The 187,374-nt window shown below is 71.0% G+C and carries 155 protein-coding genes and 2 pseudogenes (1 of these 157 cut by a window edge); 90 read left to right on the top strand and 67 right to left on the bottom strand.

Annotation, left to right across the window (positions count from 1 at the left end; all coding sequences use genetic code 11):
- Window positions 1-90: 90 nt before the first annotated feature.
- The gene (locus ABZT06_RS06085; protein ID WP_355735487.1) at window positions 91-441 is read right to left on the bottom strand and encodes a DUF1801 domain-containing protein; all 351 of its coding nucleotides are present in this window, start codon (window positions 439-441) and stop codon (window positions 91-93) included.
- A gap of 104 nt (window positions 442-545) precedes the next feature.
- On the opposite strand from ABZT06_RS06085, the gene ABZT06_RS06080 reads away from it, so the two are divergent.
- From ABZT06_RS06080 to meaB, 3 genes are read left to right on the top strand one after another with little or no spacing between them, the layout of a single operon-like run.
- Window positions 546-2,354 carry a methylmalonyl-CoA mutase subunit beta gene (locus tag ABZT06_RS06080; protein WP_355735484.1) on the top strand — a complete coding sequence of 603 codons (1,809 nt, stop codon included), beginning with the start codon at window positions 546-548 and terminating at the stop codon, window positions 2,352-2,354.
- The gene (gene scpA, locus ABZT06_RS06075; RefSeq protein ID WP_355735482.1) at window positions 2,354-4,546 is read left to right on the top strand and encodes a methylmalonyl-CoA mutase; all 2,193 of its coding nucleotides are present in this window, start codon (window positions 2,354-2,356) and stop codon (window positions 4,544-4,546) included. Before ABZT06_RS06080 ends, scpA begins: the two co-directional genes overlap by 1 nt.
- The gene (gene meaB, locus ABZT06_RS06070) at window positions 4,543-5,529 is read left to right on the top strand and encodes a methylmalonyl Co-A mutase-associated GTPase MeaB (RefSeq protein WP_355735480.1); all 987 of its coding nucleotides are present in this window, start codon (window positions 4,543-4,545) and stop codon (window positions 5,527-5,529) included. Before scpA ends, meaB begins: the two co-directional genes overlap by 4 nt.
- Window positions 5,530-5,794: 265 nt before the next feature.
- Here the strand turns inward: meaB and ABZT06_RS06065 are convergent, their stop codons facing one another.
- Window positions 5,795-6,514 carry an ANTAR domain-containing protein gene (locus ABZT06_RS06065; RefSeq protein ID WP_355735478.1) on the bottom strand — a complete coding sequence of 240 codons (720 nt, stop codon included), beginning with the start codon at window positions 6,512-6,514 and terminating at the stop codon, window positions 5,795-5,797.
- A gap of 130 nt (window positions 6,515-6,644) precedes the next feature.
- Between ABZT06_RS06065 and ABZT06_RS06060 the strand changes: the two genes are divergently transcribed.
- Window positions 6,645-6,995, top strand: a complete 351-nt coding sequence (locus ABZT06_RS06060) for a helix-turn-helix domain-containing protein (protein ID WP_355735475.1) — start codon at window positions 6,645-6,647, stop codon at window positions 6,993-6,995.
- A 322-nt stretch (window positions 6,996-7,317) separates the two neighbouring features.
- Here the strand turns inward: ABZT06_RS06060 and ABZT06_RS06055 are convergent, their stop codons facing one another.
- From ABZT06_RS06055 to ABZT06_RS06035, 5 genes and pseudogenes are all read right to left on the bottom strand, one after another.
- Window positions 7,318-7,509 carry a hypothetical protein gene (locus ABZT06_RS06055; RefSeq protein ID WP_355735472.1) on the bottom strand — a complete coding sequence of 64 codons (192 nt, stop codon included), beginning with the start codon at window positions 7,507-7,509 and terminating at the stop codon, window positions 7,318-7,320.
- Window positions 7,510-7,526: 17 nt separating this feature from the next.
- Complete coding sequence (gene rox / locus ABZT06_RS06050; protein WP_355735469.1) at window positions 7,527-8,978, bottom strand: rifampin monooxygenase; 1,452 nt, start codon at window positions 8,976-8,978, stop codon at window positions 7,527-7,529.
- A gap of 161 nt (window positions 8,979-9,139) precedes the next feature.
- Window positions 9,140-9,626 (bottom strand): annotated as a pseudogene (locus ABZT06_RS06045) (CBS domain-containing protein); the annotation flags it as partial.
- A 222-nt stretch (window positions 9,627-9,848) separates the two neighbouring features.
- A complete protein-coding gene (locus tag ABZT06_RS06040) occupies window positions 9,849-10,871 on the bottom strand; it encodes a hemolysin family protein (protein ID WP_355735466.1) in 1,023 nt (340 codons plus the stop codon).
- On the bottom strand, window positions 10,868-12,184 hold the full coding sequence (locus tag ABZT06_RS06035; protein WP_355735464.1) for a hemolysin family protein: 1,317 nt from the start codon (window positions 12,182-12,184) through the stop codon (window positions 10,868-10,870). The genes ABZT06_RS06040 and ABZT06_RS06035 overlap by 4 nt, the downstream gene beginning before the upstream one ends.
- Before the next feature lie 226 nt (window positions 12,185-12,410).
- Here ABZT06_RS06035 and ABZT06_RS06030 point away from each other — a divergent pair, with 226 nt between their 5' ends.
- From ABZT06_RS06030 to ABZT06_RS06015, 4 genes are all read left to right on the top strand, one after another.
- Window positions 12,411-12,635: a twin-arginine translocase TatA/TatE family subunit gene (locus tag ABZT06_RS06030; RefSeq protein WP_355735461.1), complete on the top strand. Its 225-nt coding sequence runs from the start codon at window positions 12,411-12,413 to the stop codon at window positions 12,633-12,635.
- 73 nt (window positions 12,636-12,708) lie between these two features.
- The gene (locus ABZT06_RS06025) at window positions 12,709-13,335 is read left to right on the top strand and encodes a hypothetical protein (protein WP_355735458.1); all 627 of its coding nucleotides are present in this window, start codon (window positions 12,709-12,711) and stop codon (window positions 13,333-13,335) included.
- Between the two features lie 177 nt (window positions 13,336-13,512).
- Window positions 13,513-14,208 carry a DUF1775 domain-containing protein gene (locus tag ABZT06_RS06020; RefSeq protein WP_355735561.1) on the top strand — a complete coding sequence of 232 codons (696 nt, stop codon included), beginning with the start codon at window positions 13,513-13,515 and terminating at the stop codon, window positions 14,206-14,208.
- 93 nt (window positions 14,209-14,301) lie between these two features.
- Window positions 14,302-14,940, top strand: a complete 639-nt coding sequence (locus ABZT06_RS06015) for a hypothetical protein (RefSeq protein ID WP_355735455.1) — start codon at window positions 14,302-14,304, stop codon at window positions 14,938-14,940.
- Here ABZT06_RS06015 and ABZT06_RS06010 read toward each other — a convergent pair.
- Complete coding sequence (locus tag ABZT06_RS06010; protein ID WP_355735452.1) at window positions 14,903-15,766, bottom strand: isocitrate lyase/phosphoenolpyruvate mutase family protein; 864 nt, start codon at window positions 15,764-15,766, stop codon at window positions 14,903-14,905. The two genes, ABZT06_RS06015 and ABZT06_RS06010, sit on opposite strands and share 38 nt — an antisense overlap.
- 186 nt (window positions 15,767-15,952) lie before the next feature.
- Here ABZT06_RS06010 and ABZT06_RS06005 point away from each other — a divergent pair, with 186 nt between their 5' ends.
- From ABZT06_RS06005 to ABZT06_RS05995, 3 genes are all read left to right on the top strand, one after another.
- Window positions 15,953-16,342, top strand: a complete 390-nt coding sequence (locus tag ABZT06_RS06005; RefSeq protein WP_355735449.1) for a DUF6153 family protein — start codon at window positions 15,953-15,955, stop codon at window positions 16,340-16,342.
- 54 nt (window positions 16,343-16,396) lie between these two features.
- Complete coding sequence (locus tag ABZT06_RS06000; protein WP_355735446.1) at window positions 16,397-17,017, top strand: DUF305 domain-containing protein; 621 nt, start codon at window positions 16,397-16,399, stop codon at window positions 17,015-17,017.
- A 155-nt stretch (window positions 17,018-17,172) separates the two neighbouring features.
- The gene (locus ABZT06_RS05995; protein WP_355735444.1) at window positions 17,173-17,481 is read left to right on the top strand and encodes a DUF3040 domain-containing protein; all 309 of its coding nucleotides are present in this window, start codon (window positions 17,173-17,175) and stop codon (window positions 17,479-17,481) included.
- A 3-nt stretch (window positions 17,482-17,484) separates the two neighbouring features.
- Here the strand turns inward: ABZT06_RS05995 and ABZT06_RS05990 are convergent, their stop codons facing one another.
- Window positions 17,485-18,057, bottom strand: a complete 573-nt coding sequence (locus ABZT06_RS05990; protein WP_355735441.1) for an HAD-IIIA family hydrolase — start codon at window positions 18,055-18,057, stop codon at window positions 17,485-17,487.
- Window positions 18,058-18,213: 156 nt separating this feature from the next.
- Between ABZT06_RS05990 and ABZT06_RS05985 the strand changes: the two genes are divergently transcribed.
- Together ABZT06_RS05985 and ABZT06_RS05980 are read left to right on the top strand one after the other, a co-directional pair.
- On the top strand, window positions 18,214-18,645 hold the full coding sequence (locus ABZT06_RS05985) for an SRPBCC family protein (protein WP_355735438.1): 432 nt from the start codon (window positions 18,214-18,216) through the stop codon (window positions 18,643-18,645).
- A 22-nt stretch (window positions 18,646-18,667) separates the two neighbouring features.
- The gene (locus ABZT06_RS05980; RefSeq protein WP_355735435.1) at window positions 18,668-19,981 is read left to right on the top strand and encodes a lanthionine synthetase LanC family protein; all 1,314 of its coding nucleotides are present in this window, start codon (window positions 18,668-18,670) and stop codon (window positions 19,979-19,981) included.
- Here ABZT06_RS05980 and ABZT06_RS05975 read toward each other — a convergent pair.
- From ABZT06_RS05975 to ABZT06_RS05955, 5 genes are all read right to left on the bottom strand, one after another.
- Window positions 19,933-21,087 carry an XdhC/CoxI family protein gene (locus ABZT06_RS05975; protein WP_355735432.1) on the bottom strand — a complete coding sequence of 385 codons (1,155 nt, stop codon included), beginning with the start codon at window positions 21,085-21,087 and terminating at the stop codon, window positions 19,933-19,935. The genes ABZT06_RS05980 and ABZT06_RS05975 overlap by 49 nt on opposite strands.
- A gap of 46 nt (window positions 21,088-21,133) precedes the next feature.
- Entirely contained in the window at window positions 21,134-22,591 is a 1,458-nt protein-coding gene (locus tag ABZT06_RS05970; RefSeq protein ID WP_355735429.1) for an NCS2 family permease, read from the bottom strand.
- A gap of 158 nt (window positions 22,592-22,749) precedes the next feature.
- Window positions 22,750-25,137 carry a molybdopterin cofactor-binding domain-containing protein gene (locus tag ABZT06_RS05965; RefSeq protein WP_355735426.1) on the bottom strand — a complete coding sequence of 796 codons (2,388 nt, stop codon included), beginning with the start codon at window positions 25,135-25,137 and terminating at the stop codon, window positions 22,750-22,752.
- A 1-nt stretch (window position 25,138) separates the two neighbouring features.
- Window positions 25,139-25,675 (bottom strand): (2Fe-2S)-binding protein, encoded by a 537-nt coding sequence (locus tag ABZT06_RS05960; RefSeq protein WP_355735423.1) that lies wholly within the window; start codon window positions 25,673-25,675, stop codon window positions 25,139-25,141.
- Window positions 25,675-26,565 carry an FAD binding domain-containing protein gene (locus tag ABZT06_RS05955; RefSeq protein WP_355735420.1) on the bottom strand — a complete coding sequence of 297 codons (891 nt, stop codon included), beginning with the start codon at window positions 26,563-26,565 and terminating at the stop codon, window positions 25,675-25,677. The genes ABZT06_RS05960 and ABZT06_RS05955 overlap by 1 nt, the downstream gene beginning before the upstream one ends.
- 344 nt (window positions 26,566-26,909) lie before the next feature.
- Between ABZT06_RS05955 and ABZT06_RS05950 the strand changes: the two genes are divergently transcribed.
- Complete coding sequence (locus ABZT06_RS05950) at window positions 26,910-28,583, top strand: PucR family transcriptional regulator ligand-binding domain-containing protein (RefSeq protein ID WP_355735417.1); 1,674 nt, start codon at window positions 26,910-26,912, stop codon at window positions 28,581-28,583.
- A gap of 127 nt (window positions 28,584-28,710) precedes the next feature.
- Window positions 28,711-29,484, top strand: coding sequence for a hypothetical protein (locus tag ABZT06_RS05945; RefSeq protein WP_355735415.1), 774 nt, complete (start codon window positions 28,711-28,713; stop codon window positions 29,482-29,484).
- Window positions 29,485-29,703: 219 nt separating this feature from the next.
- On the opposite strand, the gene ABZT06_RS05940 is transcribed toward ABZT06_RS05945, so the two are convergent.
- On the bottom strand, window positions 29,704-30,510 hold the full coding sequence (locus ABZT06_RS05940; RefSeq protein WP_355735412.1) for a GntR family transcriptional regulator: 807 nt from the start codon (window positions 30,508-30,510) through the stop codon (window positions 29,704-29,706).
- A 155-nt stretch (window positions 30,511-30,665) separates the two neighbouring features.
- On the opposite strand from ABZT06_RS05940, the gene ABZT06_RS05935 reads away from it, so the two are divergent.
- Together ABZT06_RS05935 and ABZT06_RS05930 are read left to right on the top strand one after the other, a co-directional pair.
- The gene (locus ABZT06_RS05935; protein ID WP_355735409.1) at window positions 30,666-31,523 is read left to right on the top strand and encodes a (2Fe-2S)-binding protein; all 858 of its coding nucleotides are present in this window, start codon (window positions 30,666-30,668) and stop codon (window positions 31,521-31,523) included.
- Window positions 31,524-31,837: 314 nt separating this feature from the next.
- The gene (locus ABZT06_RS05930) at window positions 31,838-32,878 is read left to right on the top strand and encodes a DUF2637 domain-containing protein (RefSeq protein WP_355735407.1); all 1,041 of its coding nucleotides are present in this window, start codon (window positions 31,838-31,840) and stop codon (window positions 32,876-32,878) included.
- 86 nt (window positions 32,879-32,964) lie between these two features.
- On the opposite strand, the gene ABZT06_RS05925 is transcribed toward ABZT06_RS05930, so the two are convergent.
- The 3 genes from ABZT06_RS05925 to ABZT06_RS05915 form a co-directional block, all read right to left on the bottom strand.
- The gene (locus ABZT06_RS05925; protein ID WP_355735404.1) at window positions 32,965-33,387 is read right to left on the bottom strand and encodes an ATP-binding protein; all 423 of its coding nucleotides are present in this window, start codon (window positions 33,385-33,387) and stop codon (window positions 32,965-32,967) included.
- Between the two features lie 807 nt (window positions 33,388-34,194).
- On the bottom strand, window positions 34,195-34,674 hold the full coding sequence (locus ABZT06_RS05920) for a hypothetical protein (RefSeq protein ID WP_355735402.1): 480 nt from the start codon (window positions 34,672-34,674) through the stop codon (window positions 34,195-34,197).
- A gap of 101 nt (window positions 34,675-34,775) precedes the next feature.
- A complete protein-coding gene (locus ABZT06_RS05915) occupies window positions 34,776-35,387 on the bottom strand; it encodes a hypothetical protein (RefSeq protein ID WP_355735399.1) in 612 nt (203 codons plus the stop codon).
- Between the two features lie 211 nt (window positions 35,388-35,598).
- Here ABZT06_RS05915 and ABZT06_RS05910 point away from each other — a divergent pair, with 211 nt between their 5' ends.
- The gene (locus ABZT06_RS05910) at window positions 35,599-36,960 is read left to right on the top strand and encodes a helix-turn-helix transcriptional regulator (protein ID WP_355735396.1); all 1,362 of its coding nucleotides are present in this window, start codon (window positions 35,599-35,601) and stop codon (window positions 36,958-36,960) included.
- Here the strand turns inward: ABZT06_RS05910 and ABZT06_RS05905 are convergent.
- Genes ABZT06_RS05905 through ABZT06_RS05895 form a run of 3 tightly spaced genes read right to left on the bottom strand, consistent with a single transcriptional unit; the run spans window position 36,957 to window position 41,127 of the window.
- Entirely contained in the window at window positions 36,957-37,325 is a 369-nt protein-coding gene (locus tag ABZT06_RS05905; protein WP_355735393.1) for a VOC family protein, read from the bottom strand. The two genes, ABZT06_RS05910 and ABZT06_RS05905, sit on opposite strands and share 4 nt — an antisense overlap.
- 28 nt (window positions 37,326-37,353) lie before the next feature.
- On the bottom strand, window positions 37,354-39,096 hold the full coding sequence (locus ABZT06_RS05900; RefSeq protein ID WP_355735390.1) for a pyruvate dehydrogenase: 1,743 nt from the start codon (window positions 39,094-39,096) through the stop codon (window positions 37,354-37,356).
- A 54-nt stretch (window positions 39,097-39,150) separates the two neighbouring features.
- The gene (locus ABZT06_RS05895) at window positions 39,151-41,127 is read right to left on the bottom strand and encodes a protein phosphatase 2C domain-containing protein (protein WP_355735387.1); all 1,977 of its coding nucleotides are present in this window, start codon (window positions 41,125-41,127) and stop codon (window positions 39,151-39,153) included.
- Window positions 41,128-41,317: 190 nt separating this feature from the next.
- On the opposite strand from ABZT06_RS05895, the gene ABZT06_RS05890 reads away from it, so the two are divergent.
- Window positions 41,318-41,800, top strand: a complete 483-nt coding sequence (locus ABZT06_RS05890) for a DUF456 domain-containing protein (protein ID WP_355735385.1) — start codon at window positions 41,318-41,320, stop codon at window positions 41,798-41,800.
- A 77-nt stretch (window positions 41,801-41,877) separates the two neighbouring features.
- On the top strand, window positions 41,878-42,249 hold the full coding sequence (locus ABZT06_RS05885; protein WP_355735382.1) for a PPOX class F420-dependent oxidoreductase: 372 nt from the start codon (window positions 41,878-41,880) through the stop codon (window positions 42,247-42,249).
- Here the strand turns inward: ABZT06_RS05885 and ABZT06_RS05880 are convergent.
- The 3 genes from ABZT06_RS05880 to rsgA form a co-directional block, all read right to left on the bottom strand.
- Window positions 42,246-42,728, bottom strand: a complete 483-nt coding sequence (locus tag ABZT06_RS05880; protein ID WP_355735380.1) for a methylated-DNA--[protein]-cysteine S-methyltransferase — start codon at window positions 42,726-42,728, stop codon at window positions 42,246-42,248. The two genes, ABZT06_RS05885 and ABZT06_RS05880, sit on opposite strands and share 4 nt — an antisense overlap.
- Window positions 42,729-42,730: 2 nt before the next feature.
- On the bottom strand, window positions 42,731-44,110 hold the full coding sequence (locus ABZT06_RS05875) for an AlkA N-terminal domain-containing protein (RefSeq protein ID WP_355735558.1): 1,380 nt from the start codon (window positions 44,108-44,110) through the stop codon (window positions 42,731-42,733).
- 256 nt (window positions 44,111-44,366) lie between these two features.
- The gene (rsgA, locus tag ABZT06_RS05870) at window positions 44,367-45,458 is read right to left on the bottom strand and encodes a ribosome small subunit-dependent GTPase A (RefSeq protein ID WP_355735378.1); all 1,092 of its coding nucleotides are present in this window, start codon (window positions 45,456-45,458) and stop codon (window positions 44,367-44,369) included.
- A 325-nt stretch (window positions 45,459-45,783) separates the two neighbouring features.
- Between rsgA and ABZT06_RS05865 the strand changes: the two genes are divergently transcribed.
- The 7 genes from ABZT06_RS05865 to ABZT06_RS05835 all read left to right on the top strand — a co-directional run bounded on the left by ABZT06_RS05865 (window position 45,784) and on the right by ABZT06_RS05835 (window position 52,236).
- Window positions 45,784-46,596 carry a hypothetical protein gene (locus ABZT06_RS05865; protein WP_355735376.1) on the top strand — a complete coding sequence of 271 codons (813 nt, stop codon included), beginning with the start codon at window positions 45,784-45,786 and terminating at the stop codon, window positions 46,594-46,596.
- A gap of 72 nt (window positions 46,597-46,668) precedes the next feature.
- On the top strand, window positions 46,669-47,838 hold the full coding sequence (locus ABZT06_RS05860; protein WP_355735374.1) for an FAD-binding oxidoreductase: 1,170 nt from the start codon (window positions 46,669-46,671) through the stop codon (window positions 47,836-47,838).
- Window positions 47,835-48,134, top strand: a complete 300-nt coding sequence (locus ABZT06_RS05855; RefSeq protein WP_355735372.1) for a (2Fe-2S)-binding protein — start codon at window positions 47,835-47,837, stop codon at window positions 48,132-48,134. The genes ABZT06_RS05860 and ABZT06_RS05855 overlap by 4 nt, the downstream gene beginning before the upstream one ends.
- Complete coding sequence (locus ABZT06_RS05850; RefSeq protein ID WP_355735369.1) at window positions 48,127-49,530, top strand: FAD-dependent oxidoreductase; 1,404 nt, start codon at window positions 48,127-48,129, stop codon at window positions 49,528-49,530. Before ABZT06_RS05855 ends, ABZT06_RS05850 begins: the two co-directional genes overlap by 8 nt.
- A gap of 31 nt (window positions 49,531-49,561) precedes the next feature.
- Window positions 49,562-50,458, top strand: a complete 897-nt coding sequence (locus ABZT06_RS05845; protein ID WP_355735366.1) for a dihydrodipicolinate synthase family protein — start codon at window positions 49,562-49,564, stop codon at window positions 50,456-50,458.
- 33 nt (window positions 50,459-50,491) lie between these two features.
- Window positions 50,492-51,493, top strand: coding sequence for a proline racemase family protein (locus ABZT06_RS05840; RefSeq protein WP_355735363.1), 1,002 nt, complete (start codon window positions 50,492-50,494; stop codon window positions 51,491-51,493).
- A gap of 65 nt (window positions 51,494-51,558) precedes the next feature.
- Window positions 51,559-52,236: a GntR family transcriptional regulator gene (locus ABZT06_RS05835; protein WP_355735360.1), complete on the top strand. Its 678-nt coding sequence runs from the start codon at window positions 51,559-51,561 to the stop codon at window positions 52,234-52,236.
- Between the two features lie 112 nt (window positions 52,237-52,348).
- Here ABZT06_RS05835 and ABZT06_RS05830 read toward each other — a convergent pair whose 3' ends face one another.
- The 4 genes from ABZT06_RS05830 to ABZT06_RS05815 form a co-directional block, all read right to left on the bottom strand.
- Window positions 52,349-53,821: a cellulose binding domain-containing protein gene (locus ABZT06_RS05830; RefSeq protein ID WP_355735357.1), complete on the bottom strand. Its 1,473-nt coding sequence runs from the start codon at window positions 53,819-53,821 to the stop codon at window positions 52,349-52,351.
- 328 nt (window positions 53,822-54,149) lie between these two features.
- Window positions 54,150-55,472, bottom strand: coding sequence for a radical SAM protein (locus tag ABZT06_RS05825; protein WP_355735355.1), 1,323 nt, complete (start codon window positions 55,470-55,472; stop codon window positions 54,150-54,152).
- Window positions 55,473-55,534: 62 nt separating this feature from the next.
- Window positions 55,535-56,197, bottom strand: coding sequence for a pyridoxamine 5'-phosphate oxidase family protein (locus ABZT06_RS05820; protein WP_355735352.1), 663 nt, complete (start codon window positions 56,195-56,197; stop codon window positions 55,535-55,537).
- Window positions 56,198-56,286: 89 nt separating this feature from the next.
- Window positions 56,287-57,294, bottom strand: a complete 1,008-nt coding sequence (locus ABZT06_RS05815; RefSeq protein WP_355735351.1) for a hydroxyacid dehydrogenase — start codon at window positions 57,292-57,294, stop codon at window positions 56,287-56,289.
- 108 nt (window positions 57,295-57,402) lie between these two features.
- Here ABZT06_RS05815 and ABZT06_RS05810 point away from each other — a divergent pair, with 108 nt between their 5' ends.
- The 10 genes from ABZT06_RS05810 (at window position 57,403) to ABZT06_RS05765 (ending at window position 71,337) form a co-directional block, all read left to right on the top strand.
- Window positions 57,403-58,656: an FAD-binding protein gene (locus tag ABZT06_RS05810; protein WP_355735350.1), complete on the top strand. Its 1,254-nt coding sequence runs from the start codon at window positions 57,403-57,405 to the stop codon at window positions 58,654-58,656.
- A gap of 115 nt (window positions 58,657-58,771) precedes the next feature.
- Entirely contained in the window at window positions 58,772-60,019 is a 1,248-nt protein-coding gene (locus ABZT06_RS05805) for an ROK family transcriptional regulator (RefSeq protein ID WP_355735347.1), read from the top strand.
- Window positions 60,020-60,429: 410 nt separating this feature from the next.
- Complete coding sequence (locus ABZT06_RS05800) at window positions 60,430-62,289, top strand: glycoside hydrolase (RefSeq protein WP_355735344.1); 1,860 nt, start codon at window positions 60,430-60,432, stop codon at window positions 62,287-62,289.
- Between the two features lie 230 nt (window positions 62,290-62,519).
- Window positions 62,520-63,785 (top strand): sugar ABC transporter substrate-binding protein, encoded by a 1,266-nt coding sequence (locus ABZT06_RS05795; RefSeq protein WP_355735341.1) that lies wholly within the window; start codon window positions 62,520-62,522, stop codon window positions 63,783-63,785.
- A gap of 20 nt (window positions 63,786-63,805) precedes the next feature.
- Window positions 63,806-64,771, top strand: a complete 966-nt coding sequence (locus ABZT06_RS05790) for a sugar ABC transporter permease (protein WP_355735339.1) — start codon at window positions 63,806-63,808, stop codon at window positions 64,769-64,771.
- On the top strand, window positions 64,768-65,634 hold the full coding sequence (locus ABZT06_RS05785; RefSeq protein ID WP_355735336.1) for a carbohydrate ABC transporter permease: 867 nt from the start codon (window positions 64,768-64,770) through the stop codon (window positions 65,632-65,634). Before ABZT06_RS05790 ends, ABZT06_RS05785 begins: the two co-directional genes overlap by 4 nt.
- Window positions 65,635-65,661: 27 nt before the next feature.
- Window positions 65,662-68,562, top strand: a complete 2,901-nt coding sequence (locus ABZT06_RS05780; protein WP_355735333.1) for a glycoside hydrolase family 2 TIM barrel-domain containing protein — start codon at window positions 65,662-65,664, stop codon at window positions 68,560-68,562.
- A gap of 147 nt (window positions 68,563-68,709) precedes the next feature.
- The gene (locus tag ABZT06_RS05775; protein WP_355735330.1) at window positions 68,710-69,726 is read left to right on the top strand and encodes an ATP-binding cassette domain-containing protein; all 1,017 of its coding nucleotides are present in this window, start codon (window positions 68,710-68,712) and stop codon (window positions 69,724-69,726) included.
- Between the two features lies 1 nt (window position 69,727).
- Window positions 69,728-70,531, top strand: a complete 804-nt coding sequence (locus ABZT06_RS05770) for an ABC-2 family transporter protein (protein ID WP_355735328.1) — start codon at window positions 69,728-69,730, stop codon at window positions 70,529-70,531.
- A gap of 5 nt (window positions 70,532-70,536) precedes the next feature.
- Window positions 70,537-71,337: an ABC-2 family transporter protein gene (locus tag ABZT06_RS05765; RefSeq protein ID WP_355735325.1), complete on the top strand. Its 801-nt coding sequence runs from the start codon at window positions 70,537-70,539 to the stop codon at window positions 71,335-71,337.
- 44 nt (window positions 71,338-71,381) lie between these two features.
- On the opposite strand, the gene ABZT06_RS05760 is transcribed toward ABZT06_RS05765, so the two are convergent.
- A complete protein-coding gene (locus ABZT06_RS05760; protein ID WP_355735322.1) occupies window positions 71,382-72,632 on the bottom strand; it encodes an MFS transporter in 1,251 nt (416 codons plus the stop codon).
- A gap of 254 nt (window positions 72,633-72,886) precedes the next feature.
- On the opposite strand from ABZT06_RS05760, the gene ABZT06_RS05755 reads away from it, so the two are divergent.
- Window positions 72,887-77,050 (top strand): caspase family protein, encoded by a 4,164-nt coding sequence (locus tag ABZT06_RS05755; RefSeq protein WP_355735319.1) that lies wholly within the window; start codon window positions 72,887-72,889, stop codon window positions 77,048-77,050.
- On the opposite strand, the gene ABZT06_RS05750 is transcribed toward ABZT06_RS05755, so the two are convergent.
- The gene (locus ABZT06_RS05750) at window positions 77,025-77,480 is read right to left on the bottom strand and encodes a MarR family transcriptional regulator (RefSeq protein WP_355735316.1); all 456 of its coding nucleotides are present in this window, start codon (window positions 77,478-77,480) and stop codon (window positions 77,025-77,027) included. The two genes, ABZT06_RS05755 and ABZT06_RS05750, sit on opposite strands and share 26 nt — an antisense overlap.
- Before the next feature lie 132 nt (window positions 77,481-77,612).
- Between ABZT06_RS05750 and ABZT06_RS05745 the strand changes: the two genes are divergently transcribed.
- Window positions 77,613-78,578 carry an alpha/beta hydrolase gene (locus ABZT06_RS05745; RefSeq protein WP_355735313.1) on the top strand — a complete coding sequence of 322 codons (966 nt, stop codon included), beginning with the start codon at window positions 77,613-77,615 and terminating at the stop codon, window positions 78,576-78,578.
- Between the two features lie 46 nt (window positions 78,579-78,624).
- On the opposite strand, the gene ABZT06_RS05740 is transcribed toward ABZT06_RS05745, so the two are convergent.
- Complete coding sequence (locus ABZT06_RS05740; RefSeq protein ID WP_355735311.1) at window positions 78,625-79,062, bottom strand: ATP-binding protein; 438 nt, start codon at window positions 79,060-79,062, stop codon at window positions 78,625-78,627.
- A gap of 113 nt (window positions 79,063-79,175) precedes the next feature.
- On the opposite strand from ABZT06_RS05740, the gene ABZT06_RS05735 reads away from it, so the two are divergent.
- The 6 genes from ABZT06_RS05735 to ABZT06_RS05710 are packed head-to-tail and all read left to right on the top strand — an operon-like array spanning window position 79,176 to window position 86,560.
- On the top strand, window positions 79,176-80,015 hold the full coding sequence (locus ABZT06_RS05735; protein WP_355735308.1) for a helix-turn-helix transcriptional regulator: 840 nt from the start codon (window positions 79,176-79,178) through the stop codon (window positions 80,013-80,015).
- Window positions 80,015-80,200, top strand: coding sequence for a DUF397 domain-containing protein (locus ABZT06_RS05730; RefSeq protein WP_355735305.1), 186 nt, complete (start codon window positions 80,015-80,017; stop codon window positions 80,198-80,200). The genes ABZT06_RS05735 and ABZT06_RS05730 overlap by 1 nt, the downstream gene beginning before the upstream one ends.
- Window positions 80,201-80,208: 8 nt before the next feature.
- The gene (locus tag ABZT06_RS05725; RefSeq protein WP_355735302.1) at window positions 80,209-81,060 is read left to right on the top strand and encodes an alpha/beta hydrolase; all 852 of its coding nucleotides are present in this window, start codon (window positions 80,209-80,211) and stop codon (window positions 81,058-81,060) included.
- A 5-nt stretch (window positions 81,061-81,065) separates the two neighbouring features.
- Entirely contained in the window at window positions 81,066-85,154 is a 4,089-nt protein-coding gene (locus ABZT06_RS05720) for a caspase family protein (RefSeq protein ID WP_355735299.1), read from the top strand.
- A gap of 34 nt (window positions 85,155-85,188) precedes the next feature.
- Window positions 85,189-85,776, top strand: a complete 588-nt coding sequence (locus ABZT06_RS05715; protein ID WP_355735296.1) for a TetR-like C-terminal domain-containing protein — start codon at window positions 85,189-85,191, stop codon at window positions 85,774-85,776.
- A complete protein-coding gene (locus tag ABZT06_RS05710) occupies window positions 85,769-86,560 on the top strand; it encodes an alpha/beta hydrolase (protein WP_355735294.1) in 792 nt (263 codons plus the stop codon). Before ABZT06_RS05715 ends, ABZT06_RS05710 begins: the two co-directional genes overlap by 8 nt.
- Here ABZT06_RS05710 and ABZT06_RS05705 read toward each other — a convergent pair.
- On the bottom strand, window positions 86,555-87,013 hold the full coding sequence (locus ABZT06_RS05705) for a hypothetical protein (protein WP_355735291.1): 459 nt from the start codon (window positions 87,011-87,013) through the stop codon (window positions 86,555-86,557). The genes ABZT06_RS05710 and ABZT06_RS05705 overlap by 6 nt on opposite strands.
- A gap of 90 nt (window positions 87,014-87,103) precedes the next feature.
- On the opposite strand from ABZT06_RS05705, the gene ABZT06_RS05700 reads away from it, so the two are divergent.
- On the top strand, window positions 87,104-88,546 hold the full coding sequence (locus ABZT06_RS05700; protein WP_355735289.1) for a hypothetical protein: 1,443 nt from the start codon (window positions 87,104-87,106) through the stop codon (window positions 88,544-88,546).
- A gap of 108 nt (window positions 88,547-88,654) precedes the next feature.
- On the opposite strand, the gene ABZT06_RS05695 is transcribed toward ABZT06_RS05700, so the two are convergent.
- From ABZT06_RS05695 to ABZT06_RS05685, 3 genes are all read right to left on the bottom strand, one after another.
- Window positions 88,655-91,681: a S53 family peptidase gene (locus ABZT06_RS05695; RefSeq protein WP_355735286.1), complete on the bottom strand. Its 3,027-nt coding sequence runs from the start codon at window positions 91,679-91,681 to the stop codon at window positions 88,655-88,657.
- A gap of 553 nt (window positions 91,682-92,234) precedes the next feature.
- On the bottom strand, window positions 92,235-93,929 hold the full coding sequence (locus tag ABZT06_RS05690; protein WP_355735283.1) for a DUF2264 domain-containing protein: 1,695 nt from the start codon (window positions 93,927-93,929) through the stop codon (window positions 92,235-92,237).
- 132 nt (window positions 93,930-94,061) lie between these two features.
- Window positions 94,062-95,102 (bottom strand): rhamnogalacturonan acetylesterase, encoded by a 1,041-nt coding sequence (locus ABZT06_RS05685; RefSeq protein ID WP_355735280.1) that lies wholly within the window; start codon window positions 95,100-95,102, stop codon window positions 94,062-94,064.
- A 193-nt stretch (window positions 95,103-95,295) separates the two neighbouring features.
- Here ABZT06_RS05685 and ABZT06_RS05680 point away from each other — a divergent pair, with 193 nt between their 5' ends.
- Window positions 95,296-96,978, top strand: coding sequence for a rhamnogalacturonan lyase B N-terminal domain-containing protein (locus tag ABZT06_RS05680; RefSeq protein WP_355735277.1), 1,683 nt, complete (start codon window positions 95,296-95,298; stop codon window positions 96,976-96,978).
- A gap of 7 nt (window positions 96,979-96,985) precedes the next feature.
- On the opposite strand, the gene ABZT06_RS05675 is transcribed toward ABZT06_RS05680, so the two are convergent.
- Complete coding sequence (locus ABZT06_RS05675; RefSeq protein WP_355735275.1) at window positions 96,986-98,395, bottom strand: RICIN domain-containing protein; 1,410 nt, start codon at window positions 98,393-98,395, stop codon at window positions 96,986-96,988.
- The gene (locus tag ABZT06_RS05670) at window positions 98,392-99,468 is read right to left on the bottom strand and encodes a glycoside hydrolase family 43 protein (RefSeq protein WP_355735272.1); all 1,077 of its coding nucleotides are present in this window, start codon (window positions 99,466-99,468) and stop codon (window positions 98,392-98,394) included. The genes ABZT06_RS05675 and ABZT06_RS05670 overlap by 4 nt, the downstream gene beginning before the upstream one ends.
- Window positions 99,469-99,657: 189 nt before the next feature.
- Between ABZT06_RS05670 and ABZT06_RS05665 the strand changes: the two genes are divergently transcribed.
- From ABZT06_RS05665 to ABZT06_RS05655, 3 genes are all read left to right on the top strand, one after another.
- Window positions 99,658-101,748: an autotransporter gene (locus ABZT06_RS05665; RefSeq protein ID WP_355735270.1), complete on the top strand. Its 2,091-nt coding sequence runs from the start codon at window positions 99,658-99,660 to the stop codon at window positions 101,746-101,748.
- Window positions 101,749-101,831: 83 nt separating this feature from the next.
- On the top strand, window positions 101,832-102,773 hold the full coding sequence (gene mmuM, locus ABZT06_RS05660) for a homocysteine S-methyltransferase (RefSeq protein WP_355735267.1): 942 nt from the start codon (window positions 101,832-101,834) through the stop codon (window positions 102,771-102,773).
- 221 nt (window positions 102,774-102,994) lie between these two features.
- A complete protein-coding gene (locus tag ABZT06_RS05655; protein WP_355735264.1) occupies window positions 102,995-104,050 on the top strand; it encodes a LacI family DNA-binding transcriptional regulator in 1,056 nt (351 codons plus the stop codon).
- Between the two features lie 18 nt (window positions 104,051-104,068).
- Here the strand turns inward: ABZT06_RS05655 and ABZT06_RS05650 are convergent, their stop codons facing one another.
- The 7 genes from ABZT06_RS05650 to ABZT06_RS05620 form a co-directional block, all read right to left on the bottom strand.
- Complete coding sequence (locus ABZT06_RS05650) at window positions 104,069-105,655, bottom strand: carboxylesterase family protein (protein ID WP_355735261.1); 1,587 nt, start codon at window positions 105,653-105,655, stop codon at window positions 104,069-104,071.
- Between the two features lie 112 nt (window positions 105,656-105,767).
- The gene (locus ABZT06_RS05645; RefSeq protein WP_355735258.1) at window positions 105,768-107,021 is read right to left on the bottom strand and encodes an alginate lyase family protein; all 1,254 of its coding nucleotides are present in this window, start codon (window positions 107,019-107,021) and stop codon (window positions 105,768-105,770) included.
- Window positions 107,022-107,060: 39 nt separating this feature from the next.
- Window positions 107,061-110,414, bottom strand: a complete 3,354-nt coding sequence (locus tag ABZT06_RS05640) for an alginate lyase family protein (protein WP_355735255.1) — start codon at window positions 110,412-110,414, stop codon at window positions 107,061-107,063.
- Window positions 110,411-111,940 (bottom strand): glycosyl hydrolase family 28 protein, encoded by a 1,530-nt coding sequence (locus ABZT06_RS05635; protein ID WP_355735252.1) that lies wholly within the window; start codon window positions 111,938-111,940, stop codon window positions 110,411-110,413. The genes ABZT06_RS05640 and ABZT06_RS05635 overlap by 4 nt, the downstream gene beginning before the upstream one ends.
- A gap of 34 nt (window positions 111,941-111,974) precedes the next feature.
- Window positions 111,975-112,832 carry a carbohydrate ABC transporter permease gene (locus tag ABZT06_RS05630; RefSeq protein WP_355735249.1) on the bottom strand — a complete coding sequence of 286 codons (858 nt, stop codon included), beginning with the start codon at window positions 112,830-112,832 and terminating at the stop codon, window positions 111,975-111,977.
- The gene (locus ABZT06_RS05625) at window positions 112,829-113,827 is read right to left on the bottom strand and encodes a sugar ABC transporter permease (protein WP_355735247.1); all 999 of its coding nucleotides are present in this window, start codon (window positions 113,825-113,827) and stop codon (window positions 112,829-112,831) included. The genes ABZT06_RS05630 and ABZT06_RS05625 overlap by 4 nt, the downstream gene beginning before the upstream one ends.
- On the bottom strand, window positions 113,824-115,173 hold the full coding sequence (locus ABZT06_RS05620; RefSeq protein WP_355735244.1) for an extracellular solute-binding protein: 1,350 nt from the start codon (window positions 115,171-115,173) through the stop codon (window positions 113,824-113,826). Before ABZT06_RS05620 ends, ABZT06_RS05625 begins: the two co-directional genes overlap by 4 nt.
- Before the next feature lie 283 nt (window positions 115,174-115,456).
- Here ABZT06_RS05620 and ABZT06_RS05615 point away from each other — a divergent pair, with 283 nt between their 5' ends.
- The 8 genes from ABZT06_RS05615 to ABZT06_RS05580 all read left to right on the top strand — a co-directional run bounded on the left by ABZT06_RS05615 (window position 115,457) and on the right by ABZT06_RS05580 (window position 124,846).
- Window positions 115,457-116,470 (top strand): hydroxyacid dehydrogenase, encoded by a 1,014-nt coding sequence (locus ABZT06_RS05615; RefSeq protein WP_355735241.1) that lies wholly within the window; start codon window positions 115,457-115,459, stop codon window positions 116,468-116,470.
- A gap of 388 nt (window positions 116,471-116,858) precedes the next feature.
- Complete coding sequence (locus ABZT06_RS05610; RefSeq protein WP_355735238.1) at window positions 116,859-117,947, top strand: LacI family DNA-binding transcriptional regulator; 1,089 nt, start codon at window positions 116,859-116,861, stop codon at window positions 117,945-117,947.
- 371 nt (window positions 117,948-118,318) lie between these two features.
- The gene (locus ABZT06_RS05605; protein WP_355735235.1) at window positions 118,319-119,653 is read left to right on the top strand and encodes an extracellular solute-binding protein; all 1,335 of its coding nucleotides are present in this window, start codon (window positions 118,319-118,321) and stop codon (window positions 119,651-119,653) included.
- A gap of 19 nt (window positions 119,654-119,672) precedes the next feature.
- The gene (locus tag ABZT06_RS05600) at window positions 119,673-120,557 is read left to right on the top strand and encodes a sugar ABC transporter permease (protein ID WP_355735232.1); all 885 of its coding nucleotides are present in this window, start codon (window positions 119,673-119,675) and stop codon (window positions 120,555-120,557) included.
- On the top strand, window positions 120,557-121,462 hold the full coding sequence (locus ABZT06_RS05595) for a carbohydrate ABC transporter permease (protein ID WP_355735230.1): 906 nt from the start codon (window positions 120,557-120,559) through the stop codon (window positions 121,460-121,462). Before ABZT06_RS05600 ends, ABZT06_RS05595 begins: the two co-directional genes overlap by 1 nt.
- Window positions 121,459-123,051 (top strand): glycoside hydrolase family 43 protein, encoded by a 1,593-nt coding sequence (locus ABZT06_RS05590; protein ID WP_355735227.1) that lies wholly within the window; start codon window positions 121,459-121,461, stop codon window positions 123,049-123,051. Before ABZT06_RS05595 ends, ABZT06_RS05590 begins: the two co-directional genes overlap by 4 nt.
- A gap of 168 nt (window positions 123,052-123,219) precedes the next feature.
- Complete coding sequence (locus ABZT06_RS05585; protein ID WP_355735225.1) at window positions 123,220-124,263, top strand: LacI family DNA-binding transcriptional regulator; 1,044 nt, start codon at window positions 123,220-123,222, stop codon at window positions 124,261-124,263.
- Window positions 124,264-124,423: 160 nt separating this feature from the next.
- Window positions 124,424-124,846, top strand: a complete 423-nt coding sequence (locus ABZT06_RS05580) for a helix-turn-helix transcriptional regulator (protein WP_355735223.1) — start codon at window positions 124,424-124,426, stop codon at window positions 124,844-124,846.
- Between the two features lie 33 nt (window positions 124,847-124,879).
- Here the strand turns inward: ABZT06_RS05580 and ABZT06_RS05575 are convergent, their stop codons facing one another.
- Together ABZT06_RS05575 and ABZT06_RS05570 are read right to left on the bottom strand one after the other, a co-directional pair.
- Window positions 124,880-125,419, bottom strand: a complete 540-nt coding sequence (locus ABZT06_RS05575; protein ID WP_355735220.1) for a peptidoglycan-binding protein — start codon at window positions 125,417-125,419, stop codon at window positions 124,880-124,882.
- 213 nt (window positions 125,420-125,632) lie between these two features.
- Window positions 125,633-126,292: a ThuA domain-containing protein gene (locus tag ABZT06_RS05570; RefSeq protein ID WP_355735217.1), complete on the bottom strand. Its 660-nt coding sequence runs from the start codon at window positions 126,290-126,292 to the stop codon at window positions 125,633-125,635.
- A 72-nt stretch (window positions 126,293-126,364) separates the two neighbouring features.
- On the opposite strand from ABZT06_RS05570, the gene ABZT06_RS05565 reads away from it, so the two are divergent.
- Entirely contained in the window at window positions 126,365-126,997 is a 633-nt protein-coding gene (locus ABZT06_RS05565; protein WP_355735215.1) for a VOC family protein, read from the top strand.
- 52 nt (window positions 126,998-127,049) lie between these two features.
- The gene (locus ABZT06_RS05560; protein ID WP_355735212.1) at window positions 127,050-127,475 is read left to right on the top strand and encodes a VOC family protein; all 426 of its coding nucleotides are present in this window, start codon (window positions 127,050-127,052) and stop codon (window positions 127,473-127,475) included.
- Here the strand turns inward: ABZT06_RS05560 and ABZT06_RS05555 are convergent.
- A complete protein-coding gene (locus ABZT06_RS05555; RefSeq protein WP_355735210.1) occupies window positions 127,455-128,123 on the bottom strand; it encodes a helix-turn-helix domain-containing protein in 669 nt (222 codons plus the stop codon). The two genes, ABZT06_RS05560 and ABZT06_RS05555, sit on opposite strands and share 21 nt — an antisense overlap.
- Before the next feature lie 9 nt (window positions 128,124-128,132).
- Entirely contained in the window at window positions 128,133-129,074 is a 942-nt protein-coding gene (locus tag ABZT06_RS05550) for an AraC family transcriptional regulator (protein WP_355735207.1), read from the bottom strand.
- 81 nt (window positions 129,075-129,155) lie between these two features.
- Here ABZT06_RS05550 and ABZT06_RS05545 point away from each other — a divergent pair, with 81 nt between their 5' ends.
- Window positions 129,156-129,992, top strand: a complete 837-nt coding sequence (locus tag ABZT06_RS05545) for an NmrA family NAD(P)-binding protein (protein WP_355735204.1) — start codon at window positions 129,156-129,158, stop codon at window positions 129,990-129,992.
- 292 nt (window positions 129,993-130,284) lie between these two features.
- On the opposite strand, the gene ABZT06_RS05540 is transcribed toward ABZT06_RS05545, so the two are convergent.
- A complete protein-coding gene (locus tag ABZT06_RS05540; protein ID WP_355735201.1) occupies window positions 130,285-131,430 on the bottom strand; it encodes a YihY/virulence factor BrkB family protein in 1,146 nt (381 codons plus the stop codon).
- Between the two features lie 585 nt (window positions 131,431-132,015).
- On the opposite strand from ABZT06_RS05540, the gene ABZT06_RS05535 reads away from it, so the two are divergent.
- The 21 genes from ABZT06_RS05535 (at window position 132,016) to ABZT06_RS05435 (ending at window position 156,772) form a co-directional block, all read left to right on the top strand.
- Window positions 132,016-133,224, top strand: coding sequence for a heparan-alpha-glucosaminide N-acetyltransferase domain-containing protein (locus ABZT06_RS05535; protein ID WP_355735198.1), 1,209 nt, complete (start codon window positions 132,016-132,018; stop codon window positions 133,222-133,224).
- Window positions 133,225-133,259: 35 nt separating this feature from the next.
- Complete coding sequence (locus ABZT06_RS05530) at window positions 133,260-135,728, top strand: Pls/PosA family non-ribosomal peptide synthetase (RefSeq protein WP_355735195.1); 2,469 nt, start codon at window positions 133,260-133,262, stop codon at window positions 135,726-135,728.
- A 35-nt stretch (window positions 135,729-135,763) separates the two neighbouring features.
- Window positions 135,764-137,863 (top strand): non-ribosomal peptide synthetase, encoded by a 2,100-nt coding sequence (locus tag ABZT06_RS05525; RefSeq protein ID WP_355735192.1) that lies wholly within the window; start codon window positions 135,764-135,766, stop codon window positions 137,861-137,863.
- A 13-nt stretch (window positions 137,864-137,876) separates the two neighbouring features.
- Window positions 137,877-138,863 carry a TauD/TfdA family dioxygenase gene (locus ABZT06_RS05520; protein ID WP_355735189.1) on the top strand — a complete coding sequence of 329 codons (987 nt, stop codon included), beginning with the start codon at window positions 137,877-137,879 and terminating at the stop codon, window positions 138,861-138,863.
- Window positions 138,860-139,891, top strand: a complete 1,032-nt coding sequence (gene sbnB, locus ABZT06_RS05515; protein ID WP_355735186.1) for a 2,3-diaminopropionate biosynthesis protein SbnB — start codon at window positions 138,860-138,862, stop codon at window positions 139,889-139,891. Before ABZT06_RS05520 ends, sbnB begins: the two co-directional genes overlap by 4 nt.
- 31 nt (window positions 139,892-139,922) lie before the next feature.
- Window positions 139,923-140,909, top strand: a complete 987-nt coding sequence (gene sbnA, locus ABZT06_RS05510) for a 2,3-diaminopropionate biosynthesis protein SbnA (protein WP_355735183.1) — start codon at window positions 139,923-139,925, stop codon at window positions 140,907-140,909.
- Between the two features lie 1,088 nt (window positions 140,910-141,997).
- Window positions 141,998-143,632 (top strand): acyl-CoA dehydrogenase family protein, encoded by a 1,635-nt coding sequence (locus tag ABZT06_RS05505; RefSeq protein WP_355735181.1) that lies wholly within the window; start codon window positions 141,998-142,000, stop codon window positions 143,630-143,632.
- A 244-nt stretch (window positions 143,633-143,876) separates the two neighbouring features.
- Complete coding sequence (locus ABZT06_RS05500; RefSeq protein WP_355735178.1) at window positions 143,877-145,166, top strand: GAF domain-containing protein; 1,290 nt, start codon at window positions 143,877-143,879, stop codon at window positions 145,164-145,166.
- Window positions 145,167-145,320: 154 nt separating this feature from the next.
- Window positions 145,321-146,616 (top strand): hypothetical protein, encoded by a 1,296-nt coding sequence (locus ABZT06_RS05495; RefSeq protein ID WP_355735175.1) that lies wholly within the window; start codon window positions 145,321-145,323, stop codon window positions 146,614-146,616.
- Window positions 146,617-146,633: 17 nt separating this feature from the next.
- Window positions 146,634-147,206 carry a GNAT family N-acetyltransferase gene (locus tag ABZT06_RS05490; protein ID WP_355735172.1) on the top strand — a complete coding sequence of 191 codons (573 nt, stop codon included), beginning with the start codon at window positions 146,634-146,636 and terminating at the stop codon, window positions 147,204-147,206.
- Between the two features lie 127 nt (window positions 147,207-147,333).
- On the top strand, window positions 147,334-147,417 hold the full coding sequence (locus ABZT06_RS05485; RefSeq protein ID WP_349817346.1) for a putative leader peptide: 84 nt from the start codon (window positions 147,334-147,336) through the stop codon (window positions 147,415-147,417).
- A gap of 180 nt (window positions 147,418-147,597) precedes the next feature.
- A complete protein-coding gene (locus ABZT06_RS05480) occupies window positions 147,598-149,295 on the top strand; it encodes a nitrite/sulfite reductase (protein WP_355735169.1) in 1,698 nt (565 codons plus the stop codon).
- Complete coding sequence (locus ABZT06_RS05475) at window positions 149,292-149,471, top strand: hypothetical protein (protein WP_355735166.1); 180 nt, start codon at window positions 149,292-149,294, stop codon at window positions 149,469-149,471. The genes ABZT06_RS05480 and ABZT06_RS05475 overlap by 4 nt, the downstream gene beginning before the upstream one ends.
- A complete protein-coding gene (locus ABZT06_RS05470) occupies window positions 149,468-150,178 on the top strand; it encodes a phosphoadenylyl-sulfate reductase (RefSeq protein WP_355735163.1) in 711 nt (236 codons plus the stop codon). Before ABZT06_RS05475 ends, ABZT06_RS05470 begins: the two co-directional genes overlap by 4 nt.
- Window positions 150,175-150,738 (top strand): adenylyl-sulfate kinase, encoded by a 564-nt coding sequence (gene cysC, locus ABZT06_RS05465; protein ID WP_355735160.1) that lies wholly within the window; start codon window positions 150,175-150,177, stop codon window positions 150,736-150,738. The genes ABZT06_RS05470 and cysC overlap by 4 nt, the downstream gene beginning before the upstream one ends.
- Window positions 150,735-151,673 carry a sulfate adenylyltransferase subunit CysD gene (gene cysD, locus ABZT06_RS05460; RefSeq protein ID WP_355735157.1) on the top strand — a complete coding sequence of 313 codons (939 nt, stop codon included), beginning with the start codon at window positions 150,735-150,737 and terminating at the stop codon, window positions 151,671-151,673. Before cysC ends, cysD begins: the two co-directional genes overlap by 4 nt.
- Before the next feature lie 2 nt (window positions 151,674-151,675).
- Window positions 151,676-153,004: a GTP-binding protein gene (locus ABZT06_RS05455; protein WP_355735153.1), complete on the top strand. Its 1,329-nt coding sequence runs from the start codon at window positions 151,676-151,678 to the stop codon at window positions 153,002-153,004.
- A 231-nt stretch (window positions 153,005-153,235) separates the two neighbouring features.
- Window positions 153,236-154,345, top strand: a complete 1,110-nt coding sequence (locus ABZT06_RS05450; RefSeq protein WP_355735151.1) for an ABC transporter substrate-binding protein — start codon at window positions 153,236-153,238, stop codon at window positions 154,343-154,345.
- Window positions 154,346-154,381: 36 nt separating this feature from the next.
- The gene (locus tag ABZT06_RS05445; protein WP_355735148.1) at window positions 154,382-155,167 is read left to right on the top strand and encodes an ABC transporter ATP-binding protein; all 786 of its coding nucleotides are present in this window, start codon (window positions 154,382-154,384) and stop codon (window positions 155,165-155,167) included.
- On the top strand, window positions 155,154-156,032 hold the full coding sequence (locus tag ABZT06_RS05440) for an ABC transporter permease (protein ID WP_355735145.1): 879 nt from the start codon (window positions 155,154-155,156) through the stop codon (window positions 156,030-156,032). Before ABZT06_RS05445 ends, ABZT06_RS05440 begins: the two co-directional genes overlap by 14 nt.
- Before the next feature lie 5 nt (window positions 156,033-156,037).
- Window positions 156,038-156,772, top strand: a complete 735-nt coding sequence (locus tag ABZT06_RS05435) for a sirohydrochlorin chelatase (protein WP_355735142.1) — start codon at window positions 156,038-156,040, stop codon at window positions 156,770-156,772.
- 7 nt (window positions 156,773-156,779) lie between these two features.
- Here ABZT06_RS05435 and ABZT06_RS05430 read toward each other — a convergent pair whose 3' ends face one another.
- The 3 genes from ABZT06_RS05430 to ABZT06_RS05420 all read right to left on the bottom strand — a co-directional run bounded on the left by ABZT06_RS05430 (window position 156,780) and on the right by ABZT06_RS05420 (window position 158,893).
- Window positions 156,780-157,799, bottom strand: coding sequence for a 2-dehydropantoate 2-reductase N-terminal domain-containing protein (locus tag ABZT06_RS05430; RefSeq protein WP_355735139.1), 1,020 nt, complete (start codon window positions 157,797-157,799; stop codon window positions 156,780-156,782).
- A gap of 187 nt (window positions 157,800-157,986) precedes the next feature.
- Window positions 157,987-158,352 carry a nuclear transport factor 2 family protein gene (locus ABZT06_RS05425; protein WP_355735136.1) on the bottom strand — a complete coding sequence of 122 codons (366 nt, stop codon included), beginning with the start codon at window positions 158,350-158,352 and terminating at the stop codon, window positions 157,987-157,989.
- On the bottom strand, window positions 158,345-158,893 hold the full coding sequence (locus ABZT06_RS05420) for a DUF1697 domain-containing protein (protein ID WP_355735133.1): 549 nt from the start codon (window positions 158,891-158,893) through the stop codon (window positions 158,345-158,347). Before ABZT06_RS05420 ends, ABZT06_RS05425 begins: the two co-directional genes overlap by 8 nt.
- Window positions 158,894-159,119: 226 nt before the next feature.
- Between ABZT06_RS05420 and ABZT06_RS05415 the strand changes: the two genes are divergently transcribed.
- Entirely contained in the window at window positions 159,120-161,396 is a 2,277-nt protein-coding gene (locus ABZT06_RS05415) for an MMPL family transporter (RefSeq protein ID WP_355735130.1), read from the top strand.
- Between the two features lie 71 nt (window positions 161,397-161,467).
- On the opposite strand, the pseudogene mgt reads toward ABZT06_RS05415, so the two are convergent.
- From mgt to ABZT06_RS05390, 5 genes and pseudogenes are all read right to left on the bottom strand, one after another.
- Window positions 161,468-162,698 (bottom strand): annotated as a pseudogene (gene mgt, locus ABZT06_RS05410) (macrolide-inactivating glycosyltransferase).
- A 95-nt stretch (window positions 162,699-162,793) separates the two neighbouring features.
- The gene (erm, locus tag ABZT06_RS05405; RefSeq protein ID WP_355735127.1) at window positions 162,794-163,570 is read right to left on the bottom strand and encodes an ErmE/ErmH/ErmO/ErmR family 23S rRNA (adenine(2058)-N(6))-methyltransferase; all 777 of its coding nucleotides are present in this window, start codon (window positions 163,568-163,570) and stop codon (window positions 162,794-162,796) included.
- Between the two features lie 260 nt (window positions 163,571-163,830).
- A complete protein-coding gene (locus ABZT06_RS05400) occupies window positions 163,831-165,105 on the bottom strand; it encodes a sugar ABC transporter substrate-binding protein (RefSeq protein WP_355735124.1) in 1,275 nt (424 codons plus the stop codon).
- Window positions 165,105-165,938 carry a carbohydrate ABC transporter permease gene (locus ABZT06_RS05395; RefSeq protein WP_355735121.1) on the bottom strand — a complete coding sequence of 278 codons (834 nt, stop codon included), beginning with the start codon at window positions 165,936-165,938 and terminating at the stop codon, window positions 165,105-165,107. The genes ABZT06_RS05400 and ABZT06_RS05395 overlap by 1 nt, the downstream gene beginning before the upstream one ends.
- Entirely contained in the window at window positions 165,935-166,870 is a 936-nt protein-coding gene (locus ABZT06_RS05390; RefSeq protein ID WP_355735118.1) for a sugar ABC transporter permease, read from the bottom strand. The genes ABZT06_RS05395 and ABZT06_RS05390 overlap by 4 nt, the downstream gene beginning before the upstream one ends.
- Before the next feature lie 212 nt (window positions 166,871-167,082).
- Between ABZT06_RS05390 and ABZT06_RS05385 the strand changes: the two genes are divergently transcribed.
- A complete protein-coding gene (locus tag ABZT06_RS05385; protein WP_355735115.1) occupies window positions 167,083-167,937 on the top strand; it encodes an aminoglycoside phosphotransferase family protein in 855 nt (284 codons plus the stop codon).
- 57 nt (window positions 167,938-167,994) lie between these two features.
- Here the strand turns inward: ABZT06_RS05385 and ABZT06_RS05380 are convergent, their stop codons facing one another.
- A complete protein-coding gene (locus ABZT06_RS05380) occupies window positions 167,995-168,900 on the bottom strand; it encodes a LysR family transcriptional regulator (RefSeq protein WP_355735555.1) in 906 nt (301 codons plus the stop codon).
- Between the two features lie 80 nt (window positions 168,901-168,980).
- On the opposite strand from ABZT06_RS05380, the gene ABZT06_RS05375 reads away from it, so the two are divergent.
- Together ABZT06_RS05375 and ABZT06_RS05370 are read left to right on the top strand one after the other, a co-directional pair.
- Window positions 168,981-169,946: a DMT family transporter gene (locus ABZT06_RS05375; protein WP_355735112.1), complete on the top strand. Its 966-nt coding sequence runs from the start codon at window positions 168,981-168,983 to the stop codon at window positions 169,944-169,946.
- Window positions 169,907-170,428: a YbaK/EbsC family protein gene (locus tag ABZT06_RS05370; RefSeq protein ID WP_355735109.1), complete on the top strand. Its 522-nt coding sequence runs from the start codon at window positions 169,907-169,909 to the stop codon at window positions 170,426-170,428. Before ABZT06_RS05375 ends, ABZT06_RS05370 begins: the two co-directional genes overlap by 40 nt.
- Window positions 170,429-170,441: 13 nt before the next feature.
- Here the strand turns inward: ABZT06_RS05370 and ABZT06_RS05365 are convergent, their stop codons facing one another.
- The 4 genes from ABZT06_RS05365 to ABZT06_RS05350 form a co-directional block, all read right to left on the bottom strand.
- Window positions 170,442-171,164, bottom strand: coding sequence for a 3'-5' exonuclease (locus ABZT06_RS05365; protein WP_355735106.1), 723 nt, complete (start codon window positions 171,162-171,164; stop codon window positions 170,442-170,444).
- A gap of 109 nt (window positions 171,165-171,273) precedes the next feature.
- The gene (locus tag ABZT06_RS05360; RefSeq protein WP_355735552.1) at window positions 171,274-172,548 is read right to left on the bottom strand and encodes an SAV2148 family HEPN domain-containing protein; all 1,275 of its coding nucleotides are present in this window, start codon (window positions 172,546-172,548) and stop codon (window positions 171,274-171,276) included.
- Between the two features lie 72 nt (window positions 172,549-172,620).
- Window positions 172,621-173,940 carry a copper amine oxidase gene (locus ABZT06_RS05355; protein WP_355735103.1) on the bottom strand — a complete coding sequence of 440 codons (1,320 nt, stop codon included), beginning with the start codon at window positions 173,938-173,940 and terminating at the stop codon, window positions 172,621-172,623.
- A 57-nt stretch (window positions 173,941-173,997) separates the two neighbouring features.
- Window positions 173,998-174,816, bottom strand: coding sequence for a Tat pathway signal sequence domain protein (locus ABZT06_RS05350; RefSeq protein ID WP_355735100.1), 819 nt, complete (start codon window positions 174,814-174,816; stop codon window positions 173,998-174,000).
- 195 nt (window positions 174,817-175,011) lie between these two features.
- On the opposite strand from ABZT06_RS05350, the gene glgX reads away from it, so the two are divergent.
- From glgX to ABZT06_RS05335, 3 genes are all read left to right on the top strand, one after another.
- Window positions 175,012-177,144 carry a glycogen debranching protein GlgX gene (gene glgX, locus ABZT06_RS05345; protein WP_355735097.1) on the top strand — a complete coding sequence of 711 codons (2,133 nt, stop codon included), beginning with the start codon at window positions 175,012-175,014 and terminating at the stop codon, window positions 177,142-177,144.
- A 189-nt stretch (window positions 177,145-177,333) separates the two neighbouring features.
- A complete protein-coding gene (gene treY, locus ABZT06_RS05340; protein ID WP_355735095.1) occupies window positions 177,334-179,694 on the top strand; it encodes a malto-oligosyltrehalose synthase in 2,361 nt (786 codons plus the stop codon).
- Between the two features lie 241 nt (window positions 179,695-179,935).
- Window positions 179,936-181,186, top strand: coding sequence for a M14 family zinc carboxypeptidase (locus ABZT06_RS05335; protein ID WP_355735093.1), 1,251 nt, complete (start codon window positions 179,936-179,938; stop codon window positions 181,184-181,186).
- Between the two features lie 49 nt (window positions 181,187-181,235).
- On the opposite strand, the gene ABZT06_RS05330 is transcribed toward ABZT06_RS05335, so the two are convergent.
- The 3 genes from ABZT06_RS05330 to ABZT06_RS05320 form a co-directional block, all read right to left on the bottom strand.
- Complete coding sequence (locus ABZT06_RS05330; protein WP_355735090.1) at window positions 181,236-181,667, bottom strand: SSI family serine proteinase inhibitor; 432 nt, start codon at window positions 181,665-181,667, stop codon at window positions 181,236-181,238.
- Window positions 181,664-183,028: a M14 family zinc carboxypeptidase gene (locus ABZT06_RS05325; RefSeq protein WP_355735087.1), complete on the bottom strand. Its 1,365-nt coding sequence runs from the start codon at window positions 183,026-183,028 to the stop codon at window positions 181,664-181,666. The genes ABZT06_RS05330 and ABZT06_RS05325 overlap by 4 nt, the downstream gene beginning before the upstream one ends.
- Window positions 183,029-183,166: 138 nt before the next feature.
- Window positions 183,167-183,718, bottom strand: coding sequence for a DUF1707 and FHA domain-containing protein (locus ABZT06_RS05320; RefSeq protein ID WP_355735084.1), 552 nt, complete (start codon window positions 183,716-183,718; stop codon window positions 183,167-183,169).
- A 173-nt stretch (window positions 183,719-183,891) separates the two neighbouring features.
- Between ABZT06_RS05320 and treZ the strand changes: the two genes are divergently transcribed.
- Window positions 183,892-185,637 (top strand): malto-oligosyltrehalose trehalohydrolase, encoded by a 1,746-nt coding sequence (gene treZ, locus ABZT06_RS05315; protein WP_355735082.1) that lies wholly within the window; start codon window positions 183,892-183,894, stop codon window positions 185,635-185,637.
- A 70-nt stretch (window positions 185,638-185,707) separates the two neighbouring features.
- On the opposite strand, the gene ABZT06_RS05310 is transcribed toward treZ, so the two are convergent.
- Window positions 185,708-186,655: an aminoglycoside phosphotransferase family protein gene (locus ABZT06_RS05310; protein WP_355735079.1), complete on the bottom strand. Its 948-nt coding sequence runs from the start codon at window positions 186,653-186,655 to the stop codon at window positions 185,708-185,710.
- A 49-nt stretch (window positions 186,656-186,704) separates the two neighbouring features.
- A protein-coding gene (locus ABZT06_RS05305; protein WP_355735076.1) for an aminopeptidase P family protein crosses the window boundary here: on the bottom strand, window positions 186,705-187,374 show its 3' portion. 455 nt of this gene lie beyond the right edge of the window; only the last 670 of its 1,125 coding nucleotides appear in the window; the start codon falls outside the window, past its right edge; it ends in the stop codon at window positions 186,705-186,707.

The raw sequence follows: 187,374 nt of genomic DNA, 5'->3' as shown, positions 1-187,374 counted from the left end.
GCCGCACGAACTCCCACTCAGCGTCCGACAGTTCATGGCGACGTATCACCCGCCCATGATCCACCACGCAAGATCTTTTGAAGACACTGCCTAGGGCGCGTCCGGTCCCAGCGAGGCACGGACGAGAGCGCCCAGCTCCTCGTCGGTGACGTCCGCCGCCTCCTGGGACCGCAGCCGGATGGTGCCCTTGCCGCTGAGGAGCTCCGGGTGCCGGGAGAGGAGGTCCGCGCCGGCGTCCTGGTCCCAGCCGTAGAGCGAGACGCCGTGTCGCCACACGCCCACGTGCAGCCTGCGGTCGCCGACCCGGTACGTCGGCATCCCGTAGGCCAGCACGACGTCCGCCTCGGGGTACGCCCCCAGGATCAGCCGGTGCACCCGGTCGAACAGCGGGCGGTGCTCGGGGGCGATCGCGTCGATGTAGGTCTGCGCTTCGGCGTTCATACGCCCTATTTGTACAGGGGAGACGGGCGTCACAGTGTCGTTGCGGGCAAGGTCACAGCCGTGCCCTCTGCTGCTCCTTTGGTCATCTGGCCTAGCATCCGAGCATGACGGTCCTGCCTGACGACGGGCTCTCGCTGGCCGCCGAGTTCCCTGACGCGAACCTTGATCAGTGGCACAGCCTGGTGGCGGGTGTCCTGCGCAAGTCGGGCAAGGAAGTCTCCGGCGCGGCAGCGGAGGACGCCCTGTCCACCGCGCTCGAGGACGGGCTGCGCACCCGCCCCCTGTACACAGCGCACGATGCCGCACCCGATCCCGGATTCCCCGGCTTCGCTCCGTTCGTGCGTGGCGCCCGCGCCGAGGGGAACACCACCGGCGGCTGGGACGTACGGCAGCGGCACGCGGTCGCCGACAACACCGCGGTGCTCACGGACCTGGAGAACGGCGTCACCTCGCTGTGGCTCGTCGCGGGCGAGGGCGGCATCCCGGTCGCCTCGCTCGCCGGGGTCCTCGACGGCGTCTACCTCGACCTCGCACCGGTCGTCCTCGACGCGGGCAGCCAAGTCGTCCCGGCCGCACAGGAGTTGCTGCGTCTCTACGACGAACGCGGCATCGCCCGCGAGGCCGCGCGCGGCAACCTCGGCGCCGACCCCCTGGGCCACGAGGCCCGTACGGGTGAGGAGTTGGACTTCGCGCCGTTCGTCCCGCTCGCGCTGCGGTGCGCCCAGGAGTACCCGGGGCTGCGCGCGCTGACCGTGGACGCGCTGCCGTACCACGAGGCCGGCGGTTCGGCCGCGCAGGAGCTGGGCGCCTCGATCGCCACCGGTGTCGCCTATCTTCGGGAGCTGACCGAGGCCGGGCTGGGCGTCGAACAGGCCTGCGCGCAGCTGGAGTTCCGGTACGCGGCGACCGCCGACCAGTTCCTGACGATCGCCAAGCTGCGGGCCGCGCGCCGGCTGTGGGCGCGGGTCGCCGAGGTGTGCGGGGCGCCCGGTGCCGGTGCGCAGGTGCAACACGCCGTGGTGTCGCCGGTGATGATGAGCCGCCGCGACCCCTGGGTGAACATGCTGCGCGCGACGATCGCCACCCTGGCCGCCGGGGTGGGCGGCGCGGAGGCCGTCACCGTGCTGCCGTTCGACCACGCTCTCGGGCTGCCCGACGCGTTCGCGCGCCGCGTCGCGCGCAACACCTCCACGATCCTGGTCGAGGAGTCGCACCTGTCCCGGGTGATCGACCCGGCGGGCGGCTCCTGGTACGTGGAGCGGCTGACCGACGAACTCGCCGAGGCCGCCTGGCGGTTCTTCCGGACGATCGAACGCGACGGCGGCCAGGCGGCCGTCCTGCGCTCCGGCCGGCTCCGCACCGACCTGGCGACGACATGGGCGCAGCGCTCCAAGAAGCTCGCCACCCGGCGCGAACCCATCACCGGCGTCAGCGAGTTCCCGCACCTCGGCGAGAAGCCAGTGCAGCGCGCACCCGCCCCCGAGCCCCGGACGGGCGGTCTGCCGCGTGTGCGACGCGACGAGGCGTACGAGGAGCTGCGCGCCCGCTCCGACGCCCACCTCGCGGCGACCGGGGCCCGGCCCCGGGTCTTCCTGGCCGCGCTCGGCCCCGCCGCCGCCCACACCGCGCGCCTGACGTTCGCCGCCAACCTCTTCCAGGCCGGCGGGATCGAGCCGGTCACCGAGGGCACCTTCGAGGAGAGCGGCGCCACCGAGGTCTGCCTGTGCTCCAGCGACGCCCTGTACGAGGAGCGGGCCAACGACGTCGTACAGGCCCTCAAGTCGGCAGGCGCACGGCACGTGTTCCTCGCCGGACGGCCCGGCGAGTACGCCGGCGTGGACTCCTACGTCTTCGCCGGCTGCGACGCCGTCGCCGTGCTCACCGCCACCCTCGACCGCATGGGAGTGTCCTGATGACCGCCCCCGCCGGCCCTTCCGTCCCCGACTTCACCGGCATCGAGCTGGGGACCCCGGCCTCCGCAGGCGGCGCCGACGAGTGGCGTACGGCGGTGAAGAACGCCACCCAGGGGGCCGACCCGGTGTGGGAGACACCGGAGGGCATCGAGGTCAAGCCGCTCTACACCGGCGCCGACCTGGAGGGCCTGGACTTCCTGGAGACGTACCCGGGGGTGGCCCCGTATCTGCGCGGGCCGTACCCGACGATGTACGTCAACCAGCCCTGGACGATCCGCCAGTACGCGGGTTTCTCCACCGCCGAGGAGTCCAACGCCTTCTACCGGCGCAACCTCGCGGCCGGCCAGAAGGGCCTGTCGGTCGCCTTCGACCTGCCCACGCACCGCGGCTACGACAGCGACCACCCCCGGGTGACCGGTGACGTCGGCATGGCGGGCGTGGCGATCGACTCGATCTACGACATGCGGCAGCTGTTCGACGGCATCCCGCTGGACAAGATGTCCGTGTCGATGACGATGAACGGCGCCGTGCTGCCGGTGCTGGCGCTGTACATCGTGGCGGCGGAGGAACAGGGTGTGCCGCCCGAGAAGCTGGCCGGGACCATCCAGAACGACATCCTCAAGGAGTTCATGGTCCGCAACACCTACATCTATCCGCCGAAGCCGTCGATGCGGATCATCTCCGACATCTTCGCCTTCACCTCGCAGCGGATGCCCCGCTACAACTCGATCTCCATCTCCGGATACCACATCCAGGAGGCGGGTGCGACGGCCGACCTGGAGCTGGCGTACACGCTCGCGGACGGCGTCGAGTACATCCGGGCGGGCCGTGAAGTGGGCCTGGACGTGGACGCGTTCGCGCCCCGGCTGTCCTTCTTCTGGGCGATCGGCATGAACTTCTTCATGGAGATCGCCAAGCTGCGGGCGGCGCGGCTGCTGTGGGCGAAGCTCGTGAGGCAGTTCGACCCGCAGAACGCCAAGTCCCTTTCCCTGCGCACCCATTCACAGACCTCGGGCTGGTCGCTGACCGCGCAGGACGTGTTCAACAACGTCACGCGCACGTGTGTCGAGGCGATGGCGGCGACCCAGGGCCACACCCAGTCGCTGCACACCAACGCCCTCGACGAGGCACTGGCGTTGCCCACCGACTTCTCCGCGCGCATCGCCCGCAACACCCAGCTGCTGATCCAGCAGGAGTCGGGCACGACCCGGGTCATCGACCCGTGGGGCGGCAGCGCGTACGTGGAGAAGCTGACGTACGACCTCGCCCGCAGGGCCTGGCAGCACATCCAGGAGGTGGAGGCGGCGGGCGGCATGGCCAAGGCGATCGACGCCGGCATCCCCAAGCTGCGCATCGAGGAGGCCGCGGCCCGCACCCAGGCCCGTATCGACTCCGGCCGCCAGCCGGTCATCGGCGTCAACAAGTACCGGGTCGAGACGGACGAGGCGATCGAGGTCCTCAAGGTCGACAACTCCTCCGTGCGGACCCAGCAGATCGAGAAGCTGCGGCGGCTGCGGGCGGAGCGGGACGAGACCGCGTGCCGGGACGCCCTCGACGCGCTGACCCGGGCCGCCGACGGCGAGGGCAACCTGCTGGAGCTGGCCGTGCACGCGGCCCGCGCGAAGGCCACCGTCGGTGAGATCTCCGACGCCCTGGAGAAGGTCTACGGCCGGCACGCGAGCCAGATCCGTACGATCTCCGGCGTGTACCGCAACGAGGCAGGGGAGTCGGAGAACGTGGACCGCACCCGCGCGCTGGTGGACGCCTTCGAGGAGGCCGAGGGCCGCCGGCCGCGCATCCTGGTCGCCAAGATGGGCCAGGACGGCCACGACCGCGGCCAGAAGGTGATCGCCACCGCCTTCGCCGACCTCGGCTTCGACGTCGACGTCGGTCCGCTGTTCCAGACCCCGGGTGAGGTGGCCCGCCAGGCCGTCGAGGCGGACGTGCACATCGTCGGCGTCTCGTCCCTGGCGGCCGGTCACCTCACCCTCGTACCGGCGCTGAAGGAGGCGCTGGCCGAGGAGGGCCGGGAGGACATCATGATCGTGGTGGGCGGGGTGATCCCTCCGCAGGACGTGCCGACGCTCCTGGAGATGGGCGCCGCGGCCGTGTTCCCGCCGGGGACGGTGATCCCGGACGCGGCCTTCGACCTGGTGGAGCGTCTGTCGGCCGACCTCGGGCACGGGCAGTGATCGATCTCGACGCGTATGTGAAGGGTGTCCTCGACGGCAAGCGGGCGATCGTGGCCCGCGCCATCACCCTCGTCGAGTCCACCCATCCCCGACACCGGTCGCTGGCCCAGGAGTTGCTCACCGAGCTGCTCCCGCACAGCGGCCGGGCGCGGCGGATCGGGGTCAGCGGGGTGCCGGGCGTGGGCAAGTCGACGTTCATCGACGCGTTCGGCACGATGCTGACCTCGCTGGGGCACCGGGTGGCGGTACTCGCGGTGGACCCGTCCTCCACCCGTACCGGGGGTTCGATCCTCGGCGACAAGACCCGCATGGAGCGCCTGGCCGTCGACCCGGCCGCCTTCGTACGGCCCTCCCCCAGTGCGGGCACCCTGGGCGGGGTGGCCAAGGCGACCCGGGAGTCGATGGTCGTGATGGAGGCCGCCGGCTACGACGTGATCCTGGTCGAGACGGTGGGCGTCGGGCAGTCGGAGACCGCGGTCGCGGACATGGTCGACTCCTTCCTGCTGCTGAGCCTGGCCCGCGCGGGTGACCAACTGCAGGGCATCAAGAAGGGTGTCCTGGAACTGGCCGACGTGATCGCGGTCAACAAGGCGGACGGCCCGCACGAGCGCGATGCCCGCGCGGCCGCGCGTGAACTGGCGGGTGCCCTGCGGCTCATGCACGGCAAGGATGCCTTCTGGACTCCACCGGTGCTCAGTTGCAGCGCCCGCGAGGCGACCGGGCTCGACGTGGTCTGGGAGCGCCTGGAACAACACCGGACGCTTCTCGACTCCACGGGACGGCTCACCGCCAAGCGGCGGGACCAGCAGGTCGGTTGGGCGTGGGCGATGGTCCGGGACGAGCTCCTCGGCCGGCTGCACGCCAGCCCGGCCGTCCAGTCCCTCGCCCCGGAGCTCGAACAGCAGGTCAGGGACGGCCGGTTGACGGCCACGCTGGCCGCCGAGCGGATCCTCGAGGCGTTCGGCGGCACGGCGGGCGACTGACCGCGCAGGTGCGCGTCGAGACGGGGGATGGCCGAAGATTCCCGGGCCCGTCACCGGTACGTGGACTTCGTAGCCCGCCTTGGCCGTGGTCTCGTCGAGGTCCGGCAAGGCAGCTGAGTTCACCTTGCCGGTGAAAATCGAGGCCGCCGGAGCCCGGGCCGCGTAGACCCCGGCCGCCGGCGTCCACACAACCCGCCAAGACCACGACCACCGCGGCCCACCCAGCCCGTGACGGAGTTCGCGCACCCGGTGAAGACCGGCCCTGCTAGTCCGGCCCCGCCTCCCGCACCTTGGCGACCGCCGACGCCATCTGCTGTTGCACCTGCTCCGGCACCGGAGTTCCGTGGATGGCGCCCATCAGGTCCTGTGCGAGGTGGTGCAGTTTGGTGTTGGTGTTCTGGGAGGCGGTGACGAGCACCGTCCAGGCGTCCTCCGCGCTCAGCCCGAAGGAGGCCATGACGATCCCGCGGGCCACGTCGATGGCCGGCCGGGTCCGCATCGCCCGGCGCAGCTGGTCGACCTCCAGGCGCAGTTCCTGGTCGACGTCCACGGCCTGGAGCGGCTCCTCCTCGACGGGGACGGGTTCGGCGGCCGGGGTGTCCGAACCGGCGGGGTTTCCAGAACTCTCGGTCACGAACAGCTCCCGGCCCCCGGTCAGGTCGAGCAGGCGTGCGACGGTCGGACTGGAGGCCCTGACGGTGACCGTCTTGCCCTGGTCGAGGGCCACCCGGCGCAGGCCGAGCAGGACGTTGAGGCCGGCGCAGTCGCAGAACGTGACCTCGCCGAGATCCAGGTCCACCCCGGTGGCCGAGCGGTCGAGAGCGGCGTAGAGCTCGGCCTGGAGCCGCTGAGCTCCGATGTCGAACTCCCCGCGACAGGTGACGACCGCCCTTTCCCCGGCCACCACAGCCTTGATCGTGGCCAGACAGGGCGGGCGCGCGTCCAGTGTGGTGAGGGGCTGCGCCGAGTGCGCAGGTTTCGGCATGGCCCTCTCCCTCATGTGCTCGGCTGCCTCTTCCCTCAGATTCCCCTTCACCGCCAACATACGTCAATCAATACATGAAATGAAGTTCAGGTTTTTGGATGCGTGAATGATAGGTCGGTAGACTGCTGCCATGGATGGAGTGCCCGAGTCTCACACCGGATGGACGTTCGTCACCAACCATGCGCGGGTGCTGGCCGCCATCGCCGACAACCCCAGCACCCGGATCCGCGACATCGCCGCGCACTGCCGGCTCACCGAGCGCGCCGTGCAGAAGATCATTTCCGACCTGGAGCAGGACGGCTACCTCTCGCACGTGCGGGAGGGGCGCACCAACACCTACCGCATCGACCCGGGCAAGGTCCTGCGCCACCCCGCCGAGGCCGGCCTGACGGTGGCGTCACTGCTCTCCCTGCTGGTCCAGGATGAGGCCGACCGCAGCCCGCTCTCGCTCCCCGACAGCCGGCGGCACACCCCCGCCTGACCCGCACGGCGTACGGAACCAGGCCCGCGTCGCACCAGGTCGCACTCCTGCTCCTGTTCCACCACCCCGTGGCGTCGATCAGCAGCGGTGAGGTCAGAAACGTCGCGGCCATGACACCCAGCCGCCTCGGTGCGCCCCGACCTGGCCGCCTGCGCCACGCACGACGCGGTGGTCTGCTCGCTGTGCCTGAGCACGGACAAGACGGCGACCACATCCTGCCCGCGACCGTCTGAGGTCGCCCTCGGACGAAGTCCAGCAGGACGAGGCCGGCGACGAGAGCCGGCACCCACCGCGGGCGCCCGCCCTCGTGCGGACAGCTAGCTCAGGCGGTCGCCCCGAACCACCTGGGCAGCCGGTCCAGCAGGTCGCCCTGGTCCTCGCCCACCCACGCCACGTGGCCGTCCGGCCGCAGAAGTACGGCGGGGGTGGCCAGTTCCTCGCCGGTGTCCACGACATGGTCGACCCGGTCCGCCCAGCCCCCGACCGACAGCCGCCCCGGCCGGCCGACCAGCACTCCGCGGCCGACTCATGTCAGCCCGCAGAGACGGCCGAACCGAACCACCTGGGCAGCCGGTCCAGCAGGTCGCCCTGGTCCTCGCCCACCCACGCCACGTGGCCGTCCGGCCGCAGAAGTACGGCGGGGGTGGCCAGTTCCTCGCCGGTGTCCACGACATGGTCGACCCGGTCCGCCCAGCCCCCGACCGAGAGGCGCCCGGTCCGGTCGAGGAGCAGTCCTCGGCCGGCGCGCGTCAGCTCGTAGAGGCGGCCGTGCCGCAGCTTCAGGTCCCGCAGGCGTCGGCCGAGCAGCTCGTGGCCCTCGCCGAAGTCGTAGCGGACGCCGATCGCGGTGATCTTCTCGATCAGGTACCGGTTCACCTCGTCGAAGTCCATCAGCTGGGACAGCAGCCGACGCACCGCCTGCGGTCCGGGCTCGGTGGACAGCAGCTCCATCTGCGCGCGGGTGTTGTTCAGGACGTCGGCGGCGACCGGATGCCGTTCGGCGTGGTAGCTGTCCAGCAGGTCTTCGGGCGCCCACCCGGCGACCTCCGCGGCCAGTTTCCAGCCCAGGTTGAACGCGTCCTGGAGACCGAGGTTGAGGCCCTGTCCGCCCACCGGCGGGTGGACGTGGGCCGCGTCCCCGGCGAGCAGCACCCGGCCGACCCGGTAGCGCTCGGCCTGCCGGGTGGCGTCGCCGAAGCGGGAGAGCCACCGCGGCGAGTGCACGCCGAAGTCGGTGCCGGCGACCGCCCGGAGCTGTCGCTTGAACTCGTCGAGGGTCGGCGCGACCGAGCGGTCCCCGCTCACCCCCTCGGCGGGCACCACGACCCGGTACAGCCCGTCCCCGACGGGCCCGAGACCGAACAGCCTCTGGGTCCGGCGGACCTCGGTCACCACGGCGGTGACCGTCTCCGCAGCCACGCCCACCTCCATCGCGCCGAGCAGCGTCTCGGTCTTGGCGGGTGCGCCGGGAAAGCCGATCCCGAGCAGCTTGCGCACGGTGCTGCGGCCGCCGTCGCAGCCGACGAGATAACGCGCGCGCAGCCGTGTGCCGTCGGCGAGTTCTACGCTCACCCCGGCCCCGGCCCCATCGACGTCGACGTACTGGCTCAGCCCGACCAGCTCACATCCGCGCCGGACCTCGGCGCCGAGCTCGACGGCACGCTCGGCCAGCAGACGGTCGGTGACGGTCTGCGGGATGGCGAGGACGTAGGCGTGCGCGCTGTCCAGCCCGTCCGGCCAGGGCTTGTCGATGCCGACGAAGTACCCACCTGCCGTGAACTGCCGTCCGTGCGCGAGGAACCGCTCCAGCATTCCGCGCTGGTCCAGCACCTCGATGCTGCGTGCGTGCAGGCCGAGCGAGCGGACGACCTCGGTCGGCTCGGCATCCTTCTCCAGTACGACCACCCGCACACCGTGCAGCCGCAACTCGGCGGCCAGCATCAGACCGGTCGGCCCGCCACCCGCGATGATCACGTCGTACACCGGATCCCCCTTCAAGAGCGAGCGCCGCGCACTCCGCGAATCACCTGTTTCCGCAGGTTCCGGCCTCGGACGGAGATTGTGCGGCACCACCGGGGCCTTGTCGCAAGGCCCCCCGTGAGCTATACGTTGAAGAGGGCAGGGAGGCGATGACCTCCTTGTCCTTACTCATGTGCCCGTTGCAGGTACCGCGCCAGCAGGTCGTCGAGCGTCACCAGGCCCGTGAGGGTGCCGGCCCCGTCGCGTACGACCGCCAGGGAGGCCCGGTTGCGGCGCAGGAGGTCGATCGCGTCGGCGACCTTGGTATGTCCTCCGTCAGCTCCGGGACGGGGCGGGCGAGGGTACGGGCGGTGACCGTACGGCCCCGCGCACGGGCGACCAGGGCGTCGCGGGCATGGAGCGAGCCGAGCACGAGGTCGCCCTCGCGGACCAGCATGCGGGTGCGGTCGTGGTCGGCGGCCGTGCGCAGGACGACGTCGAGTCCGGCGGTGCCGGGCACCGAGTGATCTTCGCGGCCGGGACGCGGAGCTCGCCGACCGGGGTCTCGGGCTCGGTGAGCGACCGGGTGAGCAGTTCCGAGTCGGCTCCGCTGATCAGTCCGAGACGCTCCGACTCCTCGACGAGATGGGTGAGTTGCTCCCGGTTGTGCAATAGCCGGTGCCGGCGGTCAGCAGGAACACGGCCAGCAGGCCCAGCAGGGCACTCGTGGTACTCAACGGCGGGCCGATCGCGTCGGGCGGGAGTCCGTCGGGGTGGCGGACACGGGCTTGCTCCTTCAGTAGCGGTGCGGTGTGCGATGCGCGGTGTGTGAACGGCCGGGTCGCATGCGGCGTTCCCCGGATCCGCCGGCCGGGCGGCGTGGCCGCCCGGCGGTCACGCGGCGGCCGGTGTCGGCCCGACCAGCTCGGTGAGGACGTCCTCCATGGTCACGAAGCCGAGGACGGCCCCCGCCTCCCCCGTCACCGCCGCCAGATGACTCCCGTCGGCGCGCAGCGCGGTGAGGGTGTCGTCCAGCGGGGTGTCGATGCGGACCCGGGTGACCGGGTGCAGGGTGGTGCGCGGGAAGGGGCGGTCGCGGTCGGTGACACCGAGGGTGTCCTTGATGTGCAGATAGCCCAGCAGGGTGCCGTCCGGGCCGGTGACCGGGAAGCGGGAGTAGCCCGCCTCGGCGGCGACCCGCTCCAGGCGGGCCGGGGTGACCGAGGCGTCGACGGTCCGCATCTTCGGCACCGGGACCAGGATCTCGCCGACCGGCCGGGTGCCGAGCTCCAGCGCGTCCCGCAGCCGTTCGCCGTCGGCGGGCGAGAGCAGCCCGGCCTCACTCGCGTCGACGACCATGCGGGCGAGCTGGTCATCGGTGAACACCGACTCGACCTCGTCCCTGGGTTCGACGCGCAGCAGCTTCAGCAGGGCGTTGGCGAAGGCGTTGACGCCGAACACGAAGGGCTTCAACGCCCGTGTGAGGGCGCCCAGTGGGGGTCCGAGCAGCAGCGCGGTCGGCACGGGGGCCGCGAGCGCGATGTTCTTCGGCACCATCTCGCCGATCAGCATGTGCAGATAGGTGGCCAGCGACAGGGCGATCACGAACGCGATCGGGTGGACCAGGCCGTCCGGGACGCGGGCCGCCTCGAAGCCGGGCTCCAGCAGGTGCGCGACGGCCGGTTCGGCGACCGCGCCGAGCACCAGCGAGGAGACGGTGATGCCGAGCTGGGCGGTGGCCATCATCGCGGAGAGGTGTTCGAGACCCCACAGGGTCATCCGGGCCCGCTTGTGGCCCGCACGCGCACGTGGCTCGATCTGACTGCGGCGCACGGAGATCAGGGCGAACTCGCCGCCCACGAAGAAGGCGTTGGTCAGCAGGGTCAGCGCTCCGACGAGCAGCTGGACGGTGGTCATCGGGCCTCCTCCCCCGTCCGGACCAGGGCCGGGGCGGTGATCCGGACGCGGTCGGCCCGGTGATGGCCGACCTCCAGTACCTCGATGCGCCAGCCGCCCTCCACCTCGACGCCGTCGCCCTTGGCGGGGATGCGCGCGAGGAGCGTGGCGACCAGTCCTGCCAGGGTCTCGTACGGCCCCTCGGGCGCCGTGAGCCCCATCTCGCCGAGCCGGTCGACGCGAACGGACCCCTCGGCCTCCCACGCCCCGTCACCGGCGGACCGCAGATCAGGTGTCTCTACGGGGTCGTGCTCGTCGCGGACCTCGCCGACGACCTCCTCGACGATGTCCTCGACGGTCGCCACCCCCGCCGTGCCGCCGTACTCGTCGATGACGACGGCCATGGTGCGGGTGGCCCGCAGCCGCTGCAGGAGCCGGTCGGCGGTGAGGCTGTCCGGGACCAGCAGGGGCGCGGTGGCCAGGTCGGTGACGGGGGTGGCGGCCCGCTTCGCCGGTTCCAGGGCGAGCACGTCGCGGATGTGCACGGTGCCGATGACCTCGTCCAGGCTGTCGCGGTAGACCGGGAAGCGGGACAGGCCGGTGGCGTGGGTGAGGTTCGCGGCGTCCGCGGCCGTGGCGTGGGCTTCGAGGGCCTTGACGTCGACGCGCGGTGTCATGACGTTCTCGGCGGTCAGCTCGCCGAGGTGCAGGGTGCGGACGAACAGTTCGGCGGAGTCGGCCTCCAGGGCGCCCTCGGCGGCGGAGTGCTCGGCGAGCGCGACGAGCTCCTCGGGGCTGCGGGCAAAGGCCAGCTCCTCGGCGGGCTCCAGGCCGAAGCGGCGTACGAAACGGTTCGCGGTGTCGTTGAGATGGCGGATGAACGGGCCGCAGACGGCGGTGAAGGCGCTCTGGGGCCCGGCGACGACCTTGGCGACGGCCAGCGGGCGGGAGATCGCCCAGTTCTTCGGCACCAGCTCACCGACCACCATCAGCACCACGGTGGACAGGGCCACACCCAGCGCGGTCGCCACCGGAGCGGCGGCCCCACCCAGGCCGGCGGCCTCGAGCGGGCCCTTGAGGAGCGCCGCGAGGGAGGGCTCGGCGAGCATGCCGATCACCAGCGAGGTGACCGTGATGCCGAGCTGGGCGCCGGAGAGCTGGAAGGTCAGCCGGCGTACGGCCTTCAGCGCGCCGTCGGCACCCCGCTCACCGGCCTCGGCGGCGCGCTCCAGGTCTCCGCGCTCGACGGTGGTCAAGGAGAACTCGGCCGCGACGAAGACGGCACAGGCCAGCGTGAGAAGCAGGGCCAGCACGAGCAGCAGGATCTCGGTCACCGGGTCACCCCCGCTCCCCTGCTCGGGCGGCGGACGGCGCGGCTGGTACTGGGAGGCTCACCCATCGCGGGACTGTGGCTCCTTCTCGTCGGTCGGGGACGTGCCACTCAAGAGTAAAGGATGAGCAAAGGAGAAGGAGAGCCCGGGCCGTCGGGGTGCGGGGTACGCTGCCGGTCCGGCGGGCACAGCGTCCGACTTCGGTGTCACCCTGACGGAGGCCTTCTCCATGTTCGGACTGAGCGAACTCGCGATCATCCTGCTCGTCGTCATCGCGGTCATCGCCGTCAAGAAGGGCCCGGAGCTGACCCGCACGGCGGGCAGGTCGGCACGCATCCTCAAGGCGGAGGCCCGCGCGGCGAAGGAGGGCCGCCCGGAACCCCAGGTCATCCAGGGAGAGGTCCTGCGGCCCGGGACCGCCGGGGAGACCGAGCCGGGGCCCGGCACCCACTGAGGCACCCGGCGTCCGTACGCCGTCCACGGTTTCCCTGCCGACCGGCCCCGCGATGATCCATGATGAGCGGATCATGCACCCGCCGGCCACGACGACCCGCGCGCCGCTGCCCGTACTACGGGCAGCGGTGTTCGCCGTCGTCGGCACGGTCCTCGGGGTCAGCGCGCACCATCTGCTCGCCGAGGGCCCGGTGCCCTGGAGACACGGTGCCGCCGCGGCGGCAGTGCTCTTCGCGGTGGGTCTCATCGGTGTGCAGCGGCCCAGAAGCCTGGCGACGGTCGTCGCGTGCAGTGTCGCGGGACAGTCCGGGCTGCATCTGTGGCTGACGCTCACCGCGGCCCCGCATCACCCCGGCGGACACCTGCCCGACACCCACGCGGCGTGGCACCAGCGGCTCCATGGCTCCCTCGCCATGACGGCGGCCCACTCGCTGGTCGCCGCGCTCGTCGCCGTACTGCTGCACCGCGCGGACGCGGCCTGCTGGACGGTGGCCCGCGGGGTGACGGCAGCACTCGACGCGGTACGGGACCGACTGGCCGCCGCGCGGCTGCTGTTCACCCGGCCCATGTCACCCGCACCGACGGCCGCGGCGGTCGTCGTGCCGGCGTACGACGACCGGCCGCTCACCGCACAGCCGTTGCTGGCGCACGCGGTGGTACGGCGGGGTCCTCCGGCGGCGAGCGCAGTTCTCGCCCACTGACGACCCCCCGGGACGCCGGTCCGGCCCACGCCGGACGGCCGCCCCGCCGTGCCACCCTGCCTGGAGAGCTCCATGTCCCGTATCCCCATGACCCGCACCCCTCTGTCCCGTATCGTCCCGACCCGTATCGCCTCGTCCCGTATCGCCCTGTCTCGTATCGCCCTGTCTCGTATCGCCCTGTCTCGTATCGCCCTGTCCCGGCTGTCCGTCGCGGCCGCCGGAGCCGCGACCGCCGTACTCCTCACCGCCGTTCCGGCCGCCGCCCACACCGAGGTCGAGGCCGACAAGGCGCAGGCCCTCGCCGAGCACGTCACCGTCTCCTTCCACGCCGAGGCCGAGTCCGACAGCTCCGGGATCAAGGAGGTCCGAGTGGTCCTGCCCGAGGGCATCGCCCCGGCCGACGTGACGTACGGCAAGGGCCCCGAGGGCTGGAGGTTCAGCGCGACCGACGACGGCTACACCGTCAAGGGCACGGAACTGAAGACCGGCGAGAGCGCCGAGTACTCCGTCGTCGTACGGCAGTTGCCCGACGCGGAGGAGGTGCCCTTCAAGACCCTCCAGACCTACGGCGACGGGCACGTCGACCGCTGGATCGAGCTGGACGAGAACGGGGAGAACCCGGCGCCGACACTGAAGCTGAAGGCGGCGGCACCGGGCGCGAAGCCGCTCAGCCCCTCCCCGAGCGTCTCCGAGAGCCCGGCCCCGACAGCCGTGGAAACGACGCCCGCGGCCTCCCCGCGGGCCGCCGACACCGAGAAGGACGACGAGGGCGGGCTGTCCGCGGGTGCCTGGACCGGCATCGGCGTGGGCATCCTCGTGGCGGTGGCCGCGGTGGTCCTCGCGGTACGGCGGCGGGGCGGCGCCGAGGAGTAGGCGCACCCGGTCCGGGGGTTTTCCCGCGGGCCCCGGATGAATCCCCTGCCTCCGGGTAGGCCAGCCACACGGCGTACCCGGAGATGGAGTGCCATGACCTGCGCGAACTCCCCTGCACGGCACGGGACCTGGGCGGTGGCCCTGGCCGTCACCGCCCTCGTCCTCACCGGAGCCTGCGACGACCACGACGGCGGCGGTGACGCCGGGGCGTCCCGGACGGCCCGGTCCTCCGCCGCCGGATCGCCGGGCGCGACCACGGCCGGGGGCTCCCCCTCGCCGACCGTCTCCCCCTCACCGACTGCGACCGCGCCCTCGGATCCTGAGCAGGCGGAGCAGGACATCCGGGAGGCGTGGACGGTGCTCTTCGACCCGAAGTCCTCCCTGGACCAGCGCAGTGATGTCGTCGAGGACGGCGACGAGAACGCCCTGATGATCGACAACCTCTTCCGCGACCCGAGCGGCAGCAAGCTGCGTGCCGAGGTGACCTCCGTGTCGTACACCTCGGACGTGCACGCCGAGGTGGCCTACGACCTCACCCGCGAGGGGCGTCGGCTGGACACCGGCGGTCCGGGGACGGCCGTACTCCAGGACGGCGGTTGGAAGGTCGGCCTGCGGACGGTCTGCGCGCTGACCCGGCACGCGGAGGACGCCCCCGAGGCGCCGAGCTGTGTGGTGCCGCCCTCCAGCCCTGCCGCTAGCCCTGCTTCCCGTTCTGCCGGAACAGGTCGTTGAGCTCCGTCTGGGAGAGCTGGTCGGCGGCGTAGGAGAAGGTGCCCAGGTCGGCCAACTCCCGTGCTGCGTCGAGCAGACGGCGGTACATCGCACGGGCGATGCTGCCGCCGACCGTCACCCGCCGGACGCCGAGTGCGCGAAGGTCGTCGAGGGAGAGCGCGGTGCCGGTCAGGCCCATGACCACGTTGAGCGGGCCGTCGATCTCGCGGACCAGCGTGCCGATGGTCCCGGCGTCGGCGGCGCCGGGGACGAACGCGCAGTCGGCGCCGGCCTCCAGGTAGGCGTTGGCCCTCCGTACGGCCTCGTCGAGCGTGCCGCCGACCAGGAGCGCGTCCGTGCGGCCCACCAGGACGAAGGGCTCGCCGTCGGCCGTCAACGTCTCGCGGGCGGCGCGGACACGGTCGGCGGAGAGCTTCTCGTCGTGGAGGGGACGGGTGCGGTCGCCGGTGAAGTCCTCGATGTTGCCGCCCGCCGCTCCGACGGCGAGAGCCTTCGCGACGGTGCCGGCGACGGTCTCGGGCGACTCGCCGTACCCGTCCTCCAGGTCCGCGCTCAGCGGCACGGCGATCCCGCCCGCGATCTCACCGACCCGGCGCAGCATGGTCGCGCGGTCGACGCGGTCCTCGGGCGGCTGTTCGGCGAAGAAGTCGTGGTCGGGCCGTCCGAGGGAGAACGCGACGCCCGCGCTCGTGGTCGCTACGGCGGGGAACCCGGCCGCCTCCAGGATCCGGGCGCTGCCCACGTCCCACGCGTTGGGGAGCAGGAAGCAGCCCTCCCGGTGCAGATCGGCGAAGCGCTGTGCCTTGGCTCGGCTGTCGGTGTCCACTCGGTCCTTCCCGGCCCGCCGCCCCTCGACGGGCTCCCCGAGAACGTACGCCGCAGGACGCGCGGGGCCGACTCCTTTTACGGCCTGGTCCCGATGCCCCTCTGAACGGCGGGCGGTGCTCGCCCGTACGTAGGGCGGACGGCGTGGATGCACAGCCGTGGCACAGCCCCCTCTAGGATGAGCCCGATGACCAGCTCCGAGCAGCCCACCGCGCGTCCGCCCCTGTGGCGGGCGCTGCTCGTGCTCGGGCTGCTCGTCGGGGTGCTGGGCATGCACGCCCTGGCGCCCGGTGGCGGCATCGGCGGGCACGAGGGCAGGTCCGCGCACATGGCGACGGCTGCCGCCACCGCCGTCGACACGGTCTGTCACGACGGCTGTGGCTCGGGCCATCTCCACCACGCCGACGCGACCTGTGCGTCGGGGGCGGTGAGCGGCGGGCCCGCGTTGCCCGCGCTCGTTCCCGACCCGTCGGGAGGCGCCCTGGGCACAACTCCCCTGTGCGCTCAGACGACCGCGGCCCAGGAAGGCGCCCGCGCACCGCCCTCCCTCGCGGAACTCCAGCTCCTGCGGATCTAGACACGGCGTGCTCCGCCACGTCCAGATCACCTTTCACAGCACTGGAGTTCCAGCATGCGCACCACCCGTACCCTGATCCGCCGTGCCTGTCTCGCGGCGGTCGCCGTGAGCGCCGCCCTCACCCTCACCGCCTGTGGCGGCGACAGCGACGACAGCGGATCGGCAGCCTCGTCACCCTCGGTGTCCGCCGAGACCTCGGCCGGCGCCCACAACACCCAGGACGTCTCCTTCGCGCAGGGCATGATCCCGCATCACCAGCAGGCCGTGGAGATGGCGCGACTGGCCGACGGCCGGGCCTCCTCCACCGAGGTCAAGGACCTCGCCGCCCGGATCGAGAAGGCACAGGGCCCGGAGATCGAGACCATGACCGGCTGGCTGAAGACCTGGGACGAGAAGGTCCCCGAGGCGATGCCCGGCATGGACCACTCGGCACACTCCGGCATGGCCGGGATGATGGACGGCGCCGACATGGAGAAGCTGAAGAAGATGTCCGGCAAGGACTTCGACTCCATGTTCCTGACCATGATGGTCGAGCACCACGAGGGCGCCGTCGAGATGGCCACCACCGAGAAGGCCAAGGGCGCAGACCCGGCGGCGACGGCCATGGCCGGTGACATCATCACCGCGCAGAACGCCGAGATCGGCGAGATGAAGAAGCTCCTCGGCGAGAACTGACATACCCGCGTGTCGCCGCGGTGCCCGTGCCGGCCGGCGCGGGCACCGCGGCCGTTTCCCATGGGGACGCCACCTTGCACGCCGAACGGCGGACGATTCGCGGGTCCTTCTCCGGGCACCTGTAGAAGAACTCTGCGGATCCACGAGGAGCGACAGTGACGACAGGGCGACTCCCCGATCACGAACAGCGCGTTCTCGACGAGATGGAACGCGCCCTGCGCCGCGACCGCCGGCTGGACCGCCGGATGCGCACAGGACGGCTGCGCCGGCGGCCGGACCTGTCCCGGGTAACGCACTACCGGCCACGCGTCCTGACGGTGGGTCTGCTGCTGACCGTCGCGATCGCGCTCATGGTGACGGGCATCGTCACCTCGCGGCCCGGGGTGATCTGGGCCTTCGCGGCCGTCTGGCCACCGGCCCTGTTCGCCGTGTTCCGGCTGCTGTGCCGTTGGACCGAACCCTGAGCCTCACGCCTCGCCGTTCTCGAAGGCCGCCTCGATCGGCCGCTCGTCGACCAGGACCCGCCCCTGCGGTGGCCCGGTGAGCAGCGCGCGTACGGCGGTCAGGACGTCCGGCGCCACATGATCGGCCCGTGCCGTCTCCTCAGGCCCGGTCCGTTCGTCCGGTACGAGGATCCCGTGGGCGCCCACCCGGGCCGCGGCCTCGGCGTCCGCGGCGGTGCCGACGACCGCGCAGTCGGCCGGCGCGGTGCACACCCGGCCCGCGGCCCAGAGGATCAGGCCCGGTTCGGGTGGACGGCAGTGGCAGCCGTCGTCGGGCCCATGGGGGCACACTCCCCAGATGTCGAAAGGGCCGAGGAGTTCGTCGACGCGCTGGTTGACGGCCCGTACGTCGGCGTCGCTGACCTGCCCGTGCCCGATGCCCGGTCGCAGGGCGACGAACCCGGTGCGGACGCCGCGCCGGCGCAGCAGGCCGAGCGCCTCACGGGCCCCGGGCGCCGGGCGCACCCGGTCGGGGTCCGGGGTGTCTTCGGCGAGGATGCCGGCACGGTCGAACAGCACCGTACGCACGTGCGTCATGAGCCACCTCCCGGCTCTCGCGTGCACTTCTTCCCCTCCGCGAGTAACCGCGTGCGGTCGGTCCATGCGGCTTTCCCACCCATACGCTGCTGCGCCAAGTATGTGAGACCCCCAGGGAATCCCCGCTGAGCAGGACGGATTCCCTAAGATCAGCTCGTGGTCACCTTCCTCCTCGAACGTACGGCCCCGCTCTCCCAGGACGAGGCCTGGCGCCGCCTCACGGAGTGGCCTCGCCACGGCGAGGTCGTCCCCCTGACGCGCGTCACCGTCGTGCCGCCGGGGCCGACGGCCGAGGGCACGCTGGTCGTCGCCCGTTCGGGGATCGGCCCGCTCGGCTTCGACGACACCATGGAGGTCACGGTCTGGCGCCCGCCGGCGGAGGGTGTGTCCGGCCTGTGCCGGCTGGAGAAGCGCGGGCGAATCGTGCGGGGCTGGGCCGAACTTGAGGTGCATCCGGGCCCGGGAGGCCGGGCGCGCGTGGTCTGGCGGGAGCAACTGCGGGTTCCCCTGCTGCCCGAACCCTTGCTGGGCATGGCGGCCCGGTCGGTGTTCGGGCGGGCGCTGAACCGGCTGCTGCGGTGGGCCTGAGCGGCATGCAACAGTGGGCGCCATGAAGGCAGTTGACGGTACGACAGTACAGGTGGACGAGGTCGAGGAGCTCGCGGTGGACGGGCTGCGCCGGCTGGTGTCCGACGCGCGGGAGACCGCGGACGGCGGTCTCGCCTGGCCGAGCGCGCCCTCTCAGGAGAAGACCGACCCGACCCTCTACAGCGGCACGGCAGGGATCGTCTCCGCGCTTCTGGAGGCGTGGCGGCATCTGGGCGACGACTCCTACGCCGATCTGGCACTCCGCGCGGGCCGCGGTCTGGCCGCCGCCGTCGACGGGTACGAGGACGACTCTCTGTACTTCGGCCGGTCGGGCATCGCCCTGGTCCTGCACACCCTGTGCGACGAACTCGGCGACACCGCCTGCGGTACGGCGGCCGACCGCGCGATGGCTCTCGTGCGCTCGCGCTTCGACGGGGAGCGCTGGGGCGAGCTGTTCGAGCTGATGGGCGGCAACGGCGGGATCGGCCTGGCCGCCCTGGCGGTCGGCGACCCGGAGTTCGCCGTCCTCGCGGTGGAGCCCTATCTGCGGGCCGCGGAGAGGACCCCGTGGGGTGTCACCTGGCCGCACCGCCCGGGCACGGACTCCCGCCTGCACCACATGTCCCACGGCGCGCTGGGCATCGCCTACGCGCTGGCCCGGATCGGCCACGCGACCGGCCGCGCCGACCTGGCCGACCTGGCGCTGGCGGGGGTCGCGGACGTCGTGGCCCGCGACGAGGGCGGCCCGGACGGCTTCCTGGTCCCGCACTCCACCCCGCAGTACCTGCCGGACCTGATCGAGCCGTTCAGCTACGGCTGGTGCCACGGCCCCGCCGGTGACGCCCAGATCTTCCGGCTGCTGCGCGACACCCAGGGCGACCCGGCGTGGGCCGCGCTCGCCGACCGCTGCTGGCACACCGTCACCCGCTCCGGGCTCCCGCAGCGTCTGCGGCCCGGGTTCTGGGACAACCACGGCCGTTGCTGCGGCACAGCGGGCGTCCTCGCCCTGGCCTGCGACCGGATCGCCGAAGGAGCCGCAGAGCAGGAGGCGTACGGCTTCGCGCGGGTCCTCGTCGCGGACCTCGCCGCCCGCGCGGTCCGGGACACCGACGGTGCCCGCTGGTCCAACGTCGAGCACCGGGCCACCCCGAGCGACCTCGAACCCCGCACCGGCTGGGCCCACGGTGGCGCGGGCATCGTGCGTGAACTGCTCCGCTTCGTCCGGCTGAGCCGGGGCGGCGACGCGCGGTACGCCTTCGCGTGGCCGGACCAGCCCCAGGTGTCCGCTCAGGCCACCGAACCGATCCGGCGGACCGGTTCCGATGTCACGTCGTGATGGATCGGCGTGTGCGCGCCGGTGAGGGAGACCCCACTGCCGCCGCGCCGGGCCGCCACGATCTCCGCGGCGATGGACAGGGCCGTCTCCTCGGGCGTACGGGCGCCGAGGTCCAGGCCGATGGGTGACCGCAGCCGTGCCAACTCCAGCTCGGTCACGCCGACTTCACGCAGACGCTCGTTGCGGTCGAGGTGGGTGCGGCGGGAGCCCATGGCGCCCACGTAGGCGACCGGGAGCCTGAGGGCCAGGCGCAGCAGGGGAATGTCGAACTTGGCGTCGTGGGTGAGGACGCACAGGACGGTCCGGGCGTCGACCTCCGTGCGTTCCAGGTACCGGTGCGGCCACTCGACGACCACATCGTCGGCCTCCGGGAAGCGCGCCTCGGTCGCGAAGACGGGGCGCGCGTCGCACACGGTGACCCGGTAGCCGAGGAACTTCCCGACCCGCACCAGCGCCGACGCGAAGTCGATCGCGCCGAAGACGATCATCCGGGGCGGTGGCACCGAGGACTCGACGAGCACGGTGAGCGGGGCGCCGCAGCGCGAGCCCTGTTCACCGATCTCCAGGGTGCCGGTGCGCCCCGCGTCCAGGAAGGCGCCGGCCTCGGCGGCGATCGTGCGGTCCAGCTCGGGATGGGCGCCGAAACCGCCGTACCCGGCGAGGTCCTCGGGGCGTACGACGAGCGCGCGGCCGACGAGTTCCCGCGGCCCGGAGACGATTCGCGCCAGCGCCGCCGGCTGTCCCTTCGCGGCGGCTTCGAGCGCGGCCGTGATCACCGTGCGGACGGCGTCGGCCGCCCGGACCGGGGTGACGAGGATGTCGATGACGCCGCCACAGGTCAGGCCGACGGCGAAGGCGTCCTCGTCGCTGTAGCCGAAACGCTCGAGGACCGACTCCCCGTCCTCCAGGGCCTGTTGGCACAGCTCATAGACCGCGCCCTCCACACAGCCGCCGGAGACCGAGCCGATCGCCGTGCCGTCGGCGTCCACCGCGAGGGCGGCGCCGGGCAGGCGGGGCGCGCTGCCGCCGACGGCCACCACGGTGGCCACGGCGAAGTCGCGTCCCTGCTCGACCCACCGGTGCAGCTCGTCGGCGATGTCCAGCATGTCTCGGTCTCCTTGTCAGCGGTTGCGTACGGGTGTGTTCGGGCGGCTAGTGCACGCCCATCCAGCTCTCGATCGGGTTGAGGGCGTAGTACACCAGGAAGATCGCCGTCAGTCCCCACATGAAGGCGCCGATCTCCCGCGCCCTGCCCTGGGCGACCTTGATCGCCACGTACGAGATGACGCCCGCGGCGACGCCCGCGGTGATCGAGTAGGTGAACGGCATGATCACGACGGTCAGGAAGACCGGGATCGCGGTGGCGCGGTCGGCCCAGTCGACGTGGCGGGCGTTCATCATCATCATGGCGCCGATCACCACGAGGGCGGCGGCCGCGACCTCGCCCGGCACGATCGCCGTGAGCGGGGTGAAGAACAGACAGGCGGCGAAGAACAGGCCGGTGACGACGGAGGACAGGCCGGTACGGGCGCCTTCGCCGACCCCCGTGGCCGACTCGACGAAGACGGTCTGCCCGGAGGCACCCGCCACCCCGCCGATCGCACCGCCCGCGCCGTCGATGAACAGGGCCTTGGACAGGCCCGGCATCCGGCCCTGCGCGTCGGCGAGCTTCGCCTCGGTGCCGACGCCGATGATGGTGGCCATCGCGTCGAAGAACCCGGCGAGCACCAGCGTGAACACGATCATGCCGACCGTCATCGCGCCGACCTCGCCCCAGCCACCGAACTCGACCTTCCCGAAGATGGAGAAGTCCGGCATGGAGACCGCGCTGCCGTGCAGTTCGGGGGCGCCGCTCGCCCACTGCTTCGGCGCGACGGCACCGGCCGCGTTGAGGACGACGGCGAGTACGGTCCCGCCGAGGATGCCGATGAGGATCGCGCCGGGCACTCCCCGCGCCTGGAGCATGAAGATCGCGAGGAGGGTGACGGCGAACAACAGCACGGGCCAGCCCGCGAGTTCACCCGTCGGGCCGAGCGTGACCGGGGTCGACCTGCCCTGGTGGACGAAGCCGGCCTTGTAGAAGCCGATCAGGGCGACGAACAGGCCGATCCCCATGGTGATCGCGTGCTTGAGGGCCAGCGGGATCGCGTTCATGATCATCTCGCGCAGGCCGGTGACGACCAGCAGCATGATGACCACGCCGTACATCACGCACATGCCCATGGCCTGCGGCCAGGTCATCACGGGGACGACCTGCGAGGACAGGACGCCGGAGACCGAGAGGCCGGCGGCGAGCGCGAGGGGCACCTTGCCGAAGAAGCCCATCAGCAGCGTGGTGAGGGCGGCCGCGAACGCGGTCGCGGTGATGAGGGCCTTCTGTCCGAGCGTGTCCCCCGCCGCGTCCTTGCCGGACAGGATCAGGGGGTTGAGCAGAAGGATGTACGCCATCGCCATGAAGGTGGTGACGCCGCCGCGCAGTTCACGCGCGACCGTGGATCCTCGCAGGGATATGTGGAAGTACCGGTCGAGCCAGGACCTGCCGGCCGGGACGCGGGTGCCTTCTCCCGCGTCGTCGGCGGTGGTCTTGGGTTGCAGGGACTGCTGGGTCATGGTGCCGTCTCCCAAGGTTCACAGGGACACCCGTGCAACCGCCTTTACGGACACGGGATTTGGGATGTGCACGACCCGGGGGACGGCCCAGGGCGGACATGGGGGGCCTGGGGGACGAAGTCCCCCAGGAAAAACTCACCGGTTCAACCCCCGGAGGGTTACGTACCCGTGAGGTGTTCCGGGCGTACCGGCGTCCTGTTGAGCTCCAGCCCCGTCGCGTTGCGGATCGCCGCGAGGACGGCCGGGGTCGAGGACAGGGTGGGTGCCTCCCCGATGCCACGCAGCCCGTACGGCGCGTGGTCGTCGGCGAGTTCGAGCACGTCGACGGGGATGGTCGGCGTGTCGAGGATCGTGGGGATCAGGTAGTCCGTGAAGGAGGGGTTCCTGACCTTCGCCGTCTTCGGGTCGACGATGATCTCCTCCATCACCGCGATGCCCAGGCCCTGGGTCGTACCGCCCTGGATCTGGCCGACGACGGACAGGGGGTTCAGCGCCTTGCCGACGTCCTGCGCGCAGGCCAGCTCGATCACCTTGACCAGACCGAGCTCGGTGTCGACCTCGACGACCGCGCGGTGGGCGGCGAACGAGTACTGGACGTGTCCGAAGCCCTGTCCGGTGCGCAGGTCGAAGGCCTCGGTCGGCCGGTGCCGCCACTCCGCCTCGACCTCCACGGACTCGTCCTCCAGCACGTCGGCCAGGTCCGCGAGGACCTCGCCGGCGTCGGTGACGACCTTGCCGCCCTCCAGGAGCAGCTCGGCGGTGGCCCAGGCGGGGTGGTACGAACCGAACTTGCGGCGCCCGAGCTCCAGGACCTTCTCCCGGACGAGCTCGCAGGAGTTCTTGACGGCGCCGCCGGTGACGTACGTCTGGCGGGAGGCCGAGGTCGAACCCGCCGAACCCACCTGGGTGTCCGCGGGGTGGATGGTGACCTGCGTGACGCCGAGCTCGGTGCGGGCGATCTGCGCGTGGACGGTGACCCCGCCCTGGCCGACCTCCGCCATGGCCGTGTGCACGGTGGCGACGGGCTCCCCGCCGACGACCTCCATGCGAACGCGGGCGGTCGAGTAGTCGTCGAAGCCCTCGGAGAACCCGACGTTCTTGATGCCGACCGCGTAGCCGACACCGCGGACGACGCCTTCGCCGTGGGTGGTGTTGGACAGACCGCCCGGCAGCTGCCGTACGTCGGCCGCCTCGCCGGCCGAGAGCCACTGCTGCTCCGGAGGGAGCGGCATCGCCTTGACGCGGCGCAGCAGTTCGGCGACGGGGGCAGGGGAGTCGACGGGCTGGCCCGTCGGCATGATCGTGCCCTGCTCCATGGCGTTCAGCTGCCGGAACTCGACCCGGTCCATGCCCACCGCGTCGGCGAGCTTGTCCATCTGGGCCTCGTAGGCGAAGCACGCCTGGACCGCGCCGAAGCCGCGCATCGCGCCGCAGGGCGGGTTGTTGGTGTAGAGGGCGATGGCCTCGATCTCGACGTCGTCGACGACGTACGGCCCGATGCCGAGCGAGGCGGCGTTGCCGACGACCGCCGGGGAGGCGGAGGCGTAGGCGCCGCCGTCGAGGACGATCCGGCACCTGACGTGGGTCAACTTGCCTTCCCGCGTGGCCCCGTGCTCGTAGGAGAGCTTGGCCGGGTGGCGGTGGACGTGCCCGAAGAAGGACTCGAAACGGTTGTAGACGATCTTGACGGGCTTGCCGGTGCGCAGCGCCAGCAGACAGGCGTGGATCTGCATCGACAGGTCCTCGCGACCGCCGAAGGCACCGCCGACGCCGGAGAGCGTCATGCGCACCTTGCGCTCGGGCAGGCCGAGGACCGGAGCGATCTGCCGAAGGTCGGAGTGGAGCCACTGGGTGGCGACGTAGAGGTGGACGCCACCGTCCTCGTCCGGCACGGCGAGACCCGACTCGGGGCCGAGGAAGGCCTGGTCCTGCATGCCGAAGGTGTACTCGCCCCTGACGACGAAGTCGGCCTGCCGCGCGGCCTCTTCGAAGTCACCGCGGACGATCGGCTGACGGTGGACGATGTTCGGGTGCGGGACGTGCCCGACGTGGTGGTCGTCGCGGCCCTCGTGGACGAGGATCGCGTCGGGGGCGGTGGCGGAGGCCTCGTCGGTGATGACGGGCAGCTCGCGGTACTCGACCTTGATCTTGGCGGCGGCGCGACGGGCCGTCTCCGGGTGGTCGGCGGCGACGATGGCGACCGGCTCGCCGTGGTGACGGACCTTGCCGTGGGCGAGGACGGGGGTGTCCTGGATCTCCAGACCGTAGTTCTTCACCTCGGTCGGCAGGTCGTCGTACGTCATCACGGCGTACACGCCCGGCAGGGCGAGGGCCTCGCTGGTGTCGATGGACACGATCTCGGCGTGCGCGACGGTCGAGCGCAGGATCTGCCCCCAGAGCATGTCCTCGTGCCACATGTCGGACGAGTACGCGAACTCGCCGGTGACCTTGAGGGTGCCGTCCGGGCGGAGCGTGGACTCGCCGATGCCGCCCTTGGTCTGCGAACCCTGGGTGATCTTGGTGGGAGTGCCGTTGGGAGTGGACATCTCAGACCGCCTCTCCCTGCCGGGCGGCCGCGAGGCGGACCGCGTCCATGATCTTCTCGTAGCCGGTGCAGCGGCACAGGTTGCCCGACAGCGCCTCACGGATGTCCGCGTCGCTGGGGTTGGGGTTGTGCTCCAGCATCTCGTCGGCGGCGACCAGCAGCCCCGGCGTGCAGAAGCCGCACTGGACGGCACCGGCGTCGATGAACGCCTGCTGGATCGGGGAGAGTTCGGTGCCCTCGCCGGTCTGGGAGTCCTGCCCCTCGGGGGCGTGCTGCCCGCAGGAGCGCTGCTTGGCGTAGTCCGCGAGCCCCTCGACGGTGACGACCTCGCGCCCCTCGACCTGCCCGGCGGCGACCAGACACGAACACACCGGGACGCCGTCGAGGCGGACCGTGCAGGAACCGCACTCACCCTGCTCGCAGGCGTTCTTGGAACCGGGCAGTCCGAGCCGCTCCCGCAGCACGTACAGCAGGGACTCGCCCTCCCACACGTCGTCGGCTTCCTGCGGACGGCCGTTGACAGTGAAGTTGACGCGCATTACGCAGCTCCCTCCGTGGTGGCGGCGGTGCCGCGGTACGACTCCCAGGTCCAGGTCAGCGTGCGGCGGGCCATGATGCCGACCGCGTGGCGGCGATAGCTCGCGGTGCCCCGGACGTCGTCGATCGGGTTGCAGGAGGCGGCGCACAGGTCCGCGAACTGCTTGGCGACCGACGGGGTGATGATCCTGCCGTTGTCCCAGAAGCCGCCTTCTTCCAGCGCGGCGTTCAGGAACTCCTCGGCGGCCTTGGCCCGGACGGGGGTGGGAGCGGCGGACCCGATCCCGGTCCGCACGGTCCGCGTCGCGGGGTGCAGCGCGAGTCCGAAGGCGCACACGGCGATGACCATGGCGTTGCGGGTGCCGACCTTGGAGTACTGCTGGGGCCCGTCGGCCTTCTTGATGTGCACGGCGCGGATGAGCTCGTCGGGAGCCAGCGCGTTGCGCTTCACGCCGGTGTAGAACGCGTCGATCGGGATGAGACGCGATCCGCGCACCGACTCGACCTCGACCTCGGCGCCGGCCGCGAGGAGTGCGGGGTGGGCGTCACCGGCCGGGGAGGCGGTGCCGAGGTTGCCGCCGACGCCGCCGCGGTTGCGGATCTGCGGGGAGGCCACGGTGTGCGAGGCGAGGGCCAGGCCCGGGAGCTCGCCGCGCAGGTTCTCCATGATCTGCGTGTACGGCACGGAGGCGCCGAGCCGCACGGTGTCCTCGCCGACCTCCCACTCGGTGAGGTCGGTGACGCGGTTCAGGTCGAGCAGGTACTCGGGCCGCCGATGGTCGAAGTTGATCTCGACCATCACGTCGGTGCCGCCCGCGATGGGCACAGCGGTGGGGTGCTCGGCCTTGGCGGCGAGCGCCTCCTCCCAGCTGGCGGGGCGAAGGAAGTCCATGACCGGCTCTCTTCTTCGTCTTGGGGGTCGTACGGATCGAGCCAGATCGTGTGCGGCGGGCCCGGCTCATTCATGTGCTGTTCACGCGGAGTGGAGTCAGTACACAGCGGCGTACTCCAACGGGGTCAGTCACGGAAACCATGAAGGAGTTGGCTGGTCGGGGCCCTCATCTTGTAGATTCGTATGAACGGAGGTGCTCAGTAACCTCTCTGTTTTCCCGAGGAAACGTTCGACACAGCCCACGTGACCTGGGACACAGCCCCGGAGGCGGCAGCGGCCGCTCCCCACTCCACCGGACCCCTTCCCCATCGTAGATTTCGAGACAAAGAACGGCGGCGACGAGAATGCGGCTGCGCGCACTGCTGGACACCGACGCGCTGGGCCTGCGGTTGCTCGGCGGCGAGGACGAACTGGACCGCACCGTACGCGGTGTGATGACCACGGACCTGCGCGACCCCAGCCGCTACCTCTCGGGCGGGGAACTGGTCCTGACGGGCCTCGCCTGGCGCCGGGACGCCGCCGACTCGGAGCCTTTCGTACGACTCCTGGTGCAGGCCCAGGTGGCGGCGCTGGCGGCGGGTGAGGCGGAGCTGGGCGATGTCCCGGAGGACCTGGTCGTCGCCTGCGCCCGGCACCGCCTCCCGCTGTTCGCGGTACACGAGTCGGTGGCCTTCGCGACGATCACCGAACATGTCGTACGGCAGGTCTCGGGCGAGCGCGCGGGCGACCTGGCGGCCGTGGTGGACCGGCACCGCCGCATGATGACCTCGGGCCCGGCGGGCGGCGGCCCGGACGTGGTCCTGGACCTCCTGGGCTCCGACCTGGACCTGCGCGCCTGGGTCCTGTCCCCCACCGGCCGCCTGATCGCGGGCCCGAAGGTGGCGGGCCCCGGCCTGCCCGCGGACACCTGCGCGAAGCTCGCGGCGCACCACCTGGCAGCGGCCCGCACGGGCCGCCGAGGCCCGCACCGGGTCACGCTCGGCTCGGCGTCGTACTCCCTCTTCCCGGTCCGCGGCTCAGGCCGCTCCGCGCAAGCATCGAGGGACGTACGCGAGACGGTCCTGTCCGACTGGCTGCTGGCGGTGGAGGCGGACGCCGGCGACTGGCCGGAGGAGCGCCTGGACCTCCTCCAGGGCGTCACCCAGCTGATCGCGGTCGAGCGGGATCGCAGGGACGCGGCCCGCACGGTCCGCCGCCGCCTGGCCCAGGAGGTCCTGGAGCTGGTCCAGACCGGAGCGGCACCGGCCGAGATCGCCGCCCGTCTGCGGGTCGCCGCCCCGGTCCTCCTCCCCGGACTGGGAGCGGCCCCGCACTGGCAGGTCGTGGTGGCGAGGGTCGAATGGCAGGACGGGGAACTGGAGGGCGGCCCGATGGCGCAGTCCCTGCTGGAGGAGATCCTGGTGGACCCGTCGGCCACGGGCCCCGAACCCTCCGACCGCATAGCGGTGGCCCACACCGGCGACGAGGCGATCGCGCTGGTCCCCCTGCCCGCGGTCTCGACCGAACACGACGGCTCGGAGTCGGGCATCCTGGCGGACGCGCTGCTCGAATCCGTCCGGGACCCGCTGTCGGCAGGGCTGGACGACGACGGCAGGGTCACCCTGGGTGTCAGCGCGTCGGTCCACTCCGCGGAGGGCCTGCGAGGCGCCCTGGAGGAGGCCCGGCACGCCCGCAGGGTGGCGGCGGCCCGCGCCGGCAGAGTCTGCGCGGCAGGTCACCAGGAGCTGGCCTCGCACGTCCTGCTGCTGCCCTTCGTCCCGGACGACGTCCGCCGGGCCTTCACGGCCCGCCTCCTCGACCCGCTCCGGGACTACGACCGCCGTCACCGGGCCGAGTTGATCCCGACCCTGGAGGCGTTCCTCGACTGCGACGGCTCCTGGACCCGCTGCGCGGCCCGCCTCCACCTGCACGTCAACACGCTGCGCTACCGCGTCGGGCGGATCGAGCAGTTGACGAGCCGTGACCTCTCGCGCCTCGAGGACAAGCTGGATTTCTTCCTGGCACTGCGGATGAGCTGAAACCTCGGAGCCTCCGGACTCCCACGACTTTGTGAATTCCTTCACCCACCCCCTTGGCCGGGCCCGTCGTTTCGTGTTGAGATGCCGCCACCACTCAAAGCTCGACGGCGCGCTCGGGGAGGGCAACGTGGCGTATACCGCCATGTCTGGTAACGGAACGACCGCCGGTGACGATCCACTCCAGACCGCGGTATGGCGGCTGCGCTCACGGGCCTGCTGGGCCGACGCGGCCGCCCTGCTCCAGCCGGTCACCGCAGAGGCGGCCCTGCAGAGAGCGGCACTGCTGGTGGAACGCTGCCTGTACACGGAGCAGGGCTGGCCGGAGGCGGAGGACGCGCTGCGCACCGCCGAGGCGCTGGCCCACAGCGACGACGAACGGGGGGCGGCCGCTTGTGAACGAGGGCAACTTGCGTACGCCTCGACGCTCCACGGGGTCCGGGACCGTGCGGACGAGGCGCGGGCGGCGCTGGGCCGTGCGGCGGCGCTGATCCCTCCGGGGGCGGAGGGCAGGGCCCTGCTGGACTTCCGCCGGGGTCTGCTCGCGGAGAACCTGGCCCACTCACCCCAGTCGGCCCGAGCGGCCTACCGCCGCGCCCACGCGGGTGCCACGGCCCAGTCCGACCCCCTGCTCCTGTCCTTCACCTGGCGCCACCTCGCCGGACTTGCCCTGCGGGAGGGGGAGTTGGCCGAGGCGCGGCACGGCTTCGCCGAATCACTGCGGATCCGGGAGGAGTTGGGGTACCTGGTCGGCACGGCACCGGCGCTCGCCTCACTGGCGGACGCGGAGGTGGAGCCGGAGGCATCCCGACTGCGCGAGGAGGCGCGGCGGTTGTACCGGTTGCTGGGCGGCGTACCCACCTGGCTGGCCCGGCAGTTGACTCCGCCAGCGGCTACGGCGTGAGGCTGCGCCGGGCTTGAGCGGGGCGCCCAGGGGAGTGCCGGGTGGGGTTGTCGGGCGACTGCGGGCCGGTTGGGGCTGGTCGCGCAGTTCCCCGCGCCCCAAGGGGGTTGCGGTCGCCCTGCGCCGCGATGCCCCGAACCGCAACAGGCCGCCGCAGGCATTCAGGGGCGCGGGGAACTGCGCGAGAGCCACCACCAAGCCCCAGCCTGATGCACCCCCTCAGGCCCCACCGGCGAAATGCCCGCCCACCAACCGCCGCACCCCATCCAGATCCCGCGCGATCAACGCGTCCAGCAGCGCCGTGTGCTCCGCCGCGTCCGCGATCAGGTCCGCCCGCCCCCGCGAAGCCGACGCGCCCACCAGCGGCCACTGCGAACGCCGGTGCAGGTCCTCCGAGATCTGCACCAGTTGCTCGTTCCCCGACAGCAGCAGCACCGCGCGGTGAAACGTCCGATCGGCCTCCGCATACGTCGCCGGGCACCCCGACGACGCGGCCCGCACCGTCGCCTCCGCCACCGGCCGCAACTCCGCCCAGCGCTCCACCGGCACACTCCGCGCCAGCCGCAACACCACCGGCACCTCGATCAGCGCCCGCACCTCGGCCAGCTCCGCCAGCTCACGAGCCCCCCGTTCGACCACCCGGAACCCCCGGTTGGGAACGACCTCGACGGCCCCCTCGAGCGCGAGCTGCTGCATGGCCTCCCGCACGGGCGTCGCCGACACCCCGAACCGTTCCCCCAGCGCCGGCGCCGAGTACACCTCACCGGGCCGCAACTCCCCCGCGACCAGCGCCGTACGCAGAGCGTCGAGGATCTGCCCCCGCACCGAGGACCGCTGCACGACAGGCCGGGGAATCGGCACCTCACTGTGCGTGTGCTCACCCCGGACCCCGGAACCCGTCTCGACCGGGGAACGGGCCACACCGGACGCCCGTGTCTGCGGCGGCACCCGGGCCTCCGCCACGGCCCGGTCCCCGTCCCGCGCCGCGCTCCCCGTCCCGGCGGAGCCCTGCGCACCCTGCTTCACGGGCCCCTCCTCCGGACGTGTCAGTACTTGGGGTCATTAACGGCAGGTTGTTACTCACCCGTCAAGCACCTTAGGCGCAGAACGCTCCAGTTCAAATCCCGAAGCATTGGTAAGGTAAGGCTTACCTCCAGACGTCTGCGATTCGGTGGTCCCGCATGCCCACACCGCTGCCCGCCCCTCGCTCGGCCGTCACAGCCGCCTACGCGCGCATGACCGAGGTTCTCCCCGTCCTGACGGTCACGGAACTGCCCGAGGGCACCCCGCTCCCGGCCACCGACGGCTGGGTCACCGCCGCGGCCCTCGCCGAGAACGCGGCCGCCCTGGACGCCTTCCTCGCCTGGGACGACGAGCAGGTCCTCAGGGACAACGCCAAGAACGGCCGCCCGGACGTGATCGCCGGCTTCGGCCTGCACCGCTACGCCTGGCCCGCCTGCCTCCTCTTCACGGCACCGTGGTTCCTGCACCGCAGGGTCCCCCGCTACCCGGTGACACACGTCTCCTACGACCGCACCCGGGGCCCGATGGCCCTCGCGGTCCACCCGGGCGCCTTCGCCTGCCTCCCGGACGACCCGGCGGCAGCGCTCCCCGGCGCGTACACGGTCCCCGACGAGGAGTCCCTGCGCGCCGAGTTGAGGGACGCGATCGCCGAGCACATGGAGCCGCTCCTCGCCGCCTTCGGCCCGCGCATGCGCCGCCGCGGCAGGGCCCTGTGGGGCATGGTGACCGACGAGATCGTGGAGGGGATCTGGTACGTCGCCGAGCTCTTCGGCGAGCACGAGAAGCGCCGGGCGGAGCACGCCCTGGACCTCCTGCTGCCCGGGACGACGAAGCCGTACGCCGGCTCCGCGGCCTTCCGGGTGCTCGCCGGCCCGGACGGCGGACCCCTGTCCACCCGGGACCGGGTGAGCTGCTGCATGTACTACACACTGGATCCGGACGACACCTGCGTGACCTGTCCGCGCACCTGTGACACGGACCGGATCGCCAAGCTCACGGCGGCCGCGGCGAGTTGAGGCCCCTTCAGGGGACCCCCACCGCAGAGCCCGCTCCCGCGTCCCGTAAGATCAACGCCGACTGGGACGCCCGTTCGGTTACAGGTAATTCACATCTTCCTCACTCGGCGCAGGAACTTTCCGTGGAACCACCCGTACGGGTAGTCTTATTCGAACTCAACTCCCGCCCCTCACGCGGCAGTTCGAGCAGAACGCCGCCCTGGGCAACCCCTTGCACTTCCTTGGCGGCCTCTTGCCCCGAAAACGCCTGAGGGTCGTTGGGATTGGGCCACTATGGCGGGCGTTACGCCCTATCCCAATGCAAGGGACCCCAGATGAGACTGACCGACATATCGCTTAACTGGTTGCTTCCGGGCGCCGTACTGCTCCTGGGCCTGCTGGCGGCGGTGGCGGTGCTCGCGCGGAGCAAGCGGTCCGGCGGGGAGCACGCGAAAGACGACTCGTGGGAGCGCAGCGAGGAGCGCCGCAGGCGCAAGGAAGCCATATACGGCACCGCCTCCTATGTCCTTCTGTTCTGCTGTGCGGCGGTCGCCGCGGCTCTCTCCTTCCACGGTCTGGTGGGCTTCGGCCAGGAGAACCTCGGCCTCTCCAACGGCTGGGAGTACCTGGTTCCGTTCGGCCTGGACGGTGCGGCCATGTTCTGCTCCGTCCTCGCGGTGCGCGAGGCCAGCCACGGTGACGCGGCGCTCGGCTCCCGGATACTGGTGTGGACGTTCGCGGGCGCAGCGGCCTGGTTCAACTGGGTGCACGCGCCCAGGGGTTTCGGCCACGACGGCGCGCCCCAGTTCTTCTCCGGCATGTCCCTCTCGGCGGCCGTACTGTTCGACCGCGCGCTGAAGCAGACCCGCCGGGCCGCGCTGCGCGAGCAGGGTCTGGTGCCGCGTCCGCTGCCCCAGATCCGTATCGTCCGCTGGCTGAGGGCGCCGCGTGAGACGTACAAGGCCTGGTCGCTGATGCTGCTGGAGAACGTGCGCAGCCTCGACGAGGCGGTCGACGAGGTCCGCGAGGACCAACGCCAGAAGGAGGCGGCCCGTCTCCGCCGCCGCGACAAGGAGCGCGTGGAGCGGGCACAGCTCAAGGCGATCAGCCGCGGTCACCGCGGTTTCGTCGGCCGGGGCGGCGGGCGCCAGTTGGAGCAGCCGCAGGCCGCCGCCGCCCTGGAGCGAGCTTCCGCGGAGCCTGCGATATCCAGCCCGGATCCGCTGCCCGTACGCCAGCGTCCCTCTCTCCAGCCGGTTCGCGGCGGCTCCGAGTCGCACTCCGTCGATCTCACCGCGGAGGACGACACAATGGCCCTGCCGCGTCTCGACTCGCTGGAGCGCAAACTCAAGGACCTTGAGCAGCAGTTCGGCTGAGGCCGAGGCCTGAAGGGCGCGGCCGAACGGCCGGAGCACCATGGGAAGGGGGCGTGACCGACGCGGTCACGCCCCCTTCCCGTGGTTCACGCTGCTCCGGCGTCGAGTTCGAACCAGACGGCCTTGCCCACGCCGTGTGCCCGTACGCCCCAGGCGTCCGCGAGGGACTGCACCAGGGCCAGGCCCCTACCGCTCGTACCGAGCTCGGGGTCCGGTACGCGCACCCGGGGTATGCGGGCGACGAAGTCCCGCACCTCCACCCTCAGGGCTCGCGGTCCGACCGTGGCCGTGACGACCGCGTCGTGGTCGGTGTGCACGAGTGCGTTGGTGACGAGTTCACTGGTGAGCAGTTCGGCTATCTCGGATCGTCCGGGCCTCCCCCAGTGCCGTAACAGCTCGCGCAGGGCCTTGCGTGTCTCCGGTACGGCGCCCAGGTCCGCCCGCTCCAGTCTGCGCCGGAACTGAGGCGGCCGCGCCTGCTCCCGGGCGCCGTCTGCCTTTCCCTCCACTGTCTGTGCCGAGAAGGCCCCGCCTGCCGTGGGACCGCCTCCTCGTGCCTGCCTCTTCATGACCCCCGCCTGCGTGCCGATGTCGGTTTCCCTCCTGCTCGAACACGTTCACGGGGATCCATGCCCCTGTAGTTCGCGCGGCAGTCATGTCGAATCGTCAACGACCGGGTGTTCGGCCACGTTTGCGGTGGCGACCACGGTCACGCCGAAGGGCGGACGCATACCGGGCCGCGCGCCTCGAACCGCCGTGCGCGCCGGAGCGGTTGCGACGCGGAACGGCGTCCTACGGCGGTCCGCACGGGCCGTCCGCCACGCGGTGCCGGTGCCGCTGGCCCCCTCCGGCCGGCATGCGCCCTGCGAGCCGGTGCCGGTCCCCCGGACGTCGCGGCCGGCGCCAAGCCCTTCGCGGACGGGAAGGGCCGGGAAAGTACCTGATGGGCGGGGTGGTTCCGAGAAGCGGGAGGAGTCGGCGGACCGGGGCTGCCAGGCGGGCGCCGCTTCCCCGCTGCACACGTACCCGGCCCGGCCTCCAGGTGAAGGGCCTGCCGTACGACCGACCGCGCGTCCCTGGAACGTCGTGCACCCCCGCCACCGGCGCCCGACGATCGGGGCCCGGTGAGCGGGGGTGAGCCGGCGCGTCCCTTCCCTCGGCGGCCTCCGGTCCCGCGGTGCCGTAGGGCTCCTGGCCCATGTGGCTCCGGGACACCGGGACCGCCCGGCGTGCGCCGATCTGCCGAGTCCGTGCTGCCGTCCTCGCCGTACCCGGCGAAGAGCTGGGGCAGTTGGGAAACTGGCCTGAATCCGCTGCTACTTGCGCCCGAGTCCCTTGGTGCCGAGTCCCTTGGTGCCGATGTGGAGGATCTTGTGGCTGCCGCGGGTCATGTCGACGACGAGGGTGCTGGTCTGGCCGGCACTCCAGGTGAGGGTGACGACGGCCTCCGTGTGCGTGGTGGTGCCGTTGTCGGTGACCTTCCAGGCGAGGGGCACGTTCTGGGCGCGCAGGACGCCGTCGGCGTGCTCCTTCTCCTCCCAGGCGTTCAGTTCCTTCTGGAAGGCGGGCGTGAGGTAGTGCGCGCGGAGCGCGTCCTGGAGGGCGCCGCTGCCCTCGTCGCTCACCGCGTCGATATAGGCGCCGTAGAAGTCGGCGATGCGCGTGATGTTGTCGGAGGGCTTGCCGCTGACGCTGCGCGGTGCTCCGGCGGAGGCCTGGGCGGTGACACCGAGGCCGAGGGCCAGGGCGAGGCCGAGGGCCAGGGTGGTACGGCGGGTCGCCTTGGTCGTGTTCATCTGTGTTCCCCGTTTTCCTTCGGTTCCTGCTGCTGGTGACGGTCTGTCGGTCCGTGCGGGGCCGCCCGCCCGACCCCCGTGCGAGAGGGCGGCCCCGCTGCTCAGTGGAGCTTGTTCACCGCGGTGGCGGTCGTCTTCTTGAACGCCTTCACCGGGGCGTCGGAGAAGTCGCCCATCTGGGACCACTCCACGACGGTGACGGTGCGGTCGTCCCGGCCGACGGACAGCAGGCGGATGTCGGTGGCCCCGAACGAGTACTCCGTGTGCAGGCCGTGCACCCGTGCGCCCTCCTCGACCGCGACCTTGCCGTAGTCCTTGTACGTCGCCTCGAGGTCCGGGTCGCCCTGTTCGAGTCGGTCCGCGCAGGTGCGGATCTCCTTGTTCATGTCGGCGGCGAGGGCCGCGGCCTTGGCCTTGGTGCCGACCTCGATCGTCAGCTGGCGGGCGCTGGTGTCCAGGTCCGTGCGGAAGTCGCGGTACCGGGAGTCGTAGCCCGGCAGCGCGTCCTTCAGGCAGAGCAGCAGTTCGTCCGGTACGCCGTCGGTCACCTTGCCCGCCGTCCAGGCGGACGAGGGGTGCGGCGGGAGGTCGCCGGCGGAGAGGAACCTGGGCGCGGCCGGCGCGGCCCCGGCCTGCACGGCAAGTGTGACGCCGAGCGCGAGGCCGGTGAGAGAGAGTACGGTGAGCGCGCCTGCTCGACTGCGCTTGGGCATGAGAGTCCCCCGTGAGATACGTGCATGAGTGTGGGATGCCACCACGACGCCGGATGGTCGGTCCGGCCCGGTCGGTGTGACACCAAGAGCATCAGCGGTCACACCATGCGGATGCAACATGGGACAGGGGATCCGTCGGCATGGAACCATCCCAGGCCGTCTGACGTGCAGGTATAGGGAGTGCCTGGGATGCGGGATCAAGGGGGAATCGTTGTCGGCACCGGAACCACAGGACGATGTCCAGGAGTTCGCGGCCCTGCTGCGGCGGCTGAAGGAACGCACGGACCGCAGCTACGGCTCGCTGGCCCGGCGGCTGGCCATGAACACCTCGACCCTGCACCGGTACTGCGCGGGCGACGCCGTACCGGTCGACTTCGCACCGGTGGAGCGGTTCGCCGCGCTGTGCGGGGGGTCGGCCGAGGAGCGGATGGAGCTGCACCGGCTGTGGCTCGCGGCGGTGGCGGCGAGACAGCGGCCGCGGACTGTGGAACCGGCGAAGTCGTCGGAGCCGACGGAGCCGTCGGAGGCTCTCGTCGTGCCGGAGAGCGAGGACGAGGGGCCGGACGACAGTGGGAGTGGGGGTGAGTCGGGCACCCTGCACGTGACGGCGTCCGCTCCCTCACCCCGCCCCTGGTACCGCCGCCGGCGTTTCCTCGTCACCGCGGCCGCCGTCGTGGTCGCTCTCGCCACCCTGGGCAGCCTGTCGGCGCTGCCGTCCGGCCGTCCCGCCTCGGACAAGGTGGCCCAGGCTCCCGACCCCTCGTCCCGGACGACCGCGCCGGGCCTGCCCGGCCGTTCCGGATCGCCGTCCCCGAGTTCCTCCGACACGTCCGCCTCCCCCTCGGCCGAGGCCACCGGAACACGGCCCTCCGCCTCGGCGTCCCACGGCCGCGGCACCTCGAAGGCAGAGAGCGCGGGGGCCGGACAGCAGGGGACCTCCGTCGGCACTCCCCTGACCTGGAGCGCGAACTCCCAGATCTGGGAGGGAAGCTGCGGCCACGACTACGTCATCGACAAGCCGCCCTCCGAGGTCCCCCCGCCCCCGCTCGTGCAGGACGCCGGGATCTGGGCGGCGACGCAGGGCGCGATCCACGGGCGGCAGACGAAGGTGCAGATCTCCGTGCAGGGACGGTCGTCCACGGCCGTCGTCCTGGAGGCGCTCCGCGTCCGCATCACCGGCCGCGGATCCCCGGCACCCGGCACCGCATACGCCATGGACCAGGGCTGCGGCGGCGGGATCACCCCGCGCGGCTTCGACGTGAACCTGGACATCGACCGCCCCGTCGCCCACGCGGTCGCCGGCAACGACACCGGACAGACCGTCCCCGCGGTGCAGTTCCCCTACCGGGTCTCCGCCTCGGACCCGGAGGTGCTGCTGGTCACCGCGACGACGGAGACGTACGACTGCAACTGGTACCTCGAACTGGACTGGTCCTCGCAGGGCCGCACGGGCACGGTCCGCATCGACGACCACGGCCGCCCGTTCCGCACGACCAGCATCAAGGGCCTGACGCGTCTGTGGTACGGCACGAACGCCGCGGGCGAGCGGGCCTGGGTGGACTACTACGGCTAGGAGGCGACGGGGGACCCCACCCGGTGGGCCGTGCCGTCGGCGTCCACGTAGGTGAACTCCCGCAGCCCGTAAGGCGTGTCGGCCGGCTCGGCGAAGCGGCCCTCGACGCCGGACGCCGCCCACTCGGCGTGGACGGCGTCGGCGTCGCTCACGTAGAGGTAGACGACGGCTCCGGTGCGCAGCGGGTCGTGCTCGGACCACTCAGTGAGGTGGATCGAGACCGACCCCCGCGCGACGAAGCCGTACCGCTGCGGACCGTCGTAGGCACGCGCGGCGAAACCCAGCCGGCGGTATCGCTCCAGGGCCGCGGCGAGGTTCCGGACCGGCACGACGGGCGCGACGTGCGTGAAGGCGATGTCCGGCATACGGCCAGTCTCGCATTCACGGGGCTTGTCAGGGCCTGGGCACGTTGCGGAGGTTGGAGCGGGCCATCTGGAGCATGCGGCCGACGCCGCCGTCGAGGACGATCTTCGAGGCGGACAGGGCGAACCCGGTGACCATCTCGGCGCTGATCTTCGGCGGGATGGAGAGGGCGTTGGGGTCGGTGACGATGTCGACGAGGGCGGGCCCCTTGTGCTTGAACGCCGACTTCAGGGCCCCGGTGAGGTCCTTGGGGTTCTCGACCCGCACCCCGTGGGCACCGCAGGCACGGGCCACGGCCGCGAAGTCGGGGTTCTTGTTGGTGGTGCCGTAGGAGGGCAGCCCGGCGACCAGCATCTCCAACTCGACCATGCCGAGCGAGGAGTTGTTGAAGAGGACGACCTTCACGGGTAGGTCGTACTGCACCAGGGTCAGGAAGTCGCCCATCAGCATGGAGAATCCGCCGTCCCCGGACATCGACACGACCTGTCGCTTCCGGTCGGTGAACTGCGCCCCGATCGCCATCGGCAGCGCGTTCGCCATCGACCCGTGCGAGAACGAACCGATCACGCGGCGACGGCCGTTGGGCGAGATGTACCGGGCGGCCCACACGTTGCACATGCCGGTGTCGACGGTGAACACGGCATCGTCGTCGGCGAGTTCGTCCAGTACGGAGGCCACGTACTCGGGGTGGATCGGGACGTGCTTCTCGACCTTGCGGGTGTACGCCTTGACGACCCCTTCGAGCGCGTCGGCGTGCTTCTTGAGCATCTTGTCGAGGAAGCGCCGGTTGGTCTTCTCCTGCACCCGGGGCGTCAGACACCGCAGGGTCTCCTTCACATCGCCCCAGACGGCGAGGTCGAGCTTGGAGCGGCGGCCCAAGTGCTCGGGGCGCACGTCCACTTGGGCGATCTGGACGTCGTCGGGGAGGAAGGCGTTGTACGGGAAGTCGGTGCCGAGCAGGATCAGCAGGTCGCACTCGTGGGTGGCCTCGTAGGCGGCGCCGTAGCCGAGCAGACCGCTCATGCCGACGTCGAAGGGGTTGTCGTACTGGATCCACTCCTTGCCCCTGAGGGCGTGCCCCACCGGTGACTTGACCTTCTCCGCGAACTCCATGACCTCGGCGTGCGCGCCCGCCGTGCCGCTGCCGCAGAACAGGGTGATCCTGTCGGCGGCGTCGATCATCTCGACGAGCTTGTCGATCTCGGCGTCACCGGGGCGGACGCTGGGCCGGGAGGTGACGAGGGCGGTCTCGGCGGACTTCTCGGGGGCGGGCTGGTCGGCGATGTCGCCGGGGAGCGAGACGACGCTGACGCCGGAGCGGCCGACGGCGTTCTGGATGGCGGTCTGCAGCAGCCTCGGCATCTGCTTCGGGCTGGAGATCAGCTCGCTGTAGTGGCTGCACTCCTGGAAGAGGCGGTCGGGGTGGGTCTCCTGGAAGAAGCCGAGGCCGATCTCGCTGGAGGGGATGTGCGAGGCGAGCGCGAGGACCGGCGCCATGGAGCGGTGGGCGTCGTAGAGGCCGTTGATGAGGTGCAGGTTGCCGGGCCCGCAGGAGCCGGCACACGCGGCCAGTTTCCCGGTGATCTGTGCCTCGGCGCCCGCGGCGAAGGCGGCGGTCTCCTCGTGCCGGACGTGCACCCAGTCGATGGCGGCGTTGCGGCGGACCGCGTCCACGACCGGGTTGAGGCTGTCGCCGACGACGCCGTAGAGGCGTTTCACCCCGGCCTTGACGAGGATGTCCACGAACTGTTCGGCGACGTTCTGCTTGGCCATGGATCCATGCACCCCTTCGGTCTCCTTGGGTCCATCAATCCACAATGGCCGCGATCACGCCTCCCAAACAGCGGCGGCTGTACGGTCGTCGGCATATCCCTTGACCCTGACTTGGGAGTCGGCGAGGAACGCGGCGAGACCCGGCGGGGGTCCTGACCACCTCCCCGTGAGGTGGTCGCACAGTTCGGGCTCGCCGCGCAGGGGGTCGGCGAGGCCGCTGGTGCACATCAGGAGGGTGTCACCCGGGCGGGCGACGGAGGCGCGGAAGCGGAAGGCCTCGCGGGGCGGCCCAGGGGCGGGTTCGTAGGGGCTCGGGGGTGTGGGGATGCCGAGGTCCATGGTGAGGCGGTCGCCGTCGGGGGTCTCGGAGGGCAGCGAGCCGAAGCCGACGACCGGTTCGCCGGTGACGTCGGTGATCCGGGGTTCGATGTCGTGCCACTCGCCGTCGCGGAGGCGGAAGAGGCCGCCCGCGCCGACGCCGAAGAACACCCGGACACGGCAGTCCGGGTCGGCGGGCAGGAGCAGACAGCGCAGGGTGGCGGCGTACTCCTCCGGGTCGATGCCCTGTTCCACGGCGCTGGCGCGGAGCTTGCCGAGACTGCGGTCGGTGAGACGGTGCAGCCCGGACTTGAGGTCACCTCGGCGGGCGGCGCTGATGTCCTGCGCGAGCCGGGCATGACTGCGCCCCACGGCCCGCCCGATCCAGTGGCATGCCTCGGCGGCGGCGCGGTGGGCACCGGGCGTGGCGCGGGCGCCGGTGGCCATGGCGACGAGGATCAACGCCTGGTCGCCGGTGCCGAACCGGGCGGTGAGCAGGGAGTCCCGCCGGGGCTCGCCCCGGAACCTGGCCGAGTCCCCGCGCACCGACACCGCCCGCAGCGTGCAGGCCCCGTACCTGGCCCCGTCCAGCACGGTGTCCGCCACCAGGTCGTCGAGTTCGTCGGGGTCGGCGGGTGGGAGGGCGGTGGGTTCGGCGTCGTAGGTGGGCGGACCGGAGCCGACGTGACCGACGGCGGGGAGGTCCACGCGGGTGGCGGTACGGGGTGCCTGCGGGGCGGAGACGGGCCGGGGCGGGGTGGGGGCTTCCGCGGGGCCGCCGTGGCGGGGGTCGTCGGCCGGGCCGTGTCCGGGGGGCTCGGGTGTGGGGTTGGGCTGGGTGGAGCCGGGGCCGGTGCGGGGTGGCGGTGCGACTGCGGGGGTCTGCTGGGCGGGGCCGGGGGCGGGGTCCGGGTCGCCTGGAGCAGCCCACCAGTCAGCGCCGCCGGGCTGGGTACCGGGTCCACCTCGCTCCGACGGCCCCCGAGGACTCTCGGGGCGGCCGGGAGGCGGCACGTCCTCGGCGCGGCCAACGGAGGCTGTGGCAGCGGAGACGGGGCCTTCCCCGGAGCCGGCCTCGCCGGAACCGGCACCGGCCGTGCCCGGCCCGCGGGAGTCGTCACGGCCGGGTGGGACGGGCCGGCCGGCGTCGCCCCGCGCCGGACTCGCATCGGCGCCGTCCCACGCCACCGGCCCTCCCGGATCACCGGCGCCGGGCGCGACCGCCCGTTCGGCATCCCGCGGTGGCGGGGGTGGGGCCGCGGGGCGAGGTGGGGTGGCGGGGTGTGGGGGTGCTGTGGTCGGGGGCCTCGGGGGCTCGGTCGGCCTACGTGAGGCCGGAACGGCCGGGGCCGGAGGCGTCTCCGCGGACGCAGGCCCACCGGGTGGCCGGGGTGGCCGGTCCTCGGGGGCGCGCTCGACGAAGCCGGGTGGCTTCGGGCCGGGTGGGAAGGACGAGGGTGCGTCAGGGGGCGGTTCCCACGAAGCCCGGCGTCCACCTGTTGCGGGAGCCGTCGCATCGGAGACACCTGTACGCGGCGCGGGGACCCCGGTACCGGGCCGATGACTCTGCTCGTCCACCGCCCCCGCCGCCGAGGCGAAGCGGTCGTCCAGGGTGTCCGGGGCCCGGGTGGGCCCCGTGTCGTCGGCGGAGTCGTACAGCTGCCTCCACCAGTCGTCCTCGTGACCGGTGGGCCTTCCCCCCTGCTGGCTCATGCCCCCAATTGTCCACCGTGCGGGCCGTATGAAAACGGGGCATCCGGAAAATCAAGTGCCACCACGCGCGTCGAACGGCGTGTCGAGTGAACGGTCGAACTCGTGCCGCCACCTCCGTGCAGGCCGGCCACGCCGGCGGCCCCAGGACGACTGACCTGCGTCGCCGGCCGCCCGGGGGCACCCTGGAGGCATGGGAGTGTGGGACCTCCTGCTGATCGGCCTGGTCATGCTGTTCGGCCTGGTCGGGGTGCTGGTGCCCGGCGTGCCGGGGTCGTGGCTCGTGTGGGCCGCGGTCCTGTGGTGGGCGCTGAAGGACCCGCAGCCGGTCGCGTGGGGTGTGCTCGTGGGGGCCACGGTCGCCCTGTTCCTCTCCCAGGTCGTGCGCTGGTCGCTGCCGCCGCGCCGGCTGCGGGCGAGCGGTGCCACCCCACGCATGGGGGTGTACGCGGGGGTGGGCGCGTTCCTCGGGTTCTTCCTGATCCCCGTGCTCGGCGCGATCCCCGGGTTCATGGGCGGCATCTACGTCTCGGAGCGCCTCCGCCTCGGCCGCCACGGGGAGGCGCGGGCCGCCCTGCGCACGGCGATGCGCTCGGGCGGCTCCAGCGTGCTGGCGGAACTGTTCACCTGTCTGCTGATCATGGGCGCGTGGCTGGGGGCGGTGCTGTGGGGATGACGTAGGACCAAGGTCCCGCACAGGTCTGGGGCGAGATTCCGATGTGCGGGCCGCTCGCGCGTGTTTGGGTGGCTGCCATGACCGAATTCAGCGAGGCCGAGCGCGCGTACCTGAGGTCCCAGCGGCTGGGGCGGCTCGCCACCGTCGACCCGCACGGGCAGCCGCAGGCGAACCCGGTCGGCTTCTTCCCGCAGGAAGACGGCACCATCCTGATCGGCGGCTATGCGATGGGCCGCACCAAGAAGTGGCGCAACCTCCAGAAGAACCCGAAGGTCGCGCTGGTCGTCGACGACATCGTCAGCCTGAAGCCGTGGACGGTGCGTGGCATCGACATCCGCGGGGAGGCGGAACTCCTCACCGGCCCGCACGAGTTGGGCCCGCACTTCAGCGAGGAGCTGATCCGCATCCATCCGCGGCGGATCCACAGCTGGGGGCTCGAGGAGTCCTAGAGGGCCCCTTCGAGGGTGAGCAGGGCCGTCTTGCGCTCCAGGCCGCCCGCGTACCCGGTGAGCAGGCCGTTCGCGCCGATCACCCGGTGGCACGGGCGGAGGATCAGCAGGGGGTTCGCGCCGATCGCGCCGCCCACGGCCCGGACCGCGACCCGGGCGGCCCCGACACGGGCGGCGATCTCGCCGTACGTCACCGTCGCGCCGTACGGAACGTCGTCGAGGGCGTCCCAGACGCGGGTCCGGAACTCGGTGCCCTCGGGGCGCAACTCCAGTTGGAACTCATTGAGTTCACCGGCGAAGTAGGCGGCGAGCTGCTCCTCGGCGTCCCGGAAGGGGGCGGGGTCGTGGACCCAGCTCTCCTGGACGGTACGGCCCTTCTTCTGCCCGGGGACGGACAGCGAGGTCAGCGCGCCGGTTGCGTCGGCGGTCAGGAGCAGGGTGCCGACGGGGCTGTCGAGGTAGGTCCAGCGGGTGGCCATGATTACTCCAACTCTCCTGCTGCGCGCAGGTGTTGCCAGGCGTACGAGCGCCAGGGGCGCCAGGTGTCGGGGGTGACGAGGCCCGGTGGGGCGACGTCGGGGTCGCCCAGGGCGCGGGTGCGGATGACGGCGACGGTACGGGCGTCCAGGCCGGGCAGCGCGAGGAGTGCGTGCTGCGCCTCGTCGCGGTCGGCGCCCGGATCGAGTCGTACGGCGCCGTCGGCGAGGGCGGTGGCGAGCGTGCCCAGCGGGCCGGACGCCTCGGAGAGGGCCGCGGGCCCGGGGAAGAGATGGGTGAGGCTGCCGCAGGGCGCGTCCAGCGTCTTGCCGTACCGCTGGACGAGCCGTTCGGCTTCCGTACGGCCCACCAGTGCCCGTACGGCGGACTCCTCGGGGTCGGTGGCGCCGGGCGACCGGAGTCCGGGGCGGGCGGCGACCAGGGCGGCGAGCCGGGTGTCGGCGCCGAGCCGCTCGTCGACGGCGTAGGGATCGGCGTCGAGGTCGAAGAGCCGCCGCAGCCGTCCGACGGCGGTGGTCAGGTCGCGGGGGTCGGTGAGGTGCAGGTGGGCGTCGAGCCAGCCGCCGGGGTGTGCGCCGGAGGTGGTCCTGGTCGTGCCGGTGCGTTCGTGGACGGCGACGATGCCGGTGCCGTGCGGGAGCCGGAGGGTACGGCGGTAGGTGCGCCGCCCGGGTGCCCCGCTCACCTCCTCGACGCCGGGCACGGCCTCGCTCTCCAGCAGGTCGAAGACGGCGCCGGACCGGTAGGGGCCGCGGTGGGCCAGTCGTAGCGGAATGCCGGCCGTGGGGGTGGCCGTGCGACGGGTGGTCCGGGCGGCGGCCCGCAGGGCGCTGGGGGTGGCGGCGTAGATCTCACGGACCGTGTCGTTGAACTGCCGCACGCTGGCGAAGCCCGACGCGAAGGCGATCTCCGTGACCGGCAGGCCGGTGGTCTGGAGCAGGACGCGCGCGGTGTGGGCGCGCTGGGCGCGGGCCAGGGCGACGGGGCCGGCGCCGAGCTCGGCGGTGAGCTGGCGCTGGACCTGGCGGGCGCTGTAGCCGAGGCGACCGGCGAGCCCGGCGACGCCTTCCCGGTCGACGACACCGTCGCCGATCAGGCGCATCGCCCGGCCCACGACGTCGGCCCGGACGTTCCAGTCCGCGGAGCCGGGCACCGCGTCCGGACGGCACCGCCGGCAGGCCCGGAACCCGGAGCCCTGCGCGGCGGCGGCCGTCGCGTAGTAGCGGACGTTGTGGCGTTTCGGGGTCACCGCGGGACAGCTGGGGCGGCAGTAGATCCCGGTCGTCTCGACGGCGAAGAAGAACTCCCCGTCGAACCGGGCGTCCCGGCTGCGGACCGCTTCGTACCTGGTGTCCTCGTCCATCACGCCCTCCAGTCTCCGCTGTGCGCGGGAATGCCGCTGGCGGATATCGGACATGGCGGTACGGGGACGGAGCGACAGGTCCGTGGACGGGCGCGGGGCCGTCGTGGCTGGTCGCGCCCGCGCGGCGGTAGCCGCAGATTCGACGCTGTCCCGCGCCCCCAAAAAGAGTGGGTGCAGCCAAGCCAGACACGGACTGCACCCACTCAGGGGCGCGGGGAACCGCGCGACCGGCCCCCACCCAGCCGCACCCGAACGGCTACGCCCAGCGCCCCCTCTTCGCCTCCATCGCCGCCTTGCCCTGCGCCCCCCGCTTCTTCCACTCCTTCCTGATCTCCGAACGGAGCCTCGCGTCGGTCTTCGCCACGATCCGCTGGTTCTCCCGGATCAGCTTCCGGTAGCTCTCCAGCCGCCGCTCGGGCAGCTCACCGGAGTCGATCGCGGCCAGCACCGCGCACCCCGGTTCGCTCTCGTGCGCGCAGTCGTGGAAGCGGCACCGCCGGGCCAGCTCCTCGATCTCGGAGAAGACCTGCCCGACACCGGTCTCGGCGTCCCACAGGCCGACGCCCCTGAGGCCGGGCGTGTCGATCAGCACACCCCCGCCGGGCAGGGCGAGAAGGTTGCGGGTGGTGGTCGTGTGGCGTCCCTTCCCGTCGGCGTCCCGCGCGGCCTGCACGGTCATGACGTCCTCGCCGACGAGCGCGTTCGCCAGCGTCGACTTGCCCGCACCGGACTGTCCGAGCAGCACGGTCGTACCGCCGGAGACGACCGCGACGAGCACGTCGAGCCCCTCCCCGTCCAGCGCGCTGACGGTCAGCACCGGGATCCCCGGTGCCGTCGTCTCCACGTCCTGCACGAGATGCGAGAGCGTCACCGCGTCCGGCACGAGGTCGGCCTTGGTGAGCACGACGACCGGCTGGGCGCCGGACTCCCAGGCCAGGGCCAGGAACCGTTCGATGCGGCCGAGGTCGAGTTCGACGGCCAGCGACACGGCGACGATCGCGTGGTCGACGTTGGCCGCGAGGATCTGTCCCTCGGACCGCTTGGAGGAGGTGGAGCGCACGAAGGCGGTACGGCGCGGCAGATACGTCCGTACGTAACGCGGGTTGCCCGCGGGTTCGACGACGGCCCAGTCGCCGGTGCACAGGACCCGCATCGGGTCGTGCGGGGTGACGAAGGCGGTGTCGGCCCGCAGCATCCCGTCGGCGGTGACGATGTCGCACTGCCCGCGGTCGACCCGGACCACGCGTCCGGGCAGGAGCCCCTCGGGCTCGTAGGGGGCGAACTCGTCCGCCCATGCCTCGTCCCAGCCGTAGGGAGCGAGAGCGGAGAAAACTGAGGTGGAAGTCAAGGGAGACCCTTCACAGGGTGGCCCCGGCGCAAGGATTGGGTGTCAGCCGGCGGCCACGGAGGTGGACTTGATGATCTGGATGCGGGCAGCGCTCATCGCAAAGACAGCCATCGGTCGACACCTCCCTCATTCCCTCGCTCGTGGGGCACGGCAGCCGGGAGCCGCCGTGCGAAGCGCTCTCACCTTAGAGGCGCCGGCGTCGGGGCGCCACCGGTTTTCCGGCCCCTGAGTGGGCGCCTCCTCACTCGAACAGCCCGGTGCGCTGGTCGTCCGGGAGGAGGGGTTGTGGCATGGAGAGCGACCCCCACCTCCAGGAGAGCTCGTGATGACCCACCGTCCGCCCCGCCCCCTCCGCGCCCTCGCCCCGGCCCTGGCCGCCGGGGTCCTGTTGACGACCGCCGCGTGTTCGGCCGGTGACGACAGCGGGTCGGACCGCGCGGACACCGCGGAGATCTCCTCCTCGCCCCTCGCACAGGAGTCCCCGGCCGCGCTCACCCCGGCCGGGGCGCGGGCCGCGCTGGTGACCGAGGCGGATCTGGAGGGCGACTGGAACCAGGTCAAGAACGCGGCCACCTGGCGCGACAGCCTGCTGGTCGGCAAGGTCGACGTCGCCGACTTCCTCACCGGCAAGGCGGACGCGGCCGACTGCCAGAAGCTCCTGGACCGGCTGTACGGCGACGACCTTCTGGGCAAGCCGGCCGGGGCGTCCGCGCTCACCGGCTTCGAGGAGGGCGCGTCCCGGCTGCTGTACCAGGTGGCCGCCTATGACAAGGCCGGGCTGAACACGTCCTTCGCCTGGCTGAAGAGCCTGCCGGTCAAGTGCGACCAGTTCACGATGACGGACGGCTCCGGTGCCCGGCGCACGGTCCAGGTGACCGAGACGTCCCTGCCCAAGGTGGGCGACGCCCGTCAGGGACTGCAGGTCACGGTCAAGGGCAACTCGGGCGGCACGCCCGCCACCCTCACCCTCGACGTCGCGGCCCTGCGGGTCGGCACCGACGCGATCACCTTCACCAACGGCGGCCTCGACGGAGCCGACGGCGACACCACCGAGCAGACGGCGAAGCTGGGCACGGCACGTCTGGAGGAGGTCCACGCGGGCCGGACCCCGGCGGCGGACCCGAGCGAGGCCAGCTGACGGGCCGGTGAGGAGGAGCGCCGACCGCCCGCACACCTTCCCGCCTTTAGCGACATGTGACATAGTACTGGCGTGAGCAAGCGTCTGACCTGCGATGTCGTGGTCGTCGGAGCCGGGATGGTGGGCGCGGCCTGCGCCTTGTACGCCGCCCGGGCGGGCCTCGACGTCATCGTCGTCGACCGCGGCCCGGTGGCCGGCGGCACGACCGGCGCCGGTGAGGGCAATCTCCTGGTCTCCGACAAGGGGCCGGGCCCCGAGCTCGAACTCGCCCTGCTGTCCGGCCGGTTGTGGGCGGCCCTGGCGGAGGAGGTCGGCGACGCGATCGAGTACGAACTCAAGGGCGGCGTGGTCGTCGCCGCCACCTCGGAGGGCCTCGAAGCCCTGGAGGGGTTCGCGACCGGACAACGGGCCGCAGGCGTCGAGGCGTTGCGGGTGGACGCGGGCCGACTGCGAGAGCTGGAGCCCCACTTGGCGCCCAGGCTCGCGGGCGGGGTGCTGTATCCCCAGGACGCGCAGGTCATGCCGACGCTGGCCGCCGCCCATCTCGTACGGGCCTCGGGTGCCCGTCTGTTCATGGGCGCGACGGTGACCGGGGTGCTGCGCGGTACCGGCGGTGCCGTACGAGGGGTGCGGACCGACCGGGGCGAGATCCACGCGCCGCATGTCGTCAACGCCGCCGGGACCTGGGGCGGTGAGCTGGCCGCGCTGGCGGGCGTGGACCTCCCCGTGCTCCCCCGGCGCGGCTTCGTCCTCGTCACCGAACCGCTCCCCCGCCTGGTCCGCCACAAGGTGTACGCCGCCGACTACGTGGCCGACGTGGCCAGCGACTCGGCGGCCCTGCAGACCTCGCCGGTGGTGGAGGGGACGGCGGCGGGGCCCGTCCTGATCGGCGCGACCCGTGAACGGGTGGGCTTCGACCGCGCGTTGTCGCTGCCCGCGCTGCGGGCGCTGGCGGCGGGCGCGACTCGGCTGTTCCCGTTCCTGGAGGGGGTGCGCGCGATGCGGACGTACCTCGGCTTCCGGCCGTACCTGCCCGATCACCTGCCCGCGATCGGCCCCGACCCGCGGGTGCCCGGCCTGTTCCACGCGTGCGGGCACGAGGGCGCGGGCATCGGACTGTCCACCGGGACAGGGCAGTTGATCGCCCAGGTGCTGACCGGGCAGGCTCCCGACCTGGATCTCGCCCTCTTCCGGCCCGACCGTTTCCCCGCACCCTCCTCCGACTCCCGGGAGGCCTCGTGAATCCGCTGGAGCTGGTGCGCGCCGAGCCCGGTCCCGCCTTCACCGTCACCCTCGACGGGCGGGAGATCGAGGCGCTGCCGGGCCAGACCGTCGCCGCCGCGTTGTGGACTGCGGGGATCACCTCCTGGCGCACCACCCGGGGCGCGGGCCGCCCGCGTGGGATCTTCTGCGGCATCGGCGTCTGCTTCGACTGCCTGGTGACCGTCAACGACCGCCCGAACCGACGGGCTTGCCTGGAGCCCCTGCGGCCGGGCGACGCCATCCGCACCCAGGAGGGGACGGGCCACCATGAGTGAACCGGTTCTGGCGGTCATCGGTGCGGGCCCTGCCGGTCTCGCGGCCACCCTCGCGGCGGCCGCCCGCGGTCTCCACGTCACGCTGATCGACTCGGCGGCGGAGGCGGGCGGGCAGTTCTACCGGCAGCCCGCGCCGGGGCTCGGGGCCCGTCGCCCGCAGGTACTGCACCATCAGTGGCGGACCTGGGAGCGGCTGCGGGACGGACTGCGCACGTACGTACGGGCGGGAGCGGTGCGGCATGTGACGGACCATCACGTCTGGTTCGTCGAGCGCCGGGGCACCGCGGGGTTCACCGTGCACGCCCTCATCGGCCCCGAGCAGGAGGAACCGGCCGAGGTGCACGCCGACGCCGTCCTCCTCGCCACCGGCGGCTACGAGAAGGTGCTGCCCTTCCCCGGCTGGACCCTGCCCGGCGTCGTCACCGCGGGCGGGGCGCAGGCCATGCTCAAGGGCGGGCTCGTCCTGCCCGGCCGTACCGTTGTCGTCGCCGGGACCGGCCCCCTGCTGCTGCCCGTCGCCGCCGGACTCGCCGCGGCGGGTGCGACGGTCGCCGCGCTGGTGGACTCGGCCGATCCGACGGCGTTCGTACGGCGGTCCCGGGCGCTGGCGGGCCGGCGGGACAAGGTGGCCGAAGGCGCCAGGTACGCGGGCCGGTTGCTCCGGCACCGGGTGCGTACGCTGCTCCACCACACCGTCGTGGCGGCGCACGGCGCCGAGCGGCTGGAGGCCGTGACGGTCGCCGCCCTCGACCGGGCCGGACGGGTACGCCCGGACACCCCGCGGCGCCTCGTCTGCGACACCCTTGCCGTGGGCCACGGCATGCTGCCGCACACCGACCTCGCCGACGCCCTGGGCTGCCGGGTCGACGGGACGAACGTGTACGTCGACGACGAGCAGCGCACCGACGTACCGGGCGTGTGGGCGGCGGGCGAGACCACCGGCATCGGCGGATCCGCCCTGTCGCTCGCCGAGGGGCACATCGCCGGGCGGTCGATGGCGGCACGGCTGGCGGGGCGGGCACCGGATCCGGGTGAGTGGGCGGCCGCCGCGCGTACCCGAGAGCAACTGCGGGCGTTCTTCGTCGCCCTCGACTCCGTGTACGCGCCGCCCGCGCACTGGGCCGAGCAGGTCACCGACGACACGGTGGTGTGCCGCTGCGAGGAGGTGTCGGCCGGTGCCGTGCGGGAGGCGGTGCGTGAGCTGGGGGCCGGTGATCTGCGGACCGTGAAGCTGCTGACGCGGGCCGGGATGGGCTGGTGCCAGGGCCGGGTGTGCGAGCCCGGGGTGGCCGGAGTCGCCGGGTGCGCGCAGACGCCGGGGAGCAGGCCCTTCGCGCGGCCGGTGCCGCTGGGGGTGCTGGCGCGAGCCGGAGAGTCCGCGGAACAGCCGACTTAGTGCAATGTCACACTTCATTGAAGGGATCCATATGACCACCAATGACCTCCGCCCCTGGCGCGGTGTTCTCGTCGCCACCGCCCTCCCGCTGAACGACGACCTGTCCGTGAACTACGACAAGTACGCGGAGCACTGCGCCTGGCTGGTCGAGAACGGCTGCGACGGTGTCGTACCGAACGGCTCCCTCGGCGAGTACCAGGTCCTCACACCCGAGGAGCGGGCCAGGGTGGTGGAGACGGCCGTGGCCGCGATCGGCGGTGAGCGGGTGATGCCGGGTGTCGCCGCGTACGGCTCGGCGGAGTCCCGCCGCTGGGCCGAGCAGGCGCGCGACGCGGGCTGCGCGTCCGTGATGCTGCTGCCGCCCAACGCCTACCGCGCCGACGAGCGTTCGGTGCTCGCGCACTACGCCGAGGTCGCGAAGGCGGGCCTGCCGGTAGTGGCGTACAACAACCCCATCGACACCAAGGTCGACCTGGTGCCGGAGCTGCTGGCCGAGCTGCACGCCGAGGGGTTCATCCGCGCGGTGAAGGAGTTCTCCGGTGACGTCCGCCGCGCCTACCAGCTGGCCGAACTCTCCCCGGACCTCGACCTGTTGATCGGCGCCGACGACGTCCTGCTGGAGCTGGCGCTCGCGGGCGCGAAGGGCTGGGTGGCCGGTTACCCGAACGCGCTGCCCCGTTCGAGCGTCGAGCTGTACCGGGCGGCCGTGAGCGGCGACCTCGCCACCGCGAAGACGCTGTACGAGCAGCTGCATCCGTTGCTGCGCTGGGACTCCAAGGTCGAGTTCGTGCAGGCGATCAAGTTGTCCATGGACATCGTGGGCCGCCACGGCGGGAGTTGCCGTCCGCCGCGCGTCCCGCTGCTGCCCGAGCAGGAGGCCGTCGTGCGGGCCGCCACCGAGAAGGCGGTCGCGGCCGGACTCGCCTGAGCCTCGATTCGCCCCCCGATCATCAGGAGCGTCATGCGCAGCAAACTCGTCCTGCACGCCGTCGACTCGCACACCGAGGGCATGCCCACCCGCGTGATCACCGGCGGGATCGGCACGATCCCCGGCGCGACCATGAACGAGCGGCGGCTGTACTTCCGCGAGCACCGCGACGACATCAAGCAACTCCTGATGAACGAACCGCGCGGGCACTCGGCGATGAGCGGCGCGATCCTCCAGCCGCCGACCCGCCCCGACTGCGACTGGGGTGTCGTCTACATCGAGGTCTCGGGCTATCTGCCGATGTGCGGGCACGGCACGATCGGGGTCGCGACCGTACTGGTGGAGACCGGGATGGTCGAGGTCGTCGAGCCGGTCACCACGATCCGGCTCGACACCCCCGCGGGTCTGGTCGTGGCGGAGGTCGCGGTGGAGGACGGCAGGGCGAAGAACGTCACGCTGCGGAACGTGCCGTCCTTCTCCGTCGCCCTGGACCGCGAGATCGCGCTGGCCGACGGGCGGACGGTGACGTACGACCTGGCGTACGGCGGCAACTTCTACGCCATCCTGCCGCTGGAGGAGTTCGGGCTGCCGTTCGACCGGGCCCGTAAGGACGACATCCTGAAGGCGGGGCTGTCCCTCATGGCGGCGATCAACGCCGAGGAGGAGCCCGTCCACCCGGAGGACCCGTCCATCCGCGGCTGCCATCACGTCCATCTGATCGCGCCCGGTGCGACGGCCCGGCACTCCCGGCACGCGATGGCCATCCACCCCGGCTGGTTCGACCGCTCCCCCTGCGGCACCGGCACCAGTGCGCGCATGGCCCAGTTGCACGCGCGCGGTGAACTCCCGCTGGACACCGAGTTCGTGAACGAGTCCTTCATCGGGACGCGGTTCACCGGCCGGCTCCTCGGCACCACCGAGGTCGCGGGCCGCCCCGCCGTGCTGCCCAGCTTCACCGGGCGGGCGTGGATCACCGGCACGGCCCAGTATCTGCTCGACCCGACCGACCCGTTCCCGGCGGGATTCGTCCTCTGAGCGCCGAGCGCGTCGAGGATAATGCCGGGTGCCGCGTGACATTGCACCACTAGGAGATGCCCCTCATGGCCGCCCAGCGACTCAGCACCCCCGCTCTGCCCGTCCTCGGCGGGAAGAAGAGCAGCTACCGGGAACGGGTCGCCGACGCCCTGCGGGCCGCGCTGATCGCGGGCGAGCTGCTACCGGGCCAGGTGTACTCGGCGCCCGCGCTAGCCGCCCGCTTCGGCGTCTCGGCGACCCCCGTGCGTGAGGCCATGCTCGACCTCGTCAAGGAGGGCCTGGTCGACACCGTGCCCAACAAGGGGTTCCGGGTCACCGCGGTCTCCGACAAGCAGCTCGACGAGTACACCCACATCCGCTCGCTCATCGAGGTCCCCACGATCGTGGAGCTGGCCTCCACCGCCGACCCGGTGTCCCTGGAGGCGCTGCGCCCGGCCGCCCGGGAGATCGTCCAGGCGGCGGTGTCGGGTGACCTCATCGCGTACGTCGAGGCCGACACCCGCTTCCACCTCGGCCTGCTCGCCCTCGCGGGCAACGCCCACCTGGTGGAGGTGGTCGGCGACCTCCGCAAGCGGTCACGCCTGTACGGCCTCACCCCTCTCGTGAAGTCGGGCCGCCTGCTGACCTCCGCCGAGGAGCATCTCGAACTCCTCGACGCGCTGGTCGCCCGCGACGAGGAGGCGGTGCGGGAGGTGATGACTCGGCACATCGGTCATGTGCGGGGGTTGTGGGCGGCGTCGTAGGGGCAGGGCAGTTCGGCGGGTGCAGGCCGGTGGGGGCGGGTCGCGCAGCTCCCCGCGCCCCTGGGTGGGTACGGCTGGACATCGTTGGACTGCGCCCGCCCGGCGGTGGGCGTCAGGACTTGGCGCACTCCTGCCCGTTGAGGGAGAAGTCGTACGCTGGGGCGTTCTTGCTCTGCCAGGAGGCGAGGAAGCCGAGGGAGAGCGAACCCTTCGCGGGGACCGACTTGTTGTAGTCGGCGGCGGTCGCGGTGACCTTCGCGCCGCTCTGGGTGAAGTCCGCGTCCCACATCTGCGTCACCTTCTGGCCGTCCTTGAAGGACCAGGTGACCCGCCAGTCGCTGAGGGCCTCGGCCGTGGTGACGGTGACGTCGGCCTGGAAGCCGTCGGGCCACTGGTTGACGAGGGAGTACTCGACCCGGCAGCTGGGCGTGGCGCTCTCGCTGGGCTCCGGTTCCTCGGCGCCCGCGGAGGAGGTGCCCTGGGGTTCCGGGTCGGGGTTCTTCGCGCCCGTGGACTCGGACGGGTTCCCCGTGGGCGTCCTGGAGGTCCCCGCCGAGCCGGGGGCCCGCGCAGTGACGGTGGGGAAGGAGGAGGTGGGGTTGGCCACCGGCTCGCCGTCGGTGGAGACGCCGGGCTTGGCGGCGCCGTTCTTCATGTCGTCGCCCGGCATCATCGAGACGGCGAGGGCGAGCAGGGAGACCAGGACGGCGGCGACGAGCAGCCCGTTGCGCACGGCCTTCGCCTTGTGCGCGCCGGGGTTCGGGGGCCCGCTCTCCAGGGCAGGGGGGCGCCCGGCGCCGAGGCGCACCTCCGCGGCCCGGCGGCGCCGCTCCAGATAGGCGAGACCGCCCCAGCCGATCACCCCGCCCGCGAGGGCCGCGGGCAGCCCTCCGCCGTGCAGTCGAAGGCAGGCGGCGGCCTCCGCGCACTGCCGGCATCGCGCGAGGTGGTGGGAGAGGTCGTCCGGGGTCTCACCGGACGTGGAGCGGGTGACGGCGTCCAGCAGCCGTGCGTAGCTTCGGCACTGCGCGTCCATCGGCATGTCGAGGTGGTTGCGGTGGCTGCGGTCCCGGAACAGGCCCCGTACCTGGGCGAGTTCGTCGCCGACGGTGGCGGGGTCGAGGCCGAGCCGGCGGGCCACCGTGGGCAGCGGCAGCGCCTCCACCTCGGCCAGCCACAGCAGTTCGGCGTCCGCCGCCTGCAGATCGCGCAGTCCGCGCAGGGCGATGGGGCGCTGCAGCGGGGGGCCGGTGTAGCGGGCGGCCTTGTCGGAGTTGAGCCACAGCCGCAGATCGGGGTCGAGGCGGTGGCCGAGGCCCTGCGTCTCCCAGTCGGCCGCGGTGGTGCGAACGGCCGTGAGCAGCAGGGGTATCCGGGGCAGCCGGGCCGGACGGCGGCCGGCGCCGCGGACGGCGGCCTCCGCTTCCCGGGCCTCGCGCATGCCGAGGGAGAACGCCTCCGTGGCCAGTTCGGTGGCGGCGGTGGAGCCGGCCGTGCACAGATCGGCGTACGACAGCACGGCATCCCAGCACTCCGAGAACAGCGCGGCCTCGGCGGCGTCCTGGGGGATCGGCAGGTCGGGCATGGGACTCCTGCATCCAAAGCGAGGTCAACTCGCCATACTGGCAAAGGAGTTGGGGGGAACCTCGCGGCAGGACAGGAGCCTTTCACGCCTCCCACACAACTGACAAGCAGGCTATTCAAATCGGTTACCGAGGGTTCGGTCCACTCCCCCACGGCACACTGCCGCGCGGAGTCACTTTCTCCTTGTACGGACCGGAAGCGGGAACGTATCAATCCCGCCACACAGGAACCAGCCATAACGAGAAAACAGTGCCGGTCGGGAGGAGGCCGGGCGGGATGCCTGTGCCGTGAGGGCGCACCTGCGGTCTCCGCAGGTGCGCCGCGAAGCGTCAGACCTCAACCGGCTCCGGCGTCGCCGGAAGGCTGTCCATGAAGGAGCTCACCGAGAAGACGGCACGGCCGGGTCCGGGCGGGCCGTACCCGGGGGGCGAGGAGAGACCGAAGTCGTCCATGGTCTGGCGGTAGGCCTGGAGCAGCCGGATGTGGTACTCCAGCGGCGCGCCCTGCGGGTTGGCCTTGCCGAGCGGGGTCGTCGGCTCGGGGCACCAGGTGGTGAAGCGGGGCGTGATGCCGTGCGACATGAAGAACCGCAGGCCCTCCGTCGTGGACGCGATCGCCTCGTCGACCGTCTTGAAGCCGAAGGGCTCCGCCATCTCCACGCCCGCGACGAAGTTGGGGATGACGTTGCGCGGCCCGAACACCTCCGCGGAGTCCAGGATCCGCTTGTGCCACACGTCCCGGCCGACGTACCGCTCCTTGCCCGGGCAGTACATCTTGAACAGGTACTCGTCCCACACCTCGTAGTTGGGGTGGTAGATCTGCACGCCGTAGTCCTTGAACCGCTGCACGTCGTCCTTCGGCAGCGCCTGCGCGACGACCTTGCCGATCCACCGGCCCGGGAAGTGCTCCTCGATGGCCTTGGCGTAGAGACCGTAGAAGTCGGCCTCGTCACGGCCCTGGAGCTTCGACGTGATCGCTCCGCCGGTGAGCGTGTAGGCGGTGGACACCTTCCCGGTGTCGTACCGGTCGATGATCTCCAGGGCTTCGAGGACCTCGTCGACGTCCTTGACCCCGGTGTAGGGCCGCCCGGCCGCCTTGTGCTGGCGCCAGTTGTGGTTGATGTCGCAGTACTGGCACTCCTCCTTGGCGCCGAAGTACTGGCACACCCGGAAGACGGTCAGATAGATCAGGTAGCCCCACTGGATGGTCGGGGCGACCTCCATGACGGACTTCCCACTGGAGAGCTTGTGCCGGTAGTACTCCGGCATCGGCGGCACACCCACGTCGGCGATCCGCTTGCCGTCGAGGTAGAGCCCGAGCATGCCGGAGTCATCGGCCGCCACGCGGTACGGCGAGGCGGGGTTCACCCGCACCGACACCACGGTCCGCCTCAGGTCGTACGGCCCGCCGGTGAGGATGATCTCCTCCGGCGGCCGGCGCAGCGCGGCCTCGCCCAGCTCCGGCAGTGTCCCGTGGTCGAAGGAGAAGATGAAGTACGACTTCGGCTTCACCTCACCGGACTCGTTGTCGCTGAGGGCGGACGGGTCGAAGGCCACGCCACCTCGCAGCAGGTCCTCCTTGAAGACGGCTTCCCGCGGCACCTGCGGAAACCGCTCCATCAGATCCTCGACCAGCGCGGTACGGCTGCCCATCCCGTGTCTCCTCCCGGCTCAGACGTACGACCGACTCCTCACGGTATGCCCTCGCGCCGACATCACCCGTGCCGGGTCCCCTCACGGCGCGCGATATGAGCCGGTACGGGTGTTTCGCGGGGCAGCGCCGGGTCGGGAACCGGTGCGCCCCACGCCGAGGTGAGCGGAAGCACACCCGCCCACAGCCCCAGCTCGGCGTCGGGTCCGTCCCCGTCGTCGGGCGCGCCCGTGCGGATCTTGACGGAGGCCTCGTCGAGGCGGAGGGCGAGCAGGGTGGTGGCCGCGAGTTCCTTCCGGCTCGGCCGGCGGGCGTACGACCACTGTCCGGGCGTGGCGTGTTCGGTCAGCCGGCGCAGGCCCGCCAGCTTCTCCTCCGGGTCGGTCACCTTGCGGAGCTCGCCGTGGATCATGGCGCTGCGGTAGTTGACGCCGTGTTCGAAGACGGACCGCGCGAGGACCAGCCCGTCGACGTGCGTGACCGTGACGCAGACCGGCGTGCCGCCCGCGAGACTGCGGCTGGCCACCGAGCCGTGCAGATAGAGCTGCCGCTCGTCCCGCCCGTACACCGTGGGCACGACCAGCGGCCGCCCCTCGACGACCACTCCCAGATGACAGACGAAACCGGCGTCGAGGATCGCCTCCAGGTCGGCACGGTCCAGGCTCCCCTGGTCGCGCAGGCGCCGGTGACGGGTGAGGCCGGTCTCGGGAAGCTGATCAGGAAGCATGACCAGGACGCTACTGATTCAGCGGTTCCGAGACCAGGCCCCTGCCAGGCTGGTCCTTGACGTAGTCCAAGAACAACGAAATCCGTAGCTCAGGCCGTTCGCGTCAGCTCGGCGTAGTGCACCGGACACGCGAGCCCGGCCCCGGAGACGACCCGCTCCGCCTCCTCCGCCACCGCCAGGCCCAGCCGCGCCAGTTCGTTGCCCTGCGATCCCGCCAGGTGCGGGGTGACGAAGGCGCCCGGCAGTTCGTGGAGAGGCGAGTCGGCGGGCAGCGGCTCCGGGTCGGTCACGTCGAGGACGGCGGAGAGGCGGCCGGTACGCAGCTCGTCCACGAGGGCGTCCGTGTCGACCAGGCTCCCGCGCGCGGTGTTGATCAGTACCGCCCGGTCCGGCATCAGGGCCAGCTCGCGGCGGCCGATGAGGTGCCGGGTCTCAGGGGTCTCCGGGGCGTGCACGGTGACGATCTCGGACGTGCGCAGGAGATCGTCCAGCGGCAGCAGAGGCACGCCCAGCTCCGCGGCCCCCGCCCCGTCGACGTACGGGTCGGTCAGGCTCACCGCGAGGTCGAACGGGCGCAGCAGCTCGATCACCTTCCGCCCGATCCGTGACGCCCCGATCACCCCGACCCGCCGCCCGTGGTTGCCGATGCCGGGCACGACCCCCCAGCCGGGAAAGGCCCGCTCGGCACGCATCCGCTCGCGGCGCGCGAAGACGTCCTTGCCGACGAGGAGGATCATGGCGAGCGTGTACTCGGCGACGGGCAGCGCGTTCGCCTCGGCCGCCGAGGAGACGGCGATCCCGCGCCGCCAGATCTCGGCGGTGGCGAAGCCCTTGACCGAGCCGGCCGAGTGCAGGACGGCCCGCAGCTTCGGGGCCGCGTCGAGGACCGCCGCGTCGAGGCGGGGGCAGCCCCAGCCGGTCACAAGGATCTCGGTGCGGGCCAGGACGTCGGCGAGAGCGGGGTCGGTGAAATCATCGGCCACCAGCGCGGGATCGATGTCCACGTACTCCCGCAGCCGCGCCAGCACCTCGGGCGGGAAGACGAGCGGCACGTTCTCGGCGGTCATGGCGAACAGCGCCTGGGGTCGCTCGGGCAAGGTGGTGATCCTCCAGACCTACGGAAAGGTTGTAGAAACCGCTCTCTACGGTAGGGCCCGACAAATGAGAGGGTCAACGCATACACACTTCCGGGAGGAACGACGGACATGTCGGAGACGATCACCAACTGGGCGGGGAACATCACCTACTCCGCCAGGGAACTGCACCGCCCCCACTCGCTCGACGGGGTCGCCGCCCTGGTCGCGGACAGCGCGCGAGTGCGGGTGCTGGGCAGCGGGCACTCCTTCAACGAGATCGCCGAGCCGGGCCCCGAGGGCGTCCTGCTGTCGATCGCCGACCTGCCGCCGGTGATCGACGTGGACAGCGCGGCCCGTACGGTACGGGTCTCGGGCGGCGTCCGGTACGCCGAACTGGCCCGCACGGTGTACGCCCACGGCCTCGCGCTGCCCAACATGGCCTCGCTGCCGCACATCTCGGTGGCCGGCTCGGTCGCGACCGGCACCCACGGCTCGGGCGTCGGCAACGGTCCGCTCTCCTCGGCCGTACGCGAGGTGGAGCTGGTCACGGCGGACGGCTCCGTGCTGACCGTCGGCCGCGACGACCCGCGCTTCGGCGGCGCGGTCACCTCGCTGGGCGCGCTCGGTGTCGTCACCGCGCTCACCCTGGACCTCGTGCCGTCCTTCGACGTGGAGCAGTACGTCTTCACCGAACTCCCCCTCGCCGGGCTGGACTCGGCGGCCTTCGAGACGGTCATGTCGACGGCGTACAGCGTCAGCCTGTTCACCGACTGGGGTGCGCCGGGCTTCCGGCAGGTCTGGGTGAAGCGGCGGACGGACCAGCCGCTCGCCGACTTCCCGTGGGCCGCGCCCGCCACCGAGAAGATGCACCCGGTGCCCGGGATGCCCGCGGTCAACTGCACCGAGCAGTTCGGGGTGCCGGGGCCCTGGCACGACCGACTGCCGCACTTCCGGGCCGAGTTCACGCCGAGCAGCGGAGCGGAACTCCAGTCGGAGTACCTGCTGCCGCGCGAGTACGCCGTCGAGGCGCTGCACGCGGTGGACGGCATCCGGGACACGGTCTCCGGCGTGCTCCAGATCTGCGAGGTGCGGACCGTGGCGGCCGACGAGCAGTGGCTGAGCCCCTCCTACGGCCGGGACACCGTGGCCCTGCACTTCACCTGGATCGAGGACACCGCGGCCGTCCTTCCGGTGGTGCGCCGACTGGAGGAGGCACTGGAGCCCTTCGACGCGCGGCCGCACTGGGGCAAGGTGTTCACCACGCCCACGGAGGTGCTGCGCGAGCGCTACCCGCGGCTCGGCGAGTTCCGGAAGCTGGCGCGTGAGCTGGACCCCGAGGCAAAATTCGCCAACGCCTTCGTCCGGGCCGTACTCGCCGACTGACTTTATAAAGCCCCTTTCCTAACCCCTTGTACAAAGTCCCTCGCAGCCCATAGCCTTGCGCCGCGCCGGTGCCACTGTCGTCCCGGCATGAGCGAAGGGATGGGGGCCGGCCCCGATGAAGCGCACATCACGTGACATCCGCACCGCGAACCGCTACGAGGTGTTGCGCCAGATCATCGCCGAGTCGCCCACCTCCCGGCAGGAGCTGGCCGCGGCCACCGGGCTGAGCCTGGCCACCGTCGCCACGCTCGTGGGCGAGCTGCTCGACCTCCGGATGATCACGGAGGTCGGGTTCGAGGAGTCGGCCGGCGGGCGCCCGAGGGGACTCGTGGCCGTCAACGCGTCGGGGGGCGCGTTGATCGGCGTGGACATCGCGGAGACCTACGTCCACGTCGAGCTGTTCGACCTCGCGCTGAACGTCCTGGCCCGCGCCGAGGAGGACGTCCGCCCCGGTGAGAGTCTTCCCGAGCAGGTGGTCGGCCATGTCGCCGCCGCCGTCGGCTCGGTGGTCACGCAGGCCGGGATCGAGGGCGCCCGGGTGCTGGGCGTCGGTGTGAGCGTGCCGGGGCAGGTGGACCGCGCCACCGGCATCTCGGAGTACGCCCCCAACTGGGACTGGCACGACGTGCCGCTGCTCGACCTGCTCTCCGAGTACATCGCCTACCCGCTCTACCTGGACAATCCGCTGCGTGCCGTCGCCGTGGCCGAGCTGTGGTTCGGAGCGGCGCGCGGGCGCGGGAACGCCGTGGTGGTCACCCTCGGTACCGGCGTGGGCGCCGGGCTCGTGCTGGGCGGCGCGCTGCACCGCGGTGTCTCCAACAGTGCGGGCGAGTGGGGCCACAACACGATCGTCCTGGACGGACGCCTGTGCCGCTGCGGCAACCACGGCTGTGTGGAGACGTACGTGGGCGCGCCCGGGATCATGCTGAACCTGCGGGAGCTGAGCCCCGACAGCGAGCTGCTGCACCCGGGCGACCAGACGGCGACGATCGCCGCGCTGGCCCGGGGCATGCGCACCGAGGACCCGGTGGCGGTCAAGGTCGTCCGGCACACCGCCCGCTATCTGGGCGCCTCCATCGCGCACCTGGTCAACCTGTTCAACCCCGAGGTGGTCGTGCTCAGCAGCTGGGTCGCGGCCGCCCTCGGCGAGCCCCTGGCCGAGGAGGTGCGCGAGGCCGTCGCCCGGCACGCGCTGCCCCGGCCCATGGCCGCCACCGAGATCGTCCTCTCCCCCATCCCGACGGACCCGGCATGCCTGGGCGCGGCGACGTTCGCGCTCGAAGGGGCGCTCCAGTCGGTCGGGCAGAGGTCTGCGGCAAAGCGCCCCACCCCGGCAAGAGCCAAGACGCACAACTCCCGCTAGGAGCAGTACCGCACCACCTTCATGACGACGGAAGGGATGCACGTGTCTCACCGTTCCTCTTGGCGGAGCAGGAATGGCCCGCTCTGCCGCACGCCCCGAACGGTCTTGGGCGCTCCCCCACTGCCTTAAAGGCGTGGGAGGTACCCCCAGGTCCCCGGCGTACTCGACCCCGGGGCAGCGACACGGATCCTGTCCGTGGTCCGATCCCAACTGGCCAGTTCCCTCACGACCTGGCCAGTTGGGTACGGCCAGAGGCGACGGGGAGGCCCCGAACCATCGCTCCGGTGGAGACGGGGGCCCCGCACGCTGGCGCCGTACCCGGCGTCCTAGATCGCACGATCACCGTAGCCCGAACGGCCCAGCACACCGCAAGCCCAGAAGCCGACCCTCACAGGATCGAGGTAAACCACGTGCGCGCTCCCCGGAGAGCAGCTGGCAACCCCCACCGCACGAGATCGACCCTGCTGACAGCCGCAGCCGCGTTCGCTGTCGCGGGACCGCTGATATCCGCTCCGCCCGCGTCGGCCTCCACCCCCACGGTGGCCGAAGTCTCCCCGCACGCCGCCCAGACCATCGACAACATCGGTGCCTCAGGCGCCTGGTGGGTCAACGACCTGAAGAACTTCGACCCGAAGGTCCAGGTCAAAGTCTCCCAGCTGCTCTTCTCCCAGGACGGCCTGGCGCTGAGCAGTTACCGCTACAACATCGGCGGTGGCGGCACCGGCGTGACCTACGCGCCGCGCGCCCCCGAGGACTTCCTGAAGGACGACGGGTCGTACGACTGGAGCAAGGACAAGGCGGGCCGTACGTTCCTGTACGCGGCCGCCAAGTACGGCGTCAAGGACCTGATCGCCTTCGTCAACAGCGCGCCGGCGCAGTGGAAGACCAACGCCAAGAGCTGCGGCGGCTACCTGAAGTCGGAGAACACGCGGGACTACGCCGAGTACGTCGCGGACGTGACCGACCACTTCGCCAAGCAGGGCGTGCGGTTCGACTACATCAGCCCCTTCAACGAGCCGACCAACAGCTTCGCCGACTGCGGCCAGGAGGGCATGCTGGTACCGGTCGACCAACGCGACGACATCGTGCGGGCGTTGGGCGCCGAGCAGCAGGCCCGCGGCCGGCGGACCGGCATCATCGCGGACGAGTCCAGCAGCACGGTCGGCTTCAACACCGAGGTCCCGCAGTGGATCTCGCAGCCGGGCACCGCCCAGTACGTCGACAAGCTCGCCCACCACACCTACAACAACCCGGGCGACGACCAGCGGGCGAAGGTCTACGAGACGTCCCGGTCGGTCGGCAAGCAGTCCTGGTCCACGGAGATCTGCTGCTTCGGCAACGGCGGCACGGGCTGGGCGCAGGAGTACGACCCCACGATCGACGGCGGCCTGAACCTCTCGAGGATCATCTACAAGGACTTCGCGACCGCGCACGACTCGGCGTTCCAGTGGTGGGTCGCCCTGTCGGAGATGATCGGCTCCGACCCCCTCGCGAAGAACTCCGAGGGCTGGAACGACGGCCTGATCTACTACGACCCGAACTACGCCACCAACGGCAACCAGACGCTGTACTACACCAAGCGCTACTACGCGCTCGGCCAGTACAGCAAGTTCGTCCGGCCGGGCTCGGTCGCCCACAACGTGACCGGCGTCCCGGACGGCGTCGAGGTGTCGACGTACGACGACCACGGCAAGTGGGTCGCCGTGGTCAACAACCACAACACCACCGACACCGCCCTGCGGTTGCACTTCAACAGCAAGACGCCGGTGCGCGCGAGCAAGGCCGTGCGAACCTCGGCGACCGAGAGCTGGGCGAACGTCACCAAACCGACCGTCAAGGGCGGCACAGCCTCGGCGACCCTGCCTGCCCGGTCCATCACGACGTACGTCCTCGACCAGAAGGGCCGCGGCTCTTCCGCGGTCACGGGCGCGCTGGCGGGCAAGCAGTCCGGCAAGTGCCTGACCGCGGACGCCTCCGGGGCGGTGATCAGCACCTGCACCGGCGGAGCCGAGCAGGTGTGGTCGTACGACGCGAAGGGCCGCCTGAAGGGCGTGAACGGCTATCTGACCGCGGGGAGTTCGGGGCTCACGACGAGCCCCGTGGCGACCCGTGACGGCAGTCAGCAATGGCTGCTGAACTCCAACGGCCAAGTCGTCGGCGAGGCGTCGGGCACCTGCCTGGACGTCGGCGGACAGGCGACGGCCGACGGCAGCAAGGTCGGCCTGTGGTCCTGCAACGGCGGGACCAACCAGGCCTGGTCCAAGCAGTAACACCTCACCTCCGCAAGGGGGTTGCGGGCCGCTGGTGCGGCGGCCCGCGACCCCGAGGTGTCCGGTATCCCGAACGTTGCACAACGCTTCGAGCAGACTTCGTCCAACCCCTTGCCGAAGCCTTAGCCGAAGGTTAACGTCCCGCACCGCAGGTCCATTTGAGCCACCTGGCACTGAGCCGCAGAGCCAAGGCACAGAGCCGCAGCCGTATTCGAGACAAGGACGTCAGCATGTCGGCAATGAGCAGCACCAACTGGAACCGTCGTAACGTCATGAAGGCCGCGATGGGTCTGGCCGCCGCCGGCGGACTGGCCGCGTGCGGCGGCAACACCGGCCGGGGCGGGAGCGGGGGTTCGGGCCCGCAGCTCACCCAGTACTTCCACGCCTACGGCGAGGCCGGCACGGAGCAGGCCATCAAGCGGTACGCGGCGGCCTATGACAAGGCCAACGTGAGCACCAACTGGATCACGGGCAACAACTTCGAGTCCGCGCTCTTCGCGGCCCTGCTCAGCGGCAAGGCGCCCGACGTCTTCGAGTTCCACCCGCAGCTTCAGCTGGTCAAGAGCGGTCAGGTGGCGGACCTGACCGACCTCATCGACCCGGTCAAGGACGACTTCAACCCGAACGACATCAAGTCCCACACGGTCGACGGGAAGATCTACGGGATCCGGATGATCGACGACCCGCAGTTCTTCTTCTACCGCAAGTCGATGCTGGAAAAGGCCAAGATCGACGTCCCGACCACCCTCGACGAGCTGATCGAGGCCGCAGCCAAGCTCACCACCAGCAAGGTCAAGGGCCTCTTCCTCGGCAACGACCTCAGCGCGATCCAGAACCCCATCATCTGGTCCGCCGGCGCCGACACCATCAACGAGAAGAACGAGATCGCTTACCACACGGACGGCGTCGCCGGCGGCCTCAAGCAGCTGCGCGGACTGTTCACCAGCGGCGACCTGCTCCTCGACGCCCCGGCCGACTGGTGGGACCCGTCCGCGCTGAACCAGGGCCTGACCGCCATCCAGTGGTGCGGCATGTGGGCGATGCCCGCGATGGAGAAGGCGCTCGGCGACGACATCGGCATCTTCCCGTTCCCGAAGATCGGCAGCGCCGGCAAGCAGTCCGTGTACAACGGCGGCTGGTCGATCTTCGTCAACGCCAAGAGCAAGAACGTCGACGCGGCCAAGGAGTACGTCAAGTGGCTGTGGATCGACCAGAAGAAGTACCAGGAGGACTGGGCCACCTCGTACGGCTTCCACATCCCGCCGCGCACCTCGATAGCCAACGGCGCCACCAAGCTCAAGTCCGGCCTGGCCGCCGAGGGCGTCAAGCTCTTCACCGACTACGGCCACTTCGACAACATCGCCTACGACCAGACGATGCAGACCGCTTTCGCCGACGTGATCGCGTCCTCCGTCCGTAAGAACGGCAGCCCCGAGGCCGCGCTCGACACCTGCGACAAGAAGGTCAACGTCGAACTCAAGAAGCTGTTCGGTTAGGCCTCAGGGAAAACCACGACATGTCGACCACCACCACACCCGGGGTCGCCCAGCCCGCTCCGGCCAAGGCCTCCCCGGCCCGGCCGAGGCGGGCCCTCGGGGGCAACCCGACGTTCAACTTCTGGCTGTTCACCGGCCCGTTCCTCATCGGCCTGACGATCTTCGTCTTCGTGCCGATCGTCTGGTCGGTCTGGCTCAGCTTCTTCGACGCCCGCTACACCGTCACGCCGAGTCATTTCATCGGCTTCGACAACTACAAGCAGATCCTCACCAACAGCGGCTTCCCCGGCTCCCTGTTGACGTTCACGGTGTTCGCCGCGTTCATCGTGCCGACCACCTGGGCGCTGTCCCTGGGGCTCGCGATGCTGGTGCACCGGCTGCGGTTCATGCGGGCGTTCTTCCGGTCGGTGTTCTTCCTGCCGACCGCCGTCTCCTACGTCGCCGCCGCCCTGATCTGGAAGATGTCCATCTTCAGCGGCGTCCGCTTCGGGCTGGCCAACACCGTCCTGAGCTGGTTCGGCGCCGATAACGTCGCCTGGGTGTCCAACCCGTCGCCGCCCTGGTACTGGCTGGTCATCGTGACCCTGCGGCTGTGGATCCAGGCCGGCTTCTACATGATCCTCTTCCTGGCGGCGCTGCAGAACATCCCGCCGGAGCTGTACGAGGCCGCCGCCATCGACGGTGCCAAGCCGGGCTGGCAGACCTTCCGGCACATCACGCTGCCCCAGCTGCGGGCCACCTCGACCGCCGTGATCCTGCTCCTGCTCATCGCCGCCTACCAGGCCTTCGACGAGTTCTTCAACATCATCGGGCAGAAGGCTACCTGGGCCCAGACACCCCTCATGGTGCTGTACAAAGCGGCTCTCGGAACAAGCCAGGACTACGGCGCCGGCAGCGCGGGCGCGGTCATCCTGTCACTGCTCATCTGTATCGTCACGCTGGCTCAGGGCAAGATCATGGGCTTCGGAGGAGGGGAGGACAAGTGACCGTCACCACACCAGTCGCCGGCAAGAATCGCAAGAAGCGCGGGGGCGTCCTCGGCAACACCGGTCTGTACATCGCCGTCAGTGTCGCCGCCCTCCTCTTCCTGGTCCCCTTCTATCTGATCCTGCGCAACTCGCTCTCCACCGATCTGGAGATCACGGGCGAGAACTGGAAGCTGTTGCCCTCCTTCCAGTGGGGCAACATCACCGAGCTCTTCGACGACCCGACCGTCGAGTTCGGCAAGTCCCTGTGGAACTCCCTGGTGATCGCCGTCCTGAGCACGCTCGGCACCCTACTGGTCTGCTCCATGGCCGGATACGGCCTCGCCCGCATCCCCTACAAGCACGCCAACAAGGTCTTCTACCTGGTCCTGGCGACCCTGATGGTCCCCACGGCCGTCACCTTCGTGCCCAGCTTCGTGCTGGTCTCCTCCCTCGGCTGGGTCGACACATACCGCGGCATGATCATCCCGGGTCTCTTCAGCGGTTTCACCTGCTTCCTCTTCCGCCAGTACTTCCTCGGGTTCCCGAAGGAGCTGGAGGAGGCGGCACGCGTGGACGGGCTCGGTTACTGGGGCGCATACTGGCGGATCGTGGTGCCCAACTCGCTGAACTTCTTCGCGGCGATCGCCACGATCACCTTCATCAGCGCCTGGAACTCCTTCCTGTGGCCGTTGGTCATCGGCCAGGACCCGAGCTCCTGGACCGTCCAGGTCGCGCTGTCCTCCTTCATGACCAACCAGACCGTCAACTTCCACCTGATCTTCATGGCCACGGCCATTTCGATCCTGCCCCTGGTGTTCGTGTTCCTCTTCCTCCAGCGCTGGCTGGTCCAGGGAATCGCGCAGACCGGCATCAAGGGCTGACACCTCTCTCTCAGGACCTGGAGACCGATGTCTTTCCGCACCTCCCCCACTCTCGACTGCGCTCGAGCGGGGGGACCCCCATGCGCTTTCGACTACGTCGAGGACGTATCACCGGGCAGCGGGGCCCTCCCGCCCCGCGCCTGGTACGCGTCCTCGGACGCGAAGGCCCTGCCCCTCGACGGCGCCTGGCGCTTCCGGCTGTCGGCGACCGCCGACGCCGAGGACGACTCCTTCGCCGAGGAGGGATACGACGCCGCCGGCTGGGCCGAGGTCACGGTCCCCGGGCACTGGGTCCTCCAGGGCGACGGAGCCTTCGGGCTGCCGATCTACACCAACCACCTCTATCCCTTCCCGGTGGACCCGCCGCACGTCCCCACCGAGAACCCGACCGGCGACCACCTGCGCGTCTTCGACCTCCCGGAGGACTGGCCCTCGGACGGCGGCGCCGTCATCCGCTTCGACGGTGTCGAGTCCTGCGCCCGTGTGTGGCTCAACGGCACGGACATCGGCGAGTTCAAGGGCTCCCGGCTCGCGCACGAGTTCGCCGTGGGCCACCTGCTGAAGCCGAAGGGCAACGTCCTCGCGGTCCGCGTGCACCAGTGGTCGGCCGGCTCCTACCTGGAGGACCAGGACCAGTGGTGGCTGCCGGGCATCTTCCGTGAGGTGACCCTGCTGCACCGCCCGGCGGGCGGTGTCCTGGACTTCTTCGTGCACGCCTCCTACGACCACCTCACGGGCGAGGGCACCCTGCGTGTCGACTCCGACGTCGACGGGCGGGTACTGGTGCCCGCCCTCGACATCGATGTCGCGACCGGTGAGTCCGCGACGGCCCTGGTGGCCCCGTGGAGCGCCGAGAGCCCCCGGCTCTACGACGGCGAGCTGGTCACCGAGGGCGAGCGGGTACCGCTGCGCGTCGGCTTCCGTACGGTCGTCCTCGAAGACGGTCTGATCAAGGTCAACGGGAAGGCCGTCCTGTTCAAGGGCGTCAACCGGCACGAGTGGCACCCGGAAAAGGGCCGCACCCTCGACCTGGAGACCATGCGCGAGGACGTGCTGCTGATGAAGCGGCACAACATCAACGCCGTGCGCACCTCGCACTACCCGCCGCACCCGGCCTTCCTGGACCTGTGCGACGAGTACGGCCTGTGGGTCATCGACGAGTGCGACCTGGAGACCCACGGCTTCACCGAGCAGGACTGGCGGGACAACCCCGTCGACGACGACCGCTGGACCCCGGCCCTCCTGGACCGCGCGGCCCGTATGGTCGAGCGGGACAAGAACCACCCCTCGATCGTCTTCTGGTCGCTGGGCAACGAGGCCGGCACCGGCCGCGGTCTCACCGCCATGGCCGAGTGGATCCACGGCCGGGACTCCTCGCGCCTGGTGCACTACGAGGGCGACTGGAACTGCCGGGACACCGACGTGTACTCGCGCATGTACGCCTTCCACGGCGAGGTCGAGCAGATCGGCAAGCGGCTGGACGGCGGCACGCTGGGGCGCCGCGAGCTGCCGTTCATCCAGTGCGAGTACGGCCACGCCATGGGCAACGGCCCCGGCGGTCTCTCGGACTACCAGGAGCTCTTCGAGAAGTACGACCGTCTCCAGGGCGGCTTCATCTGGGAGTGGATCGACCACGGCGTCCAGCACGCCGAGCTCGGTTACGCCTACGGCGGCGACTTCGGCGAGGAGCTGCACGACGGCAACTTCGTCTGCGACGGCCTGATCTTCCCGGACCGCACGCCCTCCCCCGGCCTGATCGAGTACAAGAAGGTCATCGAGCCGGTCCGCATCGAGGGCGCCGAGGGCACCGTACGCGTCACCAACAAGTACGACTTCGCGGACCTGTCCCAGCTGGACTTCCAGTGGTCGTACCAGGTGGACGGCGAGACGGTCGAGGCGGGCACGCTCGCGGTGCCAGCGCTGGCCCCGAGTGAGTCGGCGGACCTGAAGCTGCCGGAGCCGCCCGCGCACGAGAGCGCGGAGGCGCAGTGGACGGTACGGGCGCTGCTGGCGTCCGACACGGCCTGGGCGCCGAAGGGTCATGTCGTCGCGTGGGGCCAGCTCCCGGCGTCTTCGCCGGTACGGCCCTCCGTCGCGGCCACCGGCCGGCCGGCGCGCGACGAGAAGCTGATCACCCTGGGCCCGGCGTCCTTCGACGGCCGTACCGGCGCACTCAAGGCGATCGGCGGGGTCGCCGTCGAGAGCCCGCGGCTGGACGTCTGGCGGGCGACGACCGACAACGACGAGGGCACGGAGTGGAACTCCGGCATCCAGTACAGCGCGCTGTGGCGCACGCTGGGCCTGCACCGGATGCGGCACCGCCTGTCCTCGGTGGAGGTCGGCGAGGACGCGCTGACGGTCCGCACCCGAGTGGCGCCCGCGGCCCGCGAGGTGGGCCTGGGTGTGGTCTACCGCTGGACCTCGGACGGCTCGCGGCTTGGCCTGACGGTGTCCGTCAGCCCCGACGGTGAGTGGACGCAGCCGCTGCCGCGGCTCGGCATCCGGCTCGGACTGTCCGAGGCCGACCAGGTCAGGTGGTTCGGCGGCGGCCCCGGCGAGGCTTACCCGGACACCCGGAAGGCCTCCATGGTCGGGCGCTGGAACGCGACCGTGGACGAGCTGCAGACGCCGTATCTGCGCCCGCAGGAGAACGGCGCCCGCGCCGACGTCCGCTGGGTGGAGCTCGGCGGGCTGCGGATCGAGGGCGACCCGGAGTTCTCCTTCACCGCGCGGCGCTGGACGACCGAGCAGCTGGACGCGGCTTCGCATCTGACGGATCTGCGGGCCGGTGACACGGTGTGGGTCAACCTCGACCACGGCCACCACGGTGTGGGCTCGCAGTCCTGCGGTCCGGGTCCGCTGCCGCAGTACCACCTGCGAGCCGAGCCGGCGGAGTTCTCGTTCGTCTTCTCGGTGCTCTCCCGGTGACCTCCCAGTGATCGATTAGTCCAATTCACAGGTGGATTAATCCATTGCCAGTGTGATCGGGATTCTGCGACGGTCATGGTGTGCCCGCGGCCGGTCGGCTTCTCAGCCGACCGGCCGCAACCCGTTTCGCGCAAGGGAGTTCACACCGTGAGAGGAAGCATCGAGGTCCGCGGTCTCTCGCGCACCTTCCACACCACCGTCCGCCGCCCCGGCCTCGCCGGCACTCTGCGCTCCCTGGTCAACCCGGAGCGGGTCGCCAAGCACGCCGTCTCGGACATCACCTTCGACGTGGCGCCCGGCGAACTCCTCGCCCTGCTCGGCCCGAACGGCGCCGGCAAGTCCACCACCATCAAGATGCTCACCGGCATCCTCACGCCCACCTCCGGCGAGGCCCGGGTGGCGGGCGTGGTGCCGTACGAGGATCGCGAACGCAACGCCCGTAACATCGGCGCGGTGTTCGGGCAGCGCACCCAGCTGTGGTGGGACCTGCCGGTGCGCGAGTCGTTCTCGATCCTCCGGGACATCTACGAGGTGCCGAAGGCCGAACACGCCGCGCGCCTCAAGGAGTTCGACGACATCCTGGAACTGTCCACGTTCTGGGACACCCGGGTCCGCCATCTCTCCCTCGGCCAACGCGTGCGCTGCGATCTGGCCGCCGCGCTGCTGCACGACCCGCCGGTCGTCTTCCTCGACGAGCCGACCATCGGCATGGACGTGGTGGTCAAGGAGCAGGTGCGGGAGTTCCTGCGCCACCAGGTCGAGGAGCGCGGCCGTACGGTCCTGCTGACCACCCACGACATGACCGAGGTCGAGCGGCTCGCCGAGCGGGTCGTCCTGATCAACCACGGCCGGCTCGTCCTCGACGGTTCGCTCGACGAGATCCGCCGCAAGTTCGGCTCCACCTGGCAGGTCCGCGCCACCCTGGCCGACGCGCACACGGACGTCGTCCCGCTGCCGGGGATCGCGGTGCTGCGCAAGGAGGGCCCGCAGGTCGTGTTCGGCCCCGAGAGCCCCGACGGACCGGACGCCCCGACCGTGCACCAGGCCCTGAAGGCGGTCATCGAGCGGTACGAGGTGACGGGCGTCGCCATAGACGAGGCCGACCTCGAAGACGTGATGCGGGCGGCCTACGTCCACGCCGAGCCCGCGACCGGGGCGGTCTGACATGGCCGTCCTGCACGCCTGGCGCGCCGCCCGGGTCACCCCGCTCGGCGAGCTGCACGCACCGCCCAGGATGACGGCCGTCCTGGTCCGGCTGGCCGTCCAGGTGGTCCTGGTGGCCTCCCTGTGGCACGGCCTGTACTCCCACACCGGCACCACCGCGGGCCTCGCGGAGGGCCAGGCCGTCACGTACGCCGTGCTGGCCGTACTCGCCTCCCGCCTGCGGGAGTTGGACCAGTACGCGGGCCGGGACACCGTGCTCCAGCACATGCACTTCGGCACGATCGTCTACTGGTATCTGCGCCCGCTGCCGCCCCAGCGCTACCACGCCCTGCGCGCCCTCGGCGAGCAGCTGTACGGCTTCGCGTGGGCGCTCGGCGGCTATCTGGTCTGTCTGGCGGCAGGGGTGGTGGATCCGCCCAGGTCGGCAGCCGTGGCCGGGGTGTTCGCGCTGAGCCTGCTGCTCGGCCAGTGCGTCCTGTACTTCGTGATGCTGACGCTGGACCAGCTGTGTTTCTGGACGGTACGCAACACCGCGGCGATGCTGATCCTGCTCTTCGCGCAGAACCTGCTGTCAGGGGTGTACGCGCCGCTGTGGTTCTTCCCTGACTGGTTCATCACGCTGAGCCAATTCCTCCCGTTCCAGGCCACGTTGAGCGTGCCGCTGTCCTTGTACATCGGCCGCATCCCGCTGTCGGACGCCTGGGGACAGCTGGCGATCCAGGCGTTCTGGGTCGTGGCGCTCGCCGTGTTCACCCGTTTCCTGTGGCGGCGGGCCGCCCGTCGTGTCATCTCCCAAGGAGGCTGAGGCCAGTGAACGGCATGCGGATCGCGTGGCGCGTCACGCGTCTCAACTTCCGTGCGCAGCTCGAGTACCGCACGGAGTTCCTGCTGATGATCGCGATCGGTGCGATCTGGCAGGTGTCGGTGATCGTGTTCGCCACCGTGCTGCTGACCCGGTTCACCGGGATGGGCGGCTGGGACAGTTCGGAGGTCCTGCTGATCCCGGCGACGAGGATGCTCGCCCACGGACTGTTCGTCCTGTTGCTGGGCCGGGTGCACGGCTCGGGCCGGCAGATCCAGGAGGGCAGGATCGACATCTACCTGACGCGCCCGATGCCGGTGTACCGCCAGCTCCAGCTGGAGTACTTCCCCACCAACGCGATCGGCGACCTGACGGTCGCGGTCGGCCTGATGGTCGGCGCACTCAGCCGCAGCCGGCTGGACTGGACACCGGGCCGCGTCTCCTACCTGATCGCGGCCGTGATCGGCGGCATGCTCCTGGAGGCGGCCCTGTTCACCGCGATCACCTGCGCGGGCCTGCGTTTCCCGGCCGCGGACTACTGGAGCCGCTGGCTGGAGGAACTCCTCGGCACCTTCGGCAGCTACCCCCTCAACGTCCTCCCGAAGGCGGTCGGCGGCCTCCTCACCTACGGCCTCCCCCTCGCCTTCGTCGCGTACTTCCCGGCGGCGGTCCTGACCGGCCACGGCCACGACACGGGCGTCCCGTACTGGCTGGCGGCGGTGTCACCCCTGCTGGGCGTGGTGGCGTACCTGGGGTCGCGGGTGCTGTGGCGGTGGAGTCTTCGGCACTATTCCGGGGTGAACGGGTGAGTCCCATGGCCGTGACAGGTGGGGCCTGCTGAGCGGTCGTCGGGTCAGGAACGCCGGATCGGGGTGAACAGGGCGGCGCCCGCGACGAGTACGCACGCGGCGCCCGCCATCAGACCCACCGGAGCCGTGCCCTGGTGGGCCGCCGCCCAGGTCAGGACGGCCGCGCCGATCGGGGCGGCTGAGTAGTGGAGGGTCCAGAAGGCGGAGGTGACGCGACCCAGGAGGGGTTCCGGTGTCACCTCCTGGCGCAGGGACATCGAGCAGGTGCCCGCCATGCCGCCGCACGCGAGGAAGACCGCGCTCAGCGCCGCGACGACCGGCACGTAACGGGCCCAGCCGATCCCGGCGAACGCGAGCCCGCACAACGCGACCGAGCCGGTCCAGACCGCGCCGAAACCGAGCCGTCGGCGTACCCGGGCCACCAGCAGCGCCCCGGCGATGGTGCCGAGCGCGCCGACGGCCATGACGGCGCCGACCGTGCCGTCGTCGTGGCCCAGGTCGTGCTTGAGGTGGTAGATGACCAGGTCGTTGAGGCCGAGAGTGAGGAAGCTGAAGACGAACAGCAGCACGGTGAGCGAGCGCAGCACGGGATGTCCGCGCAGGAAGTCCACTCCGGTGCGCAGGTCCCGCCACAGGCCGGTGCGTTCGGGCGCCTCGGCGGGGCGGGCGCGGAACCGCACGAAGAGCGTGCACAGCGCCGACACCCCGAAGCTCGCCGCGTCCACGCCGACCGCGGTGGCGGGCCCGGTCCAGGCCGCCACCACTCCCGCGCACACCGGTCCCAGTACCCCGGCTGCCGCAGCCGTCGCGTTCAACCGGCCGTTGGCCTCCGTGAGTCGACCGGTTCCGACGAGACTCCGTACGACGGTGACGTACCCGACGGCGAACAGCATGCCGACCGCCTCACACAGCGGGAGGACGACGTACAACAGCCAGACATGCGGCCCCGCCAGCCACACCAGCGGGATCACCCCGTACAGCACCATGCGTACGAGGTCGCAGCCGATGAGCAGCCGACGCCGGTCGACCCTGTCCACCACCACGCCCGCGAACACGGCGGCGACGACCGAGGCGGCACCACCGACCGCCGTCAGCAGTCCCATCCGGGCAAGGGAGCCGGTGGTCTCGAGTACCAGCAGGGGCAGGGCGATCAGGGCGAAGGAGTCACCGAGGACGGAGAGGGTCTGCGCGGCCCAGAAGACGGCGAAGTCGCGTTGCCAACACAGGGGGCGCGAACTGGCCTGCGGGGAAAGGGAGCTGTCGGTCCGGTCGTACCGCCAAGCCTCTTTCGCCATGCCCCTCCCCGGTGCCCCGGCCACCTTAGGACCACCGGTCGCGACTCCCAAGCGAATTACCACCCCACCCCCTGGAGTACCGCCGCCCCTTCGCCATCGCTATGCGAGACTTCACCCACAACATCACCTGGAAGCCAGGGTCGATCCGCCGGACGGGACGAGTACCCAGGGGCCCCGGTACGGAAGGCCTCCTGACCAGCGCCGCGGACACGCACTCGTTCTCAGTCGACTCGGTCCACCGACGGAGGGTTGACATGACGGACACGGGGGCCGGGCGACGCTTTCTCGTCTCCATCGGGGTGAGCACGTACGGGGACTCCGCCATCACGGCCCTGCCGGGCGCGACGGTGGATGCGGAACGGGTGGCGAGGCTGCTCGAACCCATGGGATACACACGTGTGTTGGTGAACCACTCGGCGAACCCGTCCCACGGCGCCCTGGTCGAAGGCCTGGACGAGTGGGCCCACGACGCGGAGTTGGGCCCCGAGGACACAGTGGTCGTCTACTTCGCGGGCCACGGTCAGAAGGACGAACGGGAACACTATCTGCTGTGCTCCGACCATCGTCCGGGCCTCTGGTCGACGGCGGTGAGCACCCATGCCCTGATGCGGCCCCTGTTGCGCAGCCGGGCCGGACACCTTCTGGTCGTCCTGGACACTTGTTACGCGAGCACGGGTACGGAGAGCGTCGCGGCGCTGGCGGCCCAGCTCACGCACACACACCGGGCCGGCGCCCAGCGCGCGATGATCGCGGCCGCCCGCGGCAAGGAGACGGCGAAGGAGAACAGGTTCGTCGACGCGTTGGAGCAGGTGCTCGCCAAGCCCCAGGCAGGGCCGTCCCAGCGCTATTTGAGCGTCCGCGAAGTGACCGAACGCATCAATGAGCTGCTCGACGCCGAACGTCAGCACGCGAGCCACTCCGTCATCGACAGCACCGGTCAGGACCCTTTCTTCGACAACGTCCGCTACATCCCGGCGGTGGATCGGAACGGCCTGGATCTCGCCGTGCTGGCGCAGCTCCAGAAGCGGCACGAGGGCCACTACGGGCCGCGCGGCAAGGGGCTTGAGCACTCCGGCGAGCGGGGCGACTACTTCACCGGCCGTACCGCTGCCCTCGGTTCACTGGCCGGCTGGTTACGTGGCCCGCACGACCGCAAGGCGCGGGTCGTCACCGGCGATCCGGGCTCCGGCAAGTCCGCGGTGCTCGGCCGGTTCCTCGACCTGACCGACCCGCAGCACCTGGCGCGGGCCATGGATCCCGAGGCCGCCTGGCTGCCTCCGCCGGGGCTGAACGCTGTACGCCTGTGGGCACGTCGGTCCACCACGGCGGACCTGGTCCGGGATCTGGGGGCGGCGATCTCGTTGCCGGAAGCGGACCTGACCCAGCTCCTGAAGACCTTGGGTGAGCGTTCGGACCGTGTCGTCGTCGTGATCGACTCGCTCGACGAGGCGGGGACGGCGGGCGACCAGTCCGAAGGACGGCGTATCGCACGGGAGTTGCTCCAGCCGCTGTCAGCGTTGCCCGCGGTACGGCTCGTGGTGGGAACCCGACGCGATCTGATCCCGTCTCTCGGCCAGGCCGTCGAGGTCCTGGACCTCGACGCGGACGACCACGCCCGCGAGGCCGTCACGGACTACGCCCGGGCGCTGCTCCTGGACTCCCACGACCCCGACAGCCTCTCCCCCTACCGACGGGCACCGGGCCTGGCCAACGAAGTCGCCGCGGGCATCGCCTCCCGCGCGGGCCGGTCCTTCCTCGTCGCCCGCATGAACGCGCGCGCCCTCGTCCATCGGCAGATGGTCGTGGACACCGGCCAAACAGGATGGGAACTGTCGCTCCCCAGCGACGCCGAGCAGGCGTTCGCGGACTATCTCGAACGCTTCGGACCCCAACGTCAGCGCGTGGTACGGCTGTTGCGGCCGCTCGCCTACGCGCAGGGCGCGGGGCTGCCCTGGTCCACGGTCTGGGCGCCGCTGGCAGAGGCACTCTCCGGGAAGCCGTGCGGCAATGACGACTTGGAGTGGTTGTTCGAGGTCGCCGGTTCCTACATCACGGAGACGGAGAGCGCGGGCGGGTCGGTGTTCCGCCTGTACCACGAGACCATGGCCGAGTACCTGCGCGTACCGGCGTCGTCCGTCGACCACCAGCGCACCATCGCCCTCAGTCTGTGCGAGCTGGCACCCCGCGACCCCGTCACCGGGGAGCGGGACTGGGCGTCCGCGCATCCGTACGTCCTCACCCACCTGGCAAGTCATGCGCTCGCGGGAGGTGTCCTCGACCGTCTGCTGACCGACACGGAGTATGTCGTCCACGCGGAACCGGCCACCCTGCTCAGGGCGTTGGACGCTCCGGTGGGACAGTACGCCGACAAGTTCGCCGCGGTCTATCGGACTTCGGCGCACCTGCTGCCCACCGCCACGGCGGAGGCGCGGCGCGACATCCTCTCCGTCGACGCGGCGCGTTACCAGTGGCAGGAACTGGCCGAGCGACTCGCGCGCGGGCGAACCTGGCGGGTGGCGTGGGCGACGGGCGGGCTGGTCCATCCGTCGCATCGCAGGACGTTGGAACCGGGGCGAGGTCTGCCGCATTTCATCTCCTTCACGGTCGACGGCAAGGCCTACGCGCTCACCGACGGCACCGCTTTGGGCACCCTGCAGCAGTGGGACCTCGAAACCGGCGAGTGCGTCCGTACCTTCGTGTCCGACGAACCGGACACCGGGCTCCTGTGCGAGGTGTCCGTAAAGGGCCGTGCTCACTCCCTCACCCTGGCACTCGACGGGTTCGTCCTGCGGGACCTCCTCGACGGCACCCTCACCCGATACCCCGGCCGACCCGACGTACAGGTGGGTACGGCCAGAGGCATCACCGTCGACGGCCGGCCCCACGTACTGCTGATCGGCAAGAACACCGCGACCGTCCTGCTGTGGGACCTCACCTCCGGTGGACCGACGCTCACTCTCACCGGTCACACCGACACCGTGACCACGATCGAGGGCATCACCCTCGACGGCCGACCTCACGCCCTCACGGCGAGCACCGACACGTCCGTGCGGCTGTGGGACCTCCGCACCGGGGCGTGCACACGGCTGTTCACCGAGCGCAAGAGCGCGATGACCTCGCTGCACAGCGTCGTCATCGACGACCGCCCGCACGTCCTCGCCGGCGACGCCGCAGGCACCGTGCGGCTGTGGGACCTCCGCACGGGCGACCGCGTGCACACTCTCACCGGACACAGCAACCGGGTGAACACGATCGACAGCGTCACCGTCAACGGCCGCATGCACGCACTCACCGGCGGCGACGAGACGATCCGTGCGTGGGACCTGCGCACCGGTGCGTGCACCCATGTCCTGACGGGGCACACCAACACCGTCGACACCGTCCGTGCCGTCACTGTCAACGGCCGCCCCCACGCCCTCAGTTCGTCCTACGACAGGTCCATCCGCCTGTGGAGTCTCGACATCAGTCAGACCACGGCGGCTCACGACGGGCACACGGACTGGGTGGTCGGGGTGGCGACGGCCGTCCTCAGCAATCGTCCTCATGCCCTCACGGTGAGTCTCGACGGCTCCGCCCGCCTGTGGGACATCTGGTCGGGCGAGAGCGTCCGGGTGCTCACCAGCACCGCCGACAAGCTTCAGGCCGTCTGCGCCCTCAGCATCGACGACCGTCCACACGCACTGACCGGCGAGATGGGAAGGGCGCGCCTGTGGGATCTTCAGACGGGTACCTGCACACTCACGCTGTACGAGAAAGGCGCGGGCGCACCCTACGCACGTACGGTGACCGCGGTGCACGGAGTCACCATCGACGGCCACCCGCACGCGATCGTCGGCACCAACACAGGCACCCTGGAGCTGAGGGATCTCCGGACGGGTGACCCCACACTGTCCCTCGAAGGGGACCAGGGGTCGGTCCGGGCGGTGTCCGGCATCGGCATCGACGGCGTGCCGCACGCTCTCAGCGCCGACCACAAGGGCGCACTGCACCTCTGGGACCTACGGACCGGCCGCCGTGTGAAAACCCTCGCGGGGCAGAGCACGGACACACACGTGGTGTACGCCATCACCCTCCACCTGGGCGGTCACCCGTACGCCCTCACCAGCAGGGACACCCAGGTGTACGGATGGGACCTGCGGACCGGCGAGCGCACCCACCTCCTGCTCGGACACACCCGGAACGTCACACAGATCAGCGCACTCACCATCGACGGCCGCCCGCACGCCCTGACCACCTCCAGGGACGCCACCGCCCGGCTGTGGGACCTCCGGACCGGCGAGTGCACGGAGGTCCTGCACCTCCCCCTTCGAGCCACGGCTGCCGCCGCCGTAGGCGATCAGCTCCTCATCTGCTGCGCCAACGACCTGGCACTCTTCCGCCGGACCGGCACCCTCAGCCCGCCACCACGTTTTCCGTGATCATGCGGAGCAACTGCTTGGTCAGCGCGTCCTGTTCGGGTGTGAGCCCCATGGCGTCCCCGATCGCGAGCGGCACCGAGTGGGCTCGATCCCGGAGCTGGGCGCCCGCGTCCGTCAGGCGGACGGCAACCGACCGCTCGTCGTCCGGACGGCGTTCACGGCGCAGCAGCCCGGCCGCCTCCAGCCGCTTGAGCAGCGGCGACAGGGTGCTGGACTCCAGCTGGAGGGCCATGCCCAGGTCGCGCACGGAGACCGAGTCCTGTTCCCAGAGGGCCAGCATGACCAGGTACTGGGGATAGGTCAGCCCGAGCTCGTCCAGGAGGGGGCGGTAGCGCGCGGTGACGGCTCTCGACGCCGCGTAGAGGGCGAAGCAGAGCTGGTCGTCCAGGAGCAGGGACGCCTCGGGCCGCCCGTCTGCAGTTGTACTCACGAAACCACTCCCCTTCCGGGACTCTCCACCCTACCGTTCGAGTCCTCTCGATTCTATCGAGCACTAATCAGTTGTGCACGACTAAATAGTGCGCTACAGTTCTCGACACGTCCCGAATCCGAGGAGATCGCCATGACCGACAACGCACCCGGCCCCGTTCTGGAGCCCGCCGCCCAGGCCTTCGCCGAGGCCACCGCGAACCCGCCGTACCTCTTCGACCTGGGGCCCGTCGACGGCCGTAAGACCGTCGACGAGGTGCAGTCCGGCGACATCGCCAAGCGCGCAGTGGACGAGGAGTGGCTGACCGTCACGGGCGGCCCCACGGGCAGTGTCCGGGCGCGGATCGTCCGCCCGGCCGGCGCCACCGGCCCCCTCCCCGTGGTGATCTACATCCACGGCGCGGGCTGGGTCTTCGGCAACGCCCACACCCACGACCGACTGGTCCGCGAACTGGCCGTCGGCGCCGGTGCCGCGGTCGTCTTCCCCGAGTACGACCTCTCGCCCGAGGCCCGCTACCCGGTCGCCGTCGAGCAGAACTACGCGGTGGCGAAGTGGGTCGTGGAGCAGGGCGCGGCCAAGGGCCTGGACGCCACCCGCATCGCCGCGGCCGGGGACTCCGTGGGCGGCAACATGGCTGCCGCGCTGACCCTGATGGCCAAGGAGCGCGGCGACGTCCCGCTCGTCCAGCAGGTCCTCTTCTACCCGGTCACCGACGCGAGCTTCGACACCGGCTCCTACCGGCAGTTCGCCGAGGGGTACTTCCTGCGCCGGGACGCCATGCAGTGGTTCTGGGACCAGTACACGACCGACGAGAAGCAGCGCGCCGAGATCACCGCGAGCCCCCTGCGCGCCTCCGTCGACCAGCTGCGCGACCTGCCCCCGGCCCTGGTGATCACCGCCGAGGCCGACGTGCTGCGGGACGAGGGCGAGGCGTACGCGAACAAGCTGCGCGAGGCCGGCGTCCCGGTCACCGCGGTCCGCTTCCAGGGCATCATCCACGACTTCGTGATGCTGAACGCGCTGCGGGAGACGCATGCCGCGGAGGCCGCCATCGCCCAGGCGATCAGCACCCTGCGGACGGCGTTCGCGACGGCCTGACGGCCCTGTCCGGGGCCTCGGTTTCCGGGGCCCCGGGGTGCATGGATCACCCGGGAGCGGCTCCCACCCGGACCTCCGCCCAGACCGTCTTGTACACCCCGTCCGGTCGGAGCTCCACGCCCCACTCCTCCGACAGCGCGTCCACCAGCAGCCCACGCCCACCCTCGTCGGGCTCGCGCGCGGGCACCGGCAGGCGCTCCCCGCGCGCGTCCATGACCTCCACCCGCACCCGGTCCTCGCGCCACACCAGCCGTACCCGGAACCCACGCCCACGCACCCGGCCGTGCCGTACGGCGTTCGCGGCCAACTCGGCGACGACCAGAGCCACATCCTCGTTCGCCTCGGCGCCGTGCGGGTAGCCCCAGAGATCCATCCGGCCGGCGACCAGGCGGCGGGCCCGCCTGGCACCGGGCGGTGTGCAGGCGAAGAGCTGGGTGAACGTGCTTACGGTGGCAGCGGGTTGGACTTCGGCGTCTGCGTGCATGCCCCAACCGTCCCGGGCGGTACGGCAGTCGGCCAGGCACAAAACCCGTACGCTTCGGGTTGTACGAGTTACGGAGTCGACAGCACACGTCACGGTCCGTGACCATTTCTCGCATGAGCGACAGCGCCATGAGCATCGAGAACCCCACCGAGCCCGAACCGTCCGACAGCTTGAAGGCGTTCGGCGAGGCACACAAGGCCTTCCGTAAACGGGCGGGGTACACACAGGAGGAGTACGCACCCATGGTCGGCTACCAGCCGTCGACCGTCGGGTCCATCGAGCAGGGCCGCCGCTTCCCCCAACGCAAGTACGTGGACCGGGCGGAGGAGGTTTTGGACGCGTTCGGGGTGCTGAAGGGGGTGTACAAGCACGCGACCCGGGAGAAGGGGCTGGCCTCGTGGTTCCGGCAGTGGGCGGAGCTGGAGGAGATCGCGATCAGCCTGTACACGTTCGAGAACCGGTTGGTTCCGGGGCTGTTGCAGACGGAGGGATATGCGCGGACGTTGTTCAGCGAACGGGTGCCGGTGCTGACGGACTCGGAGATCGAGGCTCAGGTCACGGCCAGGTTGGAGCGCCAGTCACTGCTGGGCGAACGGCCGAACACGTCGTTCAGCTTCATCGTCGAGGAGCATGTGCTCCTGCGGCCGACGGGTGGGGAGGAAGCCCGACGCGGGCAGATCGAGCACCTGTTGGAGGCCACCGCGCCCCGCAACGTGGAGTTCCAGGTGATGCCGAGCTCGCGCGGTTACCACCCTGGGCTGAACGGTCCGATCCAGCTGTTGGAGACACCGGAGAACGAGTGGTTCGCCTACCTGGAGGGCCAGGAGAGCAGCCAGTTCATCGTCAAGCCGCAAACGATCAGCATGCTCCACATGCGCTATGCAAAACTTCGCTCACAGGCCCTGACCCCGGAGGACTCCCGGAGCCTGCTGGAGCGGATGCGAGGAGCATGATGAGCACAACTGAACTGTCCTGGTTCAAGAGCAGTTACAGCGGCGACAGCTCCGGCGACTGCGTCGAAGTCGCCCACCGCCCCACCACCATCCACGTCCGCGACTCCAAGAACAACCAGGGGCCGCAGCTCGCCCTCTCCCCCACCACGTGGACGGAGTTCCTGGACTTCGCTGCGCGAGGCTGACGGCGATCGTGGCGCGTGTCGTCGTAGTACACGGCATCGGGCACCAGTGGTCGGGGCCGGCCTTGATGGTCAAGGACGTCGGACCGGCGCTGCGGGACGGCGTGCGGCTCGGCTCGGGGCTGCGGCTGGACGCGGACGACGTGGCGTGCGCGTTCTACGGCGATGTGTTCTTCGAGGAAGGCACACGCTCGTCGGACGTGCCGCCGTGGGACGAGTACGACGTCGAGCCCGGCTTCGAGACGGAGTTGCTGGAGGCCTGGTGGCAGGCGGGGGCGGAGCAGGACTCCGACCACGTTCCGCCACCGGACGAGGAAGGCACCCGGGCCGCCCTCCTCACCAACCGCGTACGCGCCGCGCTGGACGCGCTGTCGGGGTCGCGGTTCTTCGGGACGTACTCGGACCGCATGATGGTGTTCGCCCTCAGGCAGGTGCGGCGCTATATGAACGAACCGCCGGTCTGGCAGGCGGCGCGGGCGCGGGTGGCGGAGGAGATCGGGCCGGACACGCGGGTGGTCGTGGCGCATTCGCTGGGCTCGGTCGTGGCGTACGAGGCTCTGTGCGAGCACCCGGAGTGGCCGGTGACGGACTTCGTCACGGTCGGCTCCCCGCTGGGTCTGTCGCTCATCTTCAACCGTCTGAGCCCGCCACCGGTGGAGGGCAAGGGCGTGTGGCCCGGCGGCATCCGGCGCTGGACGAACCTCACGGACCCCGGTGATCTGGTCGCCTTGGTCCATCAACTCGCCCCGCGATTCGGGGATGTGGTGGATGATTCCCTGGACAACGGGTCGGCACCGCACAGTCTGACCCGCTATCTACTCGCCCACAAGACGGGACGGGCGGTCGCCGAAGGGCTGGAGTGACGTACATGGGGGCGACGGGTCGGCGTTTTCTCGTCTCGGTCGGGGTGAGCACGTACCAGGACTCAGGCATCACGGCCTTGCCGGGGGCCACGGTCGACGCGTCCCGCGTGGCCGACCTGCTCGTGCCGATGGGGTACGAGCGGGTGTTGGCGGGCGTCTCCGCGAATCCGTCCCGCAACAAGCTGGTCGACGAGCTCGACGAGTGGGTGTACGAGGCCGAGTTGGGCCCCGAGGACACGGTGGTGCTGTACTTCGCCGGACACGGGGTGAAGGAGGGCGCGGAGCACTACCTGCTGTGCTCGGACCACCGCCCGGGACGCTGGTCGACGGCCGTACGCGCTGACGAGTTGGCGAAGCCGATGGTGCGCAGCACGGTCGGGCATCTGCTGGTCGTCCTCGACACGTGCTTCGCGAGTGCCGGTACGGAGAGTGTCGCGACCCTGGCGACCCAGCTCACCCACACGCGGCGCGGGAGTGCGCAGCGGGCGATGATCGCGGCGGCGCGGGGCAAGGAGACGGCGAAGGAGAACAAGTTCGTCGACGCGTTGACGCTGGCACTGACCAAGCCCCGGACGGGGCCTTCGCCGCGCTACCTGAGCGTCCGTGAGGTGACAGACCACATCAACGAACTTCTGGACTCCGCACGACAGGAGGCGAACCACTCCGTCATCGACAGTTCCGGCCGGGATCCGTTCTTCGACAACCCTCTGTACATCCCGACGGAGGATCAGAACGGCCTGGATCTGGGCGCGTTGGCGAAGCTGCGTCGGCGCCACGAGGGGCACTACGGACCTCGGGGGAAGGGGTTGGAACACGCGGGTGAACGGGGCGACTACTTCACCGGTCGTACGTCCGTGCTCGGTTCACTGGCCGACTGGCTGCGGTGGCCGCACGACCGTAAGGCGCGGGTGGTCACCGGTGACCCGGGGTCGGGCAAGTCGGCGGTCCTGGGTCGCTTCCTCGACCTGACCGATCCGCGGCACCCGGCCAGGAGTACGCATCCCGACGCCCCGTGGCTGCCCGAGCCGGGGCTGGAGGCCGTACGGCTGTGGGCGCGCCGGTCGAGCAGCGCGGATCTGGTGCGGGATCTGGGGGCGGCGGTTGCATTGCCGGACGCCGAACGGGACCAGCTTCTCAGAGCGTTGGGCGACCGCAGGGACCGGATCGTCATCGTGATCGACTCGCTGGACGAGGCGGGAACGGCGGGAGACCAGTCCGAAGGGCGCCGTATCGCAAGGGAGTTGCTCCAGCCGTTGTCCGCGATGCCCGCCGTACGGCTGATCGTGGGCACGCGTCGCGATCTGATCCCGGCGCTGGGGCATGCGGTGGAGGTCCTTGACCTGGACGCCGACGACCACGCGCGCGAGGCGGTCACCGACTACGCGCGGGCCCTGCTGCTGGACTCCCACGACCCCGACAGCCTCTCCCCCTACCGCCACGCACCAGAACTCGCCAACGAGGTCGCCGCCGGCATCGCCTCCCAGGCGGGCAGGTCCTTCCTCGTGGCCCGGATGAACGCCCGTGCGCTGGTGCACCGACAGCGAGTCGTCGACACCGGCGAGGAGGGCTGGGAGCTCTCTCTGCCGAGCGACGCCAAGGAGGCCTTCGCCGACTATCTGGATCGGTTCGGTGCGCAACGCCAGCGGGCTGTAAGGCTGTTGAGGCCACTCGCGTACGCACAGAGGGCTGGGCTGCCCTGGTCGACGATCTGGGCTCCGCTGGCGGAGGCGCTCTCCGGGACGCCGTGCAGCAATGACGATCTGGAGTGGCTGTTCGAGGTCGCGGGGTCGTACATCACGGAGGAGGAGGGTGGTGGTGGCGGGTCGGTGTTCCGGCTGTACCACGAGACGATGGCCGAGTATCTGCGGGTGCCGAGTTCGTTCGTCGATCATCAGCGAGGGATTGCGGTCAGGCTGAGGGAACTTGTGTCGGACTGGGCGTCGGCGCATCCGTATGTTCTGGAGCATCTGGCGAGTCATGCGGTGGCGGGGGGTGTGCTCGCCCAGTTGCTGGCTGACGCTGAGTATGTCGTGCACGCGAGTCCGGTGACACTGTTGCGGGCGCTGGATGCTTCGACCGGCGAGTATGCGGAGAGGTTCGCGGCGGTTTATCGGACGTCGGCGCATTTGTTGTTGGCCGCCGACATCGATGCGCGGCGGGACATTCTTTCCGTGGACGCTGCGCGTTATGGGTGGTCCGAGCTTGCCGAGCGTATCTCTCGGGGGCGTACGTGGCGGGTGGCGTGGGCGACGGGTGGGTTGGTGCATCCGGCGCATCGGAGGACGTTGGTGCATGATCTCGGCGTTCCCCACGTGCTCAGTTTCACGGTCGAGGGTAGTGACCATGCCCTCACCAGCGGTGGTGAATTCGGAACCCTTCGCCAATGGGACCTCCAGACCGGAGAGTGCACCCGCGTGTTCGGCGTCGGTGAAAGCCCTGCCGAACTCTTCGTCAAGCTGGTGATCGACGACCGCCTGCATGCACTCGTCGTTGCCGAAGGACTCCACCTGTGGGATCTCCACACCGGAGAACGCACCCACTCCATCGACGGGCCGAGCGACGTAGTTCAGGAGGTCTGCGGCGTCACACTCGGTGGTCGGCCCCACGCCCTGACAACGACCGAGGACGAAATCGTACAGATATGGGACCTCGAATCCGGTGAGTGCCGACTCATACTCACCGAGCTGTCTCAAGGGGTGATCGGGATCGACAGCATCACCCTCCACGGTCGTCCGCACGTCCTCGTCCACACCCTTGGCTCGTCAGTCCAGCTGTGGGACGTCGAGAACGACCGGTGTGTGCGCACCATTGCCGCAGCTGAGGGACCGGTGTGGGCCGCTTATGGCGCCATCATCGACAACACTCCGCATGTTCTCATCGCCGACGGCAACACCGTTCGTGTATGGGACCTGCAAACCGGTGTATGTGCAGGCACTTTCGGCGAAGACGGCGGTATGGTGCACGCACTCAACACGATCACCATCAACGGTCGGCCGCACATTCTCAGCGCCGGCTCCGACGAGACCATCCGGTTGTGGGATCTTCGAACCGGCGCACGTGTACTGGTTCTCCCTGGACACACCAACACCATCGAGGCGGCCTGCGCTGCTACGGTCAACGGCCGACCACACGCCCTCACGGCATCCAGGGACGGCTCAGTCCGGTTGTGGAGTCTGGACGGCGATTACGTCACAACGACCCCCCGCTGGCACACGGACTGGGTGGTCGAAGTCGCAGGCACCCTCCTCAGCAACCGTCCGCACGCCGTGACAGTGAGCTTCGACGACTCGGTGCGACTGTGGGATGTCGCCTCCCGCGATCGCGTCCGTTTACTCCACCGGGATACGACAGTTCCCCGGGCGGTCTGCACCCTGGAGGTCGACGGCCGCCCTCACGCCCTCACGGGGGAATACGAATTTCTGAATCTGCTGGATCTGCAAACCGGCAAATGCATACGCAGCTTCGCCATCGACTCACCTCACCCGGTGGTACAGGCCGTGCATGGATTCACGCTCGACGGCCACCCGCATGCCCTCTCGGGCGACAGTGAAGGCGCCCTCCGACTCTGGAATCTCCGTAGCGGCGAGCAGCATGTCGTCAGCGAGCGCTCAGGGCACATTCGGGATGTGTTCAGCATCGACGTCGGTGGACAGCCGCTTGCCGTCAGCGGTGATTCCCGGGGCGTTGTGTGCCTCTGGGATCTCCGAAGCCGGGAATGCTTGGCGATTCTCTCCGAAGAGGGCCCCGCAGTGCAGGCAGTCTGCGGGGTCACTCTCGACGGTCGCCCCCACGCCCTCATTGCTCGGCGCTCAATCGCGCAACTGTGGGACCTCGAGAGACGCGTACCCACACTCGTCCTCTCTGGACACACGGATGCCGTGATCGCAGTCAGCGCCCTCACCCTCGACAGCCACCCTCACGCCCTCACCGCCTCCGAAGACGCCACCGCCCGCCTCTGGGACCTCCGAACCGGTGCCTGTACCGAAGTCATCTCCCTCCCCCTCCCCGCCACAGCCGCCACTCCCATCGGCGACGACCTCCTCCTCTGCTTCACCAACGACATAGCCCTCTTCCACCGAACCAAAAACCACTAGCCAAGAACCTAGGACCCCTAGCTAACCTGCTCCCATGAGCCCCCGAGCAGGCCTCACGCCCACCCGCCTCACCGAAGCCGCAGCCGACCTCGCCGACGGCATCGGCTTCGAGAACCTGACCCTCGCCGCCCTGGCCAAGCGCTTCGGCGTGAAGGACGCGAGCGTGTACTCGCATGTCAGGAACCTTCAGGACCTGCGCACCCGGGTCGCCCTGCTCGCCGGCGGCGAGATGATCGACCGGATCGCCGTCGCCGTGGCGGGACGGGCCGGTAAGGACGCGCTGGCCGCCTTCGCCGGCGCCTACCGGGCGTACGCGCTGGAGCGGCCGGGACGGTACGCGGCGACGCAGATCCGGATCGACCAGACGCTGATCGCCGGCTCCCCCGCGCTCCGGCGCACCGCCGAGATCACCTACGGCATGCTCCGCGCCTACGGCCTCGCCGAACCCGATCTCACCGACGCGGTACGCCTGTTGCGCGCCACCTTCCACGGTTACTGCGCCCTGGAGTCGGCGGGCGGCTTCGGCGCGCCTCGTGACGTACAGAAGTCCTGGGACAGGGCGGTCGACGCCCTGCACGTGGCACTCGAGAACTGGCCCACAGAGGAGAGCACCGATGACTGAACCGCACTACGACATCACCGGCCACGGGCCCGTACTGCTGCTCATGCCCGGCGGCGCGGGCCACCCCATGGGCCTCGGCCCGGTGACGGACGCGCTCTCCGCGCACTTCACCGTCGTCACCTACGACCCCCTCGGCCTCGCCCACGGCCGCCTCGGCGAACCCGTCGAGGACCAGCGGGTCCAGGACTGGAGCGACGGAGCGCGGCGCGTGCTGGACGCGACGCTCTTGGAGGGTGAGTCGGCGTATGTCTTCGGCACCAGCGCCGGTGCCATCGCCGCCCTCGACCTGCTCGCCCGGCACGCGGAGCGGCTGCGGCACGTCGTCGCACACGAGCCGCCGTGCGTGGGGGTGTTGCCGGACGGGGCACGGCAGCGGGCCGCGTTCCGTGAAGTCCCGGAGGTCTACCGGGCCAAGGGGCTCGCGGCGGCGGGCGCCCTGATGACCGCCGTACTGGAGGAGCGGGCGGCGGGGGAGCTTCCGGCGGGCCAACCTCTCAGTCGCGAGGAGGAGTTGGTGAACCCGATGGCGCTCTCCCTCGCGCACGTCATCGGACCCTTCACGTCGTACGTCCCCGAGGCGGGCCCGTCTCGGGTCCGCCTCACCGTCGCCGCGGGGACCGACTCCCGGGGGCATCTCCTGTATCGCACCGCCGAATTCCTCGCGAAGACGCAGCAGGCCGACTTCGTCGAGTTTCCCGGCGGTCATCTCGGCGTCCTTCAGCACCCGGTGGCCTACGCCGACCTGCTCACGCGGACGTTCCTCGGGACCGACCCGCGGTCATGACAGGTCGCCGAGCGCATCGGCGTAGTACGTGGATTCCTTGAGGTGCAAGGCGAGTTCACGGAAGGTCCAGCCCTCGCCGGGCGAGTGGTCGAGGTCGTGCTCGGTGAGGGAGTCGAGGCGGTTGGCCCAGATGCGGGCGAGCCGGGTGAGACGGCTGCGGGCCTCGTCCAGGTCTTCCTGGGTGAAGGGGGCGAGGTCGGCCTCGGTGGTCGTGGCGGACGCGTGCCAGTGGTCGGGTTGCGGGGTCTCGCCCGCGAGCCGCGCCTCCAACTCGGCGAGGTGGTCGATCAGATGGTCGGCGACACGGCGGATCGCCTTGTTCGGGGTGTAGGCGCGGTCGTCAGCATGGGCGGGCTTGCCGTCCCAGGCGGTCCAGGTCTCGGCCAGGGCGAGCACATGGCCGACCATGCGGGTCACGGCCTGCGCGGGTGTGTGCTGCGGGTGTTCGGTCATGGCGGCACGCTAGGGGCGGGTCCTTTCGGTGGTGACCGAAGTGTGGCTCCCCGGCGGCAACCTTCGTGGGCCCCACGGCGACCTGGGGGTATGACTTTCGCAAGACGCACATCGCGCGACGGCGCCACCCCGAGCGACACAGTGCGCGACACCGCTCGCGACACTCCTCGCGCCGGCCACCGCCGGGTCCGCGCGGCCCGTAGGCCCGTCATCGTCGGTCTCGCCGCGACCGCCGCGCTGGCCGGTGCCTGGTACGCCACCGCCGGCGCGGCCACCGCTCCCACGCTCGCCCCCACCACCACGGCCGTGAGCCTGTCCGCCAAGTTCCCTTATCTGTCCGCCGGTTACAACAACACGCGTGAGTGGACCCGGACGGCGACCGCCGTGGCGCCGAACGGCACCCTGCGCGTCGCCTGGCCCGCCTCGGACGGCGTCCATGTCACCCCGCTGACGTCCGCCGGGAAGCGCTCGGGCACGGACACCGTCGTCAAGGGCGCGAAGGAGGTCGGCGGGCTGGTCGCGCACAACGACGGTTTCGCGCTGCTCACCCGGGTCGCCGACACCAACAAGTGGAAGGAGACGGCGGCCGCGATCGTCCGGTACACGAACGGCAAGCAGACGTTCCGTACGAAGCTCACCGGCACCGCCACGCACGACACCTCCCCCACCCTCGACGGCCAACTCACCTGGAACGGCAAGAAGTACGGGGCCTACTTCGTCGTGCACGGCGCGGGCAGCTTCGCCGACGGACACTTCGGCGACAAGTTGTCGTACATCAGCGCCAAGGGCGCGAAGCTCGGCGGGGGTTGGGGCTGGGGGTGCAGTCACGACGAGGGCATCGCGCTGCACGCCGAGACCACCGGCGATTTCACCTCCCTGTGCTTCGACGACTGGCGCTCGGGCCTGTTCGTGTCGACCGGCATCGGCGCCCCGGACGTGGCTCCGGTGGTCCAGCGCGAGCAGTGCTGGGCAGGGTACTGCGGGGGCACCTTCGCCTCCCGCACCGGCGATCTGGTGAAGTCCTCCACCGGCCGTTACGTGACCGCCTTCGCGTCCCGCGGTGCCGCCTCCGCGAAGAAGAACCCGGACGACTCCAGCGGCCGCGGCTGGACGGTCACGCCGAGGACCAGCACCCACCAGGTGGCGGTGGCCTTCCTGAAGAACCGCAACTCCGGCCCCGGCAAGGCGATCTACCTCACCAGCGCCAAGACCGTCGAGAACGTCGACGTGCATGTGGCGCCGTACGGCAAGGAACGTCTCCTCGTGTCCTGGGAGTCCCTGAAGAACGCCAAGTGTGCGAGCGGCACCTGCACCGGCACGTTCACCGGGACGCACTTCCGTCTCGTCGACTGGAACGGCAAGGTCCAGAGCGCGGACAAGGTGGTGTCGGCGCGGATCACCGGTGACGTGGCCGTCCAGAAGGACGGGACGCTGACCTGGGCGTACGTCCCGGTCACACCGACGTACACGAAGCCGCTGACGGGCGCGTCCCCGACGGCGACGAGCCTGCGGATCGCCCGCCTCAAGCCCTGAGGGCCTCAAGCCCTGAGCGCCTCAAGCCCTGAGGGAGCGAGGCGGGACGATGCCCCGCCGACCGGAGTGGTCGGCGGGGCATCGTGGTCGTGTCGTCGGGCGGCGGTGTCAGCTGATGTAGCCCGCCACGTCCGCGAGCACGTTCGTGGTGCTGCTCGTGTACAGGTCCACCTTGCCGTCGGACCCGACGGGCACGATCACCTGGTTGGCGATCGTCTTGCCCTGCGTCCAGTTGAGGTTGGAGGCGGTAGGACGGCTGCCGCCGTCCGCCCAGGCGGTGAGGTAGCCGCTGCCGGTGGTGCCGGTGACGGTGACGGTCAGTACGACGGCCTTGACGCCGGTGGACGGGATGGCGTCGCGGCCCGAGATCTGCACGGCCAGCGTCTTGCCGGAGCCCAGCGCCGTCGTCTGGCGTGTGTCCAGCAGGCGCAGCGGGGTGACCGTCTGGAAGGCCGAGCCGCTGGTGGAGAAGTAGCCGGAGACATCGGCGATCACATGGCTGGTGCCGTGTACGTAGATGCTGACGTTGCCGTCGCTGCCGATCGGCACAACCACCAGGTTCGGGATGGTGGTCCCGGTGGCCGACCAGTTGACGTTGGACGCGGTCGGGCGGGTGGCGCCTTCGGCATAGGCCTCCAGGTATCCCCCGCCGACGGTCTGGGTGGCCGTCAGGTTGAGCACCGCTGAGGTGGCGCCGGTCGGCACGCCGCCATGGCCGCGGACCTTCAGGCTGACCACCGCGTTGGTGATCTTGCTGGTGGTGGAGATGCCGACCTTGGAGCGGGTGTCCAGCAGCCGGGCCGGGGTCAGCGCCGTGTACTTGGCACCGGTGGTGCCGCTGGTGTAGTAGCCCTGGACGTCGGCGACCAGGTGGGTGGTGCTGCTCGTGTAGAGGTCCACCACGCCGTCGGCGGCCACCTTCACGGTCGCCGACGCGGCGATGGTCTGGCTCGCGCCGGTCCAGTTGAGGTTGCTGGTCGAGGGCTTGCTGGTGCCGTCGGCCCAGGCGATCAGCGAACCCGCGCCGGTGGTGCCGGTGGCCGTGAGGTTGAGCACGACGGCGGTGACGCCGCTGCTGGGGATCCCCCCGGCGCCCTCGACCTTGACCGGCGCGGTGCCGCCCGCGACCAGGGGCTTGGTGGCCGGGACCGAACTGAGGCCCCAGCCGGTGCCGTTGCGGGTGTCCAGCAGGCGCTTGGGGCTGCTGAGCGGATGGAAGGTGGAGGCGCCCGTGGCCGCGGTGCCCTGGGCCGGGCACAGGGCCGTGGTCAGACCGGCCTCTCGGGGCGAGCCCAGGCCGGTCACCTCGTCGTAGCCGGCCGCCGCCGTGTAGCCGGTGGCGTAGACGGAGTTGTTGCCGCTGGTGACGTCCCAGAAGTCCGCCGGGTAGCTGCTGCGTGCGGCCCGGTAGAGGGCGTTGTTGAGGAAGCCGACCTGCCCGTTGGCCTGGCAGGCTGTACCGGCGTTCGCCTGGACGATCGCGGCGGCCCAGGTCGGGGCCGCGGCGCTGGTGCCGCCGACGATGCCGGGAACGGGGCTGGAGGACTGGCTGTCGTCCTGGAAGTAGACCGGGTATCCATGGGCCGGGTCCGCCAGAGCGGAGACGTCCGGTACGGCCCGCTTGGTGGTCGTGGCGACACCGCCCTGGTAGACGACGGGCGCCCAGCGCGAGGAGACACCGCCACCGGTGCCGCCGTCGGCGTTGCCCCAGGTCGTCTGGGTGCTGGTGCTGCCCGAGGTGGTCATCGTGGTGCCGCCGACCCCGGTGACGTAGGGCTGGCTCGCGGGGTCGTCGACGGCCTTGGCCGTGGAGCCGGTCGCGCGGTAGCAGTCGCTGGAGCCGTCGTCGCCCGAGGCGGCGACGACGGTCTGCCCCTGGGCGGCGGCCTCCGCGAAGACGGTGTTCTCCGCGTTCGCGGTGGCGCTGCTCTCGACCGCCTCGCACTCACCCCAGCTGGTGGAGATGACCTGCGCCTGGTCGTCGGTGACCATCCGCTGGTAGACGTCGATCACGTTCTGGTCGGTCGCGGACTCGGCGTCCGGGCCCTGGTAGTCGATGATGCTCGCGCCGGGCACCAGACCGATGAGGTCCTCGATGTCGAGCGCCGACTCCACACCGACCGAACCGTCGGTGGCCGGCGCGCCGGCACCCGCCGTCGTGTCGACGTACACGTGGGAGACCGAGGTGTTGGTGCCGACGCAGGACTGGTACGCGGCGATGCTGCCCGTGTCGAGGTTCTCCAGCTCGAACACGGCCACGGTCTGCCCCGCGCCCTCGGTGGCCGAACTGGCCATCCCGTAGGCGCCGGCCAGCTTGCCGGGGCTGTAGTAGTCGGTGCCGTCGGTCAGGCCCGAGCCGGTGAAGTCGGCGCAGAGTGCGGGGGTGTACCCGTCGGCGGTCGCCGCGCTCGAACTGCGCCCGGAGACGGCCGAGGGGGTGGCGGTACGGGCGGAGGTGTGCCTGCTGGTGCGACGCACCGCGGAGTGGTGACTGCTGACGGTGTTGATGCTGCTCAGGCCGACGATCCCGGTCACCGAGGGCGCCACGTTCGCGGGCAGCGAGGGGGCCGAGGTGTTGAGGTAGTCGGTGGTGCCGTCCTTCAACCGGACGTTGTGGAAGCCGGTGCCGAAGGCGTGGGACGCCTGGGCGGCGGTGGCGGTGACCGGGATGGACAGACCGTCCGGGCTCACCTCGCCGGGAGCGAGACCGGCCGCCTTCAGGGCCCGTGTCACTCCGAGGACGGTGGCCCGCGTGGGACCGAAGACCGAGGCGAACTGCCCCTTGGCGAGGTAGTGGTGGTACTGGGCGTTCCCCGGTGTGGACACCGCGGTGACGAAGTCCGTCAGCGCCTGCGGGTCGCGGGGGGCCAGGTTCACGCTGAGGTGCAGCGTGGTTCCCATTGCGGTCGCGCCGGTCACCTTCGCACCCGCCGGGACATGCGGGGCCGCCCCTATTCGCTCGGGTGCGCCCGGGGTGGCCGTTCCCCCCTGGGCGACCGCGCCGGAGGCGGTCGCGGTGACGGCGATGAGGGCGACGGCAGCGGTGGAGGCCGCGGTGATCACCCTGGCCCGTCTGCTGCTCTTGGCTGCGGCGCGCCCGGGGCGTCCGGGCGCGGCGTGAACCTTCTTGGCCATGCAGAAATCTCCTAGGAACTGACGCACCACCAGACCTGGGGCCGTGAGGGTGGTCGAGAGGGCACTCGGGCCGACGGGGGCATCCGCGCCACAAGGCGCGCAGGAGTTGTCCCTCTTAACCGGAGTATGTGCATTTCCTATCAGGACATGACAGTTACTGTCTCTGGTCGTCCATGAACCATGAACGGATCTTTACGCCACCGCTTCGTGCCGTGGCATCTGGGCCGGGTGACACAGGGAGAGGAAGAGAAGTGGCTGGAGCGGGTTCGCGCATGCGTTTCCAGAGCGATCGCACCCTATGTGATCGTGTCCTGCCGCGGTGACGAGGGACGCATCCTGCGCTCCTCGGGACGCCCCGTTCGGCTACGCGAGCGTGTTCGCACCGCTGTTCTTCTTCTGACCCGAAGCCTGCGGCCCGTCCGGCCGGAAGGCTTCGGGAAGCACAGAGTCGCCGACGCCGGCAGCGCGCTCAAGGACGCCCGTCCAGGCCCACCGCGACCTCGAATGCCGGGCCACCAGCGGCACGTTGCCGCTGATCCCGTGAGACGGCGCGTCACAAGGGCGGCGAGATCTCCACCCCTGCGTCACCGAACCACACCCGCACCTCGGGTTCGCCGGCACCCCAGCGAACCCCCAACTCCCGCCCTTCATAGGCCTGTACGGACACCGCATCGCACAACGGCACGGGATCCGCCTCGCCCGTCAGCCGGGCCACGGCGGCGAAGAGTGCCGCCCCCTCCCCGGTGACGCCGGCGAGTTCGTCGTCGAGGCCGACGGCGGGGAGCAGTTCGGCCCGGACACCGTCCCCGGCGGCCCATCCGGTCACGCGCACCGGCGTCCCGGACTCGGCCCCGGAGACGAGGAAGGCACGCACCTCCACGGCGCCCCGCGCGAGCACGACACTGGAGACCCGGGCGCCTCCGCCCGCCACGTGCCGTGAGGCCGCCCACCCCTCCCCCACGCCCAAGGGCTCGATCTCCGTACGGCTCGGATCACCGCCCACGATCACGCTGTTGTCGTATGACGAAGAGGGCTCCGTCACCGTCGAGTACCCGAGGCGGGTGTAGTACGGGTCGTAACGGACGTCCTCGCTGCCGTGGTTGTGGAGGCGGACCACGCCGTCGGAAACGGTGGACTGGAGCAGCCAGTTGGGGGCGGCGATCGAGGTGACCGCGTCGGAGCGCTCAGCCGGGCCCGGTTCCTCCACCGCCGTCCACACCTCGTGGTCCGCCGGGAGGAGTAGGCCGAGGAAGCCCTTGCTCGCCCAGTACGGGGATGCCGGGCCCGAATAGCCTTGCAGGACGGCCGGGTCGGGGCCGTGCCAGCCGAGGGTGAGCAGGTCCCGGGAGTCCGCCGCGCCCCGGTCCAGGAAGTACTTGAGGGCTCCGGAGGCCAGCCGCCGGGTCTCGCCCGGGGGCAGCGGGGTGTGGCCCGTCAGCGCGCCCAGCCACAGCGGGACGGTGGTCGCGAAGCGGTACGTCAGGGAGCGGCCCTGGTGCATCGGGGCGCCGTCCGCGCCGAACAGGCGGGCGTAGTCCTCGAGATGGCGGGAGAGACGGCCGCCGTACAGCTCCAGCAACCGGTCGTCCTCGGCCAGCCAGGCGTGCAGCACCGGGTAGAGGTGCATGGCCCAGCCGTTGTAGTAGTCGAACTTGCGGCCGTCGCCGTCCGTGTACCAGCCCTCTCCGACGTACCACTGCTCGATGCGCTCCAGGCCGCGGTCGACCGCCTTGCGGGAGGCCTCCGGCTCGTACCCGAGCGAGGACAGGAAGCCGGCGACCGTGACCGGGAAGAGCTCCCAGTTGCAGGGCCAGGCCTCGGCGGTGAGCGCGTCGCCGAGCCAGGCCGCGGCGCGCTGCTGCACGGCGTCGTCCAGCCGGTCCCAGAGCAGCGGCTTGGTGATCCGCAGGGCGAAGGCGATCGACGCCGCCTCCACCAACGGCTGGCTGCGGTCCTCGATACGCGGCCAGACCCCCGAGACTCCGGCGGCGAGTCCGTCGGCGTAGCGCTCCAGCGCGGTCGCGTCCTGGCGGAAGGCCGCCAGCAGGAGCGTACGGGCGTAGCCCTCGAGGCCGTCGGAGAGCCGGCCGGACCAGCTCTGGCGGTCGCCGGGGAGGTGGTAGAGGGCGCGGTCCCCGGTGGCGTACGGCTCGACCGCGGCGAGCAGGGCGTCGGCGGCGGCCTCCCAGTGGGCGCGCGTGTAGCCGGTGCGGGGACTGAGGGTGCGGTCCTCGGGGGGCAGCTGCATCGGTTCTCTCTTTTTCGACTCGCAGGCTCGCAGGCTCGCAACTGTTCGGCATGCGGGCTCGCAACTTTTCGACACGCAGGCTCGCAGCACAGACCTGGGGCGCCCCGGTTCCGGTCGGGACGCCCCAGGCGTCTATCCCACCCGCACCAGCCCTGCGGGCACCAGTCCCTGTGCGACCAGTTCGTCGCGGACCAGGCCCGCGTACACGGTGGCGCCGTGTACGGAGGTGTGGGTGTTGTCCTTTTTCTCGTTGTAGAGGTAGATGGCCTTGGAGCCCTCCACTCCCAAGGACTCCACGAGCGTCTTCGTCTTCGCCGTCAGGTCGATCAGCGGGACGTCCTCGTCCGCGGCCACCGAGCGGATCACCGCGGGATGGTCCACCCCGAGGCCGTTGACCAGCAGGGCCGTCCCGTTGTTCAGCGTGCCGTCCGAGTTGAACCAGCGTCGCACGATGGGCGTCACGAGGACAGGGTTCCCGCCTTTCTCCCTCACACCCGCGACCAGAGTCTCCAGGTTCGCCCGGTACGTCGCCCCGTCCGTCGTCTTGTCGTTGTGGGCGAGCTGGACGAGGACGAGGTCGCCGGGGCGGATCAGCGGCTGGACCGTGGCCCACAGGCGCGGCTCGGCCAGATAGGTCACCGTGCTCTCGCCGGAGTCGGCGTAGTTGGCCACGGACACGCCCTTGCGCAGGTACTGCGGCAGTTGCTGGCCCCAGCCGGAGTAGGGGTCGCCGGGCTGGTCGCAGACCGTGGAGTCGCCGACCAGGAAGATCTGGCGGGTGTGCCGGGCGGGGGTGACCAAGATGTCGGCGAGCGCGGGGGCCGAACCACCCAGGGCGAGGTCCAGGCCGGGCGTGCCGTCGGGGCCGGTCGGCTCGCCCTCCGGGGTGCGGACGTTCACGGTGAAGCTGCGGGCGACCCGTTCGCCGGCCGCGGCCGCCGTCTCCGGCAGCAGTGAACGCCGGGTCTCTCCGCTGATCGCGGTGCTCGACGCGGTGTCGCCGCCGAGGAGGACCTTCACGTCGTACGTTCCCGGCGGGACGTCGAAGTGGCAGCCGGCGGTGGTGCAGTTCCCGATGCCGAGGGGGCGGCCGGAGTGCGCCTGCGCCGGTACGGCGGTCAGGCCCGTGCTCAGCGTGACCGCCGCCAGCACGGCGAGGTTGAAACGTCTCATTCGAGGCTCCTCAGACGGACGACAAGGCCTGGCGGCTGGACCGTACCCCCATCGGCAAGCGCTTTCTAGCCCCTGCGCAGATTTCACAAGACCGCCAACCTCCAGTGCGCGAAAGCCCTTTCGCGAAATCGATTCAACTGTCACTCTCCAAAGCACCCGCACCACCCCCACACGTCTCGAAGGAGGCACCCCCATGTCCGAATCCGCCGTGCACCGCCCGGTCGGACGCCGCACCTTCGTCCTCGGCACCGCGGCCGCCGCGGGCACCGCCACCCTCGCCGGGCCGCTCGCCCAGGGCGCGTCCGCCGCCGGCTTCGGCTACTCCGACGACGGCTCGAACTACGTCGTCGACACCGGCGCGAACCTCGTCTTCAAGGTCAGCAAGACCAACGGCGACCTGACCTCGCTGGTCTACAAGGGCACCGAGTACCAGGGCTACGGCGGCAAGAACTCGCACATCGAGTCCGGCCTCGGCACCTCGACCGTCACGATCAAGCAGTCGGGGACGACCATCCTGATCTCGGTCGCCTACGGCACGCTCCGGCACTACTACGCGGCCCGCAGCGGCGAGAACAACGTCTACCTGTGGACCAACCGGGCCGACACCTCGGTCGCCTCCACCCGCTTCATCCTGCGCGTCAAGGCCGGTCTGTTCCTCAACGACGAGCCTGACTCCTACACCTACGCGCCCACCACCATCGAGGCCTCGGACGTCTTCGCGAAGTCCGACGGCCAGACCCGCTCGAAGCACTACTCGAAGCTGCGGGTGATGGATTACAACTACATCGGCTGGAGCGCCAACGGCGTCGGCCTGTGGATCGTCCGCTCCAACCACGAGAAGGCCTCCGGCGGCCCCTTCTACCGCTCCCTGCTGCGCCACCAGAGCGCGGACGGCGGCGGCCTGTACGAGATCCTGCACTACGCCCAGAACCAGACCGAGGACGAGCGCTTCGGCCTCCAGGGCCCGTACGTCATCGCCCTCACGGACGGCGGCGCGCCCTCCTCCTCGCTGTTCCCGGGCACGCTCACCACCTCCTGGGCGGACTCGCTCGGCATCTCCGGTTACGTCGCCTCGGGCGGCCGCGGCAAGGTCGCGGGCGTCGGCATCACCGGGCGCAACACGGCGTACCCGTACACGGTCGGGCTCGCCAACTCAGCGGCCCAGTACTGGGGTTCGGCCCGCTCCTCGGACGGTTACTTCTCCATCGGCGGGTTCCTTCCGGGGACGTACACGCTGACCGTCTTCAAGAGCGAACTCGCCGTCTACACCACCTCGGTGACGGTGACCGCCGGCGGGACGACCACCCTGAACTCGATCGCGATCCCGTCCTCGAACGACCCGAGCAACGCGGGCGCGATCTGGCGGATCAACGACTGGACGGGCACGCCGAGCGGCTTCAAGAACGCCGACCTGATGACGTACGCCCATCCGTCCGACGTCCGTGCCTCCTCCTGGACCGGCAACGTGGTGATCGGCAGCGGCACCGAGACCTCCGCCTTCCCCTGCTACCTCTGGAAGGACGTCAACAGCGGTCTGCTGGTGTACTTCAAGCTGACCGCGGCCCAGGCCGCCGCCGCGCACACCCTGCGGATCGGGGTGACGACGGCCTACGCCAACGGGCGGCCGCAGGTCGTCGTCAACGACACCTGGACGTCGGCGATCCCCTCCCCGCCCACGCAGCCGAGCACCCGGTCCCTGACCAACGGGTCCTACCGGGGCAACAACTACACGTTCACCTACAGCGTTCCGGCCAGTGCCTGGCTCACGGACACCGGCCAGTACAACGTGCTGAAGATCAACGTGGTGAGCGGTTCGGGGTCGACGGCCTATCTCAGCGCGGGCACGTCGATCGACGCGATCGACCTGCTCTCCTGAGTGGATGTCAGGTCCCGCGCGTCCACTGCTGGTTGGTCGCCCCGCTGCACGTGTACGTGATGATCGCGGCGGAGTTGGCGGTGGACGCGCCGTTCACGTCAAGGCACTCACCGGTGGCGCGTGCCTTGATGTTCACGTAGGAGCCCGAAGTGACCACCGACCACTGCTGGGTGGTCGCGCTGCCGCAGTTCTCCTGGGTGACGCTGGTGGCGTTCTCCTGGAGGCAAAGCGAGCTGCCGCGGCCGACCAGCTGGTAGTAGCCGGTGCCGAGGTTCTTGAACCACCACTTCTGGTTGGCGCCGCTGTTGCAGGTGTACTGGCTGATCGCGACGCCCTGCCACAGCGACTGGTTGGCGACGTCCGCGCACTTGCCGCTGTTGCGGGAGACCAGCGTGTTGTACGTGGCGCTCGTGCCGGCGATCGTCCCGGCGGCCGCGTCGATACTGATCTCCGGGTACCAGGACATGGACATCGTGGTGGAGGTCGGGAAGGTCAACGGCAGCCACACGTAACGGGAGTCGTTGACGGTCCCGCCGAAGGAGTTGCCCCAGCGGTCGCCCAGGTAGAGGTACGAGGTGCCCGAGGTCCCCTGCACCGGCAGGACGTACGCGGTCTGCGAGTTGTAGGCCGTGGAGTCGCCGACGTTCGCCATCGAGGTCCACGGGCCGGCGAGGGAGGTCGCGGTGGCGTACTGCTGCTGATTGGCGCTCCAGCCGGTCGCGCCCGACGTCAGCATGAAGTAGACGCCGCCCCGCTTGAACAGCGCCGGGGCCTCGCGGTGACCGCCCACCCACGGGTTGGCGACGAGGCTCGCGATGCCGGTGTAGTCGGCGGTCAGCTTGTAGATGTGCAGGTCGTAGTTCTCGTTGGCCGCCGAGACCATGTAGCCGGTGCCGTCGGTGTCGACGAACGTCGTGATGTCCCGGGACATGTTGTCGCCGAGCGGGCGGAAGCTGCCCTGGTAGGTGTAGGTGCCGTCGACCGTGGACGACACGGCGACAGCGGCGCGGGCCTCGCTGTAGTCGGTGCCGTTCTCCTTGTGCATCCACATCACGAACTTGCCGGTGGACGCGTTGTAGATGACCTTGGGCCGCTCGATGTAGGCGGTGCCGAGCTCGGAGGCGCTGGACTGGGTCAGGACGTGGTTCCTGAACTCCCAGTTCTTCAGGTCGGTGGAGCGGTAGGCGTCCACGTACCGGAACGTGTTGTCGGCGTTGCGGTCCTCGCCGAACCAGTAGTAGTAGGAGCCGACCTTGATGACCCCGCCGCCGTGGGCGTGCAGGGGATTGCCCGACGTGTCCGTGAACTGGACGCCGTTGGGGATCGTCAGCGCCGCGGCCTGGGCCGGACCGGCGGTCACCAGGGCGCCGGCCAGGGCCAGACACAGGGCGAGCAGTACCGCGTGAGCACGTCTCATGACGCAACCTCCGTGTCCGGGGCGGTGTCCGCCACCGGTATGCCGAAGTCCGGGGTGCCGTCCGCGTGCCAGTTGAGCTTCTGGACGCGGGTGTGACGGTTGGGGTCGTTCAGCGGGTCGCCGACGATCTCCTTGTACTGGCGGGCGTGGTAGACGAGGACGTCACTGCGGCCGTCCTCGGCGACGGTGAAGCAGTTGTGGCCGGGGCCGTACTGCCTGGTGGTGTCGTTGCTGGTGAAGACGGGGGTCGGTGACTTGGACCAGCTCGCCGGGTCCATGAGGTCGGCGTCCGCGTCGGCGGTGAGCAGGCCCATGCAGTAGTGCCAGTCGGTGGCGCTGGCCGAGTAGGACAGGAACAGGCGGCCGTGGCGGGCGATGACGGCGGGTCCTTCGTTGACCTTGTAGCCGACGCACTCCCAGTCGTACTCCGGGGTGGAGAGCCTGATCTGCGGGCCCGTCAGGGTCCACGGGTTCGCCATCCTCGACAGGAAGATGCCGGTGTTGTTGTCCAGGCCGGGCTCGTGCTGGGCCCAGGCGAGGTAGCGGGTGCCCCGGTGGCTGAAGGTGGTGGCGTCCAGGGAGAAGGTCTCCCAGGCCGTCCTGATCTGGCCCTTCTCCACCCAAGTGCCCTTGAAGGGATTGGGGTCGGCGTTCTCCAGGACCCAGATGCGGATGTCCCACACGCTCTCGGCGGGCGCGGAGGCGAAGTAGATGTACCACTTGCCGCCCACGCGGTGGATCTCCGGCGCCCAGATGTGGGCGCCCATGACCCCGGTCGGGTGCTTGGTCCAGACGACGGACTCGTCGGCGCTCGCGAGGCCGTCGATGGTGCGGGAGCGGCGCAGGATGATGCGGTCGTACTCGGGGGCGGTGGCGGTGAAGTAGTAGTAGCCGTCGGAGTGACGGTGGATGTACGGGTCCGCGCGGTGGCGGACGAGCGGGTTCACGAAGGGCGCGGCCTTCTTGGGGTGCGGGGCGGCTTCGGCGGCGGTGGGGGTCGCGGCCAGGGCGCCCGCGGCCAGGGCACCTTTCAGCAGCAGTCGTCGGTGGGGGACGTCGGGGGCGCGGCTCATGCGGACTGCCTCTCGGGTGGGGGTGTCCTGAGAGCGATGTTCGATATTGAGAACATCTGTTGTTATTGCGAACAGCCGAAAGGTACGGCTGGGGAACCAGGAGGTCAACGGGTCGGACGCGACTAAGAGAAGGCGCTTTCTGTTCTCGGTTTTCTGTTATCGGCCTCCGCCCCGCCCGTCTCCGGTCATGTGCGCAGCCATTTCCACAGAACAGCAGCGGCCGCCGGCGCCCTGGCGGCGGCCGCCCTCATGATCACCGCTTCCCCGGCCCTGGCCGCCGGCTCCCGTGATGTCACGGCCGACGTCCTCGCCGACCGCGACGTCACGCTCACCGGCGACACGGTCGTCACGGTGCCCGCGGGGACGACGACGTACGACGGGGTGTTCCGCGGCGAGGGGACGCTCACCGTGCGCGGCGCCGGGACGCTGATCCTGACCAAGGACAGCGACTTCACGCTGCCCGCGTCACGGCAGCGGCAGTCCGTGCGGACGCTGGGCGGCAACCATCCGTACGTCACCACGGCCCGCCCGGACCCGCCCGCGATCACGGTCGAGCGCGGGGCGACCCTGCAGTACGGCAACGGCGGCACGACCGGCCTGATCGGCCACTTCCCGTACAACACCCCGGCGTTCCGGCTGAACCAGGACAACATCCGGGTCGACGGCACTCTGCGGCTGTCCCTGAAGAGCGCCTACAACCTGGGCACCGTCAGCGGCTCCGGCCTGATCACCCAGCCGCGCTTCCTCTGGGGGACATGGGACCTGACGTCCGGCCCGTTCTCCGGGGTCATCGACAACGGCACGCAGGCCAACGCCGGGCGGCCCGAGTACGCGACCGCGCTGCCCGGCCTGCGCAAGGTGCTCAACCAGGGCACCTGGACCGTGGACACGCCGGTGGGCCGGACCGTCACCCAGCGGATGGACTTCTACCAGCGCGAGTACGGCAGCGACATCAACGTCCAGTCCCGGCCGGGCGGCAAGGTGATCCTCACGGGTCAGTACAGCTGGTCGAACCAGGGCGGCGACACCGATCCCTCGCTCAGCGACCCCGCCCTGAACTGGACGCCGGCCGCCAGGAACGTCAACAAGCGCGGCACCAACATCAAGGGCGCGAACGTCCAGTGGGGCGACGGGACGACCAGCAAAATCTTCATGCCGGGCACGGCCGAGACCGTGTACATCAACCTCCTCGCGGCGCGCTCCCGTTCACAGCTGACCTTCGACTACAACGGGCCGGTGACCCTCGGCGCCCCCATCGGCGGCGGCCGCTTCCACGACACCCTGTCCGCGCCCGGCGCGGGTGACATCGTCATCAAGGGGACCAGGGGCAACGACGTCACCTTCGCGGCCGCCCAGTACTACGACGGCTCCACGACCGTCGAGAAGAGCGCCGTGCTCCGCCTCGGCAGCGGCAGGCCGGGCGGCGACGGCGGGCTCTACACCGGGGGCGGCCACTACCGGATCGTGAACAACGGCTCACTGGTGCTCGACAACACGACCAGGCCCCTGACTCTGCCCCGGATCAGCGGCAGCGGCTCCCTCACGCAGGCGGGCAGGGCGACGGCGACACTGAGCGGCGGCGCGGTGACGTACACGGGGACGACGACGGTCCAGAACGGCACGCTCGCCCTGCGAGGTGGAGCGACTCTCGCCCACAGCAAGGGGATCCGGCTCACCGCGACGGGTTCGCGGCTGGACGCGGGCACGGCCGGGCTGAGGGTCGTGTCCTCGCTGACCGGCAGGGGCACGGTGAAGGGCGCGGTCACCAACGACGGGGTGGTCGCGGGCGGGCTCACGGTCTCCGGCGGCTACACGCAGAGCGCCAAGGGTGAACTGGTCCTGGGACGCGGCCCGTTGAAGGTGACGGGCCCGGTACGGCTCGCCGGTGCCCTCGACTTCTCGGCCGCCGGCACCGCTCCCGCCCGCCAGATCACCGTGCTGGACAACCAGGGGACGTCGAAGACCGGGGGTGCCTTCAAGGGCCTGAAGGAGGGCACGCGACTCAAGCTCGCCGACACGACGTACCGGATCACCTACCGGGGCGGCGACGGCAACGACGTCGTGCTGGCCGCGGTCACGGCGAGCGCCTCGCCCAGCGTGCGCGCGGATACGTCGTCGTCGGCGCCGGGGACCACGCCGCATACGACGGCGACGGTGGCCCAGGGGTTGGGGTGGTGGCCGTACCTTCTGGCGCTCGGACTGCTCGGCGGGCTGGTGGTGCCTCCCACGCTCAGAAAGCGGGGCAAGCGGCGCCACGCCCGGCGGCACGCAGCGCCCTGAAGCGGCGCGGGGAAGTGCGCGCCCCGGTGTTCGCGGACCGGACAGCCGGGGCCCTCCGGCGCCCCTTCGGTTAGCGTCGGGGTATGACCAGCGACGCCCCCGAAGTCCCCGACGTCCCCGCCCGCCCCTTCGCCGAGACCCTCGCGGCCGGCCCGGTCGTGCTCGACGGCGGTATGTCCAACCAGCTGGAGTCCGCCGGACACGACCTGAGCGACGAGCTGTGGTCGGCGCGGCTGCTCGCGGAGCGGCCCGAGGCGATCACCGAGGCGCATCTCGCGTACTACGAGGCGGGCGCGGACGTGGCGATCACGTCCAGCTACCAGGCCACCTTCGAGGGGTTCGCCAAGCGCGGGATCGAGCGCAAGCAGGCGGCCGAACTGCTCGGTCGGAGCGTTGGGCTGGCGCGCGAGGCGACGCGCCAGGCGGCGGCGAAGGGCGTTTCGCGGCCGCTGTACGTGGCGGCCTCGGTCGGGCCGTACGGCGCGATGCTCGCGGACGGATCGGAGTACCGCGGGCGGTACGGGCTGAGCGTGGCCGAGCTGGAGGCGTTCCACCGGCCCCGGCTCGAGGTGCTGGCGGCGGCCGGACCCGACGTCCTCGCCCTGGAGACGATCCCGGACAGCGACGAGGCCGAGGCGCTGCTGCGGGCGATCCGCGGCCTCGGTGTCCCGGCCTGGCTCTCCTACTCCGTCGCGGGCGACCGCACCCGGGCCGGCCAGCCCCTCGAGGAGGCGTTCGCCCTGGCCGCCGACGCGGACGAGGTCGTCGCGGTCGGCGTCAACTGCTGTGTCCCCGAGGACGTGACCGGCGCGGTCGAGACCGCCGCGCGGGTCACCGGCAAGCCGGTCGTCGTCTATCCCAACAGTGGGGAGACCTGGAACGCCGGCACGCGCGCGTGGGAGGGCGACTCGTCGTTCGCCCCGGAGCAGGTACGCGACTGGCGGGAGACCGGGGCGCGACTGATCGGGGGGTGCTGCCGGGTGGGGCCCGAGGCGATCTCCGGTATCGCGGGGGCGCTGCGTTAGCGGGGCGGTGCGCCTTCTCGCCATGAGGCTTCCGGCGTCTGGCGGCCGCGGGTCCGTTGTGGTTGCTCGCGCAGTTCCCCGCGCCCCTGAGGGGCGGGCTGTGCGCCCCCTGGATTTCCCCCGCTCCTGCCCCTTAGCCGCACCCCCTTCCCCCTGCTAGCCTCCGCTCGGGAACCGGTTTCCATCGGTGTTGCCGCTGTTCCGGAGGGGGAGGCCGAAGGATGACCAGGAAGAGCGAGGACGCGAGCCGGAGCACGATCCGGGACGTGGCGGCGCGGGCCGGGGTGTCCGCGTCGACCGTGTCGCGGGTGCTCGGCGGGGTGTATCCGGTGAGCGCGGCCACCCGCACGCGCGTGATGCGTGCCGTACGCGAGATGGACTACGTGGCCGACGCGCGCGCGAAGGCGATCGCGGGCGTCGGTACTCCCACCCTGGCCTTCGTCCTCGAGGACATCACCGGGCCCTCGTTCGCCCTGATGGCACACGGCGTGGAACGCGAGGCGACCCGGCTGGGCCATCTGTGTCTGGTGTGCAGCACGGAGGGCGACGTCGAGCACGAACTGGAGTTCGTGGAGATGATGCGGGCCCAGCGGGCCGCCGCCGTGATCCTGGTGGGCGGCGCCGCCGACACCGTCGAGTACCGCGAGCGCACCCGGCGTATGGCCGACTCGCTGGCCTCGGCGGGATCACGGCTCGTGCTGTGCGGCAGACCCCCGCTCGGCCCCGGCGCGCCCGTCACGGTCATCGAGTACGACAACGAGGGCGGCGCCTACGCACTCGTCGCCCACGTCCTGTCCCAGGGCCACCGACGGGTCCTGTTCCTCGGCGGCAGGGCGGACCACACCACCGCGCAGGGCCGTGAACGCGGGTATCTCGCCGCACACCGCGCCCGCGGCCTGGACCCCGACCCCGCGCTGGTCCTGAACGGCGACTTCACCCGCGACTCCGGTCACCGCCTGATGCGCGGGGCCCTGAAGGACGGCCTGGACTTCACGGCCGTGGTCGCCGCCACGGACATGGTCGCGGCGGGCGCCCTGACCGCCCTCCACGAGGCCGGCCTCGACGTCCCCGGCGACGTCTCCCTGGCCGGCTACGACGACATCCCCTTCGCCCGCGACCTGCACCCCGCGCTCACCACCGTCCACGTCCCCTACGAGGAACTGGGCCGCCTCGCCGTACGCACCGCGCTCGGCCGTACGGCGGAGGACCCCGCCGAGCACCTCCTGCTGGGCACCCATGTGGTGGTCAGGGACTCGGTCGGGGCGACCGGCGCCTGAGACCGGGCGGGACCGCCGTCAGTGCCGCCGGGCGAGCCCCGAGCGCCGCAGCCGCCGTACGACCGAGCGCAGCTCGGCCGTACGCGCGGGCCAGCCCTCCGCCGGTTCCGACACGGGCGCCGTCTCCTTGGTGGTCGGGTCCGCCGTCCACACCGCGAAATCGCCGTCCCGGGGGCCGGACGCGAGGTAGGGGTCGCCCTTGCCGAAGATCTGCACGGGGTGGGTGGCGTCCCACGCCTGCCAGCCGGGGTCGCCGTCGGCGGCGAAGCGCACCCACGCCCCGTGCATGGCGTCGGCGAGCTCGGTCGGGGCACCCTCGCCCGCGAGCTTGGCCGACTCGGGCGTGTCTCCCGTGTCGAAGACGAAGCCCAGCTCAAGGGCGTGGCACGCGCCGAGGTCCGAGCGGTTGGAGGGCCAGGAGAACTCGTAGACGTACGACCCACCGGGTCGGGCCTCGGCCAGGCGGTGCAGGGGCATGCGCAGCAGGTGGTCGGTGACCATCTGGCCGACGATCTCGGCGGTGCCGGCGTCCGGGTGCAGGGCCCGGTAGCCGCGCACGACCTCGGAGCCGCAGTGGCAGCGGGCCATGGCACCGGCGAGGGCGACCGGACCGAGCCGGTCGACCCGCTCCAGGAGTCCGCCGGGGACGAGCCAGAGGCGGTACTCCTCGCTGGTCCAGCCCAGCATCAGGTCGACGTCCCTCGCGACGCCGGCGTCCGGCTCGGTGAGGGCGTCCAGGGGGTCGCGCGGCACGAGGTCGCCGTCGACCACGATCCCGAACGCGGGACCGCCGAGGACCGGGCTGCTGAGCCGGCCCACCTCGGCCTGGGTGCGCAGCAGCAGGTCACGGTCGACGTCGGCGAAGGCCGCGGCGGTGGCGGGGACCTTCAGCCGGGCGGCCATCCGGCGCACCATGCGCCGCACCTTGTCGCGGTCGCTCGCCTCGGGCGGCCCGCTCTGGAGGACCGCGCGCCGGAACAGCCCCTGGGCCTGCGGGGCGGCCAGCAGGGCGCCGGTACTGATCGCCCCGGCCGACTGCCCGGCCAACGTCACCCGCCCCGGGTCGCCGCCGAAGGCACCGATCGACTCCTGGACCCATTGCAGGGCCGCGAGCTGGTCGCGCAGGCCGGGGTTGGCGGGGGCGTCCGGGAAGAGGCCGTAGCCCTCCACGCCGAGCCGGTAGTTCACCGAGACGAACACGACGCCGTCCCGGGCGAAGGCACGCCCGTCGTACACCGGGACCGCGGAGGACCCCCTGGTCAGGGCGCCACCGTGCAGCCACACGAGGACCGGGAGCCGGGCCCCGGGGCCGGGCTCGGGCGTCCACACGTTGAGGTTGAGGCAGTCGTCGCCGGGCAGGAACGGATCGGAGAGGTACTGCGCGAAGGCCTCGGAGTACGGCGGTTTCGGCGCCGTCGGCCCGAAGACGGACGCGTCGCGCACCCCGTCCCAGGGCTCGGGCGGCTCCGGCGGCCGGAAGCGACGGCGGCCGAAGGGCGGGGCCGCGTAGGGAATGCCCCGGAACACCGCGACGCCGTTCTCGAACCGGCCGCGCACGGCCCCGTACGGCGTGCCCACCACGGGGTCTGCCTGGACTGCTGTCATACGCCCACCAGCCTCCTCACCGCGCTACTGCACCATGAACAACAGAGCACCACATTTCGGCGCGGTATTCCGGTGCAGAGCGCGATGCGGCGGCTACTTGGCGTACGGGCGGTTACTTGGCGTACATCAGGGTGCCGAAGCCCAGCTGGTCGAAGCCGCCGCTGGTGGTGCCGTAGTCACCGCCTCCGCCCTCGGGGGCGACGAGGTCGTAGTACATCTGCGAGATGTACTTGTCGTCGAGGCCCAGACGCCGGTTGTAGTGGAAGTGGAGCATCGCCCAGACCGGGCGGACCTGGCCCCGGGAGGCGGCGGAGATCACGGTCTGGGAGGAGGCGGCGCAGTTCTGCCCGGTGCCCCAGTTGTAGGTGGTGAAGGGGACGTCCTGGCCGAGGTTGTACTTCGCGACGTACTGGGCGGCCTTCATGAAGCGGCGGCTGTCGTACGAGTAGAGGTCGTCGCCCTGGTTCCAGGCCATCTCGCAGATCGCGCCCATCTGGCCCATGCCCATGACGGTGTGCCCCTGGTCGCGGCCGGACTCCTGCCACTGGCCCAGCGCGTAGCCGGCGGAGTCGGTGTACAGGTACGGGACCGCGTGGGCGATCGAGCCGTTGCCCGCGCCTGACTTGAAGTAGGTGACGGCCTGGTCGTACTTGGCGCTGTCCTCGTTGAGGATGCCGATGGCCAGGATCGAGGCCGTGTTGCACAGGTCCCAGTTGGCCCAGTAGTTGGTGATGCAAGCGTCGTTGTGGTTGGTCAGGAAGCTGTTGTTGAGCGGGTAGAAGACCTTGGCCAGCATGTCCTGGGCGGCGGCGAGGTCGAAGCCGCTGTAGCCGCGCATGAGTTCGCAGGCGTTGGCGAACTGCCACCCGTAGATGCCGGCCGCGAGGAACCGGTCGGCGTTGCCGGTGACCGAGGTGAGTGTCGTCGACCAGGCGTTGAGGATCCTCGCGGCGCACGCGGCGTTGGCCTCGGTGCCGCCGACCTGCCAGCGCAGGGCGTTCTGGTAGGCGGCGGCGATGTCGTTGAAGAGCAGGGAGTAGTTCTCGCCGGTGCCGCCGCGGATGATGGTCGCCGTGGCCCGGTTGGTCCAGGTGGACTGGGAGTGGGAGTTGGCGACCAGCTTGTTCCAGCCGGAGAGCCAGGGGTCGGTGCCCGCGGCGACCCTGACCTTGGCCCGGTTGATGTCGCCGGCGTTGTGCAGCATGCCGGGGTGGGTCCAGGTCGCAGGGGCCGCGTCCGCCGTGGTGGCGGCGAACGCGCCGCTTCCCAGGGCGAGCGCGGCGCCGAGACCGCCGGCGGTCCTGAGCAGACCGCGGCGGCTCAACTCGGCTTTCCGGAAGGGATCGTGGGGGGATGTGCGGCTCATGCTGTGCATCTCCATTCCGTGGGGGGAATCAGATGTGGATCACATGGGAGTGATGCTCACCTCGTCGAACTCGGAGGTGACGAGGGCCAGCGGGCTGCGGGAGCAGGCCACCAGGCCGACGTGGAAGGGGGCGTCACCGAAGCCGGGGATCTCGCCGGAGGCGAGGTCGGTCCAGGTGGCGCCGTCGTCGCCGGAGACGGACGCGGTGAAGACGGTTCCGGTGCGCTTCAGCCGTAGCAGCGTGGGGAGTTGGACGGTGCCGCTGCCGGAGAAGGCGGACGCGCCGGCGACGGTCTTGCGCAGCATGAGCTGCGCGGTGCTGCCGCCGGTGACGATCACTCCGGCCGCCTGGTCGAACGGCGACAGCGACTTGGCCATCAGCAGTCCTGCCCGGCCGGCCGTGGCCCCGGTGCGGGATACCAGCCGGGCGGTGATCCGACAGTCCCCGAAGACGGGCCGGCGTACGAACTGGCCTGTCATTCCCTGGTTGTTGACGGTCAGGTCGACGCCCGCGCCCCGCACCACGAAGGTCCCGTCCTCGTGGGCGGTGCTGCCGGGGGTGAGGATCGCGGCCACGCCGAGCGTCCCGAAGTCACGGTCGTCGAGGACCACGTCGCCGAGGTCGCCATAGGTCCACGGGGACGGCGGGGGTGTTCCGACCGTGAGGGTGAGGGTTCCGGTGCCGTCGCCGGCCGCGTTCCCGGCGGTCGTGGTGACGGTGAACTCGCCGGTCTCGCGGGGCGTTCCGTGGATCAGGCCGGTGCGTCTGTCGACGCGGAGGCCGTCGGGCAGGCCGGTGGCGGTGAACCGCGCGGGCTCGTGGGAGGCCCGCAGGACGTGCTGGAAGTCGACCCCCTTGTTCGCGAACGCCTGACCCGCCGAGGTGAGTTCGGGCACGGCGGGGGTCGGCATCGTCGCGGACGATGCTTGAGAAAGAGGGCCACGCCCGGCGGCGTTGGTCTTCGCGACGGCGTAGTGGTACGTCGTCCCGGGGGTGCCGGTGGCGTCCGCGTACCGGATCCGGGTGCCGGACCCGACCGGGCCGACGCCGGTCGCGAGGGTGGCGTAGGGGCCGTCGGGGTCCGTCGCCCGCAGGACTTTGTAGCAGGCGGAGAGATCGGGGTCGGTCCAGGCCAGTTCGACTGCGTCGGAGCCCGCGCTCGCCGTCAGGTCCCCGGCTGTCCGGGCGGGTTGGGGCACGGACCAGATCTCGCCCGCCGAGGCGGAGGTCACGGTGACGTTGTCGAAGGCGCCGGTGCCGGTCTCGGCGTAGTCCGCGTCGACGCCGAGGCACGAGGTGAGCAGCAGGCCCGCGTACGCGGTGCGGCCCAACGCGACCTCGGTGGAGCCGACTTCCGTCCAGCGGATGCCGTCCGGGGAGATGGCGCCGGTGCAGCGGCGGCCCTTTCGGGTCACCCGGACCCAGTACGGCTTCCGCAGCCGGTAGCCGTCGCCCGCGGCCTCGACGTACGGGGCCTCCAGCGGGGTCGCCGACTCGGGCAGGGCGCCGATGCCGGAGATCGGGAAGGCGGCGCCCGTGGTGATCGCCGTCTGCTGCGAGGGCGGCACCGGTGTGCTGCCGGTCGCGGAGACGGCGGCCCCCTTCGACGGCCGCACCGTCCACACCCCGCTCCAGGTGTGCAGCGGCAGCCCCTGGATGACCATGGCGGCGTGGGCCGCGTCCGCGTCGAGGGAGTCCCGCAGACTGACGCCGATCTTCGAGTACTGCGAGCTCAGCGGCCATACGATCCGCGCGGTGACCGTGCCGTCGCCGCGCAGGGGCAGATGGACGAGCCGGTGGGTGTCGGCGGTGCCGCTCGCCTCCAGCACGAACCGCTCACCGTCGAAGACGGCCGCACCGGGGATCTTCACGTCCCCGATGTCCTGGGTCGACCAGGGCTCGGGGAGACCTGCGGTGGCCGAGGCGGGCGCCGAATCGCCGCTGCCGCCATGGGAGTTGGTGGCGATGACGGTGTAGTGGTAGGTCCGCCCCGCGCGTACCCGGTTGTCCGTGTACGTCGGCTTGTCGAGACCGGTGGCGATCTTCACGTACGGCCCCTGGGGGCGCGTGGCGCGCAGGACGGTGTACGTCGTAGCCCACGTCGAGGGCAGCCAGCTCACCGTGATCCCGGCCCGCTCCCCCACCGCTGTCACCCCCGCCGGTGCGTTCGGCGCGGTGGGAGCGGGTGCCGTGGCCCCCGCGTAGGCGAACGTCCCCCAGCTCGGCAGGTCGTCGTTGCTGCCCTCGACGACCCGGGCGCCGCCGGTGCCCCGGAAGACGGCCGCCTCGGTGTACGGGGTGTCGAGGCCGCGGACGCCGGCGTAGTGGGCGTAGGCCATCTCGTAGATCGGGGGCAGGGTGCCGCGGCCGGTCGCGGAGACGGTCTGCTTGATGTACTTGCCGGTGCGGTCGAGGTCCGGGGTGAAGGGGACGTCGTTCCCGAGGTTGTAGCGGGCCGCGTACTCGAAGTTGGCGAGGATGCGGTTGCCGTCATAGCCCCACAGGTCGACGCCCTGGTTCCAGGCGACCTGGGCGATGTCACCGGTCAGACCGACCGCGAGCTGCTCGTGGCCCTGGTCGCGGCCGGACTCCTGGCCCTGGCCGGCGTCGGTGACGATGCGGTGGGCGATGGATCCGTTGCCTGCGCCGGCCGCGGCGAAGCGCAGGGCGTCCTCGAAGAGGGTGGGCTCCTCGCAGAACACGCCGATGGCCAGGATGGTCTGCAGGGCCGTCAGGTCCCAGTTGCCGTTGGCGTAGAGCATGTAGCCGGAGACGGCCGGATACCAGACGTCCAGGAAGGAGCGCTCGCAGCGGGCGATGTCCGCGTCGGTCCAGCCGTCGTAGCCGGTGTGGCGCAGCAGTTCGGCCGCGTTGACGAACTTGAAGGCCTGGAGTCCCGCGCCGAGCGGGCCGTCGGCGCCCGTGATCATGGTGAGGGAGGCGGACCAGGCGTTGAGGAGGTCGCGGGCTTTGTCGGCGTTCGCGCGGTCGCCCGTGACGGCCCACATGAGGGCGTTCTGGTAGGCGGCGGCCGAGTCGGCGACGGCCTGGTTCTGGAAGTTGGTGGGGCCGCGTCCCCAGGAGGTGATCTGGCCGGTGTTCTGGATGGTGTACGTCGACCGGGAGCGCGCGTGGGCGGCGAACGCCAGGTAGCCGTCGTGAACCGGGGACTGCTTCGCGGCGACCGCGGCCTTCATGCGGGCCAGGTCGTCGGCGGTGTGCAGGAGGCCGGGGTGGGTGAAGGCGCGGGAGCCGTCGGCGCGTCCGGCGGCCCGGGCGGTGCCGGGGGCGAGCAGTCCGCCGGCGCCCGCCACCAGCAGCAGGGCTGCCGTGCCGCCGAGGAAGCTGCGGCGGCTGGGGGCGAGATCGGTTCCGGGGAGGCTGGTGCTCATGACGCGGCGGCCGCCTCGGCCTCGGCGGTGGTGAGGAACTTGAGGTTCGTCACGTGCTCGTTGGAGAACCACTGGATCGTGTCCGTGGTGTAGTACCAGCTCGGCTTCTTCATCGAGTCGGCGACGACCAGCCCGTTGATCACCAGGTTCTCGAAGGTGACGTCCTTGATGGCGTGCTTGGCGTCATAGCCGAGGAGGAGCGAGGGCTTGGCGTTCGTGCCCGTGTAGCTGAGGTTCTTGACGTAGACGTTCTCGATGCCGCGGCCGACCGAGGTGTTGTACTTCGTGTTGTACATGACCTTCATGTAGATGACCTGGCCCCAGCGGAAGTCCTCGATCCGGATGTCCTCGATCCGGACGTTCTTGATCAGGTTGGAGTCGCCGGGGTTGAGGGCGATGCAGCCCTGGTAGTTCATCTGCGGTTCGCGGTGGTCGAGGATGTCGATGTTCTTGAAGCGGAGGTTCTTCAGGACCTCGGGGTTGTCGGTGTTGCCGTGCGTGCCGACGTTGATCGGGTGGGCGACGTCCGCCCAGAGGGTGGAGTCGCGGACGGTGATGTCCGTGGTGTCGCCGTAGTACTCCCAGCGGTGGGTGTAGATGGCGATGCAGTCGTCGGAGTTGCGCATGAAGACGCCGTCGATGACGACGTTGCTGGAGCAGAAGACGTCGATGCCGTCGCCCCAGCCCTTGTTGCTGAAGGAGCCGAGCCCCTTGATGGTGACGCCGGTGGCCTCGCCCAGCTGGACGGCGTATCCGTTCGGGTTGAGCACGGTGAGGGCGCCGATGGAGATGTTCCGCGAACTCTCCACCAGGGCCCCGCCGCCCGCGGTCCCGGCGAGCACACCCCGGCCGGCGATCCCGGCGTGCTCCACGTTCCGGAAGATCACGGTCGCTTTGAGGACGGCGCCGCCGTCGAGGTACACGGTCTTGCCGGAGGGGACGAGCAGGGTGCCGTCGGCGGTGGTGTGGACGCCGGGGCCGTAGTAGAGGACGTCCGGGTCGTCCTGCGCGGGCTTCTTCTTCTCGACCGCGCGGGCGAACAGGTGGAGACAGTCGAAGATGTCGTCGTTGATCTGGACCACGAGATTGCGCGGCTGGTCGAGCGTGAAGCGCAGGGTGTCACCGAGCACCTCGGGCTTGATGCCGTAGGAGTCCGGTCTCACCCGCACCTTGGTGGTGCCGCCCTTGAGGTAGGTGACCTCGACCTCGACGGAGCCCTGGAAGTCGAAGTACGCCAGCGAGGAGCTGTAGGTCTTGCTGGAGCCGGTGGTGGGGTTGATCTCGCCCAGCTGGGGCCGCCAGATGTCGAGGGTCTGCCAATCGCCGTCGGGGGCGGTGCGGACCCGCACCTTGAAGCTGGTGTTGGTCGGCATCGCGGCCGGGCGGGGGTAGGTCACCAGCTTCGGCGTGACGCCGGCGGTGTCGTCGGCCCGGGCCGCCGTGGCCGTCAGGTCGGTCAGACCGGCGGCGAGCACGGTGGCACCGGCCGCCTGGAGGGCCGTACGGCGGGACAACGGCGTGTTCATGCGGGACTCCTTGCGAACAGGGGTACGGGGACGGCTACTTGAGGCCGGTCGTCGACATGCCGGCGACGAAACCACGCTGGGCGACGAGGAAGATCAGCAGGATCGGGACGACGTACATCACCGAGGCCGCGGCCTGGAGGTTGGTGACCGGGGTGCCGGCCGAGGTGACGTAGGTGGACATGACGGCGACCGCGAGGGTGGTGCGGTCCGTGGACAGCAGGAGCTGCGGGGCGATGTAGTCGCCCCAGGTCCAGGTGAAGGCGATCACGAAGCTCGCGGAGAGGACCGGCCAGGACTGCGGGAGGAAGATCCGCCAGAAGATGGCCGCGTAGCCGCAGCCGTCGACGATCGCCGCCTCCTCCAGCTCGCGGGGCAGGCCCGCGAAGAACTGCCGGAAGAGGAAGACCAGATAGGGGGCGGAGGACAGGCCCCACAGCACCCACGGCCAGTACGTGTCGACCATGCCGAGCTTGGCGAAGATCAGGTAGGTCGGCAGCAGGGTGATCATCTGGGGCAGCATCATCGAGCCGAGCAGGATGCCGAACAGGCTCTTCTTGCCGGGGGCTTCGAGGCGGGCGAAGCCGAAGCCGACCCAGGCGGAGCTGAGGGTGACGAGGGTGGCGTAGATGAGCGCGATGATCAGGGAGTTGCGGGCGTAGCCGAGGAAGTCGATGAGGTTGAAGGCGTCGGCGATGTTGTGCCACTGGATGTGGTCGGGCAGCCAGTGCACGGGTGAGGCCGCCAGTTCGGCCGGGGTCTTGAGGCCGGAGACGACCAACCAGCCGAAGGGGCCGAGGAACAGGCCGGTGATCGCGACGAGGACCGTGTAGAGGACGAGACGGTTGACGCGGATCTGGGGACCGCGCTTCGGGGTGGCGGTGGTGGCGGTCACTTCTTCGCCTCCGGGTCGACGTTGTAGAACACCACGCCGGACGTGGCCTTGAAGATCACTCCGGTCGCGACGAGGATCAGGACGAAGAGCACCCACAGCAGCGCGGAGGCGTAGCCGTAGCGGCCGAACGCGAAGTACTCCGCGAACACGTGCATCATGTAGAGGTAGGTGGACTGCGGGAGCGCGGTGATGCCGGCCGGGGTCGGGTCGGGGGCCAGCAGCAGCGGCATGATGGTCTGCACCGAGGCGATGACCCCGGTCACGGTCTGGAAGAGCAGCACCGGCGACAGCAGCGGGACGGTGATGCTGCGGAAGCTCCGCCAGGCGCTCGCTCCGTCGATCCGGGCCGCTTCGAGGAGTTCGCGGGGGATGTCCTGGAGCCCCGCCAGCGAGATGATCATGATGTTTCCGGCCGTCCAGAGCACCGTCATGATCAGTACGTAGCGGGCGTAGGGGTCGGCGAGCCAACCGAGGGCGTCGATCCCGAAGAGGTTCAACACCCCATTGGCGGCACCGGAGTTCTGGTCGAAGAGCTGCTTGAACGCGATGCCCGCGCCCACCGGGGGCACCACCGCCGGCAGATACAGCAGGGTGCGGAACAGCCCGCGCGCCTTGAGCGGCCGGTTCACCAGTACGGCGAGCCCGAGCCCGGCGATGATCGACAGCGGCACCGAGGTGATCGCGAACAGGCCCGTGCGGCCCAGCGACTGCCAGGTCTGCGCGTCGGAGAACAGCTCGCGGTAGTTGCCGAACCCGACGTAGTGCCAGTGCGGGGAGATGCCGTCGAAGGTGGTGAAGCTCAGCCACAGCGCGTACGCCATCGGCGCGATGGTCAGCAGCGCGAAGCCGATGATCCACGGTGAGGCGAACATGTAGAACGCGCGGTGCCTGCGTGCCACCATGGAGGTGTGCCTCGGTGGCCGGTTCCCAGCGGTGGCCTGCGCCGGGCGGCCGAGGTCCGTGGCCGCGGCCGCGGCTGTCTGATCGACCGTCATGCCACCTGCTCCTTACCGCGTTTGAGCTGCTCGTTCATGGCCGAGTTCAGGCGCCCCGCGAGGGTGTCGACGGACATGCCGCCGGTCATGGCGGCCGGGGCGATCTGGTTGAAGAGGGCGAGCAGCGAGTCCGCGCCGGCGTACGGCGTGAAGGCGATCACCGAGTAGTGCTTCAGCTCGGCCTCCTGCACCTTGAGCACCCGCCGCTGGTAGTCCTCCTGAGCGGGCATCAGCGGTCGCAGCGACTTCAGGGTCGGGATGCCCCAGCCGCCGGAGGCGCGCGCCTTGGCCGGTGCCTCGCCGAAGAACCACTCGAACACCCGCCAGGCGGCGTCCTTGTGGTGGGACTTGCTCGGGATCCAGAAGCCGGTGCCGGCCTGGCAGGGGCTGACCCGCCGGCCGCCCTCGAAGTACGGGGCGGGGGCGAGCCGGGACAGCGGCGCCAGCTTCTTGTCCGCGTTGATCAGACCGCCGAGCCAGTACCCAGAGTTCGACATGGCGAGCCGGTTCGCCTGGAAGGTGGGCCCGTCCCAGGTGTTGGGGTCCGGCTGGATGATGCTGGGTCCGACCTTGGTACGGCAGTAGTCGACGTACCAGCCGAGTGCCTTGCGGGCCTCGGGGGTGGTGAAGTCGACCCGGGAGTAGTCGTCGTTGAACAGGTTCCCGCCGGCCGCCACGGTGAGGCTCGCCAGGAGGTTGGGGGTGAGCACACCGTTGTAGCTGCCGCCGAACACGGTCGTCTGGCCGTTCTTGCGGCGGGTGAGCCGTTTGGCCTTGTCCAGCCACTCCTCGTAGGTGACCGGGTCCAGCTCGGGCGGGTAGTCGACGCCGGCCTGGTCGAACAGCCCGGTGTTGTACCAGAACATCGAGTCCTGGGAGAAGTCCTTCGCCATGCCGTAGCGCGGGCCCCTGCCCTGGGTGCGGCCGTCGTAGCGCCACAGGTCGTTGACCGGGTCCAGGTCGTCCGGCCGGAGAACGCTGCTCCTCGCGAAGTACGGGTCCAGGTCCTCCATCACACCCCGGGCCGCGTAGTACGGGGCGTCCACGGCACCGACACCGCGCACCAGGTCGGGCGGGTTGCCGTTGGTCATCATCGCGATCAGCTTGCTGGTGCTGTACAGCACCGTGTTGATCCTGACGCCGATGTCCTTCTGGGCCTGCTTGATCAGTTCAGGCGAGAGGTCGTCGGCCTTGGCCATCACCGTGACGGTCTCGCCGGAGCCACCGACCGCGCTCGACACCCGCATCGCACAACCGCTCAGCGCTGCCGACCCCGCCACGGCACCGCCTGCGGAAAGGGAGAGAAAACGGCGGCGGCTCAGCGCGGCACCGGCATGTGGGCGCACGACGCCCCACCTCCTGCTCTGTCCGTTCATGGACACGCCGCGGCGGTTGGACAACCGGTTGCTGCGTGTGGGGCAGAGCTTCGGCCCTGTCCGGAAACGGCGTCAAGAGGCTCGACGAACTTTCGAAAAGACTGCGTAACCTCGTCGACATCGCACCGGCGAAGAAACCGGTTGTCATCCGGGCGTCCACAGTGATTGACCACCGCTCGATGGCAGACCTACGGTAGATCTGCCGTAGAAGACGTTTTCAGAAACTGTTTCCACTCAGTGTGTCAGGAGTGACATGCCCAGCCCTCAGCCACCCAGGGCCGTGTTCGCGATGGATCCCGTACACCTCCCCCTGCTCTTCCCCCCACCCCTGATGACCCGGCTGAGCGAGGCCGCCGACCTCGACCCCGCGCTCGTCGTCCAGGACTTCACCGACCCCCGCGCGGCGGACGCCCTGACCAGGGCCGACGTACTGATCACCGGCTGGGGCTGCCCCCACCTCGACACCGGTGTCCTCGCCGCCGCGCCCCGGCTCAGGACCGTCCTGCACGCCGCCGGTTCGGTCCGCTCACTCGTCGGTGACGCCGTGTGGGAACACGGCGTCGCCGTCTCCAGCGCGGTCACCGGCAACGCCCTGCCGGTCGCGGAGTACACCCTCGCGATGATCCTGCTGTGGGGGAAGGACGCGTTCGACCACCGCGAACGGTTCCGGATCACCCACGCGTATCCGCCACCCGCGCAGACCGCGGCCACCGGGAACGTGGGACGGCGGGTCGGCGTCATCGGGGCGTCCCGGGTGGGGCGGCGGCTGCTGGAGCTGCTGCGGCCGTTCGACTTCACGGTGCTGTTGCACGACCCGTACGTCAGTCCTGCGGAGGCCGGCGCCCTCGGGGCCGAACTCGTGTCGCTGGAGGACCTGTTGAGACACAGCGACATCGTCTCGCTGCACGCGCCCGACATCCCGGAGACGTACCGGATGCTGGACGCGGACCGGCTCGGGCTGATCCGGGACGGGGGCGTGCTCATCAACACGTCCCGCGGGGCGCTGGTCGATCCCGACGCGCTGACCGAGGAGCTGGTCTCCGGGCGGCTGCGGGCGGTGCTCGACGTCACCGAGCCCGAACCCCTGCCCGCGGGATCGCCGCTGTACCGGCTGCCCAACGTGTTCCTCACACCGCACATCGCGGGCTCGCTCGGGAACGAGCTGGAGCGGCTGGGGCGCATCGTGGTGGAGGAGCTGGAGCGGGTGGCGGCGGGGGTGGGGTTGGAGCATGAGGTGCGGCACGCGGACATGGGGCGGGTGGCTTGAGCTGCGGCCGGGCGGGGGTCACTTCGCCGGGCGGGGGTTATTTCGCCTGGCCGGGGGGCTAGTTCACGTGCCCGCACTACCTTGGTTCGGTCGCCTACGGGGGCGCCTCAGTCGGTGTCGAGCGGCCGATCGTGCTCGACGCTTCGCGCCTCCGCGCTCCCCCACTCTCGGCTTCGTTCGAGCGGGAGGGGCCCCCATGACCGCTCGACACCGACGCGCCCCCTACGGCTCCCTCACGGCCGGTGTCCGGGGTGCAGACCGAGTTGGTGGGCACTTGCCGTCCGTTGGTGCCTACGCCGTCGGAATCGTGCTGTAGTAACAAGGGGATACGGTTTCCCGGACCCTGGGTCCGGTGTGGCCGGGCCACTCTCACTAAGGAGCCGCAAGGGTGAGTCAGCGCAAGGCGTCCGGGGACGTCGGACGGGCCACCATCCGGGACGTGGCCGAGCGGGCCGAGGTGTCCGTGGCCAGCGTTTCGCGCGTGTTGTCCGGGAACTACCCGGTCTCCGAGGACCTCCGCCGCAGGGTGATGAAGGTCGTGCGCGATCTGGACTACGTCACCAACGCGCACGCCCGGTCGCTCGCCGGGGGCGGCACACCCACGGTCGCCATCCTCATCAACAACATCACCGGCGCCGCGTTCGCCCACGTGGCCAAGGGAGTGGAGGGCGCCGCCACCCTGCGCGGCTGGCTCTCCCTCGTGGGGACCACCGGGGACGACCCCGAGCGTGAGCTCGCCCTCGTCAACCTCATGCGCCAGCAGGGGGTCGCGGCCGTGGTGCTGCTCGGCGGGGCCTACGACTACGACGAGTACCAGCTGCGCATGGCCCGGTTCGCCCGTTCCCTGGACGCCGCCGGGTCGCATCTGGTGCTCGTCGGCCGGCCTCCGCTGGAAGGTGACGTGCCGGCCACCACCGTGGACTACGACAACGAGGGCGGGGCCTACGCCATGGCCAGCCATCTGCTCTCGGCCGGGCACCGGAGGGTTCTCGTGCTGCCCGGGCACTCCGAACTCACCACCGCCCAGGGGCGGTTGAACGGGGCCCGGCGCGCCTTCGAGGCGTACGGCGTGCCGTTCGAGCCAGGGATGGTGCGGCACGGGGCCTACGACTACGAGCACGGGTACGAGGCCGTCGAGGAAGGCCTGCGGGACGGGCTCGAGTTCACCGCCGTCCTCGCCGGGACCGATGTCGTCGCCGCCGGGGCCATGCAGGCGCTGCGGGCGGCCGGGCTGCGGGTGCCCGAGGACGTGTCGATCGTCGGGTACGACGACATCCCGCTGGCCTCCCAGCTCACCCCGCAGCTCACCACCGTCCATGTGCCGTACGAGGAGATGGGGCGGGTCGCCCTGCGTGCGGTCGCGGACCGGCGTGAGGGCGGTGGACCACGGCGCCGGGGGGCCGACGGGGACCATCTGGTGCTGGGCACCCATGTCGTCGTACGGAACTCGGTACGGCCGCCCGCACCACCTCGCTAGCAACAGAAGAAGAGATCGTTTCGTAAACGGTTTCCGCGCTCGCCGGGAGCCGGTCCGCCGGGGAGCCCGGCTGTGGGCCTTTCGCTCCGGTAGGCCTCTGAGCTGGAAGTACGTCAAGTCGTGCGGGATTTTCGGGGCGCGCCCGGACCTAACCTCGTGGACAAATCGGCGTAACAAATTGTCGTCTACCTCTTGCTAACCACCGGACCGTCGGCCTACCGTCCCAGCAACCGGTTACTACAGCTTCTGCTGGGCCGACCCCCCGCAACCGCGAGCCGATGAACTTCCGGCCGCCGTTTCCGGCCGGCACCGAGCCGCCGATCCCCTCTCTCCTCTCCGAGACGCCCTACTTTCCGAAGGAACACGGTCAGATGAACTTCAGCAGCCCCCGGAGAAGGTTCGCCCGCGTCGCCGTTGCGGGACTCGCGTTGTCAGGTCTGCTCACCGCGTGCGGCGGGTCGGACGATTCCGACGACTCGCAGTCGTCCGGGCCGGTCACCCTCCCCTTCTGGGGCTGGGCCAACGGCCAGGACGCGGTCGTCAAGGCGTTCAACGCCTCGCACAAGGACATCCAGCTGAAGTACACGAAGGTCACCGACCAGCTGACCATGCAGAAGCAGCTGACCAACGCGGTGAAGGCGGGCAACGCGCCCTGTCTCGTGCAGAACACCGCCGAGTACGTCACCAGTTGGGTCGCGCAGGGCGCGCTCGCCGACATCACGAAGTACGTCGAGGGCGAGAAGGGCAAGTTCAACACCGGGTCGTGGGCGAGCGCCCAGGTGCAGGGGAAGTCGTACGGCGTGCCGACCAGTTCGTCGCCGAACTTCACCATCTACCGCACCGACCTCTTCAAGAAGTACGGCATCAAGGCGCCGACGACCTGGGACGAGTTCATCGCAGCGGGCAAGGTGCTGAAGAAGCACGGCATAAAGATCACCAACTCCGCCGGTGAGGACCCCAGCACGCTGGAGGTGCTCGCCATGCAGGCCGGGGCGCACTGGTACGCCATCGACGGCAACTCCTGGAAGGTGGACTTCCAGGACGCGGGCACGCTGAAGGCCGCCAAGGTGATCCAGGAGATCATCGACAACGACCTCAACAGCAAGCTGTCCTTCGCCGACTACGCGGCCGTGCAGCGCAACTACGACAACGGCGGCACCGCCACCCGGCAGATCTCCACCTGGCAGATGGCCGGCATGGTGCAGAACTTCACCAAGTCCTTCGGGAACTGGGGCCTTTCGCCCTGGCCGACGTTCACCGGTGAGGCCGCCAAGACCCCGGCCGGCACCAACCTGACCGGCAGCGTGACCCTGGTGACCAAGGGCTGCAAGAACCAGGAGCAGGCCGCCGAGGCCGCGCTGTGGATGTCCACGAACACCGGCGCGGTGAAGATCATGGCGAGTCCGACCACCGGCAACGGTGTGATGCCGGCGCTGGCCGACAGCGACCCGTACGTGCCCGAGGCGGTCTCGGAGAAGCTGCTCGGCTCCAACTACCAGGCGGGCCAGCAGGTCGTGAAGGACAGCCTGAAGACCGTCACCACCGACTGGACCTTCGGGCCCGACTGGACCGCGATGTTCACCGAGATGCAGGCCGGCTGGGCCAAGGTGGTCAGCAAGGAGCAGACGGTGACCGACCTGCTGGCGCACATGCAGGAGTGGACGGTCGCCGACCTGAAGTCCCGCGGCATCAGCGTCAAGGGCTAGAGGCTGAGGGCTGCTGCTGATGATTCGCTCACTGCGTTGGAAGGGTGCCGCCTTCACGGTGCCCTTCCAGCTCGGCTTCGTCTTCCTGTACCTGCTGCCGATCGGGTACGCCGTCTACCAGTCGCTGTACCGGTCGCAGTCCTCCGGGCTGGGGCTCGGGGGTACGACCGACGAGTTCTCCGGTCTGGACAACTACCGACAGGGCCTCACCGACTCGGCGTTCATGGGGTCCGTGCTGCGGGTCGTGCTGTTCGCCTGTGTGCAGATCCCGGTCATGCTGCTGGTCAGCCTGGTGCTGGCGCTGTTCCTTGACGCGCTCAGCTCCAGGATGGCCGGGCGGTTCCGGATCCTGCTGCTGGTGCCGTACATGATCCCGGGCGTGGTCGCGGCCATCGTGTGGCTGAACCTCTACAGCCCGGACGTCGGCCCGCTCACCCCGCTCGGCGAGATCTTCGGGTTTTCCTGGAACTTCTTCGCGCCCTCGATGGTGTGGCCGTCCATCGGCAACCTGCTGACCTGGCACGGCATCGGCTACAACATGGTCATCATCTACTCCGCGCTCCAAGGCGTGCCCCGCGATCTCTTCGAGGCCGCTCGGCTCGACGGGGCCTCGGAGCTGCGGATCGCGCTCAGCATCAAGATCCCGTTCGTGCGGGGGGCGTTGGTGCTGACGGGGATGCTCTCCGTCATCCAGATGCTCCAGATCTTCAACGAGCCGGCGCTGTTCCGGAACGTCACCCCGCAGACGGTCAGTGACTCCTTCACCCCGATCATGATCATCTACAACCAGGCGTTCAACGCCGGCAACTACCACTACGCGGCGGCCCTTTCGGTGCTGCTCGCCCTGATCCTCGGCGTCGCCTCCTTCCTCTTCTACCGGTTCACCTCGAAGGAGGCCGACTGATGACCCTCGTCGAGGAACCCACGAAGAGCACGCCGGTCCGGCGGCTCACCAAGCCCGATCCGGCGGCCCGTTCGCGTGGCGGGCAGCGGTTCCTGCTCGTCGGGCTGTCTCTGGCGAGCGTCTACAGCCTGTTCCCTGTGTGGTGGCTGGTCGTCGCGGCCACCAAGGACCGCACCGGGCTCTACCAGTCCAACGGGCTGTGGTTCTCCGGCTGGCACCTGTGGGACAACCTGCGTCAGCTGTTCACCTACGAGCACGGCATCTTCCTGCGCTGGACGGCCAACTCGTTCCTGTACGCCGGGGTCGGCTCGCTGGGCGGCACGCTGCTGGCGCTCGCCACCGGTTACGGCCTCGCACGCTTCGACTTCCCCGGCCGCAACCTGGTGTTCGCGTGCGTGGTCGGTTCCTTCCTGATCCCGATCGCGCTGCTCACCCTGCCGCTGTACCTGCTGTTCTCGGAGATCGGCCTGGTCGACACGCCCTGGGCGATGCTGATCCCCTGTCTGATCAACCCGTTCAGCGTGTACCTCGCCAAGGTCTACACCGAGGCCACGATCCCCTTCGAGCTGCTGGAGGCGGCCCGTATCGACGGTGCCGGGGAGCTGAGGATCTTCTTCAGCATCGTGCTGCGGATGATGACCACCGGCGGCGCGACGGTGTTCCTGCTGGCCTTCGTCAACACCTGGAACGCCTTCTTCCTGCCGCTGACCGTGCTGCGCGGCGAGAACAACTGGACGCTCAACATCGGCCTCTACAACTGGTCCGGCAAGCGCCTGGAGTCCGGCGTCGACCTCACCAGCCTGGTCCTCACCGGCGCCCTGCTGTCCATCGTCCCCATGGCGATCATGATGGTCGCGATGCGCCGCTACTGGCGTTCCGGAGTCACCCTCGGAGCCCTCAAGTGACCCTGCTGCACAACCCGGTGATCCGGGGCTTCGCCCCCGACCCGTCGATGGTCCGCGTCGGCGACCGGTACTACGTGGCGACCAGTTCCTTCGAGTGGTTCCCGACGATCCCGCTGCACCGCTCCCGCGACCTCGCGCACTGGGAGTACGCGGGCCATGTCCAGGGCGCCGTCCCGGGCGACTCCCTTGCGGGCGTCCCCGATTCGGGCGGCATCTGGGCACCCTCCCTGAGCTGGGACGGCGAGCGGTTCTGGGTGGTCTACTCGATCGTCCGCTCGGTCGGCACTCCGTACTTCGACACGGACACCTATGTCTGTACGGCGACATCGGCGTCCGGCGAGTGGACGGCACCGCGGCGGATCGCGAGCCATGGCTTCGACCCCGCGCTCTTCCACGACGACGAGGGCCGGCTATGGCTGCTCAACCTCCAGAACGACCACCGCCCCGGCGGCCGGCGCTTCTCCGGGATCGTGCTGACCGAACTGGACCGGGAGACGCTGGCGCCCGTCGGTGACACCCACCTGCTGCTCCAGCACGAACGGCTCGTCGAAGGGCCGAAGCTCCTTCGGCACCAAGGCTGGTACTACCTCGTCCTCGCCGAGGGCGGCACCGGTTTCGAGCACGGGGTCCTGGTCGCGCGCAGCCGGGAGATCACCGGCCCGTACGAGCTGGACGACCGGCCGCTGCTGACGTCCCGGGACGACCCGTCGCTGCCGCTGCAGAAGGCGGGGCACGGCGAACTGGTCCAACTACCGGATGGCAGCTGGGTGTTGAGTCATCTCGCCGCCCGCCCGCTGGACACGCCGGACGGGCCGCGCTGCCCGCTCGGCCGGGAGACGGCGATCCAGGCGGTGACGTGGGATGCGGAGGGCTGGCCGAGGATGCGGCACGGGGGTTCGCATCCGGCGGTCGAGGTCGACGTATCCACGCAGCCCGGGCCGGCGGAGCAACTCACCGTGTCCGGTGCCCCGTTGGCCTGGCCCTGGAGCACCCTGCGTGCCGCGCCCGATGCGTCCTGGGCCGACACCGGCGCCCGCCCCGGCTGGATCCGGCTGCGGGGGCGGCACGGGCCGGAGTCGCGGTGGGCGCACAGTCTGCTGGCCCAGCGGATCACCGAGCACCGGGCGGAGGCCGAGGTCACCGTGGAGGCCCGGCCGACCACGTTCACGCAGGCCGCCGGTCTGGTGCTCTGGTACGACACCGCGTCCTATCTGGCCCTGGACCTGACCTGGGCGGAGCCCGAGGGCGAGGAGCAGCGTGGCCAGCAGTGGCGGGGCGGCGGGCGGACCGTGCTCCGCCTGGTCGAGCGGGACGAGGGCAGCACCCGGCAGGTGGCCGTGGTCGACGTGGACACGGAAAGCGCCTTCACACTCGGGGTGACCGTGGTGGAGGGAGTGGCCCGTTTCTGGTTTCTCGACATGGAAGGCGAGCGGCAATTCATCGGTCCGGAGCTGGACTTCACCCATCTCTCCGACGACCACGGGTCCAGGCTCCGGTTCACGGGCGCGATGGCCGGAATCCATGCCGTGGACCTGGTCGACGCGGCCTTCACGGCTGACTTCACCGGGTTCCGCCTGAGCTGCGGGTAGCGTTCGAGGTTTCGAAAGTCAGGGGGACTCGACGACCGGCCGAGCCCGACCTCTTCCCGACTTCAGCGGGCGAACCTAGGGTAGGAAGCGCTTACTGTTTCGCGCTTGCTGTTTCCGCGCTGGTCGAAACTTTCATGGCCCTCGGGCGGGCCGGAGAGGTGGTTCCCGATGGTCCGCACGGGGAGTGCGAGCGTGGCGGCCGGTCCGACGCTTGCGGTCGTGGCCCGGGAGGCGGGCGTGTCGGTGCCGACCGCCTCCAAGGTGGTCAACGGCCGGGAGGACGTGGCCCCCGAGACCCGCCGCCGGGTCACCGAGGCACTGGACCGGCTCGGCTATGTCCGCAGACCGAGGTTCGACGCGGCGAAGTCGTCGGGTCTCGTCGACCTGGTCGTGCACTCGCTGGAGACCTCCTGGTCGGGGGCGGTGCTGCACGGGGTGGAGGCCGCCGCCCACGACGCGGGCCTGGAGGTGGTGGTCTCGGCCGGACTGACCCGGAGCCGGGCCGGACGCCCGGACCGCGGCTGGATGGACAAGCTCACCGCACGCGGCTCCTCCGGCGTGCTGTTCAACCTGGCCGAGCTGACGGCGTCCCAGTACGGCTGGCTGGACCAGCACCGCATCCCGTACGTCCTGATCGACCCGGTTCTGGAGCCGCCGCCGGGCGTGGTCTCGGTGGGCGCGGCGAACTGGCAGGGCGGGGTGACGGCGACCGAGCACCTGCTCGCGCTGGGCCACGAACGCATCGCGGTCGTCGCCGGTCACCAGCGCAAGATGTGCAGCAGCGCGCGCGTGGCGGGCTACCGTTCCGCGCTCGCGGCGGCGGGGATACGGCAGCGTCCCGAGTACGTCCGCCACGCCGGCTTCGACGAGAGCGCGGCCCATCGCCGCACGCTGGAACTCCTCGATCTGCCCGAACCGCCCACCGCGGTCTTCGTCTGCTCCGACCACATGGCCCTCGGCGTGTACGAGGCCCTGGCCGAACGGGGCCTGCGCGTCCCCGACGACATCAGCGTCGTCGGCTTCGACGACCTCCCCGAGGCCCGCTGGACCACTCCGGCGCTCACCACGGTCCGTCAGCCCCTGTCGGAGATGGCGGCGACGGCCCTGCGCCTGCTGGTCCGCATGAGGGAGGGAGATCGCCCGGAGAGCACCCGGACCGAGCTGTCGACGCGGCTGGTGGAGCGGGCGAGCACGGCCCCGCCGCCCGGCTGAACCGTCGACCGGCTGCAGGGGCCACCCACCGCCGGTTTCGTTCAGCTTCGGTCATCCGTGGGCGAGGGGAACTGGCCGGGGCGGACGGGCGTCGAACGATGCGGCGGGGAGGGGGGCCGCTGCCCCTGCCGGGGCGGCGGCGAGCACTTGGGGGACGACCATGACGCGCTGGCGGCCGCTGCCGGACTCGCTTCCGAGGGAGGCGCGGCAGCTCGTCGAACAGCTGCGGCACCTCAAGGACCGTACGGATCTGAGCCTCGCCGAGCTGGCCCGGCGCACCGCGTACAGCAAGTCGTCCTGGCAGCGGTATCTCAGCGGGGCCAAGCAGCCGCCGCGGGGGGCGGTGCAGGCGCTGTGCCGGGTGGCGGGCGCGGACCACGCGCGGCTGCTGGCGCTGTGGGACCTGGCCGCCCCGGTCTGGCCGTACGGCACGGTGGTGACGGCGGTGGCGCCGGAGGTGGCGGTGTCGGTCCCGGCCGGTCTCGAGTACCGGCGGTGGCGTGCGGCTGCGCTGGTCGCGTTCGCCGTCATCGTGCTGCTGGTGGTGGGGGTGCTGTGGGCGTGGCCGTCGGGGAGCGGGTGACGGTACGGCCGCCCGCTCCCCCGCCGGCCGGGGTCAGCCGAGCTGGTCGTAGTACGCGTTCCGCCAGGGGCCGGTGCCCTTGAGCTTGACCCGGTACTTGCCGCCGACCCGCTTGAAGTCGACGTCCCGGCTGTCGCCGTCGTAGCGGACGCCGCCGCCCGGGACGGGGCCGTGGAGCCACTGCTGGGCGAACTCCCAGCTCTGGTCGGTGACCACGCCGTCGTTCTCGGTGAGTCCGTAGCGCTCCTGCCACCACTGGGTGGCGGACTCGGTCTGCGGGCCGAACGAGCCGTCGATCTGGCTCTTGGCGAAGTTGTGCCAGTCCCCGTCCTCGTCCTGCCACTTGGCGCCGTCCGCGTACAGGACGGACTGCCACAGGGCCGTCGCGTTGCCGTTGGCGTGGTCGTCGACGCCCAGGTTCTCCTCGTCCTGCCAGTCGTCGCTGACGACGCCGTTGCCGTCGACGCCGTGGTACGAGGCCGCGTCGGCAGCCGGCGCCACGGCGAGGCCGAGCGTCCCGGCGCCCAGCAACGCGGCCGTCACCATCGCGGCGGCCCGCTTGCGCATGCTCATGGAAGTCTCCCTTTCCGAACCGCCGTGGTTCCCCCCGTGGTTCCCCCTGGAACGGCTCGCTTCGCTTGGCAGCAAAGACTCACAGGGCTGAGGTGCGCACGGCGAGAGCTGCCCGCGTCCCCGGACCCGCGGGGGACGGTCCCTCCCGCGTACGGCGGTGTGGTCCGGGAGCGCGGGCCGTACGGGGACCTGCCGGGACGGGGTGGGACGGGCTCAGGCCCGGCTCCGCTCCGGACGTGCCGCCCAGGTGATCCCGCCGAGCAGATGGGCCCGGAAGCCGGGGTCCTCGTACGCCTCGGCGGCGTGCCCGAGCGCCGTGTAGAAGACCCGGCCCGCGCCCTGCTCCCGGCACCACACCAGCGGATGGTCGGCACCCATCCCGCCGCCTTCGTACGAGGACTCGTCGGCGCAGGCCAACACCCGCACGGATCCTCGGGGGTTGGTCCGGAAGTCGTACCACTCGTCGGTGAACTCCCATACGGCGGGCAGGTGACGGGTGGCCGGGTGGTCGTGGTCCTCGACGCGGACCCTGCCGGGCTGGTACGCGGGGTGCTTGTCGAACCGGGCGCCCAGCAACTCGCCGTAGTAGGGCCAGGTGTATTCGGTGCAGGCGGCCGCGTGCACCCCGACGAACCCGCCGCCCGACTCCACGTGAGCGGCCAGCCGCTCGCGCCCGGCCGGGGTGAGGATCTCACCGCTGGTGGAGAGGAAGACGACGGCGGCGTACCGGTCGAGGGGCCGCTCCAGGTCCGCCAGGTCCTCGCTCGCGTCGACCTCGAAGCCGCCGAGGGCGCGGACGGCGTCGACGGCGGCCGGGATGGAGTCGTGGCGGTAGGCGGTGGTGCGGGTGTGGACGAGGAGTCGGGGAGCCATGTCCTGAGCCTAGAAGGCGTGTCGCCGTACAGGTGTTCCATGGTGCGGTCGGCGGGCCGTAGCCTCGGCGTGGTGAACGCGATTCCCGCACGGCTGGACCATCTCGTCCTCGCGACCCCCGATCTGGCGGCGACGGTCGCCGACTTCACCCGGCGTACCGGTGTCACCCCCGCCCCGGGTGGTGTGCATGTCGGTCTCGGTACCCGCAACCACCTCGTGTCGCTGGGCGGCACCGCCTATCTGGAGATCATCGGCCCGGACCCGGAGCAGCCGGAGCCGACGGGCCGGCGCCCCTTCGACGTCGACACGCTCGCCGCCGCGCGCACGGTGACCTGGGCGATCAGCCCGCCCGACCTGGACGCTGCGGTGACGAGAGCCCGGGCCCGTGGCTACGACCCGGGCGAGATCCGCCCGATGAGCCGTCGCCGCCCCGACGGCGTCCTGCTGGAATGGCGCCTCACGGACGGCGACACCCAGCATCCCTCCGGCCTGGTCCCCTTCCTGATCGACTGGGGCACCTCGACGCATCCCACGGCCTCGGGCCTCCCCACCACTGCCCTGCTCTCCCTGACCGCGACCGCCCCGGCTCCCGACGAGATCCGGCCCCTCCTCGCCGCCCTCGACGCCGAACTCGTCCTCGCCGAGGGCCCGGTGGGGCTCTCCTTCACGGTGGACACCCCGCGGGGGCCGGTGGCCTTCGGCTGACGTGTCCGATTCCTTCAAGACCGGGCGCCGAAGGGCCGCCTACGGTGACGGCATGACTCCACGATTCGATGCCATCGGACTGGTGGCCTCCGACATGGCGGCCTCTGTCGCCTTCTACCGGCGGCTCGGGTTCCCGTTCCCCGAGGGGGCCGAGTCGCAGCCGCACGCGGAGGCCGAACTCCCGGGCGGTGTACGGCTGATGCTCGACACCGAGGAGACCGTCCGCTCCTTCCACCCCGGCTGGCGGGCACCGGCCGGCGGCAGCCGCACCGGGCTCGCGCTGCGGTGCGACAGCCCGGCCGAGGTCGACGCGGTGTACGAGGAGCTGGTGGGCGAGGGCTGGCACGGTGAGCTCAAGCCGTGGAACGCCGTCTGGGGCCAGCGGTACGCGTCCCTGCACGACCCCGACGGCAACGGCGTCGACCTGTACGCCCCCCACGCGGCGGAGCCGCACATGTCACAGCCCGCCGGCGAGTAGCCGCCCGAGCGGCACGCCAGTCAACTCGCGTACGTCCCGCGCGAGATGGGCCTGGTCCGCGAACCCGCTCCGCACTGCCGTCTCCGCGAACGGCACCCCGGCCGTGGCCAGCGCGAGGGCTCGCCGCAGCCGCAGGATCCGGGCCAGGGTCTTCGGTCCGTACCCGAACGCCACGAGCGAACGGCGGTGCAACTGGCGTGCACCGAGGCCGAGTTCGTCGGCGGTCACGGCGACGGGGCGGCCCGCGTCGAGAGAGGTGACGAGGGCGCGCAGGACGGGATCGGGAGGGGCCGCGCGCTCCAGGACGAGGTCTTCGAGGGCCGTGGCGGGGTCGGGTGCCGCGGCGACACGGCTCCGCAGCCGCCGTACCTCCGTCACCGGCCAGAGATCGGTCAACTCGACCCTTCGGTCGCGCAGTTCATGGGCCGGCACCCCCAGGAAGGCGGGCGCGGAACCGGGAGAGAAGCGCAGGCCGGTCCAGGTACCGCGGGCGCCTGTGGTGACGTACGCACGCGTGTCGGGTCCGGCGACGAGCAGTCGCTCCTCGTTCCAGAGCAGGTCCATGCACCCGTCGGGCAGGACGCGTCCGGAGCCGTCGCCGGTCCAGATGACGGCGCCTTCGAGTCTGGACGGCCGTTCCGCGTACACGCCCCCAGGCTACGGCGCGCCGACCCGCAGCCGGAACTCCTGCGGACTGACCCCGTACCCCCTCTTGAACGCGCTGGACAGTGCGAACGCGCTCCCGTACCCCACCTGCCGGGCGATCGCGTCGAGCGTCGTCGTCCCCTCCCGCAGGCGGTCCGCCGCCAGCGCCAGCCTCCACCCGGTCAGATACGCCATCACCGGCTCCCCCACCAGCTCACCGAACCGCCGGGCGAGCGCCGCCCGCGACACCCCCGCCTTGGCGGCCAGGGAAGCCACCGTCCACGGATGCGCGGGATCGTCCTGCATCAGCCGCAGCACCCGGCCCACGACAGGGTCCGCCAGCGCCGCGTACCAGGCGGGCGCCGCCGCCTCGGGCCGGGAGAACCAGGCCCGCAGCGCCGCGATGACCAGCAGGTCCAGCATCCGGTCCAGGACGACCTCCTGACCCGGCTCGTCGCGGACGATCTCCTCCATGAGGAGGGGGGTCAGGGGGCACTCCCACACGTCGGGGGTCAGCGAGAGCAGCGGCGGCAGGGCGTCCAGGAGCCGGTTGCTGATCTCGCCCTCCATCAGGTACGTCCCGATGAGGATCACGGCCTCGCCGTCGAGCCGGTCGCCCCAGGTGCGGACGCCGAGGTCCATGGAGCCGTTCAGGGCCCGTCCGTCGGGGTAGCGGCACTCCGCGCCGGGCAGGATCAGCGCCTGCGGGGCCGTACCAGGGGCGTCGGCGCAGGTGTACGGGTCGGGGCCGCGGGCGATGGCCAGGTCGCCGGGGCGCAGCCGGATCCGCTCGCCCGAGTCGGGCAGGATCACGGCTTCCCCCCGGACCATGAGCATGACCGTCAGCGGCGCCCGGTCCTCCACCCGCACCGCCCACGGCGGGTCGAAACACGCACGGATCATGAAGGCGCCACGCGCCCGCGGTCCTTCCAGCAGGCCTGCCAGAGCGTCCATACGGTCAGCGTAGACGCGCGCGCATGGGAATGAGCCGTTCAGCGATGGCCCCTTGCCGGGCACGGGAGTTGACTCGACGGCATGACGGAGAACGCGCGGAACATGACGGTGGTGGTGACCGGTGCCTCGGGTCGTACGGGCAGCCGAGTGGCGCGGTCCGCGGAGGCCGCGGGGCTGACGGTGCGGGCGGCCTCGCGGGCGCGGGGGTTCGACTGGCAGGACCGGTCGACGTGGGCGCGGGTGTTGCGGGGCGCGGACGCGGCGTACCTCGCGTACCCCTCGGACATCGGCGCCCCCCGGGCCGCCGAGGCGGTCGGGGCCCTCGCGCGGGAGGCCGTGGGGGTGGGCGTACGACGGCTGGTGCTGCTGTCGTCGCGGGGGCAGGACCGGGCGCGGGACGCGGAGGAGGCGCTGCGGGCGTCGGGGGCCGACTGGACGGTCGTACGGGCCGCGTGGTTCGCGCAGAACTTCAGTGAGGGGCCGCTGGTGGAGGAGCTGCGGCTGAGCGGGCAGCTGGTGTTCCCGGCGGGTGAGGTGCGGGAGCCGTTCGTGGACGTGCGGGACATCGGGGAGGTGGTGGTGGCCGCGCTGTCGGCGGGCAACCGGTACGTCGGGGAGACGGTGACCGTGTCGGGGCCCCGTCTGCTCACCTTCGGCGACGCGGTCGCGGAGATCGCGAAGGCGACGGGGCGTGAGCTGACGTACCGGGCGGTGCCGGCACGGGAGTACAGGGAGCGGCTTGTGGGGTTCGGGGTGCCGGACGGGGAGGCCGGCCCGTTGGTCGAGGCGTTCGAGCAGCTGCTGGACGGGCGTAACGCGCATCTGTCGGACGGAGTGCGGCAGGTTCTCGGGAGGGAGGCGCGGGACTTCACGGAGTTCGCCAGGGAGGCGGCGGCAGCGGGGACCTGGAAAGCCTGACGCTGGGCTGCGGCTGGTCGAAGCGGGTGTCGCTCGCCCGCGCAGGGCCGCGGCGCTGTGCCGGCGTGCGGCTCCGCCGGTGGGCGCGACCGGCCCCACCGGCGGAGGCGCGGGACTTCACGGAGTTCGCGAGGGAGGCGGCGGTAGCGGGGACCTGGAAAGCTTGACGCTGGGCTGCGGCTGGTCGAAGCGGGTGTCGCCCGCCCGCGCAGGGCCGCGGCGCTGTGCCGGCGTGCGGCTCCGCCGGTGGGCGCGACCGGCCCCACCGGCGCGCGGCCGACGACGCGCTCCCTCAGGAACCCTCGGGCTTGTGCGGGGGGTGCGTCGTCTTCGCGTGGGCCCGGAAGCGGGAGGTCACATCCTCCGGGGGCAGGAAGCGCGACCACCTCTCCGGGAACTCCGAGGGCATGTCCGCGTCGTCGGGATCGTCGGGGTCGAGGTCCCGGCCCGCCGCCGCACGGGCCACGTACTCCGCGACCTGCGCCTCCCGCATCCGCTCGTTCGCCGCACGGGCCGCCGCCGTGGCCGCCGCCGGCCACACGCGGTCGATCGCGGCGTTCATCGCGGCGCCCACCAGGACCGCGAAGGCCGAGACGCCGATCCACAGCAGCACCGCCACCGCCGCGGCGAGCGAGCCGTAGATCGTCGCGCCCTCGATCGTGCTCTGGAGGTAGATCCGGAGCAGGAAGCTCCCCAGCACCCACATCGCCAGGGCCACCAGCGCGCCCGGGACGTCCTCGATCCACGGTGAGCGCACCGGTACCGACACGTGGTACAGCGTCGTCAGGAAGGCGATGGACAGGATGATCACCACGGGCCAGTACAGGACCTGCACCACCGTCTCCGACCAGGGCACGATCCGCACCACCGCGTCCGGGCCCGCCACCATCAGGGGCAGCGCCACCGAGCCGATCAGCAAGGCCGCGACGAACAGCGCGAACGCCACGAGGCGGGTCTTGACGATGCCGCGGACCCCGTCGAGGCCGTACATGACGGTGATGGTGTCGATGAAGACGTTCACCGCGCGCGACCCGGACCACAGGGCGAACAGGAAGCCGACGGAGATGACGTCGGGCCTGCCGCCCTTCATCACGTCGTCGAGGATCGGCTGCGCGATCTCCCGTACGCCCTTGTCGGACAGGACCGTGCGCGCGGCATCCAGGAGGTTGGCCTCCAGGCTGCTGATGCTGTCGGTGCCGGTCCAGTCGTCGACGTAGCCGAGCAGGCCGATGAGGCTGAGCAGCAGCGGCGGCACGGACAGCAGCGAGAAGAACGCGGCCTCGGCGGCGAGCCCCAGGATGCGGTACTCGATGCACGAGTTGACGGTGTCCTTGAGCAGCAGCCAGGCGGTCCTGCGCTTCGAGACGTTCCGGTAGAGGGCACGGGCCCGGTGGAGCCGGCCGGAGGGCTCTTGAGGGGATTCGCTTGCTGCCTGCACGACCTAAAGGTATCCGCCACGGGAGCGTGCACTCATCCCCGCGTCCCGGTCCGGTGCACGCCCGTGCGGGGAACGCCCGCTCGTGTTCGGTTCCGCCATATCGCGGAAAACTCCCGGCAATCCCGCGGAAATCGTCAAGGAAATCGAACCCCTTTTCTGTCATGAACCCGCTGGCCGGATTTCGCGGACCTGGAAAACGGAATACTCGATGACATATGCACCATCCATCAGGATAGTTCCCCGGTGACGCCACCGGACGAGACAAACGAGCCATACCGTCGATGAACGGCCGACCAGCAAGAAATCGCCATTGACTGAAACGTGCTTGACCCGTTCATGAGCACGTCGAAACAATTCGGATTGCATTCTCAGGGCCTTGACCAAGGCTCGAGCCGACCACCCCGTCCCCGTCGCGTGGTCACTCCAGGCGCATACAGAACCGCTCCTTCTCCTATTCCATTCCGCGCCTCACGGCACTTCCTTTTCTTCCGGAACACCGGAACCACGGGGGTACCTCTTCATGATTTTCCGCTGCGCGATGAACAGCGGGCGATATTCCGCCGTATCCCACTCTGGAGAATTTTCATGCCTGCTCCGTACGCGCCGAAGCAAGCCGTGCCGCGCATCGTGGGGGTCGATGTGGCACGGGGCCTCGCACTGCTCGGAATGTTCTCCGTTCACGTGTTCGGCGCGTTCGACGAGGCCGGATCGCCCACGCCCGCCTGGATGTTCGCGGGCGGCCGTTCCTCGGCGACGTTCGCCGTGACGGCCGGGATCGGACTGGCCTTCACGACCGGCGGTCGCCGGCCGGCGACCGGGCGGCCCGCAACCCTCGCGGTGGCGGCGCGGGCCGGTGTCATCGCGCTGATCGGACTGCTCCTCGGCTTCGCCTCGCGCGCGGCGGACCTGGACGTGGACGTGATCCTGGCGTTCTACGCCCTGTTGTTCCTGATCGCGATCCCGCTGCTGGGCCTCGGCCCGCGGACCCTGGCGGGTCTGTCGCTGGCCCTCGCGGTGGGAGCTCCGTTCGCCGTGCACGCGCTGCGAGGCGTACTGCCCCGGCCCGCCTTCGACGGCGATCCGACCCTCCGGGACGTGGTCACCGATCCGCTCGGCCTGGTGTCGGACCTGCTCGTGCACGGCGACTACCCGGTGCTCGCCTGGACCGCCTATCTGTGCGCCGGGCTCGCCCTCGGCCGGCTGGACCTGACCTCACGCAAGGTCGCGCCCCGGCTCCTCGGGGGCGGTCTCGCACTCGTGGCCGGGGTCTGGCTGGTCTCCTCCCTGGTCCTGTTCCGGTTCGGGGGGCTGCGGCACCTGTGGCGCGCGGAGTTCCCGGGCGTCTCCCGCGCCGAGGCGCTGTGGGACAGCCCCGACGGCGTGACCTGGTGGGCGCTGCTCTCGCGGGCGCCGCACACGACCACGCCCTTCGACATGCTTCTCACCCTGGGCTCGGCGGCGGCCATCCTCGGCGGTGCCCTGCTGCTGACCAGGAGTGCCCTTCTCACGCGGGCGCTCACGCCGCTCGCGGCGGCGGGCAGCATGCCGCTGACCCTGTACGCCGCCCATGTGCTCCTTCTCGCCACCGGCGCGCTCTCCGGCTCCCCCGAGCTCCTGTACGCCGTCATGACCCTCGGAGCGCTCCTGTTCGCCCTCTCGTGGCGGCACGTCGGGCGTGGCCCGCTGGAAACGGTCGTCGCAGGCGCGGCCCGGCGGTGTCGCGAGGCCGTAACACCACCACGCCCCCCGGAACCGGTGGAGGACCCGGTCCGACTTAGCAGGCACACCGAATAGTCCATAAGACCAAAAATAATGATCTAGGAGCTCAAGTGGTGGTAAATCCAGGCGAGATCACGACAGTCGCCCCGGTGGACGGCACCGCCCAGGTCCTCGCCGAGGTGCTGGCCGGGGTCGTGAAGACGGAGCAAGTTCCGCTCGACAGCCACTTCTTCGACGACCTGGGCGCCAACTCCCTGGTCATGGCGCAGTTCTGCGCCCGGGTGCGGAAGCGGGACGATCTGCCGCAGGTGTCGATGAGGGACGTCTACGGTCATCCGACGATCCGCTCTCTGGCGACCGCCCTCGCCGAGGTCCCGGCCACCGAGTCGGCCCCCGCGCGGCCGGCCGAGCCGCCCCCGCCGCCGGGCAGCAGCGCCCGCTACGCGCTCTGCGGCCTCCTGCAGTTCCTCGTCTTCGCCGCGTACTGCTTCGGGGCCGGTGTCGCCACCGCCGAGGGGTACTCCTGGATATCGGGCGCGAACGGCCCGCTCTCCGTGTATCTGCGCTCGCTGGTCTTCGGCGGGGCCCTGTTCCTCGCCCTGTGCACCCTGCCCGTCGTGGCGAAGTGGGTGCTGGTGGGCCGGTGGAAGGAGACGGAGTTCCCGGTGTGGGGTCTCGCCTACGTCCGCTTCTGGCTGGTCAAGGCGCTGCTGCACGCCAACCCGATGGTCCTGTTCACGGGCAACCCGCTGTACGTCCTGTACCTGCGGGCCCTCGGCGCCCGCATCGGCCCGGGTGTCACGATCCTGTCCCACTCGGTACCGGTCTGCACCGACCTGCTGACCGTGGGCGCCGGCACGGTGATCCGCAAGGACGCCCTGTTCCTCGGCTACCGGGCCCACGCGGGCCGGATCCGCACCGGCCCCGTCACCCTCGGCCGGGACGTCTTCGTCGGCGAGAAGACCGTCCTCGGCATCGGCACCTCGATCGGCGACGGCGGCCAGCTCGGCCACTCCTCCGCCCTGTACGACGGCACCGCCATCCCCGCCGGCCGGAGCTGGCACGGCTCCCCGGCCCGCCCCACCGACGTCGACCACGTCCGCGTCCCCGCGACCCGCTGCACCACCCCGCGCCGGGCCGGCTACGCCCTCGTGACCCTGCTCCAGACACTGCTGGTGTACGTCCCGCTCGGCATCGGCGGCACCTTCCTGGTGATGGACCTCGTACCGGCACTGGACCCGCTGCTCGAACCGGACGCGAGGGAACTGGCGTCGGCGGCGTTCTACGCCGAGGCGCTCACGCTGTCCGTGGCCCTGTTCGCCGGTTTCGTGGTCCTCGGCCTCGTCACCGTGACCGTGTTGCCGCGGCTGCTGAACCTGACCCTCAGGGCGGACCGGGTCTATCCGCTGTACGGCTTCCACTACTCGGTGCAGCGCGCGATCGCCCGCATGACCAACATCAGGTTCTTCAAGTGGCTGTGCGGCGACAGTTCGTACATCGTCCCCTACCTGCGGTCCATCGGCTACGACCTCTCGCGCGTCGAGCAGACCGGCTCGAACTTCGGCACCGAGGTGTCGCACGAGACGCCGTACCTGGCCACCGTCGGCAGCGGCACGATGGTCGCCGACGGACTGTCGATCCTCAACGCCGAGTACTCCAGCACCTCGTTCCGCCTCTCGCGGGTCACGATCGGCGGCCACAACTTCCTCGGCAACCACATCGCCTATCCCGTCGGCGGCCGCACCGGCGACAACTGCCTGCTCGCCACCAAGGTGCTGGTCCCGCTCGACGGCGAACTCCGCGAAGGTGTGGGCCTGTTGGGCTCACCGCCCTTCGAGATCCCCCGCACGGTGGAGCGGGACACCCGCTTCGACCACTTCCGCGAGGGCGACGAGCTGCGCCGCCGCCTGGCCGGCAAGAACCGTTCCAACGCCCGCACGATGGCCCTGTTCCTGTTCCTGCGCTGGCTGCACTGGTTCCTGCTGACGATGCTCGGCTTCGCGGCCGTCGATCTCTACGGCGGCCGGGGCGCCCTCGGCGGACCGCTGATCGGCGGTTACCTGATGGCCGGCCTCGCGGTCACCGCCGGCTACTGGGCCCTGGTGGAGCGCGTGATCACCCGGTTCCGGCCGCTGCGGCCGCGGCTGTGTTCCATCTACGACCCGTACTTCTGGTGGCACGAGCGGCTGTGGAAGGTGCCCGACCACCATCTGGCCGTGTTCGACGGCACCCCGTTCAAGAACCTCGTCTGGCGGCTGCTGGGCGTGCGGATCGGCCGGCGGGTCTTCGACGACGGCTGCTACATCACCGAGCGGACGCTGGTCGCGATCGGCAGCGACACCACGCTCGGCCACCACTCCAAGGTGCAGGCGCACTCCCAGGAGGACGGCACCTTCAAGTCCGACCACATCGTCATCGGCGACGGCTGCACCCTCGGCGCGGGCGCGCTGGTCCACTACGGCGTCTCGATGGGCGACGGCGCCGTGCTCGGTGCCGATGCCTTCCTGATGAAGGGCGAGGAGATGCCCGCGGGGGCGCACTGGGGCGGGAATCCGGCGGTGGCGCCGCGAGGCGCCTGAACCGTCCGAACGAAGAGAACTGGGGGAAGAAAGTCATGCAGACAACTCCGCACCGCAGGTCCGGTCCGATACCGGACGTCATCGAGTACGCGGTCCCGCTGCCGGACGGCACACCGACCGATCCCGCCGCGCTGCTCGCGGCCCACACCAGGGTCCTCGCCGCTCTCTCGGGCGGGACGGAGGGCACCGCCGGCGACGAGCTGCGTGTCGCGGTCACCGACGGTGAGCTGCGGCTGCGCTATCGCGCCGGCGCCCTGGACTCCGACGCGGCCGCCCGTGTCGCCGGCTACCACCTCACGGCGCTCGCCCACCCGGACCGCACCAGCCTGCTGTCCGAGGACGAACTCCGCTTCCAGCTGGAGGAGTTGGCGGGCCCGGTCCGTGAACTCCCGGACCGGCGGGTGCACGAGCTGTTCGAGGAGCGGGTCGAGAAGCACCCGGACACCGTGGCCGCCGTGCAGGACGGGCGGCGGTGGACGTACGCCGAGCTCAACGCACGCGCCAACCAGGTCGGCCGGGCCCTGCTGGCCCGCGGTCTCACGGCCGAGGATGTCGTCGCGGTCGTCATGGAACGGAACCTGGACTGGATGGCGGCCGTGCTCGGCGTGCTCAAGGCGGGCGGGGTGTATCTGCCGGTCGAGCCGCACTTCCCGGCCGAGCGGGTCGCGAAGACGCTGTTCCGGGCGGGCTGCGAGCTCGTGGTCACCGAGGACGGCAGCACCGGATCGCTGTCCGGTACGGCCGCCGAGACGCTGTTCGTGGACGCCGCGTACGCCGAGGGCCACCCGGACGACGACCTCGGTATCCCGGTCGCGGCAGGCCAACTGGCGTACATCTACTTCACGTCCGGCTCCACCGGTGAGCCCAAGGGCGCGATGTGCGAGCACGCCGGCTTCCTCAACCATGTGCTCGCCAAGGTGGAGGACCTGGGAATCGGCGAGGACGACGTGGTCGCGCAGACCGCTCCGCAGTGCTTCGACATCTCCCTGTGGCAGCTGCTCGCCGGGCCGGTCGTCGGCGGGCGGACACTGATCGTCGGGCAGGACACGATCCTGGACGTGCCGCGGCTCGTGGACACGGTGGTCCGGGGGCGGGTGAACGTGCTCCAGGTCGTGCCGTCGTATCTGGAGGCGGTGCTCGCCGAGTTGGGGCAGCGGCCTCGCGAACTGCCCGGCCTGCGCTGTGTGTCGGTGACCGGTGAGGCGGTGAAGCGGGAGCTGGTGCAGCGCTGGTTCGCCACCGCGCCCGGGATCAGGCTGGCCAACGCCTATGGCCTGACCGAGACTTCGGACGACACCAACCACGAGGTCATGGACCGGGTGCCGGACGGCGACCGGGTCCCGCTCGGGCGTCCGGTGCGCAATGTGCGGGTGTACGTCGTCGACGAGGACCTGGTCCCGGTGCCGCTGGGCGCGCCGGGCGAGATCGTCTTCTCCGGGGTGTGCGTCGGACGGGGGTACGTCAACGACCCCGAGCGCACCGCGGCCGCCTTCACGGAGGACCCCCACCGGCCCGGCGAGCGGCTGTACCGCAGCGGTGACGTGGGGCGCTGGCGGTCCGACGGCAAACTGGAGTTCCTCGGCCGCCGGGACACCCAGGTCAAGATCCGCGGGTTCCGCGTCGAGATCGGCGAGATCGAGAACGCGCTGCTGCGGGTGGACGGGGTGCGCGACGGGGCCGTCGTGGTCGTACGGGGCAGCCGGCTCGCCGCCTTCTGCGCCGGGCCCGAGCCGGTGGCGGCGGACACCGTACGGGAACGGCTGGCCGTGTCGCTGCCGTCGTACATGGTGCCCGCCGTCGTGCACTGGCGTGAGCACCTGCCGCTGACCGCCAACGGCAAGACCGACCGCCGCACGCTCACCGCGCTCGCCGAGGACCTCGACGCCGGTGCGGCGGACGGTGCGGCGGGCGGGCCCGTGACGGCCGGCGAGCGGCGGCTTGCGGATGCCTGGGCCCAGGTGCTCGGCGTGCCCGCCGACCGGATCGGCCGGCTCGACCACTTCTTCGACCGCGGCGGCAGCTCGCTGTCCGCCGTGCGCCTCGCGATCGCCCTGGACCGGGCGATCACCCTCCAGGACGTCGTCCGCCACCCGGTCCTCGCGGACCTGGCGGACCTGCTCGACCGGCACAGCTGAAAGGAACACCGCGATGTCATCCACGAGTCTCCTCCCCTACCTGGAGCCGGCCCCGGGCAGCCCGCCGCTCCTGCACGCCGAGCCCGCCGGCGACGCGGTGAGCTGGGCCGCCGCGCACCGCGACCCGCTGCGCGCCCTCGTCCTCGACCACGGCGGTGTCCTGGTGCGCGGTCTGGGCCTCACCGACCCCGGGACCAGCGAGGCGGTCTTCCGGCGGCTGACCGAGGGCCTGATGCCCGACCGTGAGCCCTTCGCGCCCCGGCGCCGCTACGCGGACGGCGTGTACTCGTCCACCAAGTGGCCGCCTAACCAGCAGATGTGCATGCACCACGAGGTCAGCTACGGCCTGGAGTTCCCGGGCCTGCTCCTGTTCGCCTGCCTCGAGGCGCCCGGCTCCGGGGGCGCGACCGCGCTCGCCGACGCGTCGGCGGTGCTGCGGGACCTGCCCCGCGACCTGGTCTCCCGCTTCGAGCGGGAGGGCTGGCTGCTGACCCGGGCGTACCACGAGGAGATCGGCGCGTCGGTCGAGGAGGCCTTCGGCACGGACGACCACGAGGCCGTCGAGCGCTACTGCCGACGGCACGCGATCGAGTTCGCCTGGCAGAGCGACGGCTCCCTGCACACCCGGCAACGGCGCGGCGCGGTGCTCAGGCACCCGTCCTCCGGCCTGCCCTGCTGGTTCAACCAGATCGCGTTCCTCAACGAGTGGACCATGGAACCGGAGGTGCACGAGTACCTGGTGGACGTGTACGGCGCGGACGGCCTGCCCTTCAACACCCGCTTCGGCGACGGCGATCCGATCGACGCGGACGTCGTCCGGACGATCAACGAGGTGTACGACGCCCACACCGTGCGCGAGCCCTGGCAGGACGGCGACCTCCTGCTCGTCGACAACATCCGTACGGCACACGGCCGCGAGCCCTTCGAGGGGCCGCGCGAGGTGCTGGCCGCGCTCGGCAACCCGGTGCTGCGCGCCGACGGCGAGGTGAGCGGCGTATGAGCACCGCCGACGCCCCGTCCTTCGCACTCGTCACCGGTGCACAGGTCCAGCAGACCCTGCACGGGAGGGAACCGGAGATCGCGGACCTCGTCGAGGCCGTGTACCGGCTGCACGGCGCCGGTGACTCGGTGAACCCGCCGTCGTACTTCCTGCGGTTCCCGGACCGCCCGTCGTCCCGGATCATCGCGCTGCCCGCCTCGCTGGGCGGACCGCTGAGGGTCGACGGCCTGAAGTGGGTCTCCAGCTTCCCGGAGAACATCAGGTCCGGGCTGCCGCGCGCGTCGGCGGTGCTGATCCTCAACGACCCCGAGACCGGCTATCCGTTCGCCTGTCTGGAGAGCTCGGTCATCAGCGCCACGCGCACGGCCTCGTCGGCGGTGCTGGCGGCCGCGGAACTCAGCGCGGGACGCGTCCGGCCGGCCCGGGTCGGGTTCCTCGGCACCGGGCTGATCGCCCGGTACATCCACACCCATCTCACCGCCACGGGCTGGGAGTTCGAGGAGACGGGTGTGCACGACCTGTCGGCCGAGAGCGCCGCCGGGTTCCGTGGTTACCTGGAGCGGTCCGGGGCGCCGGGGAAGGTGGCCGTGCACGACTCGGCCGAATCCCTCATCCGCTCCAGCGACCTGGTCGTCTTCGCCACGGTCGCCGGCAAGCCGCACGTCCACGATCCGTCGTGGTTCGGCCATCACCCCCTGGTCCTGCATGTGTCCCTGCGTGATCTCGACCCGGAGATCCTGCTCTCGTCGGCCAACTTCGTCGACGACGTCGAGCACTGCCTCAAGGCCGAGACCTCCCCGCACCTGGCCGAACGGCTCACGGGGAGCAGGGACTTCATCGACGGCACGCTCGACGACGTGCTGACCGGACGGGTGACCGTCCCGACGGACCGGACGGTGGTGTTCTCCCCCTTCGGCCTGGGGGTGCTCGACCTCGCCGTCGGCCGGTTCGTCCACGACGAACTGGCCCGGCGCGGCGAACTGCACGTCGTCGACGGGTTCTTCAACGAGCTGCGCCGGTACGGCTGAACGATCAGTGGCGCATGAGGAGGGGGGCATCATGCCCGTCATATCCGATCCTTCGGAGTTCAACGAGTCAGACCTCTACGTCGACCTGCGGGCGGCGCTGGAGCTTCCGCTGTTCCTGAAGTGCGAGGGCTTCAACTTCGCCGGGTCCATCAAGCTGAAGGCTGCCCGTGAGATGGTGAACGCCGCCGAGCGCGACGGGACCCTGCGGCCCGGGTCGATCCTGGTGGAGTCGTCGTCGGGGAACCTGGGGGTGGCCCTGAGCATGATCGCGGCGAGCCGGGGTTACCGGTTCCTGTGCGTGACCGACTCGCGGTGCAACCTGGTGACGATCCGGCTGATGGAGTCGCTCGGCACCCGGGTGCACGTGGTCCGGGAGCCCGACCTGCACGACGGTTACCTGGGCGCCCGGCTCGCGTACGTGCGGGCGCTGTGCGCCTCGGACGAGCGGTACGTGTGGCTCAACCAGTACAGCAACCAGGGGAACTGGCGGGCGCACTACCGCACCACGGCGCCGGAGATCGCGCGGCGCTTCCCGGACCTGGACGTCCTGTTCGTGGGGGCCGGCACCACCGGGACCCTGATGGGCTGCGCCCGGTGGTTCTGGCAGTGGCGGCGCCCGGTACGGATCGTCGCCGTCGACAGCGTCGGCTCGGTCACCTTCGGCGGGCCGCCCGGAGTCCGGCTGATCCCGGGGCTCGGCACGAGCGTGCCGCCGCAGCTGCTCGACAAGTCGTACATCGACGACGTGGTCCTCGTCGAGGAACCGGACACACTCCATGTCTGCCGACGGCTGGCCGCCCGGGGCTTCCTGTTCGGCGGCTCCACCGGCACGGTCGTCAGCGGCGCCCACCAGTGGCTGTCCGCCCACGGCCGGCGCGGCCTCACCGCGGTGGCGATCGCCCCGGACCTCGGCGAGCGCTACCTCGACACGGTGTACCGGGCGGGCTGGCCGCACGGCCTCCCCGAGACGGACCCGGTCCACCACCAGCCGACGGAGGCGATGGCCCACCTCGCCTGACCCCCGCCCACCCGCACCACGGCGCCCGCCCCGCCCCTCGCGAGACCGGGTGCCGTGCCTGTGAGCGCGGAGGCAGCGAGCGTTCGTTCCCCCGCAGCGCCGCTCCACCGGCCCCCGGCGACCAGACACCGTGAGGAGCGGGGCTCGCCCGCCCGCATCGACCAGCCACCGCGACACCATCCACCCGCCCACCTCGGACCAGACACCGTGCCCGCGAGGTCACACGCCCGCAGCCACCAGCGGCACCCGCCGATGAGAAGCGAGGCTCGCCCGCCCGCATCGACCAGCCCCGTGACACCATCCACCCGCCCACCTCGGACCAGACACCGTGCCCGCGAGGTCACACGCCCGCAGCGACCAGCGGCCCCCGCCGATGAGGAGCAGGGCTCGCCCGCCCGCAACGACCAGCCACCGCGACCACCATCCGCCGACCCACCCGCCCGCATCGGACCAGACACCGTGCCCGCGAGGTCACGCGCCCGCAGCGACCAGCGGCACCCGTCGATGAGGAGCAGGGCTCGCCCGCCCGCAACGACCAGCCACCGCGACACCATCCATCGGTCCACTCGACCGGACACCGTGCCCGCGAGGGCACACGCCCGCAGCCACCAGCGGCACCCACCGATGAGAAGCGAGGCCAGCCCGCCCGCAACGACCAGCCCCGTGACACCATCCATCGGCCCACTCGCCCAGACACCGTGCCCGCGAGGTCACACCCCCACGGCGACCACGAAGCACGCCGATGAGAAGCAGCGCGCGCACCCCGCAGCGACCAGCCACCGCGACCCCATGCGCCTGTCCAGCCGCCCACGACGCCGCGCACCCACCTCCACAAGACGCCCCTCCGCCCGCCCCCGGCGACCCGGCCCCCGTCCACCATGCCCGAGACCGCCGGCACGCACCCGCACCGACCAAGCACCGTGACCACGACCGCCGGCCCACATCCCCGCGGCCACCTGGCCCCCACCCACGAGGCGACCGGCACACGCACCCGGCCCCCTGTCCGCCGGACGCCCCACACCACACCCACCACCCCACCCCCGTGTCCGTGAGGTGACCCTCCCCCGCCCCGGGGTACTTTCGCAGGCATGGCAGGCACCACGCACACCGTGACCAACCAGCCCCCACCCCTGATCGGCTACGACGTCTACGGCGCCGACCGCGCGCTCAAGGAGGCCGTCCAGCGGCACCTCGACCCGGCCCTGTCCGACGAGGTCCACGGCGAGCTGGCCGCCCTCGGCCGGGCCTGCGGCTCGGCGCAGGTGCAGGAGTGGGGCGTCCAGGCCAACGAGAACCCGCCCCGGCTGCGCACCCACGACCGCCACGGCCACCGTGTCGACGAGGTCGAGTTCCATCCGGCCTGGCACCGGGTGCTCGGCAAGGGCGTGTCCGCGGGCCTGACCGCCGCCTGGACCCGCCCCGGCGGACATGTGCGGCGAGCGGCGGCCTTCCTCCTGTGGACGCAGGTCGACGCGGGCAACTGCTGTCCGCTGTCCATGACCCACGCGGCGGTCCCCGCCCTGCGCACCGACCCGGACCTCGCCGCCGAGTGGGAGCCGCGTCTGACGTCCATGGTCTACGACCGCGAGCTGCGGGCCGCCCACCTCAAGGCCGGGGCGCTGTTCGGGATGGGGATGACGGAGAAGCAGGGCGGCAGCGACGTCCGGGCGAACACGACCTCCGCACGGCCCCTGCCCGACGGCGAGACCTACGAGGTCACCGGCCACAAGTGGTTCTGCTCGGCCCCCATGTCGGACGGCTTCCTGGTCCTCGCCCAGGCGCCGGGCGGACTCACCTGTTTCCTCGTCCCCCGCGTCCTGGAGGACGGAACCCGCAACACGTTTCTCCTCCAGCGCCTCAAGGACAAGCTCGGCAACCGCTCCAACGCCACCGCCGAGGTCGAGTTCGACCGGACCTGGGCCCGCCGCGTCGGCGACGAGGGGCGCGGCGTCCGCACCATCATCGAGATGGTCGCGGCGACCCGGCTCGACAGCGTCCTGGGCTCGGCGGGCCTGATGCGCCAGGCCGTCGCCCAGGCGATCCACCACTGCACCCACCGCGAGGCCTTCGGCGGCAAGCTCGTCGACAAGCCGCTGATGCGCAACGTGCTCGCCGACCTCGCCCTGGAGTCCGAGGCCGCGACCGCCCTCGCCCTGCGTCTGGCGGCCGCCTACGACAAGGGCGACGAGCAGGAACGGGCCTTCCTCAGGATCGCGGTGCCGGCGGCCAAGTACTGGGTCACCAAGCGCTGCACCCCGCTGACCGCGGAGGCCGCCGAGTGCCTGGGCGGCAACGGCTACGTGGAGGAGTCGGGCCTGCCCCGTCTGGTCCGCGAGTCACCGCTGAACTCCGTCTGGGAGGGCGCGGGCAACATCCAGGCCCTGGACGTCCTGAGGGTCCTCCAGCGGGAGCCCCAGGCGCTGAACGCCTACCTCCTGGAGATCGGCGAGACCCGTGGCGCCGACCACCGCCTGGACGCGGCGACGAAGAACGTCTTCACCGAACTGGCCGATCTGGAGGGCGTCGAGGGCCGGGCCCGGCATCTGACGGAACGACTCGTGCTCGTCCTGCAGGGCTCCCTGCTCGTGCGCCACGCCCCCGCGGAGGTGGCCGACGCCTTCTGCGCGTCCCGCCTGGGCGGCGACGGCGGCAAGGTCTTCGGCACGTTGCCCACGACCCTGGACCTGGCCTCGGTGGTGGACCGGGCCCGGCCCGTGGAGTGACCGTCCGGACAGGAGAACGGGGGTGGTGCTGCGCCGACACGGCACCACCCCCGTTGCGGCCCTCGGAGGCCGAAACACGCCGCTGCGAGACGGCGTTCGCCCAAGTTTCAAACAAGCCGGAGCCCACCACCAGGGTTGCAGGGGGTTGCAACTTCCTGGTGTCTGTGGGCGGACTGTGTGCCTCCCCGAGCCGCGACCGGCACTATGAGACGGACAGTCAACGGACCCGGGACCGGGAGGACCAGTGCCGCTCTCGCCGACGCATGTGACCCACCTAGCCACCGTGGACACGGCACGCGCAGCCCGGGTACTGAACGACATCCGCTCCGCCACCCTGTCCGGCCGGCGCACGCCCCTCGCCCCGCGCCCCGTGATCGAGGAGTCCTGGAGCCGGATGCTGCGCGGCGGCGTCGACCCGGACCACGACTTCCGGTCCGGTCTGCTGCCCGTCGAGGAGGTGCAGCGGCGCCGGGAGGGCACCCAGCTCAGGCACGTGCTGCCGGTGCTCAGGGAGGGACTGCTGGCGGTCGCCGACGTCGCCCACCACATCATGGTGGTCGCCGACGACGACGGCCGTGTGCTGTGGCGGGAGGGCAGTTCCCCCGTGCTGCGCAAGGCCGACGGCACCGGCTTCGAACTCGGCGCCGACTGGCGGGAGAACGTCGTCGGCACGAACGGCATCGGTACCCCGGTGGTGGTGCGCCGCCCCGTCCAGGTCTTCGCCTCGGAGCACTTCGTGCGCTCACAGACCTCCTGGACCTGCACCGGCGCTCCCATCAAGGACCCGCGCGACGGCCGGCTGATCGGCGTGGTGGACGTGAGCGGCCCCCTGGACACCATGCACCCGGCGACGCTCTCCTGGGTCGACTCGGTGGCCAAGCTCGCCGAGTCCCGGCTGCGCGAGATGCATCTGTCCTCGCTGGAGCAATTGCGGGCCGTGGCGGCGCCGGTGCTCGCCCGGCTCACCGGCCGGGCGCTGGTGGTGGACCGGGACGGCTGGACGGCGGCGGTGACCGGAATGCCGTATCCGAACCGGATCGCGCTGCCCAAGTCGCTCTCACCGGGCCGCCGATGGCTGCCGGCGCTCGGTCTGTGCGCCCTGGAACCGCTGGCCGGCGGCTGGTTGATCCGCGCCACCGACGAGCCGGAGCCGCAGGGCGCCACCCGGATCGTGCTGGACCTCGCGCAGCCCCGCCGCTGGACGGTGACGGTGTCGGGCGGCGCGGGCACCTGGAGTCACGAACTGAGTCCCCGGCACGCCGAGTTGCTCTACCTGCTGGCCCTGCACCGCTCGGGGCGCAGCGCGGCGGGCCTGGCTCAGGACATGTTCGGCGATCCGGCCCGCACGGTGACCGTGCGTGCGGAGATGTCCCGGGTACGGCGCTATCTCGGGGCGTTCCTGGAACACCGGCCGTATCGTTTCTGCGAGGACGCCGAGGTCGAGGTGCTGCTGCCGGGCAACCCGGCCGACCTGCTGCCGCACTCGACGGCTCCGGCCGTACTGGGGGCCCGCGCTTCCACCGAGACCGGGTGAAAACCCTCGCTCATGGTGCATCTTCCGCATAATTGCAGCGTCTTCGCCCCCAGCGGTGCCTTACTGCCGTAGCATCCCTCTACGGGCCACCCCACCTGCTCCTCGGTCAACGTACGGATCATCAGGCGCAGTTGGCCCGCCTCTGGAGGACGGTATGAAGCAACGTGGCAGACACCGTAGGCGCAAGCGGGGCCAAGCGCTGCGCGCCTTCCTGGCCGGGACCGCCCTCGCGCTGACCGCCGCCGCCACCATGATCAGCACCTCGCAGGCTACGGTCGCCGCCAATCCCGGGACACTGAAGCCGCTGACCTCGGCCGCCGAGACCGCCCCCCTGCGCCTCAAGGAATCCCGGATACCGCAGCGTGCCCTCGACCGGCTCTCCGCCGAGATGGGGCGTCCGGTCGGGGTCTCCGCCGTCCTCGACTCCGCGGACCGGCCCCTGCGCGACGCGATCGACTGCTCGGCCGGTGAGCGCACGGCGCTGCCCGTGGAGCCGACGGCCACCGCCGCCTACTGCTGGGACGCCGCCGACACCCGCTCCTGGCGGGCCGGGGCGGTCACCACCTCGGGCGACGCCGACGACGACGGCCTGTGGGGCGCCAACCGCGTGATCCTCTCGGCGTGGAGCCGCACCGGCACCGCGGCGGACGGCGGGGGCCTGGCCCGGGTCGCCTTCGTCGACGCCAACGACCTGAACCAGCTCACCTACTCCTGGGTCCTCCTCGCCGTTCCGGTCGACGGCGGACGCGACTTCCGCGGCCTCGTCTCCCAGGTCTCCGGGATGGTCTGGTACCAGAACAAGCTGCTGGTCACCGCGAGCGGCGACGGCGGCGACGCGCTGTACGTCTACGACATGAACCGCGTCCAGCGGGCCGGCGTCGACAGCAGCGCGGTCGGCAGGGTCCGCGGCGGCTGGTCGGCGCACGGCGCCCAGTGGGTCCTGCCCGCCGTCGGCTCCTACCGCCTGACCGACCAGGCGGGCGCCACCCGCCCCGACTACCTCTCCCTGGACCGCAGCACCGCCCCGGACAGCCTGGTCGCGAGCGAGTGGATCTCCGGGGACGGCGACACGGGCGCCCGCCTGTGGCGCTACGACTTCAGCGGCGCCCCCGGCCGGGCCGGGCTCCTGGCCACCGGCACCGGCGGCTACGCGCGCGCGGCCGAGGCCTACGTCACCAAGGCCTCCGGCTCCGGCCCCGTCCTGTCGTACGACTCCCAGTGGTATCTGGGCCGGGCGGCCGGGACGGAGGGCGACCACGGCACCCTCTGGCGCCAGAACTCCTCGAACCCCGCGAAGGCCACCCGCTGCGGCACGGACCAGACCCGCAACTGCTGGAGCGGGGAGTCGGAGTCGTTGTCGTACTGGGAACAGACGGGCGACGTGTGGTCCCAGTCGGGCCGGGTGCTGTTCGCGCTGCCACTGGCCTCGATCGACAGATCTCTGGGATAGATGATTCCCTGACCGGCATGCCGAACATCCCCGTGACCACCTGGTCCCTGGAACAGACCGCCCCCACCGACCTCCTCCCGGCCGAGCCCCCGGAGGGCGACGTCCGCATCCGTCGCGCCGAAGTCCCCTCCCCCGAGTTCAGCCGCTTCCTCTACGCCTCGGTGGGCGGCGACATCCGCTGGACCGACCGGCTCTCCTGGACGTACGCACGGTGGCGGGAGCACCTGGAACGGCCGGGCGTGGAGACCTGGGTGGCGTACGACCAGGGCACACCCGCCGGATACGTAGAGCTGGAACCGCAGGACGACGGGGTCGTGGAGATCGTCTACTTCGGCCTGATCCCGGCCTTCCGCGGCAGACGGATCGGCGGCCACCTCCTCTCCTACGGCACGGCCCGCGCCTGGGACCTCGCGGACCGCTGGCCGGGGCTGGCGGACACCAAGCGGGTCTGGCTGCACACCTGCTCCAAGGACGGCGAGCACGCGATGGCCAACTACCAGCGCCGTGGCTTCCAGCTCTTCGACACCAAGGTCGAGGAGGAGGCGGAGATGGCCGCACCCGGCCCCTGGCCCGGGGCGTACCCGGCCTGACCTGCGGGAACAAGAGGGCCCGCGATCTTTGTGACCAACGCCACCCTTATCTCGCCTGTCGAGACAAGGGTGTCCACATGGCGGATAAAGCTGGACTGTGTCCAGATCGCCGTGACACGCTTCCGTCATGTCTGGAACTGGAATTGCCTTGGTGAGTCGGCGGCACGTCGACCTCGGCCGCATGTCCAGCGCCATCTGTCCGGTGCGCTGACGAGCCGCAGCGTCACCCGGCACATCCTCTCGTTCTCCTTGCCGCGCAACGACGCGCAGGTACACCCATGCGCCCGTACGCGCAGGTAAGAGCCTCCCGCCCGCCGCCCGACCGCCACCCCTCATGGACGGCGCTACGCGCCGACACCTTCCCATCGCTGTCCCGAAGGACGTAACAACCATGGCCGCCACCCCGCAGAACCCTGCTGCCGCAGCGCCCCGCCGCAAGGTGAGCCGTCACCGCGGCGAGGGTCAGTGGGCCGCGGGGCACCACACCCCGCTGAACGGCAACGAGCAGTTCAAGAAGGACGACGACGGTCTCAACGTGCGGACACGCATTGAGACGATCTACTCGAAGCGCGGCTTCGACTCGATCGACCCCAACGACCTGCGCGGCCGGATGCGCTGGTGGGGCCTGTACACCCAGCGCAAGCCCGGGATCGACGGCGGCAAGACCGCGATCCTGGAGCCGGAGGAGCTGGACGACAAGTACTTCATGCTGCGGGTACGGATCGACGGCGGACGCCTCACCACCCAGCAGCTGCGCGTCATCGGCGAGATCTCCGAGGAGTTCGCCCGCGGCAGCGCCGACGTCACCGACCGGCAGAACATCCAGCTGCACTGGATCCGCATCGAGGACGTCCCGGAGATCTGGAACCGCCTGGAGGCGGTCGGCCTCTCCACCACCGAGGCGTGCGGCGACTGCCCGCGTGTCGTCATCGGCTCGCCGGTCGCCGGCATCGCCGAGGACGAGATCATCGACGGCTCCTGGGCCATCGAGGAGATCCACGAGCGGTACATCGGCAGCAAGGAGTTCTCCAACCTGCCCCGCAAGTTCAAGACGGCGATCTCCGGCTCCCCGCTCCTCGACGTGGTCCACGAGATCAACGACATCGCCTTCGTCGGCGTCGAGCACCCCGAGCACGGCCCCGGTTTCGACCTGTGGGTCGGCGGCGGTCTGTCCACCAACCCGAAGCTGGGCGTCCGGCTCGGCGCCTGGGTGCCGCTGGACGAGGTGCCCGAGGTGTGGGCCGGTGTGGTCGGCATCTTCCGCGACTGGGGCTATCGGCGCCTGCGGACGCGCGCCCGTCTGAAGTTCCTCGTCGCCGACTGGGGCCCGGAGAAGTTCCGCCAGGTCCTGGAGGACGACTACCTGAAGCGCAAGCTGACCGACGGTCCCGCGCCCGCCGAGCCCTCGGGCCGCTGGCGCGACCACGTCGGCGTGCACCGGCAGAAGGACGGCCTGTTCTACGTCGGGTTCGCCCCGCGTGTGGGCCGGGTCGACGGTGCCACCCTCACGAAGATCGCCGAGGTCGCGGAGGCGCACGGCTCGGGCCGGGTGCGGACCACCGTCGAGCAGAAGATGATCATTCTCGATGTCGAGGAGGCCCAGGTCCAGCCGCTGGTCGAGGCCCTGGAGGCCCTGGACCTCACCGCCAAGCCCTCCCCGTTCCGGCGCGGCACCATGGCCTGCACCGGCATCGAGTACTGCAAGCTCGCCATCGTCGAGACCAAGGCGCGCGGCTCCCAGCTGATCGACGAACTCGAGCGCCGGATCCCGGACTTCGACGAGCCGCTCACCATCAACCTCAACGGCTGCCCGAACGCCTGCGCCCGTATCCAGGTGGCGGACATCGGTCTCAAGGGCCAGCTGGTCCTCAACGACCGGGGCGAGCAGGTCGAGGGCTACCAGGTGCACCTGGGCGGCGCGCTCGGCCTGGAGGCCGGCTTCGGCCGCAAGGTGCGCGGCCTGAAGGTCACCTCCGAGGAGCTGCCCGACTACGTCGAGCGTGTCCTGAAGCGGTTCCAGGCCGAGCGCGAGGACGGCGAGCGCTTCGCCGCCTGGGCCTCGCGTGCCAGCGAGGAGGCCCTCTCATGAGCGAGCGGGCCGCCCCCTTCTACTGCCCCTACTGCGGCGACGAGGACCTCCGTCCGAGCGAGCAGTCTCACGGCGCGTGGGAATGCGCGGCGTGCAACCGCGCATTCCAGTTGAAGTTCCTCGGGCTGCTCGCCCGGGGCCTTCAGCACACCGACGCAGGGGGAGAACAGATATGACCGCGATTCAGGAAGAGCGCACGACCGACGACCTCAAGGCGCTCGCCGAGCAGGCGGACCGCGACCTGGAGGACTCCTCCGCCCTGGAGATCCTCCAGTGGGCCGTCGACACCTTCGGCAAGAGCTTCTGTGTGACCTCCTCGATGGAGGACGCGGTGGTCGCCCACCTCGCCTCCCGGGTCCTCAAGGGCGTGGACGTCGTCTTCCTCGACACCGGCTACCACTTCGAGGAGACCATCGGCACCCGGGACGCGGTCGAGGCCGTGATGGACGTCAACGTCATCACGCTGTCACCGACGCGGACCGTCGCCGAGCAGGACGCGGAGTTCGGCCCGAAGCTGCACGACCGCGACCCCGACCTGTGCTGCAAGATGCGCAAGGTCGAGCCGCTGGAGCGGGGCCTGAAGGACTACCTGGCGTGGGCGACCGGACTGCGCCGCGACGAGTCCCCGACCCGGGCCAACACCCCGGTCGTCGGCTGGGACGAGAAGCGCCAGAAGGTCAAGGTCTCCCCGATCGCCCGCTGGACCCAGGACGACGTCGACGCGTACGTCGCGGAGCACGGCGTCCTGACCAACCCCCTGCTGATGGACGGCTACGCGTCCGTCGGCTGCGCCCCCTGCACCCGCCGTGTCCTGGAGGGCGAGGACGCGCGCGCCGGCCGCTGGGCGGGCCGCGGGAAGACCGAGTGCGGGCTGCACGGATGACGACATCTACCAAGGAGTTGCACGTGACGACCGGAGCCACCGTCTGGCTCACGGGTCTGCCGAGTGCCGGCAAGACCACCATCGCGTACGAGCTGGCCGGCCGGCTGCGCGAGGAGGGCCACCTCGTCGAGGTGCTCGACGGCGACGAGATCCGCGAGTTCATCTCCGCGGGCCTCGGCTTCAGCCGCGAGGACCGGCACACCAACGTGCAGCGCATCGGCTTCCTCGCCGAACTGCTCGCCCGCAACGGCGTCAAGGCGCTGGTCCCGGTCATCGCGCCGTACTCCGACAGCCGCGAGGCCGTGCGCAAGCGCCACCAGGAGAGCGGCGCCGCGTACCTGGAGATCCATGTGGCGACTCCGGTCGAGGTGTGCTCCGTACGCGATGTGAAGGGTCTGTACGCCAAGCAGGCCGCGGGTGAACTGTCCGGGCTGACCGGGGTCGACGACCCCTACGAGGAGCCCGAGACGCCCGATCTGCGGATCGAGTCGCAGAACCAGACCGTCCAGGAGTCCGCGGCCGCGGTCCACGCGCTGCTCACCGAGAGGGGACTGGCATGACGACGACTGTTGCCAAGGCGGAAGGGGACACGGAGGCTCCGTACGCCCTGTCCCACCTGGACGCCCTCGAGTCCGAGGCCGTCCACATCTTCCGTGAGGTGGCGGGTGAGTTCGAGCGGCCGGTGATCCTGTTCTCCGGCGGCAAGGACTCCATCGTCATGCTGCACCTGGCGCTGAAGGCGTTCGCCCCCGCGGCGGTCCCCTTCTCGCTGCTGCACGTGGACACCGGACACAACTTCCCCGAGGTCCTTGAGTACCGGGACCGTGTGGTCGCCGCACACGGGCTGCGCCTCCATGTGGCCTCCGTACAGGACTACATCGACCGCGGTGTGCTCAAGGAGCGTCCGGACGGCACCCGCAACCCCCTCCAGACCCTGCCGCTGACCGAGAAGATCCAGGCGGAGAAGTTCGACGCGGTCTTCGGCGGCGGCCGCCGGGACGAGGAGAAGGCCCGCGCCAAGGAGCGCGTGTTCTCCCTGCGGGACGAGTTCTCCCAGTGGGACCCGCGCCGCCAGCGCCCCGAGCTGTGGAACCTGTACAACGGCCGCCACGCCCCCGGCGAGCACGTCCGGGTCTTCCCGCTGTCCAACTGGACCGAGCTGGACGTCTGGCAGTACATCGCCCGCGAGGGCATCGAGCTGCCGGAGATCTACTTCGCCCACGAGCGTGAGGTGTTCTCGCGCAGCGGCATGTGGCTGACCGCCGGCGAGTGGGGCGGGCCCAAGGACGGCGAGACCGTCGAGAAGCGGCTCGTGCGCTACCGGACCGTCGGTGACATGTCCTGCACGGGTGCCGTCGACTCCGACGCCGACAGCATCGAGAAGGTCATCACCGAGATCGCCGCCTCCCGGCTCACCGAGCGCGGCGCCACCCGCGCCGACGACAAGATGTCCGAGGCCGCGATGGAAGACCGCAAGCGCGAGGGGTACTTCTAAGCATGAGCACCACCACGGAACTCACCGAGACGACCCTTCTGCGGTTCGCGACCGCCGGCTCCGTCGACGACGGCAAGTCGACGCTCGTCGGGCGGCTGCTGCACGACTCCAAGTCGGTCCTCGTCGACCAGCTGGAGGCCGTCGAGCGTGTCTCGGCCTCGCGCGGCCAGGAGGCTCCCGACCTCGCGCTGCTCACCGACGGCCTGCGCGCCGAGCGCGAGCAGGGCATCACCATCGACGTGGCCTACCGCTACTTCGCCACGCCCAGGCGCCGGTTCATCCTCGCCGACACCCCCGGCCACGTGCAGTACACCCGCAACATGGTGACGGGTGCCTCCACGGCCGAGCTGACGGTGATCCTGATCGACGCCCGTAACGGGGTCGTGGAGCAGACCCGCCGGCACGCCGCCCTCGCGGCGCTGCTGCGGGTGCCGCACGTGGTGCTCGCGGTCAACAAGATGGACCTGGTCGAGTACCAGGAGTCCGTCTTCGCCGCGATCGCCGAGGAGTTCACGGCGTACGCGCTCGAGCTGGGCGTCCCGGAGGTCACCGCGATCCCGATCTCGGCGCTCGCCGGTGACAACGTGGTGGAGCCGTCCGCGAACATGGACTGGTACGGCGGCCCGACCGTCCTGGAGCACCTGGAGACGGTCCCGGTCACCCACGACCTGAGCCACTGCCACGCCCGGCTCCCCGTGCAGTACGTGATCCGGCCGCAGACCGCCGAGCACCCCGACTACCGGGGGTACGCCGGTCAGATCGCCGCCGGTTCGTTCCACGTCGGTGAGCAGGTCACCGTGCTGCCGTCGGGCCGCTCCACGAAGATCGCCGGTATCGACCTGCTGGGCGAGCCGGTCAAGGTGGCCTGGACGACGCAGTCGGTGACGATCCTCTTGGAGGACGACATCGACATCTCGCGCGGCGACCTGCTGGTGCCCAGCAAGGACGCCCCGCCGACCACCCAGGACATCGAGGCGACCGTCTGCCACGTCGCCGACGCCCCGCTGACCGTCGGCCACCGGGTGCTGCTCAAGCACGGCACCCGTACGGTCAAGGCGATCGTCAAGGACATCCCGTCCCGGCTCACGCTCGCCGACCTGTCCCTGCACCCGCACCCGGGACAGCTCGTCGCCAACGACATCGGCCGGGTGAAGATCCGCACCGCCGAGCCGCTGCCGGTCGACTCCTACTCGGACTCGCGGCGCACCGGCTCGTTCATCCTGATCGACCCGAACGACGGCACCACGCTCACCGCGGGCATGGTCGGCGAGTCGTTCGCGTCCCCGGAGCCCGTCAAGGACGAGTCCGAGGACGACGGGTGGGACTTCTGACATGAACTCCACCGACTACTACTCCACGTTCGCGAAGGAGGGCGGCCGCGTAGGCAGCGGCGCGCTCGGCAGCGGGCAGGGCGGAGTGGCGCGATGTGTGCGCTGACGTACGCGCACCGCTTGCGCGCCCCGTCCCCCCACCCGCCGTCCCGGAAGAGACGAAGACCTGCCGACCTCCCGGCCACGACCTGAGAGACCGTGACCGCCGGGCCTCCGAGAGGAACACCTCCCGTGCCTGTCAACCGCTCAGCCCTCCTTCGCCGCGGCGCCGCCGTGGTCGCCGCTCTTCCGCTGCTGGCACTCGCCGCCTGCGGGTACGGGTCGGACTCCAAGGACACCGACACCGCCAAGGTCGCCGCCGGGGCCAAGAAGATCGACGGTCTCGACTCCGTCAAGATCGGCTACTTCGGCAACCTCACCCACGGCACCGCGCTCGTCGGGGTGAACAAGGGCTTCTTCCAGAAGGAGCTCGGGGCCACCAAGGCCTCGTACGCGACCTTCAACGCCGGCCCCTCCGAGATCGAGGCCCTCAACTCGAAGTCGATCGACATCGGCTGGATCGGCCCGTCCCCGTCGATCAACGGCTACGTCAAGTCCGGCGGCAAGAGCCTGAAGATCATCGGTGGTTCGGCGTCCGGCGGTGTGAAGCTGGTCGTCAACCCCGACAAGATCAAGTCCCTCAAGGACGTCAAGGGCAAGAAGATCGCCACCCCGCAGCTCGGCAACACCCAGGACGTGGCGTTCCTCAACTGGATCGCCGACCAGGGCTGGAAGGTCGACGCGCAGAGCGGCAAGGGTGACGTCACCGTCGTCCGCACCGACAACAAGATCACGCCGGACGCCTACAAGTCCGGTTCCATCGACGGTGCCTGGGTTCCGGAGCCGACCGCGTCCAAGCTGGTCGCGGAGGGCGGCAAGGTCCTGCTCGACGAGTCGTCGCTGTGGCCGGACAAGAAGTTCGTGATCACGAACATCATCGTGCGCCAGGACTTCCTCAAGGAGCACCCGAAGGCGGTCGAGGCCGTCCTGAAGGCGTCGGTGGAAGCCAACAAGTGGATCAACGCCAACCCGGACGCGGCGAAGGCGGCGGCGAACAAGCAGCTCGAGGCCGACTCCGGCAAGGCGCTCAAGCCCGCGGTCCTCGACCCCGCCTGGAAGTCGATCCAGTTCACCAATGACCCGCTGGCCGCCACGCTCAACACCGAGGCGGAGCACGCGGTCAAGGCCGGTCTGCTGGAGAAGCCCGACCTGAAGGGGATCTACGACCTCACGATCCTCAACAAGGTCCTCAAGGCCGAGGGCGAGACGACCGTCGACGCCGCCGGTCTCGGCACCAGCTGACCCCGTTCCCCGATGAGTTCCCAGGAGGTGACGACCATGGCCACGACCACGACGCTCGCGAAGACCGACGAGTCAGTCGAGTACGCCGCACGCCTTGAGCACGTCTCGAAGTCGTTCGCGGGACCGGGCGGACCGCAGCTCGTCCTGGACGACGTCAGCATCGATGTCGCGCCGGGCGAGTTCGTCACCCTCCTGGGGGCCTCGGGCTGCGGCAAGTCCACGCTGCTCAACCTGGTCGCCGGGCTGGACCAGCCCAGCACGGGCGGCATCACGACGGACGGCCGCCCCGCCCTGATGTTCCAGGAACACGCCCTCTTCCCGTGGCTGACCGCGGGCAAGAACATCGAACTAGCCCTGAAACTCAGGGGAGTTCCCAAGCCCGAGCGGCGCGCCAAGGCCGAGGAGCTGCTCGAGCTGGTCCGGCTGAAGGGCGCGTACGGCAAGCGCGTGCACGAGCTGTCGGGCGGGATGCGCCAGCGTGTGGCCCTGGCCCGCGCGCTGGCGCAGGAGAGCAACCTGCTGCTCATGGACGAGCCGTTCGCGGCCCTCGACGCCATCACGCGGGACGTGCTGCACGACGAGATCACCCGGATCTGGGAGGAGACCGGGGTCTCCGTCCTGTTCGTCACGCACAACGTGCGCGAGGCGGTACGGCTCGCGCAGCGCGTGATCCTGCTGTCCTCCCGCCCCGGCCGGATCGCGCGCGAGTGGACGGTCGACATCCCTCAGCCGCGCCGCATCGAGGACGCGCCCGTGGCCGAACTGGCCCGTGAGATCACCGAAGAACTGCGTGGGGAGATCCGCCGTCATGGCCAGCACTGACACGACACCGGCCCAGGACGCCGGGAGCGTAGAGGCGGGCCTCGACGCACTGGAGACCCAGGCCACCGGCCGTCCGACCTTCCGGCAGACCCTGGTCAACAAGATCCTGCCGCCGGTCATCGCGCTCGCGGTGGTCCTGGTGGTCTGGGCGCTGCTCTACCCGATCGTGGACGACCCGTCCAAGCTGCCCTCGCCGGCGGCGGTGGGTGCCACCTTCAAGGACGCCTGGCTCGCGGGCGATCTGCTCGGCTACATCTGGACCAGCGTCTCGCGCGGTCTGCTGGGCTTCTTCTTCGCCCTGCTCATCGGCACTCCGCTGGGCCTGATCGTGGCCCGGGTGAAGTTCATCCGCGCGGCCATCGGCCCGATCCTGTCCGGCCTCCAGTCGCTGCCGTCGGTGGCGTGGGTGCCGCCGGCCGTGATCTGGCTGGGCCTGAACAACTCGATGATGTACGCGGTGATCCTGCTCGGCGCGGTCCCCTCCATCGCCAACGGCCTGGTGTCCGGTGTCGACCAGGTGCCCCCGTTGTTCCTGCGGGCCGGCCGCACGATGGGGGCGACCGGAGTCAAGGGCATCTGGCACGTCACCCTGCCGGCCGCGCTGCCCGGCTATGTCGCGGGCCTCAAGCAGGGCTGGGCGTTCTCCTGGCGCTCGCTGATGGCCGCGGAGATCATCGCCCAGTTCCCCGATCTGGGCGTGGGCCTCGGCCAGTTGCTGGAGAACGGCCGCACCAACAGCGACATGGCCATGGTGTTCGAGGCGATCCTGCTCATCCTGTTCGTCGGCATCGCGATCGACCTGCTGATCTTCAGCCCGCTGGAGCGGTGGGTGCTGCGCAGCCGCGGACTGCTGGTGAAGAGCTGAGACCCATGAAGCCCGTTCTCCTCGTCATCGCCCACGGCAGCCGCGACCCGCGGCACGCCGCGACGGTGCACGCTCTCGTACGCCGGGTGCACTCGCTGCGCCCGGACGTGCGGGTAGAGACGGGCTTCCTGGACTTCAACGTCCCTTCCGTGCAGGGGGTGTTGGAGTCCCTGGCGGCGGAGGGCGTCCGTGATGTCGTAGCGCTGCCGCTGCTGTTGACGCGCGCGTTCCACGCGAAGGCGGACATTCCCGCGGTGCTGCGGGACGCGCCGCCGCAGCTGCGGATCCGGCAGGCCGAGGTGCTCGGCCCGTCGCCGTTGCTGCTGTCGGCGCTCGAACGACGGCTGTACGAGGCGGGGTTGACGCCCGCCGACAAGTCCTCGACCGGGGTCGTGCTGGCCTCGGCGGGGTCCACCGACCCGGAGGCGATCGCAGTGATCGCAGCAATCGCGCGGGAGTGGCGGCACACCGGTTGGTGCGCCGTGCGTCCTGCGTTCGCCTCCGCGGCCCTCCCCCGCACCGAGGACGCCGTACGGGAACTGCGGGCCCTGGGCTGCTCGAAGGTCGCCGTGGCGCCGTACGTCCTCGCCCCGGGGTTCCTTCCCGACCGGATCGCGCGGGGCGCGGCGGACGCGGACGTCCTGGCCGAGGTGCTGGGGCCCGCGCCGGAGGTGGCGCGGGTGCTGCTGCGGCGCTACGACAGCGCGTCGGCGCGCGTGCTGCTGCCCGTGAGCGCGTGAGGCGGCGCTACTTCTCCACGGCTGCGGCGGCCTCGTCGGCCAGCCGTACCAGCTCTGCGACCGGCATCGACCCGGCCTGTCTGCGTTCGCGGGCGCAGGTGTTGGCGAGCCGCTGGAGGAGGTCGTTCAGCGGGGTCGCTACGCCGTGGAGGCGGCCGAGGAGGGTGATCTCACCGTTGAGGTAGTCGGCCTCGATGGTGCCGGTGCCGCGGGTGAGGGACTGCCAGGAGGAACCGCCGCCGCGCGGGGCGTCGGCCAGAGGCTGCAGGGTGACCTTGTCGCCGCGCAGCGCGCGCTGTTCTCCGACGCTCGCGTACGCGATCCCGGCGCGGTCGAGGACGGCCACGCCCTCGGCCCGGACCCGGTCGACGAGGGCCAGGGCCTCCTCGCTCTCGACGGGGCCGGCGACCGCCTCGACGGCGTTGGCGAGGTTGGACAGCAGCTTGGCGTACTGCCAGCGGGCGAGGTCCGGCACGACCGGTGCCTCGAACCTCGACTTCTCCAGGTCCGCGGCGATCCGCCGGGCCGTCTCGTCCGTGCCGTGCGGATACACGCCCAGGTGCAGGATGCCGGTGAGCGGACTGCCCGCGGCGGAGACGACCCCGGGTTCGACGAAGGTGGAGGGCAGCCAGACGCAGACGCCGTACACGCGGCGGAAGCGGCGCAGGGCGATGCGCTGGCCCTCCACGCCGTTCTGCGCGCACAGCAGCGGCAGCCGCTCGGCCGCCGTGCCGCCGCCCTCGACCGGGGCCGGGCCCCAGGCGTCGAGGGCGCCCTCGGTGTCCTGGGTCTTCACGGCGAGGACGAGCACGTCGTCGGCGCGCAGGGTGCCCAGTCCGGCCGGTCCGTCCACGACCGGGAGCCGGTAGGTGAACTCGCCCTCCGGCACTCTCAGCCGCAGTCCGCCGTCCCTGAGCGCCGCGTGGTGCGCGCCCCGCGCGACCAGGACGACCTCGTGCCCGGCCCCCGCGAGCCGCCCGCCGACGGCCCCGCCGACCGCGCCTGCCCCGATGATGATGTAGCGCATGGCACGAGCCTCGCACAGCGGTGTCGACCTTGTCCGTGGGGCCTCCCATCGGGGCGAGCACCGGCGCCTGGATACGCCGTCCCCGAGCAACGGCCGCGCGCGGAAGCGGAGTCGCGGTACGTGAGCGAGCTGCCTCGCGTCCTGCGTGCCCGAGGGGACGCGTCGCAAGGCGGTTCGGTCAGCCACGTCATTCTGCGAAGGGAGTCGCCTGGTGGAAGTAGAGCAGCCACCCGCTCGGGGTGAGCCGCCACAGCGAACTGCGGTGCGCGCGCCGGCCGTCGGACTCGGTGTCGAAGACGAGATGAACCAGGCCGGGCGCGAGCTCGACGCCCTTCATCCCGGACGCCACGATCGGGCCGGCCGCCTCCTCACCGGCCCCGGCGAGGGCGGCGATGATCGACGCCCGGTCCCAGTGCCGCCCGGACGCGCCGAACTCGTGGAACTCGGGGTGCAGCAGCGCCCCCACCAGCTCGGGCGAGGCCCGCACCTCGGGCTCGAGGAGCCTCAACTCCCGTTCTACGACCGCCTCCACGGCGGTCCCCGGGTCACTCACCGGTCATCTCCACCAGCTTGACGACCGTGTTCCAGTTGCGGCTGGTGGCGATCACGCCCTTGTTCAGCCTCGGCCGGGACAGCTGCTCGGCGAGCTTGGAGCGGCCGAGGCCGTCCGGGACGTACAGGTACAGGGCGCGGTCGCCGAGGCGGAACTCCTCGGGGAGGTGGGCCAACCGGTCGATCTCCGCGAAGTGGTCCTCGTCGACGGGGGCCGAGAAGTAGGTGACATGGAGCTGCTTGCCCTCCAGCTCGGCTGCCGGGAAGGGGCAGTTGTCGGCGATCGCCTTGAGGTAGGCGTGGTCGCGGACGATCACGTCGACCGTGAAGCCGAACCGCTTCTCGATCGCGTCCGTGAGCTCGGCGGCCAGCGATTCCTCGTCGCCGTGGTCGGCGGTGAAGACGGCCTGGCCGCTCTGGAGATAGCTTCGTACTCCGTCGTGGCCGAGGCCTTCCATCAGCGTGCGCAGGTCGGCCATGGGGACCTTCCTGCTGCCGCCGACGTTGATTCCGCGCAGCAGCGCCGCGTACGTGGTCGTCATTGGCTCACCTTAGAACGGGCCGACCCTGATCACCGCCCCGCAGAGCCGCCGCTAGATGTAAGGGTCACCCTCCTCCCCAGTGGGGAGGTTCCGGCATCCGAGGGGAGGAGTCGCAGGCGCCGCACCTCACCGAGCAGCACGACGAGACGCTCTTATCCGCCCCATACCTTCGAAGTGAAAGGTGGCGGCAGGGGGCTGTCACCGCTCACAAGGGGGCAAGCCCGTCATGGGGAACGGAGACACGAGGGTGCGTGGCCTGGCCGCCCGGGCCGGCGGCTGGAGTGCACGGCATCGATGGGCTGCCGTCGGTATCTGGGTGCTGTTCGTCGTCCTGGCGATGGGACTCGGCTCGGCGGCAGGCCGCGTCGACGTCAAGGACAGCGACCAGCTCAAGGGGGAGACCCACACCGCTGCGAAGATCATCGAGGACGCCGGGATCGACGAGCCGGCCAGTGAGTCGGTGCTGATCCAGGCCAGGGACGCCGGTGGCAAGGCGACCGACGCCGACTTCAGGGCGGCCGTCACCGCGGTCGTGAAGGCGGTCGAGGGCACCGGCAAGGTCACCGACGTGACCTCGCCGTACGACACGAAGACCATCTCGAAGGACGGCCGCAGCGCCCTCGTGCAGTTCGACATGCGCGGCGAGGCGGACACCGCCGGGGACCGGGTCGAGCCGGTACTGAAGGCCGTCGAGGGGGTGCAGAAGGAGCACGAGTCGCTGCGGATCGAGGAGATCGGCGGCGCCAGCATGATGAAGACGTTCGACGACGCGTTCGGCGACGACTTCGAGAAGGCCGAGCTCTCGGCGGTGCCGGTGGCCCTCGGCATCCTGCTCATCGCGTTCGGCGCGCTGGTGGCGGCGCTGCTGCCGGTGGCCCTGGCGGTCACCGCGATCATGGCGACGATGGGCCTGATGGGTGTCGTCAGCCATGTGATGCCGATGAGCGACACCGCCAACTCGGTGATGCTCCTGGTGGGCCTGGCCGTGGGCGTCGACTACTGCCTGTTCTATCTGCGCCGTGAGCGCGAGGAGCGGCAGGCCGGGCGCGACGCCCAGACCGCTCTGCGGATCGCCGCCGCCACCAGTGGCCGCGCGATCATCGTCTCGGGTGTCACGGTGTGCGTGGCGATGGCGGGCATGCTGTTCACCGGGCTCGCCGAGTTCGAGGCGATGGGCCTGGCCTCGCTGATGGTCGTGGCGGTCGCCATGGTCGGTTCCGTGACCGTGCTGCCCGCGCTGCTCTCCCTGCTGGGCGGGCGGGTCGAGAAGGGCAAGATCCCCTTCCTGCACCCGGAGAGCCGGCTGCGCCGAAAGCGGGGCGGCAACCGGGGCGGCAACCGGGAGAGCCGGTTCTGGACGGCCGTGCTCAAGGGTGTTCTCGCCAAGCCCGTCGTCTCGGTCGTGGTCGCGGCCGGCGCGCTGCTCGCCATCGCGGCGCCCGCACTCGGCATGAAGACCCAGAACCTCACCCTGGACCAGGAGTTCGGCGACTCGCTGCCGATCGTGCAGACGTACAACCGGGTCAACGACGCCTTCCCCGGCGGCTCCGAGCCGGCCGAGGTGGTCGTCAGCGCGGCCGACATCAACGCCCCCGAAGTCACCGGCGCGCTGGCCGACTTCAAGGCGAAGGCGATCTCCTCGGGCGCCTCGCGCGGCCCGGTCGAGATCAAGCTGCACGACGCGCAGAACCTCGCCTTCGTGTACGTCCCGCTGGTGGGCGGCTCCGACCTCGACAAGGCCGGCCAGAGCCTGGACAAGCTGCGGGACGAGGTACGCCCGGCCACCCTCGGCAAGGTCGACGGTGTGGAGGCACCGATCACCGGACAGGTCGCCGGTTCCAAGGACTTCAACGACCAGCTGGCCGGAGCTGTGGTCCCGGTGTTCGCGTTCGTCGTGGTCTTCGCCTTCGTGCTGATGCTGCTGTCGTTCCGCTCGCTGACGGTCGCGATCACCTCGATCGTGCTCAACCTGCTGTCGGTGGGCGCCGCCTACGGCATCCTCGTCGCGGTCTTCCAGCACGGCTGGGGCGCGTCGCTGGTGGGCGCGGAGGGCGTCGGCGCCATCATCACCTGGCTGCCGCTGTTCCTCTTCGTGATCCTGTTCGGCCTGTCGATGGACTACCACGTGTTCGTGGTCTCGCGGATCCGCGAGGCGCGGCTGCGGGGCCGCAGCACGAAGGACGCCATCCAGCACGGGGTGGTCACCACGGCCGGTGTCGTCACCAGCGCCGCCGTCATCATGGTCGCGGTGTTCGCGATCTTCGGGACGCTGTCCATGCAGTCCATGAAGCAGATGGGCGTGGGCCTCGCGGCCGCGGTGCTCATCGACGCGACGATCATCCGGGGCGTGCTGCTCCCGGCGGTCATGGCGCTGCTCGGCGAGCGCAACTGGTATCTGCCGAAGTGGCTGCACCGGCTGCCCGACCTCACCCACGACGAGGCCGCGGACGCCGTGGCGGCGCCCGCGGCGCGGGACGACGAGGGTGAGCCGCTGAGGGTCTGACCCGCACAGGCGGGGCTGAACCCCCTTGTACCGAGGGTCCGTTGGTCACCGGGGTGCCAACGGGCCCTCACTCATGCGCGCAGTTCCGCCTCGATGAGATCGGCGGCCCTGCGGGTGCCGCCCTCCTGGGCCATCCCCGCCTGGACCTCCTTGAGCCTGCGGGCGACCTCGGGGTCGTCGACGAGCGCGAGAGCGGCCTCTCGCAGGGCCTCCGCGGTCGCCTCCTGCGTGTCGATCCGGCGGGCGACCCCGAGGCCCTGGAGCATGTCGGCGTTGCCGAACTGGTCCACGGCCTGCGGTACGGCGATCATCGGCGTGGCGGTCGCCAGTCCTTCCTGGCTGCCGCCCGCGCCGGCGTGCGTGACGAACAGGTCGGCCTGCCTGAGCACCGCCAACTGCGGTACCCAGGAGCACACTTCGACGTTCTGCGGTACGGCGCCCAGCTCGGCCGGGTCCACGTGCTTGCCGACCTGGAGCACGAGGTGCCAGCCGGGGAGGTCACCGAAGGCCTTGAGGCATTCCCGGTAGAAGTCGGGCCGCTTGGTGAAGGAGGAGCCGAGGGAGACGAGAGCCACCTTCTCGGCCCCGGCCGGGCGCTGCCACTCCCCCTGCGATGTGCGGTCCCCCTGACAGGCGCCGACGAAGGTGTACACGCTCTCGTCGACCCGGTCGGCGTTCGGCTGGAGCGCCCTGGGGATCAGGACGAGGGAGCGGTCGGGTCGCCCGAGGAAGGAATCGGGGTGCAGGTCGATGCCGTTCTCCCGCAGCCAGTTCTCGAAGCGGGCGTAGTAGGCCTGCCCCCGTTCGGTGCTCTTCGGCTCGGCCCACAGGGGTTCCGCGACCTCCTCCTCGTAGCCCTGCCAGGCGACGAGATTCGGCGAGAGGGAGATCGCGGGGACGCCCCAGCGGTGGGCGAGGACGCGGGCCGGGTAGGCGGTGATGTCGTGCAGGACGAGGTCCGGTTCGTCACCTTCGTACGCCTCCGCGAGTTGCGGCAGGGCCTGCATCGCGTCGGCGAGGAAGAGCTCCACGTGGTCGAGCAGTTCGGTGCCCCAGGCCGCCGGGTCGTCGTCGGGACCGGGCAGGGTCGAGTTCCACGGCCTCACCTCGGAACCGGTCTCGGCGACCTTCTCGGCGAACAGGGGCGGCACGGCGTACGTGACCCGGTGCCCGCGCGCCACGAGCTCGCGGATCACCTCGAGGCTGGGGTTCACATGGCCGTGAGCGGCGATGGAGAACATGGCGATGTGTGAGCGACTGGTCATGGAACGGAGGTTATGCGAGACGAGACGTCTCGTGCAACGTAAATCGGGGGTGCGTGGAGCGCACACCCCAGGGGCCCGGGGAACTGCGCGACCAGCCCCCACGCCACCGCAGACGACACACCACACATCACTTCATGGCGCCAGCACCTCACTCAGGCGCAGCCACCGGTCGGGCGCCACCTCACCGACGAGTACATGGCGGTCGAGCCGTGCGCGGTGAAAGGCCGCGTCCACCCGCCGCCCAGGGCAGGCCCGGCACAGGGAGGCGTACAGGGAGCCGCCGACACCCGAGAAACCGAGCTCCACCAGGTCCCGCCACCCCTGCAGTGCGACGGAGTCGAGCAGTGGGGTACGGCGGCGCTCGATCCGGAGGATCCCCGCGTCCACGCGCGGAACGGGCCGGAAACTGCGCCGCCCGACCCGCCCCATCAGACGCCACTCGTACCGGGGCCAGCTCAGAACCGTGAGCAGGGTCCAGCTCCCGTAGTCACCGGTGCGCTTGCGGGCGTACTCCAGCTGCGTGAGAAGCGTCGCGTCGGTGAGCGCGGGAGCCCGCAGACACCAGTCGACGATCGCGGCCGTACGGGAGAACGGCACGTTCCCCACGACCGAGAAGGCCGTACGGGGCGGACGGGCCGCGAGGAAGTCACCGGCGACCACGTCGACCTGAGGCGCGCCGGAGAAGCGGGCGTCGAGGGCCGGGACGAGCCGTTCGTCGATCTCGTAGGCGAGCAGCCTGCGGCAGCGCGGTGCGAGGAATCCGGTCAACGCGCCTTTACCCGCGCCGACTTCGAGGACCAGCGGGGCTTTCGGATGCGGTACGGCGGCCCTCGCGAAGTGCGCGGCGGCCGCGCGGTCGGCGAGGAAGTTCTGCGAGAGGGCGCGGGAAACGCGCGAAGGGCGGGCCATGGCCTGCGGTCCTTGTCTTCCGGGTGCGGGAAAAGGGCAGACGAAGGCCCTGACCGGAAGACAGGAAGGTGCGTACGGGATGAACCTGGCCGCGTGTGATCAGCGGCGGATGTGGCTCCCCGGGCCGGTCAGGGCTCCGGGGCCACGCCGCATCCTTACGGAGTGCGTGAAGCCCCGGCCGAGACCGGAGAAACGGATCGCGTTGTTCGCTGCCACGCACGGAACGCTAGGGCGGCCCGACCGGCAGGGACAACCGGTTTTTAGCGCTGGTAGCGGGCCAGCACGAGGTTCCCGTCATCCTCCAGCCGTTTCCGCAGCTCACCGAGGCCGATCGCCCCGCTGTAGTACTCCTGGAAGGCGGGAGTGGCGACCTTGTCCTTCCACTCGGGATAGCCCCGGACGGACTGCGCGGGGGCCGACCGAAGGTGCGAGGCGAGGGCGGTTCCGGTCGCCCAGCCGTCCTTCGCGGTGTGCAGGGCGGGATCCTTCAGCGCCTGGGTTCCGGTGGGCAGCATCCAGTCCCCCAGCGCCAGCCGGACCATGTTCTTCGGCCGGAGCAGGAAGTCGATGAACTCGGCGGCCTCCTTCTTGTGCGGGCTGTCCTCGGCGACGGACAGGGTCTGCGGGCTGACGCCCTGGGTGAGCCCGTCCGCGCCGGCCGGCGCGGGCAGCACCTGCCACCGAAAGCCCTTCGGTGCCTGCTGCGCGATCTGCTGACGGTAGGAGAACCCGAGCGGGACCATCGCGTACCTGCCACCGAAGAACCCGGGCAGGGTGTCGGAGCCGCCGCTGCCGAGCGTGGTGGGCGAGGCGCTGTGGTCGCTGTTCGCCTGGTCGTAGATGGTGCGCGGCACGGTCTCGTCGGCCTTCTCGAAGCGGATGGCGACCTTTCCGTCGGCGCCCCGGTCGAAGAGCTGTCCGCCCGCCGACAGCGACAGGTTGAGGGTCGCGGAGACGGGCTCCTTGAGCGGCCAGGCCACGCCGTACTTGCCGTCGCCGCTGAGCTGTGCGGTGATCCGCCGGAACTCCGGCCAGCTCCACGGGTGTTCGGCGGTGGGGATGCGGACGCCGGACTCCTTCAGCCACTCGGCGTTGGCGATGAGGACGCGGGGTTCCTGGAGGAAGGGCACGCCGTAGACGCCCTCACCGAAGGCCACGGTCTCCCAACTGCGCTGCGGTACATCGGACTTGAGCCGCTGAGGCAGCAAGTCCTCGAGATCCGCGAGATAGCCGCCGTAGGCGAAGTCCGCGAGGTCGTCGGAGGCGTCGTGGATGATGTCGGGCGCCTCGCCGCCCTCGAAGGAGGTGAGCAACTGGTCGTGGACGCTGTCCCAACTTCCCTGTACATACTCGACCTTGACTCCCGGGTGGGTGGCGTTCCACTCCTTCACGAGTTCCTGGTTGGCCTTGACGGACTCCTCCTGCCAGGCGAGGGACTGGAAGCGCAGGGTGATAGGGCCGCCCTCGGACGGGCTCGTGCCGGTGCACCCGGCCAGGAGCAGGAGGAGGGCCCCTGCGAGCCATCGCGCGCGCATCAGCTCTTCACCGCCCCGGCCAACATGCCTCCCGTGATACGGCGTTGGATGATCGCGAAGATGATCAGCGAGGGCAGGGTGGCGAGGAAGGCCGCCGCCGCCAGCGGGCCGAGGTCGGCGACCCCCTCCGCGCCGATGAAGTGGGTGAGGACGACCGGCAGGGTCTGCTTGTCCGCGGTCTTCAGCAGCACCAGCGCGAAGAAGAACTCGTTCCAGGCGGTGATGAACGCGAACAGCGTCGTCGCCACGATCCCCGGCGCGAGCAGCGGCGCCGTCACCGACACCAGGGTCCGCAGACGCCCGGCCCCGTCGACGGCCGCCGCCTCCTCCAGCTCGGTCGGCACGGCGCGGACGTATCCGACGAGCATCCACAGCGCGAACGGCAGCGCCCACACGACGTACACCATCACCAGCCCCGCGAGGGAGTTGATCAGCCGCAGGTTCTTCAGCACCAGGAACAGCGGGATGATCACCAGCACGAGCGGGAATGCCTGGCTGACCACCACCCAGCCCGTGGCGGCCTTCGCGAGCCGGGTGCGGCGGCGGGCCATGACGTAGGCGAGCGGGGTCGCGATCAGTACGGCGATCACGGCGGCGGTGGACGCGGCGAGCAGGGAGTTTCCGGCGGCGCGCAGCAGGGGCTGTTCGTCGAAGGCCTGGCGGAAGTTGTCGAGGGTGGGGTCCCGGGGGATCCAGGTGGGGTGCAGACTGCCCAGCTCTCGCGGGGACTTGAAGGCGGTGGAGAGCAGCCAGAGGAAGGGGAAGGCGAGGAAGACGAGATAGGCGAGGAGGGCGGCGTACTGGCCGACGCGGCCGGTGGTGGTGGTCCTCATGCCTCGTCACCTCCCTTGAGCCGGCCCACGAGGAAGAGGGCGAGGAGGACGGAGATGACGACGACCATCACACAGCCCATCGCGGCCGCGTAGCCGAACTGGCCGTAGCGGAAGGCCTCTTCGTAGGCGAAGAGCATGGGCAGGCGGGTACGGCCGCCGGGACCGCCGCTGGTCAGCACGTACACCAGGGCGAACGAGTTGAAGTTCCAGATGAAGTTGAGCGCGGTGATCGCGAGGGCGACCGGTCTGAGGGCGGGCCAGGTGACCGTGCGGAATCTTCGCCAGGCGCCCGCGCCGTCCATCGCGGCCGCCTCGTGGAGTTCGCGCGGGGTGTTCTGGAGACCGGCGAGCAGGGTGACCGTCGTCTGGGGCATCCCGGCCCAGACGCCGACGACGATCACGGCGGGCAGGGCGGTGGACAGCCCGCTGAGCCAGTCACGGCCGTCGCCGAGGCCGAGGGTGCGGAGGGTCTCGTTGAGGACCCCGGCGTCCGGGTTGTAGACGAGGCGCCACATGACACCGACGACGACCTCGGGCATGGCCCAGGGGATGATCGCGAGGGCGCGGGCGAGCCAGCGCAGCTTCAGGTCCTGGTCGAGCAGCAGGGCGAGGCCGAGGGCCAGCAGGAACTGCGGGACAGTCACCCCGGCCGCCCACACCAGGCCGATCCGGAACGACTCCCAGAACAGCGTGTCGTGCAGCAGGTCCTGGAAGTTGAGTCCGCCGATCCACTGGGTGGCCCGGGTCCGGCCCGACTGGGCGTCGGTGAAGGCCAGCGAGATCCCGTACAGCAGGGGCCCCACGCTCAGCACCAGGATGGGGATCAGCGCGGGCAGCACCAGGAACCAGGCCCCGCGGTCGGAAGGGCGACGGTCCCCCTCGGCACGCGGCGCTCCCTGCGCCGACCGCTCCGTCGCGGTCACCAGTGTCACGTGATCGGCTCCTTCGCGCGGCTCGTGACGATCCGGCCCTCCTGGCCTGGGCCTCCGTCATGGTCGTGAAGGGGGTATGCGCCGTCAAGGCAGCGTGCACACGGTCCTACCTGTACGAATGCGAGACTGGCCGATGGATGGCGCGAAGTCGACGCCGTTCGCGGTGGCCATACACAGGCATGCGGGACATGTCAGGACCGGGAGGCCGGACGATGGACGAGGCACGGGCGCGGGACGTACTGGCCGCGGCGGGATTGCCGCCGGGGTCGGCGCAGCTTCTCGCCCTCGGCGAGAACGCCGTGTTCGCCGCCGGTGACCTGGTCGTCAAGGTGGGGCGCGACGCCGAGCTCCTCGACCGGGCACGCCGCGAACTGGACGTCGCGGTGTGGCTGGCGGAGGCGGGCGTGCCGGCGGTACGGGCGGCCGAGCCGAAGGCACGGTTGGTCGAGGGACATCCGGTGACGTGGTGGCACCGGCTCCCCGCCGCGGCACGGCCCGCCGAGCCGCGGGATTTGGCCGAACTGCTGCGGGTGGTGCACGCGCTGCCCTCGCCGCCCTTCGCCCTGCCCGCCCGGGAGCTGCTGGGGGGCGTGGAGCGGTGGCTGCGGCTTGCGGGCGACGCCATCGACTCCGCTGACGCGGCGTATCTGCGCGAGCGGCGGGACGGTTTCGCGGCGGCCGCGGCCGCGGTGACGCCTCATCTGGAGCCGGGGCCGATTCATGGGGACGCACTCCCCCGCAATGTTCATGTGGGGCCGGACGGGCCGGTTCTCGTCGATCTGGAGACGTTCTCGTCGGATCTGCGGGAGCACGATCTGGTGGTCATGGCTCTGTCCCGGGACCGGTACGGGGTGTCTGCGGAGACCTACGACTCGTTCACCGCCGCGTACGGGTGGGACGTGCGGGAGTGGGAGGGGTGTTCGGTGCTGCGGGGGGCTCGGGAGACGGCCAGTTGTGCGTGGGTCGCGCAGCATGCGCCGTCGAACCCGAAGGCGTTGGCGGAGTTCGAGCGGCGGGTCGCCTCGCTGCGGGACGGCGATGAGACGGTGCGGTGGTATCCGTTCTGAGTGGTGGGTGGGTGCGGGACTGTTGCGGCTGGTCGCGCAGTTCCCCGTGCCCCTGAGTCAGTCACCTGGTCCTTGGATTGTTCGTGCCGCGCGCCTCAGTTCCGCAAGTACCACGCGGACCGCGCTCCTGGCCGTGCGCTCCGGGCGGTAGAGCGCGTCGATGTGGCGTCTTGCCCGGACGCCGCTCAGCGGTCTCAGTACCAGCGCCGGATGCCGGCGCATCGTCCAGCGGGGCATCAGCGCCAGGCCTCCCCCCGCCGCCACCGCCTCCGCGGCGACCGCGAACTCGTTGATGCGGTGGGCCAGGCGGAGGCGGTGGCCTGCTGCCGCCGCGATCGCCTCGATGGTGGCCATGACCGGGAACCCGTCGTGAACGGTGATCCAGGGTTCGTCGGCGACGTCCGCCGGAGTCACCCGCCGTCGGGCCGCCAAGGGATGGTCGGCGGGCATGGCCACGTCCAGTGGTTCACGCAGGAGCGTGGTGGCCGTCACCGTCGGCGGCCAGGCAGGGGCGTGGTCGAGGCGGTGGGCCAGGACGATGTCGTACTCGCGGGTGAGGCGGGGGAAGTCCTCCTGCGGGACGTCCTCGTCGGCCAGCCTCGGCACGGGGGCGCCGGGATCGGCGAGGGCCCGCAGCAGCAGGGGGAAGAAGGCGGCGCCCGCGCTGTGGAAGGCCGCTACCGAGACCTCGCCCTCCGGCCGGTCCACGAACTCCTCGACCGCGTGCCGCGCACGGGCCAGCGCCGTCTCCACCTCGATGGCGGCGCCCGCCAGCGCCTGCCCGGCGTCCGTGAGCACCAGCCGTCTGCCGTCGCGCTCGGTCAGCGGCACCTTCACCGAACGCTGCAGCAGTCTCAGCTGCTGCGAGATCGCCGACGGAGTCACCAGGAGCGCCTCCGCGACCGCGGTGACGCTGCCCAGTTCGCCGAGTTCCCGCAGGATCCGCAGCTGTCGTTCGTCCACCATGACAGTGTAGGAGTACTAAAAGATCGTTTAAGGAAGTGGTCCTGGGCTTCAGAGTCGGCCGGGTGCAAGGTGGGCGGGTGTCCGACGCCCGCCGTACCGACGTGGTACTCCTGCTGGTCGCGATCGTCTGGGGTTCGAGTTATCTCTCCGCCCAGACCGCGACGTCCGCCCTGCCTGTCCTGCTGGTGCTCTTCGCCCGGTACGCCCTGTCCGCGTTCGCCTGTCTGGGAGTCGTCGTCCGCCCCGGGCGGGGGCCGCGCCGGTGGACCCGCGAGGAGCTCCGGGCGGGGGTGCCCCTGGGCCTCACCCAGGCCGCCGTCCTGGTCGTCGAGACCTACGGCGTCGCCCACACCAGCGCCGCCAACGCGGGGCTCATCATCAGCCTGACCATCGTCCTCACCCCCCTCCTCGACCGCACCGGTCACCGGGCCGGTCTGCCACCCGTGTTCTACGCCGCGGCCGGTGTGTGCGTCCTGGCCGTCGGACTCCTCATGGCGGGCAACGGCTTCCACGCGCCCCGCCTCGGCGACCTGCTGATGCTCGGAGCCGCCGTCGTACGGGCCGGCCATGTCGCACTCGTCGGCCGCCTCACCGCGGGCCGGGCGATACGGCCGCTGCACCTCACGACCGTGCAGACCCTCGTCGGCACGGTCCTGTTCCTTCCCCTGGCCGCGCGCGACCTTCCGACCCTGGCCCACGCGGGCTCGGCAACCTGGACGCAGCTGCTCTATCTCGCCCTGTTCTGCAGTGTGTTCGCCTTTCTCGCGCAGACCTGGGCGGTGCAGCGCACCTCGGCCAGCCGGGCCAGTCTGCTGCTGGGCACCGAGCCGATCTGGGCCGCGGCGGCCGGAGTGACCCTGGGCGGCGACCACTTCACCGCACTGACCGGGCTCGGGGCGGTCATGATGATCACCGGCACCTACTGGGGGCAGTCCGTGGAACGCGCCCACCGCGCGGGTTCTCGTCCCCGCCCCGAAGTTCCCCCCGTCGAAGAGGACCCACGATGCCCGGCGACGACGCCTACGACACCTACGACCGTCTGATCTCTCTGCTCGACACCTCCTCCGTCGACTACGAGCTCGTCGACCACGAACCCGAGGGCACCACCGAGGCCGTGTGCGCGCTGCGCGGGCATCCTGCCTCCGAGGCCGCGAAGTGCATCGTGCTGCGAGTCAAGGTGGACCGCAGGACCACCCGGCATGTCCTCTCGGTCGTCCCCGGGGACCGGCGCGTGGACCTGGACGCGATCCGGGCGCTGTTCGCCGCGCGCTATGTGGGGTTCAGCGACGCGGAGACCGCCGAGCGGCTGGCCCGCGCGATCCCCGGGACGGTCCTGCCGTTCAGCTTCGACCCCGAACTGGAGGTCGTCGCCGATCCGGATGTCGTGAAGCAGCCCCGGCTGTACTTCAACGCCGCCCGGCTGGACCGGTCGCTGTGCATGGCGGGGGCCGACTACGAGCGGGTGGCGAAGCCCCGGGTGGAGCCCGTCGCGAGCCCTCCGCTCTCGGATTCGCTGCCGGGGTGAGGCCTTCTCCCTCTCACACCGTCTCGTCCGCCGGCTCGCGCAGCGGCCAGGTGCCGTCGACCACCGCTGTCGCGTCGCCCTTGCGGCGCAGGAAGTCCTGGAAGTCCGCCGCCCACTCCGCGTACCACTCGATCTGACGGCGGTGCAGGTCCGCCGGGCCGAGGGCCGCGACCTTGGGGTGGCGCGCGGCTATCGCGCAGGCCAGCCGGGCCGCGGCGAGGGCGTCGGCCCCGGCGTCGTGGGCGGCGTCGAGCGGGACGCCGTACTCCGTGCAGACCGCTTCGAGGTTGCGCTTGCCGCGGCGGTAGCGGTCCACCGAGCGGTCGATGGTGTACGGGTCGATGACCGGGGCCGGGTCGAGGCCGCCAAGGCGCTCGCGCAGGGACGGCAGGCCGTACCGGCGCAGTTCGGCGGAGAGCAGGCTCAGGTCGAAGGCGGCGTTGTAGGCGACCACCGGGACGCCCGTCTTCCAGTAGGTCACGAGGACGTCCGCGATGGCGTCGGCGACCTGGTCGGCGGGGCGGCCCTCCGCGGCCGCCCGCTCGTTGCTGATGCCGTGCACCGCCACGGCGTCCGCCGGGATCTCCATGCCAGGGTCCGCCAGCCACTCCCGGCGCCCCAGGGCCTGACCGTCCCTGACCTCGATCACGGCTCCCGTGACGATGCGCGCCTCGCGCGGATCGGTGCCGGTGGTTTCCAGGTCGAAGCCGATCAGCAGCTCTCGGTGCCAGCCCATGGGCGGTCCCCCTTCTTGGTGGTGCTTTCCCCCAGTGGTCTCCACCTTCCCATGCGCCACTGACAATCAGAGGCGCGCGTTCCGCTTGGCGCCCTGCGCGAGGGGACGTTCAGGACACCGGTCGCGAATCCGCCCAGTTCGTCTCGAACTCCTCGCGGTAAGTGGGGAAGAGGCCGCTGTCGTCCACGTCGCCCGCCTTGACCACCCGGTTGCCGTTGCGCAGCACGAGGACCGGTGCCTCCATGCCCCGCGACCTGCGCAGATAGGACTGCACGACCGCGATGCCGTCCGAACCGTCGCCGTCCACGAGGTAGGCCGTGAAGCGCGGGGTGTCGTCGTAGACCTGGATCTCGAAGGCGCCCGGGTCGCGCAGTCTCGACCGCACCCGGCGCATGTGCAGGATGTTCATCTCGACGGCCCGGCTCAACTCACCGCGCTTCATGCCGAGTTCCCGCTCCCGCCGCTTGACGGCGCTGGAGGCCGGGTTGAGGAACAGCAGCCGCACCCGGCAGCCTGCCTCGGCCAGGCGCACCAGACGGCGGCCGGAGAAGTTCTGCACGAGGAGGTTGAGGCCGATACCGACGGCGTCGAGGCGGCGGGCGCCGCCGAAGATGTCCTCGGCGGGGAACTGGCGCAGCAGCCGCACCCGGTCGGGGTGCACGGCGACCACGTCGGCGTACCGGTCGCCGACCAGGTCCTCGACCGCGTCGACGGGCAGCCTGCGGGCGGACGGCACGTCGCCGCCGGCGCCGAGTATCTCGAGGAGCTTGGCGGAGGCGCGCTCGGCCTGGCCGAGGACGGCCTCCGACAGAGCCCGGTTGCGGGAGACGACGTTGCGGGTGACTTCCAGCTCGTCCAAGGCCAGTTCGACGTCCCGGCGCTCGTCGAAGTAGGGCTCGAAGCACGGCCAGTGCTGCACCATCAACTCACGAAGCTGCGGCAGGGTGAGGAAGCTGAGAGTGTTGTCGTCGGCCGGGTCGAGCAGGTAGCCCTTGCGACGGCTGACCTCGCGTACGGCGACCGCGCGCTGGACCCACTCCTGTCCGGCGGGCCCGGCGGCGGCGACCACCCAGTCGTCGTGGCCGTGGACGGGTTCGTAGATGGGACGCAGAACAGCGGCCACGACGGCCCGCAGCCGCTGTTCGACGAGGTTCAGCCAGATGTAGGCCCGGCCCGCCCGCTGCGCGCGCGTGCGGACCTCGCGCCAGGCGTCGGCGTCCCAGTCCAGCTCCGGCCCAATCGTCGCTCCCGCGTCCATCGGCCGTGCCAGGGACACCGTGCCGGGCGGGGCGTCTGAGGAGTTCCCCTCGTGACCCTCGTCACCAGGGGGCAACTCCAGCCCTCCCGAGCCCACCCGCGCACCGCCTTCCGCTCCCCCGAGCACTCCCCTTGCCAACGATCAAGGAAGGGTACTCCGGGAGCGGTCGGCGGTGCAGCCGGATGGACAGGGTCAATCTCAACTACCGAACTCCCAGTGCCCGTTCTGCCCGGCGAGCTCGGCCGGAGTGAGCGGGTTCATGGCCGTGACGTCCCTGGGGGCGATGGAGAATCCCTGCCAGTGGACCGGCATGGGCTGCTGGTCCTCGTCGCGGGCGATGTGGTGGAAGCCGACGTTCATCCAGACCACCGGGTGGGTGAGGGTCTGGCCGTTGACCCACTTGTCGACGGACTTGCCCGCTCCGGCACCGCAGTCACCGGTGTTGTTGCTGGCGAACTGCTCGCACGGGTTGTACTCGGTGAAGTACACGTCGTGCTTGGTGAAGCTGCGGGCCGGGTACTTGGTGCTCGGGCCGGGGACGATCTCGTACGACCGCGAGTGCCAGTCCTTGTTCTTGCCGGCCGCGCTGACCATGCGCCACCAGCGGTAGCTCTTGGCGTCGCCCGCGAGTTCCTTGGTGACCGGGGTGCGGGTGGTCTTGACGGTCGCGGTCTGCTGGCCCTGGGCCGCCGCGGTGACCGTCGAGTCGTACTGCTCGACCCGGTTCTTGGAGGAGCCGTCGAGGGCGAAGTCCAGGCGCCAGAAGGCGTTGTGGCTGTGGCTGGTGGCCTGGGCGCGGGGGCCCTTGCCGATGGGCCAGCCGCGGCCGTCGCCGGCGTCGTAGTCCTCGTAGGAGAGGCTGCCGGTCGCGCCGAGGTTCATGGTGATGGTGCCGTCGTCCTGGAAGCGCCACTCGGTCATGTACTCGTACCAGCCGACCTGGTTGACCGAGTAGACGAGGAGGTCCTTGCCCTGGGCCTGGTAGACCTTGTTCGCGCTGTCGCCCTGCATGCGGTAGGCGTGGCCGCGGGAACGGGTCGTGGTGCACAGGCCGTTGACGTTCTCACGGTCCGGGTCCCAGGAGTCGGGGACCTTGACGCTCTTGATGGTGCCGCCGGGGCACTCGCCCGGGTCCAGGTTCATCAGGCCCTGTGCGAAGCCGAAGCCCGTCAGGTCGTCGTACTCGACGCTGCCGTCGTCGTAGGGGACGTGGATCTGGCCGAGCCGGGCACTGTTGAGGACCTTGATCGGCGTGGCCTCCCCCTTGGGCTGGTAGGAGATGTTCTCCAGGACGAGCCCGGCCTTGCTGTCGTAGCGCCAGCACATCCGCCAGGTCGTACCGCTGGAGAGCTTCTGCTCGATCTTGTAGGCGCTGCTGCACTCCGCGGGCGCCGCGGCGGCGGCCTTGGGCTGGGCGGCGGCGGGTCCCGCACCGGTGGTGACACCGGCGGCCAGCGCGGCCACGGACACGCCGAGGGCCGCGTGCCTGCGCGCGCGGCTGATTCTGTTGACACGCATGAAGAGATGACTCCCTTGCGGAAGGAGCAGGTGGGAAATGTGGACGGAGGGGGCGGATCAGCTCTCGAGCTTGGCGACCTTGCGGGCGCTCAGATCGATCACGAAGGCCCTGGCGTCGATCCAGGGGCCGTTCTTCACCTTCGGGAACAGCCGCACACAGCGGTGCTCGCCGCACTTGTCGAGCACGGCGGGCTGCCCGCCCGGGACGGCCCGGTACACGGCGCCGGTGAGCAGCAGCTGGTTGGCGTCGGTGAGGTCCTTGTCGGTGGCGTCCTTGTAGTCGGCCTTCAGGTCCGCGCCGAGCGGGTCGGCGATCAGCAGGCTCGCGGCCTCCGCGTACTCGGCGCTGCTCAGCGGCGGCTGGACGCCGTGCTGGGTGCCGGTCGCGACGACCTTGCCGCTGTCGAGGTCGACGGTCCTGGTGACGAGGGTGTCGTCCCGGTAGTCGTAGAACGTCACGTCCGCACGCCGGGGCGCGTTCGGGTCGTCCAGTTCGCCGACCTTGGGGTCGGCGAGGTCCACGGTGAGCCGCTCGGGGCCGCGATCGCCCTCGACGTCCTCACTGGCGTTCATCATCTGCGGGTTCACGGCAAGCTGCTCGACCCGCTTGATCTCGTCGTCGGTGAGCGGGTCGCGGCCCTTGCCCTTCTCGCCCTCGGCGGCCGGCGCCTTCTCGACGACTCCGGGCGCGACGGCCCCGTCCGCGCCCTGTCCGGCCTGCGCCGCGGACTGTCCCGAGGCTGTCTTCCCGCCCCCTGTGTCGTCCGCCCCCGCGGTACCCGGCAGGGTGATCCCGACCATCACGGCGGTCCCGGCCACCGCGATGGCCGCACCTGCCACCACCTTCCCGAGGTGGCGGTGCACTATCTTGCGCACATCTTCCCCCTACTCCCCGGGTACTCCGGGAGTACGTGTCTGCCCCAAATGGTTCGGCTCAGGACGATCCTGTGATCGCACTGTGCACTGGTCGATCGGTAAGAGGGACGTAAGTCATAGGTGGTTCCATCACTTTCGGGGACACTCGGGGCCAAGGCGCCACACCCGGCGCGGGAGAGCTGAAAGAGTCGTTTCATGCAGGTCTGGCCTGGAGAGGCGTATCCACTCGGTGCCACGTACGACGGCGCCGGTACCAACTTCGCGGTCTTCACGGAGGCCGCGGACCGAGTAGAGCTGTGTCTGCTGCACGACGACGGCTCGGAAACGGCGGTGGAACTGCGCGAGAGCGACGCGTTCGTACGGCACGCGTATCTGCCCGGCGTGATGCCCGGACAGCGTTACGGCTTCCGCGCGCACGGCCCCTACGCTCCCGAGCGGGGCCTGCGCTGCAACTCGTCGAAGCTGCTGCTCGACCCGTACGCGCGCGCGATCAGCGGTTCGATCCGCTGGGGCGAGGAGGTGTACGGCTACCACTTCGACTCGCCCGACAAGCGCAACGACCTCGACTCGGCCCCGCACACCATGACGTCGGTCGTGGTCAACCCCTACTTCGACTGGGGCGACGACCGGCGGCCGCGGATCGGGTACCACGAGACGGTGATCTACGAGGCACACGTCAAGGGCCTCACCATGCGGCACCCGGGCCTGCCCGAGGAGCTGCGCGGCACCTACGCCGCACTCGCGCACCCGGCGATCATCGAGCACCTGGTGGAGCTCGGCGTCACCACGCTGGAGCTGATGCCGGTCCACCAGTTCGTGAACGACCACCGTCTGGTCGACATGGGCCTGAACAATTACTGGGGCTACAACACCATCGGCTTCTTCGCCCCGCACAACGCGTACGCCTCCTGGGGCGACCGCGGCCAGCAGGTCCTGGAGTTCAAGTCGGCGGTCAGGGCGCTGCACGAGGCCGGGATCGAGGTCATCCTGGACGTCGTCTACAACCACACCGCCGAGGGCAACCACCTGGGCCCGACCCTGTCCTTCAAGGGGCTCGACAACCCGCAGTACTACCGTCTGACCGACGACCAGCGGTACTACATGGACACCACGGGCACCGGGAACTCCCTGCTCATGCGGTCCCCGCACGTACTCCAGCTGATCATGGACTCGCTGCGGTACTGGGTCACCGAGATGCACGTCGACGGCTTCCGTTTCGACCTCGCGGCGACCCTGGCGAGGCAGTTCCACGAGGTGGACCGGCTGTCCTCGTTCTTCGACCTGGTGCAGCAGGACCCGGTGGTCTCCCAGGTGAAGCTGATCGCCGAGCCGTGGGACGTCGGCGAGGGCGGTTACCAGGTGGGCAACTTCCCGCCGCTGTGGACCGAGTGGAACGGCAAGTACCGCGACACCGTACGGGACCTGTGGCGGGGTGAGCCGCGCGCGCTGGCGGAGTTCGCGTCCCGGCTGACCGGTTCCTCCGACCTCTACCAGGACGACGGCCGGCGCCCGCTGGCCTCCATCAACTTCGTCACCTGCCACGACGGGTTCACCCTGCACGACCTCGTCTCCTACAACGACAAGCACAACGACGCCAACGGCGAGGACAACCGCGACGGCGAGAGCCACAACCGGTCCTGGAACTGCGGGGCGGAGGGCGAGACCAACGACCCCGAGGTGCGGGAGCTGCGCGCCCGGCAGATGCGCAACTTCATCGCCACGCTGATGCTGTCCCAGGGCGTGCCGATGATCAGCCACGGCGACGAGGTCGCGCGCACCCAGCGCGGCAACAACAACGCCTACTGCCAGGACAGCGAGCTGGCCTGGGTGGCATGGCCGGAGGACGCCGGGGACGGGGCTGCGGGGGTGGGGGCCGAGTTGCTGGCCTTCACGCGCGCGATGGTGTGGCTGCGCAAGGACCATCCGGTCTTCCGGCGCCGCCGCTTCTTCCACGGGCGGCCCGTGGAGGGCACCCACGACGACCTGTCGGACATCGCCTGGTTCACTCCCCAGGGCAAGGAGATGGCCCAGCGGGACTGGGACCGGGCGCAGGCCTCGGCGCTGACGGTCTTCCTCAACGGCAACGCGATCTCCGAGCCCGGCCCCCGCGGGGAACGGATCACCGACGACTCGTTCCTGCTGATGTTCAACGCCTCGCCCAAGGCGCTGGACTTCGTGGTGCCGGTCAACCACGGCCGGCAGTGGGAGGTCGTGGTCGACACCGGCCGCCCTGACGGGGTACCTCCGGGCGCGGGGGCGAAGGTGCAGGCCGGGGACCGGCTGACGCTGGTGGACCGCAGCATGGCGGTGTTGCAACGGCCTGTCTAGCATTGTCGGCATTGTCGGCATTGTCGGTGCGCCCGGGGTACGAGGCCGGGCGCATCGTCGCGTGGGGACGGGACCGTGCCGTCGTGTCCGCGGACGTCAGGACGGAACGGTATCGTCCCGACGTCCGCGTCCTATGCACATGGAGCACGCGATGACACGAAAGGCCGCAGGGCGGGTACGTAGCTCTGCATGACACCTGAGCGACGACCCGACACCTATGCGGTGCCGACGGCCACGTACCGGCTGCAGCTGCAGCCCGAGTTCCCGTTCGCGGCCGCGGCGGCGGCCGTGCCGTATCTGGCCTCGCTGGGCGTCTCGCACCTGCACCTGTCCCCCGTCCTGGAGTCCGTCCCCGGTTCCACCCACGGCTATGACGTCGTGGACCACGGGCGCGTGCGCGGGGAGCTGGGCGGCGAGGACGGGCTGCGAGCACTGTCGCGCACCGCGCGGGAGCACGGCCTCGGCCTGGTGATGGACATCGTGCCGAACCACATGGCGATGGACCCGCGCCACAACCGCGCCCTGTGGGAGGTGCTGCGGGAGGGCCCGAAGTCGCCGTACGCGCGGTGGTTCGACATCGACTGGGAGGCACAGGGCGGCCAGGTGCTGCTGCCGGTGCTGGGGCATCCGGTCGGCGAGGAGCTCGGCAACCTCACGGTGGACGGCGAGGTGCTGCGCTACTACGACCACGTGTTCCCGCTCCGCGAGGGCACCGGGGACCTCCCGTTGCCGCAGCTCCTGGACGCGCAGTGGTACCGGCCTGTGTGGTGGCGGCTGGCCCGTACGGAGCTCAACTACCGGCGTTTCTTCAGCATTTCGGAGCTGATCGGGGTGCGGGTGGAGGACCCCGAGGTGTTCGAGGCCACCCACGCCAAGATCCTCCAGCTGCTGCACGAGGGAGTGGTCGACGGGCTGCGGATCGACCACCCCGACGGCCTCGCCGACCCCGACACCTATCTGCGACGGCTCCACGAGGCGACCGGCGGGCGCTGGACGGTCGTGGAGAAGATCCTGGCGGACGGAGAGCACCTCCCGGCGGCCTGGCCCGTGGCGGGGACCACCGGGTACGACGCCCTCAGGCACATCGACGGGCTGTTCACGGACCCGGCGGGGTTCGGTGAACTCCTCGGCCAGTACCGGCGCTTCGCCGCCCCGCAGACCGACCGCGGCGGCGACTGGGCCGCGACTGTACGGCGGGCGGCGTACAAGGTGATCACGCACGAGCTGGCCGCCGAGACCGACCGGCTGACCCGGGTGGCGGCACGCGTGTGTGCCACCTCCCCGGAACCCGCGCTGCGCGACCGCGCCCCCTGGGCACTGCGCACCGCGCTCCAGGAACTGCTGGTGCGGATGGAGGTCTACCGGCCCTACGGCTCCTCGGACGCCGCCTCTGTCGTCACCGAGGAGGCCGCGGCCGAGGCCCGGCTCGCGTTCGTCGTCCCCGAGGAGGCGGGCGCGGTCGACGTCGTCCGGGACCTGGTGCTGGGGCGGGCCGGTGACGGGCCGGACCAGGTGGAGTTCCGGACCCGGTTCGCGCAGACGTCCTCGGCGCTGCGGGCCAAGTCCGTGGAGGACACGGCGTTCTACCGGTATGTGCCGCTGCTGTCGGCGACCGAGGTGGGCGGCAACCCGGGGAGCCCGGCCGTCTCGCCCGAGGAGTTCCACGCCTACGGCACGCGGGTGCAGCGCGACTGGCCGCTGACGGGAACCGTGGTGTCGACGCACGACACCAAGCGCAGTGCCGATGTGCGGGCGGCGCTGGCCGTGCTCACCGAGTGCCCGCAGTGGTGGGCGGACACGCTGGCCGAGGTGACCCGCACCGGCGACGGCGTACCGGACGCGCAGCTGGCGTGGGCGGCCTGGCAGACGGTGTTCGGGCTCGGGCCCGCGGTCCCCGAGCGGGTACGGGAGGCGCTGCTGAAGCACGTGCGCGAAGCGGGGCTGTACACGAGCTGGACGGAGCAGGAACCGGCGTACGAGGAGGCGGTTGCGGAGTTCGTCACGGCCGGGCCGTGCGGGCCGCAGGGCGAGCAGGTGGCCGCGTTGCGGAGCCGCCTCGCACCACACATCCGGGCGAACGAGCTGGGGGCGGCACTGGTGCAGCTGACGATGCCCGGGGTGCCCGACGTGTACCAGGGCACGGAGGGCGAGTACCTGGCGCTGGTGGATCCGGACAACCGGCGCCCCGTGCCGTTCCCGCCGCAGGACTCCGGCGACAAGGGCGCGCTCACGGCCGCCGCGCTGCGGCTGCGCCGACGCCGGCCGGACGTCTTCGGCGACGCGGCGACGTACACGCCGCTGGCCGCGGAGGGGCCCTCGGCGGCGCACTGCTTGGCGTTCGCGCGGTCCGGGGAGGTGGTCACCGCGGTGACCCGGCTCTCGCTGCGGCTGGCGGAGGCGGGTGGCTGGCAGGAGACGGTGCTGCCGTTGCCGCCGGGTGTCTGGCGCGACGTGGTGGTACCGGAGCGGGAGTTCTCCGGGCACGCGCGTGTGGCGGAGCTCCTGGGCGAGTCACCGGTGGCGCTGCTGGAGCGGGTGGCCGCGGACTGACCAGGTACGCGCGAAGGCGGTCACAGGCCGCTTGGCACTGGTCGGGCGCGGGCCGCACCAGCAGTGCTGCCCGGCCCGCTCCCGCGGGCGCGGGGGCACGGGCGACCCCGTCGGCACCTACGGCTCTACCGGCTGACGGTAAATGCCTCTGGACGCCCCCTGGAGGCGCCCCTGGCGTGCTTGACAGCTCAACCAGACCGTGGGGTACTGCGGATTGCGAGGCCGGTCGGACCTATCGGGGGTGAGTCTGCTGCCGGAGCTGCGCTATCCCACGGTGACCGAACTGGTCCGCTCCGCGCGGGCGTTGGCCGCACAGCGGCCCGGCGTCTGCCGGCTGAGGCAGGTGGGTGTCTCGCGCGCGGGCAGACCCCTGCAGCTGCTGTCGATCGGCCATGCCCGGCGAGCCGTTCTGGTGGTCGCGGGCGCCCACTCCAACGAACCGGCCGGCGGCCCCGCGGCCCTGGCGGTGGCCCGACGGGTGCTGGCCGAGCGCGAGTTGCGGGCGGACACGTCCTGGCACTTCCTGCTGTGCGCGGATCCCGACGGGGCGAGCCTCCATGTCACCCCGGCGCCGCACAGTCTCTTCGACTACCACCTCGGGTTCTTCCGCCCGGCCGGCGCGGAGCAGCCGGAGTGGGCACCCGCGATGCTGCCACCCGACCGGCTGCCGCCCGAGACACGTGTCCTGACCGGGGTGATCGACGAGCTGCGGCCCTACGTCCAGGTGACCCTGCACGGCACCGATCTGGGTGGCAGCTGGGTGCAGTTGACGAAGGACGTGCGGGGTATCGCCGAGCCGTTCGCCAAGTCCGCGGCGGAGTTGCACATCCCGGTGGAGACCGGTGCCTCGGACGCGGCGGGCTGGCCCGCGTCCGGACCCGGGGTGCATGTGATGCCGGCGCCGGGCGCCGGGGCGGCGTACCCGAGCATGCCGGACGACGCGCGGCGCAGCACCTGGTACCACGCGCACCGCTACGGCGGTCTGACCGCGGTGGTCGAGGTGCCGATGTGGGCGAGCGACCTGGTGGACGATCCGACGCAGCACCCGGCGCCGGCGGCGGCGATGCGGCGGCTGGCGGGCCGGCTGCTGCGTCAGTCGCAGGCCGTGGACCAGGTGCTGACGGACGCGCTGCCGCGTCTGGAGGGCGCCGGCGGGCCGCTGCTGCGGGCCGCCACCTGGGGGCTGGCGCTGGTGCCGGGGCTGGCCGCGGACTGGGTCCACACGCGGCCCGCCGACGACACGAGGGCGTACATCGGCAGCGTGGACGCGTTCTCCCGCCGGCTGCCGCTGCGGGCCGCTGCCATGCTGCTAAGGGTGCTGCGGGAGACGGACGACCGCGCGGCGCCGCGTCTCGAACGGCTCGTGGAGGCGTGGAGCGGTTCCTTCGCGGATCGTTTCGGGGCCCGCTGGGTGCCGTTGGAGCACCAGATCGAGCACCAGGCCCGCACGGTCGTGGCGGTGGCGTTGCACGCGCGCGAAGGGGTCCACTGAGCCGAGGCCGCCCCCACGCGCGTGTGCGTCACCGAGCCCGGGCCGCGCGTCAGCTCTCCAGTGCGAAGACCGCACCCGTCCGCGCCCCCATCACGCAGCCGTTCGAGAAGGTCTGCCGGTACTCGACCGGTCGGCCGTTCCACTGTCCGCGGGCCCGGGCGGTGACCGGCGCGTAGAGCATCGGGCAGTAGACGCCCGCGGGCGGAAGGGCGTCGATGTCGCCGCCGACGGAGTCGAGTTGGGCGCAGGCCTCGGCGGCACGGCCGTGCCCCTGGGGCGGGTCGCACAGCAGGAGACTGCCGCGGGTGTCGCTGGAGCGGCCGTCGCCCGTGGTCACCATGAGGTAGAGGTAGTCGCTCCCGGCGGAGGACCCGGCCGTCGCGGGGGCCGCGGCGGCGAGGAGCAGGGCGGCCGCAGCCGCCAGACCCACATGGGCCGCTCGCCGTACCGCTGTCGTTGTCGCTGTGATCGTGGACGTCATTCCCGATGCATCGGCACGGCGGCCTCGGATCCCCACCCCGGCTCACCCGAACGGGAGCACGCGGGCGCGTGCCGCGCGGCGAGTTCGAAGGCGGCGAGCACCACCCGGGACTGGTACTCGATCTGGCGCGGGACCGGGATCCAGCGCGCCCCGAAGCCGTCGCGGTAGTCGGCGCACCAGACGTCGATGAGCCGGTCCAGTTCCGGCAGCACGCCGGCCGGGTCGGCGCCCGCGCGGGTCACGAGCTGGTGCAGGAGCCCGGCGGTGCGCAGGGCGAGCCGCCGTCCGGCGATGCGCAGCGCGGCCAGGTGACCGGTGCTGAGCGGGGGCATGGGGCGGCCGCCGTCGGTGACGTCGGGGTCCCAGGCGTCGGCGAGTCCGGGGCCGACCAGTAAATAGTCCTCGACCGGGGCGAGCAGCCGCGCCGCGTCCGGGGCGGCCGAGACATACGGGCGGATCCGCGCCAGGACGTCCTCCAGGAGGCGCGCGTCGCGGCGCAGCGTGTGGCTGACGGTGCGCAGCACGGCGGCCGCGTCGGCGGGTGTGCTGCCGTCCTCGACGGCGGCCACGCCCCACATGGGCGCCTCGACGACGGCGGTCACGGTGCCGTGCCGGAGCGGGTGGTACCAGGTCGACTCGACCGCGGCCTCGGTGATGGCGGCGGCCAGGTCGCCGCGTCGGGGCGGCGGGATCCGGTAGACGGCGGGCCCGAGACACGGCCAGTAGAGGGTGTCGTACGGGCCGAACTCGCGTGGGATGCGCAGCCGGGCCGCGGTGTGGGCGACGCGCCGGGCGAGGCCGGGCAGGTCGCGGGTGAGCTCGACGAAGCCCCCGCCTACGTCGACTCCGTGCAGGGAGCACTGGAGGAAGGGCCGCAGTTCGTCCTGGAGGGCGAGGAGGGTGCGGGTCTCCGGCAGTGCGGCGGCGTCGGCGCCGTCGGGCAGCCATTCCGGCTGTTCGCCGAAGCCTGGCCGGAAGAAGTTACGGAAGTAGCCGTCGAGGGAGTACGGGCCGCGCAGCCAGCCCTCGTTGCGGCGCAGGCCGTCCGGGTCGAGGCAGAGCAGCAGGTTCCAGGTGGCGTCGGCCTCGGCGGTGAGCCGGGGGTCGGCCAGGGCGCGCTCGGCCAGTCTGAGGGCGGTGCCGCCGCCCACGGGCTCGTTGGCGTGCGGTCCGGCGACGACGAGGGCCTGGCGGCTGCCGTGGCCGACGGAGAGCAGCCACAGGGGGGTACCCGCGCGGGAGGTGCCGACGCGGCGCAGTCGGGCGTCCGCGGGATGGCGGGCGACGAGCGCTGCGGCCCGCGCGCCGAGCTCGTCGACCGTCGGGTAGCGGAGGAGGGGCGGCAGGGCACACCTCCACAATGTGGTGCCGTCGGTTCACCTGGTGTGCATGGTGTACGCACAGTCAGTCACGACTTGTGGGGTACGTCAACACCGCGCGGCGGAAAGGGTTTTGGGCCACGACCGGGCGTAAAGCCCAGGCCAGAGGTGAGGTGGGACTCAGTTCACCGCGAGCCGGAAGGCCATCCGGCCGAAGCCGACCTGATCGCCCTCGCGGACCACGGCGGCGCCGATGACCCGCCGGCCGTTGACCGTGGTGCCGTTGGTGGAGCCGAGGTCGCGCAGGACCCACATGCCGCCCTGCCGGCTGAGTTCGGCGTGGACGCGGGAGACCGTCTCGTGGGTCAGCCGCAGACCGTTCGCGGGGTCGCGGCCGATGCGCAGCGCGTGGCCGCTGCCGGGATGGGGCAGCAGCAGCTTGGGCAGGCGCTCGGCCTGCCAGGCCCTGCGCAGCCGTACGGTGAAGCCGGAGACGGCCTCGACGGTGCCGAACACCAGCCGGGAGACGCGGCTCTCCTGGGGCAGGTCCGCGGTGAGCGCGGCGAGTTCGTCGGACCGGCGCGCGATGAGGGCCAGTTCCATGCGGCGCACGAACGTGTCGTGCGACAGGCGGCCCATGGCGGCGCCGTCACGGAGCACCTTCAGCACCTTGTCGCGCTCCACGTCGGACAGCCGCGCGGGGTACGTGTTGAACTCGAAGGACGACGTCACGTTGGTGATTGTCGGGCAGTGAACCCCGGGTGTCCAGAAAACGAGACAACGGCCGCCACCCGCGCTCACCCGACGACACCTGCCGCAAAGAGGAGCATTACAAAGCGGATTGATCTCGTTTGAAGCACCATGGACGGGCTACATCACGGTGAGCAGACGAAGGGGAACCGTCCGTGCAGTTCGAGGTGTGGGCACCGCAGGCCGGCCGTGTGACGCTCCATTGCGAGGGCGCCACGCACGCGTTGGAGCGCGATCCGGAGCGCTCGGGATGGTGGTGGGGCGAGGCGGAGGCCGGGGACGGCACCCGGTACGGCTTCGCGCTGGACGACGGCCCCGTGCTGCCCGACCCGCGCTCGCGCCGTCAGCCGGACGGCCCGGACGGACTCAGCGCCGTCGTCGATCACGAGCGGTACACGTGGCGTACGCAGTCGGCGGGCCGTCCCCTGCCGGGAGCGGTCCTCTACGAGCTGCACGTGGGCACGTACACGCCCGAGGGCACCCTGGACGCGGCCGCCGCCCGGCTCGACCATCTCGTCGAACTCGGCGTCACCCACGTCGAGTTGCTGCCGCTGTGCCCCTTCCCCGGGCGGCACGGCTGGGGCTACGAGGGCGTCTCCCTGTGGGCGGTGCACGAGCCCTACGGCGGTCCCGAGGCCCTGAAGCGTTTCGTCGACCGGGCGCACGAGGTGGGCCTCGGGGTCGTCCTGGACGTGGTCCACAACCACCTGGGCCCCTCCGGCAACTACCTGCCCGTCTTCGGACCGTACTTCACGGACACCCACCACACGCCCTGGGGCTCCGCGGTCAACCTGGACGCCCCCGGTTCCGACGAGGTGCGCGCGTACCTGCTGGGCAGCGCGTTGTCCTGGCTGCGGGACTACCGGATCGACGGACTGCGCCTGGACGCCGTGCACGCGCTCGCCGACACGCGCGCGTGCCACTTCCTGGAGGAGCTGTCGACAGCCGTCGACGACCTCGCCACCGAGCTGGGGCGGCCGCTGTTCCTGATCGCCGAGTCCGACCTCAACGACCCGCGGCTCATCACAGCCCGCGCGCAAGGCGGTCTCGGGCTGCACGCGCAGTGGAACGACGACTTCCATCACGCTCTGCACACCGCGCTGACCGGCGAGTCCCAGGGCTACTACGCCGATTTCGCCCGCGCACCCCTGGCCTCGCTCGCCAAGACCCTCACCGGCGGCTACTTCCACGACGGCACCTACTCCAGCTTCCGCGGCCGCGGCCACGGGCGTCCGCTGGACCGTACGCACACGGCGGCGCACCGGCTGCTCGGCTACTCCCAGACCCACGACCAGGTCGGCAACCGCGCCCAGGGCGACCGGCTGGCGGCGTCGCTCTCCCCCGGCCTGGTGGCCTGTGCGGCAGCGCTCGTGCTGACCGCGCCCTTCACACCCATGCTGTTCATGGGTGAGGAGTGGGCGGCGGGCACGCCCTGGCAGTTCTTCACGGACCACACCGATCCCGAGCTCGCGGAGGCCGTGCGGCGGGGCAGGCGGCGGGAGTTCGCCGAGCACGGCTGGGCGGAGGAGGACGTGCCCGACCCGCAGGACCCGGCGACCCGCGACCGCTCCTGCCTCGACTGGTCCGAACTCGAACGCGAGCCGCACGCGCGCGTGCTCGCCTGGTACCGCCGGCTCCTCACGCTGCGGCACGAGCAGCCGGACCTCACCGACCCCGACCTCGCCGACACCAAGGTCGCCTACGACGCGGACCAGCGCTGGCTCGCCTTCCGCCGCGGGGACGTCCGGGTGGCCGTGAACCTCGGGAAGTCGACCGCGGCCATCCCCCTGGGCCCCCGTGAGGCCCGCGTCCTGGCGGCCTGGGAGCCGGTGGAGGCGCCGGGCGCGGACGGGGTGCTGCATGTACCCGGGGAGTCGTGCGTGGTGCTGCTGCAGGCGTGACCTCACAGGGCTCCTCCGGGTCGTCCGGCTCCTCCGGGTCGTCCGGGTGGAAAAGTCCAGATGGAGCCGCCTACAACTCCGCGTCGTCCGTCTCCTCGTCCCGCAGCTCGGTGACGCGTTCCAGCAGGATCGCCTCCCAGGCCCGTCGCAGCCGGGTACGTAGGAGGGGCAGCGGCTCGGTGGCGCGCCCGTCCAGGCTCGCGGCGAGGCTGATCACGGTGTCGCAGCGGGCCAGCCACAGTCCGCGCAGGCAGGGACGGGCGCCGTACCCGGCGAGCGTGGCGGCGCGGACGGCCGCGGGCGAACCGACGGCCTGCGCGAGGCCCGCGATGTCCTCGGCCGGGTCGCCGACGACCGTGTCGGTCCAGTCGAGGACGCCACGCACCCGGCCGTCGGCGCTGACCAAGAGGTGTTCGCCGGTCAGGGCATGGTGCACGAGGACCGCGCTGCCGGGCTGCGCGGCGAGCTGGACCGCGGCCGGCGAGGTGAGCTGCTGGAACCGGGCCGGGTCGAACTCGTCGGCCGCGCGGAGGCGTTCGGCGGCCCGGCCGGCTTCCCTGCGCAGCGCCTCCAGGGAGCGGGGGGCGACGCGTGGGACGCCGAGCGCCTCGGCCTGCCGTACCGGCACCTCGCGCAGCCCGGTGAGCAGGCCGGCCAGGTCGGCCTCGCCGACGGCCGACACGTCATGCTCTTCCGCCGAGCCGCCGGGCACCTTGGTGTCGAGCGTGTAGGCCAGCCCTGGCGCCCACTCGCCCTGCGCCACGCTGGTCGGCACCGCGACCGGCACGTGCGCGCGGATCAGATCGCGCAGCCGCGGTTCACGGCGTCTGCGGACGGAGGCCTCGCGGTCGCCGGCGAGCCGCAGGACATGGCGGGTGCCGACCCACCAGGTGGAGTGCCCGGCGCCCTCGGCGACGGGACGGACCTCGGGCCCGCCGACGTCGGGCGTGCCGTCCTTGAGCAGGGAACGGACCAGCCGGCGGACCGTGTCCGCGGTGGGTGTCGGTGCCTGGGTCATGGTCGCGCCGTAGTCGCTCGAGGGGTGGAAGGGGCTCCTGGGGGCTCGGTCAGTCGACTATGACCATCTCGCGGGTGGTGTCGTTGAGCCTGCGGCCGCCGTCCTCGGTGACCGTGACGATGTCCTCGATGCGTACCCCGAAACGGCCCGGCAGATAGACGCCGGGCTCCACGGAGAAGCACATGCCCGGGACCAGGGGCTGTTCCTCGCCCTCGATCATGTACGGCGGTTCGTGTGTGGTGACGCCGATGCCGTGCCCGGTGCGGTGGATGAAGTACTCGCCGTACCCGGCGTCGGCGATGACCGCGCGGGCGGCCCGGTCGACCTCCTGGCAGGACACGCCGGGCCGCACCGCCCGGAAGCCCGCCTCCTGCGCCGCGCGCACGAGGTCGTGCACCCGGCGCTCCTCGTCGGTGGGTTCGCCGACGTGGACCGTGCGGGAGGTGTCGGAGCCGTAGCCGTCCTTGAGGCCGCCGAAGTCGAGGACGACCATGTCGCCGCGTGCGATGACCCGGTCCCCCACCTCGTGGTGCGGGTTGGCGCCGTTCGGCCCCGAGGCGACGATGGTGAAGTCGACCTGGGAGTGGCCGAAGCGACGCAGCAGGTCGGCGAGGTCGGCGGCCACCTCCGACTCCCTGCGGCCGCCGAAGGGAACCTTCCGGATCTCCTCGAACGTCGCGTCTGCGGCCGCTCCCGCGGCCGCCACCAGCTCCAGCTCC

This window comes from Streptomyces sp. NPDC005483 (genome assembly GCF_040606035.1).
Taxonomy (GTDB): Bacteria; Actinomycetota; Actinomycetes; order Streptomycetales; family Streptomycetaceae; genus Streptomyces.
This window is presented reverse-complemented; position numbering and strand designations above follow the sequence as displayed.

What these genes read in the sequence shown, in the direction of transcription:
- ABZT06_RS06085 (WP_355735487.1), bottom strand. Translation starts at nt 441, where the DNA reads ATGAACGCCGAAGCGCAGACCTACATCGACGCGATCGCCCCCGAGCAC.
- ABZT06_RS06080 (WP_355735484.1), top strand. Translation starts at nt 546, where the DNA reads ATGACGGTCCTGCCTGACGACGGGCTCTCGCTGGCCGCCGAGTTCCCT.
- scpA (WP_355735482.1), top strand. Translation starts at nt 2,354, where the DNA reads ATGACCGCCCCCGCCGGCCCTTCCGTCCCCGACTTCACCGGCATCGAG.
- ABZT06_RS06065 (WP_355735478.1), bottom strand. Translation starts at nt 6,514, where the DNA reads ATGCCGAAACCTGCGCACTCGGCGCAGCCCCTCACCACACTGGACGCG.
- ABZT06_RS06060 (WP_355735475.1), top strand. Translation starts at nt 6,645, where the DNA reads ATGGATGGAGTGCCCGAGTCTCACACCGGATGGACGTTCGTCACCAAC.
- ABZT06_RS06040 (WP_355735466.1), bottom strand. Translation starts at nt 10,871, where the DNA reads ATGACCACCGTCCAGCTGCTCGTCGGAGCGCTGACCCTGCTGACCAAC.
- ABZT06_RS06030 (WP_355735461.1), top strand. Translation starts at nt 12,411, where the DNA reads ATGTTCGGACTGAGCGAACTCGCGATCATCCTGCTCGTCGTCATCGCG.
- ABZT06_RS06025 (WP_355735458.1), top strand. Translation starts at nt 12,709, where the DNA reads ATGCACCCGCCGGCCACGACGACCCGCGCGCCGCTGCCCGTACTACGG.
- ABZT06_RS06015 (WP_355735455.1), top strand. Translation starts at nt 14,302, where the DNA reads ATGACCTGCGCGAACTCCCCTGCACGGCACGGGACCTGGGCGGTGGCC.
- ABZT06_RS06005 (WP_355735449.1), top strand. Translation starts at nt 15,953, where the DNA reads ATGACCAGCTCCGAGCAGCCCACCGCGCGTCCGCCCCTGTGGCGGGCG.
- ABZT06_RS06000 (WP_355735446.1), top strand. Translation starts at nt 16,397, where the DNA reads ATGCGCACCACCCGTACCCTGATCCGCCGTGCCTGTCTCGCGGCGGTC.
- ABZT06_RS05990 (WP_355735441.1), bottom strand. Translation starts at nt 18,057, where the DNA reads ATGACGCACGTGCGTACGGTGCTGTTCGACCGTGCCGGCATCCTCGCC.
- ABZT06_RS05980 (WP_355735435.1), top strand. Translation starts at nt 18,668, where the DNA reads ATGAAGGCAGTTGACGGTACGACAGTACAGGTGGACGAGGTCGAGGAG.
- ABZT06_RS05975 (WP_355735432.1), bottom strand. Translation starts at nt 21,087, where the DNA reads ATGCTGGACATCGCCGACGAGCTGCACCGGTGGGTCGAGCAGGGACGC.
- ABZT06_RS05970 (WP_355735429.1), bottom strand. Translation starts at nt 22,591, where the DNA reads ATGACCCAGCAGTCCCTGCAACCCAAGACCACCGCCGACGACGCGGGA.
- ABZT06_RS05965 (WP_355735426.1), bottom strand. Translation starts at nt 25,137, where the DNA reads ATGTCCACTCCCAACGGCACTCCCACCAAGATCACCCAGGGTTCGCAG.
- ABZT06_RS05960 (WP_355735423.1), bottom strand. Translation starts at nt 25,675, where the DNA reads ATGCGCGTCAACTTCACTGTCAACGGCCGTCCGCAGGAAGCCGACGAC.
- ABZT06_RS05955 (WP_355735420.1), bottom strand. Translation starts at nt 26,565, where the DNA reads ATGGACTTCCTTCGCCCCGCCAGCTGGGAGGAGGCGCTCGCCGCCAAG.
- ABZT06_RS05950 (WP_355735417.1), top strand. Translation starts at nt 26,910, where the DNA reads ATGCGGCTGCGCGCACTGCTGGACACCGACGCGCTGGGCCTGCGGTTG.
- ABZT06_RS05935 (WP_355735409.1), top strand. Translation starts at nt 30,666, where the DNA reads ATGCCCACACCGCTGCCCGCCCCTCGCTCGGCCGTCACAGCCGCCTAC.
- ABZT06_RS05930 (WP_355735407.1), top strand. Translation starts at nt 31,838, where the DNA reads ATGAGACTGACCGACATATCGCTTAACTGGTTGCTTCCGGGCGCCGTA.
- ABZT06_RS05920 (WP_355735402.1), bottom strand. Translation starts at nt 34,674, where the DNA reads ATGAACACGACCAAGGCGACCCGCCGTACCACCCTGGCCCTCGGCCTC.
- ABZT06_RS05915 (WP_355735399.1), bottom strand. Translation starts at nt 35,387, where the DNA reads ATGCCCAAGCGCAGTCGAGCAGGCGCGCTCACCGTACTCTCTCTCACC.
- ABZT06_RS05905 (WP_355735393.1), bottom strand. Translation starts at nt 37,325, where the DNA reads ATGCCGGACATCGCCTTCACGCACGTCGCGCCCGTCGTGCCGGTCCGG.
- ABZT06_RS05900 (WP_355735390.1), bottom strand. Translation starts at nt 39,096, where the DNA reads ATGGCCAAGCAGAACGTCGCCGAACAGTTCGTGGACATCCTCGTCAAG.
- ABZT06_RS05895 (WP_355735387.1), bottom strand. Translation starts at nt 41,127, where the DNA reads ATGAGCCAGCAGGGGGGAAGGCCCACCGGTCACGAGGACGACTGGTGG.
- ABZT06_RS05890 (WP_355735385.1), top strand. Translation starts at nt 41,318, where the DNA reads ATGGGAGTGTGGGACCTCCTGCTGATCGGCCTGGTCATGCTGTTCGGC.
- ABZT06_RS05885 (WP_355735382.1), top strand. Translation starts at nt 41,878, where the DNA reads ATGACCGAATTCAGCGAGGCCGAGCGCGCGTACCTGAGGTCCCAGCGG.
- ABZT06_RS05880 (WP_355735380.1), bottom strand. Translation starts at nt 42,728, where the DNA reads ATGGCCACCCGCTGGACCTACCTCGACAGCCCCGTCGGCACCCTGCTC.
- ABZT06_RS05875 (WP_355735558.1), bottom strand. Translation starts at nt 44,110, where the DNA reads ATGGACGAGGACACCAGGTACGAAGCGGTCCGCAGCCGGGACGCCCGG.
- ABZT06_RS05865 (WP_355735376.1), top strand. Translation starts at nt 45,784, where the DNA reads ATGACCCACCGTCCGCCCCGCCCCCTCCGCGCCCTCGCCCCGGCCCTG.
- ABZT06_RS05850 (WP_355735369.1), top strand. Translation starts at nt 48,127, where the DNA reads ATGAGTGAACCGGTTCTGGCGGTCATCGGTGCGGGCCCTGCCGGTCTC.
- ABZT06_RS05845 (WP_355735366.1), top strand. Translation starts at nt 49,562, where the DNA reads ATGACCACCAATGACCTCCGCCCCTGGCGCGGTGTTCTCGTCGCCACC.
- ABZT06_RS05840 (WP_355735363.1), top strand. Translation starts at nt 50,492, where the DNA reads ATGCGCAGCAAACTCGTCCTGCACGCCGTCGACTCGCACACCGAGGGC.
- ABZT06_RS05835 (WP_355735360.1), top strand. Translation starts at nt 51,559, where the DNA reads ATGGCCGCCCAGCGACTCAGCACCCCCGCTCTGCCCGTCCTCGGCGGG.
- ABZT06_RS05830 (WP_355735357.1), bottom strand. Translation starts at nt 53,821, where the DNA reads ATGCCCGACCTGCCGATCCCCCAGGACGCCGCCGAGGCCGCGCTGTTC.
- ABZT06_RS05825 (WP_355735355.1), bottom strand. Translation starts at nt 55,472, where the DNA reads ATGGGCAGCCGTACCGCGCTGGTCGAGGATCTGATGGAGCGGTTTCCG.
- ABZT06_RS05820 (WP_355735352.1), bottom strand. Translation starts at nt 56,197, where the DNA reads ATGCTTCCTGATCAGCTTCCCGAGACCGGCCTCACCCGTCACCGGCGC.
- ABZT06_RS05810 (WP_355735350.1), top strand. Translation starts at nt 57,403, where the DNA reads ATGTCGGAGACGATCACCAACTGGGCGGGGAACATCACCTACTCCGCC.
- ABZT06_RS05805 (WP_355735347.1), top strand. Translation starts at nt 58,772, where the DNA reads ATGAAGCGCACATCACGTGACATCCGCACCGCGAACCGCTACGAGGTG.
- ABZT06_RS05795 (WP_355735341.1), top strand. Translation starts at nt 62,520, where the DNA reads ATGTCGGCAATGAGCAGCACCAACTGGAACCGTCGTAACGTCATGAAG.
- ABZT06_RS05790 (WP_355735339.1), top strand. Translation starts at nt 63,806, where the DNA reads ATGTCGACCACCACCACACCCGGGGTCGCCCAGCCCGCTCCGGCCAAG.
- ABZT06_RS05780 (WP_355735333.1), top strand. Translation starts at nt 65,662, where the DNA reads ATGTCTTTCCGCACCTCCCCCACTCTCGACTGCGCTCGAGCGGGGGGA.
- ABZT06_RS05770 (WP_355735328.1), top strand. Translation starts at nt 69,728, where the DNA reads ATGGCCGTCCTGCACGCCTGGCGCGCCGCCCGGGTCACCCCGCTCGGC.
- ABZT06_RS05760 (WP_355735322.1), bottom strand. Translation starts at nt 72,632, where the DNA reads ATGGCGAAAGAGGCTTGGCGGTACGACCGGACCGACAGCTCCCTTTCC.
- ABZT06_RS05755 (WP_355735319.1), top strand. Translation starts at nt 72,887, where the DNA reads ATGACGGACACGGGGGCCGGGCGACGCTTTCTCGTCTCCATCGGGGTG.
- ABZT06_RS05745 (WP_355735313.1), top strand. Translation starts at nt 77,613, where the DNA reads ATGACCGACAACGCACCCGGCCCCGTTCTGGAGCCCGCCGCCCAGGCC.
- ABZT06_RS05740 (WP_355735311.1), bottom strand. Translation starts at nt 79,062, where the DNA reads ATGCACGCAGACGCCGAAGTCCAACCCGCTGCCACCGTAAGCACGTTC.
- ABZT06_RS05735 (WP_355735308.1), top strand. Translation starts at nt 79,176, where the DNA reads ATGAGCGACAGCGCCATGAGCATCGAGAACCCCACCGAGCCCGAACCG.
- ABZT06_RS05730 (WP_355735305.1), top strand. Translation starts at nt 80,015, where the DNA reads ATGAGCACAACTGAACTGTCCTGGTTCAAGAGCAGTTACAGCGGCGAC.
- ABZT06_RS05720 (WP_355735299.1), top strand. Translation starts at nt 81,066, where the DNA reads ATGGGGGCGACGGGTCGGCGTTTTCTCGTCTCGGTCGGGGTGAGCACG.
- ABZT06_RS05715 (WP_355735296.1), top strand. Translation starts at nt 85,189, where the DNA reads ATGAGCCCCCGAGCAGGCCTCACGCCCACCCGCCTCACCGAAGCCGCA.
- ABZT06_RS05710 (WP_355735294.1), top strand. Translation starts at nt 85,769, where the DNA reads ATGACTGAACCGCACTACGACATCACCGGCCACGGGCCCGTACTGCTG.
- ABZT06_RS05705 (WP_355735291.1), bottom strand. Translation starts at nt 87,013, where the DNA reads ATGACCGAACACCCGCAGCACACACCCGCGCAGGCCGTGACCCGCATG.
- ABZT06_RS05700 (WP_355735289.1), top strand. Translation starts at nt 87,104, where the DNA reads ATGACTTTCGCAAGACGCACATCGCGCGACGGCGCCACCCCGAGCGAC.
- ABZT06_RS05695 (WP_355735286.1), bottom strand. Translation starts at nt 91,681, where the DNA reads ATGGCCAAGAAGGTTCACGCCGCGCCCGGACGCCCCGGGCGCGCCGCA.
- ABZT06_RS05690 (WP_355735283.1), bottom strand. Translation starts at nt 93,929, where the DNA reads ATGCAGCTGCCCCCCGAGGACCGCACCCTCAGTCCCCGCACCGGCTAC.
- ABZT06_RS05685 (WP_355735280.1), bottom strand. Translation starts at nt 95,102, where the DNA reads ATGAGACGTTTCAACCTCGCCGTGCTGGCGGCGGTCACGCTGAGCACG.
- ABZT06_RS05680 (WP_355735277.1), top strand. Translation starts at nt 95,296, where the DNA reads ATGTCCGAATCCGCCGTGCACCGCCCGGTCGGACGCCGCACCTTCGTC.
- ABZT06_RS05675 (WP_355735275.1), bottom strand. Translation starts at nt 98,395, where the DNA reads ATGAGACGTGCTCACGCGGTACTGCTCGCCCTGTGTCTGGCCCTGGCC.
- ABZT06_RS05670 (WP_355735272.1), bottom strand. Translation starts at nt 99,468, where the DNA reads ATGAGCCGCGCCCCCGACGTCCCCCACCGACGACTGCTGCTGAAAGGT.
- mmuM (WP_355735267.1), top strand. Translation starts at nt 101,832, where the DNA reads ATGACCAGCGACGCCCCCGAAGTCCCCGACGTCCCCGCCCGCCCCTTC.
- ABZT06_RS05655 (WP_355735264.1), top strand. Translation starts at nt 102,995, where the DNA reads ATGACCAGGAAGAGCGAGGACGCGAGCCGGAGCACGATCCGGGACGTG.
- ABZT06_RS05650 (WP_355735261.1), bottom strand. Translation starts at nt 105,655, where the DNA reads ATGACAGCAGTCCAGGCAGACCCCGTGGTGGGCACGCCGTACGGGGCC.
- ABZT06_RS05645 (WP_355735258.1), bottom strand. Translation starts at nt 107,021, where the DNA reads ATGAGCCGCACATCCCCCCACGATCCCTTCCGGAAAGCCGAGTTGAGC.
- ABZT06_RS05640 (WP_355735255.1), bottom strand. Translation starts at nt 110,414, where the DNA reads ATGAGCACCAGCCTCCCCGGAACCGATCTCGCCCCCAGCCGCCGCAGC.
- ABZT06_RS05635 (WP_355735252.1), bottom strand. Translation starts at nt 111,940, where the DNA reads ATGAACACGCCGTTGTCCCGCCGTACGGCCCTCCAGGCGGCCGGTGCC.
- ABZT06_RS05625 (WP_355735247.1), bottom strand. Translation starts at nt 113,827, where the DNA reads ATGACGGTCGATCAGACAGCCGCGGCCGCGGCCACGGACCTCGGCCGC.
- ABZT06_RS05615 (WP_355735241.1), top strand. Translation starts at nt 115,457, where the DNA reads ATGCCCAGCCCTCAGCCACCCAGGGCCGTGTTCGCGATGGATCCCGTA.
- ABZT06_RS05605 (WP_355735235.1), top strand. Translation starts at nt 118,319, where the DNA reads ATGAACTTCAGCAGCCCCCGGAGAAGGTTCGCCCGCGTCGCCGTTGCG.
- ABZT06_RS05600 (WP_355735232.1), top strand. Translation starts at nt 119,673, where the DNA reads ATGATTCGCTCACTGCGTTGGAAGGGTGCCGCCTTCACGGTGCCCTTC.
- ABZT06_RS05595 (WP_355735230.1), top strand. Translation starts at nt 120,557, where the DNA reads ATGACCCTCGTCGAGGAACCCACGAAGAGCACGCCGGTCCGGCGGCTC.
- ABZT06_RS05585 (WP_355735225.1), top strand. Translation starts at nt 123,220, where the DNA reads ATGGTCCGCACGGGGAGTGCGAGCGTGGCGGCCGGTCCGACGCTTGCG.
- ABZT06_RS05580 (WP_355735223.1), top strand. Translation starts at nt 124,424, where the DNA reads ATGACGCGCTGGCGGCCGCTGCCGGACTCGCTTCCGAGGGAGGCGCGG.
- ABZT06_RS05575 (WP_355735220.1), bottom strand. Translation starts at nt 125,419, where the DNA reads ATGAGCATGCGCAAGCGGGCCGCCGCGATGGTGACGGCCGCGTTGCTG.
- ABZT06_RS05570 (WP_355735217.1), bottom strand. Translation starts at nt 126,292, where the DNA reads ATGGCTCCCCGACTCCTCGTCCACACCCGCACCACCGCCTACCGCCAC.
- ABZT06_RS05560 (WP_355735212.1), top strand. Translation starts at nt 127,050, where the DNA reads ATGACTCCACGATTCGATGCCATCGGACTGGTGGCCTCCGACATGGCG.
- ABZT06_RS05550 (WP_355735207.1), bottom strand. Translation starts at nt 129,074, where the DNA reads ATGGACGCTCTGGCAGGCCTGCTGGAAGGACCGCGGGCGCGTGGCGCC.
- ABZT06_RS05545 (WP_355735204.1), top strand. Translation starts at nt 129,156, where the DNA reads ATGACGGAGAACGCGCGGAACATGACGGTGGTGGTGACCGGTGCCTCG.
- ABZT06_RS05535 (WP_355735198.1), top strand. Translation starts at nt 132,016, where the DNA reads ATGCCTGCTCCGTACGCGCCGAAGCAAGCCGTGCCGCGCATCGTGGGG.
- ABZT06_RS05525 (WP_355735192.1), top strand. Translation starts at nt 135,764, where the DNA reads ATGCAGACAACTCCGCACCGCAGGTCCGGTCCGATACCGGACGTCATC.
- ABZT06_RS05520 (WP_355735189.1), top strand. Translation starts at nt 137,877, where the DNA reads ATGTCATCCACGAGTCTCCTCCCCTACCTGGAGCCGGCCCCGGGCAGC.
- sbnB (WP_355735186.1), top strand. Translation starts at nt 138,860, where the DNA reads ATGAGCACCGCCGACGCCCCGTCCTTCGCACTCGTCACCGGTGCACAG.
- sbnA (WP_355735183.1), top strand. Translation starts at nt 139,923, where the DNA reads ATGCCCGTCATATCCGATCCTTCGGAGTTCAACGAGTCAGACCTCTAC.
- ABZT06_RS05505 (WP_355735181.1), top strand. Translation starts at nt 141,998, where the DNA reads ATGGCAGGCACCACGCACACCGTGACCAACCAGCCCCCACCCCTGATC.
- ABZT06_RS05495 (WP_355735175.1), top strand. Translation starts at nt 145,321, where the DNA reads ATGAAGCAACGTGGCAGACACCGTAGGCGCAAGCGGGGCCAAGCGCTG.
- ABZT06_RS05490 (WP_355735172.1), top strand. Translation starts at nt 146,634, where the DNA reads ATGCCGAACATCCCCGTGACCACCTGGTCCCTGGAACAGACCGCCCCC.
- ABZT06_RS05485 (WP_349817346.1), top strand. Translation starts at nt 147,334, where the DNA reads ATGTCTGGAACTGGAATTGCCTTGGTGAGTCGGCGGCACGTCGACCTC.
- ABZT06_RS05480 (WP_355735169.1), top strand. Translation starts at nt 147,598, where the DNA reads ATGGCCGCCACCCCGCAGAACCCTGCTGCCGCAGCGCCCCGCCGCAAG.
- ABZT06_RS05475 (WP_355735166.1), top strand. Translation starts at nt 149,292, where the DNA reads ATGAGCGAGCGGGCCGCCCCCTTCTACTGCCCCTACTGCGGCGACGAG.
- ABZT06_RS05470 (WP_355735163.1), top strand. Translation starts at nt 149,468, where the DNA reads ATGACCGCGATTCAGGAAGAGCGCACGACCGACGACCTCAAGGCGCTC.
- cysC (WP_355735160.1), top strand. Translation starts at nt 150,175, where the DNA reads ATGACGACATCTACCAAGGAGTTGCACGTGACGACCGGAGCCACCGTC.
- cysD (WP_355735157.1), top strand. Translation starts at nt 150,735, where the DNA reads ATGACGACGACTGTTGCCAAGGCGGAAGGGGACACGGAGGCTCCGTAC.
- ABZT06_RS05455 (WP_355735153.1), top strand. Translation starts at nt 151,676, where the DNA reads ATGAGCACCACCACGGAACTCACCGAGACGACCCTTCTGCGGTTCGCG.
- ABZT06_RS05445 (WP_355735148.1), top strand. Translation starts at nt 154,382, where the DNA reads ATGGCCACGACCACGACGCTCGCGAAGACCGACGAGTCAGTCGAGTAC.
- ABZT06_RS05440 (WP_355735145.1), top strand. Translation starts at nt 155,154, where the DNA reads ATGGCCAGCACTGACACGACACCGGCCCAGGACGCCGGGAGCGTAGAG.
- ABZT06_RS05435 (WP_355735142.1), top strand. Translation starts at nt 156,038, where the DNA reads ATGAAGCCCGTTCTCCTCGTCATCGCCCACGGCAGCCGCGACCCGCGG.
- ABZT06_RS05430 (WP_355735139.1), bottom strand. Translation starts at nt 157,799, where the DNA reads ATGCGCTACATCATCATCGGGGCAGGCGCGGTCGGCGGGGCCGTCGGC.
- ABZT06_RS05420 (WP_355735133.1), bottom strand. Translation starts at nt 158,893, where the DNA reads ATGACGACCACGTACGCGGCGCTGCTGCGCGGAATCAACGTCGGCGGC.
- ABZT06_RS05415 (WP_355735130.1), top strand. Translation starts at nt 159,120, where the DNA reads ATGGGGAACGGAGACACGAGGGTGCGTGGCCTGGCCGCCCGGGCCGGC.
- erm (WP_355735127.1), bottom strand. Translation starts at nt 163,570, where the DNA reads ATGGCCCGCCCTTCGCGCGTTTCCCGCGCCCTCTCGCAGAACTTCCTC.
- ABZT06_RS05400 (WP_355735124.1), bottom strand. Translation starts at nt 165,105, where the DNA reads ATGCGCGCGCGATGGCTCGCAGGGGCCCTCCTCCTGCTCCTGGCCGGG.
- ABZT06_RS05395 (WP_355735121.1), bottom strand. Translation starts at nt 165,938, where the DNA reads ATGAGGACCACCACCACCGGCCGCGTCGGCCAGTACGCCGCCCTCCTC.
- ABZT06_RS05385 (WP_355735115.1), top strand. Translation starts at nt 167,083, where the DNA reads ATGGACGAGGCACGGGCGCGGGACGTACTGGCCGCGGCGGGATTGCCG.
- ABZT06_RS05370 (WP_355735109.1), top strand. Translation starts at nt 169,907, where the DNA reads ATGCCCGGCGACGACGCCTACGACACCTACGACCGTCTGATCTCTCTG.
- ABZT06_RS05365 (WP_355735106.1), bottom strand. Translation starts at nt 171,164, where the DNA reads ATGGGCTGGCACCGAGAGCTGCTGATCGGCTTCGACCTGGAAACCACC.
- ABZT06_RS05355 (WP_355735103.1), bottom strand. Translation starts at nt 173,940, where the DNA reads ATGCGTGTCAACAGAATCAGCCGCGCGCGCAGGCACGCGGCCCTCGGC.
- glgX (WP_355735097.1), top strand. Translation starts at nt 175,012, where the DNA reads ATGCAGGTCTGGCCTGGAGAGGCGTATCCACTCGGTGCCACGTACGAC.
- treY (WP_355735095.1), top strand. Translation starts at nt 177,334, where the DNA reads ATGACACCTGAGCGACGACCCGACACCTATGCGGTGCCGACGGCCACG.
- ABZT06_RS05330 (WP_355735090.1), bottom strand. Translation starts at nt 181,667, where the DNA reads ATGACGTCCACGATCACAGCGACAACGACAGCGGTACGGCGAGCGGCC.
- ABZT06_RS05310 (WP_355735079.1), bottom strand. Translation starts at nt 186,655, where the DNA reads ATGACCCAGGCACCGACACCCACCGCGGACACGGTCCGCCGGCTGGTC.